Source organism: Halomonas sp. DN3 (genome assembly GCF_024137905.1).
GTDB classification, from domain to species: domain Bacteria; phylum Pseudomonadota; class Gammaproteobacteria; order Pseudomonadales; family Halomonadaceae; genus Halomonas; species Halomonas litopenaei.
The window spans coordinates 1,726,018-1,956,703 of record NZ_CP099965.1 but is presented as its reverse complement, the minus strand read 5'-3'; the positions used below and the strand labels follow the sequence as shown (position 1 = coordinate 1,956,703).

Below are 230,686 nucleotides of genomic sequence, written 5' to 3'. Positions count from 1 at the left end.
AGCTGCCCCAGGGAGGAAAGACGGCTAGCTGCGCCACGACTCAAGGGTCGTGGCGCCTTTCTTTGTGGCCATCGTGCAGCCGCCTGGTTGTGTAAACCGACCTAGTCGCTGTCCGTATCGCTGTCTGTGTCGATATCCACTTCGCTATCCGTCGGGACCAGGCTCAGCCAGTCGGCGTAGCGCGCCAGATCATGGCGATCTCCATTGGTCGCCGGCGACAACCGACCTCGACAGACGTCGCGATACAGGCGCTGCAGTCGTGCCGTAAGGCTATCGACGGCTATCGGCTCAGCGATCCCGGGTGCCCCGGCGCGGGCGCCGATATGGCGACCATCGAGCTCCCGCAACGGCAGTATCTCGGCGGCGGTGCCGGTGACAAAGGCCTCGTCGGCGATGTACAGCTCATCGCGGGTAATGCGGCGCTCCTGCACCTCCACGCCCAACACCTCACGCGCCAATCGGATCACGCTGTCCCGGGTGATCCCCTGCAGGCAGGAGGTGACCTCCGGGGTGTGCAACACCCCGTCTCGATAGAGAAAGACATTGGCCGCGCTGGCCTCGGCCACGTAGCCTTCGGCGTCAAGCATGATCGCCTCGTCAAAGCCCGCCTTCACCGCCGTATTCAATGCCAGCATGCTGTTGACATAGTGGCCGCTGGTCTTGGCCCGACAGGCGCTGATATTGACGTGATGGCGCGCCCAGGACGAGGTCAGGGCCCTGAGCCCGACGGCAGCGGTCTCGGCGCTGACGTAGGGTCCCAGGTCCCAGGCCACCACCATCATCTGACAGCTCAACGCCTTGGCGCGCAGCCCAAGGCCCTCGGGACCGAGAAACACGGTGGGCTTGAGGTAGGCATCGGTCAGCCCATTGCGGACCAGGCACTGGCTCTGTGCCTCGATCAGCTCTTCATGGCTCCAGGGCACCTCGAGGTCGAGGATATGGGCGCTGTCCAGCAGGCGTCGGGTATGCTCGTGGACCCGAAACAGCCGGGCATTGCCGTTGTCGTCACGATAGGCGCGCACCCCCTCGAAGCAACCCATGCCATAGTGCAGCGAGTGGGTCAGCAGATGGGTCGTGGCCTCCCGCCAGGGCAGCCATTCGCCGTTCTTCCAGATCCAGCCGTCGCGCTGGTGCAATCCACTCATGAGCCTGGCTCCCTGTCCCTGCTCCTGTTTGCGTCGCTGTCCCTGCCACCGCCGCTGGCGATAGCCTCTTCAGCCTGGCTGTCGTCGCGGGCCTTGGTGATCTGCCCAGGCCAGTCGCGTCGCCAGCCGTCGATCAGTTCGCGCTGATGGGGCTGCAGTGTCTGATAGCCCCAGGCGGCGATCTCGTCGTTCTGTGGGTCATCCACGACGATGTCGCTGTCGGCCAGCGCCTGAATCACGGCGTGGCCACACAGCGGGACATAGCCTTCCGAGTAGCCGCCTTCGTGGACGACCACCAGGCGCCCTTCACAACATCGCTGAGCCAGCGCCTTGACCGACTGGGCCATGCGCCCGAAGGCATCGCTATTGAGCAGCATCTTGCCCAGCGGGTCCTTGGCGCAGGCGTCATAGCCACAGGCCACCACGATCAGATCCGGCGCGAAGGCCTCGATGGCCGGCAACACCAGGCGCTCGAACGCATAGTCATAGGCGCCAAGCCCCGAGCCCGGCGGCAACGGCAGGTTGAGGCAGGACCCCGACGCGCCCTCACCGCCCTGCTCGTCGAAGCCGCCGGTCTCGAGCGGATAGTTGCCGGCCTGGTGCAGCGATACCGTCATCACCTCGGGGTCGTCCCAGAAGGCACTCTGCTGGCCGTTGCCGTGGTGCACGTCCCAGTCGAGGATCGCCACCCGCCGCACCAGCCCCAGCGCTTTCGCTCGCATCACCGCCACTGGAATGTTGCCGAGCAGGCAGAAGCCGCGACCGCGATCGGCTTCGGCGTGGTGCCCCGGTGGACGGCACAGCGCATAGGCGCTGGCGTGGGTGCCACGGGCCACCGCCTCCACCGCTGCGATGGCAAGCCCGGCGGACTGCCGGGCGCTGGCCAGACTGCCCGGGCGATAGGGCGCGGCCTCGCCGGCATCGCCACCCAGGCCCGCATCACCCGCCTCCAGCGCATCAAGGTAGTCTTTCGTGTGGAAGCGCTGCAGGTCCTCGCGGCCGGCCGCCGGCGGCTTCACCACCTCAAGCTCGTCGATCAGCCCGCTGACCTCCAGCAGGTTCTTGAGACGGCGCTTGCTCTCCGGGCTCTCCGAGGCTGGCTGGGGCTGCAGCCAGGGCCCTGGCGCCGAGAACACCCCGATCGCCCCCTGCTCGTGCCAGAAGCAGCGCTCGTGCCAATAGAAACCGGTCGTCTTGCTGTGGCTCATGGGCGACCTCAGGCCTGGGGCAAGGCGGCCACCACCATGATCTCGACCTTCCACTCCGGCCGGGCCAGGCACGCTTCCACCGCGGCACGTACCGGTGGACGTCCGGGGCTGACCCAGGCGTCCCAGGCGGCATTCATCTCGTCAAATTCGGCCATGTCGGTAACCCACACCTGGGCCGAGATCAGTCGATCCTTGGAGGTCCCGGCCTTGGCCAGCAGTTCGTCGATTCGCGCCAGCACCTGCTCGGTCTGGCCGCGCATGCCTTGGCTGGCGTCAGCCGGTACCTGGCCGGAGAGGTAGACGGTGCCATTGTGCACGGCGATCTGGCTCATGCGGTCGTTGCTGTCGTGAAGGGTCGGGCTCATGGTGTTTTCCTTGTGGGAGATCATCCGCGGGATAATCGTTGGGCTATGTATTGAGCTGTATTGGGCTGTATCAGGCTTTATCAAGCTATGGTCAGGCGTCGTTGAATCCGCGCAGGAAGGCGGCCAGGTTATGGCTCAAGGCCGCGGTCGGATAGCCGCCCTCCTGCACCAGCACGGTGGGCAGGCCCAGCTCACCGATCTGGCGACCGATGGCGACGAAGTCCGGGGTTTCAAGCGTCAGCCCCGCCAGCGGGTCGTCCTTGTGGGCATCGAGTCCCAGCGCCACGACCAGCGCGTCCGGGCTGAAGCTCGCCATGGCGTCGAGCAGCTCATCGAGACCGGCCTGAAAGGCCTCGATACCGCTGCCCAGTGCCAGCGGCACATTGAGGTTGGCGCCGAGTCCAGGACCGATGCCTGTCTCGCCGGCACCGCCCCAATAGTAGGGATAGAAGTCGCTGGGATCGACGTGCAGCGATCCTGTCCAGACGTCGCCACGGTCGTAGAAGATGTCCTGGGTGCCGTTACCGTGGTGGAGGTCGATGTCGAGGATCGCCACCTGGGACACATGCTCGCGCAGCACCGTGGCCGCCAGGGCGGCGTTGTTCAGAAAACAGAAGCCCCCGGCACGATCGGGACCGGCGTGGTGCCCCGGCGGACGACACAGAGCGTAGGCGGTGCCGCCGCCGGCGACGATGCTTTCGGCGGCGGCCTGGGCGGTAGCGGCACTGGCCAGGATGCCCTGAAAGCTGGTCTCGGTCATCGGACAGGCCATGTCGTGCATGTGCCAGCCCACCTGCCCCACCGGATGGCGCGGGTAGTGCTTGCCGCCGCCGCAGGGGTGGACGTTCGGTGCCACGAATTCGGTGGCGTCCGGCAACGCCTGCCAGCGGGCATGGATGGTCTCGAGAAAATCCAGGTAGCGCTCGCTGTGGATCTCCTTGAGACGCTCCCTGAGCGTGGGACTGTCGACCTCGGCCGGCGCTGTCAGGGCCAGGCCGACCTCGGCCAGGCCTTCGCTCAGAAGCTCCGCCCGGCGGGGCCCTTCGGGGGAATCGGTAAGGGCTCCACGCTTCAGGAACTGAGGCGGCGCGTGACGTTCCTGGTCAGGATGGTAGAAAAGTTTCATCTGCATCTGTCTCCGGTGATGACGCTCCGTCACTGCTCACATCAGTCGAGCAGCGAGGGGATCCATGTCGATAGTGCCGGAAAACCCGCCAGCAACACCACTACCAGGATAAAGGCTGTATAAAACGGCAGCGACGCCAGGATCGCCTTTTCGTAGGGGACCTGGGCGATTCTTGCCGCCGTCATCAGCGTCATGCCCACCGGTGGCGTGACGTTGGCGATGTTGAGGGTGACGATCATGACGATGGCGAAGTGCAGTGGATCGAAACCCAGGCTGACCATCGCCGGCACCACCACAGGGCCGATGACCACTAGCGCCGGCAGTACATCCATGACCGTGCCGATGACGATCAGCAACAGGCACACCAGCAAGATCTGCACGAAGGCGACATCGCTCAGGGAGGTGATCAGGCTCGCCGCCTCCCGGGCGACGCCAGAGCGGGTGACAAACCAGCCGAGCACCGCCGAGGTCGCCAGCAGAAAGAACACGACACCGGAAAACTTGACCGTGGTCACGAGCGCCTGGGCCACCTTGGCCAGGGTCAGGTTGCGATAGAACAGCATGCCGATCAGGATCGCGTACACTGCGGCAAAGCCTGAAGCTTCGGTGATGGTGGTCATGCCCGAGAGTATCCCGCCGAGGATGATCAATGGCACCAGCATGGCCGGCAGCGCCGAGAAGAATGCCAGCAGAGCCATCTTCAGCGGCGTCGGCGCCTGCTTGGGGTAGCCCCGCCGCCAGGCCAGCACGATGCTGGTGGCCAGCAGCGCCACGGTCATCAGAATGCCCGGCACGATGCCTCCGGCAAACAGGTCGATGACCGAGACGTCCCGCAGCAGGGTGGCGTACACCACCATCACCACGCTTGGGGGAATGATCGGCCCGATGATCGAGGAACAGGCGGTGATCGCCGCCGCGTATTCGGCGTCGTAGCCCTGCTTCTTCATCTCCGGAATCATGATCTTGCCGATCGCCACGGTATCGGTGATGGCGGCCCCGGTCAGCCCGGCGAAGAACAGCGACACCGTCACGTTGACGTGAGACAGCGCCCCCCTCACCCGACCGAACAGCGCATTGTTGAAGGCGATCAGCTTCTGGGTCAGCCCGCCCTGGTTCATCAACTCGGCGGTAAAGATGAAGTACGGCACGGCGATCAGCATGTAGCCGGAGACACCGGAGAACATGCGATCGGCGATGATCCCCACCAGGCGCTCGCCGCCCAGCTCATAGACCCCGGCAACTCCCGAGATCGCCATGACCACGGCGACCGGGGCGCCGATCGCCAACACCAGGATAAAGGCCAGAATCGCGGCGGTCATGAGCGTGGCTCACGGGCGACAGCGTCGCCTTGTGGTGAAGAGGGATCGGAGGATTCGACACGGCTGTCGACCGCCTGCTCGGCGTTGCTGCCGGCGCCATTGTCATTGGAATGAATCGCCTGCTCGATCACCGCGTCGCTGTCGATGAAGTGCTCGAGCAGTGCAAAGCCGTGCACCAGATGCAGTGCGATGATGGCGCCGGTCAGCGGCACCGCGAAGGTGGTCCACTTGTAGGAAATCTGAATACTGTCGGACACCATGTAGCTCTGGCGGGCGTTGGAGAAGAAGTCCCAGCCGTAGAACATCATCAACACCGCCAGCGCGCCGATGACGGCCAGGGTCGCGCCGGCTGCCAGCACCACCAGTGGGCGCGGCAGCAGCTTGACCAGCAGTGTCATGGCCACGTGCTCGCCGGAATGCAGCGCGATGGTCGAGGAGATGAGCCCGATCCACGGCAGGAAAAGGCGGGCCAGGGAATAGGTCCAGCTGAGCGCGCCGCCGGTAAACAGGGTGTACAGAAACCCGGTGAACGAAATACCCAGCATGGCCAGGACACAGCCGACGCAGAACACGATGGCGAGGCGATTGACGCCGTCGCTCAGGCGCTGGAGCCAGGCCTGAAGAGATCGCAGTGATGACATGACAGGAGAACTCGGGCAAGGCGGTGGGCACTGGCGGGGCGGCCTGGCCGCCCCGCCGCGACAATCACTGGCCGTAGCGGCTGTAGGCCTCTTGCGGCAGCGACTGGCGCAGGCCATCGACCTCGGCCAGCAGGTCGTCGATCAAGGCGGCGTCGAGCCCGAAGTCGTCGACGATCCAGCTCTTCCAGGCCGGACGCGCCACCTCGGCCATGCGCTGGCGCTCTTCTGCCGGCATCAGGTAGCACTCCTCGAAGATCTCGCAGGACGTCTGCCAGCTGGCGGTCGCCAGCATGCCGGAAGCGCCATGGCTCAGGCTGACCGCCTCCCGGGCGGCGTTGGTGATGACCCGCTGGTGCTCCTCTGGCAGCTCCTGAAACCAGCTCTCACTGACCATCCAGCTGGCGCTGTTGTACACGTGCCCGGTCAGGGTGGTGTAGTCGGTCACCTCATCCAGGCCGAAGGTGGTGTTGATCACCGGCGCGTTGAACTGACCGTCGGCGAGTCCGGTCTCCAGCGCGGTGATCAGCTCGCCCCACGGCAGCGGTGTTGCGGAGGCACCCAGCGCCTCCATGGTGGCGACGTGGGCCGGATTTTCCTCGGTGCGGATGTTGAGCCCCTCGAGGTCATCGACGGTCTTGATCAGCCGCTCGTTGTTGGTGAAGGCAACAAAGCCGCCACCATCATCGAAGGTCCCCAGATAGCGCATGTCCGCCTGTTCGATGGCGCCCTGCATGAAGTCGGCAAACCACTCGCCATCGAAGAAGGCCCAGGCCTGGCGCCAGTCATCGAACAGGAAGGGGGCCGTCACCGCCTGATACTCGGGGTAGAACGACGACATCGCGCCGGAGGTCAGAATGGCGGACTGCAGCGCCCTGCCACCGGCCTGGACCTGGGAGCCGGTCTCGACTTCGGAGCCCATCTGGCCGCCACCGAAGATGCTGACGGTGACGTCGCCTTCGGTGCGACTTTCCACCAACTCCTTGAAGTGGACCAGGGCAGGATAGATAGCGTTGTTGGTCAGGTTCTCGGGGATCAGGGTAGCGATGGCCATCTCGTAGGACTGAGCCTGCGCCTGGGACGCCATCAGCGCCAGCGGCAACGCTGCGAGCGCCAGCATCGGCGCTCGTCGCCGCTGTCTGGCCCGTTGGCCACGGCCACGCCGGGCGCCGACCTCGTGGTTGTCGTGCGAGCGGCGGTCAGCCGAAATGTGGTCGTCAGTGCGGGCGGAGGCAGGAAGGGAGGTCGAAGACATCGGTAACTCCGGTTGTTGTCATGGTTGTTGTCATTGTTGATGGCGCCGAATCGAGGCCGGCGCCGAGTGACTCCTTTTCAGGCTATGCGCGAAACCCATCGTCAACTTGCCCGAGACTACGAAAACCTTGCCCGGAACTCAGGCAAACCGTGTCGTCGGCCACAACGTCACCGCGACGAGAGGAGATCGACAGGCGCAAGGCAAAAGCCCCAGTGGCCAGAGCGACCAGCGGATCGGCAAGAGAGGAGAAAAGTGACAGGTGGCTGAGCGCGAGAGCGGAGAGAGGCTGAATCGCTGTCCAGGCATTGTTTGAAAAGTCGGCGAGCGATGGTTAGACAAGGCAAAAATCGGTGAGAGAGCGCAGTTTACGAGGTGTAAATGAGCACCTTGATCCGGTTTTTAACGCCGTATTACCGAGCGCAGGCACTTTTCATCAAAGCCTATGGATCTGTGCGCTCCCGCGAAGGCGCCACCCCATGAACCCTGCGATAGGCTCGGGAAAAACTGCCCTGGTCACGAAAGCCCACCAGCGCCCCAATCTGCCCCAGCGGCAGCTCGCTGTGACGGATCAGCGCCTGGGCGTGGCTCAACCGGCGTCGGCGAACATAGGCCTGCGGCGTCACCCCGGTGGCCTGGCGAAAGCTGGCGTGGAAGTGACCGGGGCTGAGCGCGCACAAGGACGCCAGGTCATCCACGCGAATGTCGCTGGCCAGGTGCCTATCGATCCAGTCGTCCAGCAGACGCAGATCGAGCCGACCGCTGACGCCCGTCGATCGTGCAGGAGCACAGGTTTCGCTGGAAGCCTCCAGATGGAGATAGAGCGCGCGTAACAGAAGCGCTGCGATATCGTTGCCCAGGGTGGGGAATTGATCCAGTTGCCGCATCAGGCTGTCGGCAAGTCGCTGCAGATCGGGGGGCACCGCGAAGAAACGCGGTCGCTCGAATAGGCGGGCCACGTCGACGTCCGGCAGCCCGAAGACCACCGGCACGTCGAGCACGAAGGTACGATTGTTGCCGTCTCCCAGGTAGTCGTGATGGCAGTTGCCTGGAATCAGGCAACCACGTTCGGCGGTGACCCGTTGCTCACGCCCCTCGAGGGACAGTTCGGTACTGCCGCAGGTGGGCAGAATCAACTGGTGGTAGCCGTGCACGTGGGATACGTGCTCGTTGGCCAGGGTCTTGGTCCTGAGATCGATCCGGCTCACGATCGCCTCGCCTGAAGAAGATACCTCTACCATGCCGCTCACCGAACAACCTGACAAGCCGGGACGAACGCCCGGCTTCACGCGACCTCAACGCTTGTCGCCTGGGCCTCCTTGTGGCGGTGGCATGGCGGCCGTTGTCAGACTCGGCGTCTTCTCAACAGCGGCCCTTCTTGGCCTGTCCTGGCGGACAGAAGTCGCCACGCCGATCGTGGTCGTCGTAATAGCGATCATGGTCATGATCGTGATCATCGTGGCGATGGCGGTCATGGTCCCAATCGCGATCATGCCAGCCGTCATCACGGTGGTAGTCGCGGTCACGATGGTCGTCGACGACGATCAAGGGCTCTGCACTGACCCGTGCGGGATCGTAACTGCATCCCGCAAGTCCCATCAGCACGAGTAAAAGTACTGCTGTACTCACTGTCTTCATGCGCACTTTCCGGCCACCTTCAGCAACGACCCTTCTTGGCCTGTCCCGGCGGACAGAAGTCGCCACCGTCATGATCTCGATGGTCGCGGTGATCGTCGTCGATGATGATCAGCGGCTCCGGCGAGACCCGTGCGGGGTCATAGCTGCAGCCCACCATCAACACGGCCATCGCCAGGAAAACAATCCGTCCAGCGGTTCGCATATGCATGACTCCTTGCGTTCAAATTGACACCAGACTAACGCAAACGTCGCCTTTTCACCGCTGTGGACGTCTTGCAACACCCGGCGTCTGCCAACAGCGACAACTATTGTCTGAATCCGGCGCCCAGAAAAATGCCGCTCCCGGGGGAGCGGCATTCACGAGGTTGACAGTCGCAAGCCTGTCAGAACAGCTCGTCGGGTTGCTGCTGGGGCAGGCCCTGCAGATCCAGCGGATCGACGACCTCGGGCACTTCCTGAGCGGAATCGCCCTGCTCGGCGGCCACGGTGAAGCGCGACGATGGCACCACCTGGTCGGTTTCCTCCGGCGGAACCCCGTTGCCTTCGTACATCGGCTTGATACCCTCGATGACGAACATGTTGTCGTTGTAGTCGAGGTTGGAACCGGAATAGTCCTGAAGCACCAGATACGTATCAGCGATCTCGTTGCCTTCATCGTCCAGCGCCTTGAACACACGAACGTAGTAGCCACGCTCCAGATCCGGAGCATCAGCCGGAGGTTTGCCCCTGCCAGGAGGGTTCAACGATGGATCGGTGGACAGGGTGGCCACCTCGAGGCCAAACAGATCATTGCCTCCCCAATTATTGGGAATATCATCACGCGTGAAGGTTCCCTCCGGCTGATTGCCCTCCAGCGTGATCGGCAGGAACGACTGGTTCTGATCCTCCGCGTGCCGGATCAACTTGATATCCTGGGAGGTGTTCTTGAAGGCGTGAAGACCAAAGGCCGAGACACCAGCACCGTGGAGGGCAACGGTCTGCACCACGCGAGCTTCATCGACCCCGTCGGCCAGGGTCCAGTAGCGCGACAGCACTTCCTCCTCGCTGACTGCCCGGTAGAAACCGAAGTCGTCGAAGGCCGAACCCCTGGCGCCACCGTCCGTCGGGATGCCGCCAATACGGTTGCCGAACCCCGCGACATTCCACACCTCGTCGACGGTCGGCTCCCAGCCTCCCTCATCCTGGGCCTGCCAGAACCCTGCCAGTGTCAACTCCTGAACCGGGGAATCGGCGTCGTTGGTCACCAGCCGCAGGCTCCCGAAGAAGCTGCCGTCATCGGCGTTAGTGGCGGGTGGACGATAACTCGCTCGATCAAACAACACGTCGATTTCGAGCGACTCCCCAGGCGCCAGTATCGTCCCCTTCAGGGCCCCTGCGTCGGCGAGCACGAAAGGGCCGTCCAATGAGACATCAAGAATCGTCAAGGGGTCGCTGCCATCATTGGATATGACCGCCTTGGCGCCTTCCTTGAAGTCCCTATCCGGGCCACCAAAATCGTTTTCTTCCAGATAGTTGAATAGCAGGCGATCGCTGAAGTAGTTGACGTCACCACTCTCCAGCCGAGCCTCGGCGTCGGAAGCAACGGAAATCGGTGTCACGTCCAGGTAGTCGATGCGCTGACTGCCCAGATCATCGGAGACCATGTGCAGACGGTATTCGGTCCCGGGCTCCAGCTCCACGTAGTAGGACTCTTCACCCGCCGTTCCTGCTCCGGGGAATGTCAACAGGGTCAATGGCTTGCCATTCAGACTGAGCGCCAGATCCTCCCCGCGAAGCACACCGGCATTCGCCGCAAGATCGAGGCGATAGAGCCCCTTGGTGTCGACCTCGAAGAAGAAGTCCGCGCTGCGCGGATCGACGCTGAGTGCAGAGATACCTTCCTCGAGCTCGATGCGTGTGCCCTCGGTGGCGTCGGCAGGGCCAAGGATGGAGGCTCTGATGGCTTCGAGCGATTGATCCGGCACCCACAACAGATCGATATTCGGGCCGACCGCTTCCGGGGCCGTCAACACCAGGGTATTGATGCCTGCCTTCAGACTGACCACAACATTCTGATACACCCAGTCCGAGTTGTTTTCGCTGAGCCCTTCAAATCTCAGATTGGGCTGCGTAACACCATTGATGCCGAAGGCCAGGGGACGATCCGACTTGGTATCGGACAGGTGGTAGCGGAAACCGATTTCATAGCTTCCCGCTTCCTCGACACGAATCGACCAGGTGATGGTCTGATCCTCCGACCCCTTGTAATCGACGTAGGCATTCTCGGACACGTTGCGATCATCGGCCACCTCGACCACCCTGGCCCCGTTGAGCAGAGCGCCCTCGGCTTCGTAGATCTCGAAGCCAGGTGAAGGCTCGTGAATCACTTCCAGTTGATCCACATTCGGCCCGGCCTGTGATACCGACTGCAGACGCACCTCGACCTCGCCTGGATCGAGATTCACCTCGATATCCTGCGTCATCCAGAAACGCCAGCGATCGGAGCCCTCGAGGCTATCCGGCGCCGGCGGGAAGTCGGCGACGCCGACGCTCTGTCCATTGATGAAGACTTCCAGCGGTCGATCCGAAAAGCCACCGTTGGCGTAGCGAACCCGCAGCACGGTATCGCCGCCATCGCCGGCTTCTACGGTGAATCCGAAGGTGACGGCGTCCTCGGCATTCTTGCCGAAATCGGCGTATCCGCCACCGACGCCATCGTTGTCGTCCAGGTTGCCGTCGTTGCCGAAGCTGCCTGGTTGCAGTCCAGGAACTTCGCTGGCGATCCCTTCACGGATGATGATCTCGGCACCACCGCCCTCGCTGATGGTGGCGCTGGTACCATCATCCGGGGTGTTGTCCTCGGCCTGGATGGTGGCCAGTACCCGCGTCATGTCAGTGCCCCCCCCGGTCGACGTCGGCTCGACCGGATCCAGGCGAACCAGCTGACTTTCTCCGGTCAGTCGGTTGAGGGTGACCAGGTACAGGCGTCCAGTGGCCGGGTTTTCGATGATATCCAGGGGATCGGTGTAGGTAATGACCCGCCCCTCTGCATCTCTCAGGACATCGTCACCGATGACCTTGCCCTCGGCATTCACCGTGATCCAGCGAACATCGTCCCCCCCGGAATACTCGGTAAACAGCAGACTGCCCTTGAAGGCGTCACCGAAGGTATCGCTGACGTATTCGGTCACGCCATTGGCGGAGCGGTTCTCCCCCAGGGAGTAGGCATCGTCGATGCGGTAGTTGGGATCTGGCTGAATTCCCGGAGCATAGGACGTCACCTCATTGATGTCTTCAAGGCGGGTCGGGTTGCCGCCGTTGAGGATGAACTCGTCATGCAGCGGATTGCCATGCCCGTAGTAGCCGCCCTGCTCGACCTTGAACAGGTAGTCGTCCTGCTTGACCACATTGGTCAGCGACTCGTCGATCAGCGTTGAAGGATCGTCCGGCACAGCCCCGCCCGCCGCTGATCCATTGGTCGGTGTATACAGGTAGCCGTTGGAGTGCCAGACCAGGTCATAGGCATTGCGAATACCGGTGGCGAAGACCTTGACCACGGCGTCATCGACGTAAGGATCGTAGAAGGTCTCCAGCACAACGCCATCGGCGTCCTGAACGCTGGCGACGCCATTTTCGTCAAACACCAGAAAGCGCCCATCGCCCATGGGGATGGGATCGTTCTTCAGATCATTGTCATCATCCACAAAGCGTGTCTGGTCGTCCGGCAGCGGCTCGGTGGTGACGTCAAAGCCGCCCTCCGGCGGGGTCCGGGATGGATCCACCTCCAGCACGGCACCGGCCAGCAGGCGTTCGGGCCGGTTGCCCCAGGCACTGTCGTCATCACCCATGGCGGTGTTGGAGCCCTGAGTCAGGTACAGCAGATGAGACGGCTCATTCGGCGAAGTGTCAGCATCGAACGCCGGATTCTCGCGAAACTCGAGGCTGTTGGTGACGTGATCCGCCACCGAACGGGGAAGCCCGCTCAGATAGACCTCGGCACTGCCGCTGAAGCCGCCCCCCTCGTCCAGGGTGATCTTCAACAGGCGTCCACTGAAGTCCGGGACCGAGCTGTCGCGTCCGGATAGCGGTATCGGATAGTTATCGGTGACCCACAACACCTGAGGATCGGCCGGATCCACGGCGATACCGATGATGCCACGTCGATTGTTGAAGGCGTCGGCGTCAGGCTCCATGAACGGGTCAAGCGCCAGCGTCAGGACCTCACTGGCCCCTAGCGAGCCATCTTCCGGGTCCAGTGCATAGCGCACGATCTGGCCACCCATGCTGACCACGTACAGCGCATCACCCTCGGCGCTGACCTCCAGGGAGGTGAAGCCAAAGGCACCGTCGACGGCACCATCCAGTTCCACCGTGCCTTCGAAGGCCACATCGCTGGGCAAGATATTCGGCTCCGGCCCGGTGACAAAGGTATTGGTGTACTTAAGAAACTCGCGGGTCGGCAAGTTGCTGTCGCTGTTGTCGCCACGATCCTGGAAGCCATCGATCACCAGGCTGTAGCTGGTAAAGGGCTTGAGCGTTTCCTTGGGAGAAAGCGTCAGCGAATCAAAACCACCGGTGGTGTTGATATCGAAGGCCACTTCGATGCCGGTGACGGTCTCGAACAGTCGCACCGAACCATCGCTAAGGCTTTCCAGAAGCGTGCCGCCTCGGCCCTCGACCACCTGAACCCCGACGAAGATATCGGAGGTGGGATCGACTCCCGTGGGCAGGCTCCCATCCTCACTGTCCAGGTCCACTTCGACGGTATTGGCACCGACCCCGGCAATGGCCCTTGCGTCGACAAACTGTGCATAGTCGGCGCTCGCCGGCAGCTCATCTTCAGGCGTCAGATCCGGCAGAGGACGGATCTCCAGGTACTGCAGCTTGACGTTTTTGCTGTCGACGCCGAGCGCATCCAGTGTCAGGCGACCATCGGTGACCTCCACCACTCGCGTGACCAGGTCAGAGCGTAGCCCCTCGGTATCGTTGGTCGCGCTGGCATCGATGGGAAAATCACTGGGACGGCCTGGCTCGAAGGCATCATTGAAGGCGCTACCCTCGGCATTGACACTGTAGAAGGAGTCATAGGTGCCGGACACGTCACCCACCGACAGCGTCACTTCATAGAAGCCCGACTCCAGCTCAATCTCCCAGCCGGCATCCACGAAGCCATCTCGATCACTGGTCATCTGGGCGAAGCTGGCCTGACGCGGGTCCAGGCCGACGAAGCGGCTGGAGCGATCGACAAGAGTGAAAGCCCCCTGGCTGACCAGTGACAACGGGTTGGTACCATTCTCGGTACCGTCGGCGATGCTTTCCTCGGTCACCCAGCCATAGCGGTAGGTCTTGCCATCCACCACCACCGACTGGTCACCAAAGGCCTGGCCGGTATCAGCGACGTAGCCGTCAGGGACATCGGCGCTTTGTGGCTGAAAGTTGATCTTGAAAGTCTCTCTATCGCCCGGCTCGACGATGATCGGAGACAGCTTGACCACGTCAAGGTTGGGACCGCCCTTGCCGATGTTCTCCAGGCGCACCGTGTGCGTCCCTGCTTCCAGGTCGATCTTGAGCGACTCTTCGCGCCAGCGATCCCAGCCATCGTTGCCGGCACCAGTGGAAGTGAACTGGTACTCGCCCACCCTGACACCGTCGATGTAGAGCGCCATGGGTCGATCTGCACTGCCCCCGTTGGCATAGCGCGCATCCAGACGGAAGGTCCCGCTCTCCTCCACGGTCAGCTGGAACACCCCGGCGTCACCGATGTCGTTACCCAGATCGAGGTAACCTTCACCGCTGTAGCCAGGCCGGAGTGCATCGATGCCGTCACTTTCGACCAGTGCGGCAGTGTCCGCCGGACGATTCGGATCAGACTCCTTGTCATCGATCGTGAAGGACTCGGCCTCGAAGGACTGCACGCCCGCGCCAGGTTCTGGTTCTGGCTCGTCTTCCAGCATCAGCAGTGTCAACTGATCCAGATTGGGACCCTGCCCCACACCGCCCTGGTCAGCCGTCGGGATCGACAGCGACAGCTGGTGTGTCCCGGGTTCGAGCTCGATCTCGACCGTTACCTCCTGCCAACTGCTCCAGCCACCGGTGCCGGGAAAGCTCACCGAGGTCGTGACGCCGCCATCCACCTGAAGCGCCAGCGGACGATCAGTGTTGCTGCCGTTGGCGTAACGCAGGGTCAATTGGTAACTGCCTGCCGTCTCGACACTAACGTCATACTGGACACCATCGCCGGGATCCCGGCCAAGATCCACGTAGGCATTGTCGATGGCGCCCGGCCTGGCGTTGTCCCCGGATATCACCTCCGTCACGGCCTTCTGGGATCCACTGTCCAGATCGATGATGGTGCCTACCTCTGCCTGCCATACCAGCAGACCGGTATCCGATGGCACAGCCAACGCCTGGGCGACTCTACCCACGACAGAACTGACCACCTCTTCTTTGCTGCTCATGGTAACTCCAAAGATTTTCGGAATGTCATGCAGCATGAAAACCTTTTTACATTCGGAAACAAATAGCCAATATCTCACAACATCATAGGAAAACAGGAAATTTTTTCGACCTAACTACCTCATCACGATCAAGCATTCATAAACTTGCCATATAGCTTTTATGGATACGACATTTAGGACAACGAACCCTCATCTTTTAAAAACAATGACTTCACTAGACCTCCTTATCCATGATGTAAAAAAAGGCGAAACGCCATGCAAAAATAGGCCATCAAAACACAACATATTTTGATTCATTTTTTCACTTTTTTTGCCAAATCACATGCTTCTGTAAGCTACAAAAAAGTCGTTTCGGCGAACTTCTCTCTGGCCTCTCACGCCCCGCCAACTTCATACTTCACCTCATCATAATTCGGACACCAAGCACTCAGCCCTGCACACCAATGTGCACCATTTACGATAGACGTCGCTGTTGATTCCGCGTGTCCGCTCCATCAGAAATTCGCCGCAAACCCAGAAAACGAGACGCCTTTACATGACCCCCACCCGTTACAACGTTCGGGAGGCGATGCTTCGCTGCCGGCGCGGCCTCTTCGACGTCGGGCTGTTCAGCCTGTTCATCAATCTGTTGATGCTGGTACCGTCGCTTTACATGCTGCAGGTCTACGACCGAGTGCTGACCAGCCGCAGCGTCGAGACCCTCGTCATGCTGACGCTGGTGGTCGTGTTCCTGTTCGCCGTCATGGGGGCACTCGAGTGGGTTCGCTCCCGACTGCTGGTGCGCATCGGCAATGCCCTGGACGAACGGCTCCAGCCGGCGGTCCATCAGGCTATCTACGATCAGGCCCTGCACCGTCCCGGTGCCACCTCGACCCAGGCGCTGGATGATCTGACCACGCTGCGCCAGTTCGTCTCGGGCCCCGCCCTGCTGGCCTTCTTCGACACACCATGGATCCCTATCTATCTAGGGGTCCTGACCCTGTTTCATCCGCTCTACGGGCTCTTTGCCCTGGCCGCCGGCATTCTTCTGCTGACTCTCGCCGCGATCAACGAGGCCTGCACCCGGGGACTACTGAAGCAGGCTGGCGCCCACCAGGTCGCCAGCCGCGATGAAACCGCCGCCAACTTGCGCAACGCCGAGGTGCTCCATGCCATGGGCATGCTGGAGAGCGTAAAGCGACGCTGGCAGTCGCAGCACCGTGACTCCCTCGCGCTGCAATCCCGGGCCAGCGATCGTTCAGGCGTGCTGACCCACCTTTCCAAGATGCTGAGGCTGCTGTCCCAGTCGCTGATCCTCGGCCTGGGGGCCTGGCTGGTGTTGAAGGCGGAGTTGACGCCGGGGATGATGATCGCCGGTTCGATCCTGCTGGGACGGGCCCTGGCGCCCATCGACCTGCTGATCAATGGCTGGAAGAGCTTTATCGCCGCCCGCAGTGCGCACGAACGCCTGGGCCAGCTCATCGCCAGCGAAGCGCCACCACCGCCGATGCCGCTGCCCGCGCCGACGGGCCAGCTTTCGCTCCAGCAAGTCTGCGCAGGCCCGCCCGGAGCGACCGTCGCCACACTCAACGCGATCAGCGTCGATCTGAAAGCTGGCGAGCAACTCGCCATCGTCGGCCCGAGTGCCTCGGGAAAATCGACCCTGGCACGGGTCGCCCTGGGCATCTGGCCGAGTCTCGACGGTTGCGTGCGCCTCGATGGCGCCGATATCCAGCGCTGGGAACGCAGTGCCCTGGGGCCCCACCTGGGCTATCTGCCCCAGGACGTGGAACTGCTGGCCGGCAGCATCGCCGAAAACATCGCCCGCTTCGGCCCGGTCGACGCCGAGGCAGTGCTCAAGGCGGCCCGCCTGGCCGGCGTCCATGAGTTGATCCTCAAGCTCGACGAAGGCTACGACACCACCATCGGACACGGCGGCACGGGTCTGTCGGCCGGCCAGCGTCAGCGCATTGGCCTGGCCAGAGCCCTGTACGGAGAGCCATCGCTGGTGGTGCTGGACGAGCCCGACGCCAACCTGGACGAGAGCGGTGAACGAGCCCTGGTGGAAACCCTGGTACGCCTGCGCCGGCTCACCACCACTACCCTGGTCATCACCCATCGCCAGCGCCTGCTGGCCCAGGTCGACCGGGTAATGGTCCTCGACGACGGTAGAGTGACGTCCCTGGCCCCTCCCTCCCCGGCCGGCGGGATTCGGCTCAAGGGCGCCGTGCCCTCGGCGCGGGTTGTGAAGCAAGTCGCCGGTGCCGGTACATCTTCTTCGCCGCGCCCCCCGTCCGACCTTGCATCATCTCCCAGCTCGAGGACTCCACGATGAACGCTCAAGCCTCTGCCTCGGCATCCTTCAAGCCCCCCGCCATCGACTCGAGCTCGGCCGCCGCTGGTACCGAGGATCGCGTACCGGTGGACCTTCGGCCCTATCGCCGTTGGGGCTTTGCCATCCTGCTGGTGGCCTTCGGTGGCTTCGGAGTCTGGTCGGTCACCGCTCACCTGGCGGTGTCGGTGGTCGCCCCCGGTTCGGTCTCGGTGGAGAGCTTCACCAAGACGATCCAGCACCTGGAAGGCGGCATCGTCGCCGACGTGCTGGTCGAGGACGGCGACCACGTGGAAGCCGGCGACCCACTGATCGTGCTGGACGACACCCAGGCGATGGCGCAACAGCGTATCGCCGAGACCGAGTACCTGATCACTCGGGCCAGTGAGGTGAGATTGCTGGCGGAACAGGCCGACAGCGACAGCCTGGTCTTTCCACAGGAACTGATCGCGTCCAGCAATTCGCGGGTTCAGGAGGTGCTGGGCGTGCAGCGACGGCTGTTCGAGGTACGCCGGCAATCGCTGGACGATACGCTGGCCGCGCTTGACCAGCAGATTCTTCAACTGGAAGAGCAAATCACCGGCCTGGGGGAAACCCGCTCGATCACCCAGCGACGCATCGACTCGCTGGAGGGTGAGGTCGCCAACCACCGCAAGCTATTTCGTGACGGCATGATCAGCAGCCAGCGTCTGCGCGAGCTGGAACGCGAGAGCCTGGAGTACCAGAGTGACAACGCGGGGCATGCCTCGGAAATTGCCAGACTGCGCGCCCAGATCAGTGAAAACACCCTGAACAAGCAGATTCGCCTGCAGGAATTTCAACAGCAGGTCGGCGAGGCGCTACGTCAGGTCCAGGCCGAGGTCGCCGACGCCGAAGAGCGCCTGGTCGCCCTCAATGACACCCTCGCGCGCACGCGAATCACGGCCCCTGTGGCGGGTACCGTGGTGGACCTGCAGGTGCACACCCTGGGCGCCGTGGTACGTGGTGGCGACCCGCTGCTTGACCTTGTCCCGGCCGGCGACGGCTTCGTGATCGAGGCCCGCGTCCCCAACCACGATGTGGATCACCTCTACCCCGGCCAGTCGGCTGAAATCCGCTTCAGCGCCTTCAACCAGCGCCTGTCCAATGTCATCGACGGCGAGGTGGTCCGCGTCAGCGCCGACAGCTTCGAGGACGAAGCCACCCGCCAGCGCTACTACAAGGTCCGCGTCGGCGTGACCGACCTGGGCAAATCCCAGCTGACCGATAACATGCGTCTTGTCGCAGGCATGCCGGCAGAGGTGATGATCCTTACCGGGGAGAGAAGCTTCGCCAGCTATATCACCAAACCGATCAACGATATGCTAGCCCGGGCCATGCGTGAGGAATAGCTGAAGTGCAATAGCTGAAGAGCGATCACCAAACCGCTGATGCAATGGCGACATGCTCGCTCGGGCAATGCGTGAGGAATAGGTGAAGTGCAATAACTGAAGAGCAATCACCAAACCACTGATGCAATGGCGATATGCACACGTGCAAACTGCCAGTTCCAGGAAGGGGCCCCCCAGAGGGATCAAACAGAGGGATCAAACAGTAGGATCAAGTACTGGGATCAAGCAGAAGAAGATGACGAGGGCCGAGTTGGACCACTCGGCTCGTTGATGGCAAGAAAAAGAACTGCGCGGACCAAGGTTCAGGGGGGGACGGTCCGCGCAGGGCCAGCTCCCTGCCGGCACGGGACTCCATGACAGCGACTCTGCTGCATCTTTCTGGAGCAGAGGATGGCCCCCCGGCCATCCTCCCTCCTCCATTTTTCTTGTTGTCAGACCCCGTTGCCGGGGCCTGACATGGCTTCCTCCCTCGTTTTTCTGTTCAGCCTTGGCTTGTTCTCCAAGCCTCAGCCTCAGAAGCCGGCGTCGTCCTGCTGAACGCCCTGGACCCCGACATCGTCACTCATCGGCTGGCTGTCGATACCATCGTCGGCCTGGCTGGCGAGCGGATCGTCCGCCAGCAGCAGACTGGCGCTGGCCGCGTTTGCAGCCGCCACGTCCGGATCACGGGTCAGTTCGAAGGACGCGATGTCCTGGGAACCGCCGTTGAAGGTCAGTCGCAGCACCTGCACGCCTGCCTCCAGATCCAGGGTCATCGACGCCGTGTCGACGAACACGCCCCAGTCGCTGGTCACCGGTGTGTCGACGCTGCCCTGCTCGTAGACACTGCCGTTCTGCTCCACCGAGGCGGTGATACTGCGTCCGCCATTGGGGCCAGAAGTGACGAAGGATAGGGTATGGCTACCGGCCTGTTCGACGTTGATGGTGTACTCGAGCCACTCGCCATCCTCGATCCAGCCCACGGCCTCACCCTGGCCGACGATATCCACCGGAGTATCGCGGAAGTCGCTGCCGAACTGCGCCGCGCTCAGCTCGTTGAAGGCCTCGCCCTGCTCGCCCTCGTCGAACTGCACCGCATCCAGCGCAAGGCCATCGTCGGCGTCCACCAGCCAGGGGGTACCACCGGCGTTGAACGCCTGCTGGCCATCCCGTGACAGCGAGAAGCCCTCAAGGTCCATGGACCCGCCGTTGAAGGTCAGGCGCAGCACCTGCTCGCCGGCCTCCAGCGTCACCTGGGTGCTTTCGGTCTCGACATAGTTGGTCCAGCCACCGGTGGGCTCGACCCCCACCGGCGTGGCGGTGGCGTAGGGCGTGCCGTCGTCCTTGGTGAAGCTGGCGGTAATCGAGCGCTGCCCACCACCGGTGGTACCCAGCGAGGCCAGGAAGGCCATGTCGTAGGTCCCCGCCTGCTCGATGTTCAGGGTGTACTCCACCCATTCGCCATCCTCGATCCAGCCGATGGCGCTGCCGCCGTTGGACAGATCCACCCCCTCGCCGCGCACGTTGCTGCCGAGCTGCGCCTCGCTGGTGTCGTTGTAGGCGACGTCCTGTCCGCCCTCGTCATAGTTCACCGCATCGAGGCTGAACTCGCTGCCCACCTGCCAGGGCTGGCCATCGTCGGTGAACGCCTGCTGGCCATCGTCCACCGCTCCCACCGGCGCCAGGGTAAAGCTCGCCAGATCCATGGAGCCGCCGTTGAAGGTCAGGCGCACTACCTGTTCGCCCGCCTCCAGCGCCACCTGGGTGGTCTCGGTCGGCACGAAGTTGCTCCAGCTACCGGTGTCGTTCACCGCCACCGGCGAGGCGCTCACGTAGGGGCTGTCGCCGCCCTTGGCAAAGCTTGCGGTGATGGTGCGGGGCCCGGGGAAATTGGTGTCCATCGAGGTCAGGAAACCAAGATCATAGAGCCCGTCTTCGGCCACGTTGATGGTGTACTCGACCCACTCGCCTTCGGTGATGTAGCCGATGGCCAGTGACGGCGTGGAGATGTCCACCGCCTCGTCCGAGCGGAAGCCATTGCCCTGATGCGCCGCGGTGGAGTCATTGTACGACACCCCCTGACCGCCGCTATCGAATAACCGCGCCTCCAGGGTCAGACCGTCGGCGTCCACCAGCCACGGGGTCTGGGTGTCGTTGAACGGGTCCTGACCGTCGTCCACCGGTTCGACCAGATCCAGGCTGAACGATGCCAGATCGAGCTGGCCACCGTTGAACGTCAGCCTGAGCACCTGCTCACCCTCTTCCAGATCGAAGGTCAGGGGACCCACCTCGGTGAAGCTGGTGAAGCTGCCGGTGTTGGGCAACGCCTGCGTTTGGGCATCGGTGTAGAAGCTGCCATCCTGCTCGAAGGCCGCGGTGATCGACTTGCCACCTGAGACCGCCGAGGTGGAGAAGTTCAGCGTATAGGTGCCCGCTGTCTCCACGTTCAGGGTGTACTCCAGCCACTCGCCGTCGGCCACATAGCCGATGGCCAGGCTACCGTTGGAGATGTCCACCGCCTCGTCGGAGCGGAAGCCATCGCCCTGGTGCGCGTCGGTGGTGTCGTTGTAGGCCACTCCCTGACCCCCGTTGTCGAAGAACCTCGCCTCCAGGGTCAGGCCGTCTGCTCCGACGGCCCAGGCGCTCTGGTCGTCATTGAAGGCGGTCTGTTCCACCGGCGTCGGATCGTCGAGGAAGTTCGGCGTACCGTCGCCGTCATCGTCGTCGTAGAGGTCCACGCGGCCGTTGCCGTCGGCGTCCTCGGCGCCGGTCGGATCATAGGTGGTGACGTTCTCGACAAGGAAGATATTGTCGTTGTAGTCGTAGTTCACCCCCGCGTAGTCCTGGATGACGATATAGGTGTTCGGGATCACGTTGCCGTCGGCGTCCTTGGCCACGTACACCCGGATCAGGTGACCGTCGTTCTCGTCCCAGTTGAGATTGGCCCCCGGGATACCGATGGCATCGATGGTGTCCTCGTAGAGGTTGGCATCGGGATCGGACCAGGAGATGTATCCCGGACGATCGGAGATCTCGGCATAGAAGCCGAAGGGATCGTCACGATCCAGGGTCGCCACCGCCAGGTTGTCGCCGTCGTTCAGGGTACGCGGCAGCAGGGTCTGACCGTCGGCCTCGTCATGGGCGATGATCTCGTCGATGTCGCGGCTGTCGACGTCGTGGATGAACAGCCGGGCGATGTCACCCTGGCCATGGTAGGCCGCCAGCTGGGTGATGGTAATCGGCGAGGCCCCGTCGGCGCGCTGGAAGTACGGCGCCAGGACCTCGTCGCCGTTGGCCTCCACCAGGCCGCCCTGGTTCATCTGTCCCTGGGCCACGTCGGTGGAGTAGCCGAAGGCGTTGACGATCTCCTGCACCGTCGGCTCCTGGCCGCTCTCGGACTGGTTCTGGCTGATGCCGGCCAGTTCGATCACCTTCTCGGCCTCATCGGCGTCGCTTGAGCTGATGATCAGGCTGGCCTCGTAGAGCGAACCGTCGTTGGGGTCATCGGCGATAAAGCGCACCGTCACCTCCACCGACTCGCCCGGCGCCAGAGTCACCGCACTGAACGCCTCGGTCAGCTCGAACAGCGAGGTATCGCTGACCTCGACATCGTCGATGGTCAGGGCATCGAAGCCGTCGTTGGACAGGGTGATGGTGACCTCGTCGTGGACCTCCTGGGCATCATTGACCGGGTTCTCGATGCGCGACATCACCAGGCGCTCGTCGGAAGGCACGCCGTCGTTGTTGGTCACGGTCAGCGAGCCACCGGACACCGGCTTGACCCCTTCGATCACGAACATGTTGTCGTTGTAGTCATAGTTGATGCCGGTGTAGTCCATGATCCCCAGGTAGGTATTGGGGATCACGTTGCCGTCGGCGTCCAGCGCCCGGAACATGCGCACCGTGTAGCCCCGCTCGATGCCGTCGGCGTCCGCCGGCGGCGTGCCTCCACCCTGGGGGTTGAGCGACGGATCGGTGGAAAGGCCGGCCATCTCGATGCCGAAGACCTCTTCGCCGGCCCAGCCATCGGGGATGGTATCCCGGCTGAACGTCGCGGTGGCAAAGTCACCGTTGTTGACCAGCGGCAACAGCGTCTGGTTGTTGTCTCCCTGGTGGTTGGTAAAGATGATGTCCTGGTTCTTGTTGCCCGGCGCATGGATACCCAGCGTCGCCCCGCCACCACCGTGGTAGGCGGCGATCTGGGTGATCTTGGCCTCGCTTACGCCGTCGGCCAGCGACCAGTAGCGCGACAGCACTTCGTCGTCGTTGACCGGCCGATACAGGTCGAAGTCGTTGAGCACCGAGTTCTGGCCGCCACCGGTGGTCGCCAGACCATCGATCTGGTTGCCGAAGCCGAACACCTCCCAGACCTCGTTGACGTTGGGTTCCCAGCCACCCTCGTCACGAGCCTGCCAGAAGCCGGCCATGTGGATCTCGGCCACCGGCGAGTCCTGGTCATTGGTCACCAGTCGAATGCGACCCTCGAACACGCCATCCCCGGCGTCGGTGGTCGGCGCCGTATAGGCGTCCCGGTCGAACAGTACCGTGACCGTGAGCGACTCACCGGCAGCGAGGGTCAGACCGTCGAACGCGCCCGGATCGGCCAGCACGAAGGGCCCGTCGATATCGGACTCGAGAATCTCCAGCGGCTCGCTGCCGCTATTGGAGATCGTCACCGTGGCGCTGTCCTTGAACTCGCGATCATCGTTCGAGGCGCTGTTGTTCTCCAGGTAGCTGAAGTGCAGGCGGTTGGCGAAGTAGGCAGCATCGCCGCTCTGCACCTCGATATCGGCGTTGTCGTTACCGGTCAGCGGCGACACGTCGAGGTAGTCGAGGTCATCGGCACCATCGGCGCTGGATACCGCGCGCAGGTTGTACTCGACGCCGGCCTGAAGCTCGACGTAGATGCCCTGCTCGCCGGCGTCACCCACCCCGGGATAGGCCAGGCTATCGATGGTCTGCCCATTGAGGGTCAGCGCCAGCGAGCCACCGTCATCGGCACCGGCGTTGGCCGCCAGGTCCAGACGATAGAGACCGTCGCTGTCCACCGTGAAGTAGAAGTCGGCGGTCAGCTCATTGACGGTACGCGCACTGTTGCCATCCTCGAGCTCGATGCGGCCACCATCGGAGACATCGGCGTAGACCGGGATGAAGATGTCACCACTGTCGTCCGGCACCCGCAGCAGGTCGATGTTGGGGCCCACGGCATTCGGCGCGGTCAGCACGATGGTGTTGCTGCCGGCTTCCAGGTTGACCAGCACGTCCTGGAAGAACCAGTCGGTCTCGTCGTCGTTGCTCTGGCCGACGAAATTGAGCTGACCCAGGTCATTGCCGTTGATGGTCAGGCCCAGCGGACGGTCGGCCTTGCTCGCGGCCAGCGCGTAGCGGAAGCCGATCTCGTAGCTGCCCGCCTCGTCCACGTTCACCGTCCAGGTGATGGTCTGGTCCCCGGCACCGGCAAAGTCGACGAAGCCATCACCGGAGGCGTTGCGGTCGTCCTGGCTCTCGGGGACGATTACCGCCCCGCCGAGCGCGGCGTCCTCGGCCTCGTAGAGGGTGAAGCCGGGCGTTGCATCCTCTTCCTGGAGGATCGCCAGCTGGTCGATGTTGGGCCCGGTGTTGTCGGTGGCCTGGAAGCGCACCGTGTTGAGACCGGCTGCCAGATCGGCATCGATATCCACCGTAAGCCACTCGGCCCAGCGCGAGTCCGCGTCATCAAGTGCCGGGTCCTGGGGCGGCGGGAAGGATACGACGCCCACCGAGACGTTGTTGACGAATACCTCCAGAGGACGATCGGCATTGCCGCCGTTGGCGTAGCGCACCCTTAGCACCGAGTCGCCGGCCTGATCGGGGTCCAGCTCGAAGCTGAAGGTGATGAAGTCCTCATTGGTGCTACCGAAGTCGGCGTAACCGCCGGGCACACCGTCATCGTCGACGTCATTGCCATCGACCCCGAAGGCGCCGGGGCGCAGGCCGTTGGGCAGATCTGCCTGGTTCGGCTCGGGATTGTTGATGTCTCGGATCTCGATCTCGGCGCCAGCACCGGAGGCCACGACCACCGAGGTGCCGTCATCCGGGGTCATGTCCTCGGCCTGGATGGCCAGCACCATGACCAGATCATCGACGGGATCGGGATCCGGATCGACGGGACCGGTGGTGCCACCCGGGGCCGGGTCGAGGCGAATGATCTGGCTCTGGCCGTTGCCGCGGTTGAGGGTCAGCAGGTAGAGCTGGCCGGTAGCCGGGTTCTCGATGATGTCCAGCGGGTCGACGTAGGTGATGACGTTGCCGTCGGGATCACGCAGCACATCGTCGCCGATGACGTTGCCGTTGGCGTCCAGGGTGATGGAGCGCACGTCGTCACCGCCGGAGTACTCGGTGAACAGCACGTTGCCCTGGAGGTTGCCGCCGAACACGCCGCTGGTGTATTCCACCGCCCCGTTGGGCGAGCGGTTCTCGCCCAGCGAATAGACCCCGGCGATGTCGTAGGTGCCCTCGGGAATGGTGCCCGTCGGGTACTTGTCGACCTGGTTGGGGTCGTTGGCACCGGTGGGATTGCCGCCATTCAGAATGTACTCGTCACGCAGCGGGTTCGGGTGGCCGTAGTAGCCGCCCTCTTCGATACGGAACAGGTAGTCATCCTGCTTCTCGACACCGGTGTAGCGCTCGTTCTCCGGCGTGGAGGGATCATCCGGCACGTTGCCACCGGCCGCCGAGCCGTTGGTCGGCACGTAGAGGAAGCCGTTGGAGTGCCACACCAGGTCGTAGGCGTTACGCGCCCCGGTGGCGAAGATCGTCAACACCGCGTCGGGGGCGTAGGGATCGTAGTAGGTCTCCAGCACGTTGCCGCTGGCGTCCTGGACCGTGGCTACGCCGCGATCGTCGAACACCAGGAACTCGCCGTTGCCCATGGGGATGGGATCATCCTTGGGATGACCGTCGGGGTCATCGAAGCGCCGGTTCAGGCCATCGTCGGGCAACGGTTCGGTGCTGACGTCGAAGGGGCCATTGGACACGTCACGGGTCGGATCGATTTCCAGCACTGCGGCGTTCAGAAGACGCTCGGGACGGTTGCCCCAGGCGCTGTCCGGCTCGCCCATGGCGGTGTTCGAGCCCTGGATCAGATACAGCAGGTGGCTCGGCACGTCCGGGTTGGTGTCCGGGTCGTAGTCCGGGTTCTCGCGGAACTCGAGGCTGTTGGTCACGTGGTCGCCGTTGGAGCGCGGCAAGCCGGTGATATAGGCCTCGGCGGTACCGGAGAAGCCGGGTCCATCATCCAGGGTGATCTTGGTGATCCGTCCGCTGAAGTCCGGCACACCGTTGTCACGTCCGGTCAGCGGGATCGGATAGTTGTCGGTGATCCACAGCACATTGGGATCGGTGGGGTCCACCACCAGACCGATGATGCCGCGCTGCTGACTCTGTCCCGGCTGGTCGAAATAGTCGTTGGGCAGACTCAGATCCTGGCGATTGGACAGCGAACCGTCGATCGGGTCGACGTCGTAGCGCAACAGTTCACCGCTGATGGTGGCGATGTACATGTAAGCGCCATCCGGGCTCATCTCCAGCGAGGTGAAGCCGAAGGCTCCGTCGGCGGCGCCGTTGAGTTCCACCACGTCGTTGAAGGCCACGTCGCGCGCGACCACCTCCGGCTCGGCGCCGGTGACGAAGGTGTTGGTGTACTTCTGGAACTCGCGGGTCGGCGCGCTCGCATCGTCGTTGGGGCCACGGTCCTGGAAGCCGTCGATCACCAGGGTGTAGCTGGTGAACGGCTTGAGGGTCTGGCTCGGCGAGATGGTCAGCGAATCGAAGCCGCCGGTGGTGTTGGCGTTGAAGCTGACTTCCTGACCGGTAACGGTCTCGAACAACCGAATCGAGCCGTCGCCGAGGCTTTCGAGCAGGGCTCCACCACGTCCGTCCACCACCGAGATGCCGACAAAGATGTCGGAGGTCGGATCGACCCCGGTGGGAATGGCACCGTCATCCGGATCGAGATCCACCTCAACCTCGTTCTGGCCGACCCCGGCGATCGCCCGGGCGTCGGTGAAGAAGGCGTAGTCTTCGGCGGCGTCGCGATCGTCCCCAGGGGTCAGGTCCGGCAGGGCCTGAATCTCGATGTACTGGATCTCGGTGTTCTCGTTGTTGAGCCCCATCGAATCCAGGGTCAGACGACCGTCGGTGACCTGGACGATGCGGGTGACCAGGTCAGAGCGCACGCCGTCGGTGTCGTTGGACGGGTTGGTGTCGGCCGGGAAGTCATCCGGGCGGAACGGGGTGAAGGGGTCGTTGAACAGCTCGCCCTCGGCGTTGAGCACGTTGTTGCTGTCGTAGGGCCCACTGGTATCACCGATGGAGATGGTGACCTCGTAGAAGCCGTCTTCCAGCTCGATCTCCCAGCCGGCCCGCACATAGTTGGGTCCCGGCTGGTCGAAGTGGGCGTAGGTACCCTGACGCGGGTCGAGGCCGGCGATGTCATCGGTGCGATCATTGACCGCCACGCTGGTCAGCGAACTGATGTCCAGCGGCTCGGTGCCGGGATCGCCATCGTAGATTGACTCCTCGGTGACCCAGCCGTACTGGTAGGTCTGGCCGTCGACGGTGACCGACTGGGTGCCAAAGGCCTTGCCGTTGTCGGCGATGTAGCCATCCGGCACCGCGGTGCCCTCGGGCTGGAAGTTGATCTTGACCGAGAAGCGATCGCCCGGCTCCACCGGACGATCCGGTGCCACCCCGTCACGACTCACCGTCAGGCTGTCGATGTTGGGGCCAGCGTTGCCGATATTGGCCAGACGAATGGTGTTGTCGCCAGCCTCGAGCTCCACCTCGATGGTGGTGGTGGTCCAGTTCTCCCAGCCGGCCGCGTCGGTACCGGTGGAGGCAAAGGCCAGACTGCCCTGGCTCTGGCCGTCCACCAGGATATCCATGGGACGATCGGCGCCGTTCGAGCCGGCGTTGGTATAACGCACCTCCAGGGTGTAGGTACCGGCCTCATCGACGCTCACCTGGAACTCGGCGGCGTCACCGGCGTCGGCGCCCATGTCCAGGTAACCGCTACCGGAGAAGCCATTCCACAGACCGTCGGGGCCAGCTGCGGTGTTGGTTTCCGGATTGTCGGCGTCGCGCACCTGGGTGTCGCCGTCGGCGTCGACGATGGTCAGCGCCTCACCCTCGATGGCGAAGTTGAACGCCGGGGTGCCGACGTCGGCCTCGTTGAAGTCGAACACCACCTGATCGATGTTGGGACCGCCGGTGGCGCCCGCGGGCATGGTCAGGGTGAAGGTGTTGGCGCCCTCGACGAGATCCACCTCGACTTCCAGGGTCTGCCACTCGTTCCAGGCGTCCGCGCCGGTGGCGTTGGGGAAGCCAAGCTGACCCTGATCATCGCCGTTGACGGTCAGATCCAGCGGCCGCGGGGCATCACCTCCGTTGGCATAACGCACGGTGGCGGTGTAGCTGCCGGCCTCCACCGCGTTGACGTTGAAGGTGATCTGGTCGCCGGGGTTGGAGCCGAAGTCCAGGTAGGCATCACCCACCGCGCCGGGACGATGATTGCCGAAGTCGTCGGGATTGTCCGCATCCACCGGCCGGGTAACCTCGCCCTGGGCGGTACCGCCCACGTCGACGATGTCGGCGTCCTCTCCCTGCAGGGTGATCGGCGCCACCACCACGTCGTCCTCGAAGCTGACCACTTCGGTGGCGCTGGCCTCGTTGCCGGCGGCGTCGGTGACAAACAGCGTGACGGTGAGATCACCGCTCTGGTCGTCGAGCTGGCCGCTCAGGTCCAGGGTAATGTTGCCCGAGGCATCCGGCGTCACCTCGGTGCGGGTCGCGCCACCGTCGAAGGACACCTCGACGGTGGTGACGTCGTCATCGACGCCCGAGACATTGAACACCGCCGCCGCCAGCTGGCTGGCGTCGAGGGTATCGTCGTCGGCGACGATGGCGAGATCGCCGTCCTCGTCGGCGCTGACGTCCTCCGCAATCGGGCCGCTGCCGCCCTCGGTCACCTCGATGCGATCGATGTTGGGACCGGTATTGGCACCCGCCGGGATCGCCAGGGCGATGGTGTTGCTGCCCGCCTCCAGGGTCACGGTGACGGTTTCGAACTGCCAGTGGTCGAAGCCTTCCTCGGGGCCGGTGCCGTCCGGATCGGTGCTGACCATGGCCAGGGCGAGCGGATCACCGCCGTTGATCACCAGGTCCAGCGGACGATCGGTATTGGTGGCGTAGCGCACGCTGATGTCGTACTGGCCGGCCTGGGCCACGTCGATCTGCCAGCTGACGTTGTCTCCCGGGGTGTCACCGAAGTCCAGATAGCCAGTGCCACTGAAGCCCGGACGCAGTCCGGTGGGCTGGTTCGCCTCGGGGTTGTCCGGGTCGCGGACCTGGGTGTCGGTGTTGTTGGGGTCGGTATCGAAGCTCTCGACCACACCGTCCTCGGCCTGCAGGCTCAAGGGCGAGAAAGGCGCCTCGTCGACGTCGTTGACGGTGACCGACACCAGCTCGGTGGTGGAAAGATCACCGTCGCTGACGCTGACCTCGACCTCGTAGACGTTGTCTTCGTTGGCGTCCGCCGCCAGCTCGAAGTCACGCGCCGAGGTGAAGGCCAGCGCTCCGGTATCAGGGTCGATGGTGAACAGCGGCGCGTCGACACCACCGGTGATGGTAAACACCGGCGCCGTCAGGGTGGCCGGCTGACCGTCCTCATCGAGCACCGCGATGGACCCGATCTCGGTCAGGTTCTCGTCGATGGCAAGTGCGGTTGCACCGATCGAGAGACTCTCGTTGACATCGTTGACCATGACCAGGGTCGCCTGGGACACGCTGTCTTCGCCGTCGCTGACGATGACCGTCAGCTCATAGACGCCGTCTTCGTTGGCGTCGGCGGCGAGCTCGGCGTCCGGGGCATTGACGAAGCTCAATACGCCGGTATTGGCGTCGAAGCTGAACAGCGCGGCATCGTCGCCCTCAAGGGTCACCGTCAGGGCGTCACCGTCCAGGTCGTCCAGTGTCAGGGTCGCCACGGCACTGGTGTTTTCGTCGACACTGACGCTGTCGTCGAGTCCGTCAATCGTCGGGGCGTTGTTGACCGGCTCCTCGATGCGCAGGAGATCCAGCGAGTCGATGCGCATCAGCTCGCCGCCCTCGCCTCTAAGCTCCAGCGACAGCAGCGAATCGGCGGTAATCTCCACCGGCGTCTCGAACACGATCTCCTTGCGGTTGCCGCTCTGACCGGCGTTGCCCCGGCCACCACTACCCACCAGGGTGCCGAAGTCGTCGCTCAATACGACGTCGGAGGTCAGGCTGTCGCTCGACAGATTGCGCGCCTCGAGGGCATTGCCGTCGATGGACAGGGTCAGTTCACCCTCACCGTCGGTCTCGTCGAAGACGTACAGGGTAACGCGATACCAGCCCGGCTCGACGCCTGCGGCGGCAAGCTCGGTGCCCACGGTGGCGGGCGCGTTGCTGGTCACGCGGATCAGCTCGTTGCCCGAGGCGCTGGCGTTACCGGTGGCGATGACGTTGTCGGCGTCCAGGTCGGTAAAGGCCTCGGCCTCGATGGTCACGACGTCACCGATATCGGTGCCCTCGATCTGGAACTCCAGCACCTGGGTCGCGGACAGACCGCCGGGATCGGTGGCGCGCAGGGTCACGCTGAAATTGCCGCCCTGGGAGGGCGTGCCCTGGATCACGCCATTAACCACCTCGAGTCCTGCCGGCAAGTCTTCGACCGTCAGGGTCAGGTCGTCACCGTCGGGGTCGGAGAACAGCGGCGCGAAGTCGGCGATCGCCACCTGACCGAAGGCCTCGCCGACTTCACCGAAGAACGGCTCCAGCGCCGCCGGTTCCGCCACCGGGGCGTCGTTGACGTTGTCGATGGTCAGCACAAAGCTGTCGGAGGTCTCGATCTGACCGTCATCGGCAAACAAGGTAACGGTATAGTTACCAGGTTCCAGCCCATCCAGGCTGCCGCCCAGTACGCTGCCGTCGATGGCAAGGCCAGCGGCGTCGACAGGCGCACCATCGGCGTCGGCCACCTCGAAACGGTAGCTCAGATCGTCGCCGTCGGGGTCTTCGAAGGCCAGGTCGACCTCGAGGGTGGAACCTTCATCGAGGGCAAGGTCGGCGACGCCACCACCGACCACCTGCGGCGCCTGATTGACGTCGCCGGTGGTGGCCTCGCTCAGGGTCACGTTGGAGAAGCGCGCGCTGCCCTTGGCGCCCAGGTCGTCGTCGTTGACGAACACCAGCGAATCGATGGTGGTGCCAGCGTGGGCCGACAGATCGATGGTAAAGCTCACGACGCCATCACCGTCGTCATCGACGCCCTGTCCACGCAGGTCGACAAAACCACCCTGGCTCTGGGTGCCGGCCAGCTGGTAGGCGCTGTTGCCACCGTTGAAGGGGTTATCGTCGAGGTCAAAGCCGATCGCGATGATCTCCGACACCGGGGTGTCAGAGGCGCTGAGTTCGAGCGTCAGGCGGGTGTCGGCGGTGATCTGGTAGCTTTCGCCCAGGGCCACCCGCTTCCACACGTTGTCGGTCAGGGCGAGCGTCGCGCCGGCGTCTTCCACCGCCGCGCCGGTGCCCTGGGACGGGTTGTCCTGATTACCGCCGTAGGACGCGATCGCCCCCGCCGAGAAGTCCACCGTCAGCGGGGCATCGTCGGCTTCCAGGGTGACCTGGGTGCTGGTGCTGGCTTCGTTGCCGGCGGCGTCGGTGACGTAAAGGGTGACGTCCAGGGTGCCGGCGTCCTGGCCGGACAGGTCCAGCTGGACGCTGCCGCCATCGACACCCACCGGGGTGCGGGTGGTGCCGCCGTCGAAGCTTACCTCGACGACATCGGCGTCGGTGTCCAGCCCCGCCAGGTTGAAGGTGACAGCGTCGCTGTCATCCGCGGCTACCGGATCGACCGGGCCGCTGAGCGCCAGGTCAGCACCCTCGTCGGCGGTGGTATCCAGCGTCAACGAAAGCTCGCGAGTCGCACGGTTGCCGAAGGCATCCATCGCGATCAGGCTGGCCGCCAGCGGCCCATCGGCCTGGCCGGACAGGTCGAGGCTGAAGTCACCGTTGGCGTCCGGGGTGACCTCCTCGACGTTGACGCCGCCATCGAAGCTGACGCCGACGAAGACGATGTCATCATCCAGCCCCGTCACGTTGAAACCCGCCGAGGCAGCGGCGTCGGCATTGATCAGGGCGGAAGCGGAGCTGAACGACAGGTCGTCGCCTTCGTCGCCCTCGACATCGCCGACCGGACCGGTACCCGCCGTGGTGACCTCGAGACGATCGACGTTGGGTCCATTGTTGCGGCCAGCCGGGATCGCCAGGGTGATGGTGTTGTCGCCGGCCTGCAGGCTCGCCGTCAGGGTCTGATAACCCCAGACATCGAATCCCTCGGGATCGACATTGCCGGCGTTGGGGTCGGTGCTGGCAAAGGCCTGGGTCGAGGCGTCTCCCCCGTTGATCGACAGATCCAGCGGGCGCGCCCCGTTGCTGGCGTAGCGGAAGTTCAGGTCGTAGTCACCCGCTTCGGCCACGTTGACGGTGAACGTCAGGCTGTCGCCGGGTGCACTGCCGAAGTCCACATAGCCGGTGCCGGAGTAGTCCGGGCGCAGCCCGACAAAGCCGCCGCTCTCGGGGTTCTCGGCGTCGCGCACCAGGGTGGCGGCACCGTTGTCGGCGCCGAGCTCGGCGTCCTCGGCCTGCACCACCAGCGGGTCGATCACTGGATTGGTGACCGCAGCGCTGACCAGGGCCAGTTCGATCTTGTCGATATTGGGGCCATTGGTATAGCCGCCGCCCAGACGCAGGGTATTGGAACCGGCAGCCAGGTCGACCTCCAGGGTCTCGACGGTCCAGCCTTCCCACTGGCTGCTCTGGGCTGTTCTGTTATCCGGGGCGATATCGGCCTCGGTGTCGTCGGGGTAGTAGTCCGGCGCCGTGGTTGTCGCGAAGGCAAAGGTGCCCAGGGTGGTGGTGGTCGCGCCGTCCACCAGCAGCAGGTCCAGCGGACGGGGGTTGGAGGTCGCGTAGGTGACGCTTACCGTGTAGGTGCCGGCGGTGGCCACGTCCAGGGTGAAGTCAGCGGTGGCATTGGCATTACCGAACGCCCAATCCAGGTAGCCTGCGCCCTCGGCGCCGACCCGGAAGGTCTCCAGGCCGTCGGTGAAGTCAGCGATGCTGTCGAGTGTCGCCACCCGGTTGGTACCGTCGTCATTGACGTTCTCGGCGGGCGACAGCAGCATGTCCTCGCCTTGCACCACGTAGCGATCGGGGTCCGGAGCGGTGATTTCCAGATAGTCGATGTTGGGCCCGCTGGCCCCGTTGGAGGTCAACGTAATGGTGTTGGTGCCCTGGGCCAGGGTCACCCGCACCGGCTGGGTCAGCTCGAAGTTGGTGAAATCATCGCCGGTGGAGGGCAGGTCGAACATGCGGTCGAACAACTCGCCATTGACGTCCAGTCGCAGTGGACGGTTGCCGTCGCCCATGGCGTAGCGCAGCACCAGATCGTATTCACCGGCCTCCGGCGCCTCGAAGGTGAAGGTCAGGCTCTCGCCACCGGCCACGCCGTTGCCGTAATCCACGTAGGCGTTGCCCTCGGCATCGGCGGCGTCAGGGTTGGCCGGATCACTGACCACTGCGATTCCGGTATCGCCGGAAATACTGGCCGAGGCGCCGTCGCTGGCGTCATCGTCCTCGGCCTGGATACGTAGCGAAAAGCCGATCGGCGCGGCCGCGGCCACTATTGAGGGGGTGGCTGAAGGGGTGGCTGAAAGCGCTGCGGCTGGGGTGGTAGAGAGCGCCGCGGCTGGGGTGGTAGAAAGCGCTGCTGGGGTTGCTGTCGAGCTTGATGCTGGGGTTGCCAAAGGCGCTGCGCTATCGGACGCAGCAGGCGCGCCTGGTGCCGACGCCGGCGCTGCATCTGCCGGGATACCTTGATCACCAGACCCTTGTTCCGATGCTTCCAGACCTGCACCGTCCTGCCCCGCTTCCACCTGGCCACTCGGGCCTGCGACTTCATCGTCACTGGCAGCCTCGGCGTCCTCGATGAGCACATCGAAGGCAGCACGAAGTCCGCCCAGAGCCTGTCCTTGCCCGTCGAGGGCATCGATCACCATGGCCAGCTTGCCCGGTTGCGGCGTCGGCAGGTGGTCGAACACAAAGGGCCGCTCGAAACGCTCGAAGACGCTTTGTGCGCCGGAGGCATCCTTCCAGGTCATCCGCACGGCTTCGACCGCGTCCCGCCATTGGCCAGGATGCGGTGCGACCACCAGATCATGCATCTCGAAATCTTTTGTCCGAAATTCCGCCTTATCTGCCAGACGCTTTTGAAATGACTTTTGCCCACGGCTCACAAATGACATGGAAAACATGGCCTGCCCCCTGACGATTATTTTGGATAGTGATTGCCACCAACTGCCAACAAGAACCCATCAACTTTCTTCGAAGATCTCTCTCGCCGCTTTACAGTCCGCCCAGACGAATCCCCAACTTCCGCTGAGACAACAAACGAACCGGCAGCCAGAAAGAGATGGCTCTCTCTGATTCTATAACCCGACGGAGGTACATCAAGATTTTTTTGATAGCGCTAACCATGCGGAATAAACGGTAGAAAAACCCTCATCAACGGTACTATATCTAGTTGTTTTCAATCGTTTTATTAAATTATTAACCTCTCTTCATGCAGTATACTCACCACCCTAAAACCAAGAACAAGACACCTCCAAAACCAGCGTAACAACACTCCAACATGAGACTTTTATTATGCCAACATCGGATATATATTCAGATTTCCACTATTAAAAAATCAGAGAAACAGCCCGCAAATAACCGGGAAATAAAATCCAAAGAATAACTAGGTAAAACCCCCTGCAAAGTAGTTGCAAGGTAGAAAAATCCGCATAACATCTTTAGTCATTCGACGTCCGCGTTGACCCACGACATTCACCATCCATAGGAAAATGGCCCAACCGATTTTCAAAAAAACGGCGCAATGTTCGCCAAACAAGAAAAATGACGTAACGTCCAGGGGGAGAGGGAAGATGTCTGCGGAACACAACGATCTGCGCAAGGTGCTGGCCTTCTGCCGGCGCAGCTTTGGCTATGTGGCCCTGTTCAGCCTGTTCATCAACCTGCTGATGCTGGTGCCGCCACTCTATATGCTGCAGGTGTATGACCGGGTGCTGACCACCCGCAGCCAGGAAACCCTGTGGATGCTGACGCTGGTGGTGGTGTTCCTGTTTCTGGTGATGGGTGGGCTCGAGCTGATGCGCTCACGCATCCTGGTCCGGGTCGGCAATCGCCTCGATGCGTTGATCAGTCCCCGGCTCTACAGCGCCATGTTCAAGCGCACCCTGTCGAGCCCCGGCAAGCCCTCCGCTCAACCGCTCAACGACCTGACCAGCCTGCGTCAGTTCCTCTCCGGCAACGGCCTGTTTGCCTTCTTCGATGCGCCCTGGGTACCGGTCTACATCGGGGTGCTGGCACTCTTTCATCCGTGGTTTGGGCTGTTTGCCCTGGGCGCCGGCGTGATCCTGGCCACCATCGCGGTCATCAACGAGCGTATGACCAAGCAACTGCTGACCGAGGCCAACGGTCGCCACGTGCAGTCCCAGGACCTGGCCAACAGCAACCTGCGCAACGCCGAGGTGCTGCACGCCATGGGCATGCTGCCCGGCATCCAGGGCCGCTGGGCGGCGCGCCATCGTGAATACCTGGTGCTGCAATCCCAGGCCAGCGATCGCTCGGGCCTGCTGACCAATACCTCCAAGGTGCTGCGGCTGATGTTCCAGTCGCTGATCCTGGGCATCGGTGCCTTTCTGGTGCTCAGGGGCGAGCTGACCCCTGGCATGATGATCGCCGGTTCGATCCTGATGGGCCGCGCCCTCGCCCCCATAGACCAGATGATCAACGGCTGGAAGGGCTTTTCCGGGGCACGCACGGCCAAGGGACGACTCGAGGCGTTGCTCGACGAGGTGCCCGCCGATCCGCCGACCATGCCGCTGCCCCGGCCCCGCGGTCAGCTCAGCCTGGAAGGCGTCAGCGCCGCGCCTCCCGGCGTGCGCCTGCCGACCCTGACCAACATCGACCTGAAGCTTGCCAAGGGCGAACACCTGGCCGTGGTCGGCCCCAGCGCCTCGGGCAAGTCGAGCCTTGCCCGGGTGGTGCTCGGGCTATGGCCGGCTCAGCTTGGCTGTGTGCGCCTGGATGGCGCCGATATCAACAAGTGGGATCGCACCGCGCTGGGCCCCTACCTCGGCTATCTGCCCCAGGACATCGAGCTGTTCGACGGCAGCGTGGCCGAGAACATCGCCCGCTTCCAGGAAGTCGACCCCGAGCAGGTCGTGCGTGCCGCCCGCCGTGCCGGCGTGCATGAACTGGTGCTGAAGCTGCCCGAAGGCTATGACACCTATCTGGATCACGGCGGCACCGCGCTGTCCGCCGGTCAGCGCCAGCGTATCGGCCTGGCCCGAGCGCTCTACGGCGACCCCGCGCTGATCGTGCTGGATGAACCCGACGCCAATCTGGACGATGCCGGTGAGGCCGCCCTGGCCGAGTGCCTGCTCCAACTGCGCCAGCAGGGCACCACCGCGCTGGTGATCACCCATCGCCAACGCCTGCTGAGCAACGTCGATCGTATCCTGGTGCTCAAGGACGGCCAAATCGCCTCGCTGACGCCGCCCCGCCGCAATACGCCGGCGGCCGCCGTGGCCACCGCTGGACGGCGCTCGCCCGGCGTCACCACCCTGCACCCCAGCGCCCGGGGGCGCTCCCCCGTCAACCGCCGCAGCGGCGGTGAGGAGACCTCATCATGAACAGCCCCTCCCCTTCCCAGGACGACCTGCCGCTGCAGGACACTCGCTATCGGCGCATGGGCCTGATCATCCTGCTGGTCGCCTTCGGCGGCTTCGGCAGCTGGTCGGTAATGGCCAGCCTGGCGGTCTCGGTGGTGGCTCCAGGCTCGGTGTCGGTAGAGAGCTTCACCAAGACGGTGCAGCATCTCGAGGGTGGCATCGTCGAGCAGATCCACGTCGAGGATGGTAGCCAGGTCGAGGCCGGAGCACCGTTGATCACCCTGGATGACACCCAGGCGATGGCCCAGAGTCGTATCGTCGAGACCGAGTACCTGATCGCCCGCGCCAGCGAAGTACGCCTGCTGGCCGAACAGTCCGGCGCCGAAACGCTGGTCTTCCCCCAGGCCCTGATCGATTCGGACAACGCCCGGGTACAGGCGGTGCTGGAGGTTCAACGACGGCTGTTCGAGGTACGCCGCGACTCGCTGGAGGGCACCCTGGCGGCGCTCGACCAGCAGATCCTCCAGCTCGAGGAGCAGATCACCGGCCTCGAGGAGACCCAGGTCATCACCCAGCGGCGAATCGACTCCCTCAACGGCGATGTCGCCAACCACCGTAAGCTGTTTCGTGATGGCTTGATCAGCAGCCAGCGCATGCGCGAGATGGAGCGCGAGAGCCTGGAGTACCAGAGCGACAACGCTCGTCACGTCTCCGAGGTGGCCAGGCTCAGGGCCCAGATCAGCGAGAACACCCTGAACAAGCAGATACGCCTGCAGGAGTTTCAGCAGCAGGTCGGCGAGGCGCTGCGCCAGGTGCAGGCCGAGGTGGCCGACGCTGAAGAACGCCTGGTGGCGTTGAACGATACCTTGAAGCGCACCGAGATCACCGCCCCGGTAGCGGGCACCGTGGTCGGGCTCAAGGTGCATACCCTCGGCGCGGTGGTGCGCGGCGGCGACCCGCTGATGGACCTGGTGCCCATTGGCGACGGCTTTATCGTCGAGGCCAAGGTGGCCAACCACGACGTCGACCATCTGTACCTTGGCCAACCGGCGGAAATCCGCTTCAGCGCCTTCAACCAGCGGCTGTCCAACGTCATCGACGGTGAGGTCGTCCACGTCAGCGCCAACAGTTTCGAGGACGAGGCGACGCGCCAGCGCTACTACAAGGTACGCATCCAGGTCACCGAACTCGGCGAGAAGGACATGACCGAGAATATGCGGCTGATGGCCGGCATGCCGGCAGAGGTGATGATCCGCACCAGCGAAAGAAGCTTCGCCAGCTATGTGGCGAAACCGATCGTGGACATGCTGGCACGGGCGATGCGGGAAGAATAAGAAGGGTGACCGCCTTTTCACGCGACACCCTTGCGCGCGTGAAAAGGCGGAACACCAAGAATCACCGACCTCGCATCAGGCGTTGAAGCGAATCGTCCCGATCCGAGACACCTCGTAGCCGCCGAGGCTTTCCGCCTGGTCCCGTAAACGCTCACCCCGGGCGAAGGCGAACAGCCTCTGCAGGGCATCGCTGAAATAGCTGCGTCGCCGCAACAGCAGGTCGAAGGACTCCTGGTGCAGGGGCAGGAAATGAAGCCCCTGGCGCCTTGCTGCGGCCTCCACACCAAGCCCAACGTCCGCCCTGCCCTGGGCAACGGCAAGCGCCAGGTCGTCCTCGCTTGTCGCCGGATGCTCCACCATATCCAGCCGCTCAATCTCGATACCCTGCCGCTCCAGCAGCCAACCCAGCAAGCGGTGGGCGCCGGCGCCCTCGGGTCGCCGACCGATACGCAGCCCCGCCCTCGCCAGATCACCCAGGCCTTCGACGCCAAGCGGGTTGCCCGGCGCCAGCATCAGCCCCTGGGTACGTCTGGCCCAGTGCACCACCACCAGGTCACGCATGCCACCGAGGCCAAGCTCCGAGGGCACATTGTAGCGCCCCGCCCCGTCCAGCAGATGAGCCCCCACCACCATGGCCTTGCCCGCCAGCAGCCGCTGGATGCCATCACCGCTGCCCAGGCAAAGGCTTGCCAGGCCACAGCCACTCTCGCGCATCGCCCAGTCCAGCAACGGATCCTGACTGCCGGCCATCACCTCCAGCGGCTCGGTGGCGGAAGACTGGTCCCCCTCCAGGTGGTTCATCAGCCACAGGTCGATGGCATGACGTGGAAACAGCAGTTTGCCGGTGGCACGGGTGCAGGGAATCTGCCCCTGGCGGACCAGATCGTAGACCTTGCGTGGCTTCAACCGCAGATAGTCGGCCACCTCTGCGGTGGTGAGGTAGCGAGGCAGGACGGGTTCGACCATCGGGTTACCTCCAAAAGGTGTAGAGGGTCACTTTGCAGGAAGTGGTCTATGGCTGCATATATTACGGCCATGGGGTGCGCGCCGCAGTAGATCATCACATCATGCCGGTAGACCGGAAAACGGCAAGCACCCGACGCCCCCAAATCGACCGAGACACGATGACCGACTCTGCCTTCCTTACTGCCCTTGAACTCGTCATCGGTCTGGACGCCGACCTGCTCGACATCGTCGGGCTATCGCTGAAGATCTCGCTGACCGCTGTTGCCATCGCTGCCCTGCTTGCCTTTCCAATGGGGGCGGCGCTGGCGCTGTTTCGCTTTCCTGGCCGAGCCCCTCTCATCGTCACCCTCAATGCCCTGATGGGCCTGCCGCCGGTGGTGGCGGGCCTCGCCGTCTATCTATTGCTGTCCCGGGCGGGGCCGCTGGGTTCGCTGGGCCTGCTGTTTACCCCCACCGCCATGGTGGTGGCCCAGGTCATCCTGGTGCTGCCGATCCTGGCTGCCCTGACCCGTCAGAAGGTCGAGGAGCTCCACGGCGAGTACGCCGAACAGCTCGCCTCCATCGGGGTTTCTCGGCGGCGCCGTATTCCGACCTTGCTGTGGGACGCCAGGCTGTCGCTGATCACTGTGGTGCTGGCCGGCTTTGGCCGCGCCAGCGCCGAGGTCGGGGCGGTGATGATCGTCGGCGGCAACATCGACGGCGTCACCCGGGTCATGACGACGGCTATCGTGCTGGAGACCAGCAAGGGCAACCTGCCCCTGGCGCTGGGCTTGGGTATCGTGTTGCTGACACTGGTGGGGGTAATCAATGCATTGGCGCATCTGCTGGGCGAAGCGACGCGGAGGCAGCTCGGATGACCCATCTGACGCTTTCGGTACCGGCCACGACGCCACGCCTGAACTTCGATCGCGTCAGCTACGCATCCCGTGGGCAGACGCTGCTGGGGCCGCTGTCGCTGAACCTGGAGGGCCATCGCCGCACCCTGATCATGGGGCCCAACGGCGCCGGCAAGAGCCTGCTGATGCGCCTGGCCCATGGTCTGCTGCAACCGACGTCGGGGCGCCTGGTGTGGGAAGGCGCGGCGCCACGCCAGGCCATGGTGTTCCAGCGCCCGGTGCTGCTCAGACGCTCGGCCCTGGCCAACCTCGAGTATGCCCTGGCGGTGCAGCGGGTGCCCCGGCGCCAGCGTCGCGAACGGGCCAGGGAGGCGCTGGCGCGCTTTGGTCTGGAGGCGCTCGCCCGGCGCCCGGCCAGGGTGCTGTCCGGCGGCGAACAGCAGCGCCTGGCGCTGGCCCGGGCCTGGCTGCTGTCGCCCGAGGTGCTGTTTCTCGATGAGCCCACCTCGGCCCTGGACCCCGCCGCCATTCGCGCCGTGGAGGCCGCCATCGACGACTTCCACCGCCAGGGGGTTCGCATCGTGATGACCAGCCATGACCTTCATCAGGCGCGCCGACTGGCCGACGAGGTGATCTTGCTGCACCACGGCCGGCTGGTCGAACAGAGCCCCGCGGCGACCTTCTTCGACGCCCCGGTCACCACCGAGGGCCACGCCTTTGTCCATGGCGAGCTGCTCGATTGAGCCCGGCCCGCGCCCCGATCTTTCGAACGATGCACGCTTTGTCCCATCACCCGATCCACCCACGCAAGGAAAGGCACCAATGACAAGATATCCAGGCTCCACTCCTGCCAATGCTCTGCTCTCCCGCGCCCTGCTGATCGCGGGTTTGTCGCTGGCTGCCACCAGCGCCCAGGCCGAGGATCGCTCCATCACCCTGGCCTCGACCACCTCGACCCAGAACTCGGGGCTGTTCGACGCCATCATCCCGAGCTTTACCGAGGGCTCCGGCATCGACGTGCACGTGGTCGCCGTGGGCACCGGACAGGCCTTCGAGATCGCCAGACGCGGTGACGCCGACAGCCTGCTGGTGCACGACACCACCGGCGAGGAAGCCTTCGTGGCGGATGGCTACGCCACCGAGCGCGCCGACGTCATGTACAACGACTTCGTGCTGATCGGCCCGGCCGAGGATCCCGCAGGCATCCGTGACGCCGACAGCGCCGCCGAGGCGCTCAACCTGATCGCCGAGCACGAGGCGTCCTTCGCCTCCCGCGGCGACGACAGCGGCACCAACCGGGCGGAGCTGCGGCTGTGGGAGTCGGCGGGGGTCGAACCCGGCGGCGACTGGTACCGTGAGCTGGGCAGCGGCATGGGGGCCACCCTCAACACCGCGGCGGGCATGGGTGCCTACGTGATGTCGGATCGTGCCACCTGGGTGGCCTTCGACAACCGTCAGGATCTCGAGCTGCTGTTCGAAGGGGACGAAGTCCTGTTCAACCAGTACGGCAGCCTCAAGCTGTCACCCGAGCGCCACCCGGAGCTCAAGCACGACCTGGCAGACCAGTGGCACGACTGGCTGTTGTCCGAGGCGGGCCAGCAGGCCATCGGCGATTTCGAGGTCAAGGGACAGCAGCTATTCTTTCCCAACGCCGACGACGAGTAATCGCTGGCTTGCGCTGAAGCCGGCGGCCGCGCCCGAGGCAGCAACCTCAACTGACCGGGGTCGTAGCAGGGTCATATATCTCGGTCTAGGCTGAGACGAGAATTGACGCGAGACGAACGAAGGCACGCGATCGGCGTGCTTCGTTCGTCCCCATGACCGACAAGGACCCTCAATGCGCGCTCGCATCCTCTCTCTGTGCCACTGCCCGATTCCCCGGCAAGACCACCAGCACGGTGACAAGGTCGATGCCAAGATCATCAACCTGACGCCGGTGCTCGGCATGCGCGACCTCGGCTGTCGCCGAGTCACCCTGGCGCCGGGCTGCCACGCCTGGCCTTTCCACTTCCATCACAACAATGACGAGATGTTCATTGTGCTCAAGGGCAAGGGCAGCGTGCGTCTGGGAGAGAAGCGCTACCCCATCGTCGAGGGTGAGCTGATCGCGGCCCCCGCCGGCGACGCCGACTGCGCCCACCAGATCATCAACGACTCCGACGAACCCCTGACCTACCTGTGTATCAGCAGCATGAACGCCCCGGACGTGATGGAGTATCCCGACTCGGGCAAGTTTGGCGTACTGGCCGGCACCGCGCCGGGCGGCGACAAGGCCGAGCGCAGCTTCGAACACTACGGCATGCGCCGGGACGCGGTGGACTACTGGCAGGACGAAGATTGATATGACGGGCACGCCTGGGGACACCCAGCCCGCACCTCGCCGTGTCGCTCCATGCCTTGCCCCAGGCACCCTTTCCCAGGCGTTGCCGGTCTCGCGCCTGGGTCTGGATTCGCATTGAACCAGGCCACTGCCCTGCCCTCGAACTGAGCCGCACAGTCCTCCCGCCCACCCCATCGCACAGCGCCGGACGCTATGCCCGGGGCTGCTGGCGGTTCCCCCACCGTCCAGCGACTGCCACTTGCCTGCCGCCCCATCTACCTACTTTGGTCGCAAGCATCACAAGCTGCACTTTACGTTAACGTAAACCTTGCCTAGTCTTCTTGTCATCCAGTGAACGCACACCGCCTGCGGTGCCGTTTCGACTCGACATCTACACCATCAATAAGGATGGTCCGGCCCTCTCCCGGTGCCGTATCGACCATCAAGGATGCCCCGGAGCCCATCATGTTCAGCCCCTATACGCCCCTCGATTTCGGCCTCGACGAAACCCTGGTCATGCTGCGCGACCAGGTCAACGCCTTCGCCCGCGACGAGATCGCTCCCCGCGCCGGCGAGATCGACGAGAAGAATGAATTCCCCGCCGACCTGTGGCAGAAGTTCGGCGACATGGGCCTGCTTGGCATCACCGTGTCCGACGAGGACGGCGGCACCGGCATGGGCTATCTGGCCCACTGCATCGCCATGGAGGAGATCTCCCGGGCCAGCGCCTCGGTGGGCCTGTCCTACGGCGCCCACTCCAACCTGTGCGTCAATCAGCTCAAGATCAACGCCTCCGCCGAACAGAAGGCCAAGTACCTGCCCAAGCTGATTTCTGGCGAGCACGTAGGGGCGCTGGCCATGTCGGAGCCGGGCGCCGGTTCCGACGTGGTGTCGATGAAGCTGCGCGCCCGCAAGGACGGCGACCGCTACATCCTCAACGGCAACAAGATGTGGATCACCAACGGCCCCGATGCCGACGTGCTGGTGGTCTACGCCAAGACCGATCCTGACGCCGGCTCCAAGGGCATGACGGCCTTTATCATCGAGAAGGGCTTCGCCGGTTTCTCCACCGCCCAGAAGCTCGACAAGCTCGGCATGCGCGGCTCCAACACCTGCGAACTGGTGTTCGAGGACTGCGAAGTCCCCGCCGAGAACGTGCTGGGCGAGGTCGGCAAGGGCGTACGCGTGCTGATGAGCGGCCTCGACTACGAGCGCACCGTGCTGGCTGCTGGCCCCATCGGCATCATGCAGGCGGCGATGGACGTGGTGGTGCCTTACATCCACGAGCGCAAGCAGTTCAACCAGTCCATCGGCGAGTTCCAGCTGGTCCAGGGCAAGGTTGCCGACATGTACACCACCCTGAACGCCTGCCGCGCCTACCTCTACACCGTCGCCGCCGCCTGCGACCGCGGCCAGACCTCGCGCAAGGACGCCGCCGGGGTGATCCTCTACTGCGCCGAGAAGGCCACCCAGGTGGCGCTGGACGCCATCCAGCTGCTCGGCGGCAACGGCTACATCAACGAGTACCCGACCGGGCGCCTGCTGCGTGACGCCAAGCTCTACGAGATCGGTGCCGGCACCAGCGAGATCCGGCGCATGCTGATCGGGCGTGAGCTGTTCAACGAATCCAAGTAAGGGGAGCCGGTCATGGCGATTCTGGACACCAAGATCAACCCGCGCTCCGAGGACTTCCAGGCCCGGGACGCGGCCATGCGCACCGAGGTCGGCCAACTGGCCGAACTGACCGCTGCCATCCGCCGTGGCGGTGGCGACAAGGCCCGTAGCCGTCACGAATCCCGCGGCAAGTTGTTCGTGCGCGACCGCATCGACCACCTGCTCGACGAGGGCTCGCCCTTCCTCGAATTGTCGGCGCTGGCCGCCCATGAGGTGTATGACACCGAAGTGCCGGCGGCCGGCATCGTCACCGGCATCGGCCGCGTTTCGGGCGTCGAGTGCGTGATCGTCGCCAACGACGCCACCGTCAAGGGCGGCACCTATTTTCCGCTGACGGTGAAGAAGCACCTGCGCGCCCAGGAAGTCGCGCGCAAGCATCGCCTGCCCTGCGTCTACCTGGTCGACTCCGGCGGTGCCTTTCTGCCGCGCCAGGACGAAGTGTTCCCCGACCGCGACCACTTCGGCCGAATCTTCTACAACCAGGCCACCCTGTCGGCGGAGGGAATTCCCCAGATCGCCGTGGTGATGGGCTCCTGCACCGCCGGTGGCGCCTATGTGCCGGCCATGGCCGATGAATCGATCATCGTGCGCGAGCAGGGCACGATCTTTCTCGGCGGCCCGCCGCTGGTCAAGGCCGCCACCGGCGAGACCATCAGCGCCGAGGACCTGGGCGGCGCCGACGTCCATACCCGGATCAGCGGGGTCGCCGACCACTACGCCGATAACGACGCCCACGCCCTGCAGATCGCCAGGCGCTGCGTGTCCCGCCTGAACTGGCAGAAGCGCGGCGAGCTGGCGATGGCCGCTCCGCGCCCGCCCAGCCTCGACCCCGAGGAGCTCTACGGTATCGTCGGTACCGACCTCAAGAAGCCCTTCGAGGTGCGCGAGGTCATCGCGCGGATCGTCGATGGCTCCGACTTCGACGAGTTCAAGCGCTACTACGGCGATACCCTGGTCACCGGCTTCGCCCATATCCATGGCCATCCGGTGGGTATCGTCGCCAACAACGGGGTGCTGTTCTCGGAGAGCGCGGTCAAGGGCGCCCACTTCATCGAACTGTGTGCCCAGCGCAGGATTCCGCTGGTGTTCCTGCAGAACATCACCGGCTTCATGGTCGGCTCGAAGTACGAGCACGAGGGCATCGCCAAGCACGGCGCCAAGCTGGTGACCGCGGTGTCCTGCGCCAAGGTGCCCAAGTTCACGGTGCTGATCGGCGGCAGCTTCGGTGCCGGCAACTACGGCATGTGCGGGCGCGCCTTCGAACCCAACCTTTTGTTCATGTGGCCCAACGCCCGCATCTCGGTGATGGGCGGCGAGCAGGCCGCCGGCGTGCTGTCCCAGGTCAAGCGCGAGCAGATCGAACGCGCCGGCGAGTCCTGGTCCGCCGAGGACGAAGAGGCCTTCAAGAAGCCGACCCGCGAACAGTACGAACACCAGGGCCATCCCTACTACGCCAGCGCCCGACTGTGGGACGACGGCGTGATCGACCCGGCCCAGACCCGCGATGTACTGGGCCTGTCGCTGGCCGCCGCGATGAATGCCGAGATCGAACCGACGCGCTTCGGCGTCTTCCGCATGTAATGCCCTCAAGGATGGATCCCATGTCAGACATGTCCCAACTACGGATCGACGCCCGGGGGGTTGCCTGGTTGACCCTGACCCGCCCCGAGGTGCACAACGCCTTCGACGACGCCCTGATCGGCGAGCTCAACGCCCACCTGGATCAGGTACGCCAGGCCGCCGACAGCGGCGAGGTACGAGTGCTGGTGCTGGGCTCAGAGGGCAAGAGCTTCTCCGCCGGTGCCGACCTCAACTGGATGAAGCGCATGGTCGACTACAGCGTCGACGACAACCTGGCCGACTCGCGTGAGCTGTCCCGCCTGATGCACGGTCTCGACAGCCTGCCCTGCGTGACGGTGTGCCGGGTCCAGGGTGCGGCCTTCGGTGGCGCGGTAGGCCTGGCCGCCTGCTGCGACATCGTGATCGCCTCCGACAGAGCCAAGTTCTGCCTATCCGAGGTGCGCATCGGCCTGTCGCCGGCGGTCATCAGCCCCTACGTGCAGCGCGCCATCGGCAGCCGTCAGATGCGTCGCTACGCGCTCAGCGCCGAAGTCATGGACGCCGACACCGCCCAGCGACTGGACCTGGTCCACCGGGTGGTCGCCGCCGACGAACTCGACGCCGCCATCGACGCGATGCTCGACACCCTGCTGGCCACCTCGCCCCAGGCCAGCCGGGCCACCAAGGGCCTGCTGGCGGAAGTCGCCAGAGACACCGACAGCGACGCCACCCGCGAGCGCACCTGTCAGGTCATCAGTGAGCTGCGCACCAGCGCCGAAGGCCAGGAGGGACTGGCGAGTTTCCTCGAGAAGCGCCGTCCGGCCTGGGCCAACAGCGCCTCTTCCACCAGCCCCCCTTCATCCACCAGCCCCCCTTCATCCACCAACAAAAAAGGGAGCGCCTCATGAGCTCGAATCTGTCAGACCGCCAGCCGCGCTTCGACACTCTGCTGGTGGCCAATCGTGGCGAGATCGCCTGTCGTGTCATGGCCACCGCCCGGGCCATGGGCCTGAAGACGGTGGCGGTGTACTCCGACGCCGATGAAGGCGCGCGCCACGTGCGCGAAGCCGATGAGGCGATCCGCATCGGTCCGGCGCCGGCCCGGGAAAGCTATCTCGATGTCGACAAGGTCATCGCGGCGGCCCGCCGCAGCGGCGCCGGCGCCATCCATCCCGGCTACGGTTTCCTGTCGGAAAACGAGGCCTTCGTCAGTGCCTGCGAAGACGCCGGTATCGTCTTCGTCGGCCCGCCCGCCTCCAGCATCAAGGCCATGGGCGACAAGTCCGCCGCCAAGGCCCGCATGATGGACGCCGGGGTCCCGCTGGTGCCGGGCTACCATGGCGATGATCAGGACGACGACCTGCTCAAGCGCGAGGCCGACGCCATCGGCTATCCGGTGCTGCTCAAGGCCAGCGCCGGTGGCGGCGGCAAGGGCATGCGCGTGGTCGAGAACGCCGACGAGTTCCAGGCGGCCCTGGACGGCTGCCGACGGGAGTCCCGCGCGGCCTTCAACGACGACCGCATGTTGATCGAGAAGTACCTGACCCAGCCTCGCCACGTCGAGGTCCAGGTGTTCTGCGACAGCCACGGCGGCGGCGTCTACCTGTTCGAGCGCGACTGCAGCGTGCAGCGTCGTCACCAGAAGGTGCTAGAGGAAGCCCCTGCACCGGGCATGACCCTGGAACTGCGCCAGGCCATGGGCGAGGCGGCGGTGCGCGCGGCCCAGGAGATCGGTTACGTCGGCGCCGGCACGGTGGAGTTTCTGCTCGACGCCTCACCGGGGCAGGACGGCTCCTTCTATTTCATGGAGATGAACACCCGCCTGCAGGTGGAGCACCCGGTCACCGAGATGATCACCGGGCAGGACCTGGTCGAGTGGCAGCTGCGCGTGGCCATGGGCGAGCGCCTGCCGCTGAGCCAGGATGAGCTGACCATCAATGGCCACAGCTTCGAGGCGCGGCTTTACGCCGAGGACGCCGACCAGGACTTCCTGCCCGCCACCGGCCTGCTCAGCCACTTTTCGCTGGACCTCGAGGGCGCCTCGCTGGACCCGGCCAGGGTGCGCCTGGACAGCGGGGTCGAAAGCGGTGACATGGTGTCGATGCACTACGACCCCATGCTGGCCAAGCTGATCACCCACGGCCCCGACCGCGCCTCGGCGCTGGCGACCCTGAACCGCGCCCTGGCGGCGCTGGACGTGCGTGGTGTGGTCACCAACCGCGGCTTCCTGCAGCGCCTGGCCACCCACCCGGACTTCCAGGCGGCCAACCTCGATACCCGCTTTATCGAGCGTCACGAGGACAGCCTGTTCGCCGCCCGTGGCCTCGACCAGGACAGCCTGGCCAGCGCCGCTCTGGTGGCGCTGCATCAGCTGTCTCGGGAGTGCGAGAGCGACTCTCCCTGGGACCGCCACGACGGCTTTCGCCTGAACGGCCCGCGCCAGATCCGTATCGCCTTATGCGACCCGCGCGAGGCGCTGGACACCGAGCCTGCGAGCCTGGCGCTGGTCGAGGGACGTCATGGGGCCAGCGACGACGCTTGGCAGCTCAGCATCAGCGGGGCCAATCGCGACGCGGTCCAGCAGGTATCGGCGAGCCTCACCGATCTGCCTGGCGACGCCGTGGCGATCACCCTGGACGGCCACCGCCGCCGCCTGCAGGCGCGCCTGGTGGGCGAAGGCAAGGAGCGCAACGAGATCGTGCTGTCGAGCCCCGAGGGCGAGGTCCGCCTTTACTGGCGGCGTATCGACGCCATCGACCACGGCCAGCACGAGGTCGAGTCGACCCTGACCGCGCCCATGCACGGTACCGTGGTGGCGCTGCTGGTGGAGCCCGGTGCTGCCGTTGCCAAGGGTGACGCCCTGATGGTGATGGAAGCGATGAAGATGGAGCACACCCTCACCGCCCCGGCCGACGGCGCCGTGGCCAGCTTCCACTTCGCCGCCGGCGACACCGTCGGCCAGGGCGACGTGCTGCTGGAGTTCGACGCCGGCGCGTCGCCAACAGAGGCGCAGTCAGAGACACAGCCCGAAACCGAGCAAAAGGAGTCCCGCTGATGGCCCTTCCCGCCAGCGTTCGCATCGTCGAAGTCGGGCCTCGCGACGGTCTGCAGAACGAGCCGGACCCGATCACCACCGCGACCAAGCTCGAACTGGTCGAACGCCTGGCCAAGGCCGGCCACCGCCATATCGAGGCGGCCAGCTTCGTGTCGCCCAAGTGGGTGCCGCAGATGGCCGACCACCGCGAGGTGATGACCGCCCTGATGCGAGAGGGAAAAGGCCAGCCAGGGGTGCGCTATTCTGCGCTGACTCCCAACTTGAAAGGGCTGGAGGCGGCCATCGAGTGCGGCGTCGATGAGGTGGCGGTGTTCGGCGCAGCCTCTGAGTCGTTCTCGCAGAAAAACATCAACTGCTCCATCGCCGAGTCACTCGAGCGCTTCGCCCCAGTAGTGGAGCGCGCCCGCGATCAGGGAATCCAGGTGCGCGGCTATGTGTCCTGCGTGCTCGGCTGCCCCTACGAAGGAGAGATCGCCTCCGAGCAGGTAGCGGCGGTCGCCCGGGCGCTGGACCAAATGGGCTGCTACGAGGTGTCACTGGGCGACACCATCGGCACCGGCACCCCGCTCAAGGCCCGGCGCATGCTCGAGGCGGTGGCCCGTGATGTACCGGTCGAACGTCTGGCCGCCCACTTCCACGACACCTATGGCCAGGCGCTGGCCAATCTGGCCGCGGTGCTCGAGGACGGCGTCCAGGTGATCGACAGCTCGGTGGCGGGACTCGGGGGCTGCCCCTACGCCAAGGGCGCCAGCGGCAATGTCGCCACCGAGGACGTGGTCTACCTGCTTGAAGGCCTGGGCATCGAAACCACGGTGGACCTCGAGCGCATCGCCGCCGTGGGCGACTGGATCACCCGCGCCATCGGGCGTCCCAATCGTTCCAAGGCCGGTGTGGCGGTGGTTGCCAAGGGCTAACCAGTGCCGAGGGGGAAGGAGGGAAGCGAGAAACAGGGCCTGAGCGATTCTTCCCTCCCTTTCCTCTCTATGTCCTCTCCCTTCTCTCTTTCCTCTCCCTTCTCTCTTTGCTCTCCGTTCCGCTTCCTTTCCATCCCGCGCCATACATCGCATCGTGCTATTCTCAGTGTCAGTCCATGAGAGGAACAGGACATGAGCGCACAGGGCCAACGCATTCTCGAGCAGATTCAGCAGCAGCTGCAGCAATCGACCGAGGCGGCAGAGACGGCAGGCTGGGATGACGTGGATATCACTGCCTCGGGCACAGTGGTGGTGCGCAGGTACGCCAGCAAGGACGCCGCCGAGCTCGAGCGCCAACGCATCGACCAGAGCCTCCCCCTGGCTTCCCACGACAGCCAGTAGCAGCGTAGCCGCCCACCATGATCGGGCTGCTTATCTTTCCCGTACTGGTATGTGGTTATATCTACCTCACCGAAAGCCCTGCCGAGCGCATCCGCATCAGTCTCTACCATGGCTGGTCGCTCTACATTCGTGCTGCACAGTTCGGCATCCTTATCGTCGCGGTGGTCGCCTTGCTGTTCGGCTATCTGCTGCCGTGGCTCGGTATACTGATCGGCAAGCTGACAGGCATCACCCTCCTTCCTCACACTCACCTGTTCATGCTGCTCGCCCAACTGATGGCAAGCGGACTGTACGCTGCAACGCCTCCTCCTCCCGCCACCATGGCATCGCTTCAGATTGCGTCATTGTCACTGTGCTCAATCGCCTTTACCTGGTGCACCGCCTGATCATGCCAGCGATTCACCTGGCTGGGAGCAACACGGCTACAACAGGCACAACGCCACCATGTGGTGAAGTTACTGCGAGACCAGGCACCTATCGAGCACCACCTTGTCACCATCATGACCCAGGCCAAGATCGACCTGGCCCACAACGCGGCCATTCTCGAGGCCCGAACCGGTCTGTCCGACAACCTGTACAAAGGGACGATCGATCGCCACGACAGGACAAGCCGGTCGTCCTTGCTGAAGACACTGAAACAGCTCAAGTATCGCAAGATCACCTACGCCCTGGTGACCCTGGAAAACGACAAGATCTACATCGGCCTGCCGACCATCGTGCCGGAGCCGGACGAGGAAAGCGTGGTGTCCAATGCCATTCGTCTGATACCGCTGCGCTCGGGCTACCGTCATGAACAGAACAAGCAGGTGACCCTGACCACCCAGTATGACTTCGACCTGGCCGCGCCAAGAGCGGAGTTCGAAGTCTCGCTTCAGCGCGACAAGGTCATCAGCGTTTCCGGCTTCACGTTCAATCTTCGCCACCCGTCCCCACGGACTGACAAGAACACATCCCTTCCCTCGGTGCTGCGAAGGCTCCTTCGATGCCTGCGCGGTGCGGGCCCCTGAGTCTCCAGGCAACTGTGCCGATCGGGTCGCAAGCGTTTACAGGGATGGTTGTGAATGCTGCAGGCGCCACCTAGCGTTAGATAGCATCGTTTGCCGACCTTGCGTACCCGAATTGCCGTGCCGACATTTCGCGCCCGAGGTTTCGTACCCAGCCTGGCAAGCAAAGCACTGACTGCACCGATTGGACCACAGGGAAGCCCCTCATGACCCCCGTTCTCGTCTTCTGCCTGATCGCGGCGCTCGGTATCGGCGCCCAGTGGCTGGCCTGGCGCTGGAAGGTGCCGGCCATCGTCCTGCTGCTGCTGAGCGGCGTACTCATCGGCCCGGTAACCGGTGTACTCGACCCACGCTCGGTATTCGGCGAGTTGCTCGAACCGCTGATCGCGGTCGCCGTGGCGATGATCCTGTTCGAGGGTGGCCTGACGCTGAACCTGACACGGCTGAAGGGCGCGGAGCTTGCGGTGAAGCGCCTGGTGTTCTTCGGCGGCCCGCTGGTCTGGCTGCTGGCGACCCTGTCGGGTCACTACATCGGTGGGCTGACCTGGGCATCGGCCTCGGTGCTGGGCGGCATCCTGATCGTCACCGGCCCCACCGTCATCATTCCCCTGCTGCGCCAGGCCAGCCTCAAGCGGCGCCCCGGGGAGATCCTGCGCTGGGAGGCGATCCTCAATGACCCGGTGGGCGCGCTGGCGGCGGTGCTGGCCTTCGAGCTCGCCATCGTCCTCAACTCCTCTCACTCGCTGTCGATGACCCTCGGCCATATGGCGTTGGGCATCGCGGTGGCGAGCGCGGTGGGACTGGCCACCGCCTGGGGGCTGATCCGCGCGATCAAGGGCGGCCATATCCCCGAGTTTCTCAAGGTGCCGGTGATCATCTTCTTCGTCATGGCCACCTACGCCCTGCCCAATGCCCTGCTGCATGAAAGCGGCCTGCTGGCGGTCACCGTGATGGGCGTGGTGATCGGCAATTCGTCGCTGTCGTCGCTCGACGAGATCCGCCGCTTCAAGGAGAACATCACCGTACTGCTGGTCTCCGGGGTATTCATCCTGCTGGCCGCTCAGGTGGACCTGGGCACCCTGGCCACCCTGACGACCCGCGAAATCCTGTTCGTCGCAGTGGTACTGCTGCTGGTCCGCCCGCTGGCGGTCTTCGTATCGTTGATCAAGGTCGACCTGCCCTTCGGCGAGAAGCTGATGGTCGGCTGGATCGGTCCACGCGGGGTGGTCGCGGTGGCCATCGCCGGTCTGTTCGGCGCGCGCCTGGTCGACATCGGCATCGAGGACGCCGCCCTGCTGTCGCCATTGGCCTTTGCCATCGTCGCCGTCACGGTGCTGCTTCACGGCTTCTCGCTGCAACCCCTGGCCCGTCGCTTCAATCTTCAGTCCACCGATACCAAGGGGCTGTTGATCATCGGCGCCAACCCCTTCACGGTCGCCCTTGCCGAGGCCATCCAGTCCACCGGGCGCCCGGTGCTGATCGCCGATCGCAACTACAACCATCTACGCCAGGTCAGAGGCCGCGACATTCCCACCTACTACGGCGAGGTACTCACCGAGGAGGCCGAACTGACACTCGAGTTCAGCCGTTTCGACAGCATGGTGGCGCTGACCGACAACGACGACTACAACGCCCTGCTGTGCATGCACTATGCTCCCGAATTCGGCCACCATCAGGTGTACCGCTTCGCCCCGGGGGGCGGTGCCGGTGGCGATCATCTCGAGCAGACCCTGGGCGGGCGCTTCTTCGCCAAGGAACTCGACTTCGAACAGGCCACCAACTACATCCGCGAGGGCTGGTGCGTCCGTCTGACGCGCCTCAGCGAGAGCTATTCGTTCGAGGACTATCGACGCGACAACCCCGACGCCCGGGTGATATCGACCTACAGCGAGGATGGCGAAGTACGCGTCATGCACAAGGATGAAAACTTCGATGCCGGTGACGGCGAGACTCTGCTCGCCCTGGTGCCCGACGACACCCATCGCGACAAGGCAGAGCGCCACGCCAGACGCCAGGAGCAACAACCGACGGATGTCAGCGTTGACGACGGGGCCCATGACGATGACGACGGCGACTCCCGCGACAACACGACTCCCGGACGCGAACCGCCTGAGCAGGGCTGATCCGGCGAGGTATCGTGGCGGGTGCGGAACTTGTGTAGCCTGGGAAGGCCTAACGCCAGGCGAGCCTTTTCCACGGCTCCCTTCATATGACAAGGAGATGTTTCATGAACGCCAGCTGGATCCCTGTTGCCGCCTTCACTGCGCTGTTCACCGCCCTGGCCGGCTGTGCCGGCGGCAGTGGCCATGATGACAGTGCCGACGCCGCAGCCTCGCCCTCCGCCGACTACATCTGCCAGGATGGCAGCCAGTTCACCATCGTCTTCGACAGTCAGGACAGCGCCGAGGTACAGATGCACGGCGACAGCTTCCCCCTCGAACGCCAGCCCGCCGCCTCGGGCATGCACTACGCCTCGGAAAACGGCCAGCACGTCTTCCGTGGCAAGGGCAACGAGGCCACCTGGACCATCGGCCGGCGCATGCCGGTGCAGTGCGAAGTCAGTAGCTGACGCTCGCGCTATTCCCGGACGCTCTCCGCGGTCAAGCGACAAACGCATTTTCCGCCGCCTGCTTTCCGCAAGGAAAGTCGGCGGCATTCGCCAGACATTTCTCCAGCGGCACAACGACCAAGCCGCAGCAGGAGGCAAGATGGCACGCTACTTCAACGACCCCACCCTACCCAGCCCCGAGTTTCCGGGCTCCCATCTGGTCATGGACGAACACTACGTCCACCTGTCGGGGCTGACCGCCGCCGATATCCAGGGCAGTGACGCCATTCTCGGTGACGCCGCCGAAGAAACTCGCTGGATCCTCAGGCGACTGTCTCACCTGCTCGAGCAGGCGGATTGCACCCTGGCCGACACCGTGCGTGTTCAAGTGCACCTCACCGACCTGTCGCTGCAACAGGCGGTGGATGATGTCTATTCCGAGTGGTTCGAGGCTGCGCGCTATCCGGCACGTACCTGCACCGTGTCGCCACAGCTGCATGGCGGCGCCGCGGTGGAGATCACCCTGACCGCCCGCCGGCCCGAGGGGGCATCGCCTGATGAGCCCAGCGAGGGCTGAGTCTTGTCGACCAAGCCTGACGCCCCAACCGCGTTAGATTGAATGGTTCAGGCCAGGATCATCACCACGCAGGCCGCGGTGAGCGCCCCCATCACCCCATTGAACACCCGCCAGGATCGGTCGCTCTTCAACAGGCGGCCGATGGCGGTGCCAAACCCTGCCCACAGAGCGATGCAGGGCAAACCCACCAGTTCCGCCACGCCCGCCAGCAGCAGGGCGTTGACCCAGGGGTTGCCGCCGTCCGGCAGGAACCCCGCCATCAACGCGATACCCATGACCCACGCCTTGGGGTTGGCGAACTGGAACGCCGCCGCCTGCACGAAGGACAGCGGGCGGGCATCGCCTACCCGCAGGTCCGGCGGTGGGGCCGTCGCGATCTTCCAGGCCAGGTACAAGAGGTACAGGCTGCCGACCAGCTTGAGTCCGCTCTGCACCACCGGATAGCGCTCGAACACCACCCCGAGCCCGAGCGCGATCGAGGCGAACAGCACAAAACAGCCGCCCAGGATGCCGAACAGGTGTGGCAGGGTACGCAGGAAGCCATAGTTGGCGCCGGAGGCGGTCAGCATCACGTTGTTGGGACCCGGCGTGATGGTCATGGACACCATGAACAGCGCCGCCGGTAGCAGAAAGGCGAGCTGACTAGCGGTCTCTTCCATGATTGTACCCCTACAATTTTTGCATTATGGTGTGAAACAAGGTGAATTGACCCCGGTTTTTAAAGCATACTCAGGCAACAATTGCCGTCAAAGAGTTTATTGTCACCATGACAATCTGGACTCCCTCCCTCGAATTCGACTCCCGCTCGGCCCGCTATCGTCAGATCGCCTCGGCCATCGGCGAGGCCATTGACCAGGGCCAGCTCGCCGCCGGCGATCGACTGCCCCCGCAACGGGCCCTGGCCGACGCGCTGGGCGTCACCGTGGGCACCATCACCCGCGCCTACAGCGAAGCCCAGCAACGGGGCTGGGTATCGTCCAGGGTCGGCAGTGGCACCTACGTCAATGACGCCGCCGCCGGCAACAGCCCCTTCGATGTACACGTCGCCGCCGACTCCGATGGCGTGGTCGACATGAGCCTGAGCTTTGCTCCGCCACACCCCTGGCGTCACCAGTGTCTGCAGCAGGCCCTGGCGGAGGTGACCGAGGACCCGGCCTGCCTTGCCATGGTCGCCGCCTACCAGCCCGACATCGGCACCCGGCAGCACAGAGAGGCGCTGTCATGTTGGCTTGAGGATCTCGGCTTTCCCCTGCACGAGGTGCTGGCGATCACCCAGGGCGGCCAGCACGGCATCGACCTGTGCCTGAGAGCCCTGACCCGCCCCGGTGACAGCGTGGCCGCCGACGCCCTTACCTATCCAGGGTTCAACGCCGCCACCCGCCACGCTCACCTCAAGCCGATGGCGGTACCCCTGGACGACGACGGCATGGACATCGATGCACTGGCACGCCTGTGCCAGCGCCAGGTGCCCCGCCTGGTCTACCTGACCCCAGACCAGAACAACCCCACCAGCGCGGTGCTTTCGCCGCAGCGCAGGGAACAGCTCGCCGCCCTGGCGCGTCGACATGACTTCTGGCTGATCGAGGACGCCGTCCAGTACCTGCCGCGGGAGGATCGCGGTGCGTCTCTGCTGGAACTGGCGCCGGAACGCACGCTGCAGGTATTCAGTACCTCCAAGGTGCTTTCCGGTGGCCTCAGGGTCGGCACGCTGCAGATGCCGGCCACCCTGCGCGAGCGCATCGGCAGCCTGCTGCGGGCGCAGTCATGGATGTGTCCGCCGCTGATGACCGAGGTGGCGCGGCGCTGGATCGCCTCGCCCCGCTACCCCGAACTGCTGGCCTGGCAGACCGCAGAGCTGGCCGCTCGGCAGCGTCTGGCACGGGCAAGCTTCGAGGCCCTGACGCCCCGCCATCTCACCCATGGCGCCAACTTCTGGCTACCGCTGCCCGAAGGCCGCCGGGCCAGCGAGGTACAGGCCCTGCTGAAGAGCGAAGGCGTGCTGGTGGCAACGCCTGAACCCTTCTGTACCGGCAGCGAGCCGGCGCCCCAGGCCATTCGCCTGTGCGTGGGCGCCCCCGACAGCCGCGAGTCCCTGCAACAGGCCCTCGCCACCGTGCGACGTGTGCTGGAGCAGGGGGACACCAGCCCCTGGGCAACACTGTAGCGACGGTCCGACACCTGCCTGAATTCGCTGACGTTGTGAACCAGGTCCAGACGTCCATCAACCCATCCCTGCGCTAGCCGGCCCAGTCGCCCGCCCCGCTCATGTCAGTGGCGAAATCTGTATAGAAGATCGGGCATAGTCTGTGACACACATCGACACTCCCCCTGACGATTCCTGCCTGCTGTTCGACGATAGCCGCCTTGACGCCGCGCCATTGCCCTGCTGTTAATGTATATACATTAAAGTTTTTCCATCATGTTCGGCCAAGTCTCGGGAGCTCGCCACCATGCATCGACTCGTCATCACCCCAGGCCAACTCACCCTCCAGGACATGCGCCGGCTCCTCATGTCACCGACAGTGTTGTCTCTGGAGCCCTCGGCATGTGCCGCCATCGACGCATCGGTGGCGACAGTGGCTGGCGTCATCGACGAGGGGCGCACCGCCTACGGGGTCAACACCGGCTTCGGCCTGCTGGCTCAGACCCGCATCGAGCGCGAACGCCTGGAGGACCTGCAGCGCTCGCTCGTGCTATCCCACGCCACCGGCGTCGGTGAACGCCTGGACGACGAGCTGGTAAGGCTGATCATGACGCTGAAGGTGGCAAGCCTGGCACGCGGCTACTCCGGCATTCGCGGCGAAGTCCTCGACGCCCTGATCACCCTGATCAACACCGAGGTCTGGCCGGTCATCCCCGCCAAGGGCTCGGTAGGTGCCTCGGGCGACCTGGCGCCACTGGCCCATATGAGTCTGGTGCTGCTGGGCGAAGGCCAGGCACGCCACCGTGGCGAGACCCTCTCGGGACGGGACGCCCTGAACGTGGCTGGCCTGTCGCCCCTGACCCTGGCACCCAAGGAGGGATTGGCGCTGCTCAATGGCACCCAGGTCTCCACCGCGCTGGCGCTGCGCGGTCTGTTCGAGGCCGAAGATCTGTTCGCCAGCGCCACCGTGTGCGGCGCCCTTAGCGTCGAGGCGAGCCTGGCCTCACGGGTTCCCTTCGACGCCCGCATCCACGAACTGCGCGGCCAACCTGGGCAGATCGACGTTGCCAGGGCCTATCGTCACCTGCTCGAGGACACCAGCGAGGTGGGGGCCTCCCACGCCGACTGTGACCGCGTCCAGGACCCCTACTCGCTGCGCTGCCAGCCTCAGGTCATGGGCGCGGTGCTCGACCAGATCCGCCACGCGGCCAGGGTGCTTGAGATCGAGGCCAACGCCGTCACCGACAACCCGCTGGTCTTCGCCGACAACGGCGACATCCTCTCGGGCGGCAACTTTCACGCCGAGCCGGTTGCCCTTGTGGCCGATAATCTGGCGCTGGCGCTGGCGGAGATCGGGGCCCTGTCGGAGCGACGCATCTCGCTGATGATGGACACCCACATGTCCCGGCTTCCCCCCTTCCTGGTCGAAAACGGCGGCGTGAATTCCGGCTTCATGATTGCCCAGGTGTCAGCCGCCGCGCTGGCCAGCGAGAACAAGGCTCTGGCCCACCCTCACAGCGTCGACAGCCTGCCTACCTCGGCCAATCAGGAGGACCATGTGTCCATGGCGCCGGCGGCGGGACGGCGACTCAAGGAGATGGCGGCCAATGTTCGCGGCGTGCTGGCCATCGAATGGCTGGCAAGCTGCCAGGGCCTCGACATGCGCGAGGGGCTCGCCTCGACACCTTTGCTGGAGCAGGCCCGTCAGCGACTGCGTCGCCGGGTGACCCACTATGACCACGATCGTTACTTCGCACCGGACATCGAGGCCGCCACACGTCTGCTGGACGAAGGCGCATTGTGTGACCTCGTTCTCGACGATCTTCTGCCCAGCCGCGCGCCCTGACTCGACAGGCTTCGCTGGTTCGGACTAAACCGAAAGGATCAATGAACTCAGCCCCAGGTGCCACAAACCCGCCACCAGCGAGAGTCAGCCGATGAATCATGACAAGATGGCCGCCAGACCACACGTCGAGCAACAGAGGCCGCTGCCCCACGCCTTCGTCATCCTCTTCTTTCTCGCCCTGCTGGCGGCCATCGTCACCTGGTTCGTCCCCAGCGGAAGCTTCGAACGCATCACCAACGCCGACGGGCGCTCGGTCATCGTCGCCGGCACCTACCAGGCCATCGACTCCCCGGGCATCGGTCCCTTCGAGTTCTTCAACGCCTTCTTCGAAGGGATGAAGAGCGGCTCGTCGATCATCTTCTTTCTGGTCATCGTCGGCGGTACCTTCGGGGTCCTGAGACGCTCCCGCGCCATCGAAGGGCTGGTCCACTTCCTGCTGGTGAAGCTCAAGGGCCGCGAGATCCTGATCATCCCGCTGATGATGACCTTCTTCGCCCTGTGTTCCGGTACCTACGGCATGATCGAGGGCAGCATCGTCTACATCTTCATCCTGCTGCCGCTGGCGCGACGTATCGGCTACGACGCCGTGGTCGCCGCCGCCATCCCGCTGATCGGCACCGCCATCGGCTACACCGGCTCCTTTCTCAATCCCTTCAACGTCGGCGTCGCCCAGAGCATCGCCGAATTGCCGCTGTTTTCCGGCATGGGCTACCGCTTCGTCTGCTGGCTTGCGTTCGTCGCCCTGAGCATCGGCTACGTTATGTTCTACGCCCGTCGCGTGCAGGCAAGGCCAGAGCGCAGTGTGGTCTACGGCCTGGCCCCGCCCGATGAAGAAGGACCGGGCGATCACGTCGACCTGACCCCTCGCCACCTGCTGATCCTCGGCGCCTTCGCCCTGGCCCTGGTGGCGATCATCGCCGGGGTCAGTGCCTTCGGCTGGTACCTCAAGGAGATGGCCGGCGTCTTCCTGCTGCTGGGTATCGTCACCGGACTGCTCGCCGGCATGCGAGCCAACACCATCGCCGGGGCCTTTTCCACCGGCTGCAAGGACATGATGGACGGCGCCCTGGCGGTGGGCCTGGCCTTCACCATCGTGGTCATCGTGCAACACAGCGAGATCATCGACACCATCATCCATTCGCTTTCCACGCTGATCGGCGACACCTCGGCGTCGGCCGCTGCGCTTGGCATGTTCGCCATGCAAAGCGCGATGAACTTCATCGTCACCTCGGGCAGCGGCCAGGCGGCGCTGACCATGCCCATCATGACGCCCATCGCGGACCTCGCAGAGGTACACCGCCAGGTCGCGGTGCTGGCCTTCCAGTTTGGCGACGGCATCTCCAATGCCTTTACTCCTACCGCCGGCTGGTTGATGGCGGGTCTCACCATCGCCGGCATTCCCTGGAGCCGCTGGATGCGTTTCATGCTGCCGCTGATCGCCCTGCTCTATGCCCTCGGCGCTGTGCTCATCCTGCTGGCGACCCTGGTGGTCTGGCCCCTCGCCTGACGGTCTGCACTCACGGAGCTTCGTCTTGACCAGCAACACGCTACCCTTGAGCCTTGCGATGATCGAACGCCTGGTGGCCTTCGACACCACCAGTCATCGCTCCAACCTCGAACTGATCAACGACGTCGCCGGCTGGCTCGAGGCGCGTGGGGCAGCGGTGACCCTGCTCTACAACGACAGCGGCGACAAGGCCAACCTGATCGCCGATTTCGGCCCCCGCGACGCCCCGGCCCTGCTGGTTTCCGGCCACACCGACGTGGTGCCGGCAAGCCCCGCAGACTGGCGCGTCACCGCCCCGTTCACGCCGAAACGCCACGCTGAACGCCTCTACGGTCGCGGCACGGCGGACATGAAGGGATTCATCGGCGTGGCCCTGACGAAACTGGCCGCCTGGCAGGCGGAGCACTCGCGTCACTCGGTGTTGCTGGCGCTGTCCTTCGACGAAGAGGTCGGGTGCCTGGGTGCCCCGCTGATGCTGCCGTTTCTCGAGGCCCACAAGGAGCGCCTGCGGGGCATCATCGTCGGCGAGCCCACCGCGATGCGCATCGCCAACGCCCACAAGGGCCACGTCGGCATGCGCGCCACCATCGAGGGCGTGGGAGGCCACTCGGGCTACCCGGGGCGCGGCGTCAACGCCATCGATGTCGGCGCGGGCGTGGTTGCGCAGATCCGCCAGCTGGCACGGGAAAAGCGCCTGGTGTCGCTCACCGATCAGCGCTTCGATCCCCCCTACTCCACGGTCCACGTCGGGCTGATCGAGGGTGGCAGCGCGCTGAATCAGATCCCCGAGCACTGCCGCATCGACTTTGAGATGCGCCCGCTGCCCGGGCAGCCCGCCATGGAAATCCTCGAGCGCCTGCGCAAGGACTTTCCCAGCGGCCTGGATCGCGACCTGATTGGCCTGGGCCGTCGCGCCAGACTGACCCTGGAATGCCGCGGCCAGTACCCACCGCTGGACGAACGCCGCCAAGGCTACCTGTCATGGATCGCCGAGCTGGCCGAATGCAGCGTCGAGCCATTGGCGCTCGGCTTCGGCTGCGAGGCCGGGCTGTTCGCCCAGCTGGGCGTCCCTACCGTGATCTGCGGCCCCGGCAGCATCCATCAGGCCCATCAGCCAGACGAGTTCATCGCCTTCGATCAGATCGTGAAGTGCGAGGGCTTCTTCGACCGGCTGTTGTCACAGCTGTCCTTTCCTCTTCCTGACTTCCACCGCCTGGAGGCCACATGAACCTGCGCATCCATCCCGACACCATGGTCAGCGACGAAGACGTCGCCGCCTTCCAGCGCGACGGCGCCATCTGTCTACGCGGCATCTTCTGCCCTCAGGAGCTCAAGCGACTGGCGGAGGGCATCGAGGACAACCTGCGCGATCCCAGCCCCCGGGCCAAGGTCGCCAGTCGACCCGATGACCCAGGCTGGTTCTTCGAGGACTTCTGCAACTGGCAGACCAACGAAGCGTATCGGGGTTTCATCTTCGACTCGCCGCTGGGGCTTATCGGGCAGCGCCTGATGGGCTCGCGCCAGGTACGCCTCTACCACGACCATCTACTGGTCAAGGAACCGGGCACGCGCCAGCGTACCCCCTGGCACCAGGACCAGCCCTACTACAACGTGGAAGGCAGTCAGAACGTCAGCATGTGGCTACCGGTGGATCCGGTATCCCGGCCGGCCACCCTGGAGTTTGTGGCTGGGTCCCACAAGGGGCCCTGGCTGATGCCACGGACCTTCATGGACCACCAGGCCAGCTGGTTCCCCAAGGGCAGTCTGGCCGAGCTGCCTGACATCGAGGCCCAGCGTGAACGCTACACCATCCTTGGCTGGGCGCTGGAACCCGGCGACGCCGTATTCTTCAACATGCTGACCCTGCACGCCTCGGGCGGCGTCAGCGGCCCTCATCGCCGTCGCGCTTTCTCGGTGCGCCTGCTGGGTGACGACATGGTCCACGCACCGCGGGCCTGGACCACCTCGCCGCCCTTTCCCGGCCTCGCCGACGAACTGCCCGCGGGCAGTCCGATGGATCACCCGCTGTTTCCGCTGCTGGCGGGATGAGCCTGCCCGCCTGGGCACAGGCACACGACGCCGTCGTCGACCAGCGCGGGAGACGTTCGGTCGCGCCACAGACGTCACTCCACCGGGAAGGCGAACGCCAGCGCGATCCGGTTCCAGGCGTTGATCGAGACCACCAACGCCGTCACGTTGACCTGCTCTTCGGGGGTAAATTCCGCGGCCAGGCGGGTGTAGTCGCCGCCGCCGATCTCCTGGCCGCTGACCAGCGTCAGCGCCTCGGTCCAGGCCAGCGCTGCCTGTTCACGGCGACTGAAGAGCTGGGTCTCTCGCCACGCCGACAGAACATCCAGACGCGACTGCTGCTCACCGTCCTCGCGTGCTTCCTGGCTGTGCATGCGCAGACAGAAGGCGCAACCGTTCAGCTGGGAGGCGCGCAGCTTGATCAGGTGCACCAGCTCAGACTCGATGCCCGCCTCGGCCACGGCACGCTCGAGTTCCACCAGGGACTTGGCCAGCATCGGCTGGTGGCGAAAGACGTCGGCCCGGGTCAGACGTTGATCTTTCATTCGGGACTCCTCACAGGACGGTAAAGGAGGTAGTCTTTGCGCGTTTGAATTCCTTACCGCTGGCCGCCTGATGGCGCCTGTCTGCCTCGAGCGATGGCCCTGCTGCACAGGGGCTTTCCTGCGCAAGGGCCTTGCCGTGCCATGGCCTCCAGCGTCAACGCCGACAATGAGACCGTCCTAGATGTGGTTCCAGAGCACCCTTCGCCTCGCTGCCCGCCCCCGGGGCTTTCACCTGATCACCGATGAGGTCGTTCAGGCACTGCCGGACCTGCCGAGCATGCGCATCGGCCTGCTCCACGTCTTCATCCAGCACACCTCGGCATCGCTGACCATCAACGAAGACGCCGATCCCACGGTACGTGGCGACTTCGAGCGTCACTTCAATGTGATGGTGCCGGAGGACGCACCCTACTACCGTCACACCCAGGAGGGCAGCGACGACATGCCGGCCCACCTCAAGGCCAGCCTGCTGGGGCCCTCACTCAGCATTCCCGTCACCGAGGGGCGCCTGGCGATGGGCACCTGGCAGGGTATCTATCTGTGCGAGCACCGCGACCACGGCGGGCATCGCCAGCTTGTGCTGACCTTGAACGGCGAACGCACCCGCTGGCGCCCGGAACAGGCGATGCCCGACCCCTACCGCCGTCGCGACTAAGTCACCCTGCTGTCGCCATCAGCGGGCCCCGCGTGCAGAGCTTCGGCCGCGCACCCTGCACGGCTGTCACCGGTCATCCTCGCTTCCGCGCCTTCCTTGCCTTCCTTGCCTTCTCGGCTTGCCTGGCCCGGTTCAGGACTTCGCCAGGCGTCGGTAATCCGGTTGTTCGTTGCAGCGCCACAGGTACCAGGACGCCACCGAGCGCCAGGGCCTGCAGGGTTCGCACAGCTCGCGGGTCTCCCCTGGCGTCGGCATGCGTTCCCAGCCGAACAGGTAGCGCGCGCCGTCGCGGATGCCCAAGTCATCCACCGGCAGGATATCGGGACGTCCAAGGGTGTTGATCAGCATCATCTCGACGGTCCAGCGGCCGATACCCTTGATGGCGGTGAAACGCTTGATCAGCTCCTCATCCTCCATCTCGGCGGCCTGTTCGCGGTTGGGGATTCGACCGTCCAGTGCCGCCTCGGCGAGGCCCTGGAGGGTCGCCTGCTTGCGTGCCGAGAAGCCACAGGCTCGGAGCTCCTCCGAGGAGAGCTCGGACAGTTGCCGGGGACTGGGGAAATCCTGCCCCGGGAACAGCGCTGTCAGACGGCCGACAATCGCCGCCGCCGCCTTGCCATGGAGCTGCTGATAGGCCACCGCCCTGGACAACGACTCGTAGGGGCTGCGATCGAGGGCGGTGGTCAGTCCGCAGTCGCCCACCCGATCGATCAGCCCCGCCCAACCGTCGTCCAACTGGCGCAGATGGGCCTGGGCAGGACCCAGGTGTACGGCGATATCGTGTACTTGCATAGAGGTTCCTTGTCGTCAGGGCGCTCGCTTGAACCGAGCGACACACGCCTTTGGTTTCAGACCTTTGTCGTAGACAAGCCAGGCGCCTGTCAATCCTCGCCCACGCGCTTCAAAAAAAGCGACATCCGGGATGTACCCGCACCGCGACCCGCGTATACTTTGTTGCACTGCGAAACGCCGATATAGCCGACTCGCGTCTCACGCGTCGAAGGCCTTGATGCCTGGCTTCAGCGCCTCCGAGCATGACGCCGCAGATGCTGACCGCCGGGACATCCGTATCCAGCGTACAGGCGCTATTCGCAAGCCCAATTTGCAAGACCTGTTCGCAAGCCCTATCCGCTGCCCCTGGCCCAACCGGCCAGGGCGTAGCACACCACGCTCAGGACCGAACTCCCGCGATGGACACGTCACAATCGCCTCCCCCGTCACACCAGCGCCTGACCTCCTCGGGTGATGCGACGGGCCGAGCCGATGTGCCTGCTGCTGCCCCCCTTTTACGGCCTCGAGCCAGCGCTCGAGCCGAGACGACTCACCCATCCTACCTAGAGGCCTCCCTCCATGTCGGTGTACGACACCCTTTGCCTGCTCGCCGCGATGGCGATGGTGATCTCCCTGATCAACGGCAAGATCGGAAAATTTCAGACCACCATCGCGATCACTGCTGGCGCTCTGATACTGTCGCTGGCCATCGTCATCGCCGGTCACGCGGGCTGGTTCGCCCTCGACGAAACCGCTAAAACCGCCATCAATCAGTTGAATTTCGAGGATTTCCTGCTGAAGGGCATCCTCGGATTTCTGCTGTTTGCCGGTGCGCTGGGGATCAAGCTCCCCCACCTGCGTGACCAGAAGTGGGAAATCGCCATCCTTGCCATGGGCAGCACCCTGTTTTCGACCTTCTTCATCGGCTACAGCCTGTGGCTGCTGGTGGGCTGGCTGGGTATCGACTTCGATCTGATCTACTGCCTGCTGTTCGGCGCCCTGATCTCTCCCACCGATCCCATCGCGGTGCTCGCCATCGTCAAGAAGATGAACGCGCCCCGGCGCATCTCGACCCAGATCGAGGGCGAGTCGCTGTTCAACGACGGCTTCGGTCTGGTCCTCTTCGTCACCCTGTTCGCCGTCGCCTTCGGCGGCACCACCCCCACGGTGACCAGCGTCGGCCACCTGTTTCTGCAGGAGGCGCTCGGCGGCATCGTCTACGGCTTCGTGCTCGGTCAGCTGTTTCATCAGTTGATCCGTCACACCGACGACCACTCCATGGAGCTGATGCTGACGCTTCTGGTGCCCACCACCGGCTACGTGTTCGCCGAGTTTCTCGAGGTCTCCGGGCCCCTGGCCATGGTGGTGGCCGGCATCATCATCGGCAACCGTACCCGTCGCAAGGGCTTCTCCGAGGAGTCACGGCAGCATCTCGACCACTTCTGGGAGCTGGTCGACGAATTCCTCAATGGCGTGCTGTTCCTGCTGATCGGCATGACCATGCTGTCGTTCAGCTTCCACCCGGAGGACTGGGTGCTGATGATCGCCGCCGTGCCGCTGGTGCTGCTGTCGCGCTATCTGAGCGTGCGCCTGGCCTACCTGGGCTTCCGGCGCTTTCGTCGCTACAACCCCTACTCGGTGCGCATCCTGACCTGGGGCGGACTGCGTGGTGGCCTGGCGCTGGCCATGGCGATGTCGATTCCGTCGGGGATCACCGTGATTCCAGAAAAGAACATCGACGTGCGCGAGATCATCCTGGTAATGACCTACTCGGTGGTGGTGTTCTCGATCCTGATCCAGGGATCCAGCATCACCCCCTTGATCAAGCGCGCCAAGGTCTGGGAAACCGAGCAATTCAGGCGTAGCAAGCGCAGCTGATCCGGCGTGCGGCGCCGGCCGAGCTATCCCCTCCCTTGAAGAAAACACGGCCCCGGACCGTTCAAGTGTCCGGGGCCGTCTCGTCTCGACCACCACGGCAGCGCCAGTACCCAGGTTTTCCGCGCCTGCGGGAACGTCGCGACCGGCTGGTGATCTCGCGGCCTTACGTCGGTTGCGCCACCAGGGCAAGATTACGCGGGGTAAGCGCGCGCGGGCAGAACTGGCTCAGACTGACCTCGAAGCCGGCCTCCTCGAGCCACAGGGCCCGGTCCAGCACCAGCCACACCTCCAGCGGCCGGCGAAACAAATGGCGCACCAGCTCGAGTCGATTGACCCGCTGAAGGCACGCTTCGCCACGACGTCGATAGGCGTCCCAGTCGATCCCGTCGGGCACGGTCAGTCCCTTCTCCCGGGCGGCCCAACGACAGAAGTCCTCGAAGCGCTCCGGCATCCTGCCGTAGGCCAGACTCGGCACCGCCAGATAGTCGTCGACTCCGCGCAGCCGGCGCTGAAGAGCATCGAAACCCAGTCGCCAGGCGTTCGCCTGTTCACGCTTGCGTCGCTCTCCCAGGCTGGCGGTCACGGTCTCCTGCACCGACAGCGCCAGCGCCTCTCGATCCAGCGACAGACCATGGCGCTCTGCCTGTTGCTGCGCCTGACGCGACAGGGGGCGATAGATCTTGTCACGGGTGCGCTGGTAGCAGCAGGGAGCCAGACTGATCGCCACCTTCTGTTCACGTGCCAGCTCCAGCAGGCGCACGTGAAGATCGCCACAGGCATGCAGCGCCACCACCCGATCGGCGTCACCGAGGTGTCGGCTCACGCTGGGCGCCATCACGTCCTGCTCGACCAGCGTCACCTCCAGTCCCTGCCGCTCGGCCAGCGCCTGGCCGCTTTCGCACAGCGCCGGCTGCCACTCCAGCGCGCAAATGGAGCCGTCGTGTCGCCGCGCCAGCAGACGCGAAAGATGTCCCTTGCCGGCACACCACTCCACAAGCCGCTGCCCCTGGCCGACCGCCACCTGGGGCGCAAAGGCCAGCATCTGCTGCCACTTGCGACCTCCCACGTGGGCCGCCCACGCCTCGGGCGCCTGGATCGGCGGCGCTCCATCGGGAACCCTGACCAGGCGCGCCAGTTCATCCACCGGTAGCCAGGCGGCCAGCGGCGAGCCATCGAAGGGGCGTTGCTGCAAGCGCTGACACCGATCATCATCCAGCGCCTGCAGGCAGGCGGCGATATCAGCGGCGGGCGCCCGCTCGGGCCAGGGAGCCCCGGCATGGGTAAAGGGCGCCGGCGACCAGAGCCAGTGCCAGTCGGCAAGCAACCGGGTCAAGGCCTCGAGGCGCTCGGCGTGGGGCAAGGGAGTGTTCATGCAGTCGCGAAGATCATGGTGGCTAAAGGTAGGTGTTGGGCGATGGACAGTGGACGGCGTGCGTCATGGTACCAGCAGGCCGCAGGCGGGACATCGATCAAGCGATGGGCAGGCCACACTGGATCGTCGGCGCCGGGGCGGCTAGCCTGAACCTTTTCGACTCTCGCTTCGGTCTGGTTTCGACTTCGCTCCGGTCCGAAGCTGCGCTGGTTCCGCTCTTGGTTCACTCTTGGTTCTCTCTTGATTCACGCTGGATTCACGCTCGATACACTGGCCCCGCTCATGCCCCTTCTGCGATTTCGACCGTCACACCACTGCTCTCTCCCGCGCCGATGGGCGATGCCGAGGCTGGCTACTCTGGCGATGCTGTTGGTGCTCGGCCTCGATGCCCAGGCATCCTGCACCAGCACTGCAACAGGCGCTGGCCTAGCGCCCGGCGACTGGATCGCGCCCGGTGACGCTCGCGCCCATACGGCTCCGGCGATGGGCTGGCCGATGCTCGCCCGCCAGCAGGTGGTTCTGCTGGGTGAACAGCACGATCGTCCCGAGCACCATCGTTTCCAGCTGGCAAGCCTGGCCGCCCTGCACGCCCATCATCCGAATCTGGCCATTGGCCTAGAGATGCTGCCGAGGGAAAGCCAACCGGCACTGGACGCCTGGATCGCCGGTGACATCGATGAGGCCGCCCTGCTCGAGCAGAGCCAGTGGTACCGCTACTGGGGCTTCGACCCCGAGCTGTACCTGCCGGTGCTGCGCTTTGCCCGGGACCAGGCGCTGCCGCTGAAGGCACTGAACGTCACCCCTGAGCTGCGCCAACGGCTGGTCGAGGATGGCGTCTCCACACTGCCGCCGGCACAACGCCACGGCATTCCCGAACCCGTACCGGCCATGCCGTCCTACCGTGAACGGCTCGAGGCGAGTCTCGAGGAACACGCCCTGGAACTTGCTGGCGAAGGCTTTGGCCAAGGCTTCGGCGACGACATGATCGACGGTTTCGTCTACGCCCAGCAGGTGTGGGACATGGCCATGGCTCAGAGGCTCGCCGCCCTGGTCGAAGATGGCCACCTGGTGGTGGGCCTGGTGGGAATGGGTCACGCCAGCCACGGCGAGGGAATCGAGGCACAGCTCGAGAGCCTGGGTATCGCCGATGTCGCGAGCCTCTTGCCGCTGTCTGCCGACGACGCCTGCGAGGCCGAAGCGGGACTTGCCGACGCCGCCTTTGTGGTACGCGAAGACAAGCACAACGAGGGGCCGCCACTCGGGGTAGGTGTCGAATCAAGCGAGGACCGACCGGGCCTGGTGGTGACCGAGGTGATACCGAACAGCCCCGCCGAGGCTGCGGGACTGCGCGTCGGCGACCGCATCCTGAGCTTTGCCGGGCGTGACATCGCGCATCCCTACCAGCTCAAGGCACTGGTGCCTCGCGTACTGCCAGGCACCCAGGCCAGCATCACGGTGACGCGCGATCACCAGCGCCAGACGCTAACGGTGAGTTTCCCGATCGTGGAACCCGCTCTGGACGTCGAGCGAGGTGAGGGGACTCGACAACACCAGCGACCAGAACTGCAACAAAAGCAGCAACATGAGCAGCAACAAGAGCAGGAGCAGCTGCCTCAAGAATAGCGCTCCGGCGTTCAACGCCGCCGGTCGGTATCCAGCTCATCCAGACGGCGAGCCAATTCCTCTAGCTGATGCGGGGCGAAGACCTCGATGCCGGCATCGCGCAACAGCGCGGCGGTCACGCCTTCACCGGCGATCCTGCTGCCACTGAAGCGACCATCGTACACCTGGGTGCTGCCACAGGACGGACTGGCATCGGTCAACAGCGCCAACCGGCAGTGGTAGCGCCTGGCGGTGGCAAGCGCTCGCCTGGCGCCCGCCACAAAGGCCTCGGTGGGATCACCGCCGTCGATGTCGACGATCCTGAGTTCGCCTGCCAGCACCTGAGCGCCGCTGCCTCCTGCGATCTCCGCCGCGGGCCGCGGTGTGGGCAGGCCTCCCGCCACCTCGGGGCACACCGGCACCAGCCGTCCCTGGTCACGCCATTGGGCCAAACGCTCGTCGCCGAGCCACTTGTGCCCGGCGTCATATCGCACCGGATCCCCGAGCAGGCAAGCGCTGACCAGAATTCGCTCGCCCTCGAACATCCTTCGTCTCACTGCTTCCATCTTGCTGGCACCGTCTCTCTGGCCCATCGACATTCTGACATTCGACCGCCCATGCTGCAGGTCCCGACCCTCGTCTGATCTCACCACTGGCCTGCGTGGTAGCGACACGGATAGTGCCAGCACAACACTCACACGCTCTTCCCGGCCTGATCCGTCTCAGAATCGACGGCTGTCCTGCCCAGCGACCGCACCCGAAATGACAGCCACAGCAGCAAGGCGCCAAACAGTATCGCATAGAGCGCGATCAACCAGAGCATCGCCAGTGCGCCCGCTCCCGGGGTGGCAATCAGCACAACGCCAAACAATATCGAGGCCGCGCCGGCGAGACCCAGCAACCACTCTCCTCGCATCTCGCGGCGCAGGCGTATGGCGGTCACGATCTGAGCGACACCGGTGATGATCGCCCAGATGGCGATGAACATCAGCAGCACCATGGCGGTAACCCCGGGTGCGACGAAGGTCACGATACCGATCGCGACACTCGAGAGCCCCCACAGCAGCAGCCACAACCAGTGGTCATTCTGGCGCCGTCCGGCCAGGGCTGTGACGATACCCAGCACCCCATCGACGATGGCGTAGCCGCCGAACAGCAGAATCAGTACCGCTATGGTCGCGCCCGGCTGAAACCAGGCCAGCAGGCCGAACACGATGGCGGCTACGCCACGCAGCGCGAGCACCCACCAATGGCGGGCCAGCAGTCCTGCAAGGCGGGCGGGATCGGTCGTGTAGATAGCGGTCATGGCGTCATTCCTGTGCGAGGTCGTCGAAAGGGGCATGGATACACCGCCGTTCAGCCTAGCCCAGACTGCAAAATTATGCCGTTTGCGCCATGATGCCCGCTGCGTCTCGGCGTGCTAAGCTCGCCGATCGCCACCTGCAACAGTTACCATTTTTCAGGAGTATCCCATGGTCCAGGCCACCGCCCGCCACATCCTCGTCGACAGCGAAGAAAAGTGCCAAACCCTCAAGACCGAGATCGAGAACGGTCGTGATTTTGCCGAGGTTGCCCGCGAGCACTCCTCCTGCCCGTCCGGCCGCCAGGGCGGCGACCTGGGCAGCTTCGGCCCCGGCCAGATGGTGCGTGAGTTCGACGAGGTCGTCTTCTCCGCCGACCTCAACAAGGTGCAGGGCCCGGTGAAGACCCAGTTTGGTTATCATCTGCTGGAAGTCACCAGCCGCGGCTAGGCTTGCCAGAAAGGCGCCTACGCCTGGCGACCTTTCGACCGAGCCTCAGACCCGCCTGGGTAGCAACGACAACGCCGCGAGAGATCGCGGCGTTGTCGTGTCGGCGTGTCGAATAATCCGCAGGGCACGATCCGAGCGGGGCTATCAGAGCGATACCGTCAGAGCGATACCGTCAGAGCGACGCTATCAGAGCGACACTGACAGGGTCATTCCACCCGGGTCAGGGGGTCGCCCCGGGTGTGGATCATCACCACGATCAGTTCCGCCGGTGTGTCGTCGCTGGCATTGACCAGCTGTACGTGGCGCACGCCCTCGGGTTCTCGCCATTCGTCTCCGGGGCCAAAGCGTTCTTCTTCCCCGCCTTCGAGCTGCGAGATCACCTCGCCGGTGGCCACCTTGACGTAGGCCGGCCCTGCGTGACGGTGAGGCGGCAGGCTGGCCCCCGGGTCCAGAGTGACCAGCACCATGGTCGAGATCAGATTCGAGTCATCGGACACCCACTTCTGCTGCATGATGTTCTGGGACACGCTCGGTGTCACCTGCTCGCCCGCCTGCGCCGACGCTCGGGGCGAGACCGCGACCATCAGCGCCAGGCCGAGCCCCAGCAGCACCAGCGAACGCCAGGGTGACTGCGCCAGCGCCACTGCCCTGCTCGCCATTGGCTGACTTGCCATTGCACTGCTGGCCAATGCACTGCTTGCCATAGTACCGCTTGCCATAGCACCGCTTGCGATTGCTCTGCTTGCCATTGCTTCAGCCACATTTTTTTTATACGCCAGGGGGGACACTCGAGCCATGGATCAATCCTCTTGCCGAAGACGCCGTCGAATTGGGAATCCTTGAGTAGCGCTACGGCGGCCTTCCTTACACCAGTCTGTCCAACGCACATCGTCGAACGGTGTGTTCCACGCTTGATTGCCGGTTCTTGCACACTCCCTTGGGAGAATTCACCCGTCTGGGCCGCTGGGCTGGGTTAGCCTAGGCAAAAAACAAGAACCCATGGACCGCGACGCTATCTGTAATCCGATGATGAGGACACCCCTATGCCGATCACCGACACTCCCGACCGTTACGGCAGCATCAGCCGTTTCTTCCATTGGGCCATCGCCGCGCTGGTGGTGTGGCAGCTCGTTACCGCCAGCGCCAGGTTCCTGTTTGAGGACTCCTGGCTGGATGAACTGCTGTGGGGCAGCCACAAGCCCGTGGGATTGACGATTCTGGTACTGATGCTGCTACGCGTGAGCTGGGCGCTGATCAACCAGCGGCGTCGCCCGGCACGGGTCAACCTGGCGTCGCACCTTGGCCATGTCGCGCTCTATGGACTGCTGATTCTCATCCCCTCCATCGCGCTCCTTCGCCAGTACGGCTCCGGCCGCGCCTTCTCGCCTTTCGGCATCGAACTGATGGCCGGCTTCGAAGGAGACGAGATCGCCTGGATGGAGGCCCCCGCCAACCTGCTCCATGGCTGGCTGGGCTGGGCCCTGTTCGCCCTCGCTCTCGGCCATGTGGTAATGGCAGTGCTCCATCGCGTCAGCCGCCACAGTCCCGACGTGCTGCCGCGGATGACCAACGTCACCCCACGCGACTGAGACGCGCCGGGACGGCGCCCGACTGTGTGCAGATCAGAGCGGTCGCGCTAGGATGGGCGGGGTCAATCGATAAGGACGTCTCCATGCCTCGCCCGCATCCCTCAGCATCTCTATCCGCCCGGGTCGCACCCGGGCGGCCTGTACCTGCCGCCGAAGGGGCCCAGACATGAGCGCCCCGATCATCGACGTCAAGGGACTGACCAAGGTCTACAACGGCGGTTTCGAGGCGCTCAAGGGCATCGATCTTGAGATTCGTCGCGGCGAGATCTTCGCCCTGCTCGGACCCAACGGCGCCGGCAAGACCACCCTCATCAGCGTCATCTGCGGCCTGGTCAATCCGTCCTCCGGGCGTGTGCTGGTCGATGGCCATGACATCCTCGACGACTTCCGCGCCGCCCGCTCGCGCATCGGGCTGGTGCCCCAGGAGTTGACCAGCGAGGCCTTCTCCACCGTCTGGGATACCGTCTCCTTCAGCCGCGGCCTGTTCGGCAAGCCGAAGGACCCGGCGCATATCGAGAAGGTACTGCGCCAGCTGAGCCTGTGGGAGAAACGCAAGAATCGCCTGATCACCCTGTCCGGCGGCATGAAACGACGAGTACTGATCGCCAAGGCGCTGGCCCACGAGCCCCAGGTGCTGTTTCTCGACGAACCCACCGCCGGGGTCGACGTCGAACTGAGGCGCGACATGTGGGGGGTGGTACGTGGACTCAGGCAGAGCGGCGTCACCATCATCCTCACCACCCACTACATCGAAGAAGCCGAGGAAATGGCCGAGCGCATCGGCGTGATTCGCGCAGGCGAACTGGTGCTGGTCGAGGACAAGCAGACACTGATGGCGAGCCTGGGGCGCAAGGAGCTTACCCTGCACCTGCGCGAACCGCTCTCCCAGTTGCCCGAGGCGCTTGCCCACCGCAGCCTGACCCTGGCCGATGACGGCCACGCCCTGGTCTATCGCTACGACGGTGCCGACGACGGCGAAGGCGCCATCGCCGACCTGCTGGGCGACGTCGACGCCGCCGGCATCACCTTCAAGGACCTGCACACCCGTCAGAGCTCGCTGGAAGAGATCTTCGTCAATCTGGTCAAGGAACGGACATGAACCTCACCTCGGTCAAGACGCTGTATCGGGCCGAAATGGCCCGCAGCCTGCGCACCATCCTGCAGAGCGTGGTCTCTCCGGTGCTGTCGACCTCGCTGTACTTCGTGGTGTTCGGCTCGGCCATCGGGTCACGCATCAGTGAGGTCGAGGGCATTCCCTACGGGGCCTTTATCGTGCCTGGCTTGATCATGCTGATGCTGCTGACCCAGAGCGTCTCCAACGCCTCTTTCGGGATCTTCTTTCCGCGCTTCTCCGGCTCCGTCTACGAAATCCTGTCGGCGCCGATCTCGCCGCTGGAGATCGTGCTGGGCTTTGTCGGCGCCGCCGCCACCAAGTCGATCGTCCTGGGGCTTATCGTGCTGGGTACCGCCAGCCTGTTTGTGCCCTTTACCATCGAGCATCCACTGATGATGCTGCTGTTTCTGGTGCTCACCGCCCTGACCTTCAGCCTGCTCGGCTTCATCATCGGTATCTGGGCCGACGGCTTCGAGAAGCTCCAGCTGGTGCCCCTGCTGGTGATCACCCCGCTGACCTTCCTCGGCGGCACCTTCTACTCCATCGACATGCTGCCACCGCTATGGCAGACGGTGACCCTGTTCAATCCGGTGGTCTATCTGGTGTCGGGCTTTCGCTACAGCTTCTACGGGCTCGGTGACGTCAGCGTGTGGATCAGCCTGGGCATGATCCTGTTGTTCATGGCCGTGGCCCTGGTGGTGATCCACGCCATCTTCAGAAGCGGCTATCGACTCAAGCCCTGAATCCAGGGACCCTTTCGACCCAACGGAGCAAGGGAAGCGCTGAAGAAATGTCGCGAGCGAAGAGAGGTCAGCTGCCGCCGGAGCGGAAAGTTTCGATTTTACATACAGTTAAATGAGAAGCTTGAACACCGCCGGCGGCCGAGATGTCGAGCGCAGCAATTTATGCAGTGGTTCCCAATTGCGTTATCATCTGCCGCCGCCCCCCTGCCCACGAGGTCCCCATGCCGATATCCGCCTGTGTCATCCAGCGCCTCGACAAGAGCGCCAGCGACAGTCCGGCAACCCTTGTGCCCGCAAGCGAACTGCATCCCGACAGTGACGCCCTGGACAGCCTGGTCACCCGCCTGACCGATGCCTACCACGGCAAGGCCAAGCGCTGGGGACGGCTCAATGAGCATACTGTCGCGGTGAGCGAGGTCGAGCAGGACGCTGTGGGCGCCAGCGATGCCGCTGTTGACGAGCCCCCGGCTGATGATACCCCGCCTTGGGACGACGCCGCGGCTGAACCCACCGGCCCGGTCGCCACGTCCAGCCGCTTCCCGGCCGAGTTCAAGGCCTACCTTCAGGACGAACGCGACCTGCAGACGCTCGCGGCGTCTCTGGGTGAAGCGATCAAGACACTGGTCGACGACCACCTGCCCACCGGTGGGCACCTGATCCTCGCCGACCAGCGCCAGGGCGAAACCCGCCACCTGTTTCTGGCGCTGGTGCACCATCGTGACGGCTTCGTCATCGGTGACGACGGCCGCGTCGCCATTACCGGTCAGGTCAACCACAGCCAGATGTCGCTGGCCTTTCGCCTCAACCTGACCCAATGGCAGGAAGGCGGCCCGTCGAGCCAGTATCTGTCACTGCTGGCCGACCGTGGTGCGCGCAAGCTGGCGGACGACCTGCAGGCGCTGCTCGGCGCCAGCGAAGGGGTCGACCCCAAGAGCGAGACCCGCACCCTGCTCAAGGCGTTCAGCGATTACGTGGAGCGCGAGGACATGGCCGAGGAGACCTCCCGCGAGAAGACCGACGCGCTGATCGACTACGCCCAGGATCAGGCCAGCCGTGGTGAGGCCATGACCCTGGACGAGCTGTCCGCGCTGGTGGACGACGACAAGCCGCGGGCCTTCTACGAGCACATCCGCAACGCCGACTACGGGCTGTCGCCGGAGATTCCGCCGGACAAGCGCACCCTGAACCAGTTCCGCCGCTTCACCGGCCGCGCCGAGGGCGTCTCGATCAGCTTCGACTCCCATCTGCTCGGCAACAGCATCGAGTACGACGAAGAGCGCGACCGGCTGATCATCAAGAAGCTGCCCAACAAGCTCAAGGAACAGCTCCAGGGCGGCTAGTTCAGGCCTGCCGGGATTCCGACGCCATGCTCTCGACCTCGACCACACGATCCAGGCGCAGGTCATCCTCGGGGCGCTCGCCGGGATAGCCGCCGGGCACGGCCACCACCCGGGTGTCCCCCACCGTCAGCATCACCGGGTCGTGGACATGGCCGTGGACCCACAGCGCCACGCCCTCCATCAGCGACTCGAGGCGCGAGGCGAAGGCCGGCGACAGCGGGTCGCCCTGATAGTGGGCGGGAATGCACTCGGCCAGGGGGGCGTGGTGGCTGACCACCACCGTGGCACCGTCAAACGGCCTGGCGAGCTCGGCCTCCAGCCAGGCCCGGTTCTCGCGGTGCAGCTCGACGCTGCGTTCCGGCGAGAAGACCTCACCTTCGGGTTCTTCGATGATCGCGAAGTCGGGCATCTGTCGCAGTGCCGCGGACAGCGTCTCGGTGGGAATGTCCTGCGGGTCGGGACGCTCATCGTAGAGCGCGAAGTCGGTCCACAGTGTCGTACCCAGAAAGCGCACGCCGCCGAGTTCCAGCCGTGCGTTGTCGAGCAGGTGAATGCCAAGCTCCCCGGCCCGTGTGGCCATCTCCCGGCGCAGGGCGCCCATGCGGTGCTTGTAGAATTCGTGATTGCCCGGCACATAGATCACCGGCTGATCCGCAAAGCGCCTGGCCGCCCACTCGAGCCCCTTGAGCCCGAGGTGAATGTCCCCGGCCAGGATGACCGCGTCGGCTTCGATCTCCGGTAGCTCGCGATCTCCGTCGAAGTGTTCCAGGTGCAGGTCGGACAGTATTCTCAGGCGCATGGTGTCGCCTCCCGGTTCCCGGCTAGAGGTTACGCTCGGTCAGGGCAAGCCTCGCGCCCAATCCCACGAACAAGGCACCCAGCCCTCGTTCACACCATAGCCCAAGCCTGCGACTGCCGCGCAGGGCCTTGGCCAGCCTGGCCCCGGCGATCACCAGCGGAGGCTCGACCACGGCCGCCACCAGGATGATGGCCAGCCCGTGCAGCGCCAGCTGCAGGCTGACCGGCCCTGCCCCGTCCACCACGAACTGGGGCAGGAAGGCCAGAAAGAAGATCGCGACCTTGGGATTGAACAGCGAGATCATGATTCCCTGGCGATAGATGCGGGTGCCGCTGGCAGGCACCACAGGCGCTGCGGCGTCGTCCTCTGTCCCCCGCGCCAGCAGCGACTTGAGCCCCAGCCACACCAGATAGGCGGCACCCAGCCACTTCACCAGACTGAAGGCCAGCGCCGACGTGGCGAGGATCGCCGACAGACCCAGCGCCGCCATGACGACGTGCAGCCCCGCCCCGCTCCATACCCCGAACATGGCGGCAAAGCCGCCACGGCGGCCATGGCGTGCGGTCTGGCCCAGCACGTAGGCCATGTCCGGCCCCGGGGAAAGGTTGAGCAGCAGCGCCGCCGACAGAAACGTGACCCAGTGGGCCAGGGAGTACTCGAGCATCGCGGTCTTGGCCTGGATAAAGATGGAGTGTCGAATAAAGGAACACGCCAGACGCCCCGATGGGGGCATGGGGTGAATCCCCAGACTAGGTCGCGCGTCCGGGCGCGTCCACACTATCAGTTGAGGGAGCACGACCGACTGACGCATGCTAGACGCTTCCCCCCACTCACGCCCCCCCCTGGCACTGGCCAACCGGGGTGTCACGACCACCCGCCCCTGCACAGGAGTTCGTCATGCCGCTTCCCCGCTCGACCACATCATCTGCGCTGCCTCGCCTCGGCTTTATCGGTATCGGCCTGATGGGCGATCCACTCAGCCGCCGGCTGGCCGAGGCCGGGCATCCGTTGACGCTGTATAACCGCACCCGGGCCAAGGCCGAGGCGGTGGCCGCCGACACCGGTGCCCGGGTGGCCGACAGCGTCACCGAGCTGACCGCCGAGGTGGACGTGATCCTGAGCTGCGTGGCCAACACCGAGGTGCTGCGCGAGGTGATGCTCGGCAGCGACGGCGTCATCGCCCGGGCGCGACCGGGGCAGCGCATCATCGACATGACCAGCGCCGACCCCGCCGCCACTCGGGAGCTGGCCCAGGCCGCCAGTGAGGCGGGCGTCAGCTGGGTGGATGCGCCGGTCTCCGGCGGCGTGGCCGGCGCCGAAGCGGGCAGCCTGGCGATCATGTGTGGTGGCGACGCGGCGGACGTGGAGGCGGCCAGGGAGGTCCTCGCCCCGCTGGCCTCGCGTATCACCCATATGGGACCGGTGGGCTCGGGCCAGGTCACAAAGCTGTGCAATCAGCTGCTGGTCGGCTGTACCACCGCCGCCATCGCCGAGATGGTGGCGCTGGCCGAGGCCAGCGGAGTGGACGCCAGTCGGCTGCCCGACGCCCTGGCCGGTGGCTTCGCCGACTCGACGCCCTTTCGCATGCTGACCCCGCGCATGGCCAGTCGCGACTTCGAGGCGCCGAGCTGGCACCTGCGCACCCTGCTCAAGGACGTCGACATGGCCACCGCCCAGGGCCATCGTCAGTCCAGCGCCACCCCCATGGCGGCCCTGGCCGCCCAGCTGATGCGCAGCCGGCTCGCCCGCGGCGAGGGTGAAAAGGACCCGGCGACACTGATTCGCCTGTATCGAGACGACGACGCCCAGCACTGACGCCGAGGATTGTTCCGCCCACAGGGCTACCGTACACTCGTTTGAAATCACTTCGTTGCCACTTCGCTATTCAGGATCCTCGCCCATGGCGTTTGACTCGACTTCCACCTACGTCGCCACGGATGCCCTCAAGCAGGCCGTCAATGCCGCGGTGACGCTGAAGCGCCCGCTGTTGATCAAGGGTGAGCCGGGCACCGGCAAGACCTTGCTGGCCGAGGAGCTTGCCGCCTCGCTCGGCACCCGGCTGGTCACCTGGCACATCAAGTCCACCACCAAGGCCGCCCAGGGGCTCTACGAGTACGACGCGGTCAGCCGCCTGCGCGACTCCCAGCTCGGTGTGGAAGGCGTCGACAATGTCGCCAACTACCTGCGCCCGGGCAAGCTGTGGGAAGCCTTCACCGCCGACGAACGGGTGGTGCTGTTGATCGACGAGATCGACAAGGCCGACATCGAGTTCCCCAACGACCTGCTGCAGGAACTCGATCGCATGGAGTTCTTCGTCTACGAGACCGGAGAGACCATTCGCGCCCGTCACCGGCCCATCGTGGTGATCACCTCCAACAACGAGAAGGAGCTGCCCGACGCCTTCCTGCGCCGCTGCTTCTTCCACTACATCGAGTTTCCCGACCGCGCCACCATGGAGCGCATCGTCGCGGTGCACTTCCCGGATATCGCACCGCGGCTGGTCAGCCAGGCGCTGGAGGTGTTCTTCGAGCTGCGCGAGGCGCCGGGGCTCAAGAAGCGCCCGTCGACCTCGGAACTGGTCGACTGGCTGAAGCTTTTGATGGCCGACGAAGTCGCCCGCGAGGCCCTGAGCCAGCGTGATCCGGCCAAGAGCCTGCCGCCGCTGGCCGGCGCCCTGGTCAAGAACGAGCAGGACACCGCTCTGCTGGAGCGCCTCGCCTTCATGGTGCGGCGTCAGGGTCGCTGATGTTTCTCGATCTGTTCGACACCCTGCGCCGCCACCAGGTGCCCGTCTCGTTGCGCGAGCTGCTGGATCTGCACGCCGCCGTCGAAGCCGGCGTAGTATTCGCCGATATCGACGACTTCTACCAGCTGGCGCGTACCGTGATGGTCAAGGACGAGCGCCACTTCGACCGTTTCGATCGCGCCTTTGCCGCCTGGATGGGGTCGGTGGAAGGCCTCGATGCGGCCATCGATGCGTTGATCCCGGACGAATGGCTACGCCGTGAATTCGAGCGTCAGCTCAGCGACGAGGAGAAAGCTCAGATCCAGTCGCTGGGTGGGCTTGAAAAGCTGATCGAGACCTTCAAGCAACGCCTGGCCGAGCAGAAGGAGCGCCACGCCGGCGGCAACAAGTGGATCGGCACCGGCGGCACCAGCCCCTTCGGCGCCTACGGCTACAATCCCGAGGGCGTACGCATCGGCCAGGATGGCTCGCGCCATCGGCGTGCGGTCAAGGTCTGGGACGAGCGGCGCTTTCGCGACTACGACGACGACCAGGCGCTGGGGCCGCGCAACATCAAGATGGCGCTGCGTCGCCTGCGTCGCTTCGCCCGCCAGGGGGCGCTCGAGGAATTCGACATCGACGCCACCATCCGCGATACCGCACGGGACGCCGGTCTGCTCAACCTGCGCATGCGCCCGCCGCGTCACAACGCGGTCAAGGTGCTGCTGTTTCTCGACGTGGGCGGGTCCATGGACGACCACATCCGCGTCTGCGAGGAGCTGTTCTCGGCGGCGCGCTCCGAGTTCAAGCAGCTGGAGCACTTCTACTTCCACAACTGCCTCTACGAGGGCGTCTGGCGCAACAACGCCCGACGCCACAAGGAGCGCTTCTCGACCTGGGAGTTGATGCGCACCTACGGTGCCGACTATCAGGTGGTGGTGGTAGGCGATGCGTCGATGTCGCCCTACGAGATCACCCACCCCGGCGGCAGCGTGGAGCACTTCAACGAGGAACCGGGCGGGGTCTGGCTCAGGCGCCTGGCCGAGCGCTACCCACGGCTGGTCTGGCTCAACCCCAACCCGCCGCGCTATTGGGAGTACACTCCTTCGACCCGGCTGATTCGCGAGCTGATCCACGAGCGCATGTATCCCATGACGCTGGAGGGACTGGATGAAGCGATGCGCGAACTGGCGCGCTGACCATGGTGTTGCTGGGGGACCGGACAGTTGGCACCACCTCGCCGTCGCCCGCAATAACCACAACAGGCAATTTCGTGAGAAAATAGCCGAAAAAAGCTATAAATAGGCGTAATAGGTCTCTAGCGCTATCCGCGCTCACCACGGAGCCATCCGCGTCATGTCCGATCCCATCATCGCTGTACTCACCGGCGACCTGATTGCCTCTCGTCAACGTGATCGCGAGGCCCTCTACCGCTGCCTCGATGACACCCTCGGGGCCCTGGCCAGACGCCACGACGGCGACTTCCACCGCTTTCGTGGCGATGGCTTCCAACTGGCCATCCGCCAGGGCGACCGGGGCCTTGAGGCAACGGTGGCATTGCGCGCCAGCCTGATCGGCCAGAGCCCAGCCCACGAACGCTGGGACGCCCGTATCGCCGTCGCCCGGGGCCCGGCGGGCTGGGTCCCGGGCGCCCCCCTGGCCGACGCCGATGATCCCCCCTTCATGGCCTCAGGGCAGGCCCTGGACGGTCTGTCCGCCAATGGCGCTCACCTTGGCTTCGACCCGTCCGGGACCACCGCCGAGTCGCTGCTGATACGCTATCTCGACGAGATGATCGACGCCTGGTCCAGCCCCTCCGCTCAGGTGGTGGCCCTCAGCCTGGCCGAGCCCGAGCTGACCCAGGCCGAGATGGCCGACCGACTGGGCATCCGCCAGCCCAGTGTCCACAAGCGCCTGAAGACCGCCCGTTGGGTACTGCTGAGCGATACCCTGGCCTGTCTGGCGTCGGCGGCGCAGGAGCGCACATGAACACTCTGGTCCTGGATCTCGCACCAGCGTCATCGTCGTCGCTGTCGCTTCTACTGGCCCTGCTGCTGGCGCACCTGCTTGGCGACTTCGTGCTGCAACCGGACCGCTGGGTAGCGGATAGACAGGCCCGCGGCATACGCAGTCCCTCTCTGGCACTGCATGCTCTGGTGCATGCCGTGCTTGCCTGGCTTGCGCTGTGCGCCTTGCGGTCTGTCGGCGGTATCGACGACGGCATCGATGCCACCTTGGCGGCCATGATGCTGGGGCTCGCCCACTGGACGATCGACGCCGCCAAGGCCAAGGCGACGCGACGCTGGCCCACTCGGCAACTTGGCCTGTTCATGCTCGACCAGGGCCTGCACGGCGCGACCATCGTGGTGGTGTGGCTGTGGCTCGTCGGTAGCCTGTCGCCACTGACAGCGATGCTTGCACACCTGAGTACACCATCCTCGCTGCTCCTGCTGCTCGCCTATCTGCTGGTCACCCGGCCCATGGCGGTCGCCATCGCCCTGGCCATGGCCCCCCTGGCTCGACAACTCAAGGCACCCGGTACGCTCGATCGGGCCGGCGCCCGCATCGGCATCCTCGAGCGCCTGCTGGTACTGACCCTGACCCTGCTCGACCAACTCACCGCCGTCGGCTTTCTGCTGGCGGCCAAGTCCGTGCTGCGTTTTGGTGACCTGAAGGAGAGCCGAGACCGCAAGTTGACCGAGTATGTGCTGCTGGGAACCCTGGCCAGCGTCACCAGCACCCTGGTGCTTGGCCTGCTGGTGCGACTGTGGCTCGGAGGCCAAGGCGGATGACAGAACGGATGCCAAAGTGCATGACCAGGTGGACAACGAAGGCGACAAGGAAAAACGCCACGGTCTTCGTGACTGCGCCGGGGCATCGCCGCGATCGACGCAGACCTGGACTGATCGTCGGTACCCTGCTTGTTTCACTGCTGGGGCTTGCCGGCTGCGACCTTGCCGGCGGCCTGGCCACCGAGGCGCTGATCCAGCGGGGCCCCGCCCTGGAGCCGCGCGACGGCTATGTGGTGGACCATCGCCATCCGGCTCGGGGCCACAATAGCCGCGTGCACTTCCTGATCCTGCACTACACCGACGAGAACCAGGCCGACTCCCTGCGCGCCCTGACCGGGCCCCGGGTATCGAGCCACTATCTGGTGCCGCTGCCCACGCGACGCCTGCAGAACACCCCGGTGGTGTTCCAGCTGGTGCCCGAGAGCCGCCGTGCCTGGCACGCCGGCGCCAGCCGCTGGGGAAATCGCGTGGGGCTCAACGACACCTCCATCGGCATCGAGATCGTCAACCAGGGGCCCGATCGCCCCTGGGTCGGCAGCGAGCTAGATGCCCCCGAGGGCCCGGTGCGCTGGGCAAGCTACCCCGATGACCAGCTCAACGCCTTGATTCCGCTGGCCCGGGATATCATCGAGCGTCACCGAATCGCCCCGGAGCACGTGCTGGCGCACTCCGACGTGGCACCGCTGCGCAAGCTCGACCCGGGGCCGGCCTTTCCCTGGCGCAAGCTTCACGAGGCCGGCATCGGCGCCTGGCCCGAGGCCCCGCGCGTCGCCCACTACCGCAGCCGCTTCGAGCGTGAACCACCGGCGCTGATCGAATGGCAGCGGGCGCTGGCCGCCTGGGGCTACGGGATCGAAGCCAGTGGCGTGTGGGATGACGCCAGTCGCGCCACCCTGCGGGCCTTCCAACTGCACTTTCGACCGGCGAACTTCGATGGCCAGCCAGACGCCGACAGCGCGGCAAGGCTATGGGCCCTGCTCGAGCGCTATCGACCCGAGGCGCTGGAGCAATTGGAACAAGGAGCGCAACGGAAAGCACTCTGACGACGTGACGGGACGAGCTTCAACCGGAACCGTCGCTGGCGGCACCGGGTAGATAGTGGATCACATCGTGAAAGCGCAGCGTCCCCGGCCCCTCATTGCGCATCAGGTGGGGACGATCGGCGAAGAAGCGCAGCCCCTCCCCCGCCTTCAACAGATGCCAGTCGTCGTCGATCGCCAGCACCAGCTCGCCCTCCACCACCACCAGATGCTCCACCACCCCCGGCGCATGGGGACTCGAAGCGCTCTCGGCGCCTTCGGCCAGCTCGATCTCGAACATCTCGAAACCCAGCATGGGATCATAGGGAAACAGCAGCTTGGCGCGCATGCCGGCGCTGTCCCTGCCCCATACCGAATCGTCGATACTCACGCGCCGTTCTTCCAGGGGGCCGTCCATGGCCCGTGTCGGGCTCCCGAACAGCGACGAGAAGCTGACCCGAAAGCCGCTGGCGATACGCCATAGCGTGGCGACGGTGGGACTCGACTCGCCACGCTCGATCTGGCCGAGCATGGCCTTGCTGACGCCGGTTTCGCGAGCGGCACGCTCGAGACTCCAGCCCTGAGCCTGGCGCAGTCCCTTCAGGGTGGTGGCGATATGGTCGGCAATATCCTGCATGGCGGCCTCCAGAAAGGTCGGCCCAGTATACGCAAGGTTTACGCCGCTGGCCCGCCGTCGCTTGCGGTCAGCACACCACACCTTACGCGCCACGCCTCCTGCCTCTTGTTCCTCGTCCCTATTCTCTCGCCTCTTGTCCCTCGTCCCTCGTCCCTCTTCTCTCTTCTCTCTTCTCTCTTCTCTCTTCTCTCACTTCAGCATGCTTGTGCGTTATAACGTCCACTGCTAGCCTTGGACGTTATAACGCACAAGCACCAATGTACCCGCTCCGCGGTTTTCCCTGGCTTTTTCTGGACCGTCTCATGAAAGCTTCGCCCAGTTCACTGGCCGCCAAGGCTGGCCAGACGCATCGCCCGAAAGTGCTCGACGACCTTCATCCCTCCACGCTGGCCGCCGGGTTCGCCGCGGTCTTGATCGGCTACGCCAGTTCCGCCGCGATCATCTTCCAGGCGGCCCAGGCCGCCGCTATCGATCAGGCCCAGATCGGCTCCTGGATGTGGGCCCTGGGCATCGGCATGGGTGTGACATCGCTGGGGCTGTCCTGGCGCTATCGCATGCCGCTGCTGACCGCCTGGTCGACGCCCGGGGCGGCGTTGCTGGTGACCCAGTTGCCCGGCGTGCCCTTCGACCAGGCCGTCGGTGCCTTCCTGCTGTCATCGCTGCTGATGCTCGCCGTCGCCGCCAGCGGCCTGGTCGAGCGCATCATGGCGGTGGTGCCGGCGTCGATCGCCTCGGCCATGCTGGCCGGCATCCTGTTGCCCTTCGTGCTGGAAGTCTTCACCACCGTGCAGACGGACCCCTGGCTGCCGCTGGCTCTGCTGGGTGTATGGATGCTGTGCCACCGCCTGGCGCCACGCCTGGCCATCGTCACGGTCCTGGCCGCGGGGGTGGCGCTGTGCCTGGGCCGCGGCGACTTGAGTCTGGCGGGTGTTGCCGTGAGTCTGACCCGTCCCGCCTGGGTGACCCCGGCCTTCGATCCTGTGGTGTGCCTGGGTATCGGCATACCGCTGTTCGCGGTCACCCTGACCACCCAGAACCTGCCGGGGTTCGCCATGGTCAGAAGCGCGGGCTTTACGCCGCCGGTGGCGGCAAGCCTGGGGGCCACCGGCCTGGCGTCGCTGCTGATGGCACCCTTCGGTGGCCACGGCGTCAACATGGCGGCGATCAGCGCGGCCCCCTGCCTTGGCGAAGAGGCCCACCGCGAGCCTGGGCGACGCTACACCGCCGGCATTGCGGCGGGAATGGGCTATCTGCTGCTGGGCGCCCTGGGGGCGACGGTGGCGTCGTTGTTCGACGCCCTGCCCAGCGCCATGATCGCGGTGGTGGCGGGACTTGCGCTGATGGCCACCCTGGGCGGTGCGCTACGTACCGCCTTCAGCGACGGCGACAACCTGGACGCGGTGCTGGTCACCTTCGCCATCACCGCATCGCCATTGACCCTGGCGGGCATCGGCTCGGCCTTCTGGGGCCTGGTGGCGGGGCTGATCGTGCTGAGACTGCAGCGCAGGCGCTGAGTCGGGGGCGGTAGAGATTGCGGGAAGGATGCTGCGGGGGCGGCCGCTCAGGCGGCGATGGAAGAATCACAAGACAAGGGAAGAACCACAGGAGCAGCCGCCGGGTGCTGCGCGCGCACCCGGCGTGATCGATCTCAGCCGTCCAGCGACACGCTGTCGGGCGAGGTACTGGCTGGCAAGGCACGGGCTGGCAAACCACGGCCAGCGTGGGTCGCCTCGTCACTGGCCATGCGCACCATGGCCAGGGCCTCATCCAGGCTCTCGACCTGCTCGACACGCACCAGCTCGTCGCTCAGCTTGACCTCGGTACCGACACGTTCGCTGACCAGCCGCTCGAGGCTCGCCAGATCGCGTCCCTCGCCCATGGGCAGAGAATCGACGCTGGCGGAGCCCGTACCCGGCAGGTAGATGGTGCCGTTGGAGAAGTCCACCGCGTAGGCGATCACCCCGGGCACGATAAAGAACAGCAGGCCGACGCCGTTGGCCACCGCCACCACCGGGTCGATGCGACCACTGATCTGCCCCTTGCGTTCAGGGTGAAAGACGGTGCCGCAGCCGACGAGCGAGGTCAGGGTGGTGGCAAGCACCAGGCCGGTAAGCAGACGGGGCGGACGCAGCATGAACAACTTCCTCTTGCAGTAATCTGGCGTAAATGACGGAAAGCGGTGCCGACAACGACTCGACCGCTGCCCAGCATGATAAAACTCATGCGCATCCTACCACGTTCGCCACCCTTCGCTCCTTGTCGCCACCAACGGTGGCGGTTGCTTTTGCCGGCATGACACCTTCCCCGTACAATGCACGTCACTTTCATGGCCGGATGCGAGTCGCCGAGGATGCCCCTCGACGGCCATCGACGGGACAGCCTGCTGTCCTGCTCGCCTCCAGCGCTTACCAGACTCGATGTGAAGGAACCTGCGGACCCATGCGCGCCACCGAACTTCTGATCAGTACCCTGAAGGAAACTCCTGCCGACGCCGAGGTCATCAGCCACCAGCTGATGCTGCGCGCGGGCATGATTCGCCGCCTCACCTCCGGCCTGTACACCTGGCTGCCGCTGGGCCTTCGCACCCTGCGCAAGGTGGAGCGTATCGTGCGCGAGGAGATGGACCGTGCCGGCGCCCAGGAGCTGCTGATGCCGGCGGTGCAGCCGGCCGAGCTGTGGCAGGAGTCCGGCCGCTGGGAGCAGTACGGTCCGGAACTGCTGCGCCTGAAGGATCGACACCAGCGTGACTACTGCGTCGGCCCGACCCACGAAGAGGTGATCACCGACCTGGTACGCAAGGAGATCGCCAGCTACAAGCAGCTGCCGGCCAACTTCTACCAGATCCAGACCAAGTTCCGTGACGAGATCCGTCCGCGCTTCGGGGTCATGCGCTCGCGTGAGTTCATCATGAAGGACGCCTACTCCTTCCACCTGGACGAGGCCTCGCTCAAGGACACCTACCAGAAGATGTACGACGCCTACGTGCGCATCTTCACTCGCCTGGGTCTCGACTTCCGTCCGGTGATCGCCGACAACGGCTCCATCGGTGGTACCGGCTCCCACGAATTCCACGTACTGGCCGACTCCGGCGAGGACGATATCGTCTTCTCCACCGAGTCCGACTACGCCGCCAACATGGAAAAGGCCGAGGCCCTGCCTGCGCCCCTGGACAGCGATGCCCGCCGCGCCGAGCCCACCGAGGAGCTGAGGCTGGTCGACACCCCCAACGCCAAGACCATCGCCACCCTGGTCGAGCAGCACGGTCTGCCCATCGAGAAGACCATCAAGACCCTGATGGTGCACGGCCACGAGGGCGGCCTGGTGGCGCTGCTGGTGCGCGGTGATCATGAGCTCAACGAGGTCAAGGCCGAGCACCTCGAGGAGGTGGCGACGCCGCTGACCATGGCCAGCGAAGAAGAGATCCGCGCCGCCGTGGGCGCCGGCCCCGGCTCGCTGGGCCCGGTGGGGCTCGAGATGCCGATCGTCATCGATCGCAGCGTGGCGCTGATGAGCGACTTCGGCGCCGGTGCCAACGTCGACGGCAAGCACTACTTCGGCATCAACTGGGAGCGCGACGTGGCCCTGCCAAAGGTCGCCGACCTGCGTAACGTGGTCGAGGGTGACCCGTCACCCGACGGCAAGGGCGTGCTGTCGATCAAGCGCGGCATCGAGGTAGGCCACGTGTTCCAGCTCGGTCGCAAGTACAGCGAGGCCATGAACGCCACCGTGCTGGGCGACGAAGGCAAGGCGGTTCACCCCTGGATGGGCTGCTACGGCATCGGCATCACCCGCGTGGTGGCCTCTGCCATCGAGCAGAACCACGACCAGGGCGGGATCATCTGGCCCGACGCCATCGCCCCCTTCCATATCGCCATCGTGCCGATGAACGCCCACAAGTCCCAGCGTGTGCGCGAGACCAGCGAGCGCCTGCACGACGAACTCAGCGCCGCCGGCTTCGACGTGCTGCTGGATGATCGTGATCTGCGTCCCGGCGTGCGCTTCGCCGATCAGGAACTGATGGGCCTGCCCCATCGGCTGGTGGTGGGCGATCGCAGCCTCGACAAGGGTGAGCTCGAGTACAAGGGTCGCCGTGACAGCGAGGCCACCATGGTGCCCGCCGACGAGATCGTCGAGTTCCTCAAGCAGCGCATCGCCCTTTAAGGCCCCGCCTGGCGCGCCGCGGCTTGTCGCGGCGCGCCTGGCAGGCGGGTCCAGAGGAATTCAGGCGAGTTCAGGTGATCTCAGAAGCAATAAACCAAAAAAAACCGACCCCGAAGGGTCGGTTGAAAAAGGGGGATGACTCCCCCTCCCCTGACGCTGGTTGACGACTATCGCTTGCGACGGTGAGCGTCGCGGATGATAAAAGCGATCCAGCCGGCCATGAAGGCCACAGAGAGAGCGACGGCACCCAGCCCGAAAATGACGGCGTTGTCGACGTACATGGCGCTGTCCTCCTGTCTCTGTGTCGATGAATTCATGGTACCCGGTCGGCCCTTGAATTGTGCTGACCTGCGTCAAGGGTGACCGCGAGACATCGGCCCGCCATGACGACGAAAAAGCCGCCTTCAACAGGCGGCTTTTTCGTCGTTGCTGGCACTCTTTCAGCGATAGCGCCTCCAGCTACCACTGCCGGGACCCTAGAGGACCTTGCGGTCCTCCACCTCGGAGGCCTCGGTGCCGGGCGGCAGAGGGTGCCCCTTGGCCAGTTCGGCGCGGGTGGCCTGGCGAATTTCGAGCACCTCGAGGCGATACGACAGGGTCTCCCCGGCCAGGGGGTGGTTGGTGTCCACCACCACGCTGTCCCCCTTGACCTCCACCACGCTGACGATCTGCGGGCCGGCATCGCCGGGGGTCTGGAAGCACATGCCGGGGCGCAGATCGGTGCCGGGAAAGGCCTGGCGACCCACCTCGCGCACCAGCGACTCGTCGCGCAGGCCGTAGGCCTCGGCCGGGGACAGGGTGACGCTGAGGCGGCTGCCGACCTCGGCGTCGACCAGGGCGCGCTCGAGGCCTTCCATCAGGTTGCCGTGACCGTGCAGATACTCCAGCGGCTCATCGCGCTTCCAGGAATCGTCCAGGACGTCGCCCTGCTGGTTGCTCAGGACATAGTGCAGACGCACCACACACTGGGGAGAAATTCTCATCTCGGGCTCCTTGGGGTCGACATCAGTCCTGGCGCTTGAGCGCGGCGACGGGCATTTCCAGGCGCTGCTGGCGATGCAGCATGTTGAGCAGCACGATCGCCCGCTCTTCGCCCTTGTGGCTCTCGAACACCGCCTTGAGGTCCTTGAAGGGTCCGTCGGTGATCTCCACCGACTCTCCGGCCCGGAAGTAAAGCTGGCCAGGATCGTCGTCCTTGGCTTCGCCGTGCTGGCGCAGCAGGTCGATCAGCTCATCGCTGACCGGCACCGGCATCGACAGCCCGAAGGTCACGATCTTCAACACTCCGCGGGTCGAGCGAATCGGGCGCCAGTTGCTCTCGACCTGGTCGAGCCGCAGAAACAGATAGTAGGGGAACAGCGGCTCCTCGACCCAGGTCAGCTTGTTGCGGCGCTTCTTCTGCACCTCCAGCACCGGATGAAAGAGCTCGTATCCCTGGTTGGCCAGATGCTCGGCGGCCCGGAACGACTCTCCGCCCTTGCACTGGACCACGTACCAGCGCGGAGTGGCATCGCCCCCCAGGCCCGCCTCGATATTGCTGTGACTCATGTGACTCCTTCCAGACTCAACCACCACCAGCCACCAAGCCGGCAGTATCGCCTGTCATTGACGCGGTTCCCGGTGCGTTGCCGACGACCCTTGATGATCACCGCTGGTATCGCCCCTGCGGCTTTGCAACAATTCGTCGAGACGCACCGAGATGTTGCGCGCATTTTACCATTCGGAAGGCGGCCTGTGGCCGACCAACTGCAAGGAGGCTATCCATGCCCACCTCGTCCGGCCAGCATCCCTGGGTCGACGCCCTGCGCGTCTACCTGCGATTACCCGTGCTGGCCATGCTGTTTCTGGGCTTTTCTGCGGGCCTTCCCTTTCTGCTGGTGTTCTCCACCCTGACCACCTGGCTGCGTACCAGCGGGGTCGAGGTCGCCGCCATCGGTTTCTTCTCGTGGATTGGACTGCTGTACTCGATAAAGTTCTTCTGGGCACCGGTGGTGGACGCCTTCCGCCTGCCGCTGCTGACCCGCCTGCTGGGCCAGCGGCGCAGCTGGATGCTTGCCGGCCAGGCGCTGATCATGGGCGGCCTGCTGGGCCTTTCGTCACTCGACCCGGCCTCCCAGCTCGGCGCGGTGGCGCTGTTTGCGCTGATGGTGGCCTTCGGCTCGGCCACCCAGGACATCGCCATCGACGCCTTTCGTATCGAGTCGGCCGAGGACGAGGTCCAGGCGGCGATGGCCTCCACCTACATCATCGGCTATCGCGGCGGCCTGATCATGGCCGGTGCAGGGGCGCTGTATCTGGCGTCGGCCTTCTCCTGGCAGGTGTCCTACCAGTGCATGGCGGCACTGACGGCGGTGGGCATGATCACCGTACTGCTGCGTCCCGAGCCGCCGCGCCAACCGCTGGCCAGTCGCCTGGCCAAGGAGCCCCGGGTGCGCGCCTTCCTGCGCGCCAGCCGCGGCCGGCCCGCATGGGTCCGGCGCACCGGCGCCTGGTTGATCGGCTCCGTGGTCTGCCCCTTTCTCGACTTCTTCGGGCGCTTCGGACTGGGCGCACTGGGACTTTTGCTGTTTATCGGCATCTATCGCATCAGCGACCTGGCGATGGCCTCGATGGCCTATCCGCTGTACGTCGACCTGGGCTTCAGCCTCGACACCATCGCCACCGTGACCAAGGTGTTCGGCGTCATCATGAGTCTCGTCGGTGGGTTGGTCGGCGGGGTGCTGGTGGTGCGCTACGGCATCGGACGCATCCTGGTGCTCGGCGCTACGGCCACCGTGCTGACCAACCTGATGTTCGCCTGGCTGGCGCTCAGTGGCGCCCAGCACTCGCTGCTGGTGCTCACTATCGTCGGCGACAATCTCAGCAATGGCCTGGCAAGCGCAGTGTTCATCGCCTTCCTGTCGAGCCTGACCTCGCGGGCCTACACGGCCACCCAGTACGCCCTGTTCTCGTCGTTGATGACCCTGCCCGGAAAGTTCCTGTCAGGCTTTGGCGGGCTGGTGGTGGAGGGAATGGGCTACCCGAGCTTCTTTGTGCTGGCCTCGGCGCTGGGCGTACCGGCCATCCTGATGGCGCTGTGGGTCTGGCGACACCATGTGCGCGAGCCAGGGGATCACGCCGTCAGCCTCGACAAGCCATGACGCCATCGATGCAGCGTGCATAACCAAAAGAGGGCCGACGTTGTCGGCCCTCTTTTTCCATGGTGCTTCAGCGTTTGGCCCCGTAACTGGGGGTCTGAGTAGACCTTCGGCGCTACGCGCCCCCAGTCTCAGCCGGAGCCGTTTCCAGCGCAGGCAGCGATCACCCCCCATTGCTGAAGCCGCCTTGTAGTGCGCCCCTTGAGCGGGGCTTGCGATCAACCGCGCCGTCCGCTGCGCTCTTCCAGCCAGGCCAGCGCGCCCGGTGTGCTGCGCCACTGATCGCGCATCAGGGTACGGTACTGCCAGGCCTCGGCGCGGGTGCCGGGCTCGGCCAATTGGCCATTGCCGGGGGTGGCGCCACGTTTGGGGTTGTCGCTGCAGAGAAGCGCCACCGCGTGGGCGTTGTGGCGCTGGGCGCTCTCCAATGCCAGGGCCGCGTCGTCGAGCTGGCCCAGTCGGTACAGCGCCAGCACCTGCCCCATGTACATGCCCAGCAGCGGCGTCTCGTCATCGGCAGGACCGACCTCCAGAGCCTGGCGGCTGATCTCCAGCGCCTCGTCGTCGCGGCCTTCACGCAGCAACTGGTCGAGCACCAGCTCGCGCAGCCCCAGACTGTCCTGCTTGTCCAGCGACAGCAGCAGTTCGGCCAGTTCCCGCGAGTGCTGGCGGGAGCCGCGTTCCATGCCCACCACCAGCGCAAGCCCCGCCCGCAGAAGCTGGGCGTTGTCTTCCTGGTCCCACTGGAAGGCGCCGTCGCCACTCTGACGAATCTGCAGAAGCCAGCGTTCGAGACGCTCGGCCAGGGGCTCGAACAGGCTCGGCGCCATCCACGGCAGACTGCCGAAACGGCTGGTCAGCGCCAGCGACACCGACTGCAGCACCGCCGGTGAATCAAGCTGTTCGGGGTTGGCACACAGTGCCGGCAACCAGGCTGCGGCATTGAACCACGGATCTCCGAGAAAGTCCATCGGCGCATCCGGGTCCACGTCGACCTGGAAACCCTCCTGGAAGGCGGCGAACAGCGTGTCCTCCCGCGCCGTGGAGCGATACAGCAACTGCCCGTCTTCCTCCACCACCTTGATCGGCGGGGGCGGCGGCAACTCCGCCAGCAGGGTCTGCAGGCCCACCAGGGGCTCGCCGAGATCCTCTTCGGCGCACAGCAGCTGATCGGCCAGGGTGGCACCCGGGTTGTCGGCCAGGTCGGCCAGGAACTGCAGCTGGTCGGGGTCGAGATCACCCTGGCGGGTCAGCCGCCGCAGCCAGAAGCGCGAGCGCTCCATGGCCTCCTCGTCGTGGCCCTCGTGGAGCAGCAGCATGGCCTCGATATAGGCCAGGGTCGGCGAATCGGGAAGGGCCTGCTGGGCACGCACGAAGGCCGAGCGAGCACTGTCGAGATCGTCGTTGTCCAGGTGCATCAGACACAGCCGCTCCAGCGCCACGCCACGCAGGAACATCGGTCCCCGCTCCAGCACCTCGTCCAGCAGCGCCTCGCGCTTGCGGTGGAAACCGCGCTCCTGGAAAAGGTCCAGCAGGATCTCGAAGGCGGGCTCGGCCTGTTCCGGCAGGCGCTCCCAGTCGGCATTGTCGAACAGTGACTCGAGGATCTGCTGGGCACGTCCTCGCTGGCCCGATTCGGCGGCGATCAGCCCTGCCTCCAATAGCGCCTGGGCAGGGGCGCGACCACTGGCCAGGGCAGCCTTCAGCGTCTCCCCTTTCCACTCCCTCAGCGACAGCATCCACATCAGATGAGGCGGCAGGTGACCGGGCAGGCTGACGGCGCCGCAGCACTGCTTCATCTTGCGTCCAGAGTCGCACCAGCAAGGTTCGTTGCGGCCAGGGCGTGCCAGGGTTTCACAGGCGAAGTCGAGACGTGCCAGGGGCGTCTGGGACCACAGTTCGGGAGCCAGCGCCTGGGCCAGGGCCTTGTCACCGCCCACGCAGGCAGGCCCCTCCTCGCGCGCCCAGCTCATCAAGCTCGGATAGCGTTCATCCTGCCGAATGGCTGCCAGGGCGCCCGCGGCAAAACCCAGCAGTTGATCCACCCATAACGCCAGCATCGCTATCTCCCCGAAATTGAAAACGGCACAGTCTAACAGTGCATGCACCGGCTGGGCAGACCCGCGCCTCAGACGGCGTAGGCTTCCAGCAACTGTGCACTCCGTGAATGCATGTCCAGGCGCCCCTCGAGCCGCACCAGGTTCCAGTAATGACCATTAAGCGTACGCGCCAGCAACAGCATGCCGGCAGGGGGCTGCAGGCGGTCCAGCGCGCCCCACACCCGGGGGCTCAGCTCGCGCAGACGCCGATGCACCCGTACATCGCCGAAGTCCTGCTCACCGGGCGCGAACAGCGGCGACACCGCTTCCGCGGATTCGCGATACAGCGCCAACGGCGCGCCCTCTCCCTGTCGACCGCCGAGCCCGCGCACGGCCTCATCCATGGCCATGGGGTCACCGTCCAGGGTTGCCCCAAGCAGCGCCACCAGACCGGCCAGCCGCTCCCGGGGGACCGCGATCACGGCACCCAGGTCATACACCACCAGCCGGCCCTGTTCATCGACGGCAAAATTGCCGGCGTGGGGATCGGCGTGCAACTCGTGGTGGGTGAACAGCTCCTCGGTGATCCAGTCCGCCAGGGTGCGCGACACCCGCTGCCGCAGGGCATCGTCGGCACCTTCGAGGTCACGCAGGGGCGTCCCCGGCAGATACTCCATCGCCAGCACCCTTGGACTACTGAGCTCCTTCACGGGCTTCGGCATCACCAGGTCGGGGTGATCGGCATAGCGCCGCCGGTAGCGCTCCAGTGCGTCCGCTTCGGCGCGATAGTCGAGCTCGCGCCGCAGTCCATCGGCGAGTTCGTCGAACAGAGCATCGAGGCGTGCCTGGGACACCTTGAGCCAGCGACCCAGTCGCAGCAGCCTTCTGACCTGCACCAGGTCCTGTTCCAGCACCCGATCAAGCCCCGGGTACTGCACCTTGAGCACCAGGGTACGACCGTCCCGGGTCCAGGCTCGATGCACCTGTCCCATGGAGGCGCTGGCAAAGGGCTCGGGCTCGATCTCGTCGAACAGGGCATCGAGGTCGCCGAGCTCTGCCTCAAGCGCCACCTTGATCTCGGCCCAGGGCACCGGTGCAGCATCCTTCTGCAGCCGGGCAAGCTCTTCGGCCAGGGCCGGGGGCAGCAGGTCATCCCACTGGGACATGACCTGAGCGATCTTCATCGCCGGCCCCTTGAGCTCGGAAAGGCCTTCAAACAGCGACTCGCCGAGCGCCTGCCAATCGGCCTTGCCGCCGATTCTCGAGCGCAGCAGGGTCGATCCGGTACGAGCGGACAACCCGAGCATCCGGCGTGTCCGGCCTGACTGACGCATGCTGCCTCCTGCCCGTACGGGCGCCCTGCAAGATGCTGGCAACGCTGGCCTCACCGGGAGGATAGCGCGTCACAAGACGGTCACCTTACCCGCATCTGCACACAAAAATGATATAGGACTTGTACACTTTTCACTCCATGGTACACCTGGCATCTCATCACACATACTGGAAGAATATCCAGACGATTCACCCGCACCGGTGCGCTATGCGATTGATCATTGCGGAAAAACCGAGCCTGGCTCGCTCCATCGCCGAGGCGCTGCCCGGGGCAGCACAGAAAAAAGACGGCTACCTGTCCGTCGGCGACACCGAGGTCACCTGGTGCCTCGGCCACCTGCTGGAACAAGCCCCACCGGATGCCTACGACCCGGCCTTCAAGCCCTGGCGACGCGACCACCTGCCCATCGTGCCCGGTCAGTGGAAGCTGGTGCCCAGGCCCAAGGCCCGCGGTCAGCTGTCGGTGATTCGTGCGCGCCTGAAACAGGCACGCCAACTGGTGCACGCCGGCGACCCCGACCGCGAGGGCCAGCTGCTGGTCCAGGAGGTGATCGAGCACCTGGGCTGGAAGGGGCCCGTCCAGCGTCTGCTGATCAACGACCTCAACCGGCCTGCGGTGGCTCGAGCACTCGGGCGGATCGAGGACAATGCCAGGTATTACCCGCTCTACCGCGCCGCCCAGACCCGCGCCCGCGCCGACTGGCTGTACGGCATCAACCTGACCCGCGCCTGGACCCTGATCGGCCGCCAGGCGGGCCACGATGGCGTGCTGTCGGTGGGGCGCGTGCAGACGCCGGTGCTCGGCCTGGTGGTGCGCCGCGATGAGGAGATCCGTCATTTCACGCCCTACCCCTTCTATGTGCTGTGGGCTCACCTGCGCGTCGGCGCCGGCACCTTGAAGGCCTGGTGGGTCCCCGGCGAGTCCCATCGCCTGGACGAGCGCGGTCGGCTGCTCGACGCCGCTCCTGCTCAGACGCTGGCAGAGCGCCTGCCGGGTGCTGAAGGCCAGGTGAGCAGCGTGGACTCCCGTCGTCGTCGCCAGCCGCCGCCCTTGCCTTACTCTCTGTCGGCGCTGCAGGTCGATGCGGCACGCCGCCACGGGCTCTCGGCCAAGGCGGTGCTGGACATCTGCCAGCGCCTTTACGAGCGCCATCAGTTGATCACCTATCCGCGCTCGGACTGTCGCTACCTGCCGCGTGAACACCTGGCGAGCCTGCCGGGCCAACTGGCCAGCGCCTGTCGCGATGACACCACCCTGTACGGTTGGCTGGCCAACGCCGACATGGGGCTTCGCTCACGCGCCTTCGACGACGCCAAGGTCGGTGCCCACCACGCCCTGGCCCCCACCGGCAAGCCCTTCGTTGCCGAGCGCCTGTCGCGTCAGGAAGCCGACGTCTACCGTCTGATCGCGCGCAACGTGATGGCCCAGTTCTATCCGGCGCTGGAAACCCAGGAGGTGAAGGCCGAGTTCCGCCTGCTGGACGAGCGCTTCCAGGCCTCCGGCCAGACGCTACTGGTGCCCGGCTGGAAGCCCCTGTTCACCACCCGTGACGAGCCACCGCCGTTGCCGGCGCTGGTCGAGGGCGAGGCCTGTCAGGCACTGGAGGCCCAGGTCGAACAGCGCGAGACGCGCCCACCGGAGCCGTTTACCGATGCCAGCCTGATCAAGGCCATGATGAATATCGCCCGCTACGTGGAGGACCCCGAGGTACGCCGCACCCTCAGGGAAACCGACGGTCTGGGTACCGAGGCCACCCGTGCCGGCATCATCGAAACGCTGCTGGAGCGCGGCTATCTGGTGCGCAAGGCCAAGGCGCTGCGCGCCACACGCCTGGGGGTGGGTCTGATCCACTCGCTGCCCGAAGCGGTCAGCCGCCCGGAGCGCACCGCCCTGTGGGAACAGCGGCTGGAAGGCATCGCCGAAGCCCAGGCCGAACCGGAACCCTTCGTCGCCCAGCTGGTCGAGGACCTTCGCACGCTGGTGGGCAGCGCCGACAGTCAGCGGCTGAGTGCCGCCCTCGGCGCCGCCCAGGGCGAGTCGCCGGAAGCCGGCCCCGCCAGCAAGCGAGGCCGCCGCACCAACTCGCCACGCCGCAGCGCCGGGCGTAAACGCCGCCCCTCCCGTAAAGGCAGCACCACATGACCACACTGATCATCGGTCCCGGCGCCATCGGCCGCCTGCTGGCCTGTCGGCTTGCCGCTGGCGGCCAGAGCGTGCGCCTGCTGGGGCGGCGACCGCTGCCGACGATCCAGACCCTGACCTCACCGGATGGCACGACCCAGCGCCTTGAACTGGCCACCACCACCGAGCCACGCCTTGCCTGCGTCGATGTCGACCAGGTCATGCTGACCACCAAGGCCTACGCCGCCAGGGCAGCCTTCGCTGCGGTGGCCGACCGTCTGCCTGCCGCCACACCGCTGGTGCTGTGGCAGAACGGGCTGCGCGTGCAGCGACCCTTGACCGATACCTGGAGCGGGCCGGTGCTGTGCGCCTCCACCACCGAGGGCGCCTTTATCGAGGCGGACGACAGCGTCGTCCACGCCGGCCAGGGTCAGACCGTCATCGGTCATCTCGACGGTGGCCTCGACGGCCATCCAGGCGAAGGCCACGGCCCCCACACCCACCCCCTCCGGACTGACGCTCTCCAGACCCAAGCCCTCCAGACCCAAGCCCTGGCCAGATCACTGGCCACCACCCTGAGCGCCGCCGGCCTGGCCACCGAGGCGGTGGACGATATCGCCACCCGGCTGTGGCACAAGCTGGCGGTGAACGCCGCCATCAACCCCCTGGTGGCACGCTACCGACTGCGCAATGGCGAGCTGCGCGGGCATCCTTACCGCGACATGGTCGACGCCACCGTCGACGAGGTGGCGCAGATCCTGGCGGCACTGGAGATTCCCGCTCCCGCCATCGACGTTCCCTCCATCAACATTGCTGCCAGCGACGTCAACGATGGCAACCGCTCCTGGCGCGCCCTGGTCTGGCAGGTCATCGAGCGGACCGCCGCCAACCGTGCCTCGATGCTGCAGGATATCGAGGCCGGCCGGCCCACCGAACACGACGCCATCCTCGGCCCGCTGCGCGAGTCCGCCACACGCCTGGGCCTCCCTTGCCCCCAGCTCGACGCGCATTGGCGCTTTCTGAATGCCTGAAACGAGCAAACCCAGGCTGGCGGTACACAAAAGCGATTGCTATTTTAACGGTTGGCAGTGATTCGACTCCCACCTGAATATCGACTCGAATCACCTTGCCGGGCCGGCCCTCGAACAAGTCCGTGTCCCCGCATACGGTCTTGCCTCGGGTCTTGCCTCGGAGAGCCATGTTCACTACGAGCTGCGTTCACGCTGCGCCGTGTTCTCGATCAGCCTCGGTCAAAATGAGCCGCGTCAAGATTGAGAGCCAAGGTGAGAGCTGAGGTTGCTGAGATTTAAGTTGGCTGAGTCTAGAATTGAGTGCCGAGCCCTTGAATAAAACCGAAGCATGATCGATCAGGTGCCACCCGCGGAGGCTATTCCGCCAGGACAACCATGATGACTGCTTGTCGCTTGCCCTCTCTCCCCGCTCGACGCCCGACGTCGCACACCTTGCTGGCGGGCCTGCTTGCGGCACTGACCCTTGTCGCCTTCTCGGCCCCTGTCCTGGCGAGCGAAGACGCTGCCGACCCGCTGGCCGACAATGACGCTTCCCACTCGGCCACCCCGGCCTTCTCCGGCATGGGCCAGGAAATCGTCAGGCTCGACAGCGGCGTCCTGGTGCAGGGCGACAAGGTCCACACCCCCGACGGCTACACCTCCGGCTTCCGCCTGACCGCCGGCATGGCGCCACAGCAGGAAAGCGGCTGGGACCTGGGGGCCGAGTTGCGCTATCGACAAAGCGATGACGTACCCATGTCTTCCAGCGACAGCCAGCATGTCCAGGACGTGACCAGCCTGGGGGGCAGCCTGGTCGCCGGCTTCCGTGTCGGCCACTTCGGCGTCTACGGCAAGACCGGCATGGCCCAGTGGGTCAGCGATCCGGTCACCGGTCGCAACAGCTTCGATTCCACCAGTGGCTCCACCCGGGTCCAGGGTCTCGGGGCCCGCTGGATGACCCGCAGCTGGATCGGCCAGGTCGAGTTCGAGGAGGTCAATGACCCCGAGCTTGAGCATCTGAATATGATTACGGCCTCGTTCCACCTCCCCTTCTAGCCCCGCCGGCAATCGAGTCGGGACCGACTCGATCGCGTTACACACAGTGACTCTTGACGTCGCCTTGCGCCACATCTCATCTTTATGCGCTTGTTTTAAATACATTTTTCTAAGTACGGCATGAGAATAGCTTTGTGGTTTGGCATAACACCAAATCACAAGGAATCTCCTGCCATGTCATCGACACCCCACCGTTCCATCGATATCGACGCCAACCGCCTGTGGGACAGCCTGATGCAGATGGCCGAGGTCGGCCCTTCCCCCAACGGCGGCAGCCGCCGCCTCGCCATGACCCCTGAAGATGCAGATGGGCGCCGTCTGCTGCTGGACTGGGTCGAGGCGCTGGGCTGCACCTGGCAGCGTGACAAGGCCGGCAACCTGTTTATCCGGCGTGCCGGACGCGAGGACCACCTGCCCCCGGTGTCCATGGGTAGCCACCTGGATACCCAGCCGCTGGGCGGACGCTTCGACGGCGTGCTGGGGGTACTGGCGGGTCTGGAGGTGCTGCGCAGCCTTCACGACAACGCCATCACCACCCGCCGGCCGTTGTCATTGATCGTCTGGACCAACGAGGAAGGCAGCCGCTTCGCCCCGGCCATGGGCGGCAGCGGCGTCTGGACTGGCCGCCTCGATGAGGCGACCTTCTTCGGCGCCAGCGACAGCAAGGGCGTCACCCTGGGCGAGGCCATCGCGGCCTGCGGCGAGGCCGGCGATCTGCCCCTGGGCGAACCCGAGCTCGACGCCTACTTCGAGCTGCACATCGAGCAGGGCCCGGTGCTCGAGGAGCAGGGCCATCCCCTCGGCATCGTCACCGGGGTCCAGGGCATCCGCTGGTACGACCTGAGTCTGCGCGGCCAGTCGGCCCACGCAGGCCCCACGCCGATGAGCTATCGCCGTGACCCATTGCTCGCCGCGACCGCCATGATCCAGCGCATGCGCGAGGTGGTCATGGCGGATCCTGACGGCGCTGCGCGCCTGACCGTGGGCGACTTCCAGGTGGTCGAACCCTCGCGCAACGTGGTCCCCGGCGAGGTCCGCCTGCTGCTGGACCTGCGCCACGTCAGCGACGAACGCCTCGATGCACTGGATGCCGAACTGGAACGTCTGGCCAGGGACGCCGCCGACGCCGAGGGCGTGGAGCTGACGTTCGAGCGCCGCTGGCATTCTCCGGTCACCCCCTTCGACGACGCCCTGATCGACTCCCTGCGCGAGGCCGTCAAGGCGCGCGAGCTCGATGCCCCCTGCATGATGAGCGGTGCCGGGCACGACGCCGTGCACCTGTCCCACGTCACCCCCACGGTGATGATCTTCGTGCCCTGCCGCGACGGCATCAGCCACAACGAGGCCGAATACGCCGAGCCTGAGCACTGCGCGCTGGGCACCCAACTGCTGTGCGACGCGGTGCTGGCACGCGCCGAGCGCGACTGAGGTCGCCATCAGCGCCCTGAACAACCCACAATGAATCGATTTCGATTCACCGAGTCGGAATAGCATCAGAAGGCCCTTTGCCCGATCAGCCGACTCGCTCCCGGACGCTCAGGCCATTCACAACAAGAGATACCTTATGGACATCAACTCCCATGTGCTGCTGCTGTTTGCCAACGCCTTTCTGACCACCGCCCTGTCGGTGGTCATCGTCGGCGTCATCCTGCTGCGCGAATACCGGCCGACCATTCGTCGCCTGAAGGACGAGGCAGCGGCTTCCTCCTCGGCCGACACCACCAACCACAACAAGACTTCATCTGACCTGAGAGACCTGTCATGACCCTGGCCATCTTCGCCATCGTACTGACCGCCTACGTGGCGGTGGCGGCCCTGCTGGCACGCCGTATCAAGAACAAGGACGACTTCTACGTCATGGGTGAGCAGGGCTCGACGCTGCTGATCGTCGGCACCCTGGCCGCCACCTTCCTCAGCGCCGTGACCCTGATGGGGATCGCCGGCATCTCCTACAGCGAAGGCCCGCTGGTGATCGCGGCGCTGGGCTCCTTCGGCGCCTGGGTCGGCACCCTGATCGCGGTGGTGTTCATCGGTCGCAAGCTGAAGGCGCTGAACTGCCGCACCATGATGGACTTCTTCGACTACCGCTTTAACAACAAGTGGGTCAGCGTGGTCGCACTGATCCTGATGGTGATCGGCCTGCTCGGCTACGGCATCATCCAGCTGATCGGCGCCGGCCTGGTGCTGGCCGAGATCATCGATATCCCCTTCCCGGTGATCATCGTCGCCTTCACCCTGGCGCTGCTGGCGTTCTGTTCGCTGTCCGGCATGTACGGGGTGGTCTACACCGACACCATGATGTTCTTCACCATGCTGGCCATCGCCTTCGTCATCGCACCGATGTTGATCGGCGACGCCGGCTTCGAGGCGATGAAGGGCCTCGGCGAGACCCTGCCCGGTTTCTGGACCGTGGGGGGCGCCAACGACCGCCCGCTGGGCTGGTCGATCTCCCAGTTCCTGGTGTGGATTCTGTTCTTTGCCTGCACCCCGGCGCTGGTGTCCCGCGTCTTTCCGGCCAAGAACGACTTCGTCATCCTCAAGGTGGCGGTGATCGGCGTGTTCTTCGCCCCGGCCATGCAGCTGCTGGTGTTTCTGGCGGCCAGCGCCATGCAGGTAATCCAGCCCGGCATCGAGCCCACCGACCGCGCCATGATCGTCGGCTTCATGGAACACACCAACCCGACCCTGGCCGGTATCGGTCTGGCCGGCCTGATGGCGTCGATCATGTCCACCGCCTCGACACTGTTCGTGCTGACCGGCTTCGCCCTGGCCCGCGACCTCTACGAGAAGTTGTTCGACCGTGAGGTCAGCGAACGCAAGGGCGTGGTACTCGGCCGCATCTCCCAGGCGGTGGTAGCGCTGGTCGTGTGCGCCGTGGCGATCTCGCGCCCGGCGGGCATCTACTGGATCTCGATCTACGCCGGCGCGATCTTTGCCGTGGCCTGGCTGCCGACCATCGTCGCCGCCATGCACTGGCGTCGGATGAACGCCAACGCCGCGCTGGCCTGCATGCTGGTGGGCTCGATCACCTTCATCGTGGTGGGCGAACTCGAGCGCCACGGCCTGGTCAGCCTGCCGCTGCATATCGATAACCTGCAGGTGGCCATCCTGCTCGGCACCCTGGCGCTGATCGCGGTGGGACTGAAGAGCCAGCCTTCCGAGTACGAGCTCAAGGTATTCGACGACATTCGTGCAAGGCGACTGTCCGATACCACCATCCGCGACATCCTGGCCCGTCCCGATGGCGCCCGCGAGCTGGTGCGCGAATACCGCCAGGTGTGGGGCATCATGGTGCTGTTCGTGATCATCGCAGGCGCCCTGTGGGGCTATCTGTTCAGCAAGCTGGGGACCTGAGCCCACCGTCACCGCTGCTGTCACTGATCCACCAGGCCGGCGCCGTGAGGCGCCGGCCTGGCTTTACTAACACGCGCTCCCGGCACACCATTGACGTTCTGGACCCTGCCTGGAGCCTCGATGAACCACGGCCCCCTCATGCCCCGACAGCTACTGGCCATCCTCAACGCCCTCGAGGACGGCATCTTCATCACCGACCTCAAGGGACGCCCGCTGTGGGTCAACCAGGCGAGCCTGTCACAGCTCGATGCCAGCGCTGAGCACCTCTACCAGAGCGACGTCTACCGGCTCGAGGAGGAAGGTGTGTTCTCGCCCTCGGTCACCCGCTTCGTGATCGAGGAGCGGCGACCGGTCAGCGTGGTGCACCGTTATCGCGGCAAGGACTACCTGGTCAACGGCAGCCTGTTTCACCTGGGCGGCGACCCTTCCGGTGAACCCGATGCGGTGCTGGTCCAGGCCCGCAACCTGGACCGCGACGTACTGGCCTCGCGCTCGCCGGACACCACCCAGGCGCTGCTCGATCACGTCATGCATCAGCTCAAGCGTATCCGTCAGGAGCAGGTAGCAACGGAGGCCAGTCCCGCCTCGTCCAGCCGCAGCCCGCGCTATCGCCGGTGCCTGGAGCGCCTCGAGCGCGCCGCCGCCAGTGACACCACGGTGCTGCTCAGCGGCGAGACCGGCGTCGGCAAGAGTTGGCTGGTCAATCGCCTGCACCAGTTCAGCCCGCGCTCTGACAAGCCGCTGATTCACGTCAACTGCGCGGCGATCCCCGAGGCCCTATTGGAAGCCGAGCTGTTCGGCCACGAGAGCGGCGCCTTCACCGGCGCCCATCGCGACGGGCGGGTCGGCTACGTGGCCCTGGCCGAGGGCGGCACCCTGTTTCTCGACGAGATAGGCGAACTGCCGCTGACGCTTCAGCCCAAACTGCTGCAATTGCTGCAGGAACGTCAGTACCACCCGCTGGGCGGCAAGCCGCGCAAGGCCGAGGTGCGTATCGTCGCCGCCACCAACGCCGACCTGGCCGCCCGGGTGCAGGATGGCAGCTTCCGCGCCGACCTGTACTACCGACTCAATATCGTGCCCATCGAGATTCCACCGCTGCGCGAGCGCGCCGAGGACATCCCCGGTCTGGCCAATCAGCTGCTGGCCAGGATATCCCGCCGCCACAAGCGCCGTATCACCCTGGAGCGCGACGCGCTGAGGGCGCTGACCCACCACTCCTGGCCTGGCAACGTGCGCGAACTGGAAAACCTGCTCGAGCGGCTCAGCGTGTTCTGTGAAGACGACACCATCGGCATCGACGATCTCGCCCTCGACCACCCGGAGCTTGTGCCCGCTAGCCTTGCCGACCGCGTTTCCCTCAACAGCTCGCGCAAGAGCTTCTGCCAGACCGTCGGAGAAAGCGACGGCCAAAGCGACGGGGCTCTGTCGCTGCCACTGGACGATTCCCGCCCCCTGCCCGAGCGCTTGGCCGAGATCGAACGCCAGGCCATCGATGACGCTCTGTCCCGCGCCGGCAGCACCCGCAAGGCAGCCCAGGACCTTGGCGTCAGCCAGTCCTGGTTGATGCGACGGCTCAAGCGCCATCCCCCGAACTCGTCCGACTGACCCGCCGGCATCCAGAAGGCCACGCGGGTCACCCACCCAAGGCGCCCGAGACACCCAACCGATACGCTCACCCAAGACGCCAGCGCCCGGCCATCTGGCCGGGCGCTGGGTGTTCAGGCTAACGCTTGCGGTGGCGTCAGCCGGTGTTGCGAAGACCAGCGGCGATTCCCGCCATGGTCACCATCAGGGCGCGGGACAGGTCCGCGCTGATGGCGCCGTCGGCGTCGCGGTTACGCTGCAGCAGCTCGGCCTGCAGGCCGTGCAGCGGGTCGATGTAGGGGTTGCGCACCTCGATGGCCTGGCGAATTAGCGGCGTCTTCTCGAGCAGCTCCTGCTGATCGAGGATCTTCAGAAGCTCCTCGTTGAGCTTGCCGAAACGCTCGCGCAGGCGGTTGCCCAGGGCTTCCAGGCTCGGCTCGTCCACCAGGCGATGCTCGTAGTAGGCGGCCAGCTCCACGTCGGCCTTGGCCAGCAGCATCTCGAGCATGTCCAGGTAGGTGCCGAAGAACGGCCACTGCTCGCGCATCTCCTGCAGCACCTCGAGTCCGCCGGGCTCGGCCAGGCGGGTGGCGAAGGCCTCGCCGGTGCCGAGCCAGGCCGGCAGCATCAGACGGATCTGGGTCCAGGCGAAGATCCAGGGGATCGCGCGCAGGGTCTCGACGCCACCGTCCTGACGCCGCTTGGTCGGCCGTGAGCCCAGCGGCAGGCGACCGAGCGCCCCTTCCGGGGTGACCGCACGGAAGTACGGCACGAAATCGGGGTCCTGGCGTACCACACCGACATAGGCACCGTGGGCGATCTCGGCCAGGCGGTCCATCTCGTCGCGCCAGGCCGGCTTGGGCTTGGGCGGCGGCAGCAGCGACGCCTCCAGTACCGCGCAGGCGTAGATCTCCATGGAGCGCAGGGCGATGTCGGGCTGGCCGAACTTGAAGCGGATCATCTCGCCCTGCTCGGTCACCCTGAGGCTGCCGTTCACCGAGCCTGGCGGCTGGGACAGGATGGCGGCGTGGGACGGACCGCCGCCACGGCCCACGGTGCCACCGCGACCGTGGAACAGGGTCAGGTCGACACCGTGGCTTTCACAGACATCGACCAGCGCCTCCTGGGCGCGGTACTGGGCCCAGGCCGCCGCCAGCTGGCCGGCGTCCTTGGCCGAATCGGAGTAACCGATCATCACCTCCTGGCTGTCACCGGCGAACTGGCGGTAGCCGGGCAGCGCCAGCAGCCGATCGATGACGTCGCCGGCGCGATTGAGGTCGTCCAGGGTCTCGAACAGCGGTGCGATGGGCATGCCGACACGGCCCCCCACCTCCTTCATCAACAGCGCCACGGTGAGCACGTCCGAAGGCTGCGCGGCCATGGAGATGATGTAGGTGCCCAGTGCCTCGCCGTGCTCGGCGGCGACCACCTGGAAGGTGTCCAGGGTCTCGCGGGTCTCGGCGGAGCACTCCCAGCGCCGCGGGATCAGCGGCCGGGTCGACTCGAGCTCCGCCAGCAGGAAGGCCTGACGCTGCTCCTCGCTCCATTCGCGGTAGTTGCCCAGGCCCAGGTCGTGGGTCAGTTCTTCCATCACCAGGGCGTGGCGGCTGGCCTCCTGGCGCAGGTCGAGCTTGGTCAGGGTGACGCCGAATACCGCCACACGGCGCAGGGTATCGAGCAGCACACCGTTGGCGATGGTGTCCAGGCCGACGTCGCACAGCGAACGGTAGCAGGCCAGCAGCGGCGCATAGAGCTGGTCCCGGGTCTCGATGATCGGCCCGCCGTCATAGCTCTTGCCGTCGAGTTCGGCCTTGGCCCAGTCACGGGTGGCCTCGACCTTCGCCACCAGACGCTTGAGCAGCTCGCGATAGGGCTCGGCGACGTTGCCGACCTCGGCACGCAGGGCACTGTTGGTGCTCCACATGGACAATTCGATCTTGAGCTGCTCGAGATCACGCAGGTACAGGTCCGCCGCCATCCAACGGCCCAGCAGCAGCACCTCCCGGGTGACCCGGGCGGTGACGTTGGGGTTGCCGTCGCGATCGCCACCCATCCAGGAAGCGAAACGCAGCGGCGCGGCGTCCAGCGGCAGACGCTCGCCGGCGCTTTCCAGCAGCAGGTTATCCAGGTCCCGGTGGAAGTCCGGCACCGCCTGCCACAGTGAATTCTCGATCACCGCAAAGCCCCACTTGGCCTCGTCCACCGGGGTCGGCCGGTCGTGGCGGATCTCGTCGGTGTGCCAGGCCTGGCTGATCAGCTCCTCGAGCCGGCCCTTGGCCCTGGCCGCCCGCTCGGGGTACTCGCTGGAGGACTCGATGGCGGTGAGACAGTCATCGATGGCGTCGTACTTCTGAATCAGGGTGCGCCGGATGACCTCGGTGGGATGGGCGGTCAGCACCAGCTCGACGCGCATGTTGGCCAGCGTCTCGACCAGGGTGCGCGACGAGTGGCCTTCGCGCCGGGCGCGCTCGAGCAGCTCACCGAGCACCGGCTGCATCCCCGGCTTGTAGTCCTCGACCCGACGAAAGCGGGCACGGTAGTGCTGCTCGGCGATGTTGGCCAGGTTGAGGAACTGGTTGAACGCCCGGGTCACCGGCAAAAGGTCCTTCTCCGGCAGCCGGCGCAGGTACTCGATCAGCTCCTGCTGGCCGGCCTCTTCGCCCTGGCGGCCCCGCTTGGCCAGTCCGCGAATCGTCTCGATGCGTGACACGAACTCGGGTCCGAGATCATCGGCGATGGTGCGTCCCAGGCTGTCGCCGAGGATGCGGACGTTATCGCGCAAGGATTCGTGCAGATCGTGGCTCATGGGGTCTCCTTGGGTGTGGTGTCCAGCGGGTCCCGAGCGTGCGGCCCCGCCTTGTTATCGATAGGGTCTGGCCGGCCTCGTCAGTCCATGGTCGGATCGGACGGCTCGGCGCGTTCGGCACGCTTGGCCTGCTGCCAGTGCTCTTCCATGCGCTCCAGCGAGGCCTGGCCGAGCGGCGTGCCCTGGGCCTCCAGGGACCGCTCCATATGGCGAAAGCGGCTCTCGAAGCGCTGATTGGTGCCTCTCAGGCAGGCTTCCGGGTCGACGCCCAGGGTGCGCGCCAGATTGACGGTGGCGAACAGCAGGTCGCCCACCTCGGTGGCGGCGTGGTCGCGATCCCCGGCCGAGAGCGCCTCGCGAATCTCGCTCAGCTCCTCTTCGAGCTTGTCGAGCACCCCGTCGGTGTCCGGCCAGTCGAAGCCCACCCGGGCCGCGCGCTTGGACAGCTTGGCGGCGCGGCTAAGCGCCGGCAGGGTCCGCGGCACGTCATCCAGCGCCGAGACAGAAACCACCGCCTCGGCCTCGCCCTGCTGCGGGCCGCTGCGCCCTTCCCGTTCCTCGGCCTTGAGCGCCTCCCAGCGGGAGTGGACCTGACGGGTCTCGACCTCGGCGGCACTGACGCCCTGGCGGCGGGATTCAAGGGTGCCGTCGGGAAACACGTGGGGATGGCGACGCAGCATCTTGTCGGTCAGCGTGTGCACCACGTCATGGAAATCGAAACGCCCTTCCTCGCTGCCGAACTGGCTGTAGTAGACCACCTGGAACAACAGGTCGCCGAGCTCCCCCGGCAGCTCGTCGAAGGCGCGTCGCTCGATGGCGTCGGCGACCTCGTAGGCTTCCTCGAGGGTGTGGGGGACGATGGTGTCCCAGTGCTGCTTGACGTCCCAGGGGCAGCCCTGCTGGGGGTCCCGCAGCACCGCCATCAGGGTCAGCAGGTCATCGATGGAATAGCGCCGGCTCATGTGCGACGCCCTCCCTGACCGCGCTTGCGCTTGACCTCGATGATATTGGGCAGCTGCTGGATGCGGGAGAACAGCCGGCCCAGGGTCTCCAGGCCGTCCACCTCGGCGGTGATCGAGATGCGCGCGATGCCGTCGTCGGTGTTGGTCAGGGTGTTGACCGAGAGCACGTTGACCTTGTCCTGGCCGAGCACGGCGGTGACGTCGCGCAGCAGACCGGAGCGGTCCCAGGCCTGGATCTCGATATCCACCGGGTACTGGCTGCTGGAGCGCTCGCCCCACTCCACCTCGATCACCCGCTGGGGCTCGTCGACCCTAAGCTGCAGGATGTTGGGGCAGTCCTGGCGATGGATCGACACGCCACGGCCCTGGGTGATGAAGCCGACGATCGGCTCGCCGGGGACCGGATGACAGCAGTTGGCCATGTTGGTCTTGAGGTTGCCGACGCCCAGCACGGTGATCTCGCCGTCCGGGGTCTTGGCCGGCTTCTGACGCGGCTTGGCCAGCAGCCGGTCGAGGTGCTCCTGCTCGTCGCTGTCGCCGAACAGCTGCTGGGCCTGGTGCAGCACCTGACCGATACGCAGGTCGCCGGCGCCAAGCGCGGCGTACATGTCGTCGGCATTGGCGTAGTTGACCTTCTGGGCCAGGGTGGCGAGGTCCATGTCGTGGACGTCGAGACGCTTCATCTCGCGCTCGAACAGCGCCTTGCCCTCTTCCAGGTTCTGGTCACGCGCCTGGTGCTTGAACCAGGACTGGATCTTGGCCCTGGCCCGGGAGGTGCGCACGAAGCCCAGGTTGGGGTTGAGCCAGTCACGGCTCGGGGCGCTCTTGTTGGCGGTCAGGATCTCGACCTGCTGACCGGTCTTGAGCTTGTAGGTCAGCGGCACGATGCGACCGTTGACCTTGGCGCCGCGACAGCGGTGGCCCACCTCGGTGTGCACGCGGTAGGCGAAGTCGATGGGGGTGGCCACCCTGGGCAGGTCGATGACGTGACCGTCCGGGGTGAACACATAGATGCGATCCGGCGCCACGTCGCTGGTCAGACCCTCGCGCAGGTCGCCGAATTCGCCGATCTCCTCGTGCCACTCGAGCACCTGACGCAGCCAGGCGATCTTTTCCTCGTAGCTGTCGCTGCGGGCATTGGTATCGTGGCCCTTGTAGCGCCAGTGGGCGCAGACCCCGAGTTCGGCCTCTTCATGCATGGCGAAGGTGCGGATCTGGATTTCCAGCACCTTGTTCTCGGGGCCGATGACCGCCGTATGCAGAGACTGGTAGCCATTCTTCTTGGGGTTGGCGATGTAGTCGTCGAACTCGTCGGGCACGGTGTGCCAGCGCGAGTGGACGATGCCGAGCATGGTGTAGCAGTCCTGCACCGTGGGCACCAGGATGCGCACCGCGCGTACGTCATGGACCTGGGAGAAGTCGATGCGCTTGCGCTTCATCTTTCGCCAGATGGAGAAGATGTGCTTGGCCCGACCGTCCACCTGGAACTGGTGGATGCCCTGGGCCGACATCAGCGACTTCAGGGTCTCCACCACCTCCTGGATGTAGCGATCGCGATCCAGTCGCTTCTCGGCCAGCTGCCGGGCGACGGTCTTGTAGTCGTCCTCGTGGAGGTAGCGGAAGGACAGGTCCTCGAGCTCCCACTTGAGGTGGCCAATGCCCAGGCGGTGGGCCAGCGGAGCGTAGATGTCGAACACTTCGCGGGCGACCCGCACCTGCTTCTCGCGCGGGGCATCGCGGACCTGGCGCAGGGCGCAGGTGCGCTCGGCGATCTTGATCAACGCCACCCTGACGTCGTCGATCATGTTGACCAGCATCTTGCGCAGGTTGTCCTGCTGATCCTGCTGCTGCAGGCCGGCGGTGGTGGCCTGGGTATTGCTGATCGCGGCCATCTGCAGCACGCCTTCGATCAGGCTCGCCACCTCGCGGCCGAAACGCTTGGCCACCTGCTCGGGCTTGATCAGGTTCTCACGCACCGCGCGATACAGCACGGCGGCTTCGATGGCGGTCTGATCCAGGCGCAGCTCACCGAGGATATCGGCCATCTCGAGGCCCATGCGAAAGCTCGAGCCGTCCTTCAACCAGGACTTGTGGGGCCGCTCGGAGGCCTGCTCCAGCGACTGCGCCAGCTGGCAGGCCTCGACCAGTTCATCGGCGTCGGCCAGCTTGACGTCGTCCTGCAGCCGCGCGACCCACTGATCGATATCGACCCGACCATCCGCGGTCAACGGCTGGTCTTCCCGCACTTTAACCATCTTTCCTGACTCCTTGGCGTGGCGACGGCCCCTGGCGTTCGAACAGTACCATCGACTCGAGGTGCGAGGTGTGCACGAACATGTCCGCCATGGCGACCCGTTGCAGACGATAACCCCCCTGCAACAAGTGTGCCGCATCGCGAGAAAGCGTGGCGGGATCACAGGCAATATACAAGACCCGGGACACCGTACTTTTGGCCAGTGCCCGGCACAGCGCCTCGGCCCCTTCCCTTGGTGGGTCCAGTACCACCACCTCGGCATCATGGGTACGCAACAGCCTCGCCACCTGCCCTTCGTCATGCAGGTTGCCCTGGAGGGCAGCGACGTCCAGATCCGCGCCCGCGGCGTTGTCGGCCAGGCGTGCGGTCATCTCCGGCGAGCCTTCCACCGCGCTCACAGCGTAGCCCGACGCCGCCAGCGGCAGGCTGAAATTGCCGATCCCGGCAAACAGATCCAGCAGGGGTTCATCGACCCGGCGAGGTGTTCCCAGCCAATCCAGCGCGGTCTCGATCATGCGCTGGTTGACCTGGGCGTTGGCCTGCAGGAAGTCGCTCGGTCCGACGCCGAGGCTGAGCGGGCCACGCGCCGACGGGACCGTCACCTGGAGTCCTCGGGGCGGGGTCACCAGCCACTCGAAGCGCACCTGTTCACGGCCTGCCAGCACGCCGACGGCGATGCCTCGCTCATCGGCCCATGCACGCCAGCGTGCCAGGTCCGCGGGTTGCTCGCGCAGTTGGCGGATCACCAGGGTCACCTGGCCGTCGCTGGCCAGCAGTTCCAGATGGCCGACCTGGCGTGGCGCCTCGAGGCTCGCCAGCTGCTGGTGCAACGGTGCCAGCAGCGACGACAGCTCCGGCACCAGAACGGTGCAGCTCTCCACCGATACCAGCCGGTGACTGCGCCTGGCGCGAAAGCCCAGATGGATGCCGCCGTCGGCATCGACCCTGACCCCCAGCCGAGCACGGCGGCGATAGGCGACGTCATCACTGGCCAGCACCTCGATGCGTTCGAGGTCGACCTCGACGCCCTGACGGGCCAGCAGCTCCGACAGTACGACGGCCTTGTGACGACGCTGGGCGTCGAGTTCCAGATGCTGCAGATCACAGCCGCCACAGCGCTCGATGTAGGGACAGGGCGGCGTCACCCGGGTCGGCGCGGCCTCGATCAGCTCACGCAGGTGGGCCTCGTCGTAGCGCTTGCGGGTGCGATGCACCGCCACCCTGACCCGCTCGCCGGGCAAGGCCCCCTCGACAAACAGGGTCTTGCCGGCGGGCGAACGGGCAATCCCGCGGCCATCGTGGGACAGCCCCTGAATCTCGAGCTCGTCGGGCAGCTCATCGGACGTGTCGGTCTGGTAGGCCCGGCGAGTATCGGACGGGCGCTTGTGAGCAAGCCCCGAGACTCCGGAGCGCTGACGCGGCGGACGGCGTTTTCCCAGTCCAGCCACCTCAGGACTCCGGCGCCAGCAGACCGGTGGAGAGATAACGATCTCCCCGATCGCAGACGATGAACACGATCACCGCGTTCTCGACCTCTTCGGCCACCCTGAGCGCCCCGGCCAGGGCGCCCCCAGAGGACACCCCCGCCAGGATTCCTTCTTCCCGGGCCAGTCGGCGCATGTGTTCTTCGGCCTCGTGCTGGCCGATGTCCAGTACCCGATCGACCCGCTGGGGTTCGAATATCTTCGGCAGGTAGGCCTCGGGCCAGCGTCGGATCCCGGCGATGCTGGCGCCGTCCTCGGGCTGCAGGCCGATGATCTCGATGTCGGCGCGCTGCTCCTTCAGGTAACGCGACACCCCCATGATGGTGCCGGTGGTCCCCATGGAGCTGACGAAGTGGGTAATCCGACCGTCGGTCTGCTGCCACAGCTCGGGGCCGGTGGTGCGATAGTGACCCAGCGGGTTGTCGGGATTGGCGAACTGGTCCAGCGACTTGCCCTCGCCTCGGGCGACCATGGTATCGGCCAGGTCCCGGGCCTCTTCCATGCCGCCTTCCTTGCTGACCTCGATCAGCCTGGCACCGTAGGCCGCCATGGCCTGCTTGCGCTCGCTGGACGCGTTCTCCGGCATGATCAGCACCATGCGATAGCCCTTCATCGCCGCGACCATGGCCAGGGCGATGCCGGTATTGCCGGACGTCGCCTCGATCAGGGTGTCGCCGGGGGCGATCTCGCCGCGCTTTTCGGCCTCGTCGAACATCGACAGGGCCGGCCGATCCTTGACCGAGCCCGCCGGATTGTCACCCTCAAGCTTCGCCAGCAGCACATTGTTGCGCCCGGCGCTGATGCGCTTGAGGCGGACCAGCGGGGTCTTGCCGACCAGCTGGTCGAGGTAGGGGAATTCCATAAGACTTTCCTTGTAACGTCATCTGACGCCATTATATCGACGCCCCTCGCCACTGGACAGGCATGGTCCCATGGGGTGACATGGAGACGTACGAGGCGGCGGTGGCCGCTCTTCGTCCGCGCCTATTCCCGGCCAGGAACGCAGCGCCTATGAGTTTAAGAACACGGTTGATGCTAGCCCTCGTGGGGCTGCCGCTGCTGCTGCTGGGGCTGGCGATCAGCCTCGCCTTGTATCAGGACCATGGCCTGCGCGAGGCCGCCATGGAAGAAAACCTCTCTACCGCCACCCGGCTGGTGGCCCCCGAGATGGGCGAGGCCCTGTCGCTGGACGATATCGCCGGCGTTCAGGCGGCTGCCAATCGCCTGATGGATATCCCCAGCGTCCGTGCCCTGCGCCTGGTGCAGCAGGATCAGGTGGTGCTTGAACTCGGTCGGCTGCGGGCCGAAGCGCTGAACGTCGAGGCTCCCGGCCAGGGGCTGTTGACCCAGCACTATCGCCAGTGGGTGTTGACGACGCCGATCACTGCCGTGGACGGCGCCTACCTGACCCTCGATATCGACGCCTCGCTGCTGCTGCTCGCCACCTACAGCGATATCGCCAGGGGCGCCATGATCCTGCTGGTCTGCGGCCTTCTGCTGTTTCTGGTGGCCTTCACCCTGGGCCGCCGCCTGACCCAGCCGCTGGATGATATCGCCCACCTGCTCGACCAGCTCGCCGCCGGGCGTCAGCCCCACCACCTGCCGCTGGACCACCCGCTGGAGCTCGCCGAGCTGGGGCGCCGGGTCAACGCCCTGATCGACCACCAGGCGCGGGCGCGCGAAGACCTGCAGCAGCAGATCGAACACGCCACCTCGGAACTTCAGGAGTCCATGGAGACCATCGAGGTGCAGAACATCGAGCTCGACATGGCCCATCGCCAGGCGGTGGAGGCCAACCGGGTCAAGTCGGAGTTTCTGGCCAACATGAGCCATGAGATCCGCACGCCGCTCAACGGCATCATCGGCTTCTGCCGGCTGCTAGGGCGCTCGTCGCTGGACCCGCGTCAGCGCGAGTGGCTCGACCAGGTGCAACGGGCCTGCGACAACCTGATGTCGCTGGTCAACGATGTGCTCGACTTCTCCAAGCTCGAAGCCGGTCGTCTGGTACTGGAACAGGTGCCGGTGGACCTCCAGTCGCTGGTCGACGAGGTGCTGGGGCTGCAGGCTCCACTGGCCCAGCAGAAGGGCCTGCAGCTGCTCAGCCTGATCTATGACGACGTACCGGCGGAAATCACCGGTGATCCGCTGCGACTGCGCCAGATCATCACCAACCTGGTCAACAATGCCATCAAGTTTACCGACCGCGGTGAGATCATCGTGCGGGTCCTGGTCGAACAGTCCCGCCACGAGCGCTTCACCCTGCGCATCAGCGTCAGCGATACCGGCATCGGCCTCAGTGACAGCCAGCAGCGTCGACTGTTCCAGGCCTTCCGCCAGGCCACCGCCGGACACAGTCGCCAGTACGGCGGCACCGGCCTGGGGCTGGCCATCTCGCGGCAGCTGATCGAGCAGATGGGTGGCACCATCGGCGTAGACAGCACACTCGACCACGGCTCCACCTTCCACTTCACCCTGCCCCTGACCAGCACCGCAAGCCAGGTGCGTGCGCCCGAACTGGCGCTCGACCAGGCCTCGATCTTTGTCGAGGAACCCCACGGCCCCACTCGTAGGGCCCTTTTGCATATGCTCGAACAGTGGGACGCCCGGGTTGTGGCGAGCCCCCAGCAAGCCGCGCTGGCACTGGAAGCCATCGCCATCGAGGAGCTCGAAGAGGGCCGCATCGGCGAGCTGCGCGCACGACTCAGGCAGCGCAACTGTCCCACCCTGCTGCTGATCAATGCAGGACTTCCAGATGTGCCCGGACTGGGCCTGCCCGATGGCTCGAGCGTACTGTCCAAGCCGTTGGCTCGCCAGACCCTGGCGGAGGCGGTGGAAGGCGCCCTCGCCGGTACTCGCCACAGGCCGAGCCTGCCTGCGCCGACGTCCCCGCCGGCGCTACCGTCTCGCCAGCCCTATGTGCCCGACGAGACGTCGACAGCGGCCCCGGCTGCACCGCCCCAGTGGAACAACTCGCAGACCCCGCCGCCTTCGCCGGACACGCAAACCTCTATGGCCAGCCTGCTGATCGTCGATGACAGTGAGACCAACCGCCTGCTGCTGCGAGAACTGGTGGAAGGCCCGGAGCGGCGCGTGACCCTGGCCACCAGTGGGGAAGAAGCCCTGGCGCTGGCCCAGCAGCAGCTCTATGACATGGTACTGATGGATATTCGCATGGGTGGCATGGACGGTGTGGAGACGACCCAGGCGATCCGCCAACTCAGCCTCGCCTGGGCGAAGCGACCGATCATCGCAGTGACCGCCCACGTGCTGGAACACCAGCGCCGAGCGCTTCTGCAAAGCGGCATGGACGATGTGCTGATCAAGCCACTCGACACCGAGTGCCTCGACCGCCTGCTTATAGAAAGGCTGGGCAGCGGCCTGACGGAGACGACCCCGGCGCCGAATTCGCCGGTCACCGACAAGTATCGACAGGACGCCAGTGACGCTGATGACTCGGTCGAGCCGGCCGTCCCAGACCAGGCCCATGGCAAGGAGCGAAGCAAGGACCATGGCAAGGACCAGGGCCAGACGCGTGACAACAGCGACGACCAGGGCAACGACCTGCCCGACATCGACATCGCCCTGGGCACCCGCCTTGCTGGCGGGCGCGAGGCGCTGGCCAGGCAGTTGCTGGCGAGCCTGGGGGCATCGCTGGACGAGACCCGTCGAGAGATCGAGGCGGCGCTGGCGGCCGAGGACGAAGAGACCCTGCTCGATAGCATCCACGCCCTCAACGGTGCCTGCCGCTACTGCGGTGTACCGCGCATGGCGCTGCTGGTGGAAACCCTCGAGACCCGACTTCGCTCACGCGGGATCGACGGCGTTCGTCCGCTGCTGCCCACCCTGGAGCAGGCCATGACCCAGGTCGAGCGCTGGCAGCAGGACAGCGGAGAAACCCCACTGAAGGGACCGGTTTAGCCGACGCGGCCAACTATCGCTCGCAACTATCGCTCGCACTTCGGACAACAGCGCCTGATCGTTCAACGACCGATCCTGTAGCGCCCCCGCAGCGATCAACGCCTTTCGAGCACCACGAAGGCCAGTGCCACATCGCTCTCGTCGCTGAGACTCAGGTGACAGGCGCCGACGCCCGCCTGGTCGGCCAGACGTAGCGCCTCCCCCGAGACCACCAGCTCCGGCCGCCCCAGGGGATCGTTGACCACCTGTATCTCGGTCCAGCGCATGCCATGGCGAAGACCGGTGCCCAGTGCCTTGAGCCAGGCCTCCTTGGCGGCGAAGCGCTTGGCCAGAAAGGCCGAAGGCCGTGGCGCCTCGGTGTAGCGCTCGGCTTCCAGCGGCCCCAGGATACGCTCGGCGAAGCGCGCGCCATGGCGCGCAATGGCCGCGTCGAAGCGTTCGATCCGCGCGATATCGGTGCCGATGCCGAGGATCATGCCAGGGCTCCGACAGACCCGGTATTCCCGGGCAAGGTCCCGACAGACAGACCTCCTCGAGCCGGCGTTGACATCGGCAACGCTTCAGTGCTGATGGTCGTGGTCGTGCTCATGCTCGTGCTCTTGCTCAAATTCGTCGATGGCCGCGACCAGCCCCGCCTCGTAGCCGGCCAGCATCAGTCGCTTCATCTCCGCCACCGCCTCCTTGAGGCCGACGAACAGCGCCCGGGCGATGATGGCGTGACCGATATTGAGCTCGTTGAGGCCGGGGATGGCGGCGATGGCCTCGACGTTGTGGTAATGCAGGCCGTGACCGGCGTTGACGATCAGATCGAGCTCGACGCCCATTTCGGCGGCGGCCACGATGCGCTGGTACTCGCGAGCCCGCTCGCTGTCGTTATCGGCCTCGGCGAAGGCGCCGGTGTGCAGCTCGATGGCCGGAGCACCGGCGCGCCTGGCGCTGGCGATCTGATCCGGATCGGGATCGATGAACAACGATACCTCTGCCCCCACGGCGGCCAGTCGGCGACAGGCGGCTTCGATGGCGTCGAACTGGCCGACCACGTCCAGGCCACCTTCGGTGGTCAGCTCCTCGCGCTTCTCCGGCACCAGACAGACGTGGGCCGGACGTACCTCTTCGGCCAGCGCCAGCATCTCCTCGGTCACGGCCATCTCGAGATTCATGCGGGTGTTGAGAACCTCGGCCAGCAGGCGCACGTCGCGTTCCTGGATATGACGGCGGTCCTCCCGCAGATGGACGGTGATGCCATCGGCGCCGGCTTCTTCGGCGACCAGGGCCGCCTGAATCGGGTCGGGATAGCGGGTACCGCGGGCCTGGCGCAGGGTCGCGATATGGTCGATGTTGACGCCGAGCAGCAGTCGAGGGGGATGCATCAAGGTTCTCCGTCATGGGGATGAAAGACGAGCCCTATGGTAGCACCGCCGACAGGCCGGCGGTCACCCGCGGCAAGGCGATATCAGCGCGCTGAAGCGTCAGCGAGACTGGCGGCGACGCTCGGCCATGGCGACCATCAGCGCAGCGGACGGTCGCCCAGCAGCGGCGCCAGGGCGACAAGGGTCAGCGCGCCTGGCGGCGCCGCTCGGCCATGGCGACCATCAGCGCACGGGAGCGCAGAGGACGGTCGCCAAGCAACGGCGCCAGGGCGACAAGGGTCAGCGCGCCTGGCGGCGCCGCTCGGCCATGGCGACCATCAGCGCACGGGAGCGCAGCGGACGGTCGCCCAGCAGCGGCGCCAGGGCGACAAGGGTCAGCGCGCCTGGCGGCGACGCTCGGCCATGGCAACCATTAGCGCGCGGGAGCGCAGCGGACGGTCGCCCAGCAGCGGCGCCAGGGCGACAAGGGTCAGCGCGCCTGGCGGCGCCGCTCGGCCATGGCAACCATCAGCGCACGGGAGCGCAGCGGACGGTCGCCCAGCAGCGGCGCCAGGGCCGCACGCGATAGCGCCTTGGCCGGCCCGGCGAGCCCGGCCTCGCCCCAGTCGGCCCCGGCCAGCAGGCGCAGGGTGCGCCCGTCGATGCCGCGCTCTGCGACGACAAAGGCCCGACTGCCGGGCTCGAAGCGGTAGCGCCGCTGGGGATCCAGGCCGCCACCGTCGGGCGTGGTGAAACGCGGCGCGGCGTCCAGCGCATCGAGTAGCGCAAATTCGAGCCGACGCAGGGCCGCAGCGCGGGAGGCCGGCGTCGCCAACTCGTCCAGCGCCGAGGTGTAAAAGGCAAACACCTGCCCCACCGGCAACTCCACCGGCAGTAGTCGGGTCAGCAATTCGTTGGCGTAGAGACCGCACAGCAGCCCCTCGCCGGCGAGCATCGCCGCCGGGCCACGGGACTCGATCAGCCGCAGTCGCTTGAGCTCGCGATCGCCCTGCCAGGTCAGGTGCAGGGGCGCGAACGGCTGCATCTGACTGCGCGAGCGACTACCGGGACGCTGCACGCCCTGGGCCACGGCGCGCACACGACCGTGGTCCAGAGTCAGCAGTTCGACCAATGCACTGGTCTCGCGGTAGGGACGCTTGTGGAGCAGAAAGGCGGGCTGGGGCTGCATGGGGATCCCGACGTCGGGGCAACAGGATCACAACAGGACCATCGTCGTCGATGATCCTGCCGGGGCGCGGGGGAACGGCTCAGTCGAGGTCGTAGCCGAGGCTCTTGAGGGCGCGTTCGTCGTCGGACCAGCCACGCTTGACCTTGACCCACAGGTTGAGCATGACCTTCTTGTCCAGCGCCCGCTCCATATCCAGGCGTGCCTCGCGGCCGATCTTCTTGATGCGATCGCCGCTGTCGCCGATCAGGATCTTCTTCTGGCCCTGACGCTCTACCAGGATCAGCGCGCTGATGTGCACCACCCGGGCCTCGTCACGAAACTCCTCGATCTCGACGGTCATCTGATAAGGCAGCTCGTCGCCGAGCTGGCGCATGACCTTCTCGCGTACCATTTCGGCAGCCAGAAAACGCATGCTCTTGTCGGTGACCTGATCTTCCGGGAAGAAGTGGATCCCCTCGGGCAGGTGCTTGTCGATCTCGGCCTCGAGCTCCGGCACATTGGTACCGTGCTGGGCGGCGATCGGCACCACCGCGGCGAACTCGCGCTTGTTGCCGAGCTCGGCCAACCACGGCAGCAGGGTGGCCTTGTCCTGCAGGCGGTCCACCTTGTTGACCGCCAGGATCACCGGCGCCTCGACGTTGGCCAGGCGGTCCAGCACGATCTGGTCTTCCTCGGTCCAGCGGGTGCGGTCGACCAGAAAGACCACGCAGTCCACGTCCCGCAGGGCCTGCACCGCCGCCTGGTTCATGAAGCGGTTGATCGCCTTGTTGCGGTCCTTGCCGAGGATATGGATACCCGGGGTGTCGACGAAGATGGCCTGAGCGTCGCCTTCGGTCTTGATCCCCAGCACCTGGTGGCGGGTGGTCTGCGGCCGCCGCGAGGTGATCGAGATCTTCTGTCCGAGAATACGGTTCATCAGGGTGGACTTGCCGACGTTGGGACGGCCGACAATGGCCACGAATCCACAGGTCTGACTCATGCGCTGACTCCCTTGGGATCGAGGCGTTGCAAGGCGCTTTCGGCGGCCATCTGTTCGGCGTGGCGGCGGCTGGCGCCGGTGCCGACGGTGTGTTCGTCGAGCATCTCGACGTGGCACTCCACGGTAAAGGTCTGGGCGTGGGCCTCGCCTTCCACCGAGGTCACCTCGTAGCGAGGCAGCGGTGCCTGCCGGGACTGCAGAAACTCCTGCAGGCGGGTCTTGGGGTCCTTCTGGGACTGCTTGAGGTCGATGCGCGCCAGGCGCTCCTCGAACCAGGCCAGCACCCGCGTGCGTACCGCGTCCATGCCGGCGTCCAGGTAGATGGCACCGATCACCGCCTCGACGGCGTCGGCGAGGATCGATTCACGCCGATGGCCGCCACTTTTCATCTCGCCGGAACCCAGGCGCAGGCATTCGCCAAAGCGCATCTCCCGGGCCAGCTCCGCCAGGGTCTGGCCCTTGACCAGGCGCGCCCTCAGGCGCGAAAGCTGGCCTTCACGGGCCTCGGGAAAGCGCTCGAACAGCGCCTCGGCGATGACAAAGTTGACGATCGAGTCACCCAGAAACTCGAGGCGTTCGTTGTTGCGCCCACCGAAGCTGCGGTGGGTCATGGCCAGTTCCAGCAGACTCGCGTCCTGGAATTCATGGCCGATGCGGCGACTGAAGGGGGTCAGGGAATTGCTCACGACGCTCCTGTTAACTCTTTGTGCTGACGATGGAAGAACCAAGCGGCGTTGAAGCGATCACGGGATCGTCCTCACGCTGGAAAAGCTCGGCAGTCCACCGTCCCAATGCATCCATACCGCGAAGGCCTTGCCGACGATGTTGGCTTCCGGGATAAAGCCCCAGTAGCGGCTGTCATTGGAGTGGTCCCGGTTGTCGCCCATGGCGAAGTACATGCCCTCGGGCACCACGACGTCGTGGACCAGCGGGCCGCGATCGCGGGGATTATTGTAGATCTGATGCTGATGTTCGCCCAATTGCTCGGAGAACAGCAGCTCACCTGGAGCGCTGTCGGGCGCGTCGTCGAGCAACGTCTTGGGTACCGGCTCGCCGTTGACGTAGAGCTGCTTGTCGACGTAGCGCAGGGTATCGCCGGGCAGTGCCACCACGCGCTTGATGAAATTCACCGCCGGGTCCTGGGGATAGCGGAAGACCATGACGTCACCCCGCTCCGGCTCGTTCAGGTCGAGGATCTTGGTGTTGGCCACCGGCAGCCTCAGGCCATAGGTGAACTTGTTGACCAGGATGAAATCCCCGACCTCCAGCGTCGGACGCATGGAGCCTGACGGAATCTGAAACGGCTCCACCACGAAGCTTCTGAGCACCAGCACCACCAGCAGCACCGGAAAGAACGACTTGGCGTAGTCGACCGGCCAGGGGTCCTTGCGCGAAAGCTCCCGAGCGGACAGATCCACGCCTTCGGTGGTGCCGGTTTCGGCAGCTGCGGTGACGGCTTGACGCCGGGGGCGCCACCAGACCAGGTCGAGCAGCCAGATCAGACCGGTGACGGCGACCGCGATCACCAGCAGCAGGGAGAAGTCCATATCAGTGTTTCCAGGTGGCTTGTAAGTCGGTATCTGAGGGAGGGGCAAGCCGTCCCGGCGTCACACCGGGACGGATCGACCGCCGCTGGGGCATCAGTCGTTCACCTTGAGCACGGCGAGGAAGGCGTCCTGAGGGATCTCCACGCGACCGACCTGCTTCATGCGCTTCTTGCCGGCCTTCTGCTTCTCGAGCAGCTTCTTCTTGCGGGTCATGTCGCCGCCGTAGCACTTGGCGGTCACGTTCTTGCGCAGCGCCTTGACCGTGGAACGGGCCACGACCTGGCCACCGATGGCGGCCTGGATCGCCACGTCGAACATCTGACGCGGGATCAGCTCTTTCATCTTCTCGACCAGCACACGACCACGGCTGTGGGCGTGATCGCGATGGATGATCACCGCCAGGGCATCGACCCGGTCGCCGTTGATCAGCACGTCGAGGCGTACCAGCTTGGCCGCCTCGAAGCGCTCGAAGTTGTACTCGAGCGAAGCATAGCCCTTGGAGATGGACTTGAGCCGATCGAAGAAGTCCATGACGACTTCGCTCATCGGCAATTCGTAGGTCAGCTGGATCTGGCTACCCAGGAACAGCATGTCCTTCTGGGTGCCGCGACGCAGCTCGCACTCGCTGATGACGTTGCCGACGAATTCCTGGGGCACCAGGATGCTGGCGCGCACGATGGGCTCGCGCATCTCCTCGACGTCGGCCATGTCCGGCAGCTTGGACGGGTTGGAGACGTAGCTGACGTCACCGTTCTTCATCGCCAGTTCGTAGACCACCGTCGGCGCGGTGGTCAACAGGTCCAGGTCGTACTCGCGTTCCAGACGCTCCTGCACGATCTCCATGTGCAGGGTGCCGAGGAAGCCGACGCGGAAACCGAAGCCCAGGGCGTCGGAGTTTTCCGGCTCGTAGTCCAGCGAAGCGTCGTTGAGCGCCAGCTTCTCGAGCGCGTCGCGGAAGTCTTCGTAGTCGTCGGCGCTGACCGGGAACATGCCGGCGTAGACCTGGGGCTTGACCTTCTGGAAGCCCGGCAGCCGCTTGACGTCCGGCGTCTTGGCGTGGGAGATGGTATCCCCCACCGGAGCCCCCTGAATGTCCTTGATACCGGCCACCACGAAGCCCACTTCACCGGCGCGCAGGATGTCGGTCTCCTTGCGCAGCGGGGTGAAGATGCCGACCTCGTTGGCCTGCCAATCACGTCCGGTGGACAGGATGCGAATCTTGTCGCCCTTCTTGAGCACGCCGTCGAAGATCCGTACCAGCGATACCACGCCCAGGTAGTTGTCGAACCAGGAGTCGATGATCAGCGCCTGCAGCGGCTTTTCGGGGTCGCCCTTGGGCGGCGGAATATCGCGCACCAGCCGCTCGAGCAGCGCATCGATGCCCAGACCACTCTTGGCCGACACCTGACAGGCGTCGGTGGCGTCGAGACCGATGATTTCCTCGACCTCGTGGGCGACCTTGTCGGGGTCCGCCTGGGGCAGGTCCATCTTGTTGAGCACCGGCAACACCTCGAGCCCCTGCTCGATGGCGGTGTAGCAGTTGGCCACCGACTGGGCCTCGACACCCTGGGCGGCGTCCACGACCAGCAGTGCGCCCTCGCAGGCATACAGCGAGCGCGACACCTCGTAGGAGAAGTCGACGTGCCCCGGGGTATCGATGAAGTTGAGCTGGTAGGTCTCACCATCGTTGGCGTGGTAGTCCAGCGTCACCGACTGGGCCTTGATGGTGATGCCGCGCTCGCGTTCCAGATCCATGGAGTCCAGCACCTGATCCTTGAGCTCGCGCTCTGACAGGCCACCGCAACTCTGGATCAGGCGATCGGCCAGGGTGGACTTGCCATGGTCGATGTGAGCGATGATCGAGAAGTTACGTATATTATTGATTACCTTGCGGTTATCAGGATCAGACATGCAGGATGATTCCATCTTGAGAACGCACCGGACAGCGACAGGCTCGCCCTGCCCCGATGACGCGGAAAAAAAAGTTGGCGCTATTGTACCGGCATCCCCTGCCCCGCGCATCCCAAGCCGTTGCGGCGGCTCGATTCGATATCACAGGACGACAACGCCCGAGGGCCATGGCGGCCCTCGGGCGTCGTCGGTCAGCGGGACGCGCCTCAGTCGTCGGCCAGGCGCAGCGCCACGAACAGCGAGCGACCGTCACGGTACAGACGAACCGGCACCGCCTGATCGGCAGGCAGCTCACGCACCAGCTGGCTCAGCTGGCGACCGCTTTCCACCGCGACCTGGTTGACGCTGACGATGATATCGCCACGCCGGATGCCGGAAGCCGCCGCCACGCCTCGCGGGTCGACGTCGCTGACCCGCACGCCGGCGTCGATGCCGTACTTGTCACGCTCGGCGTCGGACAGCGACTGCACCGCCAGACCCAGGCGTGCCGGCGAAGCGCTGCCGGACGACTGACCGCTGCCACCGGCCAGTTCCTCGGGCCAGTCGCCCACGGTGACGCTGAGGGTCTTGCGATCCCCGGCGCGCAGCACGGTCAACTCGACCTCGCTGTCCGGAGCGACACGGCCGATCAACCGCGGCAGGTTGCTGGAGCGCTCCACCGTCTCGCCATTGACCGCAAGCACGATATCACCGGCCTGGACGCCGTCACGCGCCGCAGGTCCGTCGGGATCGACGTCGGCGATCAGGGCACCCTCGGGGCGGTCCATGCCGAACGACTCGGCCAGGTCCTTGGACACCGGCTGAATCATCACACCGAGCCAGCCCCGGGTGACGTGACCTTCGCTTCGCAACTGGTCGGCGATGTCCATGGCGACATTGATCGGAATGGCGAAGGACAGCCCCATGAAGCCACCGCTACGGGTGAAGATCTGGGAGTTGATGCCGATCACCTCGCCGTCGAGGTTGAACAGCGGCCCGCCGGAGTTACCCGGGTTGATCGCCACGTCGGTCTGGATGAAGGGCACATAGGCGTCACGCGGCAGGGTGCGGTTGATCGCCGAGATGATGCCTGCGGTGACCGAGTGATCGAAGCCGAACGGCGAACCGATGGCGGCCACCCACTCCCCCACCTTGAGGTCGTCGGAGTCACCTAGGGATAGCGTCGGCAGATCGCTGGCATCGACCTTCAGTACCGCCACGTCGGTCTTCTCGTCGGCCCCGACCAGCTCGGCCTTGAGGTCACGACGGTCATTGAGGCGCACCATGATCTCGTCGGCGCCCTCCACCACGTGGGCGTTGGTCATGATGTAGCCGTCCGCGTCGATGACGAAGCCGGAGCCCAGCGACTGACGTTCCTCGGTGCGACCACCGCCTCCGCCGGGCGGCACCGGGAAGCGATCACCGAAGAAATGACGGAAGATGTCGGGGATTTCCTGGCCACCGAAATCGCCGAAGGGCGTGGAGTAGCCCTCGGTGACCCGGGTCGTCGAGATGTTGACCACGCCGGGGGCGGCCTCTTCGACCAGTTCGGTAAAATCAGGAAGATCCCTGGCCAGGCTGGATTGGGCGACAACCATTCCCACCACCAGCGTCATCCACATGGACAGGGTGCGAGTCATTGGCTTCATGCAAGGCTCCTGCGTAAGACTCAGATAGGACTCAGAGTGCATCGAACGCAACCTCGAGGGTCGCTTCTTGTAGTACCGTCACGCCGCCAAAAGGTTCAGTCATTAGCGGGCAAAATAACGCGACAAGGGCCCGCAAAGTGCTCGGGCACAGGGCTATCACAACAGGGCTATCACAACAGAGCTATCACAACGGGGCTAGAGCACCAAGGTCGGCCGATACGCCTCGGCGCGGCGGCGCAGATGCCGACGCAGCACCACGCCGCCGAGGGCCAGGCCCGCGATAAACACCAGCGGCAGCGACCAGTGATCCGGCGACTGCACGTTGACGGCAAGGGTCGCCCCCAGCGCCAACCACAGCGGCAGGCCGTAGACCAGCACGCTGGCGCGCACCAGGCTCGTCCGGGACAGGGCCAGGGTCACCGTCTGCCCGATGGCGGGACGCTGCTCGGTATCGATCTCGAGCTCACGCCGATCGTCGCTCCTGCGCAGCAGCCAACGCGCCCCGCAGCCGCCCCGGGCAGCGCAGCGCCCGCAGCCGCCGGTTGCCGCCAGCGCTACCCTGACCCCTGCGGTCGTCCAGCCCACCACTCGCGCCTCTGCGGTCGCGCAGTCGGTACTCATGACGACGCTTCCTGATGGACGTTACTCACCGCCTCAGAGCGCGCACCATCGCTCACACCCTGCGACTGCCCCTCGGCCAGCTCAAGGGTTTCGGCCACCTTGACCAGCACGCTGGGGGGTAATTCGCCTACCGCCACCACCTGAAGCAACTGGCCTTCACGCTGCACTCGGCGCACCGCGGCGTGACTGGCGCCCAGTCGATGGACACCCGGCCTTAGTACCCGTGAACCCGCTACCGGTTCGACGAACAGGCTGATGGTCGACAGGCCGTCGCTGTACAACTTATGGCGGCGAGGCCCATCGCTGTCCGATGCCATCGCCATCAACGGCTGGGCAACAAAGCCGCGAGGCAGCCAGCCTGCGCGCCAGTCCAGCCTGGCCGAGGACGGCGGCCGGCGCAGCTCCACCTTGCCGTCGTAGCGTTCCGGCGGCGTCATCGCCACCAATTGGAAGGTATCCAGCACCTGGCCCCGCTCGTCGATCAGGGTGCGCTTCAAGGGAATGGCGGTCTCGCGGTCGAGCCAGATGCGATAGCCGTAGCGCATGGCGTCAAGCGGCAACAGTTCCAGACGGATCGCGTGACGATTGGCGATTCTCTCCTCGCCGTCGAAGCGCAGCCGATAGAAGCGTGACAGGTGCTCGACCAGCGCCTGGGGAGAGGCCGGCGCCGCCCCCTGGCTATCACCGAGCTCGAAGCGAAAGGCGCCCCCCTCTCGCAGCAGCGAGCGACTGGGGCCATCGAGGAAGTGGAGGCGATCGCGCTCGACGCCCTGCTGGATGTCGCGGGCCACCGACAGCGTCACCACCTCTTCATCGACGATGCGAACGGCGCGCGCCTGATACTGGTAGCAATGGGACGCCCAGACACTGCGCTCGAACCAGTCTCCCGGAGACTCGGGGGGTGACAAGGCGGTCAAGGCGCTGCAGTCGTAGACGCTCTGGATACTATTCGGGTCAGCTACCGAGTCAGCCGAGGCCTCGGCGTCCGCCGTTACGGCGTCGACACCAGGGTCGGCAACGGCCTGGGCGGGAAGAGAAAGACAGACAAGGGAAAGCGTCAGCCAGCCGGCCAACGCTGCAAGCGACCCCTGATGTGGCATAGAAATCATGTCCTGACAGGCACTGCTGAGAATGCGCTCGGCCCCACAGGGCCGAGCAGATCATTGCTATCTCGATGCCAGATCGATCACCTCAACGGGCTTCCGCCGGGGTGCTGCGCAGCATCGGCATCCAGTTGTCGGCACTGCTGAAGGCCGCCCCCTGGGCATGACGATCGAGGTACGACTGCAACAACTGGGCCTGCGCCTGGTCACTGACCCGCGACTGCTGGGCAGATGGCGACAGCATCATCGGCGAGGCCACCTGGGCGCCGACGGTCATCAGTCCATTGCTGGAGCCTGTGCCGGACTGAAACATCGGCAGATCCATCAGCGAAGGCCGAGACGCCGCTACGCTGGCAAGCTCTGCACCTGGCACGGCGGACGCCGTCTGTGCTGCGCCGCTATTTACGCCGCCGCTTACGCCACCCGCAGCCCCGCTGCTGGCCACACCGGCACCGGAACCGTCGATGGAGCCATCGAAGGCGCCGTTGTAGAACTGAACCCCGCTGATCACCATCAACGAGACCGCCGCGGCAATACCGGCACCGCGTGCGAGCCCCATTCCGCCGCGCTTGGCGACCGCGCCGTCGGCGGGAGCCTCCATCTGCGGCGCAGGCTCATCCTCGAGGCGAGCCAGGATACCGGCGGATAGATCCACCGAGGGGTCACTATCGGTCTCGCGGCGCAGCGCGGCACGCATCAAATGGTAACGACGCCAGCTCTCGGCGCTGTCCTGGTCGCTCTCGAGCGACTTCAGCACTCGACGCAATTCCAGCTCGTCACCTTCATTGTCCATCAGGGCTGAAAGCGATTCCCGTGCGTTCAGACTCATTCTCCACACCTCATTTCGACGAAGCGTCGCGCCTCCAGCTCCATAGACCACCGGAGATGCGCCAGGTTCCGCCACCGATTCTCGGTTACTCGCCACCGGCTCGAGTGCCAGGTGACGACCGTCGTTGATTGTTGCATCGGGCCGGTCACTGGGTAAGACGCCCAATCTGGCGAACAGTTCATCCCAATTTGAAAAAAATGGGGAATTCGGCAACAAAAGGGGTCGCCCTGCCTCACCCCTGCGCCCACGACCAGCTCGCAGGCTCGCGATAGCGAATCAGGAAAGTGACTCGGCGTTTCGCGAGGTCGTCATCAGCGGCTGAATATGTTGATCCACTGCTTCCCTGGCGCGAAAGATGCGCGAGCGCACGGTACCCACCGGGCACTGCATGATCTGGGCGATGTCTTCATAGGAAAGACCATCGAGCTCGCGCAGGGTGATGGCGGTGCGCAGGTCATCGGGAAGATTCTCGATCGCCTCGAATACCGCCGCCTCGAGCTGGTCCCTGGCGATGGACGCCTCCGGTGTCTCGATATCGGCCAGCCGGCCACTCATATCGACGATCTCGGCGTCATTGATATCCAGATCGCTGCCCGGCGGACGACGCCCGCGGGACACCAGATGATTCTTGGCGGTGTTGATGGCGATGCGGTACATCCAGGTATAGAAGGCGCTCTCGGCGCGAAACTTGCCAAGCGCCCGGTAAGCCTTGATGAAGGCCTCCTGGGCCACGTCCTGCACCTCGGCGTGGTCGCTGATGTAGCGGCCGATCAGGCCCAGAATCTTGTGCTGGTACTTCTTGACCAGAAGGTCAAAGGCTCGGGTATCGCCCTTCTGCGCGCGCGCCACCAGCTGCTGGTCCGTTTCCTTGGGCGTCATGTCTCTCCTCCCCGACGATGTCGGGCTGACGACGCCGGACCCTCGGTCTGGCCCTTGGCAACAGGGTGCCACCTTTCGCCTGTCGGCGATGTATAGGTCATGGGTCTCGTCATGATAAAAGGCACAAGTGTTCCTGTTTCCTTGGCTCGCATCAAGCGTTCTCTGAGTGCATCTCTCGACGCCGCTCCGACATCGGGTGCGCGACAAGGTTCCCTCAGGCGATTGAATTTACCCCTCCCTCAAGGGATAGTAGAGCCACGCAGAAACGTCAGCGCTGACACGATACACACAGGTAGACCTCATGTCCGACAAGCAGGTGAACAACCTCAACGTCCTGGCCCAGGATGTTCTCGTCACTCCTGAGCAGTTGAAGCAGGAAATTCCTCTTTCTCCCGAGGCCGAGGCCACGGTGATCGAGGGCCGCAAGACCGTGCAGAACATCCTCGACGGCACCGATCCCAGGCTGCTGATGGTGGTGGGCCCCTGCTCGATCCACGATGTGGACGCCGCGCTGGACTACGCACGTCGCCTGCGCCGCCTGGCCGACGAGGTGAAGGACAGCCTGTACATCGTGATGCGCGTCTACTTCGAGAAGCCGCGCACCACCGTGGGCTGGAAGGGTCTGATCAACGACCCCCACCTGAACGGCTCCTTCGAGATCGAGGAAGGCCTGCACATCGCCCGTCGCCTGCTGGTGGAGCTCTCCGAGCTGGGCCTGCCGCTGGCCACCGAGGCACTCGACCCGATCTCGCCCCAGTATCTGCAGGACTGCATCAGCTGGTCGGCCATCGGCGCCCGCACCACCGAGTCCCAGACCCACCGCGAGATGTCCTCCGGCCTGTCATGCCCGGTGGGCTTCAAGAACGGCACCGACGGCAGCCTCGACGTGGCCGTCAATGCGCTGCAGTCGGTGGCTCACCCGCACAACTTCCTGGGCATCGACCAGCAGGGCCAGGTGGCGATCATCCGCACCCGCGGCAACGCCTACGCCCACGTCGTGCTGCGCGGGGGCAACGGCAAGCCGAACTACGACAGCGTGAGCGTGGCGCTGGCCGAGCAGGAGCTGAAGAAGGCCGGGGTCAAGCCCAACATCATGATCGACTGCTCCCACGCCAACTCCAACAAGGACGCCGCCCTGCAGCCGCTGGTGCTCGACAACGTCACCCACCAGATTCTCGACGGCAACCGTTCGATCATCGGCCTGATGGTCGAGTCCAATATCGGCTGGGGCAACCAGAAGATCACCGAGGACCTGAGCGAAATGGCCTACGGCGTCTCCGTGACCGACGCCTGCATCGACTGGGACACCACCGTGGAGGCCTTCCGCAGCATGAACGAACGCCTGGCGCCGGAGCTGGCAAAGCGGGTGAATTGATTCGCCCCTGGTGCGGGGCAAGGGGCTGAAAGGCCCCGACGCCAGGCGCCAGCGGCGCCATCATCCCCAGCGCCAGCGACGCCTGCAGAAGCAACGCCCACGACAGCCATGCCCACGATAGCGACGAGCCCGCCAAGTTGGCGGGCTCTTTGCTTCTGCCGGCATATCACGCCTGGGTCGCGAGGCGCGACTCCCTGGCTCCTCAGCCGGCCTGGCTTACGCCGTCGATCTCGCGCACGAAGGGCGGTAATGCGTCGAGCAGCGCGCGGCCGTAGCGGCGAGTCAGCACGCGGCGATCCAGCAAGGTGATGCGGCCACGGTCGGCCTCCTTGCGGATCAACCGACCACAGGCCTGGACCAGCTTGATCGAGGCATCCGGCACGCTGATGCGCATGAACGGGTTGCCGCCCTGGCTCTCGATCCATTCCGCCAGCGTCGCTCCCACCGGGTCGTCCGGCACGGCGAACGGCAGCCGCGTGATCACCACATGGGTCAGGTAGTCGCCGGGCAGGTCGATGCCCTCCGCGAAGCTCGCCAGACCGAACAGGATGCTGCCCTCGCCGGCGTCGATACGCTGGCGATGGCGGCTGACCAGCTCACGCTTGGGCAGACGGTCCTGGGCCAGCACTCGCTCTCGGCGCTCCCGCGACAGGGCCTTCTCCACCCCGCGCAGCTGGGCCCGGGACGAGAACAGCACCAGCACCGCTTCCTTGTCGTCGAGAGCCTCGACGAAGTCGACGATGGCCCGCTCGTGGCCATCGCGGTCGGCGGGGTCCACCGCCTCCCGGGGCACGCTGAGCACCGCCCGGGAATAGTCGAAGGGGCTCGGCAGACGCTGGTAGCGATAGCGGTTGGCCAGCCCCGCCCTCTCCTGCAGGCGCTCGAAACGGCCCAGGGCGGTCAGGGTGGCCGAGGTCACCACAGCGCCGTGACAGCGCCCCCACAACGAACGCGCCAGGGTATGGGCCGCGGATACCGGACTGGCCGAGAAGATCAGCTCGGGCTCGCCCTGGAAGCGCTCCAGGGTCAGCCAGCGTGCCCGCGGCGGCGCGTCCGCCGGATCGCCCTCGGCAAAGGCCTGCCACAGGGCGTGGGCCTCCAGCGCCCGGCCGTGCAGCAGCGCCAGCAGCGGCAGCCAGGCCTCGGACTGCTCCCGGGCAAGGCCGGTGGACTTCTCCGGGTCCAGGCTCTCACGCAGGATGTCGGTCATCGACTCGAGCAGACGGCAGAGCTCGGCGAAGGGCACCACCAGCGCTTCGGCCTGGGCCCGCAGGGCCTCGGGCACACGCCCCATCTCGAAGCGGTGCTGAGCACCGTCCTCATCGTCGTTGAGCCCATGGGGCCGCTCGGCCAGCTGGTGGCCCAGCGCAAACACCTCGCCCAGGCGTGGCTCCAGCGCTTCCATCGCGGTGGGCAGCGCGCCCAGCAGTCGCGCCAGGGTCGGCTGCACACCCAGGGCCGTATTCAGCTCGGTCAGCGAGCCCCTGAGGTTTCTCAGCCAGCGCAGCCCGCCGCCCACGCTGAAGCGATGGGTGAAGTGGGAGATCGCCTTGTCCGGCAGGTGGTGGCCCTCGTCGAAGACGTAGATACAGTCGGCAGGGTCGGGCAGCACCAGGCCGCCGCCGAGCGCCAGATCCGCCAGCACCAGGTCATGGTTGGCGACGATGACGTCGGCCTGATCCAGGTCGCGCCGGGCACGAAAGAAGGCACAGGCACCGAAGTGCCCGCAGCGGCGATTGGTGCACTGGCGGTGATCCACCGTCAGTCGCCGCCAATGGCTATCGTCGATGGCCTCGCCCCAGCTGTCGCGATCCCCTTCCCAGCGACCGTTGCCGTAGGCGTCTCCCATGGCGGCCACCAGCGCCTTGAAGTCATCGCCGGTGGCGGCGTCCAGGCTCTGCTCGAACAGCGACAGGGTCGGGTTTTCCTCGGCGCCGTCCATGGCCGCGTCGAGCTTGGCCACGCACACGTAGCGCCCGCGCCCCTTGGCCAGGGCAAAGTCGAAGGACAATCCGCTGTGGGCCTTCAGCGACGGCAGGTCCTGGTGCAGCACCTGCTCCTGCAGCGCCACCGTGGCGGTGGCCAGCACCAGGCGCTTGCCGCGCGCCTTGGCCACCGGCAACGCCGCCAACAGGTAGGCCAGGGTCTTGCCGGTACCTGTGCCCGCCTCCAGCACACAGACGTGCTCGTCGCTCACCCGCTTGCCATCCTCGTCGGTCTCGATGCCGGCCAGGGTGCGGGAGATCTCGGCGATCATCAGCCGCTGGCCGTAGCGCGGGGTCAGCTCCAGCGCCTCCAGCACCCGACGATAGGCGCTTTGAATCTCGCTCTTGAGGGCGTCGTCTAGCATGGCGGGTCCACGACAATTGAGAAAAAGGACAAGGGGGAGAGACGCAAAGGGCCGGCGCTGGGCCGGCCCTGACTGCGTACAAGCGTCAAACGCCTGACGGGCTTACAGAAGCCCTTCCGGCGGATGCTCGCAGGGCAGCTTATCGCCGATGAAGCGCTCGATTTCGGGCAGCGAGAAGGCGTCTTCTTCACCCACGAAGCTGATCGACACGCCCTTGGCGCCGGCACGGCCGGTGCGCCCGATGCGGTGGACGTAGTCCTCCGGATCCTCGGGCAGGGTGTAGTTGATCACGTGGCTGACGTCCTCGATATGGATGCCACGGCCGGCCACGTCGGTGGCCACCAGTACCTGAATCTCGCCCTCGCGGAACTGCTCCAGGGTGCGGATGCGCTGGTTCTGCGGCACATCGCCGGACAGCATGGCCACATTGATGTCGGCCTTCTTCAGCAGATCCAGCAGCTTGCGCACCAGATCGCGGCGATTGCCGAACACCATCACCCGGTCGAACGACTCCTGCTGCAGCAGGTTGACCAGCAGTCGCTGCTTGTCTTCGTCGCCCACCATGTACACCCGCTGATCGATATCGGCGGCGTTATCCACGGTGACCGCGATCTCGACGTGGGCCGGCTGATGGGTCCACTGGCTGGCCAGGTTGAGGATGTCCTCGGTGAAGGTCGCGGAGAACAGGAAGGTCTGCCGCTCTTCGGTCTTCGGCGTGTAGCGGATGATGCGCTTGACGTCGGGAATGAAGCCCATCGACAGCATGCGATCGGCCTCGTCCAGCACCAGCACCTCGACCTGACCGAGGTCGATGTCTCGCTTCTGCTGGAAGTCCAGAAGGCGGCCCGGAGTGGCCACCAGGATATCGACGTTGCCGGCAAGCCCCTCGCGCTGCTTCTGGTAGTCCATGCCACCGACGACGCTGGTCACCTTGAGCGAGGTGAAGCGCGCCAGGGCCTTGGCGTCCTTCTCGATCTGCAGGGCAAGCTCGCGGGTCGGCGCCACGATCAGTGCGCGCGGCGTCCCCGGCTTCTGGCCATCCGGCACCTCCTCCTCGAGGAAGTAGGCCATCATGGAGATCAGGAAGGCGGCGGTCTTGCCGGTACCGGTCTGGGCCTTGCCCACCACGTCTCCACCCATCAGGGTGTGGGTGAGGGCCTCGGCCTGAATCGGCGTGCAGTACTCGAACCCGAGCGCATGGATGGCGCGCATCAGCGGCAGCGGCAGATCGAAGTCGTGGAACCGCCACTTGCCCGCCACGGCGGGCACCTGAAACTGGCGCAGATCCCAGTTGGACTGGCGGCGCCTCGGCTTGCGGCGACGACGCTTGGGCTTGCGGCTCTCGGCCGGTGCGGTGGTCTGTTCCGACTCGCTCATAGGCTGTGCTGTGTGTCCGTCTCGAAGAGAAGTTGAAGGAAAGCGGAAAGCGTCGAGGCAACGGCACAGGGCCCCCCTCGAGTTTCCTCAAGCCGGGTATTGTACCAGCGTCTGACCGTTTGGGCTTGCCCGATGCGCATCGAATCGTGTCTGGCGGCTGTCCTGGCGGCCCCGCACTGATAGAATGTGCCCATTGAATACAGGAGCCCCGCGTCATGACACGCCGCAAGAAGACCCGTTCCCTGGCCGACAAGGTGACCATCCGTACCGGTCGGCGCAAGGACTACAAGCAGTGGCGCCACGAAAATCCCGATGAGGTCATCTCATCACGGCGCTTCTCCGCCAAGAAGCGCCAGCAGCGCAAGGCCCAGGCCGCACGCCGGCTGGAGCGCATGCGCGCCGCCCCGTCGATCGAGATTCACCCCGAAGGCAAGGGGCCGGACAGCAGTAACAGCGACAGCAACAAGGGAGAGCAGTAATGCGCCTGGTGTGCTTCAACATCAACGGCATCCGCGCACGCCTGCACCAGCTCGAGGCGCTGATCGCCTCCCACCAGCCCGACCTGATCGGGCTGCAGGAAACCAAGGTCCAGGACAGTGAATTCCCCCGCGAGGCGGTGGAAGCCATGGGCTATCAGGTGCACTTCCATGGCCAGAAGGGTCACTACGGCGTCGCCATGCTGACCCGCGAGGCCCCGGAGGAGGTTCGCTATGGCTTTCCCGACGACGGTGAAGACGCCCAGCGCCGCATGATCGGCGTGCGTCTGCGCGCCGCCGACGGCGAGCCTGTATGGGTCTACAACGGCTATTTCCCCCAGGGCGAGAACATCGAGCACCCGACCAAGTTTCCCCACAAGCGCGCCTTCTACGCCCAGCTCCAGCGCCTGCTCGACGAGGACCACTCCCCCAGCGAACGCCTGGCCGTGATGGGCGACTTCAACATCTCGCCCGCCGACATCGATATCGGCATCGGCGAGGCCAGCCGCAAGCGCTGGCTGCGCGAAGGCAAGACCAGCTTTCAGCCGATCGAGCGCGAATGGCTGGATGGCATCAAGGCCTGGGGCCTCGAGGACAGCTATCGCCGCCTCTACCCCGAGGTGGACGATCGCTTCAGCTGGTTCGACTATCGCTCGAAGGGCTTCGATCGCGAACCCAAGCGGGGCCTGCGCATCGACCATATCCTGACCACGGCACCGCTGTCCGAGCGCGTCACCGACGCCGGCATCGACTACGACCTGCGCGCCATGGAAAAACCCTCGGACCACGCCCCGGTGTGGACCGAACTGGATCTTTAGCGCCACCCTCCCCGTCTCGACACCCGAACAGCAACAAGGGCCGCCCACCGGCTGGCCCTTGTGTTCAAACCCGAGGCTTGAACCAGCGCCCTGAACCAGCACCAGCGGTTGCTTGATCCAAGGACCCTCGTTTGCTGATATCGCTGGTATCGTCTAATGCACCTCTCCTGATGCCCCTCCTGCACAAGCCAGCTCTCGAACCGACAGATCCCTTCGCCACCGTTCACTTCTGTCGAAACCGCCGTTCACACTAGCGATCCGCCAGGTGCCCCTTGGCTTGCGCCATAAAGCAAGGTATCTGCTTTGCAGTGGCCTGCAAGGAGACTACCGTTGCCCAGATAGCGCACATGCAGGAGGTGCAACATGCGTACCGTGAAAATCATCCAGAACGGCAAGAAGCAGAACGGCAAGAAGCAGACCATCGAGCTTCCCGCCGACATGGCCTATGAAGGTCTTGGGGAGCTGGCGATCACCAGGGAAGGAGACGTGATCACGCTGCGCCCCGTTCGGCCATCCTGGCGCTCCCTGCGTGACCTGCCGAGGGCCGATGAGGATTTCCTGCAAGAAAGGCCCGGCGTTATCGTCGATGAAGACAGGTTTCATCTGTAACGGGCCTAGCGCCGATCGAGAACCGCTTGAGAGCCGATCGAGAACCGATCGAGAGCCGCCCGAGAGATGGTCGAGAACCCATCGCGACGCCGAGCTTGCTCACGACAAGGCCACAGGGGCGACCCGATGAAGAAAACGGTATCGAAGTCCCACTTCAAGACGCACGCGATGCACATCCTTCGCCAGGTGGAAACCACCGGCGACTCGGTCATCGTCACCGACGAGCGTGGTCGGCCTGGCGTCGAGATACGTCGTTACTGTCCCGACGATGCCGCCGTTCTTGCCGACCTCGAGCAATTGCGGGGCAGCGTCCTTCGCTACGATGCGCCCTTCGACCCGGCGGTGGATGCCGACGACTGGGAAGCGATGCGCTGATCCGCTGTCGACGCTCGCCTACCCCTTCTCCACCAGCCTTCGAATGTCTGCGGCGATGGAGTCTACCGGATCGGTGTCACGCATCAGCAGACGGGCGTCGCCGCCTGAATCGAAGGCGAAGATGGCGCTGGAATGGTCGACGTCGTAGCTGCCGTCGGCTTCCGGCTCGCCCAGACGATAGCTGACGCGGTAGCGGTTGGTGACCGCGTCGAGGGCCGCCTTGTCGCCGGTAAGACCGATAAACCGCGGTCCGAAGGCTTCGGTATAGGCGTCGAGCACCTCGGGACTGTCGCGCTCGGGATCCACCGAGACGAACAGCACCCGGACGGCGTCGCGGGTCGGCTCGTCGAGTTCCCGAATCGCCGCTGACAGCCGCGCCAGCGCGGTGGGACAGACGTCCGGGCAGTGGGTGAAGCCGAAGTAGACCAGGGTCGTCTTGCCGGCGTAGTCACCCTCATCGACCTGCTGGCCGTTCTCGTCGATCAGCTCGAAGTCCAGCGCCGGCATGGCGTCGGAGATGTCGGTGCCACGCCAGTTGACGTCCTCGCAGCCGGCAAGGGCAAACAGCGCAGCCGTCAGCAGCAGTGCCGCACTAGCCTTGGTGACTGCCTGGCTCGCACCAGCTCCCCTGCTCTGCACCCTGCCATTGCCGCCGGTCCTGCCCTGTCGCATTGCCAACCTCGTAGCTTTCATTTCATGGGCCGTTGTCTCGGCTCTAGTTTGCAGCCCCTGCTCTGCCGACACCGTTCTCTCGACATCACCTTGCCGAACCAACTGTCTCAGCAGTCTCAGCTGTCTCAAGAGCGTCGCTACAGCGCCGCCGGCGAGACCACCTCGAAGGTCGTCTCGATGCGCTCGTCCCCTTCGAGGATCAGGCGGACCTCCACTTCATCGCCAATGTTCAGCGACTGTTGCGGCTTCATGAACATCAGGTGATAGCCCTGGGGGGCGAACTCGCGGGTCTCGCCGGGGGGCACTTCGAAGCGCTCGACACCGTGCATCATGGCCATGCCGTCTTTCTCCATGCTCATGTGCAGCTCCACCGAGGCGTAGGCGTCGGTCTCTGCTCCGACCACCGCTGCCGGCTCGTCGCCCGCATTGTAGAGCTTGAAGTAACCGGCACCGGGGCGGTCGCCGGGCAGCATGCGCAGCCTGGCGTCGCTGATCTCTAGCTCGGCGGCAATCACCGGGGTAGCCGCGAGCAGCGACAGCAGTCCGGCAACCAGGGTGCCCTTGAACGTGCGCATGAAAACGTCTCCTTGAGAAAGTGCCGGCACGAGCCTGTGTCGACGAAGGTGGCTCAGTCGTCAACCGCCGACCAACACCGGTCACCGTCGATGGATGCCATCAGCACAGCGCCGACAGGCCACAGTGGGTATTGAAACGACGGGAGTTGACGTCCAGCTCCACCTCGCCGCTCTGGGTATCAAGATAGAAGGAGGCAAAGCCTTCGTCCGATGCCAGCCGATAGGAGCCGCACACGCCATAGCCGTAGCGCACCTCCTGCAAGTTGGCGAGCTCGATCGGTGCCGAGGTCTGAAGGGACGCCGCCAGGGCGGCGCGCGCGTCATCGTCCAGACGGCTGTCGGACATCGCCTGGGAGCCAAAGATGGCCGCCCCGAGCAGGACCACGGCCACCGCGGGAACGATGACCAGCAATATGAGGCTTCTGGAATTCTTCATGGGGCGAATTCTACGCTGAGGGTCATTTTTGCCACAAGGCAGCGAGCCGCCTCAGCCAGCGCCCTCATCGGAGGGTCGAGGTGAATCCGTGGCGCCAGCGCCAGGTTCAGCGGCCGCGCCCTGCCCCGTCTGCGAGCCCGCAGACAGCGCGCCCAGCCAGGTTTGCGCCTCGTCCTCGCCCTTGGCAAGTGCGCGGTTCAATGCCTCGCGCGCGGTCTGTTCGCGGCCCCAGCCTGCGGCAATCTGTCCCAACCGGAGCCAGTCCGAGCCAGCGTCGGAACGCTCGGCAAGGGTCTGCCAGGCGTCCAGCGCCTGGTCATGGTCGCGAGCCTGAAACCAGGCCTCGGCCAGCAACCGGCGACGTTGCTCGCTATCCTCAAGGACGCCTTCCGCCAGCGCCCGTTCGAGCAGCTCGGCGGCGCGGGCGGGGGTACCGGCGGCCAGGTGGAGCTCGATACGACGCTCAAGGTCATCGTTGCCGGACAGGGCGCCCTGACGCCAGCCGGCTTCCCACAGTGCCGCGGCGCGGAGCGGATCACCCAGACGCTGGGCCATGGCCGCGGCCCGGCGCCAGGCATCGGCATCGGCCGGATCGGCGGCAAGCCGCGCCTCCAGGGCCGCCAGGGCCTGATCGAGACGACCGCTCTTGTGCATCACGCCACCGGCGAAATCGAGCCGCGCCTGACTCGGCTGCGGGTCCGCCGCCTTGGCCCGTTCGACCCCGTCGGCGGCGGCCTCCCAGTCCTCGTCGGCGGCCGCCAGCTCGGCCAGGGTCCAAAGTGCCTCGACATCCTCGTGGCGTAACAGCCAGTCCTCCAGCAGCGCCCGCGCCTGCTGACGTTGCTGCGCCTGGATACGCTGTTCAATCTCCTGGCGCAGCCAGCGATCCCGCTGGGCCTGCTCGACCCCGTCGACCCGACGGGCGCTGGCCAGGTGATCGGCGGCCTCCTCGGGCCGATTCTGGGCCGACGCCGCCCCGGCGGCAAGCTGCAGGTACAGCGCCCTGGCCCAGCGGTCCGAGGCGTTGCCCCCGGCTAGCCGCTCGGCCTGGCTCTCGGCCTTGGCCTCGACCCCTGCCGGGTCGTCGGCCAGGCGCTGCTCGAGGCTCTTGAGGTCGGCGATGATGCCACCGGACAGGGTCGGCGCGGCGCTTGCCGCAGGGCTTGCCAGTGCGACGGCCAGACCCGCCATCAGGCCAAGCGCCAGGGCGACGCCGGCGCCTTGCAGATTGCGCCCCAGCGGGGTGGTCTTTAACACTACTGCCATGGCGATCGCCCCTTTTGATGTCTCTCTTATCTCAACTGGAACTCAAGACGTTGGCGCGCTCGCCGAAGCCCGGACGCCGCCTCGAAGCGCCAGCCGGCGATGGCCTGACGCGCAGCGTCCTCGAATACCCGGCGGGGGCTTGCCTCGAGTACCTGAATGCTGCCGCGATCAACGCTGCCGTCGGCGCGGATGATAAATTGCATCACCACATAGCCCTCGAGCCCACGACGCTGGGCCCGGCGCGGGTACTCCGGCGGTACCTTGCGCGTGGCCCGGGCAGAGGTGCCCACGTCCACCGGCTCGTTGGAGGCAGGCGCGGCAGCGCCGGCCCCCGCCGCGCTGGCGCTGCCCGTGTTGCTGGTCGCATTGGTGGCCACGCTGGGCGCTGGCGATGGCTGTGGTGCAGGCTCGGGCTGCGGTGCGGGCTCAGGCTGCGGCGTCGGCTCCGGCCGGGGTTTCGGTTCGGGGCTGGGCTCAGGTTCGGGCTCTGGCTCAGGTTCTGGCGGCGTCTCGGTCAACTCCGGCAAGGCGCTGTCCAGCGCCTTGGGCTCTCGTGGCGGCGGTACCACCTCGGGGTCCGGCAACTGGATCTCGCTGACAGCGGTCTGGGCCGGGGACGGCGGCGGCGGCGCGGCGGCCACCGGTGGTGGAGGTGGCGGCGCCGATGCCGAAGCAGCGGAGGCCTCCGCCGGGGCCTCGGCCTGGGGCGCCACCGCCTCGGCCAGGCTCAGGGTGATTTCCTCGCGCAGCTCAGGCTCGGCCTCCGGTGGCACCACCAGCAGCGCCAGCAGGGCGAACAGTACCAGGGTCAGCAGGCTACCCGCCGCCAGAGAGACCACTCGCCTCATGCGTCGGAGCTCCTTTCGGCGGCGACGGCAACCTTGTCGACACCAGCGTCGCGCAGCCGGTCCATGGTCTCGATCAGCACCCCGGTGGCGGCATTGCGATCGGCCTGGATCACCACCGAACCATCCTCGGAGAGCATGCCGGCGACGGTAGTGCCGACGCGATGGATGTCCACCGGCTCACCGTCCACCCACAAGGCGCCTTCCGGCGTGATCGCCACCAGCACCTGGACGTCGGGACGGGAAGAGGCGGCGCTGGACTCGGGGCGCTCGATCTCTACCCCGCTCTCCTTGATGAAGCTGGTGGTCACGATGAAGAAGATCAGCATGATGAAGACCACGTCCAGCATCGGGGTCAGGTTGACCTCGCTGGCCTCTTCGGCGCCGGCGGACAGTCGACGTCTACGCATGTGCATCCTCCGCGGCGCGGGCAAGGCGGTCGTGTAGCCGCTGATCCTCGCGCCGAATGATATGTTCGAGCCGTGTAATGAACAGAAGCCCCACCACCGACACCGCCATCCCGGTCAGGGTCGGCAAGGTGGCCCGGGCAACGCCGTCGGCCATGGCCCGGGCCTGGTTGCTGTCGGCCATGGACAGACTGTCGAATACCGTGATCATGCCGGTCACGGTGCCGAGCAGTCCGAGCAGCGGGCAGATCACCACCAGGAGCTTCAACCAGGGCAAGGGGCCACGCAGCCGTCGGATCAGCTCCGTTACCCAGACCTCGCGCAGGGTGCGGGCACTCCAGCTCTGGTGGTCGGGCCGCTCGACCCAGCGGCGCATCAGTTCGGCCCGGGCCGGGCGATAGTGGAAGCGAAAGAACCACCAGCGCTCGAGCCCCACCGAGAACAGCAGCATGGCCACCACGGCGATCACCACCAGCACCGGCCCGCCGGCGTCGATCAGCCGGACGAGGGGATCAAGCCAGGGGTGCATCGGCATGGCGCCGGCTTCCTTGCTTTGCGTCGGTGGCCGGCTGCAGCGCCTTGCGATCGGCTTCCAGACGGTCGGCCAGCACCGCGCTGGCGCGGCCTTCCATGGTGCCGATCAGGGCGCGCGAGCGTGACGACATGGCGGTATGGGCGAACAGCAGCGGTACCGCGGTGATCAGGCCCAGCACCGTGGTCACCAGCGCCTGACTGATACCGCCGGCCATCAACTGGGGGTCGCCGGTGCCGAACACCGTGATCGACTGGAAGGTCACGATCATGCCGGTCACCGTGCCTAAAAGGCCCAGCAGCGGCGCCACCGCGGCGAGCATCTTGACCAGCGCCTGGCCGCGCTCGAGACGCGGCTGCTCGGCCAGCATCGACTCGTCCAGACGTGCCTCCAGGGCTTCGGGAGCATGGCCGGCACCAAAGGCGTGGAAGCGCTGAAGCACCCGGCCCAGGGGGTTGTCATTGGACAGCTCATCCATGTTGGCGAGCTGGCGACGGGTGGTCATGCTGACCCGCAGCAGGTACAGATACTGGCCAAGGGCGATCAAAAGACCCAGGGCGCCCAGGGCGACCACCACATAGCCGACCGCACCGCCCTGATGAAAGCGCTCGAGCAGCGTGGGCTGGCGCGACAGCGCCTCGATCACCCGTCCGTCGACGGGATCCACCGGCAGCAGCTGGCCATCACCTGACTGATAAGCGTCGAGCACAGCGCCGACGCGCTCAGGGGTGTGCTCGAGGGCGGAGAGCCGCCCTTCTTCGCCGACCCGCTCGAGCAACTGGCCGCCGCCAAAGGCCATCAGGTCACCCACACGGGTCACCTGACGTGGCGCGACCTCACCGCTGCCTGCGGCCACCGGCGCCTCGAATCGACGCACCAGCCCGGTCTCGGCGGTCAGCCCCATCAGGCTGTCGGCCAGGGTCTCGATCTGGGCGACGGTCAAGATGGCGTCGTCGTCCAGCCGCGGCGGCAAATCGACGTCGGCGCCCAGGGTCAGCAGGCTCTGGCCGAGATCGTCTCTCAGTTCACCACTGGTGCCGGCCACCGCGCTGAACACCGCGTTGAGGTCGCCGCCCTCGGCATCACGCTGGGCACCGATCTCGTCCAGCGCCTGACGCGCCTCGGCCATCTCGGCCTCCAGACGCTCACGCTCTTCCCGGGCGGCGTCACGACGGGCCTCGGCCTCCTCGAGCGCGGCGGACAGCGCGTCACTGTCCTCCACCAGCTCGGCCAACCTCGCCTGATCACGTGCCTCGGCGGCCTCTCGCTCCAGCTTGAAGCTCGACAGTACGCTGTCGCTATCGCTGTCCTGCTGGGCCATGGCGGCAGGCGCAGCGGCGGCCAGCAGCGCGGCCACGGCGGCACCCAGCACCAGCCTGCGGGCGAGGCCCTTGCCCATCGAGTTGTGCCGGTTCAGCGACACCGGGAAATCCGTCAAAGACACCATCAGGAACGCTCCTCGATCGGTTGGGTCAGCGGCAGCGTCAGCAGTTCCGGTGCACGCTGGTCACGCACGATCTGCAGGCCCTTCTCCACCTGGTCGCGCTCGGCAGCGGACAGCGACTGCCAGCCTCCGTCGTTCCATACGCCACCGTTCTGGCCATCCGGGGTCAGGTAGTACCAGCCCACGCGTCCCAGTCGCAGAAAGTCGACCTCGCGGGTCTGATCGCCCTCTTCCAGGGTGCCGCGCCAGGCATCGAGATCGCGCCCATAGTCGAGCTCGGCACGCCAGGCCGCCAGCACCCGCTCGAGCTTCTCGGCTGCGGTCAGCTCGGGGTTGGCCAGGGAGGCCTCGAGCGACGCCACCCGGGCCTTGCGCTCGCCATGGAGGAATGGCACGTCCTGATCGACCCAGGCGTCGAGGCGGCGGGTCATGTCGTTCAACAGGCCCGGCAGGGCGTCGCGGGTCTCGGCCATGGTCGCCATGCCCTGACTGCGCTGCTCGAGGGTCGCCTTGAGCTGCTCGAGCTGGGGGGCCAGCGCCTGGTTGTAGGACTGAAGCCGCTGGGCCTCCTGCTCGGCCTGGCGCAGCGCCTCGATACGCTGACGCACCTCGTCGTCGGCCTGGTCGATCCGCGCCTGCAGCTCGGCCTGGGTGGTCTGTGCCGCCAGGGCCTCATCGCCGAGATTGTCCGCCGTGTTCTGTGCCTGGGCTACCCCGCTGTGCCCCAGCGCCAGCGCCAGCGCACAGGAGACACCCAGCAGGCTGTTCCTTGCCGCTGCGCCAGCCGTCACCACATCGCTGGGGCTAGCCTGTGACGGCCCGGCGAAGGGCCGCCCGTTGATCTGCTTGTTCGCCATTCCAAGGCCTCCGACCTGCTCTCGCGCCGCCTTGGGGCGCCGCGTCAAATGCCACGACAGTACCCGAAACACGAATTGTTATCAATGCGAGCAAGGTGCCTCTACCCCGAGTTCATCGCTGTCAACACCTCTCGGGCAAGGGCATCGACGCCCCTGTCCGACAGCGGATCGGCACGCCTGGCGAGGGGTTGGCGGCCATGCACATCGATGCCAGACACCCACCAATAAAAACGCCGTGGCGTTGGCCGCCACGGCGTTTGTCAGCGTTGCCGGCCTAGCCGGCACACCGTTTCTACATCTTGCACTCAGAGCTTGCTGTCGAGCTCCGGAATGGCCTCGAACAGATCGGCCACCAGGCCATAGTCGGCGACCTGGAAGATCGGCGCCTCCTCGTCCTTGTTGATGGCGACGATGACCTTGGAGTCCTTCATCCCGGCCAGGTGCTGGATGGCACCGGAGATGCCCACGGCGATGTACAGGTCCGGCGCCACGATCTTGCCGGTCTGGCCGACCTGCATGTCGTTGGGCACGAAGCCGGCATCCACCGCCGCACGGGACGCACCGATGGCGGCGCCCAGCTTGTCGGCGATGTTGTCGAGGATCTTGAAGTTCTCGCCGCTGCCCATGCCGCGACCACCGGAGATGACCACGCGGGCAGCCCCCAGCTCGGGACGATCGCTCTTGGCCAGCTCTTCACCGACGAAGCTCGACAGGCTGTTGTCGATGCTCGCCTCGACCGGTTCGATGGCAGCGGAGCCACCCTGGCCGACGGCGTCGAAGGCGGTGGAACGCACGGTGATGACCTTGAGCGCGTCCTCGCTCTGGACGGTGGCGATGGCGTTGCCGGCGTAGATCGGACGCTTGAAGGTGTCGGCGCTCTCTACCGCGATGATCTCGGAGATCTGGGCCACGTCCTTCAGTGCCGCCAGGCGCGGCAGCACGTTCTTGCCGGTGGTGGAGGCGGCCGCCAGCACATGGCTGTAGTCGTCGGCCAGGGCCACCAGCAGGTCGGCGGTGGGCTCGGCCAGCAGGTGAGCGAAGGTCTCGCTGTCGGCGACACGCACCTTGCTGACACCATCCAGCTTGGCTGCGGCCTCGGCCACGGCGGCCACGTCCTGACCGGCGACCAGCACGTCGATATCACCACCGATAGCCTGGGCGGCGGCCACCACGTGGGCGGTGGCGTCGGCCAGCTGGCCGTCGTGGTGTTCTGCCAGAACCAGAATGCTCATGAAATCACCTTCGCTTCATTCTTCAGTTTGTCCACCAGCTCGTCCACGGAGCCCACCTTGACGCCACCCTGGCGCTCGGCCGGCGGCTCGACCTTGACCAGCTTGAGACGGCTGGCTACCTCGACGCCCAGATCGGCCGGGGTCATCACGTCCATCGGCTTCTTCTTGGCCTTCATGATGTCAGGCAGCTTGGCGTAGCGCGGCTCGTTCAGGCGCAGGTCGGTAGTAACCACCGCCGGCAGCTTCAGCGACACCGTCTGCAGGCCGCCATCGATCTCGCGGATGACCTTGAGGGTCTCGCCTTCGACTTCCACCTCGGAGGCGAAGGTGCCCTGGGCCATGCCGGTCAGCGCGGCCAGCATCTGGCCGGTCTGGTTGTTGTCGGAGTCGATCGCCTGCTTGCCGAGGATGACCAGCTGCGGCGCTTCCTTCTCGACCACCTTGGCCAGTGCCTTGGCCGCGCCCAGCGATTCAACGCGCTCGTCGCTCTCGACGTGGATGGCGCGATCGGCCCCCAGCGCCAGGGCCGTGCGCAGCTGTTCCTGCGCCGCCTTCGGCCCCACGGTCACCGCCACCACCTCGGTCGCCACGCCCTTCTCCTTCAAGCGCACCGCCTCTTCCACGGCGATTTCGCAGAAGGGATTCATGGCCATCTTGACGTTGGTCAAGTCAACGTCGCTGCCATCCGGCTTGACCCGGATCTTGACGTTGTAGTCGATGACGCGTTTGACCGCGACGAGTACTTTCATGTTGTCCTCGCTTGGTTCATCTGGGGAACCTTGAATGTAAGGAAGGAACCATCAACACGTTGGCGGTGACGGGCACCGCATCGATTTACGCATCGCGTGTCCCGAGAGGACACCACGATTGAGAACTTTTCGCTATGCCCTTATGCGTTTCATGCAAGCGTTTGATAGGGGCTCGGTGCGTACCTTCAATGTGCCACAGGCCGGGCCTTGGCAACAATCCCCGCATGCCGAGTCGACCATTGGGGAGGGTCGACCATCGTAAGGATGACCCGACGACGCTATTATGCCTATCATGGGACACACCGTGAAGCAAACGACCGTTTAAAATCTGTACGACGTTGGTGGCACCCCGACGTCACGCCGAGGAGGAAAGCACCCGATGGCAGAACAAGTAGAACGCGACACCATGGAGTTCGATGTGGTCATCGTCGGCGCCGGTCCGTCTGGACTGGCCGCCGCCTGCCGACTGATGCAGCAGGCCAACGAGGCCGAGCAGGAGCTGACCGTCTGCGTGGTCGAGAAGGGCTCCGAGGTGGGCGCCCATATTCTGTCCGGAGCGGTGCTCGAGCCCCGCGCGCTATTCGAGCTGTTCCCCGACTGGGAGGAGCGCGGCGCCCCGCTGACCACCCCGGCGGTGCGTGACGAGCTGTACCTGCTCAAGGACGCCGAGAAGGCCCAGAAGCTGCCCAACGCCCTGGTGCCCAAGAGCATGCACAACACCGGTGGCGACATCACCCGCTATGTGATCAGCGCCGGCAACCTGTGCCGCTGGCTAGCCGAACAGGCAGAGTCCCTGGGCGTCGAGATCTTCCCGGGCTTCGCCGCCCAGGACGCCATCGTCGAGGACGGGGTGGTGCGCGGCATCTTGATCGGCGACATGGGCGTGGCCGCCGATGGCAGCGAGAAAGGCGGCTACATGCCGGGCATGGAACTTCGCGCCAAGTACACCCTGTTCGCCGAGGGCGCCCGTGGCCACATCGGCAAGCGCCTGATCCGCGAATTCCGCCTGGACGAGGGCAAGGATCCCCAGCACTACGGCATCGGTCTCAAGGAATTGTGGGACGTACCGGCGGAGCAGCACGAGCCAGGGCTGGTGCTGCACGGCTCCGGCTGGCCGCTGGACAAGAACACCCACGGCGGCTGGTTTCTCTACCACGCCGAGAACCAGCAGGTGGTGGTCGGCCTGATCATGGACCTGGCCTACCAGAACCCCTACCTGTCGCCGTTCGACGAGTTCCAGCGGATGAAGCACCACCCGGTGCTCAAGCGCTACCTGGAAGGCGGCAAGCGGGTGGCCTACGGGGCCCGTGCCATCGCCAAGGGCGGCCTCAACTGCCTGCCGAAGATGACCTTCCCCGGCGGGCTGCTGATCGGCTGTGACGCCGGCACCCTCAACTTCGCCAAGATCAAGGGCATCCACACCGCCATGAAGTCCGGTCTGGTGGCGGCAGAAAGCGTGTTCGAGTCGCTCAAGGACGGCAACGAGGGCGGCGACGAACTCAAGGCGTTCGAGGCCAGGTGGCAGGACAGCTGGGCCTACAAGGAACTCGAGCAGACCGCCAGCTTCGGTCCCGCGATCCACAAGTACGGCACCGTGGGCGGTGGCGCCTACAACTTCGTCGATCAGTTGCTCGGCGGCAAGTTGCCCAGGGTCCACGACACCACTGCGGACCATGCGGCGCTCAAGCCCGCCAGCGAGTTCGAGAAGATCGACTACCCCAAGCCCGACGGCAAGCTATCCTTCGACAAGCCCTCCTCGGTGTTCCTGTCCAACACCAATCACGAGGAAGACCAGCCCTGCCACCTCAAGCTCGAGGATTCGGAAATTCCGATCCACAAGAACCTGCCGGAGTACGCCGAGCCCGCTCAGCGCTACTGCCCCGCCGGGGTCTACGAAGTGGTCGAGGGTGACGATGGCCAGCCGCGTTTCCAGATCAACTTCCAGAACTGCGTCCACTGCAAGACCTGCGACATCAAGGACCCCGCCCAGAACATCACCTGGGTCGCCCCGGAAGGCGGCGGTGGTCCCAACTATCCCAATATGTGATCGCGGGCGGGCCGCGTCGCTGCCGAACGCGCCCCGACCGTGACCCAGGGCGTTGACACGCCCGTTAGCCAACACCCTCAGCGGACGGGCCCAGCCCCGTCCGTTTTTTTATTGCAGGGCAGACACTTAACGTCATAACAAATCGGTCTATTGGCCTTCTTGCCAAGACATCGCCGAGCCCTAATAGTGTGCCCCCTTATCGATCGCCCCCCTGCCGCACACCCGCCTTGTCATCGGCCTATCCGGCCGAGCTCAAGGCCAGGCCCAGGGACAGCGACAGGGCAGCCGTGATCGAGGCCGCTACAGGGAGATACCATGGCCCACACCCGTCAAATACTGCTGGCCCTGATCCTCGGGATCCTGGCCGGCGGCGCCGTCAATCTGTTCCTGCCCCAGTGGGCGGGCGTCCTGGATACCCAACTGCTGACCCCGCTGGGTCAGGTATTTCTGCGCCTTCTGCAGTTTATCGTGGTGCCGCTGGTGTTCTGCGCTCTGGTACTGAGCTTTACCCAGGTCGATCGCAGCGAAAGCGTCGGGCGCTACGCCGGCAAGCTGCTGATGCTCTATGTACTGACCAGCGCGGTGGCCCTGGCCATCGGCATGGGCATGGCCGCCTGGCTGACCCCGGGCCTCGGCGTGGACAGCGCTCAGGCCGCCGGCGTCGAGGCCCGCGACCCGACCCCGCTGGCCCAGTGGCTGGTGGGCCTGGTACCGAAAAACCCCTTCGAGGCGCTGGCCGAGGCCAACCTGCTGCAGATCATCCTGGCCGCCGCCCTGGTCGGCGTGGCCGCCCGCCAGCTACCGGAACAGAGCCGGCCGCTGGTCTCGCTGCTGCAGAGCGGCTACGACGTGACTCTCAAGATCCTGTCGATGGTACTCAAGCTTGCGCCCATCGGTGTGTTCGCGCTGATCGCCTCGGTGGTGGCCACCCAGGGGTTCGACCTGCTGTTGAAGCTCGGCCTGTACGTGATCGGCCTGCTGGCGGCCATCGGCGCCATGGCGGTGTTCTATCTGGCCCTGCTGGCGATCACAGGTGCCCGGCCCCTGGCCTACCTGCGCCACTTCGGCGAGGCCCTGAGCTTTGCCCTTGGCACCGCCAGCTCCAACGCCACCCTGCCGATCGCCCTCAACAATGCCCGGGCCTACGGCGCACCACACCAGCTCAGCGCCTTCGCCCTGCCCTTCGGGACCGCCCTTAAACGTGACGGCGCCGCCGTGCTACAGGGCTTCAATGCGCTCTTCGTGGCGCAGCTGTTCGGCGTCGAGGTGACCCTGACCCTGGCCGCCACCATCTTTACCACCGGCCTGCTGGTATCCTTCTCCACCGCTGGCGTGCCGGGCGCTGGCCTGGTGGCCATGAGCACCGTACTGTCGGCTGCAGGGCTGCCGCTGGAGGGCGTCGCCGTGGTCGCCGGGGTGGACCGCTTCACCGATGGTTTCCGCACCTCTCTGAACGTGATGGGCAATACCGCCAACGCCATGCTGCTCAGCCGCCTGGAGGGACGTGGAAACGCCGCCCTCTCGGATTCTGGCAAGACGACCTCCGACCAGTCGGCCTCGGGCCAGCCAAGCGCCAGCGAGGTGGGCCGCTAGACAGTAAACCGACCGGGCCAGGCTGCGTCGGTTGGCAAGGACCCGTCTTCACCACGTACCGATGGTTCGGCGAGATGCCGAGAAACCAGCGAGCACGGCCCCGTCACCAGGTGACGGGGCCGTGCTCGTTGTTGGTACTGGCCTGGCGCTGAAGGACCGCTGCAGGCGCCACAAAGCGGTGCCAGCGAGGGGCGTCAGCAGTGGCGTCAGGAAGCGGAGGCGGGGCCGGTCTCGGCCGGGCGTGCGGGATCGCCGCTCCACTCGCTCCAGGAGCCGACATAGAGGCGCGGGGTCGGCAGCCCCGCCAGGCGATAGGCGAGGATGTCATGGCAGGCGGTAACGCCGGAGCCGCAGTAGGCAATCACGCCAGGACCCTGCTGCGACGCCCCGGCCAGCTCATCTTGAGTCTGCTCTTGTGGCGGCTCTTGAGTCTGCTCTTGTGGCAGCGCTTGTGGAAGTTCTCGCGCCAGGGCCTCGGGGGACTTGAAGCGTCCATTGTCATCCAGATTGAGGCTACAGGGGCGGTTGACCGCGCCGGGGATATGCCCGGCTCGGGGGTCCATCGGCTCGACCTCGCCGCGGTAGCGCTCTCCGGCCCGGGCGTCCACCTTCAGCGCCGCAGTCGACGCCATCTCCTCGAGGACGACGACACGACTGTCGTCGAAGTCGGGCGTCCACTGCGACGGCGCAGGAGGTGCACCCTCCCCCACCTCCCAGTCACCATTGATGCCCTCCCAGGCGGCGAGGCCTCCGTCGAGCAGGCGCACCCGCGGGTGGCCGGCCCACTCGCTCAGCATCCACCAGGCCCGCGCCGCCGCCAGCTGGCCGCCGGCGTCGTCAAGCACCACCACCTCGCGCTCAGGTGCAACGCCCAGTCGCTGAAGGGTCGCGGTGAAGGCGGCGTGGCTCGGCAACGGGTGTCGCCCACCTGCCCCGGAGCCAGCGTCCCTGGGCCCGGACAGGTCACGGTCCAGATCCAGGTGCAGACTGCCGGGAACATGGGCCTGACGCCACAGCGCCGCCCCGGCCTCGGGGTCGTTCAAGCGCACGCGGCAGTCCAGCACCAGCGGCGGGGTGTCGCCGTCTAGCGCGTGTCGCAGGCTATCGGCGTCGATCAAGGGATGGGTCATGACGAACTCCTTCTCATGTCAGAACACTGTCTGGTGGCGCAAGGCTTTATCGCACCGGAGCCTTATCGTATCGAAGCGTTTTCGCGCGTCTCGACAAGTGGCCCGCGCCCTGATCAGGCGCTCGACAGCCGCTCGATCGGGGCGCGATGGGCGATCAGGCGGCGCTTGCCGGCACGATCGAAGCGCACCTCGATGACCGGATTGGCGGGGTCGCCTTCCACCAAGGCGACCTCACCGTCACCGAAGACGCCGTGGCGAATGCGCTCACCCACCTGGTAGTGGCCATTGCCTGGCGCTCGCTCAAGCGCCTTGATCGGCAGCGGCTGCCCCAGGGCATTCAGATAGCGCCCCACCAGTGCTGGCTCGGCGACGCTCACCTCCTCGGGGTCGGCTCCGTCAGCGCATCGGTACAGCGCCCTGGCCACGGCGCTGGCGTCGCGGCAGGCGCTCTCCTGGATAAAGCGGCTGGGACGATGATCGCCGCCATCGTGGAGGATGACCAGGCGTTCGATGGCCCGGGTGATGGCCACATAGTAGAGCCTGCGCTCTTCCTCGAGACGCTCGGGGGACAGGGGGTTGTCACGACTGTAGTGGGGAAAGTCCTCTTCATTGACCGCCCCCACCATCACCAGCGGCCACTCCAGGCCCTTGGCGCCATGAACCGTATTGATCAACACCCCTTCGTCGCGGTTCTGGACCGGGCGCCGCAGCAGCTCGATAAAGGTGGCGATGTCGCCGACCTCCCGAGCCTGCTCGATCAGGACATCGAGCAGGCGCACGTCCTCCTCGCCCTTGTCGCGGCGGGAGGCGGCGCGCTTGAGCACCTTTTCCGCCTCGACCTCCGCGACCACATGCTCGAGCAGCGCGTCGGCGGACAGATGGGCAAGCTTCGGCAGCTCGCACAGCAGTTGCCAGCGACGCTTGAGGGTGCGCTTCTGGTGCGGCTTCAGTCGCGCCAGCAGCGCGTCGCCCGGCCCCGGCCAGGTCTGGGTGTCGGCCAGGCGCTGAACCAGGCCAGCAAGCACTTCACGTGGTACGAAGCAGGTCGGCTGGGCAAACATCGGCATCAGCGCGCCAGGGTCGCGCAGCTGCTCGGGCGACAGCGCCAGCGATAGATAGCCGGCCAGAGCCTCCACCAGCGGCAGGCGAAAGACGAAGCGATCCTCCCGGGCCAGGCGAAAGGGAATGCCCTCGCGCAACAGCGCCAGCTGCATCGGCACCGACAGGGTCCAGCTACGTACCAGCAGACAGGCTTCGTCGAGACGACGGCCGGCTTCCACCCAGCGCTTGAGTCCATCGAGGAAGGCACTGGCGCCCCGTGCCACCTTGAGCTCGGTGCGCGGATTGGTGGGCGCCGCCAGGCATAGCTGGTCCGGGCGACGCGGGTTGCCGGCGATGGCATGATTGGCGGCCAGCGCCAAGGCGTGACCATGGCGAAAGGTGGTGGACAAGGGGTAGTCGGTGGCGGCACCGAAGATCCGGGTAAAGTTCTCGAGCATGGCCTCCGGGTGGGCGCCGCGCCATTCGTAGATACACTGGTTGGCGTCACCCACCGCCATCACCGAAGCCTGGTCGCCGGCCAGCACCGCCAACAACCGCTGCTGGGCGGCATTGATGTCCTGATACTCGTCGATGATCACATGGTCGAGGAAGCCCTGAACCCGATGGCGCAGCGCGGGATCACCTTCGAGTGCCAGCAGCGGTCGATACAGCAGATCCGAATAGGTCATCACGCCGTGATCGGCCAGCAAGGTCTCGAGACACTGGTGGGCGACGACGAAGTGGCGAGTCCCCTCGCCGAGCTCGAGCCGCTCATACAGCAACTGGGGGTCGATCACCTCGGCCTTGACCAGCGAACAGAAGTGGGCGAGTTCCTCGATGCGATCGGGCTCGAGCGCGGCGTCGCGATCCTCGTCGACCTGGGCCAACGCCTCCAGGGTCGCCTGGCGCAGCAGTCGCTCCTGCTGCCAGTCTGCGGTCAGCAGTTCGCGCCGTGGCAGCGCGCCCCAGCGGGTCAGGCTCTGACTCAGGCGATGTCCGAGAGAGTGAAAGGTACGCACCTCCGGCAGTTCCATTCCGGGTTCGGCCATGGCCACCAGACGGCGCTGAAAGTCTTCCCGGGCGGCGCGGTTGAACATCAGCACCATCATGCGCCGGGCGCTGACTCCGTGGGACAGCAGGTGCAGTACCCTGGCCACCAGGGTGGTGGTCTTGCCCGCTCCGGCCACCGCCGCGACCCTGGCGTGGCCTGCCGGGTGGGCGACAACGCAGCGTTGTTCGGGTGTCAGCGCGAGCCGCTCCAATGCAGGTGAAGCCATCAGTGCGCGTCACCCTCCAGGCGTCCCAGCGGCTGCCACACGCCGTCGCTGGTAAGCCCCAGCTCGCCGCATTCGCTGCGCGCTTCGGCCTGCTCGACCAGACGGTAAAAGACGTTACGCCCGAGTCGAGCACTCACGCCATAGGGCAGGCACACCTCGGGCACCTCCTCGCCCGCCGGTGTCGTCGACAGCGACAGTCGATACTCCTGACCCAGGGCGATACGCTCGCCGACGTTGGTGGTCAGCCACCAGCGCTGGTCTACGTGGTCTTCTGGCTGGCCTTTTGGCTGGCCTTCCCGCTGAGCGTCTGCCTGCTCGGCCTCCAGCACTACGAAGGCGGTGTCCTCGACGCTGATCCGCCACTTTTCGATAGGCGTGACCAGGTAATGGTGGCCGTCGTCCTCCCGTAGCAGGATGCGCGCAAAAAGGCGCACCAGCTCTGGACGCTGGATCGGACTGCCTTCGTGAATCCAGCGCCCGTCTCGGGCGATCACCAGGTCCATCTCGCCGCTCGGTTCGGGCTGCCAGTCGGACAAGGGCGGACGCTCACCAAGCTCGGCGATGCCGTTCAGGATGTGATCGAGTTGCATGGAGGCTACCTCGTCGAGTTATCGCTCAAGGCCCGGCCAACAGACCGGTGCCCGTGCCGACCGGGGCCATGGGCCCTGTTTACAACAAAGCCCGCTTAGCCCTGGTCCACAAAGCCCGCGTCGCGAAGGGCCTGCTTGAGGTCCTCCGGGGCGGCAGGCTGGGCCTTGGGAAACAGCCGGTAGAAGTTGGCGGTGGTCTGCATCGCCACCTCTTCCACGCTGATTCCCCGCTCGTCGGCGATGCACTGGGCCACGTCGACCACCCAGGCCGGCTCGTTGGGCTTGCCACGGTGCGGCACCGGCGCCAGATAGGGGCTGTCGGTCTCGATCAGCAGACGATCCAGCGGTACTTTTCTGGCCACCTCGCGCAGCGACTCGGCGGTGCGGAAGGTGACGATCCCCGACAACGAGATATAAAAGCCCAGGCGCACCGCATCCCGCGCCATCTCGAGGTCCTCGGTGAAGCAGTGCAGCACCCCGCCGACCTCGGGATCGCTGTACTGACGAATCAGCGAGAGCGTGTCCTCCCTCGCTTCCCGGGTATGCACCACGATCGGCAGCGACAGTTCGGTGGCAGCCTGCAGATGGCGAGCGAAACGCTCGTGCTGCACCTCGGCGGGAACACTGTCGTAATGATAGTCCAGTCCCGATTCGCCGATGGCCACGGCACCATGCTCCTTGGCGCAGGCGACAATCTCGGCAACGCCGGGTTCGTGCTCCACCTGATGCAGCGGATGCACCCCGGCGGAGATCACCACGTCGTCGTGGGCCTGGCGAATTGCGGCCAGTTCGGGCACGCCGTCGAGGGTCACGCTGATGGCCAGGAACTGCTGGACGCCGCGCTCGCGGGCGGCGTCCAGGGCCCGCGACAGATCGCCGCCATGGGTATCAGGAGAAAGGCGATCGAGATGGCAGTGGGAATCGACGAACATGAAGATCTCTCGGGGCTTGAATACGGATGTCAGGGACGAATACCGGCGACGATGATCAGAGACACCAGCGAGCCTCCGGGGAGGACGTCTGGGCACACGACGTCGCTCAGGAACGCAACAGGGCCGCCCAGCGGACCAGCCAGGCCTCGAGCACCAGTTGCGGGTTGGGATTGCCGCCTTCACTGAGCAACCGACGCTGCTCACGGGCGTAGTCGAGCAGGCGGAACCAGTCGCGCACCCGGCCATTTTTCACCGCCTGGCGATAGAGCGGTGCCAGGTCGGGGTTTCTGAGGCCTTCAGGCTCGCCGGAAAGCCCCAGGCGAATCAGATCCTCCAGCCAGGCGATACCGTACCACAGGATGGCATCGATGGCCTGGCGGTCCAGCCGGGCCGCCTCGGCCACAGGTTCGGCGCCACGTACCAGGGCGTCGAAGGTCTCGTGCAGCTGTTGACGCAGCGCCCGCGAGCCCGGCTCGGCAAGCTGTCGCGCTGCCAGCGGCAACCCACCGGCGGCTCGAAACCAGAAGCGTGCTTCGTCCTCGGAACCGAGTTCCTTCGACAGCCAGTCCAGGCAGTCTTCGAGTTCCGGCGGCTTGAGCGTCCACTGCTGGCAGCGCGAACGGATCGTCGGCAGCAGGTGGGACGGCATGTCGGAGACCAGCACGAACAGGGTGTCCTGCCCCGGCTCCTCCAGGCTCTTCAGCAGGGCGTTGGACGCGGCCACGTTCATCGCCTCGGCAGGACGGATCTCGATGACCCGGTGCCCACCCTGCTGAGCGGTCTGGGAGACGAAGCCATTGACCTGACGGATCGGGTCGATGCGAATCATCCGCTTGCCCTCCTCCGGCGCCACCCGCAGCAGGTCAGGGTGGTAGCCCGAGGCCAGCATATGGCAACTGTGGCACTCTCCGCAGGCGGTCTCGCCGGGACGGGCACACAGGGCTCGGGCGATCAGCGCCTCGGCCAGGGACTGCTTGCCAAGCCCGCGGGGGCCCGACAGCAGCACGGCATGGGGCAGACGACCGGCGTCCATCAGCCGCACCAGTTCGTGCCAGCGCGGCGCCAGCCAGGGCATCGGCGGCTGGGCGACGCTGCTATTCACGTCCATTGCGCCACCCGCTCGTCCAGTACCCGCGTGATCCGCCGCTGCACCTCGTCCAGGCTGGCGTCGGCGTCGATCCTGACCATCCGCTCAGGTGCCTGCTCGGCCCGGGCCAGGTAGGCCAGGCGCACCCGCTCGAAGAAGTCGCGGCGCTCCTGCTCAAAGCGATCCTTGCGCGTGCCGGTGCGGTCCAGACGACCCGCCAGGCGACGCTCCGCCGCGTCCAGCGGCATGTCCAGCAACAGCGTCAGATCCGGCGTCAGTTCTCCCTGGACCAGACGTTCGAGCTGGACGATGCGCTCGAACGGCAGGCCACGGCCGCCACCCTGGTAGGCAAAGGTGGCGTCGGTGAAGCGGTCGCTGACCACCCAGGCGCCGCGCTCCAGGGCCGGGCGAATACGCTGGGCAAGATGCTGGGCCCGTGCCGCGAACACCAGCAGCAGCTCGGCGTCACTGTCCAGCGGCTCGTCGCTGGACGCCAGCAGCAGTTCGCGAATGGCCTCGGCCCGAGGCGTCCCTCCAGGCTCGCGGGTCTGTACCACCTCGATGCCACGCGCCTCGAGGGCGGCGACCACGAAGGCCAGGTTGGTGGACTTGCCGACGCCTTCTCCGCCCTCCAGGGTAATGAAGCGCCCGCTCGCGCCGGAGGTGGGCTCGGCCGGTTGTGTCTGCGTCATGGATACCACTCCTGGTTCGGGAGACGTCCGCGTCAACGACGCCGAATATAACGATTGACGGCGTTATTGTGCTCACGCAGCGTGCGGGAGAAGTGGTGGGTGCCATCTCCCTTGGCGACGAAGTACAGGGTGTCGCCCTCCTGCGGGTCGACGGCGGCCTCCAGTGCAGCCCGCCCCGGCAATGCGATCGGGGTCGGCGGCAGGCCATCGATCACGTAGGTGTTGTAGGGGGTGGCTTCGCGCAGGTCGGCCCGAGTGATATTGCCCTCGAAGCGATCGCCCATGCCGTAGATCACCGTTGGATCGGTCTGCAGCCGCATCCCACGCTCCAGGCGGCGCTTGAACACCCCGGCAATCTGACGCCGCTCTTCGGGGGCGCCGGTCTCACGCTCGATCAGCGAGGCCATGATCAGCGCCTCGTACGGCGTATCGATGGGCAGGTCCTCGGCGCGATCGGCCCACACCTCCTCGAGCAGGGCCTCCATGCTCTGATTGGCCTGGCGCAAAATCTCCAGATCCTCCACCCCCTTGTGGTAGGTGTAGGTATCGGGGAAGAAGCGCCCCTCCGGATGCTCGCCCTCGTGACCCAGCGCCGTCATGATCTCGTCGTCACTCATGTCGGCACTGGCGTGGGCCAGCTTCTCGGCCTCGGCCAGGGCCGCGCGCATCTGCTGGAAGGTCCAGCCCTCGGGAATGGTCACGCTGTAGGTGACCACCTCGGCGCTGGCGAGCTTATCGAGTACCTGCATGCCACTCATGCCTGGCTCCAGCGAGTACTCGCCGACCTTCAGCGACGGCACACGTTCGGGCTCCACTCGCGTCAACAGCTTGAAGGCCCAGGCGTCGGCCAGCACACCCTGGGCCTCGAGATCATCCACCACCCGATTGAAACCGGCCCCGGGCGGCACCTCGTAGAGCATCGGTTCATCGAGGGTGATCGGGGCCTGCAGACGCGTCTGCCAATAGTGATAAGCGCCGTAGCCGCCAATAGCGGCAATGACGACAAGAGTGAGCAAGACCTTGAGCGCGGTGCGCATGGAAGTTCCTTAGTCTGGTCGCGCCGGCGCACGGCGCTTGTCTGAAGCGGTCAGAATAGTACGGCAAAGCGGATGCAGGCACCCCGGCTGGAAGCGCCCGGGTGACTCAGTCGGCCCCGGCATACCCCAGCAGGCGGTGGGCTCGGTGCTGAAAGGCGCGATGGACATCACTCAGCTCCCAGCCATGCTGGGGCTGCCCTTCGCTATCGTCGAGCCGCGCGACCGGCCACACGCCCTGGACGCTGTTGCCAAGCCATAAAGCCTCGCAGGACGAAAGCTCGTCGGCCAGCAATGGCGCCTCCACCACCGCGCCCTGTTCCAGCAAGGCGGCTCGCAGGGTACCCGCCACGCCACACTGATCCAGCGGCGGGGTCGATACCTGTTCGGCGCCCCGGGCGAGAAAGAACACGTTCATGGCGGTGGCTTCGACAAGCTGGCCCCGATCATCCTCGAGAAGCCCCTCGGCGATAGCGGGGTCCCGCCACTCCGCTCGTGCCAGCACGTTCTCGAGACGGGCCAGATGCTTGATCCCGGCCAGCACGGGCTGGCGTGCCAGGCGCAGGCGGCAGCGACGCACCCTGACCCCGGCTGCCCAACGCTGTTGATCGGGTGCGAAGCTCGACCACACCGCCTCGAGCCTGGGGTCTGAGGACGCCGGCGGCGCGTAGCCCCGGCCACCGCTGCCCCGGGTGTAGACCAGCTTGAGCACGCCAAGCCCCGGCCCCGCGCCAGCGAGGGCGGATGCCAGGGCCTCTGTACGGGGCGGGGGCAGGTCGAGCACCCGGCAGCCCTTCAGCAGTCGTGCCAGGTGCTCAGACCACAACAGCGGCGTGCCGTCGCGCACCAGCACCGTCTCGAAAAGGCCATCGCCGTAGGCCAGCCCCCGATCACTCAGGGGCAATGTCGGCTCGGGCGGCCTATTCATCCATCAGGCCTTCTTGAACACCAGGGTGCCATTGGTGCCGCCGAAGCCGAAGGAGTTGGACAGGGTCACGTCGACCTTGGCATCGCGGGCGGTATGCGGCACGTAGTCGAGCACGCACCCTTCCTGGGGGTTGTCCAGGTTGATGGTGGGCGGCAGCGCCTGATCACGAATCGCCAGGATGCTGAAGACTGCCTCCACCGCACCGGCAGCGCCGAGCAGGTGGCCGATCATCGACTTGGTGGAGCTGACCGCGACGCTTTCGGCGGCGCTGCCCATGACCTTCTCCACCGCCCGGCTCTCGGCCAGGTCACCGGCGGCGGTCGAGGTGCCGTGGGCGTTGATGTAGTCGATCTCGCTGGCGTCGATGCCAGCGTCCTTGATCGCGTTGGCCATGGAGGCCGCCGCGCCGCGACCGTCTTCCGGCGGCAGGGTCATGTGGTAGGCATCATCGCTCATGCCGAAACCGATCAGCTCGGCGTAGATGGTCGCCCCACGTGCCTTGGCGTGTTCGTACTCTTCCAGCACCACCACGCCGGCGCCGTCGGACAGCACGAAGCCGTCGCGATCCTTGTCCCAGGGGCGGCTGGCCGCCTGGGGATCGTCATTGCGGGTGGACAGTGCCCGCGCGGCGGAGAAGCCGCCCAGCCCCAACGGTGTGGTCGCCATCTCGGCACCGCCACAGACCATCACATCGGCGTCGCCGTAAGCGATGGTGCGGGCGCTGTAGCCGATATTGTGGGTACCGGTGGTACAGGCGGTGGTGATGGCGATATTGGGACCACGGAAGCCGCGCTGAATCGCCAGATTGCCCGAGATCATGTTGATGATGGAGCCGGGCACGAAGAACGGCGAGATACGCCGAGCACCGCTCTTGTTGAGCGCGTTGTGGTTGTGCTCGATCATCGGCAGCCCACCGATTCCCGAGCCGATGGCCACGCCGATGCGATCGGCATTTTCCTCGGTGCACTCGATACCGGCGTCCTCGATGGCCTGAGCCCCCGCGGCAATACCGTACTGGATGAACAGGTCCATCTTCCTGGCATCCTTGGGGTTCAGGTAGGGGCTGATATCAAAGTCCTTCACCGAACCGCCGAAGCGCGTGTTGAAGCCGCTGACATCGAAGTGCTCGATGGGCGCCACACCGCTCTTGCCGGCCAGGATGCTGTCCCAGCTTTCCTTGACGGTGTTGCCCACCGGTGTGACCAGGCCGAGGCCCGTCACCACTACCCTTCTACGAGACATCAGCTTTCCTCCAGACATCCAAAAAGTTACGGCCCAACTGTGGAGGACCGTCGGTTGCGCGCATTATACCCGAGACACAGGCCGCTGTGCTCCCCCCGGCGCCGAGGCTTTACCGGGAACGCTGGCACAGGACCCTGCCTTCGAGGCCTGGACACGCAAAAGCCGCCCTGGCGAACCAGGACGGCTTCCGCGGGGATTGCATCCCCGCCTTTCAGCAAGCGGCCATCGCCGCCACCGGCAGACTGACTCGGAACACCGAGCCGGTCTTACTGGTTGGCGTTGACGTAGTCGATCGCTTCCTGAACGGTGGTAATCTTCTCGGCTTCTTCATCAGGAATTTCGGTATCGAATTCCTCTTCCAGCGCCATCACCAGCTCAACGGTGTCCAGGGAATCAGCGCCCAGGTCCTCGGTGAAGGAAGAGGAGTTCTGAATATCTTCTTCCTTGACGTTCAGGCGCTCTGCCACAACTTTCTTCACGCGCTCTTCGATGGTGCTCATTTAGACATACTCCAGTCGTTCACGTTAGCCGTTCTGATGACCAGCTGGTTAATTCCGCAAGTAAACTGCGGGGTAGTTTATAGACCCCTTCGGGTCGACGCAACACACGCAGGAAGCGCATTCAGCGCATGTTCATCCCGCCATTGACGTGCAGGGTTTCGCCAGTGATATAGGCTGCGCTATCGCTGGTCAAGAACCCGACCGCCGCGGCGATTTCCTCGGGCTGCCCCAGACGCGCCAGAGGCACCTGCCCCTTGAGCATCGTCTGCTGATCCTCGGACAGCGCCTGGGTCATGTCGGTGGCAATAAAGCCAGGCGCCACGGCGTTGACGGTGATGGCACGGGAAGCCACCTCGCGCGCCAGCGCCCGGGTGAAGCCTTCCATGCCCGCCTTGGCGGCAGCATAGTTGCTTTGGCCGGCGTTGCCCATGGTGGCGACCACCGAACTGACGGATACGATACGGCCCCAACGGGCCTTGCTCATGCCACGCAGGCACGCCTTGCTGAGGCGAAAGACCGACTTGAGGTTGGCGTCGAGTACACCATCCCACTCATCTTCCTTCATTCGCATCAGCAGATTGTCACGGGTGATACCGGCATTGTTGACCAGGATGGTCGGCGCACCAAACTCGTCGTTGATCGACTTCAGCAGTGCTTCGACACTGGTCGGATCGGTGACGTCGAGGCGGCGCCCTGCGCCCTGAAACCCCTGCTCCTTGAGGTCCGCATCGATGCGGTCGGCACCGGCATCGGTGGTGGCGGTGCCGATCACGATGCGACCCTGCCGCCCCAGCTCGTGGGCGATGGCACGGCCGATACCGCGGCTGGCCCCGGTAATCAGGGCGACTCTAGGCTCGGTTGTCATGGTCACTTCCATTGCTTCGTCGTTGTCGCCCGGCACAGCGCCGGGCCAGGAGGCTTTCGATCAGTTGATCTCGCGAGCCAGCTCAAGGGCTGCACTGAGACTGTCGGGATCATTCACCGCCAGTCCGCGACTGCCCCGGGCAATACGCTTGTTGAGGCCGGTGAGGACCTTGCCGGGCCCGCACTCGATGAACACCTCGGCACCGCCGTCGACCATCTTCTCGACGCAGGAGACCCAACGCACCGGCTGGTAGAGCTGCTCGATCAGGCGAGTGCGCAGGGTGGCCACATCGGCGTGGGCCTGGGCATCGACGTTCTGCACCACGGTATAGCGCGGCGCCTTGAGCTCGATATCACCAAGCGCCTGCTCCAGCCGCTCGGCGGCCGGCCGCATCAGCTCACAGTGGGAAGGCACCGATACCGGCAACGGCATCGCACGCTTGGCCCCGGCCTCCTGACAGGCGGCGATGGCGCGATCCACGGCGGCCTTGCTGCCGGCGATCACCACCTGCCCGGGAGCATTGTAGTTGACGGCAGAGACCACGTCCCCGTCGGCAGCCTTGGCGCATGCCTGCTCGACGGCCGCGTCATCCAGACCGAGGATCGCCGCCATGGCGCCCTGCCCGGCCGGCACGGCCTGCTGCATGGCTTCACCACGCAGGCGAACTAGACGAACCCCTTCCGCAAAGGAAAGCGCGCCGGCGCACACCATGGCGCTGTATTCGCCGAGACTATGGCCGGCCATGGCACCGGGGCGCGGGCCCTCGAGTTCCTGCCACACGCGCCAGATCGCCACGCTGGAGGCCAACAGTGCCGGCTGGGTGCAGGCGGTGGCATTGAGCGCCTCCGCAGGACCTTCCTGGACCACCTGCCACAGGTCGTAACCCAGCGCCTCCGAGGCCTCCTCGAAGGTCGTCCTCACCACGCTGTAGCGTTCGGCCAGATCGCGCAGCATGCCGACCTGTTGCGACCCCTGCCCAGGGAAGATAAGGGCAAGCGGTTGAGTCATCTTGATCACCTATAGCTCTTGTTGGCCATCATCCATATCCACACTGCCCCCTGACAAGGGACCGGAAGATGGACGACGATGGTCGAGCTCGGCCTCCAGCCGGCTCGGCAAGTCACGGCTGACCTCCTGGGAGGCGCGCTTCAGGGCGTAGTAAAAACCCTGAGCGTCACAGCTGCCATGACTCTTTATCACAATACCCGCCAGCCCCAGCAGGCTGGCGCCGTTGTAGCGAACCGGATCCAGTTCACTCTTCAATCGTCTGAGCGCCGGGCGGGCCAGCATCCCCACCAGCCGACTCCCCCAGTGCGCCTCGAAGGTCGCCTGGACGCGACCGACCAGCATCTTGGCCAGGCCCTCGCTGGCCTTGAGCAGCACATTGCCGACAAAGCCGTCACAGACCACGACGTCCGCCTGACCGGCAAACACGCCATCGCCCTCGATAAAGCCAAGATAGTCGATCCCGGCCACCTGGCGCAGTGCCGCATCGGCCTGCTGTACCGCCAGGGAGCCCTTGGTCGACTCCACCCCAACGTTGAGCAGGGCAATCCGTGGAGCCGCCAGACCGTCGACGTGGCGCGCCATGATATCGCCCATCAGGGCGAAGTCCACCAGGCGCTCCGCCGACACATCCACATTGGCACCCAGATCAAGCAAATAGCAGCGTCCGTCGCCTCGCGTCGGAATCGCCGTACTGATGGCCGGGCGTGGCACGCCCGGAACCATGCCAAGGGCGCGGCGCGACAGCGCCATCAAGGCGCCAGTATTGCCGGAACTGACGCCGACATCGGCCTCACCCGCCGCCACACAGTCAAGCATGCGAGCCATGCTTGAAGCATGGCCTCGGCGCAGCGCCTGAGAGGCGCGCATATCGGCGGGGATGATATCGGGTGCGTCACACAGGTGCAGATGCGACGCCGCCGCGGCCAGAGGCCGCGGCAGGCGTGAAATCTCGTCATCCAGCAGGCCCGCAGGGCCAAACAGCTGAATGTCGAGCTGCGGGTCCTCGATGACTGCCCTGGCCGCCCCCGCCACGGTGGCGCGGGGACCCTTGTCCCCGCCCATGGCATCTACGGCAATCCGCATCCCGGCGGCCAGGCGCTATCGAGGCGTCGTCAACTTATACGTCGACGACCTTGCGACCGCGATAGAAACCGTCCGGGGAGACGTGGTGACGCAGGTGAGTGGTGCCGGTTTCCTTGTCCTGGGACAGGGTCGGTGCACTCAGGGCGTCGTGGCTACGACGCATGCCGCGCTTGGAACGGGTCTTACGGTTCTGCTGAACTGCCATGGGAAATCACTCCACAAAAAATCGATCAGGTATCGGTGTTGCCCTTGAGGCGCTTGAGCACGTCAAAGGGACTGCCAGAGGGCGCTTCCGAGACTTCGGCATCCGCCCCGCTGCTCAGCTGGTCGCGCGAGACAGGACACTCTGACTCGTCGTGGTAGACCACCTGGGGCAGACTGAGGATAAGTTCATCCTCGACCACGCCCAGCAGGTCCAGCTGTTCATTCTCCACCAGCACCGGTTCATGGGTGCTCGGCAGATCGGCGGCCAGGTCATCACTGCTGACGAGCCCGAGCAGGAAGTCGCTCGTGACATGTTGGGCCATGGGCTCGAGGCAGCGGCGACACGGCAGCTGCAGATCGGCCTCCAGGCGCCCCCGGATCACCCGACGCCCCTGAGCGTCGATGGCGAATTCCAGCCAGGCGCTGGCATCGCCCTGTTGAGCGCCGACCTCTTCGGTCAGGCGGCTCATGTCGGCCAGCGCCACCAGGCCTTCGAGGTGTTCGGCTTGGGCGGCGAGCTTGTAGGGCTCGACCCGGCCGGGCAATCGTGAGGTCAACATAGGCGCGCAATGATAGGCACTCGTTCCGCCCCTGTCAAAGCCCTGTGCTCAATAGGTTACCATGTCCCGGGATCCGCTCGAACCCGACGAGCACAACCTGCCCATAGCGGGCCTCCCCGACACGACTCCACACATTGCAAGGAAGGACGCATGACCCCACTGGTGCTTGCCTCCAGCTCACCCTGGCGCCGCGAACTGCTTGAACGGCTGGGCCTGCCCTTCTCCTGGGCGAGCCCGGACATCGACGAGACCCGCGGCACGGACGAGACGCCCACATCACTGGTGCAGCGGCTGTCGCTGACCAAGGCCGAAGCGCTGGCCGACGCCTACTCGCGCCACCTGATCATCGGCTCCGACCAGGTAGCCCTGTTCGACGACCAGATCCTGGGCAAGCCCCACACCCAGGAGCGCGCCTGCGCACAACTGCGAGCCTTCTCGGGGCAACGGGTGCGTTTTGTCACCGGACTGGCGCTGCTCGACACCGCCGAGCATCGCCATTGGGTCGGCTACCAGCACTATGACGTGGTCTTTCGCCGTCTCACCGACACCGAGATCAGCACCTACGTCGCCCGCGAGCAGCCGCTTCAGTGCGCTGGCAGCTTTCGCATGGAGGGCCTCGGCATCACCCTGTTCGAGCGCCTGGAGGGTGGCGACCCGAACAGTCTGATCGGCCTCCCTCTGATTCTGCTGTGCCGGTGGCTGCGCGAGGCTGGCGCCGACCCCCTGGCGGCATCCGCCACCGATGTCGCGAACGGCGATCAGGGCAACTGATAACGCACCGGCGATGACGCCTGCGGCAGCCCCATCCACTGGGCCACGCCCACACCGAAGCGCCGAGCCAGGCGGTCGAAGGGGTCCTGGGATGGGGTGTAGTCCTTGATTCGCGGCTGGTCGAGCCATTCATGGGCCTCTTCGTCCAGGGTACCCAGGCGATCCACCAGGCCCAGCTCCAGCGCCTGCTCTCCGGTCCAGATCAGGCCGCTGAAGATCCGGGGATCATCGGCCAGGCGATCACCGCGCCCTGCCTTGACCGCATCGATGAACTGCTGATGGGTCGTATCCAGCACCTCTTGCCAGAACGCCTGCTGTTCGGGACGCATCTCGGAGAAGGGATCGAGAAAGGCCTTGTTGTCGCCTGCGGTGAAGACGCGCCGCTCCACACCCAGATCATCGATGGCCCCCTCCAGCCCGAAGCCGGCGTAGATGACGCCGATTGAGCCGACCAGACTGGACGGCGCAGCGACAATCTCGTCCGCCGCAGACGCCATGTAATAGGCGCCGCTGGCCCCCAGGTCCTCGACCACCGCGACGATCGGCTTGTCGCCGCGCTCGCGAAGGGCCATCACCGCCTTGTAGACCCGCTGGGACTGCACCGGACTGCCGCCCGGACTGTTGATATGCAATACCACCGCGGCGCTGCTGGGCGACTCCCAGGCGGCTTCGATACCTTCGATCAGGCGCTCGGCGTTGGCCGGCGACTCGCTATCGATCACACCGTCGACCTTGACCACCCCAAGATGCCTGGCCTGCTCTCGCTCATCGCCAGGCACCATCAGCAGTGCAAAGCCCACCAGCGCCGCCACTCCCAGCAGCAGCGCCAGCCAGGCGAAACGAAAGAACAGCTTCCAGCGCCGACTGCGCCGCTGCTCGACCAGTACGCTCTGGATCCAGCGGTCCATGCTCTCGATCTGGGCAAGGCGCTGGCGCTCCCGCAATACTTCGGCGCTGTCGCCGGACGATTCAGCCGGCCCGCTGCCGCCGGGTTCAGCCGGCCCACTGCCGCCGGACGATTCTGCCGGCCCACTGCCGCCGGACGATTCTGCCGGCCCGCTGCCGCCGTGCTCAGACGGCCCGCTGCCGCCGGACGATTCAGCCGGCCCGCTGCCGCCGCTCTTGTCCGGCCCACTACCGCCGGCTGCCGCCGCTCCCTTGCCGCTGGAAGACGACATCTCCCCCTGGGTCCAGGGGTCATCCTTGGGGGTATCCGACATCCCACCACTCCTTGCAAGCCTGGCGACAACCAGGAATAGAAAACGATTTGCCAGACGATCGACGCGATTCAGCCAGCCAGGTGATCCAGCACCTGATCGAAGCGATCTGCCACCAGCAGCGGCTCACTGCGCGACAGCCGCTGCACATCGTGCACACCATACGAGACAGCGATGCGCGGCATGCCGATGGCACGCGCCATTTCCATATCGTACTCGGTATCGCCGATCATGACGGCGCGGGAGGCGTCGACGCCGCACTCTTCGAGCAGCTCGACCAGCATCAGGGGATCCGGCTTGGAACGCGTCTCGTCGGCGGTACGACTGGCACGAAAGAAGCGACCGGTGTCGCTCTGGCGGAAGATACGATCGAGCCCGCGACGGCTCTTGCCGGTGGCCACGGCCAGCGCCGAGGTCGAGGCCAGCGAGGCCAGCCCCGCCTCGACGCCGGGATAGAAGGTGACCGGGGTGGCATCACCCTCGACGAAGTGCCAGGCATAGCGTGCCTTCAAACGCTCGGCCTGCTCCGGCTGGATACCCGGACACAAGGTGGCGATGGCTTCCGGCAGACCGAGACCGATGATATCGCGAATCTCGCCTTCCCCCAGCTCGCCCCACTCGGCCTCGCGGCCAGCCGCCTGCATGCAGGATACGATCCGGGCGATGGAATCCATCAGGGTGCCATCCCAGTCAAAGATGGTCAGGTCATAGCGCAAGAGACAACTCCTCGAGAGACGACGGCGTCCACGCCATCGCCCATGGACAAATGCCTCTTCCCCGATGATGGGTCACTCAAGCACGCAGACCGGCTCGGCGCAGCACCAGAGAACCAGACGCCACGACTAGCAGTGACAGCGGCCTGCGGCCGCCAAGGCTAGTCGGCCAGCCGAGTCACCACCCTTGCCTTGCCTTCCAGCGTCAGATGCACCGGACACAGGTCAGCGATGGCCAAAAGCTTGTCGCGGGCCTCTTGGTCGAGATCCCCCGTCAGGAAAAGGACACGTTCGAAGTGGTCGATTTTGCCACTGGTCGCCTCGCACTCGCCACAATCCTTGGCGTGAATCTTGTCATGGGAGACGTCCACGGTGACATCATCGAGCGGTAGCTTCTTGCGCCTGGCGTAGCTGCGCACGGTCATCGCCGTGCAGGAGCCGAGCGCCGCCGCCAGCAACTGGTACGGCGTAAAACCGAGGTTGGTCCCACCGTAGGAAAGCGGCTCGTCGGCCAGCAGGTGGTGCGCACCCGCCACCACGTCCTGGCGAAAACCTGCAGGATCGGCTTCGGATACTCGGGTGACGCCTTCAGGCGCTCCCGCGGGGGGCTTCGGCGCCTCCAGGCCCAGATAGCGCGACGCCCAGCCGACGATGACCTCGGCGGCGTACTCGGCGTCCTGGGGCCGGGTCAGCAGATGATCGGCGTCATCCAGCGAAACAAAGCTTCTGGGATGACGGGCGGCGGTGAAGATGGCCGAGGCGTTTTCGATCTCCACCGTTTCGTCGTTGGGCGCGTGCAGCACCAGCAGCGGACGCCCCAGGTTCTCGATGCGCTCGTGCTGACGCTGACTCTGGAGATCCTCGATAAAGGCCTTGCGGATGGTAAAGGGACGGCCTGCCAGGACCAGCTCGGCCTCCCCTTCGCGTTCGATGACGTCGAGGTTCGAGCCGAAATTGTGCACCACATGAGCCGGATCGTAGGGCGCCCCGACGGTGGCCACCGCCTTGACCCCGGGCAGACGCTCGGCGGCGGCGATCACCGCCGCACCGCCCAGCGAATGACCGACCAGCAGAGACGGTGACAGCCCACGCCCCTCGAGATGCTTGGCGGCGGCCACCAGATCATCCACGTTGGAGCTGAAATGGGTATTGGCGAACTCACCCTCGGAATGACCAAGACCGGTGAAATCGAAGCGCAATACCGCCACGCCCCGCGACACCAGTCGTGCTGCGATACGCTTGGCGGCGAGGATATCCTTGGTACAGGTAAAGCAATGGGCGAAGATCGCCACCGCCTGGGGCTCACCCACCTCCGGCCGGTCGAACCTCGCCGCCAGCTGGTTGCCGTCGTGACCGGGAAACTGTTCTCTTTCGCTGATGACACGCATGACCGTCCTACCCTCCGAAGACTCATGGGCGCATCGCCGGCACAAACCGCCGATGCCTTACCTGAATCCTTGGCCGAGGACGATCGTTTGGCAACCTGGCTCGCCTGCCCGGCGCGGGCTCACCACGTCCGCCAGACACAGCGATTCACCCACACTTGCTCATTTAGCGCACTGTAATTTCAGTCTTTCTTGCCACAAGGCCGGCACCAGGCAAGGCCGCAGGCGACGTCTTTCACTGTCGCCGCCGAGCCTTGTCGAGCACAGTTTCCAGGGCATCGTCGAGGGGAGCGCGAATCTGCACCGGCCGCTGACTGGTCGGCTCGGGGAAGGTCAGCGAGGCAGCATGCAGAAACAGGCGATCCAGCCCCAGTTCGCGACCGAGGCGAGCGCCCTCTCGGGTACCGTACTTGTCGTCACCCAACAGCACGTGTCCGGCGTGGGCAGCGTGGACGCGAATCTGATGGGTACGCCCGGTGATCGGCTCCGCCTCCACCAGGGTTGCACCGGCAAAGGTCTCACGCACACCAAAGCGGGTCCGAGCCACCTTGCCCTGCGGATCGACCCTGACTCGACGCTCGCCGTTGCCGGCATCGTAGCGATCCAGGCGGGCACTGACGAAATCCCGACGGACTGGCCAGCGGCCTGCCACCAGCGCCAGATACTGCTTGTTCATCTTGTGCTGCTTGAGCGACTGATTCAGCGCAAGCAGCGCCGGCCGGGACTTGGCCAGCAGCAGACACCCTGAAGTATCCCGATCCAGCCGATGCACCAGCTCCAGGAAGTCCAGGTCCTCGCGCACCTGCCGCAGCGCCTCGATCAGTCCGATCTTGACACCACTGCCGCCGTGCACCGCCAGTCCCGACGGCTTGTTCAAGACCATCCAGTCAGGCCCTTCCAGCAGCACGCTGCCGGCCAGCAGATTACGCAGATTATCGCTGACCTCGCGCACTGCCTCCTGCGGTGCCAGCTTGAGCGGGGGAATACGCACCAGATCGCCTAGCGCCAGACGGGTATCCGCCTTGACCCGCTTCTTGTTCACGCGCACCTCACCCTTGCGCACGATGCGATACACCAGCGAACGGGGGGCGCCCTTGAGGCGACTCATCAGAAAATTGTCGACGCGCTGGCCGACCTGGCCTTCGGTCACTTCCACCCACTGCACTTCACGCCCTTCGGCCACGCTGTCACCCCACTCGAAACCCGCAATAAAGCGCCATTCTAGCGCAGCTTGTCGCCAATTGCTGACCCCTGGCATTGCTGTTATATTACTTGTTCGCTCCCCGGGTCCGATTGACCCCTGCAAGCGCCTGCACGACTAGACACGCAGGCCCGAGCGAAACGTGACTGACACAGCGTTTGCCACAGAGGCCGCGACGACCCACAGAGGTCCCGCCGCCGATGTCAAGTGACAACACCGAGCCCGGCGCGCCCCACCCCAGCTGGATACCTTTCCGAAGGGGTGGGCCGTCGCCGGGAGACGTACAACACCGTGCCGGAGGCCGGCAGCGGTGAATCGATGAATGCCAGGTGTTGGCGGTGACGGCAGGACCGGATGGGCAAGGCCCCACCGAGACACGTCCTCCCTCCGCCCCGTACTCAACATGATCATGCCGTGACGTTCCTGATGAAGTAGCGTCGCGGCCGGGCGCAGCTTCCTCGACATGCGCTGAGCACAAGCACGCTGCACCAACGGTTCACCCTTGCCGTTGCCCATGGGCGCCCTCCGGCGCGCCCATATTGCGAGACAACATGAAACGGATGCTCATCAACGCGACCCAGCCCGAAGAGCTGCGTGTCGCCCTGGTGGATGGACAACGCCTGTACGACCTGGACATCGAATCCGGTGCCAGGGAACAGAAAAAAGCCAATATCTATCGCGGCAAGATCACCCGCGTGGAACCCTCCCTCGAAGCCGCCTTTGTCGATTTCGGCGCCGAACGCCACGGTTTTCTGCCCCTCAAGGAAATTGCTCGCGAGTACTTCGTCAAGGAGCCTTCCGGCCGCCCCAGCATCAAGGAAGTACTGAAGGAAGGTCAGGAAGTCATCGTTCAGGTCGACAAGGAAGAGCGTGGCAACAAGGGCGCCGCCCTGACCACCTTTGTCAGCCTGGCCGGCCGCTTCCTGGTGCTGATGCCCAACAACGCCCGCGCAGGCGGCATTTCGCGTCGCATCGAAGGCGAGGAACGCGCCCAGCTGAAGGAAGCCATGGGTCAGCTCAGCGTGCCCGACAAGATGGGCCTGATCGTGCGCACCGCCGGTATCGGTCGGTCGCCCGAAGAGCTGCAGTGGGACCTCGACTACCTGGTACAGGTGTGGGAATCCATCACCGAGGAAGCCGGCAAGCGCGCCGCCCCCTTCCTGATCTACCGCGAGTCCAATGTCATCATTCGCGCCATGCGCGACTACCTGCGCCAGGATATCGGCGAGGTACTGATCGACAGCCCCGAGGTGCACCAGGAGGCGCTGGCCTTCATTCGGCAGGTGATGCCGTCCTACCAGCAGAAGATCAAGCTATACGCCGACGAGGTGCCGCTGTTCTCGCGCTTCCAGATCGAGTCGCAGATCGAGACCGCCTACGAGCGTGAAGTGAAGCTGCCCTCCGGCGGCTCCATCGTGATCGACCACACCGAGGCACTGGTGTCCATCGACATCAACTCGGCGCGAGCGACACGCGGCAGTGACATCGAAGAGACTGCGCTGCAGACCAATCTGGAGGCGGCCGACGAGATCGCTCGCCAGTTGCGCCTGCGTGACATCGGCGGCCTGGTGGTCATCGATTTCATCGACATGGGGCCAGCACGCAACCAGCGTGAGGTCGAAAACCGCGCTCGCGATGCCCTCAAGCTCGACCGCGCCCGGGTACAGATCGGCCGTATTTCGCGCTTTGGCCTGATGGAAATGTCGCGTCAGCGTCTGCGCCCGTCCCTCGGCGAAACCAGCGGCGTGGTATGCCCCCGCTGTGACGGCCAGGGCACCATCCGTGACGTGCGTTCACTCTCGCTGTCGGTCATGCGCCTGATCGAAGAAGAGGCCATGAAGGAGCGCAGCGCTCAGATCCGCGCCATCCTGCCGGTGCCTGTCGCTACCTATCTGCTTAACGAGAAGCGCGCCATCTTGGCCGATATCGAGCGTCGCCAGGGCGTCCGCGTGGTCATCCTGCCAAGCCCGGACATGGACACCCCCCACTACGACGTCCAGCGTCTGCGCGACGATCACGTCGACGAGGAAGGCACCGCCAACGCCTCCAGTTTCGAGCTGTCCACCGACACCGAGGTCGGCAAGGAGCCCGACGCCGCCTTTGGCAAGCCGGTGCAACGCGCCGAAGCCGCGGTCAAGAGCGTGGTCCACAACGCCCCGGCCCCCGCTTCCTTGAGCCAGGAAGAGGCCGCCAGCGAGGACAAGCCCGCACAGCCGAGTCGCCAGCCCAGCGCTCAGGGCGCTCAATCCGGTCGCCAGGCCTCGTCGTCCAGCCGCAGGCAGAGCAGCCCTCAGGCTAATCGCCAGCCAGGCCGTCAGAGCCCCGCAGAGTCTCGCCAGGCGGTTCAGAACGCCGGCCTGTTCGGTCGACTGGTCAAGGGCTTCGCTCGCTTCCTCGGCGGCGAGGAAGAAACCAGTAACGGCGCCACGAGCGGCAGCCAAGGCTCGAGCAACACTCGCACTCAGTCCTCGAGTCGCGACGACAATGCTCAGCGCGGCGCCCAACAGCGCAGCGACAGCGGCCAGCAGCGCGGTAGCGACACGCGACAGCGCAATCGCCGCGGTGGCAGCCAGAACGGCCAGCGTCAGAGCAGCAACAGATCCAACCGTAGCGATGGCAACAGCCAGGATCGTCGTCAGCAGGAACGCCGCCAGCCGGCCGCCAAGAGCGACGGCCGCACCGACGCTCGCAGCGACGCACGCACCGACAGCAAGGCAGACACTCGAGCCGACAGAAATGACGGCAACGACAACCGCCAGCGCTCTCGCCGCGACGACAATCGTCAGCAGGACAACCGCCAGGCTGAAGGACGTCAGCAGGAGGGTCGTCAACAGGAAAGCCGCCAGCCGGATAGCCGCAAGAGCGACGACAACAAGTCGCCCCGTTCGGCCAGCCGCGGTGAAACGCAGCAGGCAGATGCTGCCAGCAGCGATGCTGCCAAGGACAGCAAGCCCAAGCGCACCCGCAACAATCCGCGCAACCGCAGCCGCAAGCACGCCATCAACCCCGAGGCGCTGAAAGAGCAGCAACGCCTGCAGGCGGAAGCGGCCGCGGCTCAGGAAGCTCAGCCCGATGCGGACCAGGCAAGCGCTACGGAAGCTACGGCCGAACAGACCCAGCCCGAAGCAAAAGCCGAAACAAGAGCCGAAGCCCCCAAGGCTGACGCCAAGACTGACGCCAAGGCCGAAGCCTCCAAGACTGAAGCCCCCAAGGCTGACGCCAAAGCCGAGGCTCCCAAGGCTGACGACAAGGCCGACGCCAAAGCCGAGGCTCCCAAGGCGGATACCAAGCCCGTCGCCAACGCCGCGGCTCCCAAGTCGGACGACGCCAAGCCCGTAGAGAAAGACGAGCCAAAGACCGAAGCCAAGGCCGAGACTCCCAAGGCTGACGCGCAGCCTGCAGAGAAAGCCGAGCCGAAAGCCGAAGCCAAGGCCGAGACTCCGAAGGCTGACACCAAGCCTGCAGAGAAAGCTGACGAGAAAGCCGAGCCAAAAGCCGAAGCCAAGACCGAGACTCCCAAGGCTGACGCGCAGCCTGCAGAGAAAGCCGAACCGAAAGCCGAAGCCAAGGCTGAGGCTCCCAAGCCCGAGGCTCCCAAGACTGAGGCCCCCAAGGCCGAGACGCCAAAGGCCGAGACGCCAAAGGGCGAGGCTCCCAAGGCTGACACCAAGCCTGCAGAGAAAGCTGACGAGAAAGCCGAGCCGAAAGCCGAAGCCAAAGCCGAGGCCCCCAAGGCTGACGCCAAGCCCGCGGAGAAAGCCGAAGCCAAGGCCGAAGCTCTCAAGGCTGACGTCAAGGCGGAAGAGAAAGTCGAGGCCAAGGCCGAAGCTCCCAAGGCTGACGTCAAGGCGGAAGAGAAAGCCGAGGCCGACAACGCCAAGACAGAAGCCAAGGCAGAAGACGACGCCTTGAGTGGCGCCACTGATGATGGCCAGGCGCCTCGCCGCCGTCGCCGGGCCCACAACGACCCGCGCGAGCGTCGCAAGCTCGAGGCCGAAAAGGCAAGTGACGGCCACAACAGCTGATCACTAGCCGGAAAGCAAAACGCCCGCGTCCAAGGACGCGGGCGTTTTCATTTATGCGCATTCGTTACTCACACAGCGCCTCCGGCGCCGGCAAGTCAGGTGCTGGCCAACTAATCAGGCCAGGCGCGGCTCTCGTTCGAGCGTCACACCGAAGCGTTCGGCGACCCGCGCCGACACCTGGTCGGCGAACGCCAGCAATTCCGTGGCATTGCCACCACCGTGGTGCACCAGCACCAGCGCCTGACGATCATGGACGCCAAAGTGACCCTGTCGCCAGCCCTTGAGGCCGCACTGATCGATCAGCCACCCCGCCGCCAGCTTGACCCTTCCGTCTTCCAGCTCATAGGCCGGCATACCCGGATAGCTCTCGCGCAGTGCCCCGGCACGCGCAGCCTCGACTACAGGATTCTTGAAGAAGCTGCCGGCATTGCCGAGCTGCTCTGGGTCGGGCAGCTTCTCGCGGCGCACCTGGCAGACCGCCTCGGCCACCGCCAGAGGAGCGGGGCTCTCCCCCACCCGGGACGCCAGATCGCCGTAGCCAAGCTTCGGCGCGCCGTGACGGCTGACCCTCAAGGTGAGGTCGGTGATGATGACCTTGCCGTCCCACTCCCCCTTGAAGCGGCTCTCCCGATAGCCGAAGCCACAGGCACCAGCCGGCAAGCTTTCCACCGCACCACTGTCGCGATGGACCAGGGTCACCGACTCAAGCACATCGGCCAGTTCGACCCCATAGGCACCGATGTTCTGTACCGGTGCCGCACCACAGTGCCCGGGTATCAGCGCCAGATTCTCGATGCCCCACCACCCCTTCGACGCCAGCGCCATGACCAGTCGATGCCAGTTGACCCCGGCACCGACATGCACCAGCGCATCCTGTCCGCGCCGCTCGACCCACCAGTAATCGAGCCGCGGTCGCAGCGTCATCCCCGGCAGATAGTCGGGCAGAATCAGATTGCTGCCGCCGGAGAGCAGGGTCAATCGGCGGTCTCCGACCTGCCTGATCAGGGAGGCGAGCTGATCACGACTGAAGACGTCGACGACCTCTTCGGCGACACAGGGCAGCCCCAGGGTATTGGCTCGGGTCAAGTCCTGATCGAGGCCTATGACGGGCCTCAAGAGGACGCCCCCAGACGCTGCGACAAGGTGGCCACCAGGCCATCGGCGGCACGCTCGATCATCGCGTAGACACCATCGAAGCCGCCCTCGTAGTAGGGGTCCGGCACCGCAACGCCGGGCTCCCCGGCGAACTCCATCAAGAGGCCGATATGGGCCTGGCAATTCGCCGGCGCCTGGCGCTCGAGCACGCTCAGGTTGTCGGCGTCCATCGCCAGCAGGTAGTCACATGTTTCGAAATCGGCGGCCTCGAGCTGGCGACCGCGCAGCTTCGATAGATCGATTCCCCGCTTGCGCGCGGCCTGCTGGGCGCGGGCATCAGGTGGCTCACCTACGTGCCAGGGCCCGGTGCCGCAGGAATCCAGCACCACCCGGTCCGCCAGACCGTGCTCCTCGAGTCGCTGCCTCACTACCCCCTCGGCGGTGGGCGAGCGGCAGATATTGCCCAGACATACGAACAGTACCCGCATGCTTGTCTCCTGATCGTTGGCCTTCACTGGTCCGGCGGCGTCTGCTGGCCGGCGAAATGGGCGCGAACCCGTTCAAGATCCTCGGCGGTGTCCACCCCTGCCCCGGGCGTCTGCTCGGCCAGCGCCACCTGGATGGCGTGCCCATAGTGCAGCGCACGCAACTGCTCGAGCTGTTCGAGCTGTTCGATGGGAGCCGGCAGCCACTGGCTGAAGGCCCGCAGAAAGCTCGCTCGATAGGCATAGAGGCCGATATGGCGTAGCCAGGCGTCGGTGGTGAGCAGCGTCGGAGGCTCACGAAAGCCCTCCCGGTCCCAGGGCATCGGGGCGCGAGAAAAGCTCAGCGCCCTGCCCGATGCGGCCCGGGTTACCTTGACCACATTGGGGTTGAACAAGGTATCGACGTCGCCGATGGACTCGGCCAGGGTCGCGACCGAGGCGCACTCGTCGCGCATCAGGCGCCCCGCCACCTGATCGATCAGTTCGGGCGGCAACAGCGGTTCGTCCCCCTGGACGTTGACCAGCACCGCCTCGTCCGGCAGCACCAGGCGCTCGACCACCTCCGCCAGCCGATCGGTCCCGGTGGTATGGTCCTCGCGGGTCATCACCACCTCGGCGCCCAGCTCAAGCATCATGCTTTCGATGCGCGCATCGTCGGTGGCGATCACCACTCGACTCGCCGAGGAGCGCCGGGCCTGATCCCAGACCCGGGCGACCATGGGGCGGCCGGCAATATCTGCCAGCGGCTTTCCGGGCAGACGACTCGAGCCGTAACGCGCCGGTATGACAACGATAAAATCCTGCATCGGCTAGCGCTCCTTCACGTCTGGTCCGTGCTGGAGGCGCCCCGCCCGGGGTTGGTCTTGAGGGTCTCGTCGACCTCCATGACCCGCGCCTCCTCGACCAGCATCACCGGGATGCCGTCACGGATCGGATAGGCCAGGCCATCGAACTGGCAGCACAGCTCGCCGGCATCGCGGTCGTAGCGCAGCTTGCCCTGGCACTGGGGGCACACCAGCATCGCCAGTAGTTCCTTGTCCATCATCGTTTCTCCTGTTGAATTTGAGCCTTCGGCGGCAGTGCTCAGTCACTCTGCCGCTGCGCGATCCCGGTATCATGAGCGACCCGCGCATCGTCGGTGCCTCGCCAGGCGGACACTCGCCGATCGAACCAGGCCACGAAGGACGCCTCGGGTCTAGCCTCGACATCCAGGGCCCAGCAATCGTCGGGAACAAAGCTTCGACACTTGACCGCATCCTTGGCGGTCATCACCACAGGTCGCTGGTCGCTGGTGGTCAGGTCGGCCGGGCTGAACCGGTGGTGGTCGGAAAAGGGGGCCGGTCGATGGGCGATCCCCAGCTCCGACAGGGTGGTAAAGAAACGCTCCGGATGACCGATCCCTGCCACTGCGGTGACCGGTGTGGCGAAGGGCAGCGGCGTCAGTGGACGCCGCTCGTCGTCACCGACCCTGCGCCAGCAGGCGGGCTCCAGTTGCATGGTGAAGCCGTCGGCGGCAAGCGCGCTCGACGATTCGCCGTTGACGATCAGTGCGTCGATGCGCTTCAGCCGCTCCAGCGGTTCGCGCAGCGGCCCTGCCGGCAGGCAGCGCCCATTGCCGAAGCCTCGCTTGCCGTCCACCACCACCACCTCGAGATCACGCCCCAGGGCATGGTGCTGAAGGCCGTCGTCGGTGACGATGACGTCACAACCGGCGTCGATCAGGCACTGGGCCCCACGCGGGCGGTCCGGGTCGACCACCACCGGCAGTCCGGTCTGATCGGCCAGCATTCGCGGCTCATCGCCGCTGGCCGCTACTGGTGTATCGGCGGCAAGGTGCAGCGGGTAGCCATCGGCCTTGCCACCGTAGCCCCGTGACAGAATCCCGGGGCGAAAGCCGCGCTCGGCCAGGTGCCGCCCCATCCAGGCGACCAGCGGCGACTTGCCGGTGCCGCCGAGAGTCAGGTTGCCGACCACGATGACGGGTACCGAAGCGCGCCACACGGGCTTGTCGCCACGGGCAAAGGCGTCGGCCCGACGGCGTACCTCGCGGCGATAGAGTGCCTCCAGCGGCCGCAGGACGGCAAGCCAGGGAGCCCCACGATAGGCCGCCTCGAGCCAGCGCTGCCCAAGCCCCATCTACGCCTCCTGGAATTGCAGCTGGTGCAACGCGGCGTAGGCACCGCCGTCGCGTTCCAGCAGCTCGGCGTGGGAGCCCTGCTCGATGATCTCGCCCTGCTCCATGACCAGGATGCGGTCGGCCCGTTCGATGGTCGACAGGCGGTGGGCGATGACCAGGGTGGTGCGGTCCTTGCAGACCTCTTCCAGGGCCGCCTGGATATGGCGCTCGGACTCGGTGTCCAGCGCCGAGGTCGCCTCGTCTAGGATCAGGATGGGAGCATCCTTGAAGATCGCCCGAGCGATCGCCATGCGCTGACGCTGACCACCGGAGAGCATCACGCCGTTGTCTCCGACCAGCGCCTGGTAGCCGCCGGGCATGCGCTCGATAAACTCGTGGGCGTGGGCGGCGCGGGCCGCCGCCTCGATGTCTGCAGGATCGGCATCGGGGACCCCGTAGGCGATGTTCTCGGCGATGGTGGCGTTGAACAGGGTGACCTGCTGGGACACCAGCGCAATCTGCTGTCGTAGCGCCGTCAGCTGGTACTCCTCGATGGGGGTGCCATCGATCAGGATACGCCCGCCCGTCGGTCGGTAGAAGCGCGGCAACAGGCTGACCAGGGTCGACTTGCCGCTGCCCGAGCGGCCGACGATGGCCACCATCTCGCCCTTGCGCACGTCCAGGTCGATGCCCTTGAGCACCTCGGGCTGATCGTCTCCGTAGGCGAAGCGCACCTGTTCGAGCTGTATCCGCCCCTGCAGGCGCTCGGGCATCAGGGTTCCGGTGTCGCGTTCCTCAGGCTCGTCGAGCAGCCCGAACAGTTCACTGGAGGCAGCGATACCCTTCTGGATGGTGCCGTTGATCTCGCTGAGCGAGCGAATCGGCTTGGCCATCAGCGAGGCGGCGGTGATGAAGGCCACGAATTCGCCCGGCGTCATGTTGTCCATCAGCGCCGGTGACATGGCAAGCCACACCAGCAGCGCCAGCGACAGTGCCACCAGCAACTGGATGACCGGAGTGCTGGTGGCCTTGGTCAGGGCCTCCTTCATGCTCTGGCGACGGTTGACTTCACTGGCGTCGCGGAAGCGCCCCATCTCGTATTTCTCGGCGCCGTGGGTACGCACCACGCGGTAGCCGGTCAAGGCCTCGGAGGCAACGTGGGTAACGTCCCCCATGGAGCGCTGGATGCGCTTGGAAATGCGCCGAAAGCGCTTGCTGGCGTAGCTCACCACGCCACCAATCAGCGGCGTCACGGCCATGAACAAGAGCGTCAGCATCCAGTTGGTCCACAGCAGATAGCCCAGCAGGCCGAGTACAAACAGGCCCTCCTGGAGGATAACCGTGATCGCCTTGGTGCCTGCGCCGGTCACCTGCTCCACATGGTAGGTCACCCGCGAGATCAGGTGGCCGGAAGAATGATTGTCGAAGAAGCGCCCCGGCAGGCGCAGCATATGGTTGAAGACGTCACAGCGCAGCGCGTGCACCATGTTGCGTGCGACGTTGCTCATGAAGTAGGTGCCGAGAAAGGTGCCGACGCCCCTGGCGCCGAACATGCCGACGACGAACAGCGGCAGAAACAGACGAAAGGCGGCGTCGGGATTCTGGATGCCATCGATCAGGCGCTTCATCATCTCGGCCAGGGCGGTACTGGACGCCGCGTAGATGGCGTAACCGACCACGGCGACGAGAAAGGACTTCCAGAAGGGTTTGACGTAACCAAGAAGACGCTTGTAGAGCGTCCAGCCGGAGTATTCGATCACGTTGGCTCCAGTTGCGAGGGAATCGGTCCTGTCTGGCCGCCACGGATGGTCCGGGTAGCGATCACCCGGGCCCGCACGGCCGTCTGCCGCCGACAGCGGACGCGGCGTCGCTCCTGGCCGGCCAACACACAGGGCAGTGAGATTCAGTGCCGCGATTCTACCCCATGGCAAGGGCCTTCGACACCGCCACCGGTCAGACGGGAATGGATACCCTGCGCCGCTGCTATCCCGACCTGCGACAGGAGGATGTTCACCCGCCCATCCACAGCGGTGTCCATCAGGCAACTGCCGGCGCGTCGCAGGCGACGCACCACCTGGTCGGCAGGATGACCGAAGCCATTGTAGGCACCGCGGGAAATCACCGCCAGGCGGGGCGGCCTGGCCGCCACCAGGGCCTCGCTGGTGCTGTCCGCGCTGCCATGATGCCCCACCACCAGAACCGCAGGCGCCAGCGGCAAGCGCGGGATCAGGAAGCGCTCGACGCGTTTTCCCGCATCGCCGGTAAGCAACACACTGCCACCGGCGGTACTCACCAGCAGCACGCAGGAGCGATCATTGCTGCCATGCCCGGCAACGTCGCTTGCCGTTGCGCTGCCGCTCGCGGCAGGCGGCCACAGAAAGGTAAAATCGACACCATCCCAGCGCCAGCCCTCCCCGGCATGACAAGGGTGTCGCGGCGTGTGCGCCGACAGCGCCAGCGTCTCGCCCTCGGGGTACCACCAATGAGCCACCCGATGCTCGCGCACCAGGCTGGCGAGTCCTCCTGCGTGGTCCTGGTCGGCGTGGCTGATCACCACCTCGTCGAAGGCTTGCGGAGATGCCCAGATGGACGCCAGCGGCGTAAAGCCGGAGCGAAAGCGAGGACCGCTGTCGTACAGCAGTCGATGACGGGCGGTGATCAGCTCCACCATCAGCCCCTGCCCCACGTCCCAGACCATCAGCCGCACCTCGCCCGGTCCGGGCCTGCCACCGAAGGCCGGCATCATCGCCATGGCCGCAACAAGTGCCAGGACGCTTGCTGATCGCAGCCCGGCACCCAGGCCAGGCAGCAACAGCAGCGCGCCCAGGCCCAGCAGCAGAATGCCGAGTGTCCAGCGCCCTCCTTCTCGCAGCGACAGACCGGGTGACAGTTCGGCGAACATCCGCAACGACGCCAGCATCACCTCGAGGCCCGCTTCGAACAGCCACCAGCTCGCCATCGCCGCCTCAGACGACACCGTCGACAGCACCCAGCCCAGCATCCCCAGCGGCACCAGCACCAGCGTCACCAGGGGCACCGCCAGCAGATTGGCCAAGGGGGCCAACGGCGCCACTTGACCCATCGCCAGCAGCACCAGACCCGCCATGGGTAGCGCCAGCAACAGCTGGGTACGCAATAGCGCCGCCAAGGCACCCTTGAGCCCGGACGGCGCCTGCCTGCCCTGCCACATCAGGATCAGCAGGGCCACGGCACCGAAGGACAGCCAAAGCCCGGGGCGCCACAGCGCCAGAGGATCCCACAGCACGACCACCGCCCAGGCCAGTGCCCAGCCCTGCCATGGCGAAGGAGAATGCTGCCCCCCGGCCACCCAAAGGGCGATAAGGACCATCACCAGAGCCCGCAGCGCCGGCGGTTCGGCGCCGACCAGCCAGACAAAGCCGGTGGTGGCCGTTGCGGCGGCCAGCCACGGCCAACGCAACAGCCGCCAGCGCCCCGGCTGAATCAAACGCGCCACCAGTCGCGACAGGGTCAGCGCCAGCGCTGCCACCAGGCCCACGTGCAGCCCGGACACCACCGCCAGATGGGTCGTCCCGGTGGCGTTGAGCAGCGCCCAGTCGTCGGCCTCGAGCCGCTCGCCACGGCCCAGGGTCAAGGCCGCCAGCCAGCGCTGCGTCGTCTCATGCAGCGGCTGGCCATCGAGCTGTCGCAGTAGCACTCGACGCGGGTCCCGGGGTGCGGCGGCCAAGCGTTGCGGCGGCGGTTGTGCGATGACTGATCCGGTGGCGTGGATGCCTTCCCGCCACAGCCATCGGCGATAGTCGAAGCGCCCGGGATTGGTGAGGCCACCAGGTGGGCGCAGTCGTACATCGAACCGCCAGCGCTCTCCGACAGCCATCATCGTGTGCGCTGTTGCCGACGCGGTCCCGACCTCGCCGTCCATGGTGCTATAGCGACTGACCCTTATCCGCTCGAGTCCCGAGCAGTCAGGCAGTCCGGCTTCCAGGGGACTGCAGCTCTCGACCCTCATGGTCAGACGCTGCAGGCCATCGCTCTGGCGACTTGCCAACACCCGCCCCTCGACCGTCAGCGGTACCCCGGCAAGCCCCGAGGGCAAGCTGGCCGCCTGTTGCTGCAACAAACAGCCAAGCACCCACAGCCCGGCCAGACACACCAGCATCGCCGCCGTCCGGCGCAAGGCCAGTGATACCAGTGCCGCCACTGTCAGCAGATTCAGGCCGAGGGCGGCCTCGGGCAGTGTCAGACCCGCGCCTCCAAGGACGCAGCCCAAGGCCAGCGCCCATGCCAGCGAGAGGGAACAGGTGCCTTGCCAGAGGCGGCCTGACGGCCGACGCATCGATCGTTGCCAATCTTCGTCAGATTCCATCGCCCTCTCTCTGGAGCCCTGGAGGCTTGGGGCCCTGGAGCCCGACAGCCCGTTGACGGCGTCGCGCATGCCCATCGTTGGCCGACGTCATGGCAAGGGCGGCGGCTTGTATGGATAATAGCCACGCATCCGCAGCCTCGAGCTGATTCGCCATGCCGCGTCGACTACTCAAGCGCTATCTGCCCTCGCCGGACGCCCTGCGCCGGCAGCGCTCGCTACGCTTCATGGCGCATCTGATCGCCGACCCCGCCCTGTGGGTGCTGACGCGCCGCAGCGTGGCCAACGCCTTCAGCGTTGGCCTGTTCAGCGCGCTGCTGCCGATCCCGTGTCAGATGGTCGTCGCCGCCCTCGGCGCCCGCGTCGGACGCTGCAATCTGCCGCTGTCGGTGGCTCTGGTGTGGATCACCAACCCGCTGACGATGCCGATCATCTTCTACGCCAACTACTGTCTCGGCGCCTGGCTGATGCAACGCCCGGCGCTGGAGGCGCCCCACCGGCTGACCACCGACTGGCTGCAGTCCCAGTTGCTGGACATCCTGCCGTCCCTGCTGATCGGCTCGCTGGTGGCGGCGATCGCCGTGGGAGGCCTGGCCAACCTGGTGATACGCCTGCTGTGGCGCTGGCAGGTGGCACGCAGCTGGAAGGCACGCGCGCGCCGGCGACGCCGCAGGACCCAGCCGCACTGACCCAGCGGCATCGACCCAGCCACAGGCTCTGCTCGGCCCGGCGCCGTTCCCGCTGGTCTGCCGAGAAAGCCCGGTCGAAAAAGCCGGGACGAGAAAGCCCGGACAAGCAATCCCCACGAAAGAAGGCCCCGATGCGATTGCATCGGGGCCTTCTTCTGGCTTCTTCTGGACGCTGCGAAAGACCTACTCGGCGTGCAGCTTGCCGTTGTCGAGTCTCAGCACGCGGTCCTGATGGGCGGCCAGGGCCGGGTCATGGGTGACGATGACGAAGGCGCAGCGAGCGCTGGCGGCAAGCTCATCCATCAGCGCCAGGATGCTGGCGGCGGTGTGCTTGTCGAGGTTGCCGGTGGGCTCGTCCATCAACATCAGGCTGGGATCGGTGACCAAGGCCCTGGCGATCGCCGCACGCTGGCGCTCACCGCCGGACAGCTCGCCGGGCTTGTGCTCGGCCCTGGGGCCCAGCCCTACCTTGTCCAGCAGAGCACGCGCCTTGTCCTCGGCGTCACGCTTGCGGCTACCGCGAATGATCAACGGCAGCGCCACGTTCTCCAGCGCCGAGAACTCCGCCAGCAGATGATGGAACTGGTAGACGAAGCCGATGTGGCGATTGCGGAAGCGTCCGATCTCGGCGTCGCCCATCTTGTGAAGTACGGTGTCGGCCACCCGTACTTCGCCGGCGCTGGGGCTGTCGAGCCCACCGAGCAGGTTGAGCAGGGTGGTCTTGCCGGACCCGGAACTGCCGACCACCGCGACTCGCTCGCCGGCGTGCACCTTGAGCTCGAGCTGGTCGAGCACCACCAGGTCGGCGGGACCTTCATCGTAGACCCGGGATAACTCGCGGCACTCGAGCATCAGGTCGTTGCCGGCGGGGGTCGACGCCTCGACACCAGGCTTGGCGATTACCGAATCATTCATAGCGCAGCACCTCGGCAGGCTGGACCCGCGCCGCGCGCCAGGCCGGATACAGGGTGGACAGGAACGTCAGCACGAAGGCGGCCCCCACGATCTGATAGACATCGCTCCAGATCAGCTGGGACGGCAGGTCACTGATGAAGTAGACCCCCGCGTCGAGGAAGTGGATACCCAGGGTCGACTCGACGAAGGCAATGATATCGGACACCGTCAGCGCCAGCAGAATACCCAGCGCAACCCCGATGACGATACCGATCACCCCGATGGCGATACCCTGCACCATGAAGATGCCCATGATCGAACCCGGGGTGGCACCGATGGTCCGCAGGATGGCGATGTCGGCGTGCTTGTCGGTCACCACCATCACCAGGGTCGAGACGATATTGAAGGCAGCCACGGCGATGATCACGGTCAGCAGCAGGCCGATCATGCGCTTTTCCATCTGGATCGCCTGGAACAGGTTGCCCCGGGTGAAGGTCCAGTCGTAGCCGCGATAGCCACCGCCCAGCTCATTGACGATGGCCTGGGTCTCCTGACCGGCCAGGAACAGATCGTCGAGCTCCAGACGCAGCCCGCCAATGCTGTCACCCATGCGCGCCAGGGTCTGCATGTCCTCGATGTTGGCGTAGGCCAGGTTGGCGTCCAGGTCGGCACCGACACTGAAGATGCCACTGACGGTGAAGCGCTTGAGCCTGGGGAAGACGCCTGCCGGGGTGATCGAGGCCTCCGGCACCAGCAGGGTCACGCTGTCCCCCACGTCGACGTTGAGGTTGTTGGCGAGGATGGAGCCGAGCACGATGTGCCACTCCCCTGCCTTGAGGTCGTCCAGCGAGCCACGCGACATGTTCTCGTCGACGATCGACACCCGGCTCTCCCACTCGGGCTCGATGCCGTTGACCATGGCGCCCTGATTGCGCCCGGCCACCGAGAACATGCCCTGCTGCTGGATATAGGGCGCCGCCCCGATGACATGTTCGCGCTGCGTCAGGCGCTCGGCCAGGGGCTGCCAGTCGGTCATTCCGCCGGCCTGTTCGATCTGGGTGTGGGGCACCATGCCCAGCACCCGCTGGCGCAGCTCCCGGTCGAAGCCGTTCATCACCGAGAGCACCAGGATCAGCACCGCCACGCCCAGGGTAAGACCCAGCATGGAGGTCAGCGAGATGAACGAAATGAAGTGGTTGCGTCGCTTGGCTCGCACATAACGCAACCCGATCAGAAAGGGCAATCGATCAAGCATGGACTCGTTCCTTGTCGGCGGGCCGTCATGGTACGGTTTTTTGCGAGCGACTGCATCGCCACGGCAGAGGAATTGCGAGATCCTTGCATCTTCGGTCACAGCCGCCTACATTTCGCCGTTTCTTGGCCCCAGGACATCACCCATGCCCCGCCTGCTACCCGAATGGCACCCTCAGGATGCCGTCCAGCTGACCTGGCCCCGCCGCGACAGCGACTGGGCGCCGACGCTGCCCGCCATCGAGGCGATGCTCGAGCAGCTCGCCCTGATCATCAGTCGTTATCAGAGCGTGATCATCGGGGTGCCCGACCACGCTACCGGCGAGGCGCTGTCAGGCCGCCTGGTGGCCCGAGGCGCGCCACCCGAGCGTCTGCGCCTGACCGTGGTCGACGCCGACGACACCTGGGCCCGGGACCATGGCCCGCTGGCGAGCGGTGACGGCGACGGCGACGGCGTTACCTTCCATGACCTCGGCTTCAACGGCTGGGGCGGCAAGTTTCCGGCCGATCGCGACAACACCCTGACCCGCCAGCTCAAGGATGCCGGCTTGATCGCCTGCGCGACAAGCGAGAGCGCGGTGATCATGGAGGGCGGCGCCCTGGAGACCGATGGCGAAGGGACGCTGCTGACCACCGAGGCCTGTCTGCTCAATCCCAACCGCAACCCCTCGATGTCGCGGGCCGATATCGAGACCTGGCTGGCCGAGACCCTGGGCATCCAACGGGTGCTGTGGCTGCAACACGGCCACCTCGAAGGTGATGACACCGACAGTCATATCGATACCCTGGCGCGCTTCTGTGATCCCCAGACCATCGCCTATGTACGCTGCGACGACCCGAGCGATGCGCACTACGCCGAGCTCGCCGCCATGGAGCGCGAACTCAAGGCGCTGACCCGCGCCGACGGCTCGCCCTATCGCCTGGTACCGCTGCCCTGGCCTGGCGCCTGCCATGACGCCGAGGATGGCCACCGCCTGCCGGCCACCTACGCCAACTTCCTGATCATCAACGGGGCGGTGCTGGTGCCGGTCTACGGCGATCGTCACGACCTGGCAGCGCTCGACGCCCTGGCCGGGGCCTTCCCCGACCGGGATGTCATCCCGGTGGACGCCAGCGCCGCCATCGTTCAACACGGCAGCCTGCACTGCCTGACCATGCAGTGGCCCCAGGGGGCTCTCGCCGCCGCCACCGCCACCGCCAGCGCCGAAGGAGACCGCCGATGACGCGCCAATTGACTGTAGGCCTGGTCCAGCAACCCGCCTGGCCCGACAAGGCCAGAAGTCTCGACGCCAGTGAAGCGAGCATCCGCGATCTCGCAGGCCGCGGTGCCAGACTGGTGATGCTGCAGGAACTCCACGCCACCCACTACTTCTGTCAGTACGAGGATCCGGCGCTGTTCGACCTGGCGGAGCCGCTGGACGGGCCCACCGGCACACGACTGGCCGAACTCGCCGCAGAGCTCGACATCGTGCTGATGGGCTCGCTGTTCGAGCGCCGCGCGCCGGGCATCTATCACAACACGGCAGTGGTCTACGACGGCGCCAAGGGCGCGGTGGGTCACTACCGCAAGATGCATATCCCCGACGACCCGGGCTTCTACGAGAAGTTCTACTTCACCCCCGGAGATCATGACGCCTCTCTCGGACAAGGGTTCACCCCCATCGACACCTCGGTGGGCCGGCTCGGGGTACTGGTGTGCTGGGATCAGTGGTACCCGGAGGCCGCGCGCCTGATGGCCCTGGCCGGTGCCGAACTGCTGCTCTACCCCACCGCCATCGGCTGGGCGCCGGGCGACGACGACGCCGAGAAGACGCGCCAGAAGGACGCCTGGACGCTGATCCAGCGCAGCCACGCCGTGGCCAACGGTGTCCCGGTGCTGGTCGCCAACCGGGTGGGCCACGAGGAGGATCACTCGAAGGTCAGCGAGGGCATCGACTTCTGGGGCGGCAGCTTTGTCGCCGGGCCCCAGGGGGAGCTGCTGGCCCACGCCGGCACCGAGCCCGAGACCCTGCTGGTGACCCTGGATCTCGACCATGGCGAAAACGTGCGGCGGATATGGCCCTACCTGCGGGACCGGCGCATCGATGCCTATGGGGACCTGACCCGCCGCTACCGCGACTAGGGCTTGCCGCCAAAGAGCCGGGCTTCGTCGACTTCTCGCATAAAGCCCAGGGCTTGTACGAAAAGCGCCGACGCTCCTCGAGCTTGAGAACAGAGCCAAGCGGCAATGGAACGACATGCCCCTGAACGCAAGAAACCCCGCCAGGTCTCCCTGGCGGGGTTTCTTGCATCTGGTAGCTAGCGGCCGGTGCTGGCCCTTTTCGCCAACGCCTTAGCGCCAGAAGTCGCGGATCGAGGCGATCCCCTGGGCCCCCACGGCGCGGGCATGGCTGGCGTCGTGGCGCGTCATGCCACCCAGCGCGTAGACCGGCATGCCGGCGCGTTCGACCAGTTGCTGGAAGTCATGCCAGCCGATCGGTGCCACTTCCGGATGGGACGGAGTGGTGCGCAGCGGTGACAGGGTCACGAAGTCGCAGCCAATGGCGTGGGCCTGGTCGAGCTGGGCCTTGTCGTGGGTCGAGGCCGCCAACCACTTGGCCTCGGCGATGGGGCGACGCTCCAGGCCCATCAGCCGCTCGCTGGTCAGATGGATACCATCGGCATCGATCCGCTCGAGCAGCTCCGGTTCACCGTTGAGCATCAGCTTGGCACCGTAACGACGGCACAGCGCCAGGGCACGCTCCGCACGGGCCACGTAGGCGTCCTCGTCGAGGGTCTTGGCGCGCAGCTGAACCAGACGCACGCCATCTTCCTCGAGGGCCCGCTCGAGCTTGGCGTCAAAGGCGTCCTCGTCGGCTTCCTCGTCACTGATCAGGTATTCCGAGGGCAGCATCACCGCACGCAGGATCGGCAGGTTGGCGGCCGGGAAGGGATAGCCAATCAGCTCGCCCATGGGCACCCAGCGTACCGCCTGTCCTTCGCGACCGAAGGGCTCACCGGAGAAGTCCTTGACCTGCCAGACGTCGAGCAGAATGTGCTTGTCGGAGTACTCGTGGTGGATGCGAATCAGCGGTTGGGCGCGACGAATCTCGATGCCGAGTTCTTCGTGCAGCTCGCGCTTGAGCGCCTCAAGCCCGGTCTCGTAGGGCGCCAGCTTGCCACCGGGAAACTCCCAAAGGCCGCCGTGGTCCACATTGGAAGGACGCCGGGCCAGCAGCACTTCGTCACCGTTCGGGCTGATGATGGCGGCCGCCGCCACGTGCACCCTTCTCTTCACCATAGTGTTCATTCAACAATACCAGCTTCGGTTCGCGGGCCACGCCCGCACCAGTTTTCAGTCGGGAGGGCGATAAAAGTCGGCATAGGATACCGATTCGCTCGCCGAGATTCATCTGCCGCTGATGCATCGCCGATGGATCGGCTCCACCGCTACCCGCCGGACAGGCAAAAAAGACGACACAGGATACCGATTCACCGGCCGAGATTCATCTGCCGCCGACGAACCCATGCGGAATCAACTGCGGTAGTCGGCGTTGATCGATACATAGTCGTGGGACAGGTCGGAGGTCCACACCCGCGCGGCAGCGTCACCACGCCCCAGATCGATGGCAATGGTGATCTCTTCTGCCGCCATCACCGCACTGCCGGCGTCCTCACTGTAGCCCTCTGCACGCCCACCGTTCTCGACCAGGCGCACATCGCCCAGATCAATGGTCACCCGATCGACATCGAAGTCCTCGACCCGGGCACGCCCCACCGCAGCGAGGATACGCCCCCAATTGGCGTCACTGGCGTACAACGCGGTCTTTACCAGCGGCGAATGGGCCACCGTAAAGGCCACCTCGCGCGCCTCCTCGACGCTCAGGGCACCGCTGACATTCAGGGTGACGAACTTGGTCGCACCCTCGCCGTCGCGAATGATCGCCTGGGCCAACTCCACCAGCACCTCATCGAGGGCCTGACGAAATATCCGCTCGTCATCGTCATCGGCGAGTGCTGCGCCCTGGCCGGTGGCGATCAGCATGCAGGCGTCGTTGGTCGAGGTATCGGAGTCCACGGTGATGCTGTTGAACGAGCGCTTGACGCCCTCCCTGAGCAGGGCATCAAGACGCTCGGACTCGATCGCCGCGTCGGTGGCGACAAAACCCAGCATGGTGGCCATGTCGGGACGGATCATGCCCGACCCCTTGGCGATGCCATTGAGGGTGACAGTGCCCTGCTTGAGCGTCACCTGGCGGGTCGCGCCCTTGGTCCGGGTGTCGGTGGTGAGGATGCCTTCGGCCGCCAGAGCCCAGGCGTCGCCACCGTCGTCGAGCTGGTCGAGCGCCTCTGGCAGGCCACCGAGAAGTTGCTCCATCGGCAGCGGTTCGCCGATCACGCCGGTGGAGAACGGCAGCACCTGGTCGGCCGACACCTCGGCGAGTTCGGCCAGCGCCTGACAGGTGGCGTGGGCGTCGCGCATGCCGATCTCGCCGGTGCCGGCGTTGGCATTGCCGGTATTGATGACCAGGTAGCGTACCGCGTCGCCCGCGGCCAGATGCTGGCGGGCCACATGGACCGGCGCCGCGCAGAAGGCGTTGCGGGTAAAGGTGCCGGACACCCTGGCGCCCGGGGCCACCTCGATCACCACCAGATCACGCCGGCCCGGCTTCTTGATGCCCGCCATGGCACTGCCCAGGCGAACCCCGGGGATCGGCCCCATTGCCGGAAAAATGCTGTCACCGACTGCCATTGTTTTCTCCTTGCGTCAAAGACGACCCCAGGCCTTGAAGCCCGGGGTCGCCGTCGTCATGGGTTGCGAGGCTTGCTCAGCTGAGCTTGCCGCAGCACTGCTTGTACTTCTTGCCGGAGCCGCAGGGGCAGGGATCATTGCGGCCAACCTTGGGGGCGTCTCGACGCACCGGGCGCTGATCGGCAACCTCGTTGACGTGACGCTCGCCGCCCTCGTCGGCCATCTCGGCGTCCGTCGCGGCAGGTGCGTCGTGGCGACTGGCCGCCTGGGCGCTCTCACGGGCCAGGGCCTCGCGACGCTGACGCTCCAGGGCGTCCACCTCCTCGGGGGCACGCACCTGCACGTGACTGAGGATACGGGTGACGTCGGCCTTGATATTGGTCAGCAGGTTCTGGAACAGCTCGAAGGATTCGCGCTTGTACTCCTGCTTCGGATTCTTCTGAGCGTAGCCACGCAGATGGATACCACGACGCAGATGGTCCATGGACTGCAGGTGTTCCTTCCAGCGGGTGTCCAGCACCTGCAGCATGACCTGCTTCTCGAAGCGCCGCATCAGCTCCTCGCCGGCGATGGCGACCTTGGCCTGATAGGTCTCGCGATGCTGGGTCTGCAGTCGCTCACGCAGCTGCTCCTCGTGGAAGCGCTCGTCCTCCTCGGCCCACTGCACCACCGGCGCGTCCAACTGGTACTCGCTCTTGAGGTGAGCCTCGAGCCCCGCCAGATCCCACTGCTCGGGCAGGCTCTGGGGTGGCACGTAGGCACTGATGGCCTCGTCCAGCACCTCTTCACGAATGCCCATGACGTTGTCGGAGACGTCGCTGGCGGCCAGGATCTCGTTGCGCTGCTCGTAGATCACGCGACGCTGATCGTTGGCCACGTCATCGTACTCGAGCAGCTGCTTGCGGATATCGAAGTTGCGACCCTCGACCTTCTTCTGGGCACGCTCGACGGCGTTGGACACCATCTTGTGCTCGATGGCCTCGCCCCGCTCCAGGCCCAGCGCCTGCATCAGCTTCTGCACCCGTTCGGAACCGAACAGACGCATCAGGTTGTCTTCCAGCGACAGGAAGAAGCGGGTCGAGCCCGGATCGCCCTGGCGGCCACTACGACCACGCAGCTGATTGTCGATGCGCCGTGACTCATGGCGCTCGGAGCCGATGACGTGCAGGCCACCAGCGGCCAGCACCGCCTCGTGGCGCTCGCGCCAGGCCTCCTTCAATGCCTCTCTCTCGGCGTCGCTGGCGTTCTCCAGCTTGGCCGCTTCGGCCTCCCAGTTGCCGCCGAGCACGATATCGGTACCACGACCGGCCATGTTGGTCGCGATGGTCACCGCACCTGGGCGCCCGGCCTGGGCGATGACCTCGGCCTCGCGCTGGTGCTGCTTGGCGTTGAGCACGTTGAAGTCGATGCCGGACTTGCGCATCAACTCGGCCAGGTATTCGGACGTCTCGATGGACGCGGTACCCACCAGCACCGGACGGCCGGCCTCGACCTGGACCTTGACGTCCTCGATGATCGCCTCGAACTTCTCTTCGGCGCTGAGGTAGACGAGGTCGTTCATGTCCTTGCGCGCCAGCGGCCTGTTGGTGGGGATGACCACCACATCGAGCCCGTAGATCTGACGGAATTCGAAGGCCTCGGTATCGGCGGTACCGGTCATCCCGGACAGCTTCTCGTACAGGCGGAAGTAGTTCTGGAAGGTGGTGGAGGCCAGGGTCTGGCTCTCGCGCTGGACGGTCACACCCTCCTTGGCTTCCACCGCCTGGTGCAGGCCCTCGGACCAGCGACGGCCCGGCATGGTACGCCCGGTGTGTTCGTCGACGATGACCACCTGTCCCTCGCTGACGATGTAGTCGACGTCAGGGTGGTACAGGTGGCGCGCACGCAGCGCCGAGTGCATATGCTGCAACAGGTTGAGGTTCTGGGCGGCGTAGAGCGAGTCGTCTTCGCCGAGCAGCCCCTGGGCGCGCATCAGCTCCTCGACCTTGTGGTGACCGCGCTCGGTCACCTCGACCTGCTTCTGCTTCTCGTCGAGGGTAAAGTCGCCGCTTTCGGGATCTTCCTCGTCGCTGCAGGGCGTGAGCTCCCTGGCGAGCCGATCCACCACCTTGTACAGCTCGGTGTTCTCGTCCACCGCACCGGAGATGATCAGCGGCGTGCGCGCCTCATCGATAAGGATGGAGTCCACCTCGTCGACGATGGCAAAGTGCAGTTCCCGCTGAACCTTGTCTTCCAGCGAAAACGCCATGTTGTCGCGCAGGTAGTCGAAGCCGAACTCGTTGTTGGTGCCGTAGGTAATGTCGCAGGCGTAGGAGTCACGCTTCTCCTCGGAGGTCTGGCCGGAGTAGATCACGCCTACCGACAGGCCGAGAAACTCGTACAGGGGGCGCATCCAGTTGGCGTCACGCCGGGCCAGGTAGTCGTTGACCGTGACCACGTGCACGCCCTTGCCGGGCAAGGCGTTGAGGTACACCGCCAGGGTCGCGACCAGGGTCTTGCCCTCACCGGTCTTCATCTCGGCGATCCGGCCGCGGTTCAAGGTCATGCCGCCGATCAGCTGTACGTCGAAGTGACGCATGCCCATCACCCGCTTGCTGGCCTCGCGCACGGTGGCAAAGGCTTCGGGCAACAGGGCATCGAGCGACTCACCGGCCGCCAGACGCTCACGGAACTCAGCGGTGCGGGCGGCCAGCGCAGCGTCGTCGAGGGCTTCGAGGCTCGGCTCGAGCTCATTGACGGCGCGAACCTGGCGGGACATGCGCTTGACGTCGCGGTCGTTCTTGGAGCCGACGACTTTACGCAGCAGAGAATTGATCATGAAACTTCCTGAAATCTGGAACCTGAAAAAGAGGCCGCCAGGCATTGGCGACCGTCACGCTTCATCGAATTCAGGCGATGTCAGGAGGACCCCGGCGGGACACCACGTCGAGGGCGGCCACCGGCACCAGCATTGGCGCCGCCCAGGCCACCGACGGGGACGATGGTTTGGGCAGGGTCTTGAGGGGATGTCGGGCCAGCCGATGGCGGCAGGCCTTGAGCATGGTATGGGCCCGGATGACCGCCGGCGCCATGATGCAGATCTGCACCAGTCGCTCGGTGGCTCGGGGAGATTCGGCGGCGCTCAGGCTCGCCGGCAGCAGGCAGCCCACCAGCAGCCCTGCCAACCACCATCTGGCCACCCGACGGGCACGAGCCTCGCGGGGGCAGCAGCGATGTGGGTCGATGGCAGTCATGCTGTCGGGGAACTCCCTGGCGTGCTAGTCTCGGGCCGGCGCCATGCCGGCTGCCCATCACTCGAGCGGCCATCATGCAAACGGCCATGACACCTGCGTTCCACAGACGAACGCCGCCGAGCGACAAATTCATTGATCCTGGGGCATCCCAAGACACAAGCACATGAGTATAAAGGTTAAGCGGTTCCGCGCCCAGTCCATGACAGGGCTTCTTCAGGGCCGCGGCGAACTGGGCGGACTGATGCGCATGGCGCGCCTGATCGAGCGCGCTCAGGAGCATCTGCGCAATGAACTCTCGCCCACCCTGGCGGAACACCTGTTTGTCGGTGGCTTCCGTGACGGCCGTCTGACCCTGATCACCGACGGCGCAGCCTGGCTGACCCGTATGCGCTACGAGCAGCCGCGTCTGCTCGACTGCCTGCACCAGTTGCCGGAGTTCCAGGCGGTGACCGGCTTCCACCTCAAGGTACGCCCAGTGCGCCCGGCCAAGGTTGCGCCGCGCCAGGTAAGGCGCCTGCCCGCCCAGGCCGGTGACGAGCTCTCGAGCTGCGCCGCCGATGTCGAGGATCCGCGACTCAAGCGCGCCCTGGAGCGCCTGGCGGCCCACGCCGAGTCGCCTTCAGGGAAAGACGACGCCTAGCCCCATCGGCGCTCCCCGCGCATGAATCGCCGCCCCCGGGCCACTCATGGGGCCACTCACGGGGGTACCCACAAGGCAGCGCCGCGGCCTCCCGACCCTGCCCGCGCCGCTTGGCGACGCCGAACATGACGTGAACATGAGGCGAACATGAAACCCCAGACAGCAGAACGCCGCCCCGAGGGGCGGCGTTCAAGCGAGTGATGGCCGAAGACAAGTTGCTACGGAAGACTGGCGATCTGCGGGGCTAACCTTGGCCTGGCCATCACCGAGGCTTGCATCACGCCATGGCCGGTGCCGCGTAGGAAATCGGCGCCGATTCGGCTTCGCTCTCGTAGGTCACGATCTCCCAGGCCTCGGGCTGCTCAATGAGCGCACGACACAGCTGGTTGTTCAGCGCATGGCCGGACTTCACGCCACGGAACTCGCCGATCAGGCTGTGACCGAGCTGGTAAAGGTCACCGATGGCGTCCAGCACCTTGTGCTTGACGAACTCGTCGTCGTAGCGCAGACCACCATCGTTCACGATGCGGTAGTCATCCACCACGATGGCATTGTCGAGGCTGCCACCAAGCGCCAGGTTGTTCGAGCGCAGGTACTCGAGATCACGCATGAAGCCGAAGGTCCGCGCGCGAGACACCTCCTTGACGAAGGACGTCGTGGAGAAGTCGACCATGGCGGTCTGCTTCTGGTCCTCGAACACCGGGTGATCGAAGTCGATGGCAAAGGAGACCTTGAAGCCCTGATGAGGCAGGAAGACGGCTTCCTTGTCGCCTTCGCTGACCTTGATCTCACGCTTGATGCGGATGAACTTCTTGGCCGCGCTCTGCTCCTGGATCCCGGCGGACTGGATCAGGAACACGAAGGGTCCGGCGCTGCCGTCCATGATCGGCACTTCGGGCGCGCTCACATCGACGTAGGCATTGTCGATGCCGAGACCCGCGAAGGCGGACATCAGGTGCTCCACGGTCGCGACCTTCTCACCATTCTGAGACAGGGCGGTGCAGAGAGTGGTGTCGGTCACATTCAACGCCTGGGCGGGAATGCGGACCTCCGGCTCGAGGTCGGTGCGCACGAACACAATGCCCGTGTCCACCGGCGCGGGGCGAAGCGTCAGGTAGACCTTCTTGCCGGAGTGCAGTCCCACGCCCGTGGCGCGGATGACATTCTTGAGGGTACGTTGTCTGATCATTGTGCAGTCGCCAGGCAGTCGTTGGTTATCAAACACCGTTCACTATAACACCAAACGGACGTTTCAACAAAAAAACATCGCCTTTCGATCCCTGCACCCCGGAAATCTCGCGCACTCTGCTCTCGATCAGTCCGCCTGACGCCGCAGGAAGGCGGGAATATCGAGATAATCGTCCAACTCCTGAGACTTGCGCTTCTCGGCCTGCGGACGCGGTGATTCCTGCGCCTCTGGCTTGCTCGCTGCGGCAACACCGGCACCGCCCTGGGCGCGATTGATCGCACTCTGCTGAGGACGCTGACGCGCCTCGGGACGACGAACCTGCTGCTGCGCCGCCGGCTTCTGCTGGCGTGACACCTGATTGTCGAGACCCGCCGCGACCACGGTGACCCGCAGTTCGTCGGTCATGTCCATGTCGATGGAGGTACCCACGACGATGGTGGCGTCCTGGGAGGCGAACTCCTGCACCGTGGCGCCGACGTCGTTGAACTCACCGATCGACAGATCCGGCCCAGCGGTGATGTTGACCAGGATGCCGCGAGCGCCGTGCAGATCGATATCCTCGAGCAGCGGGCTGCGGATCGCCTTCTCGGCGGCCTCGCGTGCGCGATTTTCGCCGGTGGCACCACCGGTGCCCATCATCGCCATGCCCATCTCTGACATCACGGTGCGCACGTCGGCGAAGTCGACGTTGATGATGCCCGGGCTGGTGATCAGCTCGGCGATACCCTGTACGGCACCCAGCAGGACGTCATTGGCGGCGCTGAAGGCGGTCAGCAGTGTCGCGCTCTTGCCAAGCACGGACAGAAGCTTCTCGTTGGGAATGGTGATCAGCGAGTCGACATGCTCGGACAGCTCCTTCATGCCCTCTTCCGCTGCGCGCATGCGCTTGGGGCCTTCGAAGGGGAACGGGCGGGTGACCACCGCGACGGTCAGGATGCCCAGCTCCTTGGCGACCTGGGCGACCACCGGTGCCCCGCCGGTGCCGGTACCACCACCCATGCCGGCGGTGATGAAGACCATGTCGGCGCCACCGAGCAACTCGGCGATCCGCTCACGATCTTCCATCGCGGCCTGACGACCCACTTCGGGGTTGGCACCGGCGCCAAGCCCCTTGGTGATCTCGCTGCCGAGCTGCAACACGGTCTTGGCGGAGACGCGCTTGAGCGCCTGGGCATCGGTATTGGCGCAGATGAACTCCACCCCTTCGATGCTGCTCTCGACCATGTGATTGACGGCATTGCCGCCGCCGCCACCGACGCCGATGACCTTTATGACCGCGCTGCTTGAGGGCGCGCTATCTACGACTTCGAACATTTGCCCCGTCTCCTGAGCCGCTTGTGCGGCCCTTTCAGAAATTTCCTTTGAACCAGCCTTTGATCTTTTCCAGCGCCGGAGTCCTTTCCTCTGGTCCACGCCGGGAGACGTCCTCGCGTCTCGATTGCGACGAGATGGTGCCACCCTGCCCCTGGTGGACACGACCCTGACGGGCCTCATGTAGAGCGTAATGTAACAAACCGACACCCGTCGAATAAATCGGATTTCGCACCACGTCAGCCAGGCCCCTCACATTCTGCGGACAAGCGACCCTGACCGGCATGTGAAATATCTCTTCGGCAAGCTCCACCACACCTTCCATGCGTGATGTGCCACCGGTCAACACCACCCCTGCGGCGACCAGATCCTCAAAGCCGCTGCGGCGCAGTTCGTCGCGCACCAGGGTGAACAATTCCTCGTAACGCGGCTCGACCACTTCGGCCAGCGACTGTCGAGACAGGTCTCTGGCGGGACGGTCGCCGACACTCGGTACCTTGATCATTTCGTCGCTGGAAGCCAGCTGGGTCAGCGCACAGGCGTACTTGACCTTGATCTCCTCGGCATACTGAGCCGGGGTACGCAGCGCCATGGCGATATCGTTGGTGACCTGGTCACCGGCGATGGGTATCACCGCAGTGTGGCGGATGGCGCCCTCGGTGAATACCGCGATATCGGTAGTGCCCCCACCGATGTCGACCATGCAGACGCCCAGTTCACGCTCATCCTCGGTCAGCACGGCATGACTGGAAGCCAACTGCTCGAGGATGATGGCGTCGACGTCGAGCCCACAGCGACGCACGCACTTCTCGATGTTCTGTACCGCGTTGAGCGCGGCGGTCACCAGATGAACTCGTGCCTCCAGACGCACACCCGACATGCCCAGCGGCTCACGGATACCGCCCTGGGTGTCGATGGCGAACTCCTGGGGCAAAACGTGCAGCACCCGCTGCCCTTCGGAAATGGCCCTGGCCCGCGCCGAGTCGATCACTCGCTCGATATCGGAAGGCGCAACTTCGCGCTCCTTGATCGCCACGACCCCGTCGGAATTCATGGAACTGATATGACTGCCGGCAATGCCCACGTAAACCGAATGTATGTCGCAACCGGCCATCAACTCAGCTTCTTCAACCGCACGCTGAATCGACTGGACCGTGGATTCGATATTGATCACCACTCCCTTCTTCATGCCACGGGAGGGATGAGAGCCGATACCGGCAATTTCGATACCACCATCGTCGGTGGGTTGCCCCACGATCGCGACGACCTTGGATGTTCCGATATCCAGCCCGACTACCATATTGGACACGTTGGATGGACCTGCCATGAGCCGGGAAATCTCCTTGAACGGATTCCGTTACCTCGGAACCTGCCTCTGTTATAAAAAAACCTGGGACGATTATAGGAACAATAGCGCTTGTTCGACCAGCCCGGGGCGTACATTCATTCCACGATACGGACACATTTAAACAAAAGAAACCGAGAAAACTTTGCCGATGGCCGGAAAAGTGTCGCCATATAATTCCGTTCTCGCGTCTGATCCATGCCGTCTTTTCGTTAACCGCGAGTCGCGGCCTCATCATCGACCGGCTCCGTCTCGCCATGCCAGGCCACGGCGACGCCGTTGGGGTAGCGCAGATCGATGTAGCGAATGTGCGACGCGACCTCACCCAGTTCACGCCGCCAGGCCGCCTCGAGGCGCCCGAGGCGGGCGTCCAGATCTCCACGGCCGAGCATGATCCAGACGCCGCTGTCCAGCTGAAAGCGCCAGGCGCCGCGGGCTTCCAGACGTAGCTGGTCGATCCCGAGCCCCATCTTGTCCAGCCGCTGCCCCAGGTCATCGAAGTAGGCCAGCACCTCGGGACCGGCGCCACCGGGTCCCGCCATATCCGGCAGTCCCATGGGCGGCTCCACCGGGGCAAAGACAAAGGGCTCGCCATCGCCGTTGAGCAGTTGATCGTCGTTCCAGCGCGCCACCGGGCGCTGCTCCTCGAGCTCGAAGGTCAGTGCATTGGGCCACTCGCGACGAATGCGCACCTCCTTGAGCCAGCCCACCTGCAATGCCTGCTCACGCAGCGCCTCCAGGTCCACCGACAGCCAGGTCCGGCCCCTGACCAGCGGCGCCAGCTGGCCCTTGAGGTAGCTGGCGTCCACGTGGTGCAACTCACCACCGATGGACACTCGCTCGATGGGCCGATCCAGCCACAACCACAGCGCCTTGCCACCGGCGCCCACCAGGGCAGCCAGCAGCACGACGCCAAGCCAGGTGCCGCGCCTGGCCATCTCAGCCGCGCTCCCTGGCGGTATCGAGGATACGCAGGACCAGCTCGTCGAAGTCGATGCCTGCATGGGCCGCCGCCTGGGGCACCAGACTGTGATCTGTCATGCCGGGCACGGTATTGACCTCGAGCAGCCAGAACCGACCTTCAGCGTCGCGCATCACATCGACGCGGCCCCAGCCCTGACAGCCCACCGCCTCGAACGCCGCCAGGCACAGCTCGCCCAGCGCGGTCTCCTGCTCGGCATCCAGACCACAGGGCAGGTAGTAAAGCGTCTCGTTGGACAGGTACTTGGCCTCGTAGTCGTAGAAGCCGCTGGGCACCTCGACGCGAATGGCCGGCAGCGCGCTGTCGCCAAGTACCGACAAGGTAAATTCGTCTCCCGACACAAAACGCTCGGCCATCACCCGAGTATCGAAGGTGGCGGCCTCACGATAGGCGGTTTCGAGTTCATCACGGCTGTTGACGATGCTGATGCCGATGGTCGAACCCTCATGGACCGGCTTGACCACCAGCGGCAGACCCAGTCGGTCGGCCACCTCGTTCCAGTCGGCTTCGGGCGACAGCAGCACGCTCTCGGGCGTCGGCAGACCCAGGGTCTGCCACAGCGCCTTGGTCCTGAGCTTGTCCATGCCCAGCGCCGAGGCCAGCACACCGCTGCCGGTATAGGGGATTCCCGCCAGCTCAAGGGCCCCCTGCAGACAGCCGTCCTCCCCTCCCCTGCCGTGCAAGGCAATGAACACCAGATCGGGGTTCAGCGCCTGCAGCCCGGCGACGCCGCCCTCGGCAAGGTCATAGCCTGTCACTTCAAGGCCCTGGCGCTGACACGCCGCCAGCACGGCGGCACCGCTGTTCAGCGACACTTCTCGTTCGGCGCTATGGCCACCGTAGATGACCACCACATGGCCGTAGGACTGTACTTGTCGTGTCACAGGATCACCTCGTCGAACTGAAGCTGGGCATCCGCCAGACGCTGGGAGATGCCACCCACGTCACCGGCGCCCTGAGTAATCAGGATATCGCCGGGTCTGAGCACCTTGGCCAGCAGCGCCGGCAATTCCGCCTTGTCCTGGGCGAAGATCGGATCGACTTCGCCACGCTGACGGATCGAACCCGCCAGGCTGCGACCATCGGCGCCGGGCAGCGCGGCTTCGCCGGCACTGTAGACGTCGAGCAGTACCAGCGTATCGACGCCAGACAGCACCCTGACGAAGTCCTCGTAGAGATCGCGCGTGCGTGAGTAGCGGTGGGGCTGGTAGACCATCACCAGCCGGCGCTCGGACCAGCCATCGCGCACCGCCTTGATGACCATCTCCACCTCGCGGGGGTGGTGACCATAGTCGTCCACCAGCATCACCTCACCTTCACCGTTCGGCGCGGCGAAGTGACCGTGTACCTGGAAGCGACGGCCAACCCCGGCAAAGCTCGCGAGTCCCCGCAGAATCGCCTCGGCGTCGACCCCGGCGTCGCTGGCCACGGCGATCGCCGCCAGCGCATTGAGCGCATTGTGACGGCCCGGCATGGCCAGACTGACATCGAGATCCTCGAGGTTGCCGGGCCGCACTGCTGTAAAACGGACTTCGCCGGCACTCTGGGTGAAGTTCTCGATGCGGTAGTCGGCGTCGTCGGAGAAGCCGTAGGTGACGAACTGGCGATTGATGCGGTCGAGCAGGCCACGCACGTTGTCGTCATCGATGCAGAGTATCGCCAGACCGTAGAACGGCAGGTTATGCAGAAACTCGATGAAGGTGTGCTTGAGACGCTCGAAGTCGCCACCATAGGTGCTCATATGGTCGGCATCGATATTGGTGACGATGCTGACCATCGGCTGCAGGTGCAGAAAGGAGGCATCGGACTCGTCCGCCTCGGCCACCAGGTAGTCGCCCTGCCCCAGCTGGGCGTTGGTGCCGGCGCTGGTCAGCTTGCCGCCGATGACGAAGGTCGGGTCCAGCCCGCCCTCACCCAGAAGAGTGGCGGTCAGGCTGGTGGTGGTGGTCTTGCCGTGGGTCCCGGCCACGGCGATGCCGTGACGGAAGCGCATCAGCTCGGCCAGCATCTCGGCGCGACGTACCACCGGCACGCGATGCTCGTGGGCCCACACAAGCTCCGGGTTGTCCGCGTCCACGGCGGTGGATACCACCACCACATCGGCACCGGCGGCGTGCTCGGCAGCGTGTCCGATGAACACCTGGGCGCCGCACTGTTCGAGTCGCGCCACCACCGACGAATGACGCAGATCGCTGCCGCTGACCTGGTAGCCCTGATTGGCCAGCACCTCGGCGATGCCGCACATGCCGGCGCCGCCGATGCCGACGAAGTGGATACGACGAATGCGCCGCATGCCGAGACCGGGCCTGGTGGCAGCGGATGAGCTCAGTTGGCCGGGGACCGGCCCTTGGGTCGAATTACTCAAAACCTGTCTCCATACAGCCCGCCACCAGCCGTTCCACAGCGTCAAGGTGGGCCTCGGCCCTTGCCTTGCTCGCCATGGCCGCCAGGGTGTCGGGCTCAAGCAAGGTCCCCAGGCGCTCGGCCAGGGACGTCGGATTCATGTCACGCTGCTGAATAAGCGCCGCGGCACCGGCACCGACCAGCGCCTGGGCGTTGGCCGTCTGATGATCATCCACGGCGTGGGGAAAGGGTACGAACAGCGCCGGTTTGGCCGCCGCCGCCAGTTCCGCCACGGTCAGCGCGCCGGAGCGACAGACCACCAGATCCGCCCAATCGTAGGCGTCGGCCATATCTGCGATAAAGTCGCTGACCTCGGCGTCAACGCCGGCAGCCTGATAGCCCTCGCGGGTCGCCTGGTCCTTGTCTCTACCGGCCTGGTGGCGCACCTCGGGACGCGACTCGGGGGGTAGCTCGGCCAGCGCTCTGGGCATCTGCTGGTTAAGCGCCAGCGCCCCCAGGGAGCCGCCGACCACCAGCAGCCGCAGGCGTCGTCCGCGCATCTGGTCGGCCACGCGTGCACACTCGCCGAGGGCGGCTATATCATCCCTGACCGGATTGCCGACGACCTCGGCGCGGCCACCGAAGGCCTGGGGGAAGGCGGCGTAGACTCGCTTGGCCAGGCGCGACAGTGCACGATTGGTCAGCCCGGCCACGGCGTTCTGCTCGTGGATGACCAGCGGTCTGCCGCACAGTCGGGCGGCAAGCCCCCCGGGGCCGCTGGCAAAGCCTCCGAGCCCGACCACCAGCTGTGGGTCGAACTCGCGAATCACGCTTCGCGCCTGGCACACGGCGCGTCCAAGGCGCACCGGCGCCTTGAGCCAGCCCGCCAGACCGTTGCCCCTCAGGCCACTGATGGCGATCTGGTGAAGCACTATGCCGGCCTCGGGCACCAGGCGATTCTCGATACCTCTGGGACTACCCAGCCACGCCACCTCGACGCCCTGCTGCTGCAATCCCCTGGCCAGCGACAGCGCCGGGATGACGTGCCCCCCGGTGCCGCCGGCCATGATCAGCGCTCGCCTTCCCTGTGTGTCACTCACGGCTTCACTCCTGCAGCCTTGGTTCTCCTGGGCGCTTCGCGGGCCTGGTCACGCCGCGCCGCCGGCGACTGCCGACGCTGGCGCTCGCGCGTCTCGATGTCCACCCGCAGCAACAACGCCACCATGATACAGCTCACCACCAGGCTCGACCCACCGTAGGACAACAGCGGCAGGGTCAAGCCCTTGGTCGGCAACATGCCGGTACTCACCGCGATGTTGATAAAGGCCTGGGCGCCGATCACCAGGGCGATGCCATAGCTCAGGTAGGCGGCAAACGGTAGCCTCGCAAGCTCGGCCCGACGCCCAACCGCCATGGCCCGCCACACCAGCAGTGCGAACAGGCCGACCACGGCGATCGCGCCGACCATGCCGAGCTCTTCGGCAAGCACCGCAAAGACGAAGTCGGTGTGGGCCTCCGGCAGGTAGAACAGCTTCTGTACGCTGTTGCCGAGGCCCATGCCGATCAAGTGGCCGCGACCGAAGGCGATCAGCGCCTGGGTCAGCTGGTAACCGCTGGCGAACTGGTCCGCCCAGGGATCGATGAAACTTGTCAGTCTCGCCATGCGGTAAGGTTCGGCCACCGCCAGGATGGCACCCAGGGTTCCCACCAGCACGAACAACAGCAGAAAGCGCCCCCAGGGCGCCCCGGCCATCAGCAACATGCCCATGACGCAGCTGGTCATGACCACCACACCGCCGTAGTCGGGCTCGAGTATCAGCAGCACGGCCACCACTCCAACCACTACCAACGGGCGCAGAAAGGCCCCCCACTGACGCCTGACCTGTGGCAGAAAGCGTTCCAGATAGCCCGCCATGTAAGCGATCAAGCAGAGCTTGGCGACCTCCGAGGCCTGTAGATTGAAGGGCACCCCGGGGATTGACAGCCAGCGGCGGCTGCCGTTGACCTCGCGCCCCACCAGCAGCACCAGCAACAGCAGCACCAGTCCCACCACCAGCAGCAGCGGGCCATTGGCCTTCCACCAGGCCAGGGGGACGCGCAGCGCCAGGCACCCCACGGTCAACCCGCCCAGCACGAAGATGCCGTGGCGAATACTGAAGTACCAGGCGTTGCCGGTCAGGCTCGACGCCACCTCGGTGGAGGCCGACGTCACCATCACCCAGCCGATCAGCAGAAGCGACAGAGTAGCCACCACCAGCCAGCCATCGAAGGCATGGTCGCGGGTGGAAAGACGCTCGCGCAGGGCACCGAGGCGCTGGCGAGATCGGGCGAGACGGCTCATGGCTTGGCTCCGCTGGAAAGATCCTGCACCCAGGCGCGAAAGGCGTCTCCCCTGGCCTGATAGTTGACGAACTGATCGAGACTGGCGCAGGCCGGTGACAGCAGCACCGCATCACCGGGCCTGGCCACCTCCCGTGCGCGACACATGGCGGTGTCCAGATCGTCGACGCGGGTGATGGCGACCGCGCCCTTCAGGGCCTGGGCCATCGCCTCGGCGTCGCGGCCGAACAGCACCACCTCACGGGCGTAGCGCGACAGGGGGGCGGCCAGCGGCGAGAAATCGGCACCCTTGCCGACACCGCCGGCCAGCAGTACCAGACGCCCATCCAGGGTCGGGCCGAGACCGGCGATGGCGGCCAGGGTCGCGCCCACATTAGTGCCCTTGGAGTCGTTGATCCAGTCGACGTCGTCGATGGTGGCGAGCCACTCGCTGCGGTGGGCAAGCCCGCTGAAACGTTCGAGCACCCGGGCCATGGCCTCCAGCGGAAAGCCCAGCCGCTGGCCCATGGCCAGGGCGGCCAGCGCATTGGCCTGGTGGTGACGGCCGCTCTGGCGCATGCGAGCCACCGGCAACAGCGGTTGGTCCGCGTGGAAGAACCAGGGCTCGCCCTGGTGCTCCACCACGCCCCAGTCGTCGCCGGATTGCGGCGCCGTCACGCCAAAGCGCGACAGTGCAGGCAACGCCTCGTCCGGCCAGGTCAGGGGGTCCTCGGCGTTGACCACCGCGTGCCTGGCACCACGAAAGATCGCGAGCTTGGCGCGGCGATAGCCGGCCATGTCGCCGTGGCGATCGAGGTGGTCCTCGCTGAGGTTAAGGAAGGCGGCACTGTCGGCCCCCAGACACGGGGTCGTCTCGAGCTGAAAGCTGGACAGCTCCAGCACAAAGAGATCCGCCTCGGGTTCCTGCACCAGCAGGTCCAGCGCCGGGGTACCGAGGTTACCCCCCACGGCCACCCGCCGCCCCGCCTCGCGAGCCATCTCGCCGACCAGGGTGGTCACGGTGGACTTGGCGTTGGCACCGGTGATGGCCGCCAGCGGCGCGCGACAGGCCCGCCGGAACAGCGCGATCTCACCCACCAGACGGGGCTCGCCGGTGTCCGGATCGATGTGCCTGGCCGGCGTCTCGAAGCACGCCTGATGGGGGTCGATGCCGGGGCTCAGGATCACCTCCCGCGCGTCGTCCAGCACCAATCCATCGAGCGGCCCCAGGCGCACCGGCACCCCTGGAAAGTCCGCCAGGAAGACGTCGAGTCCCGGCGGTGCCTCGCGGGTGTCCACCACCATGAAATCGCGGCCTTCACGCTTGAGATGGCGACAGATCGCCATCCCCGACAGGCCGAGCCCTACCACCACGCTCAGGTGGGCGGGCACGACATGGCGTTGCGGCAGTCGCACATCCTGACTGGCGTCCATGGCCACCTCAGCGGATCTTGAGGGTGGCCAGACCCAGCAGGACCAGCACCACGGTGATGATCCAGAAGCGCACGATCACGCGAGGCTCGGGCCAGCCCTTGAGCTCGAAGTGGTGATGCAGCGGCGCCATGCGGAAGATACGACGACCGGTCAGCTTGTAGGAGCCGACCTGCAGGATCACCGAGATGGTCTCCATGACGAAGACGCCACCCATGATGAACAGCACCACTTCCTGGCGCACGATCACCGCGACCACGCCCAGGGCCGCACCCAGCGCCAGGGCGCCGACGTCACCCATGAACACCTGGGCGGGATAGGTGTTGAACCACAGAAAGCCGAGTCCGGCGCCGGAAATGGTGGCGCAGAATACCGCCAGCTCGCCGGCACCGGGGATCATCGGAATCTGCAGGTACTCGGAGAATACCGCGTTGCCGCTGGCGTAGGCGAAGACGCCAAGGCCCATGGCGACCATCACCGTAGGCATGATCGCCAGGCCGTCGAGGCCGTCGGTCAGGTTGACTGCGTTGGAGGAGCCGACGATCACCAGGTAGGTCAGCAGGATGTAGAAGCCACCCAGGGGCAGCACGAAGTCCTTGAGCAGCGGCAGGATCAGGCTGGTTTCCACCGGCGAGGCCGCGGTCAGGTAGAGCACCACGGCAGCCCCCAGGCCGATCACCGACTGCCAGAAGTACTTCCAGCGAGCCGGCAGTCCGCGCGGGTTCTTTTCCACTACCTTGCGATAGTCGTCGACCCAGCCGATGGCGCCGAAGCCCAGGGTGACGACCAGCACCACCCACACATAATGGTTGGTCAGATCGCCCCACAGCAGGGTACTGACGGCCATGGCCATCAGGATCATGGCGCCGCCCATGGTCGGCGTACCGGCCTTGGACAGGTGGGACTGGGGACCGTCGTCGCGCACCGCCTGGCCGATCTGACGCTCCACCAGACGGCGGATCATCAGGGGGCCAAACCAAAGACACAGCACCAGCGCGGTGATGGTCGCCAGAATCATCCTCAGGGTGAGGTATCCAAAGACGTTGAAGGCGCTTTGATAGTTCGCCAACAATTCAGCCAGGAAAAGCAACATGTATCAGGTTCACCTTGAAACATCCGGCCGCAAGGCCGCCACGACGCCTTCCATCCCCGCGGCGCGGGAGCCCTTGACCAGCACGCTGGCCGCCTCGGGCAGATGTTGACGCACATGGCGGACCATCGCCGCCTGATCAGAAAAATGGTACCCGCCTTCGCCGAAGGCTCGGGCGGCGGTCTCGGCCGCCTCGCCCAGAGTACCGAGAAATGTGATGCCGCGTTCCCGCGCGTAGCGTCCGATCTCTGCGTGCAGATCGGCAGACGCTTCACCCAGCTCTCCCATGGCGCCGAGCAGGCACCAGTGCGGGCCGGGCAGTCCCAGCAGGGCGTCGATGGCCGCCTTCATCGCCCCCGGGTTGGCATTGTAGGTATCATCGAGCAGCCGCGCACCGCGTAACCCCTCCTCCACGGTCAGGCGTCCCGGCGTCGGCACCACCTCGCCAAGCCCCGCCACCACGTCGGCGGCGGGCAGTCCCATGGCCAGCGCCCCTGCCGCAGCCGCCAGGGCATTGGACACGTTGTGACGGCCCATCAGCGGCAGCTCGACACGCCCCAGCACCTGAGCGTCGAAAGTCAGCGTGAAAGCATAGCGCCCGAGCGTATCGCAGACCAGTTCCCCGGCATGGAGGCGCGCCTCGGGCGTCAGTCCGAAATCGATCACCTCACGGGGCGACGCCAGGCTCTGCCACAGCGAGAAGTAGCGGTCGTCACGGTTGAGTACGGCGACGCCCTCGGGGCCGAGTCCGCCGAGAATCTCCCCCTTGGCTTGGGCGATGCGCCCCATGCCACCGAACTCGCCGACGTGGGCCCCGGTGACATTGGTGATGATGGCGACCTGGGGCTCGGCCAGCGCTGCCGTCCAGGCGATCTCGCCCAGGTGATTGGCGCCGAGTTCCACCACGGCTCTCTGGTGATCCGAGGCAAGCGCCAGCAGCGTCAAGGGCGCGCCGATATCGTTGTTGAGGTTGCCGTGTGTGGCGAGGGTCTCGCCCTGACGAGCCAGCAATGTCGCCAGCATCTGCTTGACCGTGGTCTTGCCACTGTTGCCGGTCACCGCCACCAGCGGACCGCCCCAGGCCCGGCGCCGCTCGCGGGCCAGCAGCCCCAGCGCCATGCGGGTATCCCCCACCACCAACTGGGGCAAGGGGTCGTCCACCGGGTGCTCGACCACCGCCGCCACGGCACCGCCTTCGCGGGCCTTGGCAATAAAGTCATGGGCATCGAAGCGCTCGCCCTTCAAGGCCACGAACAGCGTGTCCGCCGCCACCCGACGGGTGTCGGTGACGATGGCGGCTATCGGCGAGTTCGCAATTCCCTGAAGGCCGCGGCCCTCTTCATCGACACCCAGCGCCCGGCACACCGACCCCAGCGACGCGAGCCCTGGCGCGCTCATTGGTCCCGCCCCTGTCGACGCTGGTCCAGGGCGGCTTCGGCCTCGGCCAGGTCGGAGAAGTCGTGGCGCACGCCCTGAATCTCCTGGTAGGCCTCGTGCCCCTTGCCGGCGATCAGAATCACGTCATCGGCGCTCGCCTCGGTGATGGTACGGGCGATGGCATCACCGCGCCCGGCGATGTTCCATGCCTGCTGGCGGGCCTGGCCCTCCAGCCCCGCGAGCATCGCCTGGCGAATGGCGTCCGGGTCCTCGCTTCTGGGGTTGTCGTCGGTGATCACCAGTCGATCGGCCTGGCCTGCGGCCGCCTGGGCCATCAGCGGGCGCTTGCCGCTGTCGCGATCACCGCCGCAGCCGACCAGGCACCACAGCGCCCCGCGTCCGGGCAGGTGGGCGCGAAGCGCCGCCAGGGCGTTGTCCAGCGCATCCGGCGTGTGGGCGTAGTCGATCACCACGGTGGGAGCCCCGGGCCGGGTCAACGCCTGCATCCGTCCCGGCACCGGCGTCAGGGTCGCGGCGGCAGTAACCAGCTCGTCGATGCCGACACCCAGACCGTAGAGGCTGGCCATGGCCAGCAGGACGTTGTCGAGATTGAAGCGACCAAGCAGCGGCAGCACCACCACCTTCTCGCCTTCCGGCGTGGCGATCAGCGCACGCTGCCCACCGACGTCGGGCTCGACATCCAGCACCCTGAGCGAGACGGCATCGTCTTCACCACAGGCCAGCACCCGGGTGCCCTCGCCGATGCCCGCCAGCATCAGTCGAGCCAGGGGATCGTCGCCATTGACCACGGCCAGACTGATCTCCGGGCGCTTGAACAGCTTCGCCTTGGAGGCGGCGTAGGCGATCATGCTGCCGTGATAGTCGAGGTGGTCGCGGCTCAGGTTGGTAAACACCGCGGCAGTAAAGCGACAGCCCGCCACCCGCTCCTGCTCCAGGGCGTGACTGGAAACTTCCATGGCTACCCGAGTGATGCCCTGGTCGGCGAGCTCACCCAACTGGCGCTGCAGCGCCAGTGGCTCGGGGGTGGTCAGCATGCCCTGGGTCAAGGCACCCGGGCGACCGTGACCCAGGGTACCGATCAGGCCACAGTCGCTGCCCGTCGCGCGGGACAGCTCGGCAATATAGTGGGTCACCGAGCTCTTGCCGTTGGTGCCGGTGACACCGATCAGCTCGAGCCCATCAGGCACCTGATACAGGGTGCGCGCGAGCTCGCCGAGTCGGGCGCGCAGCCCGGGCAGCCACATTACGCGACCATCGACCCGCGGCGGGGCGTCTTGCGGGCCTTCCGCCAGCACCAGGCAGGCGCCGGCCTCCAGTGCCTTGTCGATGTAGTCGCGGCCATCGGCGGCGACGCCGGGGATCGCGACAAAGGTCGCGCCGGGCGACACCTCGCGGCTGTCGGTAGTGAGCCAGGTCGCCACCTCGCCGGCGACCACGGCGTTCGGCGCAAGCTCGCTCCAGAACTGGGTCAGCACGTCGTCAAGACGCGCCAGGGATAAGGTCATGGCGGATTCCGTCGCCTTCTGCGTCATGGGCTGTCGCCCTCCTGTTCGGGGCGATCCGGCGGTACGTCGAGGATGCGCAGGGCACTGCCCGCCACCCGCGAGAACACCGGGGCAGCGATGGCGCCGCCGTAGTAGGCGTCGCCCCGGGGATGGTCGATCATTACTACGGTGATGATGCGTGGGTCGGAGACCGGGGTAATCCCGACAAACAACGACCGGTAGGCGTTCTGCTCGTAGCCACCGCTGCCGCTCTTGCGCACGGTGCCGGTCTTGCCGGCCACACTGTAGCCGGGCACCAGCGCGCGTCGGGCGCCGGTGCCTGGTGCCACCACCTCATCCATCATGGCCAGGACGCGGTCGGCGACCTCGGGGTCGATGACCGGCTCGCCCTGGGCGGCGCGGTTGAGGCGCAGCAGCGACGGCGGCAGGCGTTCGCCATGATTGGCGATGGAGGTATAGGCACTGGCCAGCTGCAAGGCGGTGACCGACAGACCGTAACCGTAGGACAGCGCGGCCCACTGGCTGCTCGACCACACCGCCGGCGCCGGCATGTTGCCGGTGGCCTCTCCGGGGAAGCCGGTGCCCGGAGCCTGGCCGAATCCCAGCGCGCGGTAGCGATCTGGCACCACCGGGTCGTCGAGCTGCAGGGTCAGCTTGGCCATGCCGATGTTCGAGGACTTGCGCAGGATCCCGGCCAGGGTCAACTCGCCATTGTTGGAAACGTCGCGGATGGTGTAGCGGTCGATTCGCATCCAGCCCGGCGACGTATCCACCACGGTGTCACGTGGAAAGCGACCGGTCTCGAGCAGCGCCGACATGGCCAGCGGCTTCATCACCGAGCCCGGTTCGAACACGTCGACCATGGCCCGGTTGCGCAGCCCCTGGGGGTCCAGGCCGGCGCGGTTGTTGGGGTTGTAGGAGGGCTGGTTGGCCATCGCCAGGACCTCGCCGCTGCGCGCGTCCATCATCACCAGTACGCCGCCGTCGGCGTCGTTCTCATCCACGGCAGCCTTGAGCTCACGGTAGGCCATGTACTGCAGGCGCTGGTCGATGGACAGCGTCAGGTTGCCGCCTGGCTCTGCCTCCTGCAGCACCTCCAGGTCGCGCACCAGACGTCCACGGCGGTCCTTGAGCACGCGGCGCTTGCCGGGCTCACCGGACAGGTAGGATTGATAGGCCAGCTCCAGTCCTTCCTGGCCCTGGTCATCGACGTTGGTGACCCCCAGCAACTGGGCGGTCACCTCGCCGGCAGGATAGTAGCGCTTGTACTCTTCCCGGGCGTGGACGCCAGGCACCCGCAGCTTGAGCACTTCCTCGGCCTGGGCCGGGGTCATGCGCCGACGCAGGTACATGAATTCACGTTCGCTGTAACGCGCGATGCGCTCGTTGAGGGCATCGAGGTCCTGGCCCAGCGCCTGGGCCAGGCGTAACCGCTGGATGTCGTCGGCGGGCAGGTCCTGGGGGTTGGCCCACAGCGTCACCACCGGGGTCGAGATCGCCAGCGGTTCGCCGTGACGATCGGTGATCATGCCCCGGTGGGCGGGGATCGGATCGGTCCTGAGGGTACGGGCGTCCCCCTGCACCTGAAGAAAGTTTCGATCGATGACGTGAAGATCGACGATCCGCCCGGCCAGCAGACCCAGGCCCAGCAGGATCAGCGTCATCATCACCACGTAGCGCGCCCGCCCCATCGGTTCCATCGGTGGCGGGCGGCGAGGTGTCACGCCCCGGGGAAGTTCCGCGGTCATGGCGTGATCACCTCGATGTCATGGATATCGGGCAGCCGCATCTCCAGACGCTCCACCGCCAGGCGTTCGACACGCGACGGCGTCGACCAGGCGCTCTCCTCCAGCAGCAACTGCCCCCACTCCGTCTGCAACTGCTGCTGTTCACGCTCCAGCTCCTGGAGCCGAGCATACTGCTGGCGAGTCTGGTGACTGACGCTGATCACCGCCAGCGCCGACACCAGGCATGCCAGCAGCAGCGCCACCACCAGCAAGAGGCGCGGCGACATGGTGCGCGGCAGCGGCCAGCCAAAGGCGTTGATATCCAGTCGTCCTTGAGCCATGGAAGGTCCTCAGTAGCGCTTGCGCGCCATGCGCATGACGGCGCTGCGGGAGCGTGGATTGGCCTCGACCTCTTCGGCGCTGGCCTTCATCGCCTTGCCCAGTGACTCCAGCCGTCGCGCGATCTGATCGTCGCGCAGCGGTATACCCCTGGGCACCTGGGTATCGCCCTTGACGTGATCGCGGATAAATCGCTTCACCCGTCGATCCTCCAGCGAGTGGAAGCTGATCACCACCAGATGCCCCCCGGGCGCCAGTGCCTCCAGCGCGGCTTCCAGCGCCTGATCGAGCTGATCGAGCTCACCGTTGATCTCGATACGCATGGCCTGGAACACGCGAGTGGCGGGATGCTTGCCCTTCTCCCAGGCGGGATGGGCGGCCTTGACCACCTCGGCAAGATCGGCCGTGCGGGTGAAAGGCCGTTCCTGGCGCCGAGCGATGATGGCCCGCGCCAGCCGACGAGCGTAGCGCTCCTCGCCGTAACGCTTGAACACCGACGCCATCTCGGCCTCGCCCACCCGCGCAATCCACTGGGCCGCGCTCTCGCCCTGGGTCGGGTCCATGCGCATGTCCAGCGGGCCGTCGCGCAGAAAGCTGAAACCGCGATCGGGATCGTCAAGCTGAGGGGAGGACACGCCAATGTCGAGCAGGATACCGGACAGCTTGCCATCCAGGCCGTGGTCGCGGGCGACCTCTCTCAGCCGCGCAAACTCGGCACGTTCGATGGTAAAGCGTGGGTCATCGATGCTGGCCGCCTCGGCGATCGCCTGGGGGTCGCGATCAAGGGCCAGCAGGCCACCGTCTTGTGCAAGGCGGGAAAGGATGGCGCGGGAATGACCGCCGCGTCCGAAGGTGCCATCCAGATATACGCCGGCGGGATCATGCACCAGGGCGTCGACGGCACCGTCGAGCAGGACGCTTTCATGAGCGAAGCCGCGCACGGAGGATTCAGAGGAAGGTGACGGCATGCGGGTCTCGTTCGACGGCGGTGTTCCTACGCGCGGCCAGCCGTCAGCGCCGTCAGCGGTGGAAAACCCTCACGCCACTGGACTCCTGGCCGCACAAACTCGTGATCGCGCCGCTCGAGCCAGGCCCAAGCGCGCAAGAAAAATGGGGAGTCGGCCGATAAGCCGGGTTCTGTCGAGGACAGTCATTCCTCTAGGAGTAGTGTCACCACTACCCTCAAGCAACCTACCCGAACCCAGCGCGGGCCACGCCAACGGGTTCCTATTTGGTCTTGCTCCGAGTGGGGTTTACCGTGCCACGCACTGTTGCCAGGCGCGCGGTGCGCTCTTACCGCACCCTTTCACCCTTGCCGGCCTCCCGAGGGAGACGTAGGCGGTCTACTCTCTGCTGCACTTTCCGTCGGCTCACGCCGCCCAGGGGTTACCTGGCACTCCGCCCTATGGAGCCCGGACTTTCCTCCCCCGCATCAAGCGGCGGCGACTGTCTGGCCAACTCCCGCGGCAAGCATACCAGTGCCCTGCCACCCCCTCAATCCCCGCCTTGCCGTGACGGGCCTGGGACAACCCCCAGCCTCTTCAGGCGATCGCTCCTGATGCCCTCTCGACGCCCTCAATCCCCGCCTTGCCGTGGCGGGCCTGGGACAACCCCCAGCCTCTTCAGGCGATCGCTCCTGATGCCCTCTCGACACCCTCTCGACGCCCTCAATCCCCGCCTTGCAGCGACGATCACAGGGCGTCCTCCAGTGCACCAGCGGCTGGATTCAATCGGCGTCCTTTAACGCCTGTGCCTGGGCGTACCACTGCTTCTTCGGCCCGCCGAGCACGCGCGCGGCCACGGCCGCGGCCTGCTTGACCCCCACCCCTTCGGCCAGCAGCGCGCGCAGCAGCGCTTCATCATCCACCGCTCGCTGGTCCGGTGCCGGCCCCGAGGCCCCGGCCACCATCACCACGAATTCGCCACGTGCCTGATCAGGGTCAGACTCCATCAGTGTCAGCAGCTCCGCGGCGCTGCCGTCGAGGAAGGTCTCGAAGGTCTTGGTCAACTCACGCCCGAGCACCACTCTGCGCTCGCCCAGTAGGGCGGCGAGATCGGCCAGGGTGTCGCGGATACGATGAGGAGACTCGTAACAGACCTGGGTAACGGCCGAATTCCTCCAGGCCTCGATGCGCGCTCGCCGCCCCGCACCCTTGGCCGGCAGGAAGCCATGAAAACTGAAATGATCGGTAGGCAGCCCGGCGGCACACAGCGCAGTGACCAGGGCGCAGGGACCGGGGATCGGCACCACCCGAAAACCCGCCGCCCTGAGCTCACGCACCACGACGTAGCCGGGATCGCTGATCAAGGGAGTCCCGGCATCACTGATCAGCGCCACGTCGTCGCCCTGGGCGAGCCGCTGCCTGAGCGTCTCGACTCGGGACGCCTCGTTATGGTCGTGCACGGAAATCATCGCCGGCGACAGACCGAGATGACGCATCAGGCGGCCACTGTGGCGGGTATCCTCCGCCGCGACCAACGCCACCTGGCCCAGCACCTGGGCGGCGCGGGGACTGAGATCTTCCAGATTCCCAATTGGCGTGGCGACCACGTACAATGAACCAGCTTTCGCTTCTGACATCTTGGCTCCCTGGGCTGCCATCCGGAACACGGACAAGGAAGGATTCATGAGGACTTTGACTCGCGGCCCCGTGGCCGCCGCTGTACTGGCCATCACGCTGGCCGGCTGCAGCTTCACGCCGAGCATCGTACAGCGGGCCATGGACGACGACCCGGACCAACTACTGGCGCAAGCCGCCCAGCAACAAGGCACCGAAGCGGCGCAGACCCGGCTGAGGGCGGCCGACATCCTAGCACGCTCCGGACGCCGCCCCCAGGCACTGGAAGTCCTCAACAGCCTGGACGACAGCCAGCTCTCCGGCGACAGCCGGCGTCAGTGGGCACTGCTGCTGTCCGAACTGGGGGACAGCGAGGGCGATCCCCAGGCGGTAGTCAGAGCCGCCAGCGTGCTCGACGAGATGCAGCTGCCCAACGATGAAGCCAATCTGCTGCGCCTGCGCCAGGGGCTGGCGCTGGGCCAGCTGGGCGAACCTCTCGAGTCGGCTCGCCTGCTGATGCAGGTGCAGAGCGCCACCGGCCGCGAGGACATCAACGACGCCATCTGGGACCAGTTGAGCGCACTCAACGGCCGCCAGCTCGAGGCACTTGAAGAGCCCGACAACGCCATCGTCACCGGCTGGCTCGAGCTGACCCGCCTGGTCAACCAGAGCGGCGGTGACATCCAGAGGCTATTCGCTCGCCTCGATGACTGGCGCGTGGCCAATCCGGACCACCCCGCCAACCGTCGCCTGCCTACCCAGATCACCCAGTTGCGCGAACTGCGTGGCAAGAGCGTGCAGAGCATCGCGGTGCTGCTACCCGAGTCGGGCCCGCTTTCCGGCGTCGCCGACGCCATCGAAAAAGGAATTCGCAGCCACCAGGCCAATGTGGTCAACGGCGGCGGAAACGGGGCCCAGCTCAGCTTCTTCGACGCCTCCAACGGCAACCTCGACGAACTCTATCAGCAGGCCCAGAGCAGCGGCGCCCAGGTGGTCATCGGCCCGCTGGACAAGAGCGACGTGACTCGTCTCGAAAGCCGCGCCGAGGTGCCCCTGCCGACCCTGGCGCTGAACTACGGCCAGTCCGCCTCCAACCAGACCAAGAACCTCTACGAGTACGGCCTGTCGGCAGAAGACGAAGCCCGCCAGGCGGCCCGCCGCGGCTGGCAGGACGGCCACCGCAGCGCCTCCATGCTGGTACCCGACAACGACTGGGGTCAGCGGGTCGGCGAGGCCTTCTGGAACACCTGGAGCGAACTGGGCGGCGATATCGCCACGGCGGTGCGCTACAACCCCGGCGCCTCGGCCACCGACAGCACCCGCCGCGCCATCAGCAACCCGCGTCCGGACATGCTGTTCCTGCTGGCCCTGCCGGACTTCGCCCGCCAGGTGCCACCGACACTGGAATACTATTCGGCCTCCGATCTGCCGGTGTACGCCACCTCACACCTCTACGAAGGCACCCCTCAGTCGCGCCTGGACCGTGACCTCGACGGCGTGCAGTTCCCCGATATCCCCTGGAACATTCCCGACGCCGCCGTGGGCGGTGCCGAGGCTCTCCCGTTCTACGACACCTATCGAGAGCTCAAGGCCGAGGACAAGCCAGCCATCTTCCGCCTGATGGCGATGGGCGTCGACGCCTACGAACTGGCACGCCGCATGCCACAGATCCAGGCCCTGCCGGGTTCACGCATGCAGGGCGCTACCGGCACCCTGAGCGCCGCCGGCGATGGCCGCATCTACCGCGAACTGCCATGGGCGCAGTTCAGCAGCGGCGTGCCGGCTCCCGTGTTCAGTGACGGCCTCGGTGATGCGGCGCCCTGACGCCATAGACGCCGTCGCCCGCGGCCAGGCCATCGAGCGTCACGCCGAGGCCTGGCTGTGCCAGCGTGGACTGATAGCGATCTCGCGCAACCAGCGCGCCAAGGGAGGCGAGATCGATCTGGTGATGCGCGACGGCGAGACCCTGGTGTTCGTCGAGGTGCGCCACCGCCGCAGCATCCGCCACGGCCATCCTGCAGAAACAATCACCATCACCAAACAACGCCGCCTGATCCGGGCGGCGCGTTTTTATCTCCACCGCAACGGGCTATCATGTCCTTGCCGCTTCGATGTCCTGGCCGTTACCGGCTCGTCACCGAGCCTCGACATCCAGTGGATCGCCGGTGCATTCGAAGCAAACTGACACAGCGGGCTCCCGGCGAGCCCCCATGGACCAGGAAGGCAGCATGGATTTCCAGAGCCGAATTCTCGGACAGTTCAACGACAGTATCGACACCAAGACCTACGCCAGCGAAGTGCTTCCACCGTTCATCGAGGTCGCGAGCCAGATGATGGTCCAGAGCCTGGTCACCGACGGCAAGATTCTCGCCTGTGGCAACGGCGGCAGCGCCGGCGACAGCCAGCACTTCTCCTCCGAACTGCTCAATCGCTTCGAGCGCGAGCGCCCCAGTCTGCCGGCCCTGGCCCTGACCACCGACACCTCGACGTTGACCTCCATCGCCAACGATTACAGCTACAACGAGGTGTTCTCCAAGCAGGTGCGTGCTCTGGGCCAGCCTGGCGACGTGCTGCTGGCGATTTCCACCAGCGGCAACTCGGCCAATGTCATCCAGGCCATCCAGGCCGCTCATGACCGTGACATGACGGTGGTGGCCCTGACTGGGCGGGACGGCGGCAACATGGCCTCCCTGCTGGGACAGGACGATTGCGAGATCCGGGTGCCGGCTACCTCCACGGCCCGTATTCAGGAGGTTCACCTGCTGGTGATCCACTGCCTTTGCGACCTTATCGACGAACAACTCTTTGGTGCGAGTGAATAACATGACGCAACGCGATTCCCGTTCGACACGCCCCCTGATGACCGCCCTGCTGCTGTCCGCCCTGCTGGCCGGCTGCACCACCGTAACCTCGGTGACCAACCCCGGCACCATCGACGAGGATTACGGCGAGCGCACCCTGGGCGCGACCGTCGAGGACGAGAGCATCGAGACCAAGGCCGCCCACAATCTGGGCCGTGTCGATGCACGCCTGAAGGACGCCAGGATCAACGTCGACAGCTACAACGGCGTGGTACTGCTGACCGGCCAGGTGCCCAGCGAAGAACTCAAGCAGCGCGCCGAAGAGATCGTCAGCGAGGTGCGCAACGTTCGTCGGGTCCACAATGAACTCAGTGTGGCGGCCAACCTGCCCACCAGTCAGCGCCTCAACGACGCCTGGCTGGACACCAAGGCGCGTACCGCCCTCGCCACCAGCGATCAGGTCGACTCCGGCCGCATCACCGTGGTTACCGAGAACGCTACCGTCTATCTGATGGGCCTGGTGACACACGCCGAGGCCGACCGTGCGGTCAATGTGGTGTCCAACGCCGGCGGCATGGAGCGTATCGTCAAGGTGTTCGACTACATCGACTGATGGCGTCAGGCGTGCCCTCGCGAGACGGCACGCCCCTCAAGCGCAACAGATGCACAAAAAAGCGGCGAGCCCACAGGCTCGCCGCTTTTTCATGAGATCACGTTCTTGAAGAGGTCGCGCTTTTCAAGGAGATCGAGCCGGCGACACCTCGCCGCCGACCACCCTGCGAGCGAGATGCCCGGCGAGGTTACTTGATCACCCGGAGGGACGGACGCCCCTTGCGAGGCGGCTTGGACCTCTCGACACCTTCATCCACGCCATCGCCGCCATCGGACTCACTGCCTGCGTCCTCATCGGAAACGGCAGGAGCCTCATCCTCTGTCGAATCCTTGACGCTCTCCAGAGCCGGGGCATCGACGTCGTTGGCCTCTTCGACAGGAAGCTCGGGCTCGTGACCAAAGACCATGCCGACGCCGTTCTCGCGGGCGTAAAGGGCAATCAGCGCAGGCAGCGGTACAAACAGCAACTCCGACTTGCCACTGAAGCGCGCCGAGAAACGAATCACGTCGTTGCCCATGTCCAGATCACGCACGGCGGTTGGACCGAGGTTCAGCACGATCTGGCCGTTCTGCACGAACTGCCTGGGCACCTCGACGTTCTCGTACTCCGCATCGACGACGATGTACGGCGTCAATTCATTGTCCAGCAGCCACTCGTACAGCGCCCTGGCCAGGTAGGGACGGCTCGACTTCATGATATGGCCCTCTTGGTTGGCGAATGGGAACTCGGGCGACTCCGGTGGCGACCGGACACACACGGCTCAGGCATTCCGTTCAAGCAAAACATCAGGGACGAATTTCGCGCTCGGCCTCGGACAGCGCGGCACGGAAGCCATCACGGGCGAACACGCGCTCCATGTAGCCCATCAGCGGACGCACCTGCTTCTCGGGCAGCTCGATATTGAGCGCAGGGAGACGCCACAGGATCGGGGCAAGGCAGCAGTCCACCAGGGTGAACTCCTCGCTCATGAAAAAGGGCATGTCCTCGAAGATCGGCGAAATACCGATGAGGCTCTCACGCAGCTCCTTGCGCGCCTTGTCGGCTTCCTTCTTGCTGCCGGACAGGATGCGATCGACCATCGGGCACCACTCGCGCTCGATACGATGCATCCACAGTCGGCTCTGGGCCCGCGCGACAGGATAGACCGGCAGCAGCGGCGGGTGCGGGAAACGCTCGTCCAGATACTCCATCATGACCTTGGACTCGTAGAGCACCAGGTCACGATCCAACAGCGTGGGGACGCTGTTGTAAGGGTTCAGGTCCGCCAACTCCTCGGGATGCTTGTCGTCGGTCACCTCGACAATATCCACGGCCACGCCCTTCTCAGCCAGCACGATCCGTACACGATGGCTGAAATGGTCCTCGCCACCGGAGTAGAAGATCATCGACGACCGCTTGGCCACTACACCCATGAAACAATCCTCGCATCAGTTCAAGCCGGGATGATAACACGACAACCCCCTTCTCGGGGGGGCATCAGGGGCACATCTTTGCACCCGCAGCGGGTCCGCCCGGGCGCAAGGATAATACCAGAAAAGGCAACGGGCGCGTGGTCATCGACCCCGCGCCCGCCATGGTGGACCTATCGGTCAGTGAATGTCTCGCCAGTACTCGCGCTTGAGGAAGTAGGCGATGATGCCAAACAGCAGGATGAAGATCAGCACCTTCGGCCCCAGCGCCTGGGCATGCAGCTTGGACGGCTCGCCCACATAGGCCAGGAAGTTGGTCAGGTCATACACCGCCTGCTCGAACTCCTTGGGCTCCATGCTGCCCGGCGACGTCACCTGCAGGGTCTCGCAGGACTGGTACTTGCCGGTCAGCGGATCGAGTTCGGCGTCACCGACCGCATGGTCGGAGGCTGCACAGACCTTTTCCTGCACCCCCTGCAGCGGCTCGAGCACGTTGGGCATGCCCACCGCCGGGAACACCACATTGTTGACCCCGGTGGCGCGCTCGCTGTCACGATAGAAGCTCAGCAGATAGCTGTAGATCCAGTCGGTGCCACGCAGCCTGGCCTCCAGGGTCAGATCCGGCGGCGCCTTGCCGAACCATACCTCGGCATCCTCGGCGCTCATCGCCTTGTGCATCTGGTCGTTGTACCCCAGCTCCGGCGAGAAGATCAGGTTGTCCTCGACCAGATCCTGGGGCATGCCCAGATCCTCGGCAGCGCGGGAGAAACGCTGATACTCCAGGGAATGACAGCCCATGCAGTAGTTGACGTAGAGCTTCATCCCGTTCTGCAGCGAGGCCTGGTTCTCCAGATCCGGCGACATGCTGCGCAGGTGCACCCCCTCGCCGCCCGCGGCGAAGGAGCAAAGCGGGACCAGCGCGAAGAGCAGTGCGAACAGTTGCTTTTTCATTAGCCAGTCACCCTTTCAGGAACGGGTTTGGTCTTCTCCAGCCGCGTATAGATGGGCATCAACACGAAGAAGGCGAAGTAGATCACGGTGCAGACCTGGGCCAGCAGCGTCCTGGCGCCGGTCGGCGGCAGCACCCCGAGCACCCCGAGGATGACAAAGCTGATCGCGAACAGCACCAGCATGACCTTGGAGATCCAGCCCTTGTAGCGCATGGAGCGCACCGGAGAACGATCGAGCCAGGGCAGCACGAACAGCACCGCGATGGCCGCCCCCATGAAGATGACCCCGAGGAACTTGGCGTCCAGACCGAACAGCGAGAAGGTGATGGCGCGCAGGATCGCGTAGAAGGGCGTGAAGTACCACACCGGGGCGATATGGTCCGGCGTCTTCAGCGGGTTGGCCGGCTCGAAGTTGGGCTTCTCGAGGAAGTATCCGCCGCCTTCGGGGAAGTAGAAGATCACCGCGCAGAACACGAACAGGAACACCGCCACCCCGACGATATCCTTCACCGTGTAGTAGGGATGGAAGGGAATGCCGTCCAGCGGCTTGCCGGTCTCGTCCTTCTTGGCCTTGATATCGATGCCGTCGGGATTGTTGGACCCCACCTCGTGCAGGGCGATGATATGCAACACCACCAGCGCCAGGATCACGATGGGCAGCGCCACCACGTGCAGAGCAAAGAAGCGGTTCAGCGTGATTCCGGAGATCAGGTAGTCACCACGCACCCACTGGGCCAGGTCGGGACCGATGCCGGGGATGGCGGAAAACAGCGAGATGATGACCTGGGCGCCCCAGTAGGACATCTGCCCCCAGGGCAGCAGGTAACCCATGAAGGCCTCGGCCATCAGCGCCAGGTAGATCGCCATGCCGAAGATCCACACCAGCTCACGCGGGGCCTTGTAGGAACCGTAGAGCAGTCCGCGGAACATGTGCAGGTAGACCACCAGGAAGAACGCCGAGGCGCCGGTGGAGTGCATGTAGCGGATCAGCCAGCCGTACTCGACATCACGCATGATGTACTCGACGGAGGCGAAGGCACCCTCCGCGCTGGGGTTGAAGCTCATGGTCAGCCAGACACCGGTGAGGATCTGATTGACCAGCACCAGCAGCGCCAGGGAGCCGAAGAAGTACCAGAAGTTGAAGTTCTTGGGCGCGTAGTACTCGGACAGATGCTCCTGCCACATCTGGGTGGCGGGGAAGCGATCATCGACCCAGCGCATGAAACCGCGTTCGGCCTTGGCCTTGTTGGGATTCGCCATTATGCGCCCTCCCCGTCTTCGCCGACCACGATGACCGACTCGTTGACAAAGTAGTAGGGTGGAACTTCCAGGTTCACCGGAGCGGGCACATTGCGAAACACCCTGCCCGCCAGGTCGAAGCGCGAACCATGGCACGGGCAGAAGAAGCCACCGGGCCAGTCATCGACACCGACGCCTTCGGCGTTGGGCTCGGGCTTGAACAGCGGTGAACAGCCCAGATGCGTACAGATGCCGACCAGCACACCGATCTCGGGCCGAATGGAGCGCAGCGAACCGCCGGCATAGTCCGGCTGCATCGGCTTGGCGGAATCCGGGTCTGCCAGCACCTCGTCGGTCAACGCCTCGGTACGTTCGATCATCTCCGGCGTGCGATTGATGACCCATACAGGACGGCCCCGCCACTCGACGGTCATTCGCTGCCCGGGTTCGAGCTTCGAAATATCCGCCTGAACGGGCGCACCCGCCGCCCGAGCCCTGGCACTAGGCTGCCAGGAAGCCACAAAGGGTACCGCTACCCCGACGGCGCCGACTGCTCCAACTACGGAGGTCGCCCCTACGAGGAAACGGCGTCGCCCTTTGTTCACGCCGTTGTCTGCCATGATCTGGTTTCTCCCATCAGACTTTATCCGTTGTTGTTTTCACGGCCCCTTGAATGTCCGTGACCACGGATACAAGTGGATTGTATGTTAGGAAATCCCCCCCACCGGCACAAGAAGCCGGCTGACCCAGACCCCCTGCGCAAGCCCCAGACAATTGACGTGGAACAACTTTATACCACTGTGCCTGTTCGCCTTGAGGGACAGGGCGGCTCAAAAGGCATAGACGATGACAGATTAACGAGGGAAACAGGCGCCGCCAGGCGACCCGATGATCCCCACCATCAGAGCACTACAGCACACAATTTTTCGAACCCCGGACACGACAACGCCCGGGCCAATGGCCCGGGCGTTGTTGATCGGCAAGCGTGGGTGATTAACGCTTGGAGAACTGCGGGCGACGACGCGCCTTGCGCAGACCGACCTTCTTACGCTCGACTTCACGTGCGTCACGAGTGACGTAGCCGGCAGCACGCAGCGGCTGACGGAAGTCCTCGTTGTACTGCATCAGGGCACGGGTGATACCGTGACGAATGGCGCCGGCCTGGGCGCTGCCGCCGCCACCCTTGACGGTGACATAGACGTCGAACTGGCCGAGGGTCTCGGTCAGTTCCAGCGGCTGGCGAACCACCATGCGGCCAGTCACGCGACCGAAGTATTCGTTCAGGTCACGGCTGTTGACGGTGATCTTGCCGGTGCCCGGCTTGAGGAAGACGCGCGCGGTTGAGGTCTTGCGGCGCCCGGTACCGTAATACTGCTGTGTCATGGCGAAGATCCCCTCAGATGTTCAGTTCTTGCGGCTGCTGGGCAGCGTGCGGATGTTCGGAACCGGCGTAGACCTTGAGCTTGGCGTGCATGGCACGGCCCAGCGGACCCTTCGGCAGCATGCCCTTGACGGCACCTTCGATGACACGCTCGGGAGCGTGGTCGATCAGCTGGCTGAAGGTCATGGAACGCAGGCCACCCGGGTAACCGGTGTGACGATGGTACATCTTGTCGCTGGCCTTGTTGCCGGTGACCTTAACCTTCTCGGCATTGATCACGACGATGTAGTCGCCGGTATCAACGTGAGGAGTGTATTCCGGCTTGTGCTTGCCACGCAGGCGGCGAGCAATTTCGGTAGCCAGACGACCGAGCGTCTTGTCCGCGGCATCGACGACATACCAGTCGCGCTGGACGGACTGCGGCTTAGCACTGAACGTCTTCATGGATGAAATCACCAATTCGATGTGTTGGATCCCTTTCGTCGTGTTCTGGACACCCGACAGGTGTTCAGCGAGACCACGCCGCGAAGAGATCATCCCTATTTTTCTTGGTTGCGCGGCACCCGGAAATCCGGACGATGCCGCCACAACGGTCGAGCGAGCGCGCATTCTACATGAGCGAAAGCGTGCCGTCACCCCCTCGGACACACGCAATCACCGTCGGTTCAAGGCTTGTGGGGCAGCGCCAGGTACTCCCGGGACTGCATCTCCTGAAGCCTGGACAGAGTGCGCTCGAACTCGAACTCCAGCTTGCCACCCTGGTACAGCGCCTCTGCCGGCGCTTCGGCGGACATCAACAGCTTGACGCCACGGTCGTAGAACTCGTCGACCATGTTGATGAAGCGCCTGGCCTGATCATCGGTGGCGGCGTCCATGCGCCGCACACAGGACACCAGGACCGTGTGGAACTCGCGAGCCAGCTCGATGTAGTCGTTCTGACTGCGCGGCCCGTCGCACAGCTCGAGAAAGTCGAACCAGACCACGTCCTCGTGCAGTCGACGCGCCTTGAGGATGCGATGGTTGATCTCCACCGGCACCTGCTCTTCCCCCGCCTGACCGGCGATCTCGCGAAAACTGCGCTCGAGCTCCTGATCCGCCGCCTCGTCCAGCGGCGAATGGAAGATCTCGGCGCGCTCCAGCGCCCGCAGTCGATAGTCGACGCCGGAATCGACGTTGACCACCTCACAGTGGCGCTTGAGCAGATCGATGGCCGGCAGAAAGCGAGAGCGCTGCAGGCCATCCTTGTACAGATCGTCCGGCACGATGTTGGAGGTGGCGACCAGCACCACACCGCGCTCGAACAACGCCTCGAGCAGATTGGCCAGAATCATGGCATCGGTGATGTCCTTGACGAAGAATTCGTCAAAACAGATCACCCTCGCCTCCTCGGCAAACTTGCCGGCGATCAGCCGGAGCGGGTTCTTCTCGCCCTTGCAGTGATCCAGCTCGTTGTGGACACGCTGCATGAAGCGATGGAAATGGGTGCGCATCTTCTGGGGAAACGGCAGCGCTTCGTAGAAGGTGTCGACCAGGTAGGTCTTGCCACGACCGACGCCGCCCCAGAAATAGAGCCCGGAGATGGCTGGCAGCGCCGGCTCCTGCTCTTCCTCCTTGCGCCCGAACAGGCCCTTCACCTTCGACGCCCAGCCGTCACGCGCCGCCGCCGGCGCCTTGGCCCTGGGCGCTGCCACCAGCTCGTCATACAGTCGCTGCAGATGCGCCACGGCATTGGCCTGGGCGGCATCCTCCGTGAAATCATCACGTTGGAGGTCGCGCCGGTAGCGTTCCAGCGGAGTTTCTGGCCGACCACTGCTCGACGGGGAAGAGCTCATGTAGCGTCCTGACTGTCAACAAGTTCGGAGCCGCATTATACGCAGACCACACAGGAATGGCAGGTCCCAGGCCGCGACCGGCAACAGCGCATCACGCCAGCACGACAAGGGAGGCCCCAGGCCATTGACCCTTTATGAGCCAACGCCTCTATAATGGGCCGTCGGCCAGGCCGGCGGCGGCCGCGGGTCGTCCGAAAGAGCTCAGGGAGAACTACGTGGAACCAAGCAACTTCAACATGATCCTGGCGGCGGCTTGCCTGGTGGCCGGAATTGGACTCGGCGCACTGGGCTACCACCTGCTCAACGGCGGCGCACGCAGTGCCCAAAGGCTGCGCCTCAAGCTGACCGAACGGGAACGCCAGCTGACCGAGTGGAAAGACGGTGTCGACGACCACCTGCAACAGATGGACGACCTGGCCCGGCAGGTCTGCGATGACGCCCTCACCCTGCAGCGCCAACTTCACGAGTCGGCGCGCCAGCTTGGCAGCAAGGCCATCGGCGGCGAGGTGACACCGCCCAGCGAACCCGGCGAGACCAGCGATGATATCGCCATTCCGCGGGACTACGCCGACGGCAACCGCGGCACCCTGTCAGAGGACTTCGGTCTGCGCCAGGCCAATGACGACCAGAACGCAGAACCGCGCCCGCCACGTTACTGACCACCCCGCCATGACAGAGCCCGCACACTGGTGCGGGCTCTGGCGTTGGCAGCGACACAAGCGGTCGATGGCGCTTGCTGCTCAGGCAGGGTTGTCGATGTCGACGAAGCGGTGCTCGACACCAAAGCGCTGCGCCAGCCATTCCCCCAACGCCTGGACGCCGTAGCGCTCGGTGGCGTGATGACCCGCCGCCAGATAGTGGATCCCCATCTCCCGCGCCAGGTGGGTGGTTCGCTCGGAGATCTCGCCGGAGACGAACACCTCGGCACCGGCCTCGGCCGCCGGGATGATCATGTCCTGGGCGCCGCCGGTACACCAGGCGACGCGACTCACCGCCTCGGTACCAGGCGCCTCGATCACCAACGGCTCGCGTGCCAGCGACGCTCCTACCTGGGCAGCCAGCTCGGCAACGCCCATTGGCCTTTCCAGCCGACCGTGCCACAGAAGCCCTTCGCCCATGGGCGCGTCCAGCGTTCCCTCCACCGTCCACCCCAGGCGCTGCGCCAGGGTCGCATTGTTGCCAAGCTCGGGATGGGCGTCCAATGGCAGGTGGTAGGCCAGCAGGTTGATGTCGTTGGCCAGCAAGGTCGCCAGCCGCCGGCGCTTCATGCCGGTAACCGCCACCGGCTCGTTCTTCCAGAAGTAGCCGTGGTGCACCAGCACCAGATCGGCCTGCCAGCGCACCGCCTCGTCAAGCAGCGCCTGACAGGCGGTGACGCCGGAGAGCACACGGGTGACCGTGCGTGCGCCCTCCACCTGCAGCCCGTTCTCGGTGTAGTCCTTGAAGCGCCGGGCCTCCAGCAGCTGCTCGCAGGCCGATACCAGTTCGTCGCGGTCTATCATGAGATCTCCTGAAATAGCTCCAAACAAGCATCAGGTTGGCGATGCTACAATGGCGCACATTGTACGCACCGCCCCGCCGGCCCGCGACCGCCTCACTGCCAAGCGCCAAGGATCATCGCCGCATGCGACGCACCCTCTCGACCTATATCTGGCCGGTCCTCATCGGCATTCTGCTCGCCATCGTGCTGATCAATGCCTTCCCCGAACGGCTCGGCAGACTACCGTCACCGAGCGGTGACAGCCTGACGGTAGTTCCCGCCACGCCACCAGCGACACCCACCGAGCAGCAGGCACCGCAACGCCCTGCCCCGGAGGTCAAGGAAGCTGCGCCGCTGGACCGCCGTGGCGGCCCCGTGAGCTACGCCGAGGCGGTGGAGAAGGCCGCGCCCGCGGTGGTCAACGTCTACTCCTCGCGGGTCGTGGAACGGGAAACCCACCCGCTGATGTCAGACCCCTTCTTCCGCCAGTTCTTCGGCAACAATGACGTGCCGTCGCGCCAACGCATGCTTTCGAGCCTTGGCTCCGGCGTCATCGTCAGCGAGGACGGCTACGTGCTGACCAACCACCACGTCATCAGCGGCGCTGACCAGGTCCAGGTGGCGCTGCGCGACGGCCGCGAGACCCTGGCCCGGGTCATCGGCACCGATCCCGAAAGCGACCTGGCGGTACTCAAGATCGATCTCGGCGACCTGCCGGTGATCGAGCTGACCGACTCGCGCAAGGTCGCGGTGGGCGACGTTTCGCTGGCCATCGGCAACCCCTTCGGGGTCGGCCAGACGGTGACCATGGGCATCATCAGCGCCACCGGTCGCAGCCATCTGGGACTCAACGCCTATGAGGACTTCATCCAGACCGATGCGGCGATCAACCCGGGCAACTCCGGCGGCGCCCTGATCAACCCCGACGGCGCCCTGGTCGGCATCAACACCGCCATCTTCTCCCGCTCGGGGGGCTCCCAGGGTATCGGTTTCGCGATCCCGGCCAACCTGGCCCGCAGCATCCTCGACGAGCTGGTCACCCACGGCCGGGTCATCCGCGGCTGGCTCGGCATCGAGGCCCAGGAGCTGAACCAGGAACTGGCCGCTTCCTTCGGCCTGCAGGCGCCAGCCGGGGTAATCATCGCCGGCGTGGTGTCCCAGGGACCTGCCGACCGGGCGGGACTGAAACCCGGAGACGTGCTGCTGGAGGTCGACGGTCGCGCGGTGATCGATCCGCGTCGCACCATGAGTGACATCGCTGCGGTGGCTCCCGGCACCACCCTGACCGTCAGCGTCGCCCGCGACGGCAAGCCGATCGAGGTGGAACTGGAAGTCGGCGAGCGCCCCACGCCCCAATCCCAGTCGCAGCAGACCGGCAGCAGCCAGTCAGCCCCCTGAGACGCACTCCGAGGTGGGTAACGCAGAAGCAGTGTCCAGGCGTGCCCCACCGTCCAGACATGAAAAGGCCCGGAATTGCTCCGGGCCTTTTCATGTCTGGATGCCTGTCTGGGGCCGGGGGCGCTCGGTCACAACGACCTCCGGCCCTGCGTCGCTTCAATCCTTGATGCGGTACTCCGCCGAACGCGCGTGGGCGGTCAGCGATTCACCACGAGCCAGCACCGAGGCGGTCTTGCCCAGGGTAGACGCCCCCTGTGGCGAGCAGTGAATGATCGAAGAGCGCTTCTGGAAGTCATAGACGCCAAGCGGTGACGAGAAGCGCGCCGTACCCGAGGTCGGCAGCACGTGGTTGGGACCAGCGCAGTAGTCGCCCAGCGCCTCTGCGGTATGCCGTCCCATGAAGATGGCTCCGGCGTGGCGTACCTGCTCCGCCAGTCGCTCCGGGTGCTCCACCGACAACTCCAGGTGCTCCGGCGCGATGCGATTGATCAACTCCAGCGCCTCGCCCTCGTCACGACAGGCGATCAGCGCACCGCGCGTACGCAGCGAGGCCCCGGCGATGGCTTCGCGCTCGAGCGTCGGCAGCAGCCGTTCCATGGACGCTTCCACCGCCGCCAGATGCTCCACGTCCCAGCTGACCAGGATCGCCTGGGCGTCTTCGTCATGCTCTGCCTGGGAGAACAGGTCCATGGCCAGCCAGTCAGGATCGGTCTGGCCGTCGGACACTACCAGGATCTCGGAGGGCCCGGCGATCATGTCGATCCCCACCTGACCAAAGACCGCGCGCTTGGCGGTGGCCACATAAATGTTGCCCGGCCCGACGATCTTGTCGACCCTGGGCACGCTTTCGGTGCCATAGGCCAGCGCCGCCACGGCCTGGGCACCGCCCAGGGTAAACACCTTGTCCACCCCGGCCAGATGCGCCGCCGCCAGCACCAGATCGTTGACCACGCCGTCGGGCGTGGGCACCACCATGATGATCTCCCGCACTCCCGCCACGTGGGCCGGCACAGCGTTCATCAGCACCGATGAGGGATAGGCGGCCTTGCCGCCGGGCACATAGATACCGGCGCGATCCAGCGGCGTCACCTTCTGCCCCAGCACGGTGCCGTCATCTTCGGTGTACTGCCAGGAAGTGGGCTTCTGGCGTTCGTGGTAGACGCGGATACGCTCGGCGGCGGTGGCCAGCGCCTGACGCTGGTCGTCGGGCAGAGCGGCGTAGGCGGCCTCGAGACGATCGGCCCCCAGGGTCAGATCCGCCATGCTCGAGGCCTCGAGGCGATCGAGGCGACAGGTCAGCGCCACCAGGGCGGCGTCGCCCTCCCGACGCACCTGGCTGATGATCTCGGAGACCGCCTGCTGGACACCATGGTCCGACACGCCTTCCCACGCCAGCAGGTCGGTGAGACGGGACTCGAAATCCGCGTCCCGGGTCGAGAGTCGGGCCACCAGGGGCGTGTCTTGGCTCATGTCGGAAATCTCCGCTTCTGTCTTGGCCATACGTTGAGAACCCTCGGGTTCCGTTGGCTGGTGCGCTCAGCTTGCCGCCTGCCGCCGCGCCTCGACGGCGTCGCTCAAGCGGCGCAGCAGCGGCTTGATCTGATCATGCTTGATGGTCATCGAGGCCTGATTGACCACCAACCGGGTGCTGATATGGGCCATCAGTTCCCGTGGCTCCATACCGTTGGCACGCAGCGTATTGCCGGTATCGACGATATCGACGATCTCGTCGGCCAGGTTCATCAGCGGCGCCAGCTCCATCGCACCGTACAGCTTGATGACCTCGGCCTGGATGCCCTGCTCGGCGTAATAGCGCCGCGCCACATTGACGAACTTGGTCGCCACCCGACGCCGGGCACGGGCGGGCTCGGCACCCTGAATACCAGCCGTCATCAGCTTGCAACGCGCGATATTGAGGTCCAGCGGCTCATAGAGTCCCTCGGCACCGTGCTCCAGCAGCACATCCTTGCCGGCGACCCCCAGGTCCGCCGCCCCCAGCTGCACATAGGTCGGCACATCGGTGGCACGAATCACCACCAGCTTGACGTCTGGCAGATTGGTGTCGAACAACAGCTTGCGACTCTTGCCCAGGTCCTCGGCGGGCCGGATGCCGGCATCCGCCAGCAGTGGCAGCGTCTCGTCGAGAATGCGCCCCTTGGAGAGCGCCACTATCAATTGCTTGCTCATGGTCTCGCCCGGTTGTCGGGTTGGAAGTCAATGTGGCGTGTTTCCCCGCGCCGGCCCGGGCAGTCCGAGCCGGCTGGGCGGAGAAAGCTCAGCCCGGGACGCGCTTGATCCGAGCACCCAGCAGGTGCAGCTTTTCCTCGATGCATTCGTAACCGCGATCGATGTGGTAGATACGGTCGACCAGGGTCTCGCCCTTGGCCATCATCGCCGCGATCACCAGTGAGGCCGAAGCGCGCAGATCGGTGGCCATCACCGGTGCGCCGGACAGATGCTCGACGCCTTCGATGACGGCAGTGTTGCCTTCCAGGGCGATGTTGGCGCCCATGCGGTTCAACTCCTGCACGTGCATGAAACGATTCTCGAAAATCGTCTCGACCACTCGCGAGGAGCCCTCGGCCACCGCATTCATGGCCACGAACTGGGCCTGCATGTCGGTGGGAAAGGCCGGATACGGAGCGGTCCTGATATTGACCGCCTTGGGCCTGCGCCCTTCCATGTCCAGCTCGATCCAGTCCTCACCGGTGGTAATCCTGGCCCCCGCCTCCTCGAGCTTGGCCAGCACCGCCTCGAGAATGTCGGCACGGGTACGACGCACCCGAACGCGGCCACGGCTGAGCGCCGCTGCCACCAGGAAGGTGCCGGTCTCGATACGGTCCGGCATGACGTCGTGGCGAGCCCCGTGGAGCCGCTCCACCCCTTCGATGGTGATGGTGTCGGTACCGTGACCACGGATATCGGCACCCATCTTGATCAGGCACTCGGCCAGATCCACGATTTCGGGTTCCTTGGCGGCGTTCTCGAGCACCGTGGTGCCGTCGGCCAGGGTCGCGGCCATCAGCAGGTTCTCGGTACCGGTCACGGTCACGGTATCGAAGAAGATGGTCGCCCCCTTGAGGCGGCCCGGCGTGGTAGCACGGATGTAGCCACCCTCGACCCGGATATCGGCACCCATGGCCTCGAGGCCACGAATATGCAGGTCCACCGGACGCGAGCCGATGGCGCACCCGCCCGGCAGCGACACGTCGGCCTTGCCGAAGTGGGCGAGCAGCGGCCCCAACACCAGGATCGAGGCGCGCATCTTCTTGACCAGCTCATAGGGCGCGTGGCAATCGCTGACCTGGGCTCCGTTGAGCTGAATGCACATCTTTTCGCCCATCACCGCCTGCACGCCCATGTGGCCGAGCAGTTCCAGGGTGGTGGTGATGTCCTGCAGATGGGGAAGATTGCCGATGGTGACCGGCTCTTCGGACAGCAGGGTGGCGCACAGGATGGGCAGCGCTGCATTCTTGGCGCCACTGGCCCAGACGTCGCCCTCGGCGGGTCCGTTGCCGGTAATGATCAATTTGTCCATGAAGGCGGTACCATCAGGCTCCGGTGTTTTCGGCGGCAGCCTGCCACTGTGCGGGGGTATAGGTCTTGATGCTGACCGCATGAAGGGCGCCGGAGGCGATTTCCTCGGACAGCGCACCATAGATGACCTGCTGACGCTTGACCGGTGACAGCTCGGCGAAGCGTTCGCCCACCGCAATCACCTGAAAGTTGCAGCCTTCACCCTGGATATGAAATTCACAGCCGTCGACACGGCTCTCGAGCAGCGCTTTGACGTCGCTGGGTTGCATGCACCTGCTCCTTGACCAGACCAATGACGGGAGACGCCCACGGCCTCGCCGTGACGTCCCGAAAAAACTCAAAGGGCATATGGTAAAGAAAAGCGGCGCGCTTGGCGATGACGCAGCGAGGTTTCCACCTATACATCCGTCACAAAAAAGACACCCCCGGCCACCTTGCGGTGGTCGGGGGTGCCGGAAGGGCTAGCGGCGAGGGCGAGCAGCCCGGATCAAGGCGCTGGATTCAGACGTCGAACCAGGCGCATGACGGACACCAGCAGCCAGACAACCGCCGCTAGGCGGTAACGGTGCTGGAAGGCAACAGATCATCCAGACCGGCCAGCTCGGTCAACTGCCTGAGCTGCGCCGACAGCTTGATGCTGTTGAGCGACAGCCCGATCCGGCGAATGGTACGCGCCCACTCGAGCATCATGGTCAGCGCCGCGCTGGAGACATGCTCCACCTCGCTCAGGTCGAGGCACACCGAGGTGCCCGATGCCCGACTCTGGAGCCACTCACGACCTGCCTCGGCCATGTCCGCGGCCCCGTCGAAGTCGACCTTGCCACACACCCGGAGTGTACTTCCGTCCTCGAGCAGGCGGGCCGACGCCACTTCCATCAACACGCTCACGCACCGCGCTCCAGTTCGTCGACGCCGACATCCGGCGACCAGTTGTTGATCACGGCGTCGTAGTCACGGTTGTGGTCACGCATGGCCTGATCGAACTGGTTGCGGAAGGTCAGACCGAGATTGATGCCGTTAACGATGACATTGACCACCCGCCACTGGCCGTTGGACTTGCGCAGGGTGTAGTTGACCGGGTAGATGGTGCCATCGGTGGCCACCACTTCCATCTCGACGCTGTCCTGATCGTCATAGCGTGAGGCGGACTGGTTATCGAGCACGCGAACTTCCTTGTACTCGAAGGTCACCAGGCCCTTGGCATAGGTGTCGAGCAGGGTCTGCTTGAACACCTCGACGAAGCGCGAACGCTGCTCCGGCGTGGCATTGTTGAAGTAGCGGCCCATCACACTGGCGCCGATGTAGCGAAAGTCGGCGACCCCACGCAGACTCTCGTCAACCATCTGCTTGAGCTCGTCGGGACGGTCCATGAAGTAGGCCTCTCGGCCGCCGATCATCCCCATCAGATCATTGACGCTGTCGCGAATCAGCTGTTCGGGGGATTGCTGGGCCATGGCCGGCAGACTGGCCAGCACCATCATCAGCGCCATCAACCAGCGGCGCAGGTGAACCATTGCGGGCAAAGAACGGGTCATGGGTTGCCTCCTTGTATCTCCGGAAACTGCCGGATCAGTCTTTCGTCAGATTGGACACGAACTGCTGGATCAGTTCCTCGAGCACCAGCGCGGACTGGGTATCACGAATCGCCTCACCCTCGGCGATCATCTCCGGTGATCCCCCGACCGACAGCCCGATGTACTGCTCACCAAGCAGGCCCGAGGTAAGGATCGCCGCGGTGCTGTCGTCCGGCAGCTTGCCGGCCAGGGAGCTGTCCAGCGACATCACTACCACGGCATCGTAGAACTCGGTATCTAGCTCGATGCTCTCTACCCGTCCCACGGTCACCCCGGCCATCGTCACTCGTGCCCGCGGCTTGAGCCCACCGATATTCGCGAAGTTGGCCCGGAGCTCGTAGGTGTCGTCGGCACGTTGCAGGTCCAGGCCGCTGACCTTGAGCCCCAGGAATACCAGCCCCAGGATACCGGCCAGCATGAACAGGCCCACACCAAACTCCATCGTCTTGCTGCGCTTCATGGACAGTCTCCGCAGAATCAGGAAAGCCCGCCGAACATCACGGCGGTAAGAACGAAATCCAAGCCCAGCACGGCCAGGGAGGAATACACCACGGTACGGGTGGTGGCCCGCGAAATACCTTCCGAGGTCGGCACCAGATCATACCCCTGGAACACGGCAATCCAGGTGACCACTATGGCGAACACGATGCTCTTGACCACGCCGTTGCCGATATCGGTAAAGAAGCCGACGCTGGCCTGCATGTTGCCCCAGTACGAGCCTTCGAACACCCCGAGCCACTCGACCCCGACCAGGTAGCCGCCGTACACGCCGACCACGCTGAAGCCGATGGTCAACAGCGGCAGCGAGACGAACCCCGCCCACAGGCGTGGCGCCACGATACGACGCAGCGGATCGACGCCGATCATCTCCATGCTGGTCAGCTGCTCGGTGGCCTTCATCAGGCCAATCTCGGCGGTCAATGCCGAGCCCGCGCGCCCGGCGAACAACAGCGCCGCCACCACCGGCGCCAGTTCACGCAACAGGGCCAACGACACCATCTGGCCGAGCGCGTCCTCGGCACCGAACCCGACCAGGATGGTGTAACCCTGAAGCGCCAGCACCATGCCGATGAACAGCCCCGACACCAGCACGATGGCCAACGACAGCACACCGACCGCATAGACCTGGGCCACCCACAGGCTGAACCCTTCTGCCGAGGGGCGCCCCAGCATGGACTGGCCGAGAAAGATGCTGGCCCGGCCGACGGCCTCCAGCAGGTCGCAGCCGCGCCGTCCCATATGGGTGATTCGTTCGATCATGGACGGCTCCCCTGGCCCAGAATGTCATCGTGAAAATCGTTGGCCGGGTAGTGAAACGGCACAGGGCCATCCGGCTCACCATGCACGAACTGACTGACTCGGGCGTCCTGTTCCACGTCCAGCGACGCCGGCGTGCCGTGGGCCATGACCCGCCCGTCGGCGACCACGTAGACGTAGTCGGCGATGGACAGGGTCTCCTTGATATCATGGGAGACCACCACCGCCGTCAAGCCCAGCGCCTGATTCAGCCGTCGAATCAACTGGACCAGCACACCCATGGAGATCGGATCCTGGCCGACGAAGGGCTCATCGTAGAGAATCAATTCAGGATCCAGCGCCACCGCCCGCGCCAGCGCCACACGCCGTGTCATGCCGCCGGACAGCTCTGCTGGCATCAAGTCTCTGGCCCCACGCAGCCCCACCGCCTCGAGCTTCATCAGCACCACGTCACGCACCATGCTTTCCGGCAGATCGGTGTGGACCCGCAGCGGAAAGGCCACGTTCTCGTAGACACTGAGATCGGAAAACAGCGCGCCACTCTGGAACAGCATGCCCATGCGCCGACGCATCTGGAACAGATCCTTGCGCGACAGGCGATGGACGTCCTGACCATCGATCAGGACGCGCCCGCCACTGGGGTTGAGCTGCCCCCCGATCAGTTTCAGCAGGGTGGTCTTCCCGGTGCCACTTGGCCCCATGATGGCCGTGATCTTGCCGCGGGGTATGGAGAGATCCACGCCGCGAAAGATATCCCTGTCGCCGCGCGTGAAATGCAGATTCTCCACCTCCACCAAGGAGGAAGCCGTCATCGCAGTCCCTATAGAGTCAGTATCACCGTGAACCGGCGGTTCAGACCGGACGCCCGCCCCGAATCCTCGGATTCGACGCCTGGCCAGACCTGAGCCCGAACCTTGAGAATAGAGCGCCTTGAGCCGCGCTCGGTTTTCGAACATCGTATCTTAACTCAAATGCAGCATGCCAGTGCCCCGGTTGCGCGCTTGCGCGCAGGTTTATCTAAGGGTTCAATGGGCGCCCTTTCTGCAACCAAGTCGTTCTCCATGCTGTTACCGTCTGTCGTCGTCGCCCTGGGCCTGGTGGGCCTGCTCTGGAGCGCGGATCGCTTTGTCGGCGCCGCCGCCGCCACCGCCTACCGCGCCGGCATGAGCATCATGCTGGTCGGCATGACCATCGTCTCCATCGGCACCTCTGCCCCGGAAATCGTGGTCTCGGTGATGGCCTCGCTGGATGGCGCCCCCGACCTGGCCACCGGCAATGCGCTGGGCTCCAATATCGCCAACATCGCGCTGGTACTGGGCGTGACTGCACTGGTGGTGCCGATCCCGGTGCGCTTCACCATCGTGCGCCGCGAGCTGCCACTGCTGTTGGGCGCCACCGGCCTCGCCGGCTACGCCCTGGCCGATGGCAGCCTCGATCGCCTCGACGCGGCCCTGCTGATCGCGCTGCTGGTATTCAGTCTGTGGTGGCTGTTTCGCGCCGACGAGGCCGAACAGGAGATGGCCGACGACATTCCCGGCATGGCACTGGGCAAGGCCATCGGCTGGCTGGTGCTGACCCTGGCGGTGATGATCGTAAGCTCCCGCGCCCTGGTCTGGGGCGCCACTGAGCTGGCACGCACCTTTGGCGTAAGCGAGCTGGTGATCGGTCTGACCGTCGTCGCCATCGGCACCAGCCTGCCGGAACTCGCCGCCTGCGTGGCCAGCGCGCTGAAGCGCCACCACGATCTGGCCATCGGCAACGTCATCGGCTCCAACCTGTTCAATATGCTGGCGGTACTGCCGGTACCGGCACTGCTGGCGCCGGGAGCCACCGATCCCGCAGCCGCCGGCCGCGACTTTCCGGTAATGCTTGGCCTGACGCTGCTGCTGGCGGCGCTGCTGCTGTGGCAACGCCGAGGGCGCCTGGGGCGCTGGATCGGCGCGCTGCTGGCCTGCACCTATGCGCTTTATCTGACCTGGCTCGCCCTTTCGGTCGCGGCAGGCCCCTTGTGACAACGGCAGTAAACGGCAACAATCATGGCCATGAGCAAACACCCCTCCTCGGCGCAGACGCCGACCCTGAGCGTCCGCGATATCGCACGACGCACCCTGGAGCTGGAACGTGACGCCATCGACGCCCTGATCGGGCGTCTCGACGGCGACTTCGACCGTGCCTGCCAACTGCTGCTGGCCTGCCGCGGCCGGGTGGTCGTCACCGGCATGGGCAAGTCGGGACATGTCGGCGGCAAGATCGCCGCCACCCTGGCCAGCACCGGCACGCCGGCCTTCTTTGTCCATCCCGGCGAAGCCAGTCATGGTGACCTGGGCATGATCACGCCCGGCGACGTCGTCCTGGCACTGTCCAACTCCGGCGAAACCGCCGAGGTCACTGCCCTGCTGCCGCTGCTCAAGCGCATGGGCATTCCACTGATCAGCATGACCGGCCGAGCACAGTCGACCCTGGCCCGCCACGCCGAAGCCCATCTATACGCAGGGGTCGAGCGCGAGGCCTGCCCACTGGACCTGGCCCCGACCTCTTCGACCACCGCAGCGCTGGCGCTGGGCGACGCCCTGGCGGTGGCGCTGCTCGAGACCCGCGGCTTCACCGCCGAGGATTTCGCCCTGTCCCACCCGGGCGGCAGCCTGGGCAAGCGACTGCTGTTGACCGTGGCCGACCTGATGCATACCGGCGACCGGCTGCCCTCGGTACCGTCGGGCTCGCCGCTGCGCGACGCCCTGCTCGAGATCACCCGTCAGGGACTCGGCTTTACCTGCGTGGTGTCCCCCGACGGCACC

196 protein-coding genes and 1 other RNA gene (1 of these 197 cut by a window edge) are annotated in these 230,686 nt (G+C 65.5%); 71 read left to right on the top strand and 126 right to left on the bottom strand.

The annotated features are described in order from the left end of the window. Nucleotides 1–101 precede the first annotated feature (101 nt). The 11 genes from NKF27_RS08625 to NKF27_RS08575 form a co-directional block, all read right to left on the bottom strand. On the bottom strand, nt 102–1,145 hold the full coding sequence (locus NKF27_RS08625; RefSeq protein ID WP_253556083.1) for a branched-chain amino acid transaminase: 1,044 nt from the start codon (nt 1,143–1,145) through the stop codon (nt 102–104). Next, complete coding sequence (locus NKF27_RS08620; protein ID WP_253556082.1) at nt 1,142–2,353, bottom strand: class II histone deacetylase; 1,212 nt, start codon at nt 2,351–2,353, stop codon at nt 1,142–1,144. Before NKF27_RS08620 ends, NKF27_RS08625 begins: the two co-directional genes overlap by 4 nt. Nucleotides 2,354–2,361: 8 nt before the next feature. Beyond that, nucleotides 2,362–2,718: a RidA family protein gene (locus tag NKF27_RS08615; protein ID WP_253556081.1), complete on the bottom strand. Its 357-nt coding sequence runs from the start codon at nt 2,716–2,718 to the stop codon at nt 2,362–2,364. A gap of 91 nt (nt 2,719–2,809) precedes the next feature. Then, nucleotides 2,810–3,844, bottom strand: a complete 1,035-nt coding sequence (locus NKF27_RS08610) for a histone deacetylase family protein (RefSeq protein ID WP_045994862.1) — start codon at nt 3,842–3,844, stop codon at nt 2,810–2,812. A 41-nt stretch (nt 3,845–3,885) separates the two neighbouring features. Then, entirely contained in the window at nt 3,886–5,163 is a 1,278-nt protein-coding gene (locus NKF27_RS08605; protein WP_108132764.1) for a TRAP transporter large permease, read from the bottom strand. Then, nucleotides 5,160–5,804 (bottom strand): TRAP transporter small permease, encoded by a 645-nt coding sequence (locus NKF27_RS08600; protein ID WP_249742965.1) that lies wholly within the window; start codon nt 5,802–5,804, stop codon nt 5,160–5,162. Before NKF27_RS08600 ends, NKF27_RS08605 begins: the two co-directional genes overlap by 4 nt. A 64-nt stretch (nt 5,805–5,868) precedes the next feature. Next, nucleotides 5,869–6,921 (bottom strand): TRAP transporter substrate-binding protein DctP, encoded by a 1,053-nt coding sequence (gene dctP, locus NKF27_RS08595; protein ID WP_045994863.1) that lies wholly within the window; start codon nt 6,919–6,921, stop codon nt 5,869–5,871. Nucleotides 6,922–7,496: 575 nt separating this feature from the next. Then, nucleotides 7,497–8,261: an AraC family transcriptional regulator gene (locus NKF27_RS08590; RefSeq protein ID WP_253556080.1), complete on the bottom strand. Its 765-nt coding sequence runs from the start codon at nt 8,259–8,261 to the stop codon at nt 7,497–7,499. A 154-nt stretch (nt 8,262–8,415) separates the two neighbouring features. After that, nucleotides 8,416–8,691: a hypothetical protein gene (locus NKF27_RS08585; RefSeq protein WP_253556079.1), complete on the bottom strand. Its 276-nt coding sequence runs from the start codon at nt 8,689–8,691 to the stop codon at nt 8,416–8,418. A gap of 19 nt (nt 8,692–8,710) precedes the next feature. Continuing rightward, nucleotides 8,711–8,893 (bottom strand): hypothetical protein, encoded by a 183-nt coding sequence (locus NKF27_RS08580; RefSeq protein WP_253556078.1) that lies wholly within the window; start codon nt 8,891–8,893, stop codon nt 8,711–8,713. A gap of 181 nt (nt 8,894–9,074) precedes the next feature. Beyond that, on the bottom strand, nt 9,075–15,128 hold the full coding sequence (locus NKF27_RS08575; RefSeq protein WP_253556076.1) for a carbohydrate-binding protein: 6,054 nt from the start codon (nt 15,126–15,128) through the stop codon (nt 9,075–9,077). Between the two features lie 535 nt (nt 15,129–15,663). On the opposite strand from NKF27_RS08575, the gene NKF27_RS08570 reads away from it, so the two are divergent. Further along, a complete protein-coding gene (locus NKF27_RS08570; RefSeq protein ID WP_253556074.1) occupies nt 15,664–17,442 on the top strand; it encodes a type I secretion system permease/ATPase in 1,779 nt (592 codons plus the stop codon). Beyond that, complete coding sequence (locus tag NKF27_RS08565; protein ID WP_253556073.1) at nt 17,439–18,809, top strand: HlyD family type I secretion periplasmic adaptor subunit; 1,371 nt, start codon at nt 17,439–17,441, stop codon at nt 18,807–18,809. The genes NKF27_RS08570 and NKF27_RS08565 overlap by 4 nt, the downstream gene beginning before the upstream one ends. Nucleotides 18,810–19,321: 512 nt before the next feature. Here the strand turns inward: NKF27_RS08565 and NKF27_RS08560 are convergent. Further along, nucleotides 19,322–33,532 carry a carbohydrate-binding protein gene (locus tag NKF27_RS08560; RefSeq protein ID WP_253556072.1) on the bottom strand — a complete coding sequence of 4,737 codons (14,211 nt, stop codon included), beginning with the start codon at nt 33,530–33,532 and terminating at the stop codon, nt 19,322–19,324. A 192-nt stretch (nt 33,533–33,724) separates the two neighbouring features. On the opposite strand from NKF27_RS08560, the gene NKF27_RS08555 reads away from it, so the two are divergent. The 3 genes from NKF27_RS08555 (at nt 33,725) to NKF27_RS08545 (ending at nt 37,917) form a co-directional block, all read left to right on the top strand. Further along, nucleotides 33,725–34,126, top strand: coding sequence for a hypothetical protein (locus NKF27_RS08555; protein ID WP_253556071.1), 402 nt, complete (start codon nt 33,725–33,727; stop codon nt 34,124–34,126). A 705-nt stretch (nt 34,127–34,831) separates the two neighbouring features. After that, nucleotides 34,832–36,604 (top strand): type I secretion system permease/ATPase, encoded by a 1,773-nt coding sequence (locus NKF27_RS08550; protein WP_108447747.1) that lies wholly within the window; start codon nt 34,832–34,834, stop codon nt 36,602–36,604. Continuing rightward, nucleotides 36,601–37,917 carry an HlyD family type I secretion periplasmic adaptor subunit gene (locus tag NKF27_RS08545; RefSeq protein WP_253556070.1) on the top strand — a complete coding sequence of 439 codons (1,317 nt, stop codon included), beginning with the start codon at nt 36,601–36,603 and terminating at the stop codon, nt 37,915–37,917. Before NKF27_RS08550 ends, NKF27_RS08545 begins: the two co-directional genes overlap by 4 nt. A 75-nt stretch (nt 37,918–37,992) precedes the next feature. On the opposite strand, the gene NKF27_RS08540 is transcribed toward NKF27_RS08545, so the two are convergent. Continuing rightward, entirely contained in the window at nt 37,993–38,883 is an 891-nt protein-coding gene (locus NKF27_RS08540; RefSeq protein WP_253556069.1) for a helix-turn-helix transcriptional regulator, read from the bottom strand. 158 nt (nt 38,884–39,041) lie between these two features. On the opposite strand from NKF27_RS08540, the gene NKF27_RS08535 reads away from it, so the two are divergent. From NKF27_RS08535 to NKF27_RS08465, 15 genes are all read left to right on the top strand, one after another. After that, nucleotides 39,042–39,740 carry an ABC transporter permease gene (locus NKF27_RS08535; RefSeq protein ID WP_253556068.1) on the top strand — a complete coding sequence of 233 codons (699 nt, stop codon included), beginning with the start codon at nt 39,042–39,044 and terminating at the stop codon, nt 39,738–39,740. Further along, complete coding sequence (locus tag NKF27_RS08530; protein WP_253556067.1) at nt 39,737–40,462, top strand: ATP-binding cassette domain-containing protein; 726 nt, start codon at nt 39,737–39,739, stop codon at nt 40,460–40,462. The genes NKF27_RS08535 and NKF27_RS08530 overlap by 4 nt, the downstream gene beginning before the upstream one ends. A gap of 79 nt (nt 40,463–40,541) precedes the next feature. Continuing rightward, nucleotides 40,542–41,384 carry a substrate-binding domain-containing protein gene (locus tag NKF27_RS08525; protein ID WP_253556066.1) on the top strand — a complete coding sequence of 281 codons (843 nt, stop codon included), beginning with the start codon at nt 40,542–40,544 and terminating at the stop codon, nt 41,382–41,384. Nucleotides 41,385–41,556: 172 nt separating this feature from the next. After that, nucleotides 41,557–42,060 carry a cupin domain-containing protein gene (locus NKF27_RS08520; RefSeq protein ID WP_253556065.1) on the top strand — a complete coding sequence of 168 codons (504 nt, stop codon included), beginning with the start codon at nt 41,557–41,559 and terminating at the stop codon, nt 42,058–42,060. 444 nt (nt 42,061–42,504) lie between these two features. Then, nucleotides 42,505–43,674, top strand: a complete 1,170-nt coding sequence (locus NKF27_RS08515) for an isovaleryl-CoA dehydrogenase (RefSeq protein ID WP_045994997.1) — start codon at nt 42,505–42,507, stop codon at nt 43,672–43,674. Between the two features lie 12 nt (nt 43,675–43,686). Further along, nucleotides 43,687–45,294, top strand: a complete 1,608-nt coding sequence (locus NKF27_RS08510) for a carboxyl transferase domain-containing protein (RefSeq protein ID WP_253556064.1) — start codon at nt 43,687–43,689, stop codon at nt 45,292–45,294. Between the two features lie 20 nt (nt 45,295–45,314). Continuing rightward, a complete protein-coding gene (locus NKF27_RS08505; protein WP_253556063.1) occupies nt 45,315–46,181 on the top strand; it encodes an enoyl-CoA hydratase-related protein in 867 nt (288 codons plus the stop codon). Beyond that, a complete protein-coding gene (locus tag NKF27_RS08500) occupies nt 46,178–48,328 on the top strand; it encodes an acetyl/propionyl/methylcrotonyl-CoA carboxylase subunit alpha (RefSeq protein WP_253556062.1) in 2,151 nt (716 codons plus the stop codon). The genes NKF27_RS08505 and NKF27_RS08500 overlap by 4 nt, the downstream gene beginning before the upstream one ends. Next, a complete protein-coding gene (locus NKF27_RS08495) occupies nt 48,328–49,242 on the top strand; it encodes a hydroxymethylglutaryl-CoA lyase (RefSeq protein WP_253556061.1) in 915 nt (304 codons plus the stop codon). The genes NKF27_RS08500 and NKF27_RS08495 overlap by 1 nt, the downstream gene beginning before the upstream one ends. Before the next feature lie 192 nt (nt 49,243–49,434). After that, a complete protein-coding gene (locus tag NKF27_RS08490) occupies nt 49,435–49,644 on the top strand; it encodes a hypothetical protein (RefSeq protein ID WP_253556060.1) in 210 nt (69 codons plus the stop codon). A 17-nt stretch (nt 49,645–49,661) separates the two neighbouring features. After that, the gene (locus tag NKF27_RS08485) at nt 49,662–50,030 is read left to right on the top strand and encodes a hypothetical protein (RefSeq protein WP_253556059.1); all 369 of its coding nucleotides are present in this window, start codon (nt 49,662–49,664) and stop codon (nt 50,028–50,030) included. A gap of 63 nt (nt 50,031–50,093) precedes the next feature. After that, the gene (locus tag NKF27_RS08480) at nt 50,094–50,651 is read left to right on the top strand and encodes a hypothetical protein (protein ID WP_253556058.1); all 558 of its coding nucleotides are present in this window, start codon (nt 50,094–50,096) and stop codon (nt 50,649–50,651) included. A gap of 203 nt (nt 50,652–50,854) precedes the next feature. Beyond that, nucleotides 50,855–52,771 carry a sodium:proton antiporter gene (locus tag NKF27_RS08475; RefSeq protein ID WP_253556057.1) on the top strand — a complete coding sequence of 639 codons (1,917 nt, stop codon included), beginning with the start codon at nt 50,855–50,857 and terminating at the stop codon, nt 52,769–52,771. 104 nt (nt 52,772–52,875) lie between these two features. Then, the gene (locus NKF27_RS08470; protein ID WP_108447738.1) at nt 52,876–53,217 is read left to right on the top strand and encodes an MliC family protein; all 342 of its coding nucleotides are present in this window, start codon (nt 52,876–52,878) and stop codon (nt 53,215–53,217) included. A 139-nt stretch (nt 53,218–53,356) separates the two neighbouring features. Continuing rightward, nucleotides 53,357–53,773, top strand: coding sequence for a RidA family protein (locus NKF27_RS08465; protein ID WP_045995003.1), 417 nt, complete (start codon nt 53,357–53,359; stop codon nt 53,771–53,773). Between the two features lie 47 nt (nt 53,774–53,820). Here NKF27_RS08465 and NKF27_RS08460 read toward each other — a convergent pair whose 3' ends face one another. Continuing rightward, nucleotides 53,821–54,432: a LysE family translocator gene (locus NKF27_RS08460; RefSeq protein ID WP_253556055.1), complete on the bottom strand. Its 612-nt coding sequence runs from the start codon at nt 54,430–54,432 to the stop codon at nt 53,821–53,823. Nucleotides 54,433–54,539: 107 nt separating this feature from the next. On the opposite strand from NKF27_RS08460, the gene NKF27_RS08455 reads away from it, so the two are divergent. From NKF27_RS08455 to NKF27_RS08435, 5 genes are all read left to right on the top strand, one after another. Continuing rightward, nucleotides 54,540–55,937: a PLP-dependent aminotransferase family protein gene (locus tag NKF27_RS08455; protein ID WP_253556053.1), complete on the top strand. Its 1,398-nt coding sequence runs from the start codon at nt 54,540–54,542 to the stop codon at nt 55,935–55,937. A 286-nt stretch (nt 55,938–56,223) separates the two neighbouring features. Continuing rightward, a complete protein-coding gene (gene hutH, locus NKF27_RS08450) occupies nt 56,224–57,762 on the top strand; it encodes a histidine ammonia-lyase (protein ID WP_253556051.1) in 1,539 nt (512 codons plus the stop codon). Between the two features lie 91 nt (nt 57,763–57,853). Further along, nucleotides 57,854–59,269 (top strand): YfcC family protein, encoded by a 1,416-nt coding sequence (locus NKF27_RS08445; protein WP_052704477.1) that lies wholly within the window; start codon nt 57,854–57,856, stop codon nt 59,267–59,269. 25 nt (nt 59,270–59,294) lie between these two features. Then, nucleotides 59,295–60,497 carry an acetylornithine deacetylase gene (gene argE, locus NKF27_RS08440; RefSeq protein WP_253556049.1) on the top strand — a complete coding sequence of 401 codons (1,203 nt, stop codon included), beginning with the start codon at nt 59,295–59,297 and terminating at the stop codon, nt 60,495–60,497. Next, on the top strand, nt 60,494–61,318 hold the full coding sequence (locus NKF27_RS08435; protein WP_253556048.1) for a phytanoyl-CoA dioxygenase family protein: 825 nt from the start codon (nt 60,494–60,496) through the stop codon (nt 61,316–61,318). The genes argE and NKF27_RS08435 overlap by 4 nt, the downstream gene beginning before the upstream one ends. Before the next feature lie 74 nt (nt 61,319–61,392). Here the strand turns inward: NKF27_RS08435 and NKF27_RS08430 are convergent, their stop codons facing one another. Next, the gene (locus NKF27_RS08430) at nt 61,393–61,842 is read right to left on the bottom strand and encodes a carboxymuconolactone decarboxylase family protein (protein ID WP_108447732.1); all 450 of its coding nucleotides are present in this window, start codon (nt 61,840–61,842) and stop codon (nt 61,393–61,395) included. A 181-nt stretch (nt 61,843–62,023) separates the two neighbouring features. On the opposite strand from NKF27_RS08430, the gene NKF27_RS08425 reads away from it, so the two are divergent. Continuing rightward, complete coding sequence (locus NKF27_RS08425) at nt 62,024–62,497, top strand: secondary thiamine-phosphate synthase enzyme YjbQ (RefSeq protein WP_253556046.1); 474 nt, start codon at nt 62,024–62,026, stop codon at nt 62,495–62,497. A 132-nt stretch (nt 62,498–62,629) separates the two neighbouring features. Here the strand turns inward: NKF27_RS08425 and NKF27_RS08420 are convergent, their stop codons facing one another. Beyond that, nucleotides 62,630–63,289, bottom strand: coding sequence for a DNA-3-methyladenine glycosylase (locus NKF27_RS08420; RefSeq protein WP_253556045.1), 660 nt, complete (start codon nt 63,287–63,289; stop codon nt 62,630–62,632). A gap of 558 nt (nt 63,290–63,847) precedes the next feature. Here NKF27_RS08420 and NKF27_RS08415 point away from each other — a divergent pair. Continuing rightward, nucleotides 63,848–65,146, top strand: coding sequence for a sodium:proton antiporter (locus NKF27_RS08415; protein ID WP_045994275.1), 1,299 nt, complete (start codon nt 63,848–63,850; stop codon nt 65,144–65,146). Between the two features lie 163 nt (nt 65,147–65,309). On the opposite strand, the gene NKF27_RS08410 is transcribed toward NKF27_RS08415, so the two are convergent. After that, nucleotides 65,310–66,518: a methyltransferase gene (locus tag NKF27_RS08410; RefSeq protein WP_253556044.1), complete on the bottom strand. Its 1,209-nt coding sequence runs from the start codon at nt 66,516–66,518 to the stop codon at nt 65,310–65,312. Nucleotides 66,519–66,857: 339 nt separating this feature from the next. Here NKF27_RS08410 and NKF27_RS08405 point away from each other — a divergent pair, with 339 nt between their 5' ends. After that, nucleotides 66,858–68,141, top strand: a complete 1,284-nt coding sequence (locus tag NKF27_RS08405; RefSeq protein WP_253556043.1) for a ChaN family lipoprotein — start codon at nt 66,858–66,860, stop codon at nt 68,139–68,141. Nucleotides 68,142–68,152: 11 nt separating this feature from the next. Here NKF27_RS08405 and NKF27_RS08400 read toward each other — a convergent pair whose 3' ends face one another. Beyond that, on the bottom strand, nt 68,153–68,686 hold the full coding sequence (locus NKF27_RS08400; RefSeq protein ID WP_253556042.1) for a DUF523 domain-containing protein: 534 nt from the start codon (nt 68,684–68,686) through the stop codon (nt 68,153–68,155). A gap of 128 nt (nt 68,687–68,814) precedes the next feature. Further along, nucleotides 68,815–69,426, bottom strand: a complete 612-nt coding sequence (locus NKF27_RS08395) for an HdeD family acid-resistance protein (RefSeq protein ID WP_253556041.1) — start codon at nt 69,424–69,426, stop codon at nt 68,815–68,817. A 166-nt stretch (nt 69,427–69,592) separates the two neighbouring features. Between NKF27_RS08395 and NKF27_RS08390 the strand changes: the two genes are divergently transcribed. Beyond that, nucleotides 69,593–69,871, top strand: a complete 279-nt coding sequence (locus NKF27_RS08390) for a peptidylprolyl isomerase (protein WP_045994272.1) — start codon at nt 69,593–69,595, stop codon at nt 69,869–69,871. Between the two features lie 206 nt (nt 69,872–70,077). Here NKF27_RS08390 and NKF27_RS08385 read toward each other — a convergent pair whose 3' ends face one another. Beyond that, nucleotides 70,078–70,530 carry a cupin domain-containing protein gene (locus tag NKF27_RS08385; RefSeq protein ID WP_253556040.1) on the bottom strand — a complete coding sequence of 151 codons (453 nt, stop codon included), beginning with the start codon at nt 70,528–70,530 and terminating at the stop codon, nt 70,078–70,080. Nucleotides 70,531–70,914: 384 nt separating this feature from the next. Between NKF27_RS08385 and NKF27_RS08380 the strand changes: the two genes are divergently transcribed. The 4 genes from NKF27_RS08380 to NKF27_RS08365 all read left to right on the top strand — a co-directional run bounded on the left by NKF27_RS08380 (nt 70,915) and on the right by NKF27_RS08365 (nt 74,657). Then, nucleotides 70,915–71,460, top strand: a complete 546-nt coding sequence (locus NKF27_RS08380) for a cytochrome b (protein ID WP_045994270.1) — start codon at nt 70,915–70,917, stop codon at nt 71,458–71,460. A 166-nt stretch (nt 71,461–71,626) separates the two neighbouring features. Further along, nucleotides 71,627–72,559: an ABC transporter ATP-binding protein gene (locus NKF27_RS08375; RefSeq protein WP_253556039.1), complete on the top strand. Its 933-nt coding sequence runs from the start codon at nt 71,627–71,629 to the stop codon at nt 72,557–72,559. Then, nucleotides 72,556–73,317, top strand: a complete 762-nt coding sequence (locus NKF27_RS08370; RefSeq protein ID WP_108132729.1) for an ABC transporter permease — start codon at nt 72,556–72,558, stop codon at nt 73,315–73,317. The genes NKF27_RS08375 and NKF27_RS08370 overlap by 4 nt, the downstream gene beginning before the upstream one ends. A gap of 221 nt (nt 73,318–73,538) precedes the next feature. Continuing rightward, on the top strand, nt 73,539–74,657 hold the full coding sequence (locus tag NKF27_RS08365) for a nucleoid-associated protein (RefSeq protein ID WP_253556037.1): 1,119 nt from the start codon (nt 73,539–73,541) through the stop codon (nt 74,655–74,657). A gap of 1 nt (nt 74,658) precedes the next feature. Here the strand turns inward: NKF27_RS08365 and NKF27_RS08360 are convergent, their stop codons facing one another. Together NKF27_RS08360 and NKF27_RS08355 are read right to left on the bottom strand one after the other, a co-directional pair. Continuing rightward, nucleotides 74,659–75,456 carry a metallophosphoesterase gene (locus tag NKF27_RS08360; protein WP_253556035.1) on the bottom strand — a complete coding sequence of 266 codons (798 nt, stop codon included), beginning with the start codon at nt 75,454–75,456 and terminating at the stop codon, nt 74,659–74,661. A gap of 22 nt (nt 75,457–75,478) precedes the next feature. Beyond that, the gene (locus NKF27_RS08355) at nt 75,479–76,189 is read right to left on the bottom strand and encodes a LysE family translocator (protein ID WP_367399258.1); all 711 of its coding nucleotides are present in this window, start codon (nt 76,187–76,189) and stop codon (nt 75,479–75,481) included. Nucleotides 76,190–76,353: 164 nt separating this feature from the next. On the opposite strand from NKF27_RS08355, the gene NKF27_RS08350 reads away from it, so the two are divergent. The 6 genes from NKF27_RS08350 to NKF27_RS08325 all read left to right on the top strand — a co-directional run bounded on the left by NKF27_RS08350 (nt 76,354) and on the right by NKF27_RS08325 (nt 82,016). Further along, nucleotides 76,354–77,271, top strand: coding sequence for an NAD(P)-dependent oxidoreductase (locus NKF27_RS08350; RefSeq protein WP_253556033.1), 918 nt, complete (start codon nt 76,354–76,356; stop codon nt 77,269–77,271). 85 nt (nt 77,272–77,356) lie between these two features. Further along, nucleotides 77,357–78,202 carry a MoxR family ATPase gene (locus NKF27_RS08345; protein ID WP_108132724.1) on the top strand — a complete coding sequence of 282 codons (846 nt, stop codon included), beginning with the start codon at nt 77,357–77,359 and terminating at the stop codon, nt 78,200–78,202. Beyond that, a complete protein-coding gene (locus NKF27_RS08340; RefSeq protein ID WP_253556032.1) occupies nt 78,202–79,380 on the top strand; it encodes a VWA domain-containing protein in 1,179 nt (392 codons plus the stop codon). Before NKF27_RS08345 ends, NKF27_RS08340 begins: the two co-directional genes overlap by 1 nt. A gap of 157 nt (nt 79,381–79,537) precedes the next feature. Continuing rightward, nucleotides 79,538–80,170, top strand: coding sequence for a hypothetical protein (locus NKF27_RS08335; RefSeq protein WP_253556030.1), 633 nt, complete (start codon nt 79,538–79,540; stop codon nt 80,168–80,170). Next, the gene (locus tag NKF27_RS08330) at nt 80,167–80,973 is read left to right on the top strand and encodes a DUF3307 domain-containing protein (RefSeq protein ID WP_253556028.1); all 807 of its coding nucleotides are present in this window, start codon (nt 80,167–80,169) and stop codon (nt 80,971–80,973) included. The genes NKF27_RS08335 and NKF27_RS08330 overlap by 4 nt, the downstream gene beginning before the upstream one ends. 20 nt (nt 80,974–80,993) lie before the next feature. After that, nucleotides 80,994–82,016: an N-acetylmuramoyl-L-alanine amidase gene (locus NKF27_RS08325; RefSeq protein WP_253556027.1), complete on the top strand. Its 1,023-nt coding sequence runs from the start codon at nt 80,994–80,996 to the stop codon at nt 82,014–82,016. A gap of 19 nt (nt 82,017–82,035) precedes the next feature. Here NKF27_RS08325 and NKF27_RS08320 read toward each other — a convergent pair whose 3' ends face one another. Further along, nucleotides 82,036–82,629 (bottom strand): helix-turn-helix domain-containing protein, encoded by a 594-nt coding sequence (locus tag NKF27_RS08320; protein WP_045994260.1) that lies wholly within the window; start codon nt 82,627–82,629, stop codon nt 82,036–82,038. Between the two features lie 302 nt (nt 82,630–82,931). Here NKF27_RS08320 and NKF27_RS08315 point away from each other — a divergent pair, with 302 nt between their 5' ends. Further along, entirely contained in the window at nt 82,932–84,143 is a 1,212-nt protein-coding gene (locus NKF27_RS08315; RefSeq protein WP_253556026.1) for a benzoate/H(+) symporter BenE family transporter, read from the top strand. Nucleotides 84,144–84,277: 134 nt separating this feature from the next. Here the strand turns inward: NKF27_RS08315 and NKF27_RS08310 are convergent, their stop codons facing one another. Next, complete coding sequence (locus NKF27_RS08310) at nt 84,278–84,763, bottom strand: hypothetical protein (protein WP_231498637.1); 486 nt, start codon at nt 84,761–84,763, stop codon at nt 84,278–84,280. Nucleotides 84,764–85,068: 305 nt separating this feature from the next. On the opposite strand from NKF27_RS08310, the gene NKF27_RS08305 reads away from it, so the two are divergent. Next, nucleotides 85,069–86,790 (top strand): proline--tRNA ligase, encoded by a 1,722-nt coding sequence (locus NKF27_RS08305; RefSeq protein ID WP_108447716.1) that lies wholly within the window; start codon nt 85,069–85,071, stop codon nt 86,788–86,790. A gap of 167 nt (nt 86,791–86,957) precedes the next feature. Here the strand turns inward: NKF27_RS08305 and ccoM are convergent, their stop codons facing one another. From ccoM to rfaH, 3 genes are all read right to left on the bottom strand, one after another. Then, nucleotides 86,958–87,071 (bottom strand): cytochrome c oxidase subunit CcoM, encoded by a 114-nt coding sequence (gene ccoM / locus NKF27_RS21155; RefSeq protein WP_286985057.1) that lies wholly within the window; start codon nt 87,069–87,071, stop codon nt 86,958–86,960. 195 nt (nt 87,072–87,266) lie between these two features. After that, nucleotides 87,267–87,773 carry a peptidylprolyl isomerase gene (locus NKF27_RS08300; RefSeq protein ID WP_222516999.1) on the bottom strand — a complete coding sequence of 169 codons (507 nt, stop codon included), beginning with the start codon at nt 87,771–87,773 and terminating at the stop codon, nt 87,267–87,269. A gap of 22 nt (nt 87,774–87,795) precedes the next feature. After that, nucleotides 87,796–88,338, bottom strand: coding sequence for a transcription/translation regulatory transformer protein RfaH (gene rfaH / locus NKF27_RS08295; RefSeq protein WP_045994239.1), 543 nt, complete (start codon nt 88,336–88,338; stop codon nt 87,796–87,798). A gap of 215 nt (nt 88,339–88,553) precedes the next feature. Here rfaH and NKF27_RS08290 point away from each other — a divergent pair, with 215 nt between their 5' ends. After that, nucleotides 88,554–89,930 (top strand): MFS transporter, encoded by a 1,377-nt coding sequence (locus NKF27_RS08290; RefSeq protein ID WP_253556025.1) that lies wholly within the window; start codon nt 88,554–88,556, stop codon nt 89,928–89,930. Nucleotides 89,931–90,145: 215 nt separating this feature from the next. On the opposite strand, the gene NKF27_RS08285 is transcribed toward NKF27_RS08290, so the two are convergent. Both NKF27_RS08285 and NKF27_RS08280 read right to left on the bottom strand, forming a co-directional pair. Further along, nucleotides 90,146–91,987, bottom strand: a complete 1,842-nt coding sequence (locus NKF27_RS08285) for an SEC-C metal-binding domain-containing protein (protein ID WP_253556024.1) — start codon at nt 91,985–91,987, stop codon at nt 90,146–90,148. Nucleotides 91,988–92,055: 68 nt separating this feature from the next. Then, a complete protein-coding gene (locus NKF27_RS08280) occupies nt 92,056–93,300 on the bottom strand; it encodes an AarF/ABC1/UbiB kinase family protein (protein ID WP_253556023.1) in 1,245 nt (414 codons plus the stop codon). A gap of 206 nt (nt 93,301–93,506) precedes the next feature. On the opposite strand from NKF27_RS08280, the gene NKF27_RS08275 reads away from it, so the two are divergent. The 7 genes from NKF27_RS08275 (at nt 93,507) to NKF27_RS08245 (ending at nt 102,448) form a co-directional block, all read left to right on the top strand. Then, the gene (locus NKF27_RS08275) at nt 93,507–95,441 is read left to right on the top strand and encodes a DNA topoisomerase III (protein WP_253556022.1); all 1,935 of its coding nucleotides are present in this window, start codon (nt 93,507–93,509) and stop codon (nt 95,439–95,441) included. Further along, complete coding sequence (locus NKF27_RS08270) at nt 95,438–96,451, top strand: ketopantoate reductase family protein (protein WP_253556021.1); 1,014 nt, start codon at nt 95,438–95,440, stop codon at nt 96,449–96,451. Before NKF27_RS08275 ends, NKF27_RS08270 begins: the two co-directional genes overlap by 4 nt. Nucleotides 96,452–96,826: 375 nt before the next feature. Beyond that, nucleotides 96,827–97,486: an outer membrane beta-barrel protein gene (locus NKF27_RS08265; protein ID WP_253556020.1), complete on the top strand. Its 660-nt coding sequence runs from the start codon at nt 96,827–96,829 to the stop codon at nt 97,484–97,486. A gap of 174 nt (nt 97,487–97,660) precedes the next feature. Continuing rightward, nucleotides 97,661–98,914, top strand: coding sequence for a M20 family metallo-hydrolase (locus tag NKF27_RS08260; RefSeq protein ID WP_253556019.1), 1,254 nt, complete (start codon nt 97,661–97,663; stop codon nt 98,912–98,914). A 136-nt stretch (nt 98,915–99,050) separates the two neighbouring features. Further along, a complete protein-coding gene (locus tag NKF27_RS08255) occupies nt 99,051–99,251 on the top strand; it encodes a hypothetical protein (protein WP_045993193.1) in 201 nt (66 codons plus the stop codon). Then, the gene (locus NKF27_RS08250) at nt 99,248–100,840 is read left to right on the top strand and encodes a sodium:solute symporter family protein (protein WP_045993192.1); all 1,593 of its coding nucleotides are present in this window, start codon (nt 99,248–99,250) and stop codon (nt 100,838–100,840) included. Before NKF27_RS08255 ends, NKF27_RS08250 begins: the two co-directional genes overlap by 4 nt. A gap of 120 nt (nt 100,841–100,960) precedes the next feature. Next, nucleotides 100,961–102,448 (top strand): sigma-54-dependent Fis family transcriptional regulator, encoded by a 1,488-nt coding sequence (locus tag NKF27_RS08245; protein ID WP_253556018.1) that lies wholly within the window; start codon nt 100,961–100,963, stop codon nt 102,446–102,448. A gap of 136 nt (nt 102,449–102,584) precedes the next feature. On the opposite strand, the gene ppc is transcribed toward NKF27_RS08245, so the two are convergent. The 5 genes from ppc to cysM form a co-directional block, all read right to left on the bottom strand. Next, nucleotides 102,585–105,233 (bottom strand): phosphoenolpyruvate carboxylase, encoded by a 2,649-nt coding sequence (gene ppc / locus NKF27_RS08240; RefSeq protein ID WP_253556016.1) that lies wholly within the window; start codon nt 105,231–105,233, stop codon nt 102,585–102,587. Nucleotides 105,234–105,313: 80 nt separating this feature from the next. Next, nucleotides 105,314–106,195: a nucleoside triphosphate pyrophosphohydrolase gene (gene mazG / locus NKF27_RS08235; RefSeq protein WP_253556015.1), complete on the bottom strand. Its 882-nt coding sequence runs from the start codon at nt 106,193–106,195 to the stop codon at nt 105,314–105,316. After that, entirely contained in the window at nt 106,192–108,450 is a 2,259-nt protein-coding gene (gene relA, locus NKF27_RS08230) for a GTP diphosphokinase (RefSeq protein ID WP_108132708.1), read from the bottom strand. Before relA ends, mazG begins: the two co-directional genes overlap by 4 nt. Beyond that, nucleotides 108,443–109,897, bottom strand: coding sequence for a TRAM domain-containing protein (locus tag NKF27_RS08225; protein ID WP_222516989.1), 1,455 nt, complete (start codon nt 109,895–109,897; stop codon nt 108,443–108,445). Before NKF27_RS08225 ends, relA begins: the two co-directional genes overlap by 8 nt. Before the next feature lies 1 nt (nt 109,898). Then, on the bottom strand, nt 109,899–110,795 hold the full coding sequence (gene cysM, locus NKF27_RS08220; RefSeq protein ID WP_045993187.1) for a cysteine synthase CysM: 897 nt from the start codon (nt 110,793–110,795) through the stop codon (nt 109,899–109,901). Between the two features lie 170 nt (nt 110,796–110,965). Between cysM and NKF27_RS08215 the strand changes: the two genes are divergently transcribed. Continuing rightward, entirely contained in the window at nt 110,966–113,851 is a 2,886-nt protein-coding gene (locus NKF27_RS08215; RefSeq protein ID WP_253556014.1) for an ATP-binding protein, read from the top strand. A 95-nt stretch (nt 113,852–113,946) separates the two neighbouring features. Here the strand turns inward: NKF27_RS08215 and acpS are convergent, their stop codons facing one another. The 12 genes from acpS to rpoE form a co-directional block, all read right to left on the bottom strand. Next, nucleotides 113,947–114,327 carry a holo-ACP synthase gene (gene acpS / locus NKF27_RS08210; RefSeq protein ID WP_108132704.1) on the bottom strand — a complete coding sequence of 127 codons (381 nt, stop codon included), beginning with the start codon at nt 114,325–114,327 and terminating at the stop codon, nt 113,947–113,949. Between the two features lie 84 nt (nt 114,328–114,411). Next, nucleotides 114,412–115,221: a pyridoxine 5'-phosphate synthase gene (gene pdxJ / locus NKF27_RS08205; RefSeq protein ID WP_253029395.1), complete on the bottom strand. Its 810-nt coding sequence runs from the start codon at nt 115,219–115,221 to the stop codon at nt 114,412–114,414. 469 nt (nt 115,222–115,690) lie between these two features. Continuing rightward, nucleotides 115,691–116,389, bottom strand: a complete 699-nt coding sequence (recO, locus tag NKF27_RS08200) for a DNA repair protein RecO (protein ID WP_108132702.1) — start codon at nt 116,387–116,389, stop codon at nt 115,691–115,693. Between the two features lie 79 nt (nt 116,390–116,468). Continuing rightward, complete coding sequence (era, locus tag NKF27_RS08195; protein ID WP_045993485.1) at nt 116,469–117,368, bottom strand: GTPase Era; 900 nt, start codon at nt 117,366–117,368, stop codon at nt 116,469–116,471. After that, nucleotides 117,365–118,054 (bottom strand): ribonuclease III, encoded by a 690-nt coding sequence (rnc, locus tag NKF27_RS08190; RefSeq protein ID WP_045993484.1) that lies wholly within the window; start codon nt 118,052–118,054, stop codon nt 117,365–117,367. Before rnc ends, era begins: the two co-directional genes overlap by 4 nt. A gap of 57 nt (nt 118,055–118,111) precedes the next feature. Beyond that, on the bottom strand, nt 118,112–118,915 hold the full coding sequence (gene lepB / locus NKF27_RS08185) for a signal peptidase I (RefSeq protein WP_253556013.1): 804 nt from the start codon (nt 118,913–118,915) through the stop codon (nt 118,112–118,114). Nucleotides 118,916–119,008: 93 nt separating this feature from the next. Next, on the bottom strand, nt 119,009–120,826 hold the full coding sequence (gene lepA / locus NKF27_RS08180) for a translation elongation factor 4 (protein WP_045993482.1): 1,818 nt from the start codon (nt 120,824–120,826) through the stop codon (nt 119,009–119,011). Nucleotides 120,827–121,032: 206 nt separating this feature from the next. After that, nucleotides 121,033–122,454, bottom strand: coding sequence for a DegQ family serine endoprotease (locus NKF27_RS08175; RefSeq protein ID WP_222516985.1), 1,422 nt, complete (start codon nt 122,452–122,454; stop codon nt 121,033–121,035). Between the two features lie 195 nt (nt 122,455–122,649). Further along, nucleotides 122,650–123,075, bottom strand: a complete 426-nt coding sequence (locus NKF27_RS08170) for a SoxR reducing system RseC family protein (protein WP_108132700.1) — start codon at nt 123,073–123,075, stop codon at nt 122,650–122,652. Next, complete coding sequence (locus NKF27_RS08165; RefSeq protein ID WP_253556012.1) at nt 123,072–124,175, bottom strand: MucB/RseB C-terminal domain-containing protein; 1,104 nt, start codon at nt 124,173–124,175, stop codon at nt 123,072–123,074. Before NKF27_RS08165 ends, NKF27_RS08170 begins: the two co-directional genes overlap by 4 nt. Before the next feature lie 91 nt (nt 124,176–124,266). Continuing rightward, a complete protein-coding gene (locus NKF27_RS08160) occupies nt 124,267–125,007 on the bottom strand; it encodes a sigma-E factor negative regulatory protein (RefSeq protein ID WP_045993479.1) in 741 nt (246 codons plus the stop codon). 276 nt (nt 125,008–125,283) lie between these two features. After that, on the bottom strand, nt 125,284–125,886 hold the full coding sequence (gene rpoE, locus NKF27_RS08155) for an RNA polymerase sigma factor RpoE (protein ID WP_045993478.1): 603 nt from the start codon (nt 125,884–125,886) through the stop codon (nt 125,284–125,286). A 301-nt stretch (nt 125,887–126,187) separates the two neighbouring features. Here rpoE and NKF27_RS08150 point away from each other — a divergent pair, with 301 nt between their 5' ends. Then, the gene (locus tag NKF27_RS08150; protein WP_045993477.1) at nt 126,188–127,261 is read left to right on the top strand and encodes a 3-deoxy-7-phosphoheptulonate synthase; all 1,074 of its coding nucleotides are present in this window, start codon (nt 126,188–126,190) and stop codon (nt 127,259–127,261) included. Nucleotides 127,262–127,463: 202 nt separating this feature from the next. Here NKF27_RS08150 and dinG read toward each other — a convergent pair whose 3' ends face one another. Continuing rightward, entirely contained in the window at nt 127,464–129,611 is a 2,148-nt protein-coding gene (gene dinG, locus NKF27_RS08145) for an ATP-dependent DNA helicase DinG (protein WP_253556011.1), read from the bottom strand. Between the two features lie 102 nt (nt 129,612–129,713). Next, a complete protein-coding gene (gene rhlB, locus NKF27_RS08140; protein ID WP_124804378.1) occupies nt 129,714–130,988 on the bottom strand; it encodes an ATP-dependent RNA helicase RhlB in 1,275 nt (424 codons plus the stop codon). Nucleotides 130,989–131,203: 215 nt separating this feature from the next. Here rhlB and NKF27_RS08135 point away from each other — a divergent pair, with 215 nt between their 5' ends. The 4 genes from NKF27_RS08135 to NKF27_RS08120 all read left to right on the top strand — a co-directional run bounded on the left by NKF27_RS08135 (nt 131,204) and on the right by NKF27_RS08120 (nt 133,266). Next, nucleotides 131,204–131,467, top strand: a complete 264-nt coding sequence (locus tag NKF27_RS08135) for a hypothetical protein (RefSeq protein ID WP_253556010.1) — start codon at nt 131,204–131,206, stop codon at nt 131,465–131,467. Further along, on the top strand, nt 131,467–132,282 hold the full coding sequence (gene xthA, locus NKF27_RS08130; RefSeq protein ID WP_253556009.1) for an exodeoxyribonuclease III: 816 nt from the start codon (nt 131,467–131,469) through the stop codon (nt 132,280–132,282). Before NKF27_RS08135 ends, xthA begins: the two co-directional genes overlap by 1 nt. A gap of 363 nt (nt 132,283–132,645) precedes the next feature. Next, a complete protein-coding gene (gene vapB, locus NKF27_RS08125) occupies nt 132,646–132,891 on the top strand; it encodes a type II toxin-antitoxin system VapB family antitoxin (protein ID WP_253556008.1) in 246 nt (81 codons plus the stop codon). Nucleotides 132,892–133,059: 168 nt separating this feature from the next. Continuing rightward, nucleotides 133,060–133,266, top strand: a complete 207-nt coding sequence (locus tag NKF27_RS08120; protein ID WP_253556007.1) for a type II toxin-antitoxin system Phd/YefM family antitoxin — start codon at nt 133,060–133,062, stop codon at nt 133,264–133,266. Nucleotides 133,267–133,284: 18 nt separating this feature from the next. Here NKF27_RS08120 and NKF27_RS08115 read toward each other — a convergent pair whose 3' ends face one another. The 11 genes from NKF27_RS08115 to NKF27_RS08065 all read right to left on the bottom strand — a co-directional run bounded on the left by NKF27_RS08115 (nt 133,285) and on the right by NKF27_RS08065 (nt 142,281). Next, nucleotides 133,285–133,938 carry an SCO family protein gene (locus tag NKF27_RS08115; RefSeq protein ID WP_367399257.1) on the bottom strand — a complete coding sequence of 218 codons (654 nt, stop codon included), beginning with the start codon at nt 133,936–133,938 and terminating at the stop codon, nt 133,285–133,287. A 137-nt stretch (nt 133,939–134,075) separates the two neighbouring features. Then, nucleotides 134,076–134,513 (bottom strand): copper chaperone PCu(A)C, encoded by a 438-nt coding sequence (locus NKF27_RS08110; RefSeq protein ID WP_253556006.1) that lies wholly within the window; start codon nt 134,511–134,513, stop codon nt 134,076–134,078. 100 nt (nt 134,514–134,613) lie between these two features. After that, nucleotides 134,614–134,949, bottom strand: a complete 336-nt coding sequence (locus tag NKF27_RS08105) for a hypothetical protein (RefSeq protein WP_045993471.1) — start codon at nt 134,947–134,949, stop codon at nt 134,614–134,616. A gap of 51 nt (nt 134,950–135,000) precedes the next feature. Beyond that, on the bottom strand, nt 135,001–136,215 hold the full coding sequence (locus tag NKF27_RS08100) for a hypothetical protein (protein WP_253556005.1): 1,215 nt from the start codon (nt 136,213–136,215) through the stop codon (nt 135,001–135,003). A gap of 26 nt (nt 136,216–136,241) precedes the next feature. Next, complete coding sequence (locus NKF27_RS08095) at nt 136,242–137,063, bottom strand: energy transducer TonB (RefSeq protein ID WP_253556004.1); 822 nt, start codon at nt 137,061–137,063, stop codon at nt 136,242–136,244. After that, a complete protein-coding gene (locus NKF27_RS08090) occupies nt 137,060–137,470 on the bottom strand; it encodes a biopolymer transporter ExbD (RefSeq protein ID WP_108132694.1) in 411 nt (136 codons plus the stop codon). The genes NKF27_RS08095 and NKF27_RS08090 overlap by 4 nt, the downstream gene beginning before the upstream one ends. Beyond that, nucleotides 137,463–138,002, bottom strand: a complete 540-nt coding sequence (locus NKF27_RS08085) for a MotA/TolQ/ExbB proton channel family protein (RefSeq protein ID WP_045993418.1) — start codon at nt 138,000–138,002, stop codon at nt 137,463–137,465. The genes NKF27_RS08090 and NKF27_RS08085 overlap by 8 nt, the downstream gene beginning before the upstream one ends. Beyond that, nucleotides 137,980–139,446: a MotA/TolQ/ExbB proton channel family protein gene (locus NKF27_RS08080; RefSeq protein ID WP_253556003.1), complete on the bottom strand. Its 1,467-nt coding sequence runs from the start codon at nt 139,444–139,446 to the stop codon at nt 137,980–137,982. Before NKF27_RS08080 ends, NKF27_RS08085 begins: the two co-directional genes overlap by 23 nt. Beyond that, nucleotides 139,446–140,300 (bottom strand): DUF3450 domain-containing protein, encoded by an 855-nt coding sequence (locus tag NKF27_RS08075; protein ID WP_213228660.1) that lies wholly within the window; start codon nt 140,298–140,300, stop codon nt 139,446–139,448. The genes NKF27_RS08080 and NKF27_RS08075 overlap by 1 nt, the downstream gene beginning before the upstream one ends. Before the next feature lie 305 nt (nt 140,301–140,605). Beyond that, complete coding sequence (locus NKF27_RS08070) at nt 140,606–141,532, bottom strand: electron transfer flavoprotein subunit alpha/FixB family protein (protein ID WP_045993417.1); 927 nt, start codon at nt 141,530–141,532, stop codon at nt 140,606–140,608. After that, nucleotides 141,529–142,281 (bottom strand): electron transfer flavoprotein subunit beta/FixA family protein, encoded by a 753-nt coding sequence (locus NKF27_RS08065; protein ID WP_045993416.1) that lies wholly within the window; start codon nt 142,279–142,281, stop codon nt 141,529–141,531. Before NKF27_RS08065 ends, NKF27_RS08070 begins: the two co-directional genes overlap by 4 nt. A gap of 379 nt (nt 142,282–142,660) precedes the next feature. On the opposite strand from NKF27_RS08065, the gene NKF27_RS08060 reads away from it, so the two are divergent. Both NKF27_RS08060 and NKF27_RS08055 read left to right on the top strand, forming a co-directional pair. Next, nucleotides 142,661–144,328, top strand: a complete 1,668-nt coding sequence (locus NKF27_RS08060; RefSeq protein ID WP_253556002.1) for an electron transfer flavoprotein-ubiquinone oxidoreductase — start codon at nt 142,661–142,663, stop codon at nt 144,326–144,328. Between the two features lie 315 nt (nt 144,329–144,643). Next, nucleotides 144,644–145,921: a dicarboxylate/amino acid:cation symporter gene (locus NKF27_RS08055; RefSeq protein ID WP_253556000.1), complete on the top strand. Its 1,278-nt coding sequence runs from the start codon at nt 144,644–144,646 to the stop codon at nt 145,919–145,921. A 206-nt stretch (nt 145,922–146,127) separates the two neighbouring features. Here the strand turns inward: NKF27_RS08055 and NKF27_RS08050 are convergent, their stop codons facing one another. The 15 genes from NKF27_RS08050 to NKF27_RS07980 form a co-directional block, all read right to left on the bottom strand. Further along, nucleotides 146,128–147,051 carry a sulfurtransferase gene (locus NKF27_RS08050; protein ID WP_253555998.1) on the bottom strand — a complete coding sequence of 308 codons (924 nt, stop codon included), beginning with the start codon at nt 147,049–147,051 and terminating at the stop codon, nt 146,128–146,130. 113 nt (nt 147,052–147,164) lie between these two features. Further along, on the bottom strand, nt 147,165–149,369 hold the full coding sequence (locus NKF27_RS08045; RefSeq protein ID WP_253555997.1) for an ATP-dependent helicase: 2,205 nt from the start codon (nt 149,367–149,369) through the stop codon (nt 147,165–147,167). Continuing rightward, the gene (locus NKF27_RS08040; RefSeq protein WP_253555996.1) at nt 149,369–149,959 is read right to left on the bottom strand and encodes a DUF1285 domain-containing protein; all 591 of its coding nucleotides are present in this window, start codon (nt 149,957–149,959) and stop codon (nt 149,369–149,371) included. Before NKF27_RS08040 ends, NKF27_RS08045 begins: the two co-directional genes overlap by 1 nt. A 95-nt stretch (nt 149,960–150,054) precedes the next feature. Next, nucleotides 150,055–150,891 carry a TatD family hydrolase gene (locus NKF27_RS08035; RefSeq protein ID WP_108132686.1) on the bottom strand — a complete coding sequence of 279 codons (837 nt, stop codon included), beginning with the start codon at nt 150,889–150,891 and terminating at the stop codon, nt 150,055–150,057. A gap of 106 nt (nt 150,892–150,997) precedes the next feature. Then, the gene (locus NKF27_RS08030) at nt 150,998–151,966 is read right to left on the bottom strand and encodes a DNA polymerase III subunit delta' (protein WP_045993433.1); all 969 of its coding nucleotides are present in this window, start codon (nt 151,964–151,966) and stop codon (nt 150,998–151,000) included. A gap of 23 nt (nt 151,967–151,989) precedes the next feature. Beyond that, the gene (tmk, locus tag NKF27_RS08025; RefSeq protein WP_253555995.1) at nt 151,990–152,670 is read right to left on the bottom strand and encodes a dTMP kinase; all 681 of its coding nucleotides are present in this window, start codon (nt 152,668–152,670) and stop codon (nt 151,990–151,992) included. A 32-nt stretch (nt 152,671–152,702) separates the two neighbouring features. After that, nucleotides 152,703–153,707 carry an endolytic transglycosylase MltG gene (gene mltG / locus NKF27_RS08020; protein ID WP_253555994.1) on the bottom strand — a complete coding sequence of 335 codons (1,005 nt, stop codon included), beginning with the start codon at nt 153,705–153,707 and terminating at the stop codon, nt 152,703–152,705. A 106-nt stretch (nt 153,708–153,813) separates the two neighbouring features. Next, a complete protein-coding gene (pabC, locus tag NKF27_RS08015; protein ID WP_253555993.1) occupies nt 153,814–154,632 on the bottom strand; it encodes an aminodeoxychorismate lyase in 819 nt (272 codons plus the stop codon). A 3-nt stretch (nt 154,633–154,635) separates the two neighbouring features. Beyond that, nucleotides 154,636–155,874: a beta-ketoacyl-ACP synthase II gene (fabF, locus tag NKF27_RS08010; RefSeq protein WP_253555992.1), complete on the bottom strand. Its 1,239-nt coding sequence runs from the start codon at nt 155,872–155,874 to the stop codon at nt 154,636–154,638. Nucleotides 155,875–156,140: 266 nt separating this feature from the next. After that, the gene (gene acpP / locus NKF27_RS08005) at nt 156,141–156,374 is read right to left on the bottom strand and encodes an acyl carrier protein (protein ID WP_021820799.1); all 234 of its coding nucleotides are present in this window, start codon (nt 156,372–156,374) and stop codon (nt 156,141–156,143) included. A 121-nt stretch (nt 156,375–156,495) separates the two neighbouring features. Further along, the gene (gene fabG / locus NKF27_RS08000; RefSeq protein WP_045993432.1) at nt 156,496–157,239 is read right to left on the bottom strand and encodes a 3-oxoacyl-ACP reductase FabG; all 744 of its coding nucleotides are present in this window, start codon (nt 157,237–157,239) and stop codon (nt 156,496–156,498) included. Nucleotides 157,240–157,299: 60 nt separating this feature from the next. Continuing rightward, entirely contained in the window at nt 157,300–158,247 is a 948-nt protein-coding gene (gene fabD / locus NKF27_RS07995; protein ID WP_253556432.1) for an ACP S-malonyltransferase, read from the bottom strand. 9 nt (nt 158,248–158,256) lie between these two features. Continuing rightward, nucleotides 158,257–159,330: a phosphate acyltransferase PlsX gene (gene plsX, locus NKF27_RS07990; RefSeq protein ID WP_083970469.1), complete on the bottom strand. Its 1,074-nt coding sequence runs from the start codon at nt 159,328–159,330 to the stop codon at nt 158,257–158,259. A 34-nt stretch (nt 159,331–159,364) separates the two neighbouring features. After that, nucleotides 159,365–159,535, bottom strand: a complete 171-nt coding sequence (gene rpmF, locus NKF27_RS07985; RefSeq protein ID WP_010627954.1) for a 50S ribosomal protein L32 — start codon at nt 159,533–159,535, stop codon at nt 159,365–159,367. Between the two features lie 25 nt (nt 159,536–159,560). Then, entirely contained in the window at nt 159,561–160,094 is a 534-nt protein-coding gene (locus NKF27_RS07980; protein WP_045993405.1) for a YceD family protein, read from the bottom strand. Nucleotides 160,095–160,244: 150 nt separating this feature from the next. On the opposite strand from NKF27_RS07980, the gene NKF27_RS07975 reads away from it, so the two are divergent. After that, nucleotides 160,245–160,865 (top strand): nucleoside triphosphate pyrophosphatase, encoded by a 621-nt coding sequence (locus NKF27_RS07975; protein WP_253555991.1) that lies wholly within the window; start codon nt 160,245–160,247, stop codon nt 160,863–160,865. Here NKF27_RS07975 and sppA read toward each other — a convergent pair. The 4 genes from sppA to NKF27_RS07955 form a co-directional block, all read right to left on the bottom strand. Continuing rightward, entirely contained in the window at nt 160,853–162,085 is a 1,233-nt protein-coding gene (sppA, locus tag NKF27_RS07970) for a signal peptide peptidase SppA (RefSeq protein WP_253555989.1), read from the bottom strand. The genes NKF27_RS07975 and sppA overlap by 13 nt on opposite strands. Nucleotides 162,086–162,153: 68 nt before the next feature. Further along, a complete protein-coding gene (locus tag NKF27_RS07965; RefSeq protein WP_253028304.1) occupies nt 162,154–162,798 on the bottom strand; it encodes an HAD-IA family hydrolase in 645 nt (214 codons plus the stop codon). 158 nt (nt 162,799–162,956) lie between these two features. Next, nucleotides 162,957–164,183, bottom strand: a complete 1,227-nt coding sequence (locus NKF27_RS07960; RefSeq protein ID WP_045993401.1) for a bifunctional alpha/beta hydrolase/OsmC family protein — start codon at nt 164,181–164,183, stop codon at nt 162,957–162,959. 232 nt (nt 164,184–164,415) lie between these two features. Then, nucleotides 164,416–165,363 (bottom strand): RluA family pseudouridine synthase, encoded by a 948-nt coding sequence (locus NKF27_RS07955; RefSeq protein ID WP_253555987.1) that lies wholly within the window; start codon nt 165,361–165,363, stop codon nt 164,416–164,418. A 569-nt stretch (nt 165,364–165,932) separates the two neighbouring features. Here NKF27_RS07955 and rne point away from each other — a divergent pair. Continuing rightward, entirely contained in the window at nt 165,933–169,406 is a 3,474-nt protein-coding gene (rne, locus tag NKF27_RS07950) for a ribonuclease E (RefSeq protein ID WP_253555985.1), read from the top strand. Between the two features lie 114 nt (nt 169,407–169,520). Here rne and murB read toward each other — a convergent pair whose 3' ends face one another. From murB to NKF27_RS07915, 7 genes are all read right to left on the bottom strand, one after another. Beyond that, on the bottom strand, nt 169,521–170,492 hold the full coding sequence (murB, locus tag NKF27_RS07945) for a UDP-N-acetylmuramate dehydrogenase (protein ID WP_253555984.1): 972 nt from the start codon (nt 170,490–170,492) through the stop codon (nt 169,521–169,523). A gap of 26 nt (nt 170,493–170,518) precedes the next feature. Further along, nucleotides 170,519–170,989, bottom strand: coding sequence for a low molecular weight protein-tyrosine-phosphatase (locus NKF27_RS07940; protein WP_253028308.1), 471 nt, complete (start codon nt 170,987–170,989; stop codon nt 170,519–170,521). A gap of 23 nt (nt 170,990–171,012) precedes the next feature. Further along, a complete protein-coding gene (kdsB, locus tag NKF27_RS07935) occupies nt 171,013–171,792 on the bottom strand; it encodes a 3-deoxy-manno-octulosonate cytidylyltransferase (RefSeq protein WP_253555983.1) in 780 nt (259 codons plus the stop codon). A gap of 14 nt (nt 171,793–171,806) precedes the next feature. Further along, nucleotides 171,807–172,028 carry a Trm112 family protein gene (locus NKF27_RS07930; protein ID WP_045993429.1) on the bottom strand — a complete coding sequence of 74 codons (222 nt, stop codon included), beginning with the start codon at nt 172,026–172,028 and terminating at the stop codon, nt 171,807–171,809. A gap of 41 nt (nt 172,029–172,069) precedes the next feature. Further along, complete coding sequence (lpxK, locus tag NKF27_RS07925; RefSeq protein ID WP_253555982.1) at nt 172,070–173,122, bottom strand: tetraacyldisaccharide 4'-kinase; 1,053 nt, start codon at nt 173,120–173,122, stop codon at nt 172,070–172,072. Further along, a complete protein-coding gene (msbA, locus tag NKF27_RS07920; protein ID WP_253556431.1) occupies nt 173,123–174,859 on the bottom strand; it encodes a lipid A export permease/ATP-binding protein MsbA in 1,737 nt (578 codons plus the stop codon). Nucleotides 174,860–175,005: 146 nt separating this feature from the next. After that, complete coding sequence (locus NKF27_RS07915) at nt 175,006–177,447, bottom strand: DNA internalization-related competence protein ComEC/Rec2 (RefSeq protein WP_253555981.1); 2,442 nt, start codon at nt 177,445–177,447, stop codon at nt 175,006–175,008. A gap of 152 nt (nt 177,448–177,599) precedes the next feature. Here NKF27_RS07915 and NKF27_RS07910 point away from each other — a divergent pair, with 152 nt between their 5' ends. Next, nucleotides 177,600–178,133, top strand: a complete 534-nt coding sequence (locus NKF27_RS07910; protein ID WP_045993394.1) for a DUF2062 domain-containing protein — start codon at nt 177,600–177,602, stop codon at nt 178,131–178,133. Nucleotides 178,134–178,316: 183 nt separating this feature from the next. Here the strand turns inward: NKF27_RS07910 and NKF27_RS07905 are convergent, their stop codons facing one another. Continuing rightward, entirely contained in the window at nt 178,317–179,048 is a 732-nt protein-coding gene (locus NKF27_RS07905) for an ABC transporter ATP-binding protein (RefSeq protein WP_045993393.1), read from the bottom strand. Beyond that, on the bottom strand, nt 179,041–180,282 hold the full coding sequence (locus tag NKF27_RS07900; RefSeq protein WP_045993392.1) for a lipoprotein-releasing ABC transporter permease subunit: 1,242 nt from the start codon (nt 180,280–180,282) through the stop codon (nt 179,041–179,043). Before NKF27_RS07900 ends, NKF27_RS07905 begins: the two co-directional genes overlap by 8 nt. Nucleotides 180,283–180,424: 142 nt before the next feature. Between NKF27_RS07900 and NKF27_RS07895 the strand changes: the two genes are divergently transcribed. Next, nucleotides 180,425–181,501 carry an agmatine deiminase family protein gene (locus NKF27_RS07895; protein WP_253555980.1) on the top strand — a complete coding sequence of 359 codons (1,077 nt, stop codon included), beginning with the start codon at nt 180,425–180,427 and terminating at the stop codon, nt 181,499–181,501. After that, entirely contained in the window at nt 181,498–182,400 is a 903-nt protein-coding gene (locus tag NKF27_RS07890) for a carbon-nitrogen hydrolase (protein WP_108132669.1), read from the top strand. The genes NKF27_RS07895 and NKF27_RS07890 overlap by 4 nt, the downstream gene beginning before the upstream one ends. A 210-nt stretch (nt 182,401–182,610) precedes the next feature. On the opposite strand, the gene NKF27_RS07885 is transcribed toward NKF27_RS07890, so the two are convergent. From NKF27_RS07885 to NKF27_RS07870, 4 genes are all read right to left on the bottom strand, one after another. After that, nucleotides 182,611–183,558: a Nudix family hydrolase gene (locus tag NKF27_RS07885; protein ID WP_045993389.1), complete on the bottom strand. Its 948-nt coding sequence runs from the start codon at nt 183,556–183,558 to the stop codon at nt 182,611–182,613. Between the two features lie 234 nt (nt 183,559–183,792). Beyond that, a complete protein-coding gene (gene argJ / locus NKF27_RS07880) occupies nt 183,793–185,010 on the bottom strand; it encodes a bifunctional glutamate N-acetyltransferase/amino-acid acetyltransferase ArgJ (protein WP_108132668.1) in 1,218 nt (405 codons plus the stop codon). Nucleotides 185,011–185,086: 76 nt separating this feature from the next. Continuing rightward, nucleotides 185,087–187,828, bottom strand: coding sequence for a preprotein translocase subunit SecA (gene secA, locus NKF27_RS07875; protein ID WP_108132667.1), 2,742 nt, complete (start codon nt 187,826–187,828; stop codon nt 185,087–185,089). 70 nt (nt 187,829–187,898) lie between these two features. After that, complete coding sequence (locus tag NKF27_RS07870; protein ID WP_108132666.1) at nt 187,899–188,243, bottom strand: hypothetical protein; 345 nt, start codon at nt 188,241–188,243, stop codon at nt 187,899–187,901. Nucleotides 188,244–188,406: 163 nt separating this feature from the next. Here NKF27_RS07870 and NKF27_RS07865 point away from each other — a divergent pair, with 163 nt between their 5' ends. Further along, a complete protein-coding gene (locus tag NKF27_RS07865; RefSeq protein ID WP_253555979.1) occupies nt 188,407–188,883 on the top strand; it encodes a DUF721 domain-containing protein in 477 nt (158 codons plus the stop codon). Nucleotides 188,884–189,160: 277 nt separating this feature from the next. On the opposite strand, the gene lpxC is transcribed toward NKF27_RS07865, so the two are convergent. The 17 genes from lpxC to rsmI all read right to left on the bottom strand — a co-directional run bounded on the left by lpxC (nt 189,161) and on the right by rsmI (nt 208,443). Then, nucleotides 189,161–190,072: a UDP-3-O-acyl-N-acetylglucosamine deacetylase gene (gene lpxC, locus NKF27_RS07860; protein WP_045993384.1), complete on the bottom strand. Its 912-nt coding sequence runs from the start codon at nt 190,070–190,072 to the stop codon at nt 189,161–189,163. A gap of 126 nt (nt 190,073–190,198) precedes the next feature. Continuing rightward, the gene (ftsZ, locus tag NKF27_RS07855) at nt 190,199–191,386 is read right to left on the bottom strand and encodes a cell division protein FtsZ (protein WP_045993383.1); all 1,188 of its coding nucleotides are present in this window, start codon (nt 191,384–191,386) and stop codon (nt 190,199–190,201) included. A 34-nt stretch (nt 191,387–191,420) separates the two neighbouring features. Continuing rightward, nucleotides 191,421–192,710, bottom strand: coding sequence for a cell division protein FtsA (gene ftsA, locus NKF27_RS07850; protein WP_045993382.1), 1,290 nt, complete (start codon nt 192,708–192,710; stop codon nt 191,421–191,423). A 230-nt stretch (nt 192,711–192,940) separates the two neighbouring features. After that, nucleotides 192,941–193,666 carry a cell division protein FtsQ/DivIB gene (locus NKF27_RS07845; RefSeq protein ID WP_108132665.1) on the bottom strand — a complete coding sequence of 242 codons (726 nt, stop codon included), beginning with the start codon at nt 193,664–193,666 and terminating at the stop codon, nt 192,941–192,943. A gap of 1 nt (nt 193,667) precedes the next feature. Then, entirely contained in the window at nt 193,668–194,594 is a 927-nt protein-coding gene (locus NKF27_RS07840) for a D-alanine--D-alanine ligase (RefSeq protein WP_253555978.1), read from the bottom strand. Continuing rightward, complete coding sequence (gene murC, locus NKF27_RS07835; RefSeq protein WP_045993379.1) at nt 194,591–196,003, bottom strand: UDP-N-acetylmuramate--L-alanine ligase; 1,413 nt, start codon at nt 196,001–196,003, stop codon at nt 194,591–194,593. Before murC ends, NKF27_RS07840 begins: the two co-directional genes overlap by 4 nt. Nucleotides 196,004–196,067: 64 nt before the next feature. Next, nucleotides 196,068–197,120, bottom strand: a complete 1,053-nt coding sequence (gene murG / locus NKF27_RS07830; protein WP_253556430.1) for an undecaprenyldiphospho-muramoylpentapeptide beta-N-acetylglucosaminyltransferase — start codon at nt 197,118–197,120, stop codon at nt 196,068–196,070. A 29-nt stretch (nt 197,121–197,149) separates the two neighbouring features. Beyond that, the gene (gene ftsW / locus NKF27_RS07825) at nt 197,150–198,394 is read right to left on the bottom strand and encodes a putative lipid II flippase FtsW (protein WP_045993378.1); all 1,245 of its coding nucleotides are present in this window, start codon (nt 198,392–198,394) and stop codon (nt 197,150–197,152) included. Then, nucleotides 198,391–199,806, bottom strand: a complete 1,416-nt coding sequence (gene murD, locus NKF27_RS07820; protein WP_253555977.1) for a UDP-N-acetylmuramoyl-L-alanine--D-glutamate ligase — start codon at nt 199,804–199,806, stop codon at nt 198,391–198,393. The genes ftsW and murD overlap by 4 nt, the downstream gene beginning before the upstream one ends. Before the next feature lie 7 nt (nt 199,807–199,813). After that, complete coding sequence (mraY, locus tag NKF27_RS07815; protein ID WP_108132663.1) at nt 199,814–200,896, bottom strand: phospho-N-acetylmuramoyl-pentapeptide-transferase; 1,083 nt, start codon at nt 200,894–200,896, stop codon at nt 199,814–199,816. Between the two features lie 9 nt (nt 200,897–200,905). After that, a complete protein-coding gene (gene murF, locus NKF27_RS07810; RefSeq protein ID WP_253555976.1) occupies nt 200,906–202,291 on the bottom strand; it encodes a UDP-N-acetylmuramoyl-tripeptide--D-alanyl-D-alanine ligase in 1,386 nt (461 codons plus the stop codon). Continuing rightward, nucleotides 202,288–203,796: a UDP-N-acetylmuramoyl-L-alanyl-D-glutamate--2,6-diaminopimelate ligase gene (locus tag NKF27_RS07805; protein ID WP_253555974.1), complete on the bottom strand. Its 1,509-nt coding sequence runs from the start codon at nt 203,794–203,796 to the stop codon at nt 202,288–202,290. Before NKF27_RS07805 ends, murF begins: the two co-directional genes overlap by 4 nt. A gap of 23 nt (nt 203,797–203,819) precedes the next feature. Continuing rightward, nucleotides 203,820–205,544 (bottom strand): penicillin-binding protein 2, encoded by a 1,725-nt coding sequence (locus NKF27_RS07800; protein ID WP_253555972.1) that lies wholly within the window; start codon nt 205,542–205,544, stop codon nt 203,820–203,822. Continuing rightward, the gene (ftsL, locus tag NKF27_RS07795) at nt 205,541–205,864 is read right to left on the bottom strand and encodes a cell division protein FtsL (protein ID WP_052704393.1); all 324 of its coding nucleotides are present in this window, start codon (nt 205,862–205,864) and stop codon (nt 205,541–205,543) included. The genes NKF27_RS07800 and ftsL overlap by 4 nt, the downstream gene beginning before the upstream one ends. A 9-nt stretch (nt 205,865–205,873) precedes the next feature. After that, nucleotides 205,874–206,830, bottom strand: coding sequence for a 16S rRNA (cytosine(1402)-N(4))-methyltransferase RsmH (rsmH, locus tag NKF27_RS07790; RefSeq protein WP_253555971.1), 957 nt, complete (start codon nt 206,828–206,830; stop codon nt 205,874–205,876). Nucleotides 206,831–206,972: 142 nt separating this feature from the next. After that, nucleotides 206,973–207,324: RNase P RNA component class A (gene rnpB / locus NKF27_RS07785), an RNA gene on the bottom strand. A 264-nt stretch (nt 207,325–207,588) separates the two neighbouring features. After that, nucleotides 207,589–208,443, bottom strand: a complete 855-nt coding sequence (rsmI, locus tag NKF27_RS07780; RefSeq protein ID WP_253555969.1) for a 16S rRNA (cytidine(1402)-2'-O)-methyltransferase — start codon at nt 208,441–208,443, stop codon at nt 207,589–207,591. Nucleotides 208,444–208,489: 46 nt separating this feature from the next. Between rsmI and NKF27_RS07775 the strand changes: the two genes are divergently transcribed. From NKF27_RS07775 to NKF27_RS07760, 4 genes are read left to right on the top strand one after another with little or no spacing between them, the layout of a single operon-like run. Then, nucleotides 208,490–210,244, top strand: coding sequence for a penicillin-binding protein activator (locus NKF27_RS07775; protein WP_253555967.1), 1,755 nt, complete (start codon nt 208,490–208,492; stop codon nt 210,242–210,244). Next, nucleotides 210,231–210,605 (top strand): YraN family protein, encoded by a 375-nt coding sequence (locus tag NKF27_RS07770; RefSeq protein ID WP_045993371.1) that lies wholly within the window; start codon nt 210,231–210,233, stop codon nt 210,603–210,605. Before NKF27_RS07775 ends, NKF27_RS07770 begins: the two co-directional genes overlap by 14 nt. Before the next feature lie 43 nt (nt 210,606–210,648). Then, on the top strand, nt 210,649–211,242 hold the full coding sequence (locus tag NKF27_RS07765) for a phosphoheptose isomerase (RefSeq protein ID WP_045993370.1): 594 nt from the start codon (nt 210,649–210,651) through the stop codon (nt 211,240–211,242). Between the two features lies 1 nt (nt 211,243). Beyond that, the gene (locus NKF27_RS07760; protein ID WP_253555965.1) at nt 211,244–211,834 is read left to right on the top strand and encodes a BON domain-containing protein; all 591 of its coding nucleotides are present in this window, start codon (nt 211,244–211,246) and stop codon (nt 211,832–211,834) included. Between the two features lie 187 nt (nt 211,835–212,021). Here the strand turns inward: NKF27_RS07760 and NKF27_RS07755 are convergent, their stop codons facing one another. The 8 genes from NKF27_RS07755 to zapE form a co-directional block, all read right to left on the bottom strand. Beyond that, nucleotides 212,022–212,528 (bottom strand): ClpXP protease specificity-enhancing factor, encoded by a 507-nt coding sequence (locus NKF27_RS07755; RefSeq protein ID WP_253555963.1) that lies wholly within the window; start codon nt 212,526–212,528, stop codon nt 212,022–212,024. A gap of 91 nt (nt 212,529–212,619) precedes the next feature. After that, a complete protein-coding gene (sspA, locus tag NKF27_RS07750) occupies nt 212,620–213,246 on the bottom strand; it encodes a stringent starvation protein SspA (RefSeq protein WP_045993367.1) in 627 nt (208 codons plus the stop codon). A gap of 177 nt (nt 213,247–213,423) precedes the next feature. Further along, on the bottom strand, nt 213,424–214,194 hold the full coding sequence (locus NKF27_RS07745; protein WP_045993366.1) for a cytochrome c1: 771 nt from the start codon (nt 214,192–214,194) through the stop codon (nt 213,424–213,426). Beyond that, nucleotides 214,194–215,453, bottom strand: a complete 1,260-nt coding sequence (locus NKF27_RS07740; RefSeq protein WP_253555962.1) for a cytochrome bc complex cytochrome b subunit — start codon at nt 215,451–215,453, stop codon at nt 214,194–214,196. Before NKF27_RS07740 ends, NKF27_RS07745 begins: the two co-directional genes overlap by 1 nt. Next, nucleotides 215,453–216,052: a ubiquinol-cytochrome c reductase iron-sulfur subunit gene (gene petA, locus NKF27_RS07735; protein WP_045993364.1), complete on the bottom strand. Its 600-nt coding sequence runs from the start codon at nt 216,050–216,052 to the stop codon at nt 215,453–215,455. Before petA ends, NKF27_RS07740 begins: the two co-directional genes overlap by 1 nt. 373 nt (nt 216,053–216,425) lie before the next feature. Next, nucleotides 216,426–216,815, bottom strand: coding sequence for a 30S ribosomal protein S9 (gene rpsI, locus NKF27_RS07730; protein WP_045993363.1), 390 nt, complete (start codon nt 216,813–216,815; stop codon nt 216,426–216,428). 13 nt (nt 216,816–216,828) lie between these two features. Next, a complete protein-coding gene (gene rplM / locus NKF27_RS07725; RefSeq protein ID WP_045993422.1) occupies nt 216,829–217,257 on the bottom strand; it encodes a 50S ribosomal protein L13 in 429 nt (142 codons plus the stop codon). Between the two features lie 221 nt (nt 217,258–217,478). Next, complete coding sequence (gene zapE / locus NKF27_RS07720; RefSeq protein ID WP_253555961.1) at nt 217,479–218,645, bottom strand: cell division protein ZapE; 1,167 nt, start codon at nt 218,643–218,645, stop codon at nt 217,479–217,481. 215 nt (nt 218,646–218,860) lie between these two features. On the opposite strand from zapE, the gene NKF27_RS07715 reads away from it, so the two are divergent. Further along, nucleotides 218,861–219,304, top strand: coding sequence for a YhcB family protein (locus tag NKF27_RS07715; protein WP_052704392.1), 444 nt, complete (start codon nt 218,861–218,863; stop codon nt 219,302–219,304). 81 nt (nt 219,305–219,385) lie between these two features. Here NKF27_RS07715 and NKF27_RS07710 read toward each other — a convergent pair whose 3' ends face one another. Continuing rightward, nucleotides 219,386–220,147 carry a Nif3-like dinuclear metal center hexameric protein gene (locus NKF27_RS07710; protein ID WP_253555960.1) on the bottom strand — a complete coding sequence of 254 codons (762 nt, stop codon included), beginning with the start codon at nt 220,145–220,147 and terminating at the stop codon, nt 219,386–219,388. A 122-nt stretch (nt 220,148–220,269) separates the two neighbouring features. Between NKF27_RS07710 and NKF27_RS07705 the strand changes: the two genes are divergently transcribed. Then, nucleotides 220,270–221,523: a Do family serine endopeptidase gene (locus NKF27_RS07705; RefSeq protein WP_222516955.1), complete on the top strand. Its 1,254-nt coding sequence runs from the start codon at nt 220,270–220,272 to the stop codon at nt 221,521–221,523. A 156-nt stretch (nt 221,524–221,679) separates the two neighbouring features. On the opposite strand, the gene hisD is transcribed toward NKF27_RS07705, so the two are convergent. The 9 genes from hisD to NKF27_RS07660 form a co-directional block, all read right to left on the bottom strand. After that, nucleotides 221,680–222,993 (bottom strand): histidinol dehydrogenase, encoded by a 1,314-nt coding sequence (hisD, locus tag NKF27_RS07700; protein WP_108132803.1) that lies wholly within the window; start codon nt 222,991–222,993, stop codon nt 221,680–221,682. A 66-nt stretch (nt 222,994–223,059) separates the two neighbouring features. After that, the gene (gene hisG, locus NKF27_RS07695) at nt 223,060–223,710 is read right to left on the bottom strand and encodes an ATP phosphoribosyltransferase (RefSeq protein ID WP_045993265.1); all 651 of its coding nucleotides are present in this window, start codon (nt 223,708–223,710) and stop codon (nt 223,060–223,062) included. A gap of 88 nt (nt 223,711–223,798) precedes the next feature. Beyond that, on the bottom strand, nt 223,799–225,061 hold the full coding sequence (gene murA, locus NKF27_RS07690) for a UDP-N-acetylglucosamine 1-carboxyvinyltransferase (RefSeq protein WP_108132653.1): 1,263 nt from the start codon (nt 225,059–225,061) through the stop codon (nt 223,799–223,801). A 13-nt stretch (nt 225,062–225,074) separates the two neighbouring features. Continuing rightward, complete coding sequence (locus tag NKF27_RS07685) at nt 225,075–225,329, bottom strand: BolA family protein (protein ID WP_045993263.1); 255 nt, start codon at nt 225,327–225,329, stop codon at nt 225,075–225,077. Nucleotides 225,330–225,612: 283 nt separating this feature from the next. Next, nucleotides 225,613–225,948 carry a lipid asymmetry maintenance protein MlaB gene (locus tag NKF27_RS07680; protein ID WP_045993262.1) on the bottom strand — a complete coding sequence of 112 codons (336 nt, stop codon included), beginning with the start codon at nt 225,946–225,948 and terminating at the stop codon, nt 225,613–225,615. Continuing rightward, nucleotides 225,945–226,595 (bottom strand): phospholipid-binding protein MlaC, encoded by a 651-nt coding sequence (locus NKF27_RS07675; protein ID WP_045993261.1) that lies wholly within the window; start codon nt 226,593–226,595, stop codon nt 225,945–225,947. The genes NKF27_RS07680 and NKF27_RS07675 overlap by 4 nt, the downstream gene beginning before the upstream one ends. A gap of 34 nt (nt 226,596–226,629) precedes the next feature. After that, a complete protein-coding gene (gene mlaD / locus NKF27_RS07670; RefSeq protein ID WP_045993260.1) occupies nt 226,630–227,094 on the bottom strand; it encodes an outer membrane lipid asymmetry maintenance protein MlaD in 465 nt (154 codons plus the stop codon). A 17-nt stretch (nt 227,095–227,111) separates the two neighbouring features. Beyond that, nucleotides 227,112–227,894, bottom strand: a complete 783-nt coding sequence (gene mlaE / locus NKF27_RS07665; RefSeq protein WP_045993259.1) for a lipid asymmetry maintenance ABC transporter permease subunit MlaE — start codon at nt 227,892–227,894, stop codon at nt 227,112–227,114. Next, complete coding sequence (locus tag NKF27_RS07660) at nt 227,891–228,703, bottom strand: ATP-binding cassette domain-containing protein (RefSeq protein ID WP_045993258.1); 813 nt, start codon at nt 228,701–228,703, stop codon at nt 227,891–227,893. The genes mlaE and NKF27_RS07660 overlap by 4 nt, the downstream gene beginning before the upstream one ends. A 249-nt stretch (nt 228,704–228,952) precedes the next feature. Between NKF27_RS07660 and NKF27_RS07655 the strand changes: the two genes are divergently transcribed. After that, nucleotides 228,953–229,903, top strand: a complete 951-nt coding sequence (locus tag NKF27_RS07655) for a calcium/sodium antiporter (protein ID WP_253555959.1) — start codon at nt 228,953–228,955, stop codon at nt 229,901–229,903. Nucleotides 229,904–229,933: 30 nt separating this feature from the next. Next, nucleotides 229,934–230,686, top strand: the 5' portion of a protein-coding gene (locus NKF27_RS07650) for a KpsF/GutQ family sugar-phosphate isomerase (RefSeq protein ID WP_108447960.1). 246 nt of this gene lie beyond the right edge of the window; only the first 753 of its 999 coding nucleotides appear in the window; its start codon is at nt 229,934–229,936; the stop codon falls past the right edge of the window.

Bases quoted from the DNA above. Each gene is read 5' to 3' on its own strand.
- NKF27_RS08625 (WP_253556083.1), bottom strand. From the start codon at position 1,145: ATGAGTGGATTGCACCAGCGCGACGGCTGGATCTGGAAGAACGGCGAA.
- NKF27_RS08620 (WP_253556082.1), bottom strand. From the start codon at position 2,353: ATGAGCCACAGCAAGACGACCGGTTTCTATTGGCACGAGCGCTGCTTC.
- NKF27_RS08615 (WP_253556081.1), bottom strand. From the start codon at position 2,718: ATGAGCCCGACCCTTCACGACAGCAACGACCGCATGAGCCAGATCGCC.
- NKF27_RS08610 (WP_045994862.1), bottom strand. From the start codon at position 3,844: ATGAAACTTTTCTACCATCCTGACCAGGAACGTCACGCGCCGCCTCAG.
- NKF27_RS08605 (WP_108132764.1), bottom strand. From the start codon at position 5,163: ATGACCGCCGCGATTCTGGCCTTTATCCTGGTGTTGGCGATCGGCGCC.
- NKF27_RS08600 (WP_249742965.1), bottom strand. From the start codon at position 5,804: ATGTCATCACTGCGATCTCTTCAGGCCTGGCTCCAGCGCCTGAGCGAC.
- dctP (WP_045994863.1), bottom strand. From the start codon at position 6,921: ATGCTGGCGCTCGCAGCGTTGCCGCTGGCGCTGATGGCGTCCCAGGCG.
- NKF27_RS08585 (WP_253556079.1), bottom strand. From the start codon at position 8,691: ATGAAGACAGTGAGTACAGCAGTACTTTTACTCGTGCTGATGGGACTT.
- NKF27_RS08580 (WP_253556078.1), bottom strand. From the start codon at position 8,893: ATGCGAACCGCTGGACGGATTGTTTTCCTGGCGATGGCCGTGTTGATG.
- NKF27_RS08575 (WP_253556076.1), bottom strand. From the start codon at position 15,128: ATGAGCAGCAAAGAAGAGGTGGTCAGTTCTGTCGTGGGTAGAGTCGCC.
- NKF27_RS08570 (WP_253556074.1), top strand. From the start codon at position 15,664: ATGACCCCCACCCGTTACAACGTTCGGGAGGCGATGCTTCGCTGCCGG.
- NKF27_RS08565 (WP_253556073.1), top strand. From the start codon at position 17,439: ATGAACGCTCAAGCCTCTGCCTCGGCATCCTTCAAGCCCCCCGCCATC.
- NKF27_RS08550 (WP_108447747.1), top strand. From the start codon at position 34,832: ATGTCTGCGGAACACAACGATCTGCGCAAGGTGCTGGCCTTCTGCCGG.
- NKF27_RS08545 (WP_253556070.1), top strand. From the start codon at position 36,601: ATGAACAGCCCCTCCCCTTCCCAGGACGACCTGCCGCTGCAGGACACT.
- NKF27_RS08540 (WP_253556069.1), bottom strand. From the start codon at position 38,883: ATGGTCGAACCCGTCCTGCCTCGCTACCTCACCACCGCAGAGGTGGCC.
- NKF27_RS08535 (WP_253556068.1), top strand. From the start codon at position 39,042: ATGACCGACTCTGCCTTCCTTACTGCCCTTGAACTCGTCATCGGTCTG.
- NKF27_RS08530 (WP_253556067.1), top strand. From the start codon at position 39,737: ATGACCCATCTGACGCTTTCGGTACCGGCCACGACGCCACGCCTGAAC.
- NKF27_RS08525 (WP_253556066.1), top strand. From the start codon at position 40,542: ATGACAAGATATCCAGGCTCCACTCCTGCCAATGCTCTGCTCTCCCGC.
- NKF27_RS08520 (WP_253556065.1), top strand. From the start codon at position 41,557: ATGCGCGCTCGCATCCTCTCTCTGTGCCACTGCCCGATTCCCCGGCAA.
- NKF27_RS08515 (WP_045994997.1), top strand. From the start codon at position 42,505: ATGTTCAGCCCCTATACGCCCCTCGATTTCGGCCTCGACGAAACCCTG.
- NKF27_RS08510 (WP_253556064.1), top strand. From the start codon at position 43,687: ATGGCGATTCTGGACACCAAGATCAACCCGCGCTCCGAGGACTTCCAG.
- NKF27_RS08505 (WP_253556063.1), top strand. From the start codon at position 45,315: ATGTCAGACATGTCCCAACTACGGATCGACGCCCGGGGGGTTGCCTGG.
- NKF27_RS08500 (WP_253556062.1), top strand. From the start codon at position 46,178: ATGAGCTCGAATCTGTCAGACCGCCAGCCGCGCTTCGACACTCTGCTG.
- NKF27_RS08495 (WP_253556061.1), top strand. From the start codon at position 48,328: ATGGCCCTTCCCGCCAGCGTTCGCATCGTCGAAGTCGGGCCTCGCGAC.
- NKF27_RS08490 (WP_253556060.1), top strand. From the start codon at position 49,435: ATGAGCGCACAGGGCCAACGCATTCTCGAGCAGATTCAGCAGCAGCTG.
- NKF27_RS08485 (WP_253556059.1), top strand. From the start codon at position 49,662: ATGATCGGGCTGCTTATCTTTCCCGTACTGGTATGTGGTTATATCTAC.
- NKF27_RS08475 (WP_253556057.1), top strand. From the start codon at position 50,855: ATGACCCCCGTTCTCGTCTTCTGCCTGATCGCGGCGCTCGGTATCGGC.
- NKF27_RS08470 (WP_108447738.1), top strand. From the start codon at position 52,876: ATGAACGCCAGCTGGATCCCTGTTGCCGCCTTCACTGCGCTGTTCACC.
- NKF27_RS08465 (WP_045995003.1), top strand. From the start codon at position 53,357: ATGGCACGCTACTTCAACGACCCCACCCTACCCAGCCCCGAGTTTCCG.
- NKF27_RS08460 (WP_253556055.1), bottom strand. From the start codon at position 54,432: ATGGAAGAGACCGCTAGTCAGCTCGCCTTTCTGCTACCGGCGGCGCTG.
- NKF27_RS08455 (WP_253556053.1), top strand. From the start codon at position 54,540: ATGACAATCTGGACTCCCTCCCTCGAATTCGACTCCCGCTCGGCCCGC.
- hutH (WP_253556051.1), top strand. From the start codon at position 56,224: ATGCATCGACTCGTCATCACCCCAGGCCAACTCACCCTCCAGGACATG.
- NKF27_RS08445 (WP_052704477.1), top strand. From the start codon at position 57,854: ATGAATCATGACAAGATGGCCGCCAGACCACACGTCGAGCAACAGAGG.
- NKF27_RS08435 (WP_253556048.1), top strand. From the start codon at position 60,494: ATGAACCTGCGCATCCATCCCGACACCATGGTCAGCGACGAAGACGTC.
- NKF27_RS08430 (WP_108447732.1), bottom strand. From the start codon at position 61,842: ATGAAAGATCAACGTCTGACCCGGGCCGACGTCTTTCGCCACCAGCCG.
- NKF27_RS08425 (WP_253556046.1), top strand. From the start codon at position 62,024: ATGTGGTTCCAGAGCACCCTTCGCCTCGCTGCCCGCCCCCGGGGCTTT.
- NKF27_RS08420 (WP_253556045.1), bottom strand. From the start codon at position 63,289: ATGCAAGTACACGATATCGCCGTACACCTGGGTCCTGCCCAGGCCCAT.
- NKF27_RS08415 (WP_045994275.1), top strand. From the start codon at position 63,848: ATGTCGGTGTACGACACCCTTTGCCTGCTCGCCGCGATGGCGATGGTG.
- NKF27_RS08410 (WP_253556044.1), bottom strand. From the start codon at position 66,518: ATGAACACTCCCTTGCCCCACGCCGAGCGCCTCGAGGCCTTGACCCGG.
- NKF27_RS08405 (WP_253556043.1), top strand. From the start codon at position 66,858: ATGCCGAGGCTGGCTACTCTGGCGATGCTGTTGGTGCTCGGCCTCGAT.
- NKF27_RS08400 (WP_253556042.1), bottom strand. From the start codon at position 68,686: ATGGAAGCAGTGAGACGAAGGATGTTCGAGGGCGAGCGAATTCTGGTC.
- NKF27_RS08395 (WP_253556041.1), bottom strand. From the start codon at position 69,426: ATGACCGCTATCTACACGACCGATCCCGCCCGCCTTGCAGGACTGCTG.
- NKF27_RS08390 (WP_045994272.1), top strand. From the start codon at position 69,593: ATGGTCCAGGCCACCGCCCGCCACATCCTCGTCGACAGCGAAGAAAAG.
- NKF27_RS08385 (WP_253556040.1), bottom strand. From the start codon at position 70,530: ATGGCGAGCAGGGCAGTGGCGCTGGCGCAGTCACCCTGGCGTTCGCTG.
- NKF27_RS08380 (WP_045994270.1), top strand. From the start codon at position 70,915: ATGCCGATCACCGACACTCCCGACCGTTACGGCAGCATCAGCCGTTTC.
- NKF27_RS08375 (WP_253556039.1), top strand. From the start codon at position 71,627: ATGAGCGCCCCGATCATCGACGTCAAGGGACTGACCAAGGTCTACAAC.
- NKF27_RS08370 (WP_108132729.1), top strand. From the start codon at position 72,556: ATGAACCTCACCTCGGTCAAGACGCTGTATCGGGCCGAAATGGCCCGC.
- NKF27_RS08365 (WP_253556037.1), top strand. From the start codon at position 73,539: ATGCCGATATCCGCCTGTGTCATCCAGCGCCTCGACAAGAGCGCCAGC.
- NKF27_RS08360 (WP_253556035.1), bottom strand. From the start codon at position 75,456: ATGCGCCTGAGAATACTGTCCGACCTGCACCTGGAACACTTCGACGGA.
- NKF27_RS08355 (WP_367399258.1), bottom strand. From the start codon at position 76,189: ATGCCCCCATCGGGGCGTCTGGCGTGTTCCTTTATTCGACACTCCATC.
- NKF27_RS08350 (WP_253556033.1), top strand. From the start codon at position 76,354: ATGCCGCTTCCCCGCTCGACCACATCATCTGCGCTGCCTCGCCTCGGC.
- NKF27_RS08345 (WP_108132724.1), top strand. From the start codon at position 77,357: ATGGCGTTTGACTCGACTTCCACCTACGTCGCCACGGATGCCCTCAAG.
- NKF27_RS08340 (WP_253556032.1), top strand. From the start codon at position 78,202: ATGTTTCTCGATCTGTTCGACACCCTGCGCCGCCACCAGGTGCCCGTC.
- NKF27_RS08335 (WP_253556030.1), top strand. From the start codon at position 79,538: ATGTCCGATCCCATCATCGCTGTACTCACCGGCGACCTGATTGCCTCT.
- NKF27_RS08330 (WP_253556028.1), top strand. From the start codon at position 80,167: ATGAACACTCTGGTCCTGGATCTCGCACCAGCGTCATCGTCGTCGCTG.
- NKF27_RS08325 (WP_253556027.1), top strand. From the start codon at position 80,994: ATGACCAGGTGGACAACGAAGGCGACAAGGAAAAACGCCACGGTCTTC.
- NKF27_RS08320 (WP_045994260.1), bottom strand. From the start codon at position 82,629: ATGCAGGATATTGCCGACCATATCGCCACCACCCTGAAGGGACTGCGC.
- NKF27_RS08315 (WP_253556026.1), top strand. From the start codon at position 82,932: ATGAAAGCTTCGCCCAGTTCACTGGCCGCCAAGGCTGGCCAGACGCAT.
- NKF27_RS08310 (WP_231498637.1), bottom strand. From the start codon at position 84,763: ATGCTGCGTCCGCCCCGTCTGCTTACCGGCCTGGTGCTTGCCACCACC.
- NKF27_RS08305 (WP_108447716.1), top strand. From the start codon at position 85,069: ATGCGCGCCACCGAACTTCTGATCAGTACCCTGAAGGAAACTCCTGCC.
- ccoM (WP_286985057.1), bottom strand. From the start codon at position 87,071: ATGTACGTCGACAACGCCGTCATTTTCGGGCTGGGTGCCGTCGCTCTC.
- NKF27_RS08300 (WP_222516999.1), bottom strand. From the start codon at position 87,773: ATGAGAATTTCTCCCCAGTGTGTGGTGCGTCTGCACTATGTCCTGAGC.
- rfaH (WP_045994239.1), bottom strand. From the start codon at position 88,338: ATGAGTCACAGCAATATCGAGGCGGGCCTGGGGGGCGATGCCACTCCG.
- NKF27_RS08290 (WP_253556025.1), top strand. From the start codon at position 88,554: ATGCCCACCTCGTCCGGCCAGCATCCCTGGGTCGACGCCCTGCGCGTC.
- NKF27_RS08285 (WP_253556024.1), bottom strand. From the start codon at position 91,987: ATGCTGGCGTTATGGGTGGATCAACTGCTGGGTTTTGCCGCGGGCGCC.
- NKF27_RS08280 (WP_253556023.1), bottom strand. From the start codon at position 93,300: ATGCGTCAGTCAGGCCGGACACGCCGGATGCTCGGGTTGTCCGCTCGT.
- NKF27_RS08275 (WP_253556022.1), top strand. From the start codon at position 93,507: ATGCGATTGATCATTGCGGAAAAACCGAGCCTGGCTCGCTCCATCGCC.
- NKF27_RS08270 (WP_253556021.1), top strand. From the start codon at position 95,438: ATGACCACACTGATCATCGGTCCCGGCGCCATCGGCCGCCTGCTGGCC.
- NKF27_RS08265 (WP_253556020.1), top strand. From the start codon at position 96,827: ATGATGACTGCTTGTCGCTTGCCCTCTCTCCCCGCTCGACGCCCGACG.
- NKF27_RS08260 (WP_253556019.1), top strand. From the start codon at position 97,661: ATGTCATCGACACCCCACCGTTCCATCGATATCGACGCCAACCGCCTG.
- NKF27_RS08255 (WP_045993193.1), top strand. From the start codon at position 99,051: ATGGACATCAACTCCCATGTGCTGCTGCTGTTTGCCAACGCCTTTCTG.
- NKF27_RS08250 (WP_045993192.1), top strand. From the start codon at position 99,248: ATGACCCTGGCCATCTTCGCCATCGTACTGACCGCCTACGTGGCGGTG.
- NKF27_RS08245 (WP_253556018.1), top strand. From the start codon at position 100,961: ATGAACCACGGCCCCCTCATGCCCCGACAGCTACTGGCCATCCTCAAC.
- ppc (WP_253556016.1), bottom strand. From the start codon at position 105,233: ATGAGCCACGATCTGCACGAATCCTTGCGCGATAACGTCCGCATCCTC.
- mazG (WP_253556015.1), bottom strand. From the start codon at position 106,195: ATGAGCCGGCGCTATTCCATCGATGACCTGCTGACCCTGATGGCGGTG.
- relA (WP_108132708.1), bottom strand. From the start codon at position 108,450: ATGGTTAAAGTGCGGGAAGACCAGCCGTTGACCGCGGATGGTCGGGTC.
- cysM (WP_045993187.1), bottom strand. From the start codon at position 110,795: ATGGAATTCCCCTACCTCGACCAGCTGGTCGGCAAGACCCCGCTGGTC.
- NKF27_RS08215 (WP_253556014.1), top strand. From the start codon at position 110,966: ATGCTAGCCCTCGTGGGGCTGCCGCTGCTGCTGCTGGGGCTGGCGATC.
- acpS (WP_108132704.1), bottom strand. From the start codon at position 114,327: ATGATCCTCGGCATCGGCACCGATATCGCGCGGATCGAACGCTTCGAC.
- pdxJ (WP_253029395.1), bottom strand. From the start codon at position 115,221: ATGCATCCCCCTCGACTGCTGCTCGGCGTCAACATCGACCATATCGCG.
- recO (WP_108132702.1), bottom strand. From the start codon at position 116,389: ATGCAGCCCCAGCCCGCCTTTCTGCTCCACAAGCGTCCCTACCGCGAG.
- era (WP_045993485.1), bottom strand. From the start codon at position 117,368: ATGAGTCAGACCTGTGGATTCGTGGCCATTGTCGGCCGTCCCAACGTC.
- lepB (WP_253556013.1), bottom strand. From the start codon at position 118,915: ATGGACTTCTCCCTGCTGCTGGTGATCGCGGTCGCCGTCACCGGTCTG.
- lepA (WP_045993482.1), bottom strand. From the start codon at position 120,826: ATGTCTGATCCTGATAACCGCAAGGTAATCAATAATATACGTAACTTC.
- NKF27_RS08175 (WP_222516985.1), bottom strand. From the start codon at position 122,454: ATGAAGCCAATGACTCGCACCCTGTCCATGTGGATGACGCTGGTGGTG.
- NKF27_RS08170 (WP_108132700.1), bottom strand. From the start codon at position 123,075: ATGAGTACCGACTGCGCGACCGCAGAGGCGCGAGTGGTGGGCTGGACG.
- NKF27_RS08165 (WP_253556012.1), bottom strand. From the start codon at position 124,175: ATGCCACATCAGGGGTCGCTTGCAGCGTTGGCCGGCTGGCTGACGCTT.
- NKF27_RS08160 (WP_045993479.1), bottom strand. From the start codon at position 125,007: ATGAGTCTGAACGCACGGGAATCGCTTTCAGCCCTGATGGACAATGAA.
- rpoE (WP_045993478.1), bottom strand. From the start codon at position 125,886: ATGACGCCCAAGGAAACGGACCAGCAGCTGGTGGCGCGCGCGCAGAAG.
- NKF27_RS08150 (WP_045993477.1), top strand. From the start codon at position 126,188: ATGTCCGACAAGCAGGTGAACAACCTCAACGTCCTGGCCCAGGATGTT.
- dinG (WP_253556011.1), bottom strand. From the start codon at position 129,611: ATGCTAGACGACGCCCTCAAGAGCGAGATTCAAAGCGCCTATCGTCGG.
- rhlB (WP_124804378.1), bottom strand. From the start codon at position 130,988: ATGAGCGAGTCGGAACAGACCACCGCACCGGCCGAGAGCCGCAAGCCC.
- NKF27_RS08135 (WP_253556010.1), top strand. From the start codon at position 131,204: ATGACACGCCGCAAGAAGACCCGTTCCCTGGCCGACAAGGTGACCATC.
- xthA (WP_253556009.1), top strand. From the start codon at position 131,467: ATGCGCCTGGTGTGCTTCAACATCAACGGCATCCGCGCACGCCTGCAC.
- vapB (WP_253556008.1), top strand. From the start codon at position 132,646: ATGCGTACCGTGAAAATCATCCAGAACGGCAAGAAGCAGAACGGCAAG.
- NKF27_RS08120 (WP_253556007.1), top strand. From the start codon at position 133,060: ATGCACATCCTTCGCCAGGTGGAAACCACCGGCGACTCGGTCATCGTC.
- NKF27_RS08115 (WP_367399257.1), bottom strand. From the start codon at position 133,938: ATGCGACAGGGCAGGACCGGCGGCAATGGCAGGGTGCAGAGCAGGGGA.
- NKF27_RS08110 (WP_253556006.1), bottom strand. From the start codon at position 134,513: ATGCGCACGTTCAAGGGCACCCTGGTTGCCGGACTGCTGTCGCTGCTC.
- NKF27_RS08105 (WP_045993471.1), bottom strand. From the start codon at position 134,949: ATGAAGAATTCCAGAAGCCTCATATTGCTGGTCATCGTTCCCGCGGTG.
- NKF27_RS08100 (WP_253556005.1), bottom strand. From the start codon at position 136,215: ATGGCAGTAGTGTTAAAGACCACCCCGCTGGGGCGCAATCTGCAAGGC.
- NKF27_RS08095 (WP_253556004.1), bottom strand. From the start codon at position 137,063: ATGAGGCGAGTGGTCTCTCTGGCGGCGGGTAGCCTGCTGACCCTGGTA.
- NKF27_RS08090 (WP_108132694.1), bottom strand. From the start codon at position 137,470: ATGCGTAGACGTCGACTGTCCGCCGGCGCCGAAGAGGCCAGCGAGGTC.
- NKF27_RS08085 (WP_045993418.1), bottom strand. From the start codon at position 138,002: ATGCCGATGCACCCCTGGCTTGATCCCCTCGTCCGGCTGATCGACGCC.
- NKF27_RS08080 (WP_253556003.1), bottom strand. From the start codon at position 139,446: ATGGTGTCTTTGACGGATTTCCCGGTGTCGCTGAACCGGCACAACTCG.
- NKF27_RS08075 (WP_213228660.1), bottom strand. From the start codon at position 140,300: ATGGCGAACAAGCAGATCAACGGGCGGCCCTTCGCCGGGCCGTCACAG.
- NKF27_RS08070 (WP_045993417.1), bottom strand. From the start codon at position 141,532: ATGAGCATTCTGGTTCTGGCAGAACACCACGACGGCCAGCTGGCCGAC.
- NKF27_RS08065 (WP_045993416.1), bottom strand. From the start codon at position 142,281: ATGAAAGTACTCGTCGCGGTCAAACGCGTCATCGACTACAACGTCAAG.
- NKF27_RS08060 (WP_253556002.1), top strand. From the start codon at position 142,661: ATGGCAGAACAAGTAGAACGCGACACCATGGAGTTCGATGTGGTCATC.
- NKF27_RS08055 (WP_253556000.1), top strand. From the start codon at position 144,644: ATGGCCCACACCCGTCAAATACTGCTGGCCCTGATCCTCGGGATCCTG.
- NKF27_RS08050 (WP_253555998.1), bottom strand. From the start codon at position 147,051: ATGACCCATCCCTTGATCGACGCCGATAGCCTGCGACACGCGCTAGAC.
- NKF27_RS08045 (WP_253555997.1), bottom strand. From the start codon at position 149,369: ATGGCTTCACCTGCATTGGAGCGGCTCGCGCTGACACCCGAACAACGC.
- NKF27_RS08040 (WP_253555996.1), bottom strand. From the start codon at position 149,959: ATGCAACTCGATCACATCCTGAACGGCATCGCCGAGCTTGGTGAGCGT.
- NKF27_RS08035 (WP_108132686.1), bottom strand. From the start codon at position 150,891: ATGTTCGTCGATTCCCACTGCCATCTCGATCGCCTTTCTCCTGATACC.
- NKF27_RS08030 (WP_045993433.1), bottom strand. From the start codon at position 151,966: ATGCCCTGGCTGGCGCCGCGCTGGCACGAACTGGTGCGGCTGATGGAC.
- tmk (WP_253555995.1), bottom strand. From the start codon at position 152,670: ATGACGCAGACACAACCGGCCGAGCCCACCTCCGGCGCGAGCGGGCGC.
- mltG (WP_253555994.1), bottom strand. From the start codon at position 153,707: ATGCGCACCGCGCTCAAGGTCTTGCTCACTCTTGTCGTCATTGCCGCT.
- pabC (WP_253555993.1), bottom strand. From the start codon at position 154,632: ATGAATAGGCCGCCCGAGCCGACATTGCCCCTGAGTGATCGGGGGCTG.
- fabF (WP_253555992.1), bottom strand. From the start codon at position 155,874: ATGTCTCGTAGAAGGGTAGTGGTGACGGGCCTCGGCCTGGTCACACCG.
- acpP (WP_021820799.1), bottom strand. From the start codon at position 156,374: ATGAGCACCATCGAAGAGCGCGTGAAGAAAGTTGTGGCAGAGCGCCTG.
- fabG (WP_045993432.1), bottom strand. From the start codon at position 157,239: ATGACAACCGAGCCTAGAGTCGCCCTGATTACCGGGGCCAGCCGCGGT.
- fabD (WP_253556432.1), bottom strand. From the start codon at position 158,247: ATGACTCAACCGCTTGCCCTTATCTTCCCTGGGCAGGGGTCGCAACAG.
- plsX (WP_083970469.1), bottom strand. From the start codon at position 159,330: ATGCGGATTGCCGTAGATGCCATGGGCGGGGACAAGGGTCCCCGCGCC.
- rpmF (WP_010627954.1), bottom strand. From the start codon at position 159,535: ATGGCAGTTCAGCAGAACCGTAAGACCCGTTCCAAGCGCGGCATGCGT.
- NKF27_RS07980 (WP_045993405.1), bottom strand. From the start codon at position 160,094: ATGTTGACCTCACGATTGCCCGGCCGGGTCGAGCCCTACAAGCTCGCC.
- NKF27_RS07975 (WP_253555991.1), top strand. From the start codon at position 160,245: ATGACCCCACTGGTGCTTGCCTCCAGCTCACCCTGGCGCCGCGAACTG.
- sppA (WP_253555989.1), bottom strand. From the start codon at position 162,085: ATGTCGGATACCCCCAAGGATGACCCCTGGACCCAGGGGGAGATGTCG.
- NKF27_RS07960 (WP_045993401.1), bottom strand. From the start codon at position 164,183: ATGCGTGTCATCAGCGAAAGAGAACAGTTTCCCGGTCACGACGGCAAC.
- rne (WP_253555985.1), top strand. From the start codon at position 165,933: ATGAAACGGATGCTCATCAACGCGACCCAGCCCGAAGAGCTGCGTGTC.
- NKF27_RS07940 (WP_253028308.1), bottom strand. From the start codon at position 170,989: ATGCGGGTACTGTTCGTATGTCTGGGCAATATCTGCCGCTCGCCCACC.
- kdsB (WP_253555983.1), bottom strand. From the start codon at position 171,792: ATGCAGGATTTTATCGTTGTCATACCGGCGCGTTACGGCTCGAGTCGT.
- NKF27_RS07930 (WP_045993429.1), bottom strand. From the start codon at position 172,028: ATGGACAAGGAACTACTGGCGATGCTGGTGTGCCCCCAGTGCCAGGGC.
- lpxK (WP_253555982.1), bottom strand. From the start codon at position 173,122: ATGGGGCTTGGGCAGCGCTGGCTCGAGGCGGCCTATCGTGGGGCTCCC.
- NKF27_RS07915 (WP_253555981.1), bottom strand. From the start codon at position 177,447: ATGGAATCTGACGAAGATTGGCAACGATCGATGCGTCGGCCGTCAGGC.
- NKF27_RS07910 (WP_045993394.1), top strand. From the start codon at position 177,600: ATGCCGCGTCGACTACTCAAGCGCTATCTGCCCTCGCCGGACGCCCTG.
- NKF27_RS07905 (WP_045993393.1), bottom strand. From the start codon at position 179,048: ATGAATGATTCGGTAATCGCCAAGCCTGGTGTCGAGGCGTCGACCCCC.
- NKF27_RS07900 (WP_045993392.1), bottom strand. From the start codon at position 180,282: ATGCTTGATCGATTGCCCTTTCTGATCGGGTTGCGTTATGTGCGAGCC.
- NKF27_RS07895 (WP_253555980.1), top strand. From the start codon at position 180,425: ATGCCCCGCCTGCTACCCGAATGGCACCCTCAGGATGCCGTCCAGCTG.
- NKF27_RS07890 (WP_108132669.1), top strand. From the start codon at position 181,498: ATGACGCGCCAATTGACTGTAGGCCTGGTCCAGCAACCCGCCTGGCCC.
- NKF27_RS07885 (WP_045993389.1), bottom strand. From the start codon at position 183,558: ATGGTGAAGAGAAGGGTGCACGTGGCGGCGGCCGCCATCATCAGCCCG.
- argJ (WP_108132668.1), bottom strand. From the start codon at position 185,010: ATGGCAGTCGGTGACAGCATTTTTCCGGCAATGGGGCCGATCCCCGGG.
- secA (WP_108132667.1), bottom strand. From the start codon at position 187,828: ATGATCAATTCTCTGCTGCGTAAAGTCGTCGGCTCCAAGAACGACCGC.
- NKF27_RS07870 (WP_108132666.1), bottom strand. From the start codon at position 188,243: ATGACTGCCATCGACCCACATCGCTGCTGCCCCCGCGAGGCTCGTGCC.
- NKF27_RS07865 (WP_253555979.1), top strand. From the start codon at position 188,407: ATGAGTATAAAGGTTAAGCGGTTCCGCGCCCAGTCCATGACAGGGCTT.
- lpxC (WP_045993384.1), bottom strand. From the start codon at position 190,072: ATGATCAGACAACGTACCCTCAAGAATGTCATCCGCGCCACGGGCGTG.
- ftsZ (WP_045993383.1), bottom strand. From the start codon at position 191,386: ATGTTCGAAGTCGTAGATAGCGCGCCCTCAAGCAGCGCGGTCATAAAG.
- ftsA (WP_045993382.1), bottom strand. From the start codon at position 192,710: ATGGCAGGTCCATCCAACGTGTCCAATATGGTAGTCGGGCTGGATATC.
- NKF27_RS07845 (WP_108132665.1), bottom strand. From the start codon at position 193,666: ATGGCCAGGCGCGGCACCTGGCTTGGCGTCGTGCTGCTGGCTGCCCTG.
- murC (WP_045993379.1), bottom strand. From the start codon at position 196,003: ATGCGGCGCATTCGTCGTATCCACTTCGTCGGCATCGGCGGCGCCGGC.
- murG (WP_253556430.1), bottom strand. From the start codon at position 197,120: ATGGCCGGCGGCACCGGGGGGCACGTCATCCCGGCGCTGTCGCTGGCC.
- ftsW (WP_045993378.1), bottom strand. From the start codon at position 198,394: ATGAGCCGTCTCGCCCGATCTCGCCAGCGCCTCGGTGCCCTGCGCGAG.
- murD (WP_253555977.1), bottom strand. From the start codon at position 199,806: ATGGACGCCAGTCAGGATGTGCGACTGCCGCAACGCCATGTCGTGCCC.
- mraY (WP_108132663.1), bottom strand. From the start codon at position 200,896: ATGTTGCTTTTCCTGGCTGAATTGTTGGCGAACTATCAAAGCGCCTTC.
- murF (WP_253555976.1), bottom strand. From the start codon at position 202,291: ATGAGCGCGCCAGGGCTCGCGTCGCTGGGGTCGGTGTGCCGGGCGCTG.
- NKF27_RS07805 (WP_253555974.1), bottom strand. From the start codon at position 203,796: ATGACCTTATCCCTGGCGCGTCTTGACGACGTGCTGACCCAGTTCTGG.
- NKF27_RS07800 (WP_253555972.1), bottom strand. From the start codon at position 205,544: ATGACCGCGGAACTTCCCCGGGGCGTGACACCTCGCCGCCCGCCACCG.
- ftsL (WP_052704393.1), bottom strand. From the start codon at position 205,864: ATGGCTCAAGGACGACTGGATATCAACGCCTTTGGCTGGCCGCTGCCG.
- rsmH (WP_253555971.1), bottom strand. From the start codon at position 206,830: ATGCCGTCACCTTCCTCTGAATCCTCCGTGCGCGGCTTCGCTCATGAA.
- rsmI (WP_253555969.1), bottom strand. From the start codon at position 208,443: ATGTCAGAAGCGAAAGCTGGTTCATTGTACGTGGTCGCCACGCCAATT.
- NKF27_RS07775 (WP_253555967.1), top strand. From the start codon at position 208,490: ATGAGGACTTTGACTCGCGGCCCCGTGGCCGCCGCTGTACTGGCCATC.
- NKF27_RS07770 (WP_045993371.1), top strand. From the start codon at position 210,231: ATGCGGCGCCCTGACGCCATAGACGCCGTCGCCCGCGGCCAGGCCATC.
- NKF27_RS07765 (WP_045993370.1), top strand. From the start codon at position 210,649: ATGGATTTCCAGAGCCGAATTCTCGGACAGTTCAACGACAGTATCGAC.
- NKF27_RS07760 (WP_253555965.1), top strand. From the start codon at position 211,244: ATGACGCAACGCGATTCCCGTTCGACACGCCCCCTGATGACCGCCCTG.
- NKF27_RS07755 (WP_253555963.1), bottom strand. From the start codon at position 212,528: ATGAAGTCGAGCCGTCCCTACCTGGCCAGGGCGCTGTACGAGTGGCTG.
- sspA (WP_045993367.1), bottom strand. From the start codon at position 213,246: ATGGGTGTAGTGGCCAAGCGGTCGTCGATGATCTTCTACTCCGGTGGC.
- NKF27_RS07745 (WP_045993366.1), bottom strand. From the start codon at position 214,194: ATGAAAAAGCAACTGTTCGCACTGCTCTTCGCGCTGGTCCCGCTTTGC.
- NKF27_RS07740 (WP_253555962.1), bottom strand. From the start codon at position 215,453: ATGGCGAATCCCAACAAGGCCAAGGCCGAACGCGGTTTCATGCGCTGG.
- petA (WP_045993364.1), bottom strand. From the start codon at position 216,052: ATGGCAGACAACGGCGTGAACAAAGGGCGACGCCGTTTCCTCGTAGGG.
- rpsI (WP_045993363.1), bottom strand. From the start codon at position 216,815: ATGACACAGCAGTATTACGGTACCGGGCGCCGCAAGACCTCAACCGCG.
- rplM (WP_045993422.1), bottom strand. From the start codon at position 217,257: ATGAAGACGTTCAGTGCTAAGCCGCAGTCCGTCCAGCGCGACTGGTAT.
- zapE (WP_253555961.1), bottom strand. From the start codon at position 218,645: ATGAGCTCTTCCCCGTCGAGCAGTGGTCGGCCAGAAACTCCGCTGGAA.
- NKF27_RS07710 (WP_253555960.1), bottom strand. From the start codon at position 220,147: ATGATAGACCGCGACGAACTGGTATCGGCCTGCGAGCAGCTGCTGGAG.
- NKF27_RS07705 (WP_222516955.1), top strand. From the start codon at position 220,270: ATGCGACGCACCCTCTCGACCTATATCTGGCCGGTCCTCATCGGCATT.
- hisD (WP_108132803.1), bottom strand. From the start codon at position 222,993: ATGAGCCAAGACACGCCCCTGGTGGCCCGACTCTCGACCCGGGACGCG.
- hisG (WP_045993265.1), bottom strand. From the start codon at position 223,710: ATGAGCAAGCAATTGATAGTGGCGCTCTCCAAGGGGCGCATTCTCGAC.
- murA (WP_108132653.1), bottom strand. From the start codon at position 225,061: ATGGACAAATTGATCATTACCGGCAACGGACCCGCCGAGGGCGACGTC.
- NKF27_RS07685 (WP_045993263.1), bottom strand. From the start codon at position 225,329: ATGCAACCCAGCGACGTCAAAGCGCTGCTCGAGAGCCGTGTCGACGGC.
- NKF27_RS07675 (WP_045993261.1), bottom strand. From the start codon at position 226,595: ATGACCCGTTCTTTGCCCGCAATGGTTCACCTGCGCCGCTGGTTGATG.
- mlaD (WP_045993260.1), bottom strand. From the start codon at position 227,094: ATGAAGCGCAGCAAGACGATGGAGTTTGGTGTGGGCCTGTTCATGCTG.
- mlaE (WP_045993259.1), bottom strand. From the start codon at position 227,894: ATGATCGAACGAATCACCCATATGGGACGGCGCGGCTGCGACCTGCTG.
- NKF27_RS07660 (WP_045993258.1), bottom strand. From the start codon at position 228,703: ATGACGGCTTCCTCCTTGGTGGAGGTGGAGAATCTGCATTTCACGCGC.
- NKF27_RS07655 (WP_253555959.1), top strand. From the start codon at position 228,953: ATGCTGTTACCGTCTGTCGTCGTCGCCCTGGGCCTGGTGGGCCTGCTC.